This window comes from Xanthomonas hortorum pv. cynarae (assembly GCF_002939985.1).
GTDB lineage: Bacteria > Pseudomonadota > Gammaproteobacteria > Xanthomonadales > Xanthomonadaceae > Xanthomonas > Xanthomonas hortorum_D.
Map to the genome: position 1 here is coordinate 1 of NZ_MDFM01000009.1, position 169,870 is coordinate 169,870.

Here is a 169,870-nt window from a genome sequence, read left to right on the forward strand (position 1 = left end):
ACCGAACGTCAGTTGCATGGATCACTCCTCAACAATAGGCGGGTAGTGTCGCGTATCTGTGGTGCGTTGTTCAGAGGTTCCTTAGATATTGCGCCGCTCAGTGGGTCGCATCTGAGCGCAGGTTGATTAGGCGATACTGCCCGCGATCGCCATAGCGCGCTCCTTTCTTGTCGATCTCGGCGCATAGCCTGTCCTTGCCACAGGCAACGAGATTGGCACGAGCAACACGATCTAAAAAGGTGATTTCCGCCCTGAGTTGGGCGGCTTCAGCGACAGCCGCTTTTGTGCTGTAGAGCGCGTAGCCGGCGACGACCACGCTGATGACACCCGCCACCAGCAGGGCAATCGATGCGATCCACATGCGCCGCGTTGTCGTTGTTTCCAGGGTGTGCTGTGCGTGTGCATAGCGCTGGGTGGCCTGCTGAACCGCCTGCTCTGCATTTGCCATCTTCTTGTTGAATCGCTCGGCCGCCGGTTCCAGCGTCTGCGTCAGCGCCTGATTGCTCAATTGCGTCAGCCGGGGAAGTGCGTTTTCCACGACGCGATTGACGCGCTGATCGGCACTGTTGACGGCGCTCTGCAGAAGCTGCAGCTGCTCCCGGACCAGATCGTCCAATGCGTGCTCGCGGCGCTGCAGCGTCCCGATCATCGCCGCCAGGGCCTGGATCGATTCTTTTAGGGTGCGTTCCGACCCGTTGACATCGGGCAGCGCGGAGGTGTTCTGCATGTCCATAGTGTTCTCTCGATGATTCAACTTGCTACACGTGTTCCGGCTATCCACCACCGCCGCCGCCGCCGCCGCCATCACCGCCATCACCCTGCGGACCTTGCATCGCCGGTCCGTTGGCGAACTGCGGCAGTGTCATCACCATCACCGGGCCACGGCTGGTCTGCACCTCTGTCGAGACGTCCATGTTCAGTGCCTGGCGCGTACTCGCCTGCTCCTGGGCTTCCTGCATCGCCTGGGCATCCAAAAATTCAAGCCCTTGTTTGGCAAGTGCCTGGCTGTAGGGACTGTTGGCGACTCGTTTCAAGGCCTGTTCGATCGCCAGTTCGTTCTTGCAGTCGATGGCGTACAGCAACTCGTCCACATCCGGATCGCCAGTGATGTTCTTGCGCTGGGGCTGCGGCCGATCTTCCTGCTCGCCAGCGGCAAGAGACTGTGGCGCGGTGTCTGCCGGCGAGGCGCGTGGTGGTCTCAGTCCAGAGGGGCCATCCGGATCGTACCCATCACGCAATTCCAACTCGGTAAACGGCCGCTCACCACGGTCCACGCGCGCCTGCCGCGCTTCTGCGACGCGGTTTTCTGTTTCGAGATCCTGTTCGAGTTGGATGCGCAGCTCACGCATGGAGCGCTCTATTTCCTCCCAGGAGTTCGGATCGACGGGCACAGCAGCAGGACGGTCATGCTCATCTGCCAAGGACGCGGAAAGCGGCTCGCGCGCATCGGCCCCGCCCTCGGAGCCGCCAGCGGTCGGCATTTCCAGCGATGGCCCTGTCGCTTGCGCCAGGTGTGCGGACACTGGCAACGCTGCAGGGGGATCTGGTGCTTTCGGTGCTTGAGCCGTTGGAATGAGCGCCTGCTGATCGTCGCGGTGTTCTGCGGCGACCGGCGTGGCGAGCGATGGCGCGTAAGGCGGGGTCGCCGCCTGGGCCAGGCGCGCGTCCGCCGGTTGCTCGGGCTGCTGGGCAGGTGCATCTTGCTGCGCATCCGAGGCTTGCGCCGTCATCGGCTGTTGGCCGCTGTGCAGGTCCGCAACCTGCTGCTGATCTGCCGGCGCTGTCTGCGCGATCGCCGCGCTCTGCGCTGTCTCCTGCTGGACTTCCTGCGTGCGATCTTCTTGCGCTTGTTGGCTTTGCGTCCGCTGCTGCGCTACGTCGGATGCCTGTGCTTGCGCAGGCTCTGCCACCTGCTCCTGGGGCCGTTGGGCGACGTCATCTGGGGTAGACCGCTGCTCGGGCTGGTGCGGCGATGTGTCCTGCGCATGGAGCGGCGACGGCTCGCGCGAGACGGCCTCATTCTCCGGCTCCTGCTCGCGTTGTGCAGCCGCTTGGGCGTGCAGCGGCTGTTGCTCGGCATGTTGCACAGTCTGCGCCTGCATGCGTTCCTGCTGGCTCTGCTGGGCGTCCTGGGCCTGGCGTGTTTCCTGCTCGCGCTGCTGAGTCTCCTGGGCCTGCTGCTGCGCTTGTTCGCGCTGTTGGGTGTCGTGCGCCTGCCGCTGGACTTGTTCGCGTTGCTGGGCAGCCTGTGTCTGGCGTTCTTGCTGCTGCAGCTGTTGCGATTCTTGCCGGCGAAGTTCTTGCAATGCATGCGCCTGCAGCGCCTGAGCGTCCTGCGCTCGGTCTTCGTGCGAGGTTTGCTCCTGCAGCGTGTGCGCGCGTGCCTGCGCCAGCTGTTGGTCTTGCGCTTGCCGGTCCTCCTGCTGCCGTTGCTGACGCTCCTGCGCGGCGCTGGCCGCTTGGCCCCGCGCCTGCACGTCGAGCGCATGCTGGTTGGAGGGGGCAGAAGACGACGTGTCCGCATCTGCGGATCCGTCCGATGAGCGAGGCGCAGAGGCCAGCTGCTGTATCGGCAAGGCTGGGTTCTGCCGCGCCTGTACCTCCTGCAGTGCCTGGCGGATGTCCTCGGTGCTGGTGACTGCTGCAATACGCTCTACGCCATCGGGGCCGCGTTGCAGATGCGCAATCGGGCTATCGGCGCCGAAGCTTCCACCAGGGCCGCGCCGCAACTGCATCGCGCCATCGCCCGCAAGTCCCTCTGCCTCGCGGGTGCGCTGAGTCGCCAGTTCGATCGCTTCACGCCATTGCGGCTGCAACTCGGTGCCGACAATGCGATAGCGGTAGAGCGTCTGCTCGCCTTGTACGTCCTGCGGAGACTGCCGGATGGCGGCAATGGCCTGCGCCTGCTCGGCCAGTGCCGGTTGCAGCATCGCGCGCGTGGTCTCCAGTTCCAGCATGCGGTTGCCATCGGGTGGGGCGCCGTTGCTGGTCCACTGGCCTTCGATGTTGCGGTAGTAGCGCTGGCCGTTTGAGGCGGTCAACGCATCCGGGTCGGGCAGCGCCTGCCGCACCGCCGGCGACATCGGCAGGCCATCGGCCGCCCAGCCGCTGCGGTGGTGCGCCAGTTCGTAGCGCGCCGCGATCGCGCCGGGACTATTGGCGATGTTGCGGGCGATGGTGTCCTGCGCCTGCGCGTCCAGTTCGGCTTTGCGGTGCGGCAAGGCGGTTTCCTGCACGTAGCTGCCGCGATCATTGGCGCCAGAGATCTCGGCCTTGACCAGCCGATGCCACTGACCGTCCGCTGCATCGCGTCGCCAGTCGGCGCTGCTCAGGCTGGGGCGGTCAGTGGCATTGGCCGGCTGGCGATACGGATCCTGCGGAGCGGGCGCATCTTTGAGGGCGAGCGCTGCAGCGGCGTTGGTGGCCTGGTAATTGAGTTCGCGTGCCTTCTCGTAGCTGGCGACGATGGGAGTGGAGGTGGGGTTGTCTACCCCGTCGTTGGTGGTGTCGGCTTTGCCCTCACGCGCCCAGGCTGTGCCATTGAACGACCACTGGGTGCCCTCGCGATCGGTCTGGGTGTAGATGGCGCGGTTGTCGAGCAACGCGGCGGCCTTCTCGCCAGCGGTACTCAAGAAATACGCATCGGCTGCGATCAGCACCATCGGCCCGGCGCCCGAGCTACCCAGCGCGTAGGCAGCTGCGGTACCGCCGGCCCAGCCACCGACGTTGCGGCCGGCAAAGTGCGCAAGCTCCGATTGCGCTGCGAGCGGGTTGTCCTGGCCAAGAAGCTGGGTGGCGCGTTGGCCGGTCATCACCGTGTCGGCGGCGGTGGCGAGCAGGCCGGCGGTGCGCAGTGCCTGGCCTGCAGATAGATCGCCGGCCAGCAGCTCGGCGGTGGCGAAGCCGCGTTGCGAGACTGGTGTGTACGGCGCATGCGGTGTAGCGGCTGTGCCTTGGCGAATGCTGCGCGCAGCACCGCCGATGGTTGTCGGTGTGTCATCCAGGACCTGCTGGACCAAGGCCGCATTGGACTCGGATAGCCTTATTCGGCCGGTATCTTCGGCGTGCGCAATCGCCATGCGCAATTCTTCTCGGCCGGCGATCTCGCGGATAACGGCATCGCGTTCATCGGGGACAGCGACCAGATTCTGGCCCGTGCTGCGTGCGGCTTCGATCACCTTTGCGATTCGCTGCTCGGAGCGGGTGATCGCGGCCCATTCGGCTTCGACATTGCTCATGGCGCGCAGCGTTTTCAACTGATCGGCATGGGCGGTGCGGTATTGCTCGTATTCGGAAATAGTGCTGTGGTTTTGCGCGTTGGCCTCGGCCTTGGTCAAGCGATCCGGGGTGGTTGCGAACATATCGCCATTGATCAGGGCGACTTTGAGGGTGTCTTGCAGGTCGTGGACTTGGGCAGCGACGCGCTTCAATGCAGCAGCGTCGTTGGACATAGCGGCGTCGCCGTCTGGCGAGTTGAGGAGCTTGTCAAGATAATCCCCAGTTACATCCGTATAGGACCTTCGCGTGCGTCCTCGGTGGGGGGATGTTTCCAATTCATCTGCCAGCTTGCCATCTACCGGAAGATACAGGCGATTGGTCGATACATCCTTGTCGATCAAGCCATGATCGGCCAACTTTTTGAGCAAGTCATGCTTGCGAAAGATAGTGTTTTCAATGACGTGATGACTTTCAAGGATGACGTTACTGGCCGGCATCTTTCCTTACTCCAAAATCCCTGCAGAGAAATGTTTATCCGTAATTTGCTGCGTCGATTAGCCGAACGCCACGCTTCCTGGGTGATTTGCCGAATCCCTGGGAAATCAAGGTGTCGCGCAAGAAACGATCGCAAAAAGCATCTGCTGTATAAGGTGTTCTGAAGATATGCGCGGTCCCGATAACATCTTTGTTGAATGCAAATTCTGCGCCTCCCGTAATGTCGTAATATTTGCCGTTACGGTATCCGGTCAACACTTTTACAGTAGATGCCTCCTCGTCGATGGCTTCGATAATTCGCACCACCTCGCAAAGATAGTGCGGCGCTCCGGGCGTACCGTCTTCCAATCGGAAGTCGCATAGCGCGAAGGCAAAGCCTTCCGGGTCCGCAGCTTCAAGGATCAGTTTCAGCGGTTCGGAAACGAGCCAGTACCGCTTGAATCCACTATCAAGGTCATCGGGCATATCGCCGATGCGGCTGTCGTAGCGCAGGCGCGGGGTCTCCTTCAAAGCAGCTAGCCCCGCGTCCTCGCCTGGGCGGCTATAGGCAATGGGGAACGGCACTGCATCTTCGTTCTCGAATTCCACGCCATGCCCGCGACCGCCCCCCCCCATATCGGATCTGAGGATATAGAACGCACCTTTCTGAGGTGCGTTGTGGAGTGTTGCGCGGGCTTCTTTTGCTTCGTTCATAGGTGCTTTCTCTCAACAATCCAGCATGCGTCGAACAGGTGCTCACAAGTGAGTCGCTTCGCTGCCTCTCCATTAGATGCCCACCTCTTAGATGCCCACCTCTGCGCTTGACCGCCCGTGATGGAGGCGGGGCCGGCGGCGGATGTTGGGCATGTCGTAGCCCCTGTTGGAACCGGATGCAGCCTCCTATGTTGCCCGTCTTCAGCGACCGACGCAGTAGGAAAACCCCGACGCCTACAGAACAGCGCTGGCCCTGGCGCGCGCAATCGTCGCCCCGCCACGCCTGCGGCCTTCATGCACGGTTTTCGCTGCACTCCCGCAGGGTGGGCCTAGGCCTCGCTGCTGCTAGCGATCCTTGGGATTCACGGGGACGTCTCTTCCCTGCAGATCCCTGCGCGCCTGGGAGGCTCTGCGGGCAGGGCGCGGCCGCGTTCCGGGGTCAGGCCTTCGGTGCGTTTCGTCAAATGACCGTCGGAACCAGGTAATCGGTAATCCGCGAGCCGAAACAGGGTCTAAGGGATTGATGTCAATGGGAAATTCGGGATTACCTTTTGGGGTGATTTAAGGTAATCGGCACCCCATGGAAAAGTTATGTGATTGAAATTGAAGGATATTTTTTAGGAATGGGATTACCTCCCCAAAAGGTAATCCCATTACCCCTCAATTACCCTTTAATTACCTTTGATAATTTCTAATAAGTAATTGATAAATAAAGAAATATGTGCGTTTCTGGAAGCGGATTACCTAGATTACCTCTTTCACATGGTCATCTGAAAAATTGAGATTGGGGCGCGCTAGAGTGGGTTGCCACACCACTCGCTACGACCGGTTCCCCCGCAATGTCGCTGACCCACGATGCTCCGCAGGCAAACCTCGATCCCGTCGACGCGGCGGGCGGGAAGCGCTGGTGGGTGGTAGACCAGGCCATGGCCATGCTCGAGCGCGGAAGCCAGTTGGCCAACAAGCATGGTGGTCAGCAGCACACCTTATATATGCCGGTTACTGCTGTATGAGCGCGATCGATGCCGGCGATGAACCTGTGCTGCCGCCTGGCTTCCGCTGGGACAGGCCTTGGCAGAGCGCGATGGGGCCACCTACGGCGCTTTTCTTCGAGGGTGAAGAGGTGGCCAGGTTGGGGCAGAGACTCACAGGCGAGTGGTACGTGCTGTTGGAGCGCCAAAGGCCGGCGCCGCCTGGCAAACCCTTTGCGCCCTTTGTCCAGCGTGACTGCAATAGCTTCGACCAGGGGCGACGTGGCACCGTCATGTGGGCCGTGCGCCACGAGGCCAGGATCCGAGCTGAGGTGACCACTCGAAGGCTGCGTTCCTGAGCCATCTAGGGCGAGGTTGGTGACCGCAAGGATCGGGAAAATTGGCAGGACGCCTAAGCGCGCACTAGGTCTCCGGCGTTAGCCGCCGGGAAAAATAAGTGATGCAAGTTGCTGATACGTAAGCTCAGTAGCGCTAACTGTTAATCAGGGGGTCGTTGGTTCGAGTCCAACTTCGGGCGCCAAAAACTAAAAAAGACCTCTTCGGAGGTCTTTTTTTTTGCCTTGATTATTAGGGCAGAATCAAGGCATCCCAAGCAGGAAGAAGCCCTACCGCTTTACGTGGCACGATCAGACAAGTATTACGTGATGAAAGAAGCTCGGCACGCCTAACCGCCTCTGGAGATGCCGTACAACTCCCACCACTGGGTCATTACCAACACTGGCTTGCGCCAGCAGTCCCCGAAGCACCTCGCACACCGAGCTGATTGATCGTCAGCGTGCCGCACGCGGAGTCATTTTGCCGCGTCCCCGGCGCCGCGCGCAGCGTAAAACCTGTCGCTGTAGGTGTACCGGAAGAGAACGTATAGAAATTTGCGACGTCGGCACTACATGTGCCCATACTGGCTCCGACGTAAGTGGTGTTGATCGTGTAATAACGCTCCATTGTCTGGGCGCCCTCTTGCAGACAGGCAGCCGCTGCTGAACGGCGAGACCTAATGACGGACGATTGATAACTACTCATCGCTATTGCTGCAAGAATGCCGACAATTACCACAGCGATCATCAGCTCCATGAGACTGAAACCGGAACACCGCCGGCATTCGATTTTGTAGGACTTGCGATACATCGTATACATGCATTAATCCTTGATAATTTCGCGCCACGACACCCTACCCGTGTTGCGGCTGTCTGCAATATTAAGGCTGCCCAGCCCTCCGCCTGAGCCACCAACAACCACCTTGCCACGCAATACATTACCGAGCGTTGGGATTCCTACACCCAGGTTGACCGAGCCCACCGGCCCCCCGCCCACTGTTTCATCGCTGAAACTGCCGTCTCCGTCAAGATCAAAGAACGACTCGGTACCACTCGTACCGGTGAAAGCATCCAACGCGTTGATATAACCGGTGCCATCGGCCTGACACGCACTCGCCGTTGGAATGATGCTGCTCACCACCAACGTCCTGCTGAACAACTGCGCCTCGCTAACGATTCGCTCGCCTTCCAAGGTCCCCACACCGCCAACGTTTGCGGCAGGCTTCACCAAATCAATGTACCAACCTCTAGAGCCAGTAGGCAGGATCGAATTCGGCTCGAAGCCGCGCACTGGAAATCCATTTTGTGTCCCTGTCACCCTCACAGAGCGTGTCGTCAATGATGACCGCGCCAACGTAGCGGCGCTATTAGAGGTTGTCGCATCCACGATGCCGTAAAGCGACTGTCCACTCTTATCGGTCAGATCGCCAACAGTCATAAAACGGCCGGTTCCAAAGAACAGCCAAGTTTCATAGGTGCGCGGATTCAATGCCACGGTCATGTTGGCGGTAATTGGCTGCAACGTACTACCCGTACCCACAGGGTACGACGCAGTAAAGATTGGGCTACCCGAGTTTGCAACACCCCAGCTCGCCACGGCAGCTCCAGACAGGTCAAACTTCCAGACGTTACCACGCACGTCGCCCGCATAGACATAATCGACAGAGCCATTAGCATCGGCATCCCAACCTGTTGCCCCGGAAAGCCCATTAGGTGCACCGGATGAACCCACGGCAGTGGTAATTTGCCTGATAAGAGCCCCTGTTTCCAAGTTATAGACTAAAAGTACTGCTTGATCGTTCGTGCTGTTAATGCCATTGGCGACGACTAACGCGGTAGTCCCGTTATTAAGTCTTGCGATGAAGGGACGGGATTGGACCAACCCGATATTTGCCGCTTCGGCGTCACCTGACGCCCCGTAACGCTCCCACTTCACACTATTTGCTGAGAACCCGCTAGGCGTAGTCACATCCAAGGCGTAAAGGCCTTTCCCGCCTTTACCGAGACTTCCAACCAAGACCGTCCTATTCGGCGTCTGCACTCGCGTCGAAAGAATGACGGGTCCATCAACAAAATAGCGATGACTATAGGTGGGCGCGCTCAAGCTTCCCAGGTCGGGAAAGTTGATCGAGGACGGAACATACGCAAACTGCTCAACCCCAGTAGTTGAATTGAAGGCATGCAACATACCGTCATTCGCGCCGACATACACCGTCCCGGTTTCCGATGAATACGCTGGTGACGAATTAACAATGTCTCCCAAAAGGGAAGTTCGATTACGCAAATTTCCGCTATTGATCTGTTCCTTACTGCGATCACCAGCAATATAAGCAGCATTCTCTTCACCGGTTACAGCCGGCGCAGACGTCCGCGCCAGAGAGGCGATTTGCCCAGCTGTAGGAAAAGCAGTACCAGCCGCACCATTCCAGGTAAATATTTTACGGTTGACAGCAGGAATACCTTCCGACGCACTCCATGTAGAAACACGCGCCACTTGCCCGTCGACTACCGGGAAAGCGTTGAGCTCACCAGTCCATATTCCAGAAAGATAACTGGCACTAAAGACAAGTGTCTCCCCACTAAGACTAGTGGATGTCGCAGAGACATTCGAAAAAGAACCAACACGCTGGGTGATCGTCGACAACGCAGCAGTCAACCCAAGCTTAAATGCATTGGGATCGGCGGCAGAAAGAAATGTTCCACGCCCATTGACGGCAGCGTGCCAGAGATCATCGACCCGGGCCAAAATATCGTTGTTGCCCGTATAGGACGATTGGGGATCTGGCCACCCAATAGCCCCCGATACCAAGCGCGCCAAGTCGGTCGCCGGATTAAGCACGCCTCGCGCGCCGATGGCGATACCGAAGGTAACCATATGCTGCCAGAATGCGGGATCAGCATTACTCGTCGGAACGATATTATCAAGATCTGCACGAAGATCACCTTTCCAATATGACATAGCGACGTCCGCCAGAGTATTGGAATAATTATCCGAATACGGAGCACCCGCCGTGTATCCATAGGAAGCTGGTACACCGTTGGGCCCGGTGTAGGAAGTACCGTTTGTTCCGTCCTGGTTACCTGGATTGGCAGTAGTCGCGCCGTTCCAGTAGCCATCGGTTGTCATGATTGCAAAATTCTGTCTGCACGCATATTGATCTACACCGGCTTCGGGGCCATAGGGCCCAGACGCATCGGAACTCTGAAAATATTGACCAACTCCGTTCAAGGCATTCAGCAAGGGCGTGCCATTGTAGCCAGTCGCATTGTAAAGTCGGTCGTACCAATTGGTACGCGCATTGATTGCTGCACCGCCGCCAGTAGCAGCACGATCCATGAAAAGACCCTGATTCCCATCATTTACCGGAATATCCAGGTTATTTCTGGACCAGATAGTTCTGAACCCGACGCGGACGTTGGTACCAAGATCGCTAAAGGCCAGGCCGGCCCCTGCCTTGGCCGCCTTGATACGAGTGCGATGATAAGAAAACCAGGTTGCATAATTGGATGCCTCTGAAGACGCGCTTCTGCCTGTTGGAGTCACGGCAGTACAGTTGATCCAGTCGTTTTCGTCAGAAGATCCTGACGCGCATCGATTATCTCGATTAATATTTGCAGACAAAGAATAATTTGACGGTCCGCTACCTATTCCTCTAGACACGCGCACCTCATATATAGAGCTTGAAGCAGGAGTCACCGAACACGACTGAGATGAGTTAGCTGGCACGGTCGAATTGCAGACAACTAATAAAGGATTCGCCGCGCTTCTGACATTCAAAATTACGCTACGATTTGATGTCGCATTTACCGTAACAGTAAGAGTTCCATTAGCCGGCACCGTGATTCTATAAGCATCTGTCTCGTTTGTCGTCACCGAACCAGACACAGGGTATCCAGGCACCGCGCTAACAACACCAACACGCCCGTATTCACTTCGGGTCACAGTGTTAGCATCAGTAATCTGATACCTGTAATAATTATCAGCGCCAGATAAATAATTTATCGCTTTATTGCCGGTGTCTTTCGGCACGTAGAATGTTTGCACACCACCACACACTTGCACGTTGGCGCCTGTACCCCTATCGTTACCATTCTGATCGAATCTTCCGCAACTACTATTACTGGCTAAATCAATCGTTGTACCACTCGCCTTGTTGAAATCTCCATAGGCTGCTCCATAGGAAGTTCCCCCGGTCATCAGCGCGCCTGTAGCGTTGATCCACGGCTGGTAATTAATAGCAGGGTTATAGTAAATCGCATTTCCAACATAAGCGTTGTCGGTAATGTCGAAGACCACCTGTCGATTACTTACCTGGCAAGCTCCGCTTGATTCACGCCGGCAGATTTGAGTTACTTCAGGATTTGCCAAATCCCCGAATGCCATCGAACCCGAGTCATCAAGAATGAACATGATGTTGGGAGGCACGCGACTTGCCGTGGTCAACGGATCGGTGGGCAACGTGATTCCGGCATTAGCCGGCAAGGAAAGCAGGGTGGCAAGCATAGATAACGCGGCCACCCTGAGCCTCTGGTGCAATGAGTGCAGGCGCCGACGGAATGGATGTTTGAGATTATTCATGGCCAAGGCCCTACTGCTTAATGTAATTAGTCTGCAGAAGCACTTGGGCACGCCCGGCTCCCTCGCTGACAGCGGTAATGCGATACCTCGGCGCTAAGCACAAGGCTGGTATTGGCGAAATGCGGTCACAGGCAGGCCATGTGGGCGCATCGCCCATATACTCGATAATGTATAGCGGCGCGGCTGTCGAGTTTACCGTCAGTGTGGAAGTACGCCATCCGGCTCTATCCGCTAGAAGCCAACGATCAGCATCTGTAGCAACCGGCGTTGAACAAACCCCATCTGTGCAGCCACTACTCGGCACGCTCAGGGACGTTGCCAAGTTGATTCGTTCTTCAGCTTCGCGCACTGCGCCTTCCGCGGCCTGGAAACTCCGGCCACGATCGACCAAATTGGATGCCATCCGCTCCTCAAGAACTGTACTCCGCAACACCGCCAAACCCAACAATGTCATTACCAGCAGAAGCAATAAAACAACGATGAGCGAGACGCCGCGCTGACGTGTACCATCAATGGTCTTCATGCGTTGCGGTTCCGAAGTGCAATAACATGATTCAGTGTACGGCTGATAGTTTCGCCGCTAGCACCGACGCGAGTTGAATCCAGCATCTCCAAGCGAATGCTGATAGCAGTAACTGTCGACCAATCGCTGACGGCATTGGCATCTACATAAGACGTTTGGCCTTTGATTAAATACTGCAATTGCAGGTTATTGACTCCCTCCAGCACCTCATCGTTGCGTTGAGCTAGACCTCCACCAGAGTAAATCATTTGCGATTGGTATAAAGATCTTGTTCCACGTGCATTAGTGCCAATAAACCAACGCGCGGCATGTAGGTTCGCGACGACCGAGCCCGCAGCAACGAATGCAAACTGCGAGCCGGCGCAAACCGGCATGGCCAAGCCTGTAGAGCAATTACCTGGTGAAACACCGCTAACGGCGTGCATGACGTTTGAGCCAGCAACCGAACTGACCTGAAAAATCGCAGATTGCCGTGCATTACAAGCAACGACAATGTCGCCCACACTAATTCCAGCTGCAGTTGTAGTCGTATTAAGCGTCAACGTTGCAGCAGCAGTATTATCCGAGGCGACTGTCGCAACTTCATAACCTGCTCCGAGAATCTGCAGCGCATCGGTGCCAGCGACGCGCGAGCCAACAGATGTGCCGATACTTGGCGAACCAGAAGAAAAAGCGCCATCGACCCCGACCATTCCAGAGCTCCAATTATCTATGTTAGTGTACCAGTTCGAGGCCTTGTTATTCACTACATTTGCAATTGGTACATTATTTAGACATGGATTTCCGGACGCTTCCCGCACATCGCGCGCCATCAACTCAAATGCTGTCCGCACGTTTTCCTGAACACGCCCCAATCCCTCAGTCGCGCTATAGGTCCGTCGATTTGAAAGAAATATACCAATAGCTGCTCCTACAACGAGCAAACCCAATATCAATGCAATCATCAATTCGATCAATGTCACACCATGCATGCCTGAGCGCCTGGCGTTCATTTTTGCGTTTATTTTCATAGACGTGTCTTGATTGAAAACTGCTGAACAGCGCTACCATTTTTTGCCCTGCTGTCGTCCCATTTAACTACTGCTTCGCAGGTCGTGGCACTGCACGCTATGGTTCCACACGCAGTTGAGTTAATGGAGGTTTTTAACCCTTGCAGCCAGCCATTAATATCGTTGGAGACAAGGCTACCCCCACCGCCAGTTGGCGCCGTACAGGATGTCGTGTTGTAGCCCCCCGACGTGGCCACCTCCGAATTGGCGCGCATTGCATCGAAGATGGTATAAACCTGTATCACAGCCTGACTACGCTCTAGCGAACTCTGGCTATTGCGCAGAGCTGTTGCCTGCATCGCGGCAATGCCAAGCATGCCGACCCCTAAGACCAGGACTGAGATCAGGACCTCGATCAAGCTAATGCCTGCCATTGACTTACGTTTAATCGCCATATTTTTTCCCCCGCTTTACAGCGTCGTGGGCGCGTTGACCGGAGCTGCGCAAGTAGCATCGCCGGTACCGGTACGAACCGCAGCACGGCTTCCGCTGACGATCACAACTAATCTGACATTTTGTGGCGGATTGGTCGTGGCCAGACAGGAGCTGACAGCAGCAGCAAGCAAGGAACCTGTTGCGCTGCGTGCGAGGCCATCTGACCGAAACTCAATGGCGTTTCCATTGCTAACGATCGCTGGGCTGGCCTGCACAAGCATTGGCGCCCTTGCCGTCCCAACTCGCAGGACTTCGTTAGTTGCCTTGACCATAACGATCCACTGATTCCATGAACCGCTGCTGCAGCTGGACGCATCGCTGCTGGGACACATGAGCACTGTCTGATTGCGTCGCACAGCTTCGGATCTGGTCATTTGCAGCGATGCCAGCACCTCGTTGGCAGATGCGGTCAACCGATTGCTGTTAATCAAACCTGTAAAACTTGGAATCGCAATTGCAGCCACGATCGCGAGTACAGCAACGGTGACCATCAATTCGATCAGACTAAAACCATCATGCCGAGCACAGCGCAGCTCTTCCCCCAGGTTGCGTCGTGACGCCCGCATGGTTACTCCCCTCTCTATTCCCCAGCTCAACGCTAGTGGCCGTCATCGAGTTGCGCAACAGATGGCCGATGGACGGCGCAGATGGGGGAATGAAAGGATGGCACGCCACTGTTCATGCAACCGGTGCATCATGGCTGCACTCCGTAACATGAGTCTCCGAGCGAATGACCAATAAGCCTCCACACGTGCAGCCCCTCGATACCTTGTGGCAGGCATCGGTCATTGTCTGGACCTTGCTGGCTGGGGAGGGAGTGGCGACCGTGCTGGCTCTTGCACCCACGCTGGACGGCAATCGCTGGGTTTATTTTGGCCTTGCTTCATTGGCCGTGCAGTGGGTCGCCCTTTTGACGTTGACATGCCTTTACGGGTTGCGACGTCGCTTGACCAATCTCAAGCCGCTTCATGTCGCCACTCTATCGATGGGCCTCATGCTCGCATGCACCTGGGCGGTATGTGCCGCCTCTTGGGTGGCGTTGCACGAGGCCTGGGCCATGTCTTCGCGCGAGTGGATCCTGACTGTCCTACGCATTACAGGGATCGCCTTGACCGTGGGGACGTTGGGTCTATTGGCCTTTCACAACCACTGGAGAGCGCGCCAGTTGGCTGTGCAGGCAAAACAAGCGCAGCTGGATGCATTACGCGCACGCATCCGGCCACATTTTCTTTTTAATACTTTGAATACAGGAGCAGCTCTAGTCCACGGACACCCAGAGCAAGCAGAGCGCCTTCTACTGGATCTGGCGGACCTATTTCGCGCGGCATTGGGCAGCTCGGATTACATCAAGCTACATGAAGAGCTCGCACTGACACGGCGGTACCTTGAAATCGAGGAGATGCGTCTGGGACGCCGGTTGACAATTGACTGGCAGGTGCCTTCATCATTGCCGACAATCCAGCTTCCGACATTATCGATTCAGCCATTGGTAGAAAACGCGATTCGACATGGGATCGAGCCTAGGGTTGATGGTGGCCGCCTGTCCGTCAAAGTGGTTCTTGAAGAAAAATGGGTATCAGTAGAAATCGTCAACCCCCTGCCTCCGAGTCAAGAGAACGTTCATCGCGGTCATCACCTCGGCCTGCAAGCTGTACAGGCAAGACTTGAAACCCAGGACGCCGACCGCGGGCGTCTGACAACCCAACGTACCGATGAAACTTTCATCAGTACGTTGGAGCTGCCGATCATCGCTAGCCATTAAGCGGCTTGCAGTCAAGTCACCACCCGATAACAAGGCCTATAGTCCCCCGAGATCTTCATCCGGCGCTGCTCGACAAATCCGCGCAGGAGCTCATCCAGCGCCTGCATGATGTCCGGGTCGCCGTGGATCTCGAAGGGGCCGAACTCTTCGATACGGCGCATGCCGTCCTCCTTGACGTTGCCGGCGACGATGCCGGAGAAGGCGCGGCGCAAGTCGGCGGCCAGTGCGGGAGCCGGGCGACCGTGGTGCAGATCCAGTGCGGCCATGGCCTTGTGGCTGGGTTCGAACGGCTGCTGGTACTCGAGCGGGATGTGCACCGACCAGTTAAAGTAGTACGAGTCCTTCTGGTCCTTGCGGTGCGCGCGCACCTCATGGATGCCTTCGGCCATGCGACGCGCCACCGCGACCGGGTCGCCGACGATGATCTCATAGCGCGAAGCGACAGCTTCGCCCAGGGTGAGCCGGATGAAGCGGTCGATCTGCTCGAAGTACGGGGCGGTAATGGTCGGGCCGGTCAGGATCAGCGGGAACGGCAGCTCGGCGTTCTCTTCGCGCAACAGGATGCCGAGCAGGTAGAGGATTTCCTCCGCCGTGCCGACGCCACCGGGGAACACCAGGATGCCGTGGCCGATACGGACGAAAGCCTCGAGGCGTTTCTCGATGTCCGGCATGATCACCAGGTGGTTGACGATCGGATTCGGCGACTCGGCCGCGATGATGCCCGGCTCGGTGACGCCGATATAGCGAGTGTGGTGCTTGCGCTGTTTGGCGTGGGCGATGGTGGCGCCCTTCATCGGGCCCTTCATCGCGCCCGGGCCACAGCCGGTGCAGATGTCCAGCCCACGCAAGCCGAGCTCGTAGCCCACCTGCTTGGTATAGAGATATTCGTCGCGCGAGATGGAATGGCCACCCCAGCACACGACCAGATTGGGGTCGGACGGCTGCAGGATGCGTGCGTTGCGCAGCTGGCCAAACACTGCGTTGGTGATGCCCTCGCTGGTATCGAGATCGGCGCGCTGTGCTTCGAGCTCGATCGCCATGTAGGCCAGATCACGGACAACGGCGAACAGCAGCTCAGCCACACCTCGGATGATCTCGCCATCGACAAACGCCATCGCCGGCGCATTGCTCAGATCGATGCGGATGCCGCGATCCTGCTGATTCACCTGGATGTCGAAATCCGGATACAGGTCACGGGCGGCGCGCGGGTCGTCCGAAGCGCTACCGCTGGTGAGCACGGCCAGCGCGCAACGGCGCAACAGCTCGTGCATGCCGCCGCTGGAGGCATCGCGCAAGCGCGCCACTTCCGCCTTGGACAACACATCCAGACCGCCACGCGGATAGATCCGCGCATCCACCACCGGCAGCGCCCGTGCTGCCGTACTGCTGAGTTCCATAGCTTGCTCCTGTCGTATCTCAGAACTTTAGCGTACTCACCCGCACAAAAGAAAACGGCCGGGAAAACCCGGCCGTTTTTGCTGCTTACGTCACCAGCTGCATTAGAACTTGTACTTCAACGTCACCTGCATCGACCAACGCGAAACGCCGGTGTTGCCCTTGTCGTTGTTGTTCTCCTGCACCGTCGGCTCGTCGGTATCACCGGTGAAGTTGTAGATGTACTTGCCGGTTGCAGGATCGATACCGGCATAGCTCGCCACTCGTGCGGTGGAATTGAAGCCGTAGTCTTCGATGCGACCCCACTTTTTGTTAAGCAGGTTGCCTACGTTCATGATGTCCAGCGCCAACTCGGTTTTGTGCCCCTCGAACAGACCGGGCAGCTCCTGACTGACGTGCAGATCGAAGCTATTAACCCACTTGGTACGGAATTCGTTTGCGGGGGCAATTTGTCCCTTGTACGCAGCCAACTCGGGATTTTTTGCGAGCCAATCAAAGAATTGCTTTTCCATCTCAGCGCCTCGAGTCCATAAAACGTCGCCAGGCCCCTTTGGCACATAGAACAGGTCGTTAAAATAGCCGGCACCGGAAGTAGAAGCTGCGTCGCCATTCAAGTCATTGTAATAAATGTAGCTAAACGGACGACCCGAACGGCCCTCGTAGAACAGACCAACACTGGTGTTGTACTTGCCGAAGAACGCCTTCTTCCAGTTGATCGAGCCCGTGATGCGGTCCTTGATCGCGTAGCGCGAATCATAGGCCACGTTTTCATTGGCGGTACCGATCAGGGTGCTACCCCAATTCGACGTATTCTGCGAACTGGTCAGCGGGCTGACTTCTGTCGACTCAGTGTAGGTATAAGCCAGCGACCAGCCCCAGTTCTCGATCAACGGCTTATTCACGCCGACCGTGAACTGGCTACCGCTGCCCTTGTCGGTGTTGCGCATGAGCATGACATCACCCATATCGGTCGGACGGTTTGCCTTGCCACTGACGACTTGATTACCACCCAGGTTCTGGCCGTTCTGTACGGAGGTATTGGTACCAGTCGAAGGCCGGTAACCCGCCGCGTTCCAATACAGCTCACGACCATCCTGGCCGATGCGCGTCGCCGCGACATCACCATTCAGACCACGCAGGTCTAAGCGCTCGAAGTAGATTGCGTTGTTGACCTTGGTGTACAGGAACTCGGCCGAGGCGACGATGCCATACCACGGCAGTTCGTGATCGAAGGCGAGGTTGGTCTTCCACACCGACGGCAACTTCAGGTCGGGCGCGGCGATGTCAACATTCTGGCGAGCGCCGGCACCTGCGGTCGGGATGAACGGCGGATCGGTATTCGGCGTGAATATGCCGACCGGATTATTCACCGTGTACTCGGTGTAATTCAGACCGGTATTCTGATAGACACCAGCCAGCCACACATTGGGAGCAGCCCCTCCGAATAGACCCAGGCCACCGCGCAACTGGGTCGGACGATCGCTGTCGAATGTATAGTTAAAGCCGAAACGCGGCTGCACAAGCTTGTCGTCAGGCAGCTGGGTGTTGTCGTAGCCGTACAGCGACATGATGCGCGGGTTGTACAAACGCTGATCGCTAAAATCAGGCATGTCGATGCGCACACCGCCCTGCACGGTCAAGTTATTGTTGATCGCCCAGCTGTCCTGTACAAACAAACCGGTGTTCTTCAGCGTGTACTCGGCCGGGATGTCGTCGTAGCTGCCGCCAGGACGCGGCGCACGCACGATGTACTGATTAACACGGCCGGCTGCGAAGTCACCAAGGTTATTGAACAAATACGCGCCATTGAGGTTGCGGCCGTAATAGTTCAGCAGGTCATTGTCCGAATAGTCGAAACCGAACTTGACGGTGTGGTCACCCACATACCAAGTCGCAGCACCGAAAGCACTCAACTCCTTGCTCTCAACCGCGTTTACGTGAGAATTCTGTTCGGTACCGAAATACAACGAATTGTTGGCAATCCCGCCGAAGCCACGGACCTGAATTTGCGGCAAAGTCGAGTTCGGCTCGCGGATCGCAGAGTATTCCTTGTGCGAAAGTTTGAATTCGGTGGAGAAGTTCTCGGACCAGTCACTGAACAGCTCGCCCATCCAGGATTCATAGGTCTTCGGCTGCTGATACCAGAAGGTACTCAACGAGACAGCGCTATTGGTGATCTGCGGGAAGCGGACAACGTTCTGCTCAAGCTTGTTGTAACGCACAGCGGCGCGATGATTGTCGCTGATGTTCCAGTCGATCTTCAGCGCATATTCTTCGACTTCAGTCTTATTGGCAGGCTGGCTCAGCGAACCCGCGTCGAAGCCATAGCCGGTTGCGATCTGCTGCGCACGAGCGATGTCGGCATCGGTGATGCTGCCTCTGCCATACGGAGAATCAGTCAAGCTGATACCCGGCGCCGAACGCTCCATCTTTTCGTAGTTGGCAAAGAAGAACAGCTTGTCCTTGACGATCGGCCCACCCAAGGTCATGCCATAGGTCTTTTCATCATCGAAGCCATTGAAGCGAACGCCTTCCAACTCCTTGCGGACCATATCCTTGTCGCGATACGCGTAATACACGGTGCCGCCAAAGTTATTGGTACCCGACTTGGTTACGGCGTTGATTACTGCGCCGGTACCGCCAGAAATGGTGGTGTCATAATTGGCGACATCGATATTGATTTCCTGGATGGCATCCATCGACACCGGCTGACGCTCGGTCGGCAGGTTATTGGACTCCAAACCAAACGGATCGCCTGCACCAATACCGTCAATACGAATAGCGTTGTAGCGCGTATTTTGACCGCCCACCGAAATTGCGCCGTCGGCTTTGCTGACTTGCGAAATACGCGGATCGAGACGGATGTAATCTTGGATATTGCGATTGACCGACGGAAGCGATTCGATGGTCTCGCGAGACACGTTCGTGCCGGTACCCATCTTATAAGCGCTAAACAGCTCCGAGCCACCCGCGACAGCCATGACCTGCACGGCTTCGAGATTGGTGGCGGCGATGTCGCCTGCCAAATCCGCATTGACCGTGTTGACCTGATTGAGGTTCAGGTACACGCCCTCTTCCGTCTTCGTGCCTTCACCCGATTTGGTGATGGTGATCGTATACGGCCCGCCCACACGCAGGCCGCGCGCGTTGTAGCGTCCGCTGGCATCGGTGGTGGCGCGGCTGACGGTGCCCGATTCGACATGGGTGATCGTCACTTCGGCATTCGGCACCGGCTGACCGCCGCTGCTGGTGACCAGGCCAGCGACGCCGGCAGAGGTGCTCTGGGCAAATACGGGAGCAGCGGCAAGTGCGGCAACAAGGCCAAGCGTCAGCTTGGACATGCGAAGACAACGGGGGTGGGTCATTTCGGTAGCCTCGATACAGGTTGGGCAGTGACAAAAAGGCGCAGTCAGCCCAACCGTTCCCGGGGATGGGCTGCCGATGATCTGGGGTCCCTCGCCGCGCGGCTGGTTGCTGCCGCAACGGTTAACAACAGATTAACACGCTAAGGCCTGATTGTGACGGCGGCGTGACAAACTTCGCGCAGTGCAACATGAACTTCGCATGTGAAGCCGCAAACGCCATGTTGTGCAAAGTCGCAGAGGGAGCGAGACGTGGGTCTCGAATGAAGCGCACACGTGATTCGATGCGTGCGATGTCGGATGAGCGCCGCTTGACGCATCGGATGCGATGTGAAGCCGTCTACCAGGTTGATGCGGAGTCATGCCATGGCGCAGACCGCTCATCGCTAAGCCTGCAGCCGAGCCGGGCCGAATGAGCAACATCCCAGATCAAGCTGCACGCAACTCGCGGAGTGGGAGACAGCTAGTACACCGGATCAATCTTGCGCTTGGGCTCCAGTCAACCGCCGGCCGCACCAACTTCATCCACGCACGCCGAGTGCCCTGCCCCAGCTCGCCCTAAATTGACACCGGCAACTTGAAGTAAGTGCCCAAGCCATCTAGAAACATTTGCACCGAAATGGCCACCAGCAGCATGCCCATCAGTCGCTCGATCGCGGTCAGTGCACGGTGGCCGAGCAGCTTGTACAGCAGCGGGGCCGAGGCCAGGATCGTGGATGCACCAATCCAGGCAATCATCAGCGCCAGGCTCCAGTCCCACAGTCGAGTCGGTTCGTTGCTACCCATCAGCATCACCGCAGCCATGCCCGACGGGCCGGCCACCAGCGGGATGGCCAGCGGCACGATGAAGGGTTCGCCATCGGGGATCTCGCCCATCAGGCCTTCCGGGCGCGGGAAGATCATGCGGATGCCGATCAGGAACAATACAATGCCGCCGGCGATGGCCACCGACTCCTGGCGCAAGTGCATCAGTTCCAGCGCGTACTTGCCGCCCCACAGGAACGCCATCAGCACGAACAAGGCGATCAACAATTCGCGCGCGAGCACGAAGCGCTGGCGCTTCGGCGGCAGCGGCTTGAGTACGCTGAGAAACACCGGGATGTTGCCCAGCGGGTCGAGAATCAGGAATAGCAGCAAGGCTGCCGACAGGATGGTCATACGGAAGGACTCCAGATCGCACCACGGTGCGCAGCGCCCGCCATGGACAGCAAAGTGACGCAGGCGGACGCATAGCGCACGGGGTCGACCGCTTCGCTGTCTTCCTGATGGGTGAAAGCACGTGCGCGCAAGGCAGTGCGCATCGGCCCGGGCTGCAGTCCGCTAATGCGGACCGGGCCAGCGGCGGTTTCGTGATGCAGGCTGGCGAGCAGGCCACGCTGTGCATGCTGGGCAGCGCCATAAGCGCCCCAATACGCCTGGCCAACGCGTGCAGGGTCATCGACGACGAAGACCACCGCCGCATCGCCTTGCTGCCGCAACAGCGGCAGGCAGGCCTGGGTCAACCAGGCGCGCGCAGTGAGGTTGATATGCAGGTTGCGTGCGAAGTCCGCAGGCGCCGCGAGCTCGGCTGGCGTCAAGCCTGCGAAGTCGGCAGCGCAATGCAGCAGGCCGTGCAGCCCGCCCAGCTCGGACTGCAGCCGTTGCGCAAGTGCGATGTAATCGTCTGGCGTAGCGCCGGCCAGATCCAGCGGATACAGCAACGGCTCCGGACCCAGCCTGGCGACCGCATCGTAGACCCGCTCGAGCGGGCGCAACTTGCGACCGAGCAGCACCACCGTAGCACCGGAAGATGCGCAGGCCTGTGCAGCGGCAGCGCCCAGGCCGCCGGCGGCACCGGTAATCAGCACCACGCGCTCAGCCAGCGCAGCCGCCTCGGGCTGGCCCTGCAACGCACTCACGGCTGATAGGCCTCACTGACGATGCGCTTGAGCTCGCCGGCTTCGAACAGTTCCAGCGTGATGTCGCAGCCACCGATCAGCTCGCCATGAATGAATAACTGTGGAAAAGTCGGCCAGTTGGAGTAGCGCGGCAGATTTGCGCGCACTTCGGGTTCTTCCAGCACGTTGACCGTGCGCAGCTGGTCGGCGCCGGCAGCAACCAATGCCTGCACTGCGCGACTGGAAAACCCGCACATCGGGAACTGCGGGGTGCCTTTCATGAACAACACGATCGGGTGTTGTTCGACTTCGGCCTGGATCCGTTCCATCACCGGCATTGGACTCTCCTGACTGGGAGCGGCAGGCCCGACCGCCGGGTCGGATAGACTTCCGCAAAGGCGCGCATTGTAAGCCTTCAGCGCGACCTGTCGCCGCACTCCCTTCGCTGCCCTTGCCATCATGCCGATCGAACACGCTGCACTGCCCTACTCCCGCGCCGCTCTGGAGCCGCATCTCTCATCCGCAACATTGGAGGCGCACCACGGCGTCTGTCATCGCAGCGAGGTCGAACGGCTCAATGCGCGCATCGAAGGCAGCGAGTTCGCCGAGCTGACGCTGGAAGAGATCATCGCGCAGGCGCAAGGCACGCTGTTTCATCTGGCCGCGCAAGTGTGGAACCACAATTTCTACTGGCAATGCCTGCGCCCACGCGGAGGCGGCGAACCACTCGGCCGGCTGGCCGACAGCATCGCTACATCGTTCGGCGACTTTGCGCACTTCAGGCAGGAATTCAACCGTGTTGCGCTGGGTACGTTCGGCTCGGGCTGGGTGTGGCTGGTGCAGCGCCCGGACGGCGCCTTGGCGGTCGTTGCCACGCCGAATGCGTCCACGCCGCTGACCGGGCCAGACACGCCGCTGCTCGTCTGCGACCTGTGGGAACACGCGTACTACCTGGATTATCAGCAGGGTCGCGCGCACTACCTGGACGCGTTCTGGAAGCTGATCAACTGGGAGTTTGTGGCTAGCCGGTTGGGCTAGCCATGCAGTTGGGCTCAGCGGTGAGTAGTTGTGATCGCGGTGAATAGATCGATCGACTGCTGCAGCGCCGCGCGTGGCGGCTATCGAGCTGCGCGACAAGGCTTAAGTACGAGTCACGCGTTTTGACTCTACATGACTGCGTCACCGCTCATACGCCTTGAAGATCACGCTTCGCTCAAGCGTGCAACCACCGGCCCAACCTGCGTCTCACGCTGCAAGGCACTGCCCGCATCCACCAGTGCGCGCGCAAGCAGCGGCGGCGTATCGGCGCGTAGCGTTGCATGGCCGACTTTGCGGCCTGCACGCGATTGCTTGCCGTAGTCGTGCCAGTGCCCACCGGGCACTGCTAGAAACGCAGCAGCGTCCGGCATCTCACCCAGCCAGTTGAGCATGCAGGCGTGCCCGCGCATCGCGGTGCTGCCGAGCGGCAAACCAAGCACCGCACGCACATGGTTTTCGAATTGCGAGGTCTCTGCGCCTTCAATGGTCCAATGGCCGGAGTTGTGCACGCGCGGCGCCATCTCGTTGGCGAGCAGCTCGCCATCGCGCACAAACAGTTCCAGCGCAAACACACCCACATAGTCCAGCCGCTCGGCGATCGCGCGCGCATGCGCCTCGGCTGCCGCCTGCAACTCGGCACCCACAGTTGCAGGCGCAAGACTGGCCGACAGCACGCCGTCCACATGCCAGTTTTCGGTCAGCGGCCAGGCGCGGAACTCGCCATCGCGTCCGCGCACAGCCACCACGCTGACTTCGCGCTGAAACGGCACGAAGGCTTCCACGATCAACCCGACGTTCGCTGCCTGCGCGCCAAGCGCGTCCCATGCGGCATCGGCATCGGCCAGCGTCCTGATGCGGAACTGCCCCTTGCCGTCGTAGCCGAAGCGGCGCGTCTTGAGCACACAGGGCGTACCGATGCGCACCAATGCGGCATCAAGTCCCGCACGGTCGTCGATCGCGGCGAACTCGGGCACCGGAATTCCAATCTCGCGAAACAAGGTTTTTTCGCTGAGCCGGTCCTGCGCCACCGCCAATGCGGCAGCACTGGGAAACACCGGCACCTGCGCGGCCAACTGCTGCGCGCTGGCGGCCGGTACGTTTTCGAAATCGAAGGTGATCACATCCACTTGCGCTGCGAATGCAGCAAGCGCAGCGGTCTGGTCGAATGCGCCGACCTGCAGCGGTGCCACCTGCCCTGCGCAGGCATCTAATGCCGGGTCGAACACTGCAAAGCGCAGCCCCAACGGCGCGCCGGCCAACACCAACATGCGTGCCAGTTGGCCGCCACCTAGAATGCCAACCGTGGTCATTGGCGCGGGTCGTCGCTGGCCATCACATCGTCGGTCTGCTTGGCACGAAACTGCGCCAATGCCAGTCCGATCTGCGCCTGCTCGGGTGCCAGCATCGCCGCGGCGAACAACGCCGCATTGGCGGCACCGGCATTGCCGATGGCAAACGTGGCAACCGGAATCCCGGCCGGCATCTGCACGATGGACAACAATGAATCCATGCCGTTGAGCGCTTTGGACTGCACCGGCACACCCAGCACCGGCACCGCCGTCTTGGCCGCCAACATGCCCGGCAAGTGCGCCGCGCCGCCAGCGCCAGCGATGATCGCACGCAGGCCGCGTTCGCCCGCCTGCTCGGCATAGGTGAATAACACATCGGGGGTGCGATGCGCCGAGACCACCTTGACTTCGTAAGGCACGCCCAACGCATCGAGCTTTTGAGCTGCGTGTTGCATGGTTTCCCAATCCGAACGGGAGCCCATCACGATGCCGACCAGCGGCGCGGAGTGGTTGGAGGTCATGGCCCTGCCCTGCGGTAAAGACGTATTCTAGCCAATCTCCACGCAAGACAAGACTTCGATGGATCGCAAACTGCTCGACCTGCTGTGCTCGCCCGACACCCGCCAACCGCTCTCGCTGCTCGACGGCAAGGGCCTGGAGGCACTCAACACCGCCATCGCCGGCGGAAACCTGCAGCGTGCCGACGGCACCGTGCAGGCGCAGCCGCTGCGCGAGGCGCTGATCACCCGCGACCGCAAGCAGATCTTCCGCGTCGACGACGGCATTCCGGTGCTGCTGGCTGAGGAAGCCATCGGCACTACGCAGATCGCCGACTTCCCCGAAAAGTGAGTTCTTCCGCGCGCACGTCCGTGCCGGAGGCGCCACCCGCCGCGCTGGTGGATGCCGATGTGGCACGCGCGCTGGCCGAGGACATCGGCACTGGCGATGTCACCGCCGCGCTGTTGCCCGATCAGGCCGACAGCGCGTATCTGCTGTGCAAGCAGGATGCGGTGATCGCCGGCCGCCCCTGGTTCGACGCCACGCATCGTGCGCTCGACCCGCAGGTGCGCATCGACTGGCAGGTGCACGAAGGCCAGCACGTGCGTGCCGGCACCGTGCTGGCCCTCCTGCATGGCCGCAGCCGCAGCCTGGTCAGCGCTGAGCGCACCTCGCTCAATTTCATGCAGACGCTCTCGGCCACCGCGACCACTACCGCTGCGTACGTCGCTGCGGTGGCCGGCACCGGCACGCGCATCCTGGATACCCGCAAAACGCTACCGGGCCTGCGCGCCGCGCAGAAATACGCGGTGCGCTGCGGCGGTGGCGACAATCACCGCATCGGCTTGTTCGATACGGTGATGCTCAAGGAAAACCATATCCGCGCCGCCGGCTCGTTGAGCGCCGCCGTGCATGCCGCACGTGCGCAGCAACCGCAGTTGCCGTTGGTGGTCGAAGTGGAAACGCTGGAGCAACTACGCGAAGCATTGCAGGTGGGCTGCACGCGCATCCTGATCGACGACTTCGACCCGGCAATGCGCCGCGAAGCGGTACGTATCGTTGCCGCCCTGCCACTGGGACAACGCATTCCGCTCGAAGTGTCAGGCAGCGTGGATCTGGCCGGTATTGCCGCCATTGCCAACGATGGCGTGGACTGTATTTCCATCGGCGGCCTCACCAAGCACGTGCAGGCGGTGGATCTGTCGCTCAAACTCGGCCCGCCGCCACACTAGATTTCACGTGTGCCCGCAGGCAGCTCTGTCAGCCTGCTGCGATTGTTCAGTACTGGATCTGCGATGACTGTAAAACCTTGGCCGTGGATCTGCGTGTTGCTGGCAGGATGGGGCGGCAGCGCGGCTGCTGCGGAAGTGTGCGACATGCCGCCGCGGTTCGGCACCAGCCCCGCCGCAATCGCCATCGTGCGCAGCGCCTGCAACGAACACCGCTTGTGGCAACACCCCTTCATCGATACCAAAGGTCGCCTAGCCAGTCTTGGCGTGACCGAAGCCGAATCGGGCTATCTCGCCGACCATGGCGTGGTGGCATGGCAACGCGTCGCAGGCTACTGGCGCGACAGCGGCACACTGGCATCGATGGGCGGTCGCCCCGGCGCATCCAATTGCGCAGCGCTGGATGGCACGCGCTATACCGCCAGCGAGTGCCGCGCGTTTGTGGTCGACAATCCCTGGTCGGCGGCTTTCATCTCATGGGTGATGACGCAAGCCGGCCTGAGCGGCTTCCATCGCTCCGCGCGCCATCTGGATTACATCCGCAGCGCCTACAACGACGGAGCCAGCGGGCCGTACCAGTTCACCGATCCTGCGGTGGAAAAACCCGCCCCTGGCGATATGCTCTGCCTGCTGCGTGGACGCAATGTGTCGCTCGGCTATGCCGGCCTCAAGGCCGCGCTTGGCGGTAGCGCGCCGATGCCGTGGCAATCGCATTGCGATGTGGTGATAGCTGCCAACGTCGGTGGCGACCGCACGCTGTATCTGATCGGCGGCAATGTGTTCAACACGGTGATGATGCGCAAGATGCCGCTGGATCGCGCCGGCCGCGTGGTGTTGCCGACGCCGCAGTCCGACACAGCTCAGGACCAGAACGAAGACAGCCTGGGCATCGCCAGCGAATGCACGCCAGCGCATGAAGAACTGTGCGATTTCAATCGACGCGACTGGGCTGCCTTGTTGAAGCTGCGTCCTGATGCGGTAATGACCGCGCCACCACCGAGTGAGCCGTTGCCGGCGCCTTCCGTTGTGCCCGCAGATCAAACGATGCCGCCGGGTTTTCCGCGCGTCGTACCGCCGCGTCCGGAAACACAGCCTGCGCCGACGCAGCAGCCTCAGTAAAAAGGATTAGAGCCCCTCTCCCGCCGGGGCGACAAGGCACCGCTTGCGCGCCACTGGCGCGCGTGGCTTGGAGCGCCCGCGCAGCAAGCGCGGGCCGGGGCGCGGAGCGGGGGTTGGGGTGAGGGTACGGGGCGAAGCCCTTGTCGTCTCAACTGCACGAGGCTTCGCTCGTACCCTCATCCGGCGCTGCGCGCCACCTTCTCCCGGAGGGAGAAGGAACGTGTTGCTATCGCAGACAACAAAAAAGCGGGCCGAAGCCCGCTTTTTCGTCATGCATCACCCAAGTGATGCATTAGCCCGCAGCGATTACTCGGCCGAAGCCGGCACGCCCTCGCCTTCTTCCACTGCCTTGATCGACAGACGGATGCGGCCCTGCTTGTCCACTTCCAGCACCTTGACGCGGACCAGATCGCCTTCCTTCAGCTTGTCGCCGACCTTCTCCACGCGCTCGCTGGAAATCTGCGAGACGTGCACCAGGCCGTCCTTGCCCGGCAGGATGGTGACGAACGCACCGAAGTCCATGATCTTGGCGACCTTGCCTTCATAGATGCGGCCCGGCTCCACGTCCGAGGTGATCTGCTCGATGCGCGACTTCGCAGCTTGCGCGGCAATCGCATTCACCGAGGCGATGATGATCGTGCCATCGTCCTGGATGTCGATCTGGGTACCGGTTTCCTTGGTGATCGCCTGGATGGTCGAGCCACCCTTGCCGATCACTTCGCGGATCTTGTCCGGGTGGATCTTGATGGTCAGCAGACGCGGCGCGTAGTCGCTCAGCTCCAGACGCGGGGTGGTCAGCGCCTTGGACATCTCGCCCAGGATGTACAGACGACCAGCCTTGGCCTGCTGCAATGCCTGCTTCATGATCTCTTCGGTGATGCCTTCGATCTTGATGTCCATCTGCAGCGCGGACACGCCTTCGGCAGTACCGGCCACCTTGAAATCCATGTCGCCCAGGTGATCTTCGTCACCCAGGATGTCGGACAGCACCACGAAGCGGTCGTCTTCCTTCACCAGGCCCATGGCGATACCCGCCACCGGTGCCTTGACCGGCACGCCGGCATCCATCAGCGCCAGCGAGCTGCCGCACACCGAAGCCATCGACGAAGAACCGTTGGACTCGGTGATTTCCGAGACAACGCGGATGGTGTACGGGAATTCTTCCAGGCTCGGCATAACCGCGAGCACGCCGCGCTTGGCCAGACGGCCGTGACCGATTTCGCGACGCTTGGGCGCACCGAAACGACCACACTCGCCCACCGAGTACGGAGGGAAGTTGTAATGGAACAGGAAGTTTTCCTTGTACTCGCCGCTGACCGCGTCGATCACCTGACCATCGCGGGCGGTGCCCAGCGTGGTGACCACGATCGCCTGCGTCTCGCCGCGGGTGAACAGCGCCGAGCCGTGGGTACGCGGCAGGATGCCGGCCTGCACCGAAATCGGACGCACGGTATCCAGTGCACGGCCGTCGATACGCACCTTGGTCTCCAGGACCGAGTCGCGCATGGTGTGGTATTCCAGCTCGCCGAATTCCTTCGACAGCTCAGCACTGCTCCAACCTTCCGAAGCAACCCGGCCGGCCAGCGACTCGAGCACGTCCTTCTTGATCGCGGAGATCGCGTCGCGACGCTGCAGCTTGTCGCGCACCTGGAAGGCGCCGGACAGCTGCGCGCCGACTGCTTCCTTCAGTGCATTGATCAGCGCGGTGTTCTTGGCAGGCGCAACCCAGGTGCTGGGCTTGGTGCCGGCTTCGACGGTCAGCTCGTTGATGACGTTGATGACCTTCTGCAGCTCGCGATGGCCGAAGGTGACCGCGCCCAGCATCACTTCTTCGGACAGCAGCGCCGCTTCCGACTCCACCATCAGCACCGCATTGGCGGTACCGGCAACCACCAGTTCCAGCTGCGAATCCTTCAGCTCGGAGATGGTCGGGTTGAGAATGTACTCACCGTTCTTGTAGCCCACCTTGGCGGCGCCGATCGGGCCGTTGAAGGGGGTACCGGCCAGCGACAGTGCGGCCGATGCGCCGATCAGCGCGGCGATATCGCCGTCGATGTCCGGGTTCATCGACATCACCGTGGCGATGATCTGTACTTCGTTCTTGTAGTCCTCCGGGAACAGCGGACGGATCGGACGGTCGATCAGGCGCGAGATCAGCGTTTCCTTCTCGGTCGCACGTCCTTCGCGCTTGAAGAAGCCGCCCGGGATGCGGCCGCCGGCATAGAACTTCTCCTGATAATCAACCGTCAGGGGGAAGAAGTCCTGCCCTTCGCGCGCACTCTTCGCGGCGACGGCGGTGACCAGCAGTACGGTGTCGTCGAACTTGACGATGACGGCGCCGCCTGCCTGGCGAGCGATTTCGCCCGTCTCCAGGGTGACGGTGTGCTTGCCGTACTGGAAGGTTTTGGTGATTTTTGCCACGGAGGTTTTTTCCTTAGGTGTTGCTGTCTTCGTTGGACCGTCGTCGACCCATGCCGAGAACGGGCGGCCGGGAGGCTCCGGCCCATGAATTACTTGGTGCAAATAACGGTATGCGAACGACCAAAACAAAACCGCGGCGCATCGCTGCACCGCGGTGGTAGGACTCGATTAGCGGCGCAGGCCGAGCTTTTCGATCAGCGACTTGTAACGCTCGCTGTCCTTCTTCTTCAGGTAGTCGAGCAGGCTGCGGCGACGGTTGACCATCTGCAGCAGACCACGACGGCTGTGGTGATCTTTCTTGTGGGTCTTGAAGTGACCGCTCAGCAGCTCGATGCGGGCGGTCAGCAGAGCGACCTGCACTTCCGGGGAGCCGGTGTCCTGGGCGCTGCGCTTGTTGTCTTCAATGACTTTCTGGGTGTCGACGGACATGTGTTTTCTCGATAGATGCGTGGTCGACAGGAACGTGCAGGACGCACCGCCGGACTCGCCGTTTGCTTGGGATGAGCGCGCTTGGCGCTGGAGGTGCCCCGAACGGGGCCGCGAAATTGTAACGTCGTGCGAGCCCGGGGACAAGTTGACTAAAACTTAACAAGCCTGGGCTTCGTTCAGTCCATTGAACAAGCGCTGGGGCGACAACCGCCCTTCCATGTCCACCAGGCCTAGGCCTAGGGGGATTCCGTCCGGTCCGAACACGGCCACCTGGCCATCCGGAAATGCGGCATCGCGCAAGCGCTGACCCATGCGGAAACGGGCCGTGTGTGCCTGGTCCAGGGTGATCCGCGCAAAATCGGCCAATCCGGCCCGGATCGGCAGCAACAATTCCTGCGCATCGGTACCGGCGTCCAGCGCCGCAGACAGCGCTTCCAGCGTGATCATCTGCGGGCTGCGGAACGGCTCGACCCAGAGCCGTCGCAACGAGGCGATATGCGCGCCGCAGCCAAGCACCTCGCCCAGATCGCGCGCCAGGCTGCGGATATACGTGCCCGAACCGCAGGTCACACGCAGTTGCAGGCGTGGCGCGGCATATCCGATCAATTCGATCGCATGCACATCGACTTCGCGCACCGGCGCCTCGATGATCTCGCCGCGGCGTGCCTTGGCATACAGCGGCTCGCCGCCCTGCTTGAGTGCCGAGTAGATTGGTGCCTGTTGGGCGATACGGCCGATAAATGGCGCCAGCGCCGCACGCAGGGCGTCTTCGCTCAACTCGGGCACCGCACGCTCACGCAGCGGTTCGCCATCGGCATCGTCGGTATCGGTAGTGACGCCCAGCACGACCTCGGCGTCGTAGGCCTTGGCCGAACCAAGCAACACGCCGGCGATCTTGGTGGCCTCGCCCAGACACAACGGCAACAAGCCGGTGGCCAGCGGATCCAGGCTGCCGGTGTGGCCGCCCTTTTCGGCGCGCAGCAAACGGCGTGCGGACTGCAATGCGGTGTTGGAGCTGACTCCAGCCGGCTTGTCGAGCAACAGGATGCCGTGCAACGGGCGATAGACGATGCGGGGTTTCAAAAGATCAGTGCTCGAATCGGGCGCCATGCGCGCCCGTTGAAATCAGGGCCGCGTAGAAAGAGGCGGCCGGCCCAGACAGCGCTCAGCGCTGCTCGGCGTCTTCGTCGCTGGAGGCGGCCTCGGGGCCGATGTCGTCCAGGTCACGCAGCAGGTTGTCGATGCGTTCGCCGCGATCGACCGAATCGTCGTAATGAAAGTGCAGCTCGGGCACGTGGCGCAGTTTCATCGCGCGCGCCAACTGCGTGCGCAGCTGACCGGCGATTTCCTTGAGCCCCTTGACCGCTTCGACCGAACGCTCCTGCTGCAGCGCGGTGACGAACACCTTGGCATGCGCAAGATCGCGGGTGACTTCGACATCTGACACGCTGACCGACGGCAGGCCGTGATCGCGCACGGCCGCGTGCACGATCGTGCCGAGGTCGCGACGCACCTGCGCCGAGACGCGGTCGGTGCGATGGAATGATTTGGTTGGCATGGTCGTGGACCTGGTTGATTCGGAGGGCCAGATGGCACCGAAGCCAAAAACGAACGTGGGCGGCCATGCCGCCCTCGCCTTGCAAAACGTGCTGTCCAAAAATCGGGCGTTACCGACTCCAGCTTGCCGACTCCGGAGCCCGCAGGCCCCGGTCGCCATGACAGCCGCAGCCGTTACAGCGTACGCGCGACTTCGATACGCTCGAAGCACTCGATCTGATCGCCGGCCTTGACGTCGTTGTAGGCCTTCACGCCAATACCGCACTCGGTACCGTTGCGCACTTCCTCGACGTTTTCCTTGAAGCGACGCAGCGATTCCAGCTCGCCTTCGAACACCACGACGCTGTCGCGGAGCACGCGGATCGGCTTGCTGCGCTTCACAATGCCTTCGATGATCATGCAGCCTGCAACCGCGCCGAACTTGGAGCTGCGGAACACGTCGCGGACCTGCGCGATACCGATGATCTCTTCGCGGATTTCCACGCCGAGCAGACCGGAGGCGACCTGCTTCACCTGATCGATCACGTCATAGATGATCGAGAAGTAACGCAGATCCACACCATTGGATTCGACGATCTTGCGTGCCGATGCATCCGCACGCACGTTGAAGCCGATCATCGTCGCCTTGGAAGCGGCGGCCGAATTCGCATCGGACTCGGTGATGCCGCCGACGCCGGAGTGGATCACGTTGATGCGGATGTCGTCGTTGGACAACGCCACCAGCGACTGCTTGAGCGCTTCCACAGAACCCTGCACGTCGGCCTTGATCACCAGGTTCAACACCTGCTGACCTTCGCCCTTGCCCATCTGCGCCAGGATGTCTTCCATGCGGTTGGTTGCCGAAGCCACCAGACGCGACTCGCGACGCTTGGTTTCGCGCTGCTGCGCCACGTCCTTGGCCAGACGCTCGTCGTCGACGACCACGAAGTCGTCGCCGGCTTCCGGCACGCCGGACAAGCCGAGCACCTGCACCGGGATCGACGGGCCCGCCGAGGTCGGCTGATGCCCGGTCTCGTCGAACAACGCGCGCACACGGCCGTACTGGATGCCGCAGACCAGGTAATCGCCCTTCTTCAACGCGCCCTGCTGCACCAGCACCGTGGCGACCGGGCCGCGACCCTTGTCCAGCGACGACTCGATGACGGTACCGCTGGCGCGGCCTTCCGACAGCGCCTTCAGCTCCAGCACTTCGGCCTGCAGCGAGATCGCATCCAGCAGCGTGTCTACGCCGGTACCGAGCTTGGCCGACACTTCGATGAACTGGGTGTCGCCGCCGAAGTCTTCGGCCACCACGTTTTCGGCCAGCAATTCGTTCTTGACCCGCAGCGGATCCGCGCCGGCCTTGTCGATCTTGTTCACTGCCACGATCAACGGAACGCCCGCCGCCCTGGCGTGCGCCACCGCTTCCTTGGTCTGCGGCATCACGCCGTCATCGGCAGCGACGACCAGCACCACGATATCGGTGATCTTGGCGCCACGTGCACGCATCGAGGTAAACGCGGCATGGCCGGGCGTATCCAGGAAGCTGATGACGCCACGACCGGTTTCGACGTGATACGCACCGATGTGCTGGGTGATGCCACCGGCTTCGCCCGAGGCGATCTTGGTGCGACGGATGTAATCCAGCAGCGAGGTCTTGCCGTGATCGACGTGACCCATGATGGTCACCACCGGCGGACGCTGCACGGCATCGCCTTCGGCACCTTCGGCATGCGCCAGCAGCGCATCCTCGAAGTCGGCATTGTCGGCGCGCGTGGCCTTGTGGCCGAGTTCTTCGGTCACCAGCGAGGCGGTATCGTGGTCGATGCTCTGGGTGATGGTCGCCATTACGCCCATCTTGAACAGCGCCTTGACCACATCGCCGCCCTTGAGCGCGAGCTTCTGCGCCAGATCGGCCACAGTGATCGTTTCGCCGATCGCCACTTCACGCACCACCGGTGCGGTCGGACGCTCGAACCCGTGCGGGCCGCTGTTGCCCTGGTTGCCGCCCCGCCCGCTGTCGTTGCCACGGCGCGAAGAAGACGAACCCGGACGACCGGTCGGCTTGCTACGCACATTGGAACGACGCGCGCGATCGGCAGCGGACAGATGCAACTGCCCGGCAAAGCGCTTGGTCGCATCGTCGTCTTCGACGCCGGCCACCATGACGTGCGAACCGCGCGTCTTGTGCTTGGCCGCATTATTGCGATCGTCCGGACGTGCCGGCGTGGCCGGACGCGAGGCGGGCGATGCGCCAGCCGGACGGGCCGGACGCGGTGCAGAAGACGGCGACGACGGCGCACGTGCTGCAGGAGCGGAAGACGGCGTAGGCGCGGCAGCAACCGGCGCCGGCGCACTGGCAGCCGCAGCGGCTTCCTCGGCAGCCTTGCGCTCGGCTTCGATACGGTCCTTCGCGGCCTGCTCTTCATCGCGCTTGCGCTGAATCGCTTCGTCGCGCACACGGTCGCTTTCGGCCAGCGCCTGCTGCTCGTCGAGATTGCGCTGACGCGATGCGGCGAGCTTGGCCAGGATGTCAGCGCGCTCTTCGTCCGGCGTCATCGGCGCGGCACGGCCGCTGCCTTCATTTTCGGACTTCACGTAGGTGCGCTTCTGCCGCACTTCCACGTTGACCGTGGTCTTGGTGCGGCCGGCGCTGACCGTGACTTCCTGCAGCTTGCGCCGATTGAGCGTGATCTTCTTGGCTGCTTCGGTTGCCGCTTCGGCAGGCGTCTCGGCCTTGCCATGCGTGCGACGCAGGAAGCCAAGCAGTTTCATCTTCTCGGTGCTGGTCACGACCTGGTCGGGACCGCTGAACTTCATTCCGGCCTCGGCCAGTTGAACCAGCAGTTTATCGACCGGCGTATTGACCAGTTCGGCAAGCTTGCGGATGGTGGTTTGCTGCGACATTCGGATCCTATGATCTGGTTGGCGCCCCCTCGCCCAGAGCAAGGGAAGCGCTGATTCTAAGCCCTGATGGGGTCAGGGCGCGGTTCATTGCCGGCTCATTCGCCGCGCTCCAAACGGGCGATCTCCTCGGCGCGGGCCGCCAGGATCAGCGCCGCGGCGCGCTCCTGGGTCAAGCCCTCGATGCCGAAGTCGACGATCTCGTCCGCTGCCAGGTCGGACAAGTCCTCGCTGGTGCGCACGCCGTGCTCGGCCAGAGCAAAGGCCGTTTCCTCGTCCATCCCCTCCAGCGCCAGCAGGTCCTCGGTGGGCTGAGTTCCTTCCAGGCCTTCTTCCTCGGCCAGCGCGGCGTTGAGCAGCGCATCGCGGGCACGGGCACGCAACTCTTCGACGATGTCTTCGTCGAAGCCTTCCACCGCCAGCAACTCGCCGACCGGCACGTAGGCGATTTCTTCGACCGTATTGAAACCTTCGGTCACCAGAATCGCTGCAATTTCTTCGTCCACTTCCAGGCGATCCATGAACAACTGGCGCGCGGAGGTCTGTTCGGCTTCGGACTTGGCGGCCACCTGGTCGGCGGTCATCACGTTGAGCTGCCAACCGGTCAGGCGGCTGGCCAGACGTACATTCTGGCCGCCCTTGCCGATCGCCTGGGCCAGGCGATCTTCTGCCACAGCCAGGTCCATCGAATGCTTGTCTTCATCGACGATGATCGACTGCACTTCGGCCGGCGCCATCGCATTGATGACGAAGTTGGCCGGGTTCTCGTTCCACAACACGATGTCCACGCGCTCGCCATTGAGCTCGTTGGACACCGCCTGCACGCGCGAACCACGCATACCGATGCACGCGCCGATCGGGTCGGTGCGGGTATCGTGCGCAATCACGGCGATCTTGGCGCGATCGCCCGGGTCGCGGGCGCAGGCCTTGATCTCGACCAGGCCCTGGCCCACTTCAGGCACTTCGAGCTTGAACAGCTCGATCATGAATTCCGGCGCGGCGCGGCTGATGAACAGCTGCGGGCCACGTGGTTCGGAGCGCACTTCGGCCAGATAACCGCGCACGCGGTCGCCCGGACGCAGCACATCGCGCGGAATGCCCTTGTCCTTCGGAATGAAGGCTTCGGCATTGCCGCCCAGATCGACAAAGATATTGCCGCGCTCGGCACGCTTGACCACACCGGTGATCAACTCGCCGACGCGATCCTTCCATGCGTCCACAACCTGCTGACGCTCGGCTTCGCGCACACGCTGCACGATCACCTGCTTGGCAGCCTGCGCGGCGATACGGCCGAAATCCGGGTTTTCGATCTGTTCTTCGATGTAGTCGCCCACATCCACGCCGTCGGCTTCGTCGATGGCGTCCATCAGACGCACCTGGCGATCCGGCGACTCCATCACCACATCGTCGGCAACCACTTCCCAACGACGGTAGGTTTCGTAGTTACCGTCCTTGTGATCGATGGTCACGCGCGCCAGCACGTCCTGGTCGGGATAGCGCTTCTTCGCTGCGGAAGCCAACGCGGCCTCGATCGCATCGAAGATCACTTCGCGCGGCACGCCCTTTTCGTTGGCCACCGCATCCACTACCAGCAAAAGTTCCTTGCTCATTTAGTCACTCCGCGCGCGGCTTGCCAGCCGCCGACTCGTTGGATGGTTTCTTCTTCTCGTGCCCGGGTTTTTTCGGGCCGGGCTTATTCGGTTTTTGCGGCGCCAGGCCCAAAGCGACCCAATCCGGCAGGATGCGCGCCTTGTCGATGTTGTCGAAGCCGATCTGCACGTCCTTGCCGTCGATGGCAAACACCACGGCGTCGGCCTCCGCCTCGATCCGCAGGATCTTGCCCTGAAAGCGGCGCCGACCATCCTGCGCCAGCTTCAGCACGATCTTTGCGGACTCGCCGACATGACGTGCGAACTGCTCAAGCGTAAACAAGGGGCGGTCCACACCCGGCGAAGACACTTCAAGCGTGTAGTTGCCGGTGATGGGATCTTCGACGTCGAGCTGGGCGGAGACTTCGCGGCTCACGCGCTCGCAGTCATCGACGTTGATCACACGCTCGGGCTGTTCGGCCAGCGGTACATCGATATACAGACGCAACGTGGCGCCACCTGGAGCGGGAAGATATTCCACACCCAGTAGTTCCAAGCCCAAGGACTCAACCGTTGGACTCAGCAGATTCGCGATTTCGGTCGCTTTTTCGCTCACAGACTGCCCTGATCAAATGATTGCCAGTAGAACCCCGGCAACCGGCAGCAAACTTTCCGGTTCCGGAAAAAACAAGGGGCCCGATGGGCCCCTTGCGTGAAAAAAGCCCGACCTCTCAGGGTCGGCGCAAAGACGGGAACATGCGTCTTTGCGATCCAAGAACATGAACTGCTGCCCTAAGGCAAACTGCATTAAAGCAGCAATTCAAACTTGGTAGCGGGGGCAGGATTTGAACCTGCGACCTTCGGGTTATGAGCCCGACGAGCTGCCAGACTGCTCCACCCCGCAGCAGAAGCGGAATTATGAAGAACTTGAGCGGCAATTGCAAGCCCTAGTTTTTCATCGATTGAAAACCTTGGAGGTCTTCAACGTCGCGGCAAATGATAACCGCATTGCAACAAAAACGAAACAGCAATCACGACTTTATTTCAGTAACGCGTCAAAGGCGCGCCTGACGCACACGCCCACAACGGTATGCAGGCACGTAAGTCTTACGCAAGCCCCGCAAATGCGCGCTGGCACCACACCATGATCGGGCTCCAGGCCAGACCGAGTGCCAGCAGTGCGAGTGCGTTGACGCCGAGGACGGTACCAAGCACACGGTCGTTGTTGGCCGGCAACGGCTCACCGACCGGCTCATCGAAGTACATGACCTTGATGACGCGCAGATAGTAGTACGCACCGATCACCGCGCAGAGCACGCCGACCAACGCCAACCACAACATATCGCCCTTCACCGCGGCGCCCAACACGGCCAGCTTGGTCCAGAAGCCGAGGAACGGCGGGATACCTGCAAGCGAAGCCATGATGCACAGCACCAGGCCGGCCATCCATGGATTGCGTGCGTTGAGCCCCTTGAAGTCGTCGATGTTCTCGGCTTCAAACCCATTACGCGACAAGGCGATGATGGCGCCGAACGCAGCGGTCGACATGATGGTGTAGCTCACTGCGTAGAACATCGCGGCGGCATAGCCTTCTTCGCCGCCACCGGCCACGCCCATCAGCAGGAAGCCGATATGCGAGACGGTCGAATACGCGAGCATGCGCTTGAGATTGGTCTGCGCAATCGCCATCAGGTTGCCGATCACCAGCGACAGTGCCGACAGGCCGCCGATCAACAGATGCCACTGCGGCGACAACGGACCCATGCCGACTTCGAGCAGGCGATAGGCCATACCAAAGGCAGCCAACTTGGGCGCGGAACTGATGAACAACGCGATCGGTGCGGGCGCACCCTGATAGACGTCGGGCAGCCACATGTGGAACGGCGCCGCACCCAGCTTGAAGGCCACGCCGGCGATCATGAAGATAGTGCCGGTCAGCAGCAGCGTGCGCTCGTTGGAGCCTTCGATGGCGTCATGGATACCCGCCAGGCTCAACGTGCCGGTAGCGCCGTAGACCAGCGACATGCCGTACAGCAACAGACCCGACGCCAGCGAACCAAGCACGAAATACTTCATCGCCGCTTCGGTGGCCAGGCCGTTATCGCGATTGGACGCGACCAGGGCGTACGAGCACAGAGCCAGCAGTTCCAGACCCAGATACACCATCAGCAGGCTGCCTGCCGAGGCCAGCAGCATCATGCCGGCGGTGGCGAACAGCACCAGCACCGGGATCTCGCCCTGATAGAGATTGCGCTCGCGCAGGTACGTCCAGCCATAAACCAGGCTCAGGCCGCTGACCAGCACGATCACCGTCTTCATGACGTCGGCTGCGGTGTCGCGGACGAACATGCCGTGGAAGGCTTCGCCCTGCCCGCCCGTTCCGGTCGCCAGCAACGCGAACACCACGGCCAACACGGCCACGGAGAACAGGTGGGTCCAGACCTTGTGCCGCTGGCTCATAAACAGATCGAGCATCAACAGAGCAAAGGCGCCGCCGATCAGCACCAGCTCCGGTGCGAGCGGAGCCAGGTCAGCGGTGGTCAACGGCGCGAGCGTTGGCGTGGTCATCATCAAATCCTGAAAATCGGTACGTACGGCAAGCAGTTACAGCTTGGTCGCGGCAATCTGGGTAGCCAGCTTGGCGATCGATGGTTCCATCAGATCGGTCAGCGGCTTCGGATACAGGCCCAGGGCCAGCACGCCAGCGGCGAACACCCCCAGCACGAATGCCTCACGGCCATTGATGTCCTTCAACTCGGCCACGTGTGCGTTGGCCACTTCACCGAAGAACACGCGCTTGTAGAGCCACAAGGTGTAAGCCGCAGTGATCACCAAGGTGGTGGCAGCGCCGAAGGCGATCAACGGGTGCTTCTGAAAGCTGGCCAGGATCACCATGAACTCGCCGACGAAACCGCTGGTACCCGGCAGGCCGGCATTGGCCATGAAGAACAGCATGGCGAAGGTGGCAAACCACGGCATCACGTTGACCACGCCGCCGTAATCGGCAATGCGGCGGGTATGCATGCGGTCGTACAGCACGCCGATGCAGGAGAACATCGCACCGGACACGAAACCATGCGAAATCATCTGCACCATTGCGCCCTGCAGGCCCAGGCGTGCGGCGTCGGTGCTGCCGTAGTCGCGCACCAGGGTGAAGGCGATAAAGGTGCCGAGAGTGACGAAGCCCATGTGCGCGATGGACGAATACGCCACCAACTTCTTCATGTCGTCCTGCACCAACGCCACCAGGCCGACGTAGATCACCGCGATCAGCGACAGCGTGATCACCAACCAGGCGAACTCATGGCTGGCGTCCGGCACGATCGGCAGGTTGAAGCGAAGGAAGCCGTAGCCACCGATCTTCAGCGCGATCGCGGCCAGGATCACCGAACCGGCGGTCGGTGCCTCAACGTGCGCGTCGGGCAACCAGGTATGCACCGGGAACATCGGCACCTTGACCGCGAAGGCGATCAGGAACGCGAAGAAGATCCAGGTCTGCTCCTTGGCGGTCAGCTGCAGCGCGTACAGGTCGGCAAGCTGGAAGCTGCCGCCCTTCAGATACAGGTAGACCAGGCCCACCAGCATCAGCACCGAGCCGAGGAAGGTGTACAGGAAGAACTTCATCGCCGCATAGATACGCCGCGGGCCGCCCCAGACACCGATGATCAGGAACATCGGAATCAGCATGGCTTCGAAGAAGACGTAGAACAGCATCGCGTCGGTGGCAGCGAAGATGCCCAGCGTGACGCCTTCCAGGATCAGGAACGCCGCAACGTACTGATTGACGCGCTTGTCGATCGAGCGCCAGGCGCCGATCAGGGCCAGCACCGTCACCAGTGTGGTCAGCACGATCAACGCGACCGCGATGCCGTCCACGCCCAGGTTGTAGCCGATGTTGTAGGCCGGGATCCAGGCATGCAGTTCGACGAATTGCAGGGCGTCATTGGCAGTGTCGTAGCCCAGCAGCGGCAGACTCAGCACAAAGGTCGCCACCGCCACCGCTAGCGATGCCCAGCGGGCAGTCTCGGCGTTGCGCAACGCAAGGATCAGGGCGCCACCGATAATCGGCAGCCAGATCAAGATAGACAGTAAAGGCCAGTTCGACACGTTTTCTTATTCCGTACAGGTCAACGCCAGAAATGCATCAGTACCGCCAACAAGGCGATCAAACCGATGATCATTGCGAAGGCGTAGTGATAGAGGAAACCGGATTGCGTGCGACGCAGCAGATTTGCAGCCAGGTCGATCAGTCGGGCAGAACCATTGACGACGACACCGTCGACCACATGGGTATCGATGGCACGTGACGCCTTGCCAAGGACCACGCCGCCACCGGCGAAGCCATTGATCCAGAGCTTGTCGAAACCGTACTTGTTTTCCAGCAGCCACACGACCGGCGCGAACGCCTTGCGCGACTTGGTGGCCAGCTCCGGCTTCCAGAGATAGAACAGCGCGGCCAGCAACAGACCGGCAACGGTCAGGAAGAACGGCGCAGCCATCATGCCGTGCAGCGCGAAGGCCACCGGACCATGGAACTCTTCGGCCAGTGCACCGACGGTGTCGCGTGCCGGATCGTAGAAATCGACGATGCCGGTGAAGAACGAGACCGCCTGCCCCTTGATGGCATGCGCCGCGTGGTGACCTTGCCAATCGGTGCCGAACAACATGGGGCCGATGGTGTAGAAGCCGATCGCCACCGAAGGGATCGCCAGCAGGATCAGCGGTAGCGTCACCACCCACTTGGATTCGTGCGGCTCATGGGCACCGTGATGGCCATGACCGTGGTCATCGTGGCTATGCGTATCGTGTGCATGGGCGTCGTGCGCATGACTATCGTGCGCGTGGACCTGCGCCTCGGCATCGGTGTGTGCGCTGTCGTGGTGTGCATGGGCATCATGCGCATGCGCGTCGCGGAAGCGCTCCTTGCCGTGGAAGGTCAGGAACAGCAGGCGGAAGCTGTAGAAGCTGGTCACCAGCACGCCGCCGAGCACCGCCCAGTAGCCATAGGTCGCGATCCAGCTATGCGACTCGTGGGCATGATGCGCAGCTGCCTCGATGATGGTGTCCTTCGAGTAAAAGCCGGAGAAGAACGGCGTACCGACCAGTGCCAGCGTACCGATCACGCTGGTCCAGTAGGTCACCTTCATGTACTTGCGCAGGCCGCCCATCTTGCGCATGTCCTGCTCGTGGTGCATGCCGATGATGACCGAGCCGGCTGCCAGGAACAGCAGCGCCTTGAAGAAGGCATGCGTCATCAGATGGAACACGGCCGCCGAGTAGGCAGACACGCCCAGCGCCACGGTCATGTAGCCGAGCTGGGACAGCGTGGAATACGCAACCACGCGCTTGATGTCGTTCTGCACGATGCCGATCAGGCCGGTGAAGAAGGCCGTGGTCGCACCGATGAACAGGATGAAGTTCAGCGCGGTTTCCGACAGCTCGAACAGCGGCGACATGCGCGCGACCATGAAGATGCCGGCGGTCACCATCGTCGCGGCGTGGATCAGTGCCGAAATCGGCGTCGGTCCTTCCATCGAGTCCGGCAGCCACACGTGCAGCGGCACCTGCGCCGACTTGCCCATCGCACCGATGAACAGGCAGATGCAGATCAGCGTCATCACGCTCCACTCGTGGCCCGCGAACAGCTGCACCTTGGCACCGGCCATGGTGGTCGCGTTGGCAAACACGGTGGAGTAGTCCAGCGAACCGAACCACAGCAGCACGCCGGCAATGCCGAGAATGAAACCGAAGTCGCCGACGCGATTGACCAGGAACGCCTTCATGTTGGCAAACACCGCAGTCGGGCGCTTGAACCAGAAACCGATCAGCAGATACGACACCAGGCCCACCGCTTCCCAGCCGAAGAACAGCTGCAGGAAGTTGTTGCTCATCACCAGCGTCAGCATGGAGAAGGTGAACAACGAGATGTAGCTGAAGAAGCGCTGGTAACCCGGGTCTTCTTCCATGTAGCCGATGGTGTAGATGTGCACCAGCAGCGAAACGAAGGTCACCACCACCATCATCATCGCGGTCAGGCGATCGACCATGAAGCCGACATGCGCCGAGTAGTTACCGACGTCGAAGAAGGTGTACAGGTTCTGGTTGAACGGGCTGGCGCCCTGCTCCACCAGTTGATACAGCGTCAGGCACGACAGCACGCAGCTGACCGCCACGCCCAGGATGGTGACGTATTGCGCGCCCTTGCGCCCTACCTGGCGACCGAACAGGCCGGCGATGATGCTGCCGACCAGCGGTGCAAGCACCACTGCGATCAACAGACTCTTGGAGAGAGTGATTTCCATCTACAGGTCAGCCCTTCAACGTATCGACTTCGGCCACATTGATCGTGCGGCGCGTGCGGAACAGAGTCACCAGAATCGCAAGGCCGATCGCAGCCTCCGCGGCGGCAACGGTCAGGATGAAGAACACGAACAACTGGCCTGCGGGATCGCCGAGCTCGCGCGAGAACGCAATGAAGTTGACGTTGACCGACAACAGCATCAACTCGATCGACATCAGCAACACGATGACGTTCTTGCGATTGAGGAAGATGCCGGCCAGCGAGATGCAGAACAGCACCGCGCCCAGTCCAAGCAGGTGGCCCAAGGTAATCAAGACTTCGCCTCCTGTCCGTCGGCCGCATCGAGCTTCGGCGCGACCTGTACCGGCTTTTCAACCGCCATTTTGACCATGCGCAGGCGATCACCCGCCTTCACCCGCGATTGATCACCCGCGTTCTGCAGCTTGATGCCGGTGCGCTTGCGCAAGGTCAGCATCACGGCGGCCACCACCGCCACGGTCAGGATCACCGCGGCAAATTCGAACGGCAGCAGGAACTCGGTGTACAGGCTCCTGGCCAACCAGGTCAGGTTCGACACGTCGGCCGCCTGCGCGGCAGCGTTGTCTGCCGGGAACGGCGTGGCGCTACGTGCCTTGACGCCGATCAGGGTGACCATCTGCGCAAACATGGCGACCGCCACGATGACGCCGACCGGCATGTACTTGACCCAACCCTCGCGCAGGCGGCTGGTGTCGATGTCCAGCATCATCACCACGAACAGGAACAGCACCATCACCGCGCCGACGTAGACCAGCACCAGCGTCACGCCAAGGAACTCGGCGCCGACCAGCAACCAGATGCACGCCATCGAGAAGAAGGTGAGGATCAGGCACAACACGGCGTACACCGGATTGCGCACGCTGATCACCGCACCCGCAGAGACGACCGCGACGGCGGAGAACGCGTAGAAAGCAATTTTGACCCAGTCCATCATGACCTCAACGGAAGGCGGCATCGGCAGCGCGACGCTCGGCGATCTCGGTTTCGAACCGGTCTCCGATCGCCAGCAGCTGCGGCTTGTTAAGAATATTTTCGCCGCGCTTCTCGAAGTGATACTCGAGGAGGTGCGTCTCGACGATCGAATCCACCGGGCAGCTTTCTTCGCAGAAGCCGCAGAAGATGCACTTGAACAGATCGATGTCGTAGCGGGTAGTACGACGCGAACCGTCCTCGCGCTTGGCCGAGTCGATGGTGATCGCCAGCGCCGGGCACACCGCTTCGCACAGCTTGCAGGCGATGCAACGCTCTTCGCCGTTGGGATAACGGCGTAGCGCATGCACGCCACGGAAGCGCGGCGACTGCGGGAACTTCTCCATCGGATACAGCACGGTGTACTTAGGCTTGAACGTGTATTTCAACGTCAGCCACAAGCCTCCGAGCAGTTCGAGCAGCAGCAAGCTTTTGAAGTAATGGGTGATCTTGTTCATCAATTACACGCCCTTCTGGATCACGCCGTAAAACACCATCAACGCCGTTACTGCGATCCACACGATCGTCAGCGGAATGAACACCTTCCAGCCAAGACGCATGATCTGGTCATAGCGGTAGCGCGGGAAGCTGGCACGGAACCAGATGTAGGCGCTGGCGAAGAAGAACACCTTCATCAACAGCCACGGCCAACCGCCCTTCCACAGCCAATCGATCCACGGCGAGATATCCGGATTGCCCCAAGCCTGCGGCCATGGGCTCAACCAACCGCCAAGGAAGAAGATCGAGATCAGGAAGCTGACCAGGATCATGTTGGCGTATTCGGCCAGGAAGAACAGCGCGAACGCACCGCCCGAGTACTCCACCATGTGGCCGGCAACGATTTCCGATTCGCCTTCCACCACGTCGAACGGCGCGCGATTGGTTTCGGCGACGCCGGACACCCAGTACACGATGAACAACGGAAACAGCGGGATCAGGAACCAATCGCCTAAGCCCGAGCTACCGCCCTGCGCAAACACGATCTGACTCAGGTTGACGCTGCCCGACGCGATCATCACGCCGACCAGCGCAAAGCCCATCGCGATTTCGTAGCTGACTACCTGCGCGGCCGAGCGCATCGCACCCAGAAACGCATATTTGGAGTTGGAGGCCCAACCGGCCAGGATGATGCCGTACACGCCCAGCGAGGTCATCGCCAGCAGATAGAGCAAGCCGACGTTGGCGTTGGACAGCACCAGTTGCGCATCGAACGGCACCACCGACCAGGCCGCGAAGGCCGGCGCCAGCGTCAGTAGCGGCGCGATGATGAACATCGCCTTGTGCGCGCTGCTCGGCTGCACGATCTCCTTGAACAGGAGTTTGAACACGTCGGCGAAGGCCTGAAAGATGCCCATGCCCACGTACATCGGCCCGTGGCGTACGTGCATCCAACCAATCAGCTTGCGCTCCCAGACCACAAAGAACGCCACCGCCACGATTACCGGCACCGCGATCAGCAGGATCTTCAGCACGGTCCACAACACCACGCCGCCATCGCCCAGGCCGACGAACCACTGGTGCAAAGGATTGACCAGATTCAACAGCAATTCGTTCATGCAGCCACCACCGTTACCCGACCGGCACCAAGCGGCGCAGTTGCGCCATGGCCGGATTCGATCCACACCGTCCCCGATGCGACGCGCTTGTCCAGTACCACCGGCAGCGTAGCCTTACCGGCATCGGTGCCAACCTTGACCATCTGACCTGCGCCAATCTGCAACTGCGCTGCCTGCTCTGGATGCATCACTACACACGGCGCGATGTTGAGCGGATGCGACTGCAGTGCAGCGGCACGGCGTACCACTGCGTCGGTGCGATAGATCGCAGCGGTCGCGGCCACTTCCAGCCCCTCGCTCGCAGCCACTGGCTGTGCGGAGGTTGCAGGCGTCACGCTACGGTTCTGCATGCCGGCACGCAGGCCGACCAGATCGATGAATTCGAAACCGGCCAGACCCAGCTCGCCACCAAGTGCGCGCAATACGCGCCAACCTTCGCGCGCTTCCACCGGCAAGCGGCCGGCGGCACGTGCAGTCTGCACGCGACCATCGAGATTGGTCAGCGAGGCATCGATTTCCGGCAAGGCGCCGATCGGCAGAATCACATCGGCCACATCGCGCGTGGAAGCGCAGGCGAACTGGCTGAAGGCGACCACTTTGGCACCGGCCAGCGCGCTGCGGGCAGCGGCGGCATCGGCAAAATCCAGACCCGGCTCGATGCCATACAACACATACGCCTGACGCGGCTGCGCCAGCATGCCGGCAACATCGCGTGCGCTCGGCAATACACCTTGCGAGACCAAACCGACAGCATTGGCGCCCTGCGGAATACGGCACAGCGAAGCGCCAGTTGCAGTAGCGAAGTCACGTGCGGCAGCACGCAATGCGGCAGCCTGCGGATGATTTTCGGCCAATGCGCCGACCACGATCACGGCGCGTGTGGCGCCCTTGACCGCATCGCGCAATGCCGCATCGTCCAGCGCACCAGCCAGCTGCGACGGCGCAACGACCGTACGGCTTGCCTGGGTAAAGGCAAAATCGAAATCGACCGGGTTGACCGAATGGATCTTGGTCCCGTTCTGGATGTTGGCCTTGCGCAGACGCGCATGCAGCAGCGGCAGTTCGTGACGCACGTTGGTGCCGAACAGCACCACCACATCGGCCTGCTCGATCTCGGCCAACGGCGTGGCAAACGCTTCGGCAACCGCAGCATCGGAGAAATCGCGATTGAGCAAACGGTGATCCAGATTGCCGCTGCCCAGGCCTTCGGCCAGACGGGCCAGCAGCGCGCCTTCCTCGTTGGAGGTGGACGGATGCACCAGCACGCCGAGCTGATCTCCAGCGTTGTCACGCAGGATTTGCGTGGCGGCAGCCAGCCCTTCGGCCCAGCTCACCTCGGTCCACTCACCGTTGACCTTCTTCAGCGGCTTGACCGCACGGTCTTCCGAGTACAGGCCCTGATGCGAATAACGATCGCGATCGGACAGCCAGCACTCGTTGACCGCCTCGTTCTCGCGCGGCACGGTACGCAGCACTTCGCCGCGACGCACGTGCAGGAACAGGTTCGAGCCCATCGCATCGTGATAGCCGAGCGATTCGCGCGCCATCAGCTCCCACGGGCGGGCACGGAACTGGAACACCTTGTTGGTCAGCGCGCCGACCGGGCACACGTCGATGACATTGCCGGAAATTTCGGTGGTCAGCGGCTTGCCGTCGTAGGTGCCGATCTGCAGGTTTTCACCGCGATACATGCCACCCAACTCGTAGGTGCCGGCGATGTCTGCGGTGAAGCGCACGCAACGGGTGCACTGGATGCAGCGGGTCATCTCGGTGGCGACCAGCGGACCGATGTCCTCGTCGGGCACCACGCGCTTGCGCTCGTTGAAGCGGCTGACCGAACGGCCATAACCGAGCGAAACGTCCTGCAACTCGCACTCGCCGCCCTGATCGCAGATCGGACAGTCCAGCGGGTGATTGATCAGCAAGAATTCCATCACGCTGCGCTGGTACTTCAGCGCCTTTTCGCTACGCGTGGTGACCTTCATGCCGTCCATCACCGGCGTGGCGCAGGCAGGCGACGGCTTCGGGGATTTTTCGACGTCCACCAGGCACATGCGGCAGTTGGCCGCGATCGGCAGCTTCTCGTGGTAGCAGAAGCGCGGGATCGGGATGCCGGCCTTGTCGGCCGCCTGGATGATCATCGAACCCTTCGGCACCACCAGACTCTGCCCGTCGATTTCGACGGTGACATGGTCCGGTGGCACGTTCGGGTTCACTGGTTGGGCGCTCATGCGGCCACTCCGACGTGCGTGTCGACGATCGAACGACCGTTGACGATGTAGTACTCGAACTCGTCCCAGAACTGGCGCAGGAAGCCTTGAATCGGCCACGCCGCGGCTTCGCCGAACGCACAGATGGTGTGCCCTTCGATCTGGCCGGCAACGGTGCGCAACTGGTGCAGGTCTTCCATCGTGGCCTTGCCGGCGACGATGCGCTCGAGCACGCGGTGCATCCAGCCGGTTCCTTCACGGCACGGGGTGCACTGACCGCAGGATTCCTTGTGGAAGAACTGCGAGATGCGGCAGGCAAAACGCACGCAGCAGACACTGTCGTCCAACACCACGATCGCGCCCGAACCCAACCCGGTACCCAATGCACGCAAGGTGTCGTAATCCATCTGCAGACCAGCGACCTGGTCGGCCTTCAGCACCGGCATCGACACGCCGCCGGGAACAACACCCTTGAGGGTGCGACCCGGACGCAGGCCACCGGCCATTTCCAGCAGTTCGTCGAAGGTGGTGCCGAGCGGCACTTCGAAATTGCCGCCCTTTTGCACGCAGCCGGACACCGAGAAGATCTTCGGGCCGCCGTTCTTGGTCTTGCTCAACCCCAGAAACCATTCCGGGCCGTTGCGAATGATCGCCGGCACCGACGCATAGGTCTCGGTGTTGTTGATGGTGGTCGGCTTGCCGTACAGGCCGAAGTTCGCCGGGAACGGCGGCTTGTAGCGCGGCTGGCCCTTCTTGCCTTCCAGCGATTCCATCAGCGCGGTTTCTTCGCCGCAGATGTAGGCGCCGGCACCCAGCGCACCGTAGATGTCGATATCCACGCCGCTGCCGAGAATGTTCTTGCCCAGCCAGCCGTTGGCATAGGCATCGGCCAGCGCCAGCTCGAAGTTTTCGAACGGCTCGTGGTGGAACTCGCCACGCAGGTAGTTGTAGCCCACGGTCGAACCGGTGGCGTAGCAGGCGATCGCCATGCCCTCCACCACCGAATGCGGGTTGTAACGCAGGATGTCGCGGTCCTTGCAGGTGCCCGGCTCGGATTCGTCCGAGTTGCACAGGATGTACTTCTGCATCGTGCCCTTGGGCATGAACGACCACTTCAAACCAGTCGGAAAGCCCGCGCCACCGCGACCGCGCAGGTTGGACGCCTTGACCATCTCGATGACATCGGCCGGCGCGATCTTCTCTTCGAGGATCTTGCGCAGCGCGGCGTAGCCACCGGTTTTCAGATAGCTTTCGTACGACCACGGGGTGTCGTAGTGCAGCGTCGTATAGACGACCTGATGCGGCAACGGCGCCGGACCGACCGGGCCTGAGGGTGCGTGATGATGTGCCATGTCTTACTCCAGCCCGTCCAGCAGCGCGTCGACCTTCTCTTTCGTCAGGTGCTCGTGGTAATGGCCATTGATGACCATCATCGGCGCTGCAGAGCAGGCCGCCAGGCACTCTTCTTCGCGCTTGAGGTAGACCCGGCCATCGGCCGTCGACTGCCCCAGCTTGCAACCCAGTTTCTTCTCGGCGTGCGCCAGCAGATCCTCGGCGCCGTTGAGCCAGCAGCTGATGTTGGTGCAGAACGCCACGTTGTGGCGGCCGACCTTTTCAGTCTCGAACATCGAGTAGAAGCTGGCGACCTCGTAGGCCCACACCGGCGGCAGTTCCAGATACTTGGCCACGCCGACGATCAACTCATCGGTGAGCCAGCCCTGGTTCTGCTCTTGCGCAGCATGCAGGCCCTGCAGCACCGCCGAACGCTTACGGTCGGGCGGAAACTTGCTCAACCAATGATCGATGTGCGCGCGCGTTTTCTCGCTCAGCACTACCTGCGGATCGACGTCGCGCGCCGCTTCGAAATTACCCGTCGCCTTCATCGGTCAACCTCACCGAAAACCAAATCGTAAGTGCCGATCATCGCCACGACGTCGGCCAGCAAATAGCCACGCACCACCGCGTCCATCGAGGACAGATGCGCAAAGCCCGGCGCGCGCAGATGCAGGCGGAACGGCTTGTTGGCGCCATCGGACATCAGGTAGCAGCCGAACTCGCCCTTGGGTGCTTCGACGGCGCAATACGTCTCGCCGGCCGGCACGCAATAGCCTTCACTGAACAGCTTGAAGTGATGGATCAGCGCTTCCATGTCGTCCTTCATGCCTTCGCGGCTTGGCGGAGCGACCTTGAAATTGGTGACCATGACCGGGCCTGGATTGGCCTTCAGCCAGGTCACGCACTGCTTGATGATGCGGTTGGATTCGCGCATCTCGGCAACACGGACCAGATAGCGGTCGTAGCAGTCGCCGTTGGTGCCGACCGGGATATCGAAATCCACCGCGTCGTACTTGGCATACGGCTGCTTCTTGCGCAGATCCCACTCGATACCGGAGCCACGCAGCATCGGGCCGGTCATGCCCCAGGCACGGGCCAACTCCGGGCTGATGATGCCGACATCGACGGTGCGCTGCTTCCAGATACGGTTATCGGTCAGCAGCGTTTCGTACTCGTCCACGCGCGACGGGAAGGTATTGGTGAAGTCCTCGAGGAAATCCAGCATCGAGCCTTCGCGCGCGGCATTGAGCTTCTTCAGCGCCCCGCCCTTGTGCCAACGCGATTCCTTGTACTTGGGCATGCGATCGGGCAGATCGCGATACACGCCACCGGGGCGATAGTAGGCAGCGTGCATGCGCGCGCCACTGACCGCCTCGTAAACGTCCATCAACTCTTCGCGCTCGCGGAACGCATACAGCATCACCGCCATCGCACCCAGGTCGAGGGCGTTGGAGCCGAGCCACATCAGGTGGTTCTTGATGCGGGTGATTTCATCGAACATTGTGCGGATGTACTGCGCACGTTCGGGCGCTTCGATTCCCATCAAGGACTCGATCGCGCGCACGTAGGCATGCTCGTTGCACATCATCGACACGTAATCCAGACGATCCATGTACGGAACCGACTGGTTGAACGGTTTGGACTCGGCCAGCTTCTCGGTGCCACGGTGCAGCAGGCCGATATGCGGATCGGCACGCACCACGGTTTCGCCGTCCATTTCCAGGATCAAGCGCAACACGCCGTGCGCCGCAGGATGCTGCGGGCCGAAGTTCATCGTGTAATTGCGGATTTCCTGCTTGCTTTCGACAGGATTGCTAGCGAAGGCGGCAGTCGCCTGGTGGAACTCACTCACTTGGCAGTCTCCGACTTGCCCACTTCACCGGCGGCAGTCTCATAACGGGCATCGTCGCGAATCACGCGCGGCACGCCGACACGTGGCTCGACCGAGGTCACCGGCTCGTACACCACGCGCTTTTTCTCTTCGTCGTAACGCACTTCGACGTTGCCGATCAGCGGGAAATCCTTGCGGAACGGATGGCCGACGAATCCGTAGTCGGTCAGGATGCGACGCAGATCCGGGTGACCGTCGAACACGATGCCGAACAGGTCGAAGGCTTCGCGCTCGAACCAGTTCACGCCCGGCCAGATATCGGTCAACGAGGCCACCACCGGCACCTGCTCGTCCGGGGCGTAGCAACGCACGCGCAGACGCTGGTTGTGTTGGTAGGAAATCAGCTGGGCGACGACCGCAAAACGCTGCTTGGGCATGTGCTGCGGGTGGGCGCCATCGGAGCTTTCCTGGCTGGGAAATTCACCCCAGGCGAAACGACCAACCGCCTTGCCTTCGACACCACGACTGAAACCCTGCGACGACACGTCCGCAGTATCCCACTCGTCGCTGCCATAGCCCAGGTGATCGACGCCGCACAGGTCGCTCAACTGCTCGAAACCGAGCTCGTCGCGCAAGACCAGACAGGTAGCGTGCCAATCGGCCGCAGCGACTTCCAGCGTCACTTCGCCGCGCGGCAAGGCGACGGCAATCTGCGCACCGGCGAAACGTGCCGCAAGTCGGTCAGTGAAGGAGGATGCTTGCTCTGCCATGGGGGCTTGGCTGCTCTCGGTAGAAGAAGACGGGTATCAGCGCGCGATCGTCTGGGTACGCCAGATCTTCTTCTGCAGCTGCAAGATGCCGTAGACCAGCGCCTCGGCGGTCGGCGGGCAGCCCGGGACATAGATGTCCACCGGCACGATGCGATCGCAACCGCGCACCACCGAATACGAATAGTGATAGTAGCCGCCGCCGTTGGCGCAGCTGCCCATCGAGATGACCCACTTTGGATCCGGCATCTGGTCGTAGACCTTGCGCAGCGCCGGGGCCATCTTGTTGACCAGCGTGCCGGCCACGATCATTACGTCGGACTGGCGCGGCGACGGGCGAAACACCACGCCGTAACGGTCCAGGTCAAGGCGCGCCGCACCGGCATGCATCATCTCGACTGCGCAGCAGGCCAGACCAAAGGTCATCGGCCACATCGAACCGGTACGCGCCCAATTCAACAGCGCATCGACGCTGGTGGTCACGTAGCCCTTTTCGAGCAACGGGTTCTCGCCTTCCGGGCGCAGGATGTCGTCCAACCGACCTTCCGGCATCGGATTGGTCATCAGACGATCGAGGGTCTGAATCACTCCCATTCCAACGCTCCCTTCTTCCAGACGTAGATAAAACCGAGGAACAACATGCCGACGAACAGCCCCATGGTGACCAACGAACGTGCGCCGATCTCCATGAACACCTGCGTCCACGGCACGATGAAGATGATTTCCAGATCGAACACGATGAACTGGATCGCGATCAGGTAGTAGCGCACGTCGAACTTCATGCGCGCGTCCTCGAATGCCTCGAAGCCACACTCGTACGGCGAGAGCTTGCGTGCATCGGGGCTACGCGGACCGAGGAACCGGCCGATCAACATCAATGTGATGCCGATACCGGTGGCGACGATCAGAAACAGCAGACTCGGCAAATATTCGGCCAGCACAGCGATTCTCTCTTGCCTTTGCCCGCACGCGCCGCGTGCCGGCATGGGGTATAAGCAGGACCCGCGCGTGGTATCGCCACGATGCGTAGGAACTGCAGCCAAACAATGGTGCCCAAGAGGGGACTCGAACCCCTACGACCTAAATCGCTACCACCTCAAGGTAGTGCGTCTACCAATTCCGCCACCTGGGCATACGTTGCGCCGCTGGGCATCCCAGTGCGCAGCGTATTGTAACCGGCTTCAGCGTTTTTGTGCTGGTTCTGAAACGTTTTCTTCGCGTGCCGCAGGCGCTTGTCGCGCCGGTGCGGACTGCGCTGGCGCTGCGGCCGGAACAGCGGCAGGCGACGGCTGCGACGGAGCGGTCGGCACCGCGCCCGCGGCTGGTGCCTGCGGCAACGGCTGAGTCAGCTCGCCGGCGGCGGCCGGTGCCGGGGTGGCCGACTGCGACATCACGCCAAGATTCTGATCGGTGGGACGCGCGCCATGGGTGGCATACCACGCCATGAACAGGCTGATGCTGAAAAACACCACCGCCAGCCATTTGGTCGACTTGGACAGGAAGTTCGACGCACCCTGCGAACCAAACACGGTGCCCGAGGCACCAGCACCGAAACCGGAGCCCGCTGCCGCACCCGCGCCACGCTGCATCAGGATCAGCGCAATCATCGCCAGCGCGACCAGCACGTAGACCACATTGAGGATCAACATCAGCATTTCGAAATCCGTCCCCGGACAAAACTTAATGGGTTAACAAGCGGCCGCCGCGCGTGCGATGGCCAGGAAATCTTCGGCGACCAGTGATGCGCCTCCGACCAGCCCGCCGTCGACATCGGGCTGTGCGAACAGCTCGTTGGCGTTGTCGGGCTTGACACTGCCCCCGTACACGATGGGCAGCGAATCGGCAATTCTAGCATCCGCCTTTGCGACTTCGCCACGCAGGAAGGCATGCACAGCCTGGGCCTGCTCCGGGCTGGCAGTGCGGCCGGTACCAATGGCCCAGATCGGTTCATACGCAAGCACGGCACGCGCAAAGCCTTCGCTGCCGACCAGGGCCAGCACCGGCTCGAGCTGAGCGCGCAGCACTGCCTCGGTCTGGCCCGCTTCGCGCTGCTCCAACGATTCGCCGACGCACAGCACAGGGATCAACCCGGCATGCATGGCGGCCGCGAATTTACGCGCCACCAGCTCACTGCTTTCCTGATGGTACTGGCGACGTTCGGAGTGGCCGACCAGCCCGTACTCGGCGCCGACATCGACCAGCATCGTGGCCGAGACCTCGCCGGTGTAGGCGCCCTTCTCGTTACTGCTGACGTCCTGCGCACCGAAGCACAGGTGATGCTCCTCGAAATCCTCGATCAGATCGCCGAGGTAAGGCAGTGGCGGCAGGATGACGACATCGACACCCTCCAGGGGCATGTGCGCGGCAATCTGGGCCACCAGTTCGGTGGCGAAGGCGCGGCTGCCATGCAGCTTCCAATTTCCGGCAACGAGTTTTCGACGCATCAGGCGCAGGTTCCTGAGTGGAAGACAGGCGACAGAATAGCCCATGCCCTGTCGGCAGCCGGCACACTTCTGTCCATTGCCTGTCCCATCCCCTCTTCAGCAGGAACCTGCCATGTCCGTTTCGCCTGTCTTCGCGCTGGTCACCGGCGCCTCCAGCGGCATCGGCCGCGAGATTGCGCGCGCTTACGCCAGGCGTGGCGTGCCGTTGATCCTGACCGCGCGCCGGGTGGACAGGCTGGAGACACTGGCCGCCGAGTTGAGCGCGTTGGTACAGGTCCACGTGTTGCCGGCCGATCTGGCCGACTCCGCAGCGGTAGAGGCGCTGGTTGTGCAGATCCAGCGTAATGGCTGGACCGTAGGCACCCTGGTCAACAATGCCGGCTACGGTGTGCCGGGCCGCTATCTGCACAACGACTGGGCCACGCATGCGCGTTTTCTGCAGGTGATGGTGGGTGCGGTGTGCGAGCTGACCTGGCGGCTGTTGCCGATGATCCGCGCCAGCGGCCAGGGCCGCATTCTCAACGTGGCCTCGTTTGCCGCGCTGACGCCCAGCGCAGACGGGCAAACGCTGTATGCGGCTAGCAAGAGCTTCCTGCTGCGCTTCAGCGAATCGCTGGCGCTGGAGAACGCCGATTGTGCAGTGAGGGTCTGCGCGCTGTGCCCGGGCTTTGCGTGGTCGGAATTTCACGACATCACTGGCACACGCGAGCAGATGTCCACCCTGCCCCGCTGGGCGTGGCTGCAGGCCGATGCCGTGGCCGAATACGGCATCGAAGCGCTGGAGCGTGGCCAGGTGCTGGCAGTGCCGGGCTGGCGCTATCGCCTGGTCAATGCCGGGTTACGATTACTGCCGCATGCGCTTGCGTTGCGCCTGATGGCGCGAGGATCGCACCGGGTGCGCCCGCTGGATTGAACGTAGCAGATGCGGATGCAGGACGCTTGCCGGACAAATTGCCAGTCACCACGCACAAGATAAAGAACAGGTAGAACGATCGATGCACATCCCGAGAGCGATGAGATTCATTGCAACAAGGCAAGGACAGGCTACCTACCACGACTCGAAGTCACTCTCGCTTCTCGCCGCCGCCTTCATTTTTTTTGCATCACAGCTGATAACCAATGCGACAATATTCCAAGGCGATGCAGGGGCTTACTGGGCGATCAGCTCGGCCATCGTTGATGGCAACTTTCCGCAAACGATCCGAGGCTACTTTTACCCACTTCTCCTGACGCCTTTCAGATTCATCTTCAATCACTCAGAGTCGCTTGGATTATTATCGCTAAAAATCGGGCAAGCGATTGGATACGGCTACCTACTCTCGATTCTATTGCCCGATTTTTACCAGGCGATCCTTGGCGCAAGAACTTCGACATTCAGAAGAATCGTACCATCACTTCTGGTCGCACTGATATTTCCAGGCCTGATTGCGTACCCGCTCAGCGACGCCCCATCATTTGGATTGATGGCTACAGCATTGCACCTTTCGCTAAAAGCAATCAGATCACACTCATTGATTCTGCTACTGGCTGCAGGACTGTTGGCGTACTTTGCGTACAACACCAGAACAATTTACATGTTCTCCTTCATTGCCTTGATATCGATTGTCTTCATTTTTTCTGCAAAGAACATCTCCCACAAGGCAATCGCCGTAGCATGCTTTCTTTTGGGCTCGGCCGTTGGCGCAATCCCTCAAATGGCAATCAACCATCACTACCATGGCACGGCCTCGCCACTGGTCGTCACGGACAAGGACGGAAAATCGCTTTTTGTCAGACAATTGACATGGGGCATGGTCGTGGACAAATACGAGACCTACATTGATCCGGGCACGCATCAGGCGACACCGGTGTTCTATGCAAATGATGAGGGAGCTTCGATCCTGCAGAACGAAGGAGGATTTACCGAGAACCAGTCATTCCCTCGGATATTCAAGATGATGTCCGAGCATCCTATTGCCTTCGTAAAGATCTACATCCGCCATGTCGCACTGGCGCTGGATGCCAGAGATGGCGACGTCTACACAAATCTCCCCTCTTCTGAAAAAAGCACCCACTCACTCTTCTTCCTGATCATCGCCTGCCTTGGACTGACACGTCTGGCTGCATCACTCCTGGCTCAGGACAAAAATCGCAAAACCGCAGAGAATCTTCTCTACCTTTCGGTGCTTGCCTTACCCTGCATAGCAGTCATCCCCGGCGCTATAGAAACGCGATTCTTTTTGCCAATCTATTGCATTTCCTACTGCGCACTCGCATTTGAGAGCATTAAACATAAAAAAGTCGTCGGCCAGCTCATCTGCGCAGCAATTCTTGTAACGTGCATCTTCTGCTTTGCAGAAACTTCGATGCAGTCCCCAAACTACACCAGGCCCGAATCTTATCTGGCCAGTCCGTCGAAACCAACATGACCTGAATCATCTTGAGATCAATCTGACGCATGCGCGAAAGATCAGATTGCGAGCTCGCAAAATCATTGACATACGGACATACCACTGCTTTGTCCGGCACTTCTGCTTTAAGCTCAGGAGGAGACTTCACTATCAATTAGACGCCGCACGCTCCAGCCCCTTTGATTGCATAGGCAGAGCGTGCTCAGTGATTAACGATGTCGCCGTGCATTGCCGCCAGTCGTGCGAGCAAGCGATTCTGCGTGCGGCGCGGAATCTTGCGCTGATCCATCGCCCAGTTCAGATCCTCGACCAAGGCATTGAAGTCGCCTTCACGAATGGCCAGATGCGCATGCGCCTGTTTCATCGACTTGGCGGTATCCGGGCATGGCCCATCGCTGACGTGGCAGAACTTCTGCACCAGACGCTCGTTGAGCATGACGATGTTGACGCGCGCGAATTGATCGACGATGCGTTGATCGTCGGCAATGCGCGAGAGCATGGTTTCCACCAGCGCTTCGATCCCGGCTTGCCCGCCGAGTTCGTCGTAGAGCGTCTGGCGCGGTTGCGTGGTGGCGCAGGCGCTCACCAGGCCCAGCACGCAAAGCAGGCAGCAGCGCAGCCATCGGTTCATCAGAACGCCACCTGCAAGGAAAGATAGGGACCACGCTGATCGGTAAGCGTGGCGATGTCGCCAAGGTCTGCCCAGGCCGCGGTGAACGACACATGCTTGCTGGGAAACCAGGCGACGAATGCGTCTGCCCAGGCCTTTTCGTGCGCGAAGCCCAGGTTATCGGGTTTGTCTCGGTATTCCACGCCCACTGCCAGGGAGGGCGACAGCATCACCGCAGCGCTGGCCTCACCTACCAGCCGGTAGCTGTTGCGACGATCGCCGCCGAAGCCGAGCAAGCCGGTCTGATTGGCGCGGGTGGCGCGCAGGGTACCGTTGAGCAACAGCTGATAACCGCCAACGCCTTGCAGAAACAGCCGGCTGGCGCTGACGTACACATCGGTGCCGTGGTCGTCGCGCGCACCGATCGCCAGGGGCAGCGTGCCGTTGCGCAAACGCTTGTATTGCACGCCCAGACTGACTTGCGGCGCGCTCCCGTACACGAGGTCGCCATGCAGGCGCAGCTTGGCGCCGAACACATCCTGACCCAGTGCATTCCACGGCAAGCCCAATCGGTCCTGCAATGTGCCCAGATCCAGGCGTTGCCGTGCGAGCGAGAGTTCCAGCCGATTGCCGACGGTGAGCGCGGCGCCCTGCACATCCAATCGGTAATCGCCGCTGTCCACGTGGGTGGCGAACACGACGGTGGCAAGTTCATCGCGCGTGCCGTAGCCCGACAGCGTGGCCCACGGCACGATGCCGCCGCCGCTGCTGCCTTCGATCATCGACACGCCGCCGGTGGCAAGCAGACGCCCTTCTCCAGCAATCGCCAGTGGCGGCGTGAGCGCCAAACAACCCAACACTGCAGCAGACCGCGCGGCACCCACCCACTTGCTCATCGTTGCGCTCCTGCTTGCGCGGCCGGCACCAGATCGAGTTGACCCAGATCGAGTTGACGCATGCACCAGGCCACAAACGGCACTTCTTCCAGCGGCGGCGCGTACAGATAGCCCTGCACCATGTCGCAGCCATAACTGCGCAGCAACCCGAGCGCCGTGGCGTTTTCCACGCCTTCGGCGATCACGCTCAATCCAAGGTTATGCCCCAGATCGATCGTGCTGCGCACGATGAATGCATCGTCGGTGCCTTCGGCCAATTGCATGACGAAACTCTTGTCGATCTTCAATTCGTTGACCGGCATGCGCTTGAGCTGCGCCAGCGAGGAATAGCCGGTGCCGAAGTCGTCGATGGACAGGCGCACGCCGACGCTGCGCAGCTGATGCAGCATGTGCAGCGCGAATTCGACATCGCGCATCAAGGCGCTTTCGGTCAATTCCAGCGTGACCCGCTCGGCCGCCACCGCGTGATGCTCCAGACGACCGCGCACATAATCCGGCAGGCCGGGGTCGGATAGATCGAGCGCAGAGAGATTGATCGCCATGCCCAGCTCCAGGCCCTGGCTGCGCCATTGCGCCTGACACCGCAGCGCCTCGTCCAGCACATAGCGGGTCAGCGGATGGATCACCCCGGAGTGCTCGGCGAGCGGAATGAACTCGTCCGGGCCGATCGGTCCCAGCACCGGGTGATGCCAGCGCACCAGTACCTCGACCTGTTCGACGCGATCGCTGCGCAAACAGATCTTGGGTTGGAAGCGCAAGGTCAGTTCGTTGCTGGCAATCGCCTGGCGCAGATCGCCAGTGAGCCTTAGACGACGCAGATGCTGCTCGTCCTGGCCCAGGCGATACACGCTGCTGGCACCGATGGTGATGACATTGCCGCCCTGGCGACGCGCGATATCGGCGCGCCGCAGCAAGGTATCCGGATCGGCGCCGTGTTCGGGGATCAAGGCGATGCCGATGCTGGCTTCCAGCTGGATGCGCGCCTGCGGCAACGCCAGTGGGCGACGCAGCTGCAGCAGCAATCGCTGCGCATCCTGCTGCACGCTGGTCATATCGGCCTGCGCCACCACCACCATGAATTCGTCGCTGCCCAACCGCCCGACCACATTGGGCTCCTGCACGACCTCGGCAAGGCGGCGCCCTGCTTCGACCAGCACCTGATCGGCGAAGTCGTGCCCCAGGCTGTCGTTGAGTTCCTTGAAGTGCTCAAGATCCAGGATCAGCACGGCGGCCGTAACACCCGAGGCCACGGTCTGCTCGACCACCTGTTGCAGCCGTTCCAGCAGCCAGATGCGATTGGGCAGGCCGGTCAAGGCATCGTGGCGCGCCTGATGCAGGATGTGCTGCTCGCGGCTGGCGATCTGCTGCTGCATGCGCCCGAAGCTGTCGGCCAGCTCGGCCAGTTCGCGTCCGGGCGGTACCTGCACCGCGGTGTGGTAATCGCCGCGCTGGATGCGTCGTGCTGCCTGCACCAACTGCGCAACCGGCTTGCTGACGCTGCGCGCGAGAAAAATCGCCACACCGATTGCGGCGGCCGTGGCCAGACCGGCCAACAACAGAATGCGCAGCTTGAGGATGCGATACGGTGCGACCGCACGATCCAGCGAGGCCTGCAAGGCGACCCGCACATGACTGTCGCCCTGGATCGATTGCAGTTTGACCAGGTAACGTGCGTCGGCCAGCGTCAGCGGGATCGCTTCACCCTGCCCCGCTTCGGCGGCGGGCAGCTGCTGCGGGAACTCGGAGCGCGCAGCCGGCTCCAACGTGGAGGCCAGTACGCGCACCGGCGGGCCATCGGTGAAAAAGGTCGCATCCAGCCCGGTGGTGGTACGAAAGTCCTGCGCCAGCCCATCGCCGGACTCGTTGCCGATCGCGATCCAGCCCACCCGGTTCGGCGCCAGTACCTGCACCACTGCCAGCCGCACGATGCGTTGATCCAGTGCCACCACCCCGACCGCGTGCCCGTCGCGCTGGGCCTGTTGCAGCAGTGCCTGCACGGCGCGCAATTGCTCGGCTTGCGGCAGATCCGCCAGCCCGGTCAGGAATTCGCCATCCGGCGACAACAGCACTGCGGTCTGCGCCGACATGCGCGCGGCATGGTTACGCAATGCCGACTGCATGGTCGGCACATCGCCACTGGCCACTGCCGCACGGAAACCGAAATCGTCGGCCAGCACCGAGGCCGACTGCAGCAACTGCTCGTCGCGGCGCACGTTGATGCGTTGCCAGACGCGTTCGCCGATCTGCAGTTCTTCGCCCAGTTGCGCCTTGACGCTACGCTCGGTGGCGACCTGCACTGCGATGAAGGTCAGCACTTGCGTGGCGAGCACGACCAGGACCACCAAGGCCGCAATGCGGGTATGCAGACGCATCGCCTTCATGGATGCGGCTTCTTCGGGTCGGCACGACGGAATTTGTCCTGCAGCGCGCGCACGCGCTCATCCGGTGGTGCCGCCATCGGCGCGGCGCCGGTGGTCTGCAGGGTCACGCGACGCTGCACTGCATCGCGCGCAAGCAGCAACGGCTCGGTGACCACGGCACCCTTGATGCGCGGATGCCAGACCCGCAGCGTATAGGCGCCTGCCGGTGCATCCAGTTGCACGCGGCCGTCGCTGCCGGTCTTGCCGAAATACGGCGTCTCCAGCACCACGATATAGCCAAGCATCCAGTCGTGGATATTGCAGCCAATCGTCACCAGGCCCGCCTGATCGAAACGGATCGGCGTGGCCTTGGTGCCCTGAAACAGCGGCAATTCGAAACGCTTGGCAGGCGAAAAAGAATAGACCTGGTGGCGGATCTGATCGTTGTTCGGAAAGCGCACCAAGGTGCCGGTGCGCACCGCCAGGACGGCGGGCACGAACTGCGAATTGACCTGATCCATTTCCATGGTCTTTGCTGCACTGGGTGGCGCCGGACGCGCCGGCTCCAGACTGACCACCGCATCGACCAACATGCCGTTGGCATCGGCCACGGTCACGCTGACCGGCGTTGCCACCACAGCGCTTGCGGCGCAGTACGCCAGCAACACCGAACCCACACCTATCCGTTTGAACCACTGCGTCCGCATGCTCCCCCCAACCTAGTGCAATCGGCAACGGGCGCCAGGCGAATCCGACGTCGCGCTAGCGATCAGACTGAGTTATCGGCTGAGGTGAACGCAAGCTTTAACCAGACGCGAGCGGAATGTTTTGAACAGAACTGTGGTGTCGGTCATTACCCGTGTTGCGAGCGCGGCTATTCGCTGCGCGCGCTGATAGGGACCGCGTGCTGGATTACTTCAGCTTGATCTCGCGCAGACGCTCTTCCAGGAAGCCGTGTGCGGTGATCGGCTGGGGATAGCGGCTCGGGTTTTCGGCAGTGATGCACGAAGGCAGCACGTCGATCAGAAAGTCCGGATTCGGGTGCAGGAAGAACGGCACCGAATAACGCGGCTCGCGCGCTGCTTCGCCCGGCGGATTGACCACGCGATGGATGGTGGACGGGTACACATGGTTGGTCAGGCGTTGCAGCATGTCGCCGATATTGACCACGATGGTGTCGGCATCCGCTGTGAATGGCACCCACTCGCCATCGTTGGAACGCACTTCCAGACCGGCCGCGCTGGCACCGACCAGCAAGGTGATGAAGTTGATGTCGCCATGCGCACCGGCACGCACGTTGGGAATATCGTCGCTGGTGATCGGCGGGTAGTGGATCGGCCGCAGGATCGAATTGCCGTTGTTGGTCTTGTCGACGAAATAGTCCTGCGGCAGGCCGATATGCAGCGCCAGCGCCGACAGCACGCGCGAACCCAGGTGATCGAGCTGCTGGTACAGGCGGTAACCGCGTTCGCGGAAACCGGGCACCTCTTCGGGCCACAGGTTCGGCGTCATCACCTCGCGATACGGCGAATCGTCCGGAATCTCGCGGCCGATATGCCAGAACTCCTTCAGATCGAAATGCTTGGAATCCTTGGCCGTTTCCACACCGAACGCGGTGTAGCCGCGCGCGCCACCACTGCCTTTGACGTGGTAGCGCTGCTTGACATCTTCCGGCAGCGCGAAGAACGCCTTGAACACCTCGTAGGCGCCATCGATATCGGCCTGCGCAATGCCGTGATTGCGGATGCCGGCAAAGCCCCACTGCCGATAGGCCGCGCCGAGCTCGGCGACGAAGGCGTCGCGGTCGCTGTCGAAACGGGTGATGTCCAGGGTCGGGATGCGGGCGCTCATACGGGTATCTGCAGTCGAAGTCGAGGAGTCAAAAGGAAGGCCTGCTGTTCAAGACAGCAGGCGATACAACAGGTAGAACGTCGCGGCCTTGGCAAAGACCACGCACACGCCAATGATCAGCGACTCACGCCGCGTCACGCACGGCACCCGAGAGTCTGTCCAGCGTGTCCTGCATCAGGCCAGCGTCGTCGGCTTCCACCGTCACGCGCACCACCGGCTCGGTGCCGGAAGGACGCAGAAACGCGCGGCCACGCCCCTGCACGGCGGCTTGCGCCTGCTGCAACGCCTGCTGCACGCCAGCGGCTTCCACAATCGCCTTGGCAGCGCCGCCATCCAGACGCACGTTGATTGTCTTCTGCGGCACCTTGCTCAGGCTGCTCAAGGCCTGGCGCAGGCTCTGTCCATCGCGCCCCAGGGCCTCGAGGACCTGCAGCGCGCTGACGATGCCATCGCCGGTGGTGGCGCGATCCAGGCACAGCAGATGGCCGGAGGTTTCGCCACCCAGGGTGCCGCCACCTTCCACCAACGCCTGGTGCACGTAACGGTCACCGACCTTGGCGCGCTGGAACGGGATGTGCAATCCAGCCAGCGCCTGTTCCAGGCCGTAGTTGGTCATCAGCGTGCCGACCACGGTACCGGTGAGCCGGCCGCTGGCCTGCCAGGAGCGCGCCAGGATATAGAGCAGATCGTCGCCATCGACCGGGTTGCCCTGGTCGTCGGCCATCAGCACGCGATCACCATCGCCATCGAAGGCGATGCCCAACTGCGCACCGCTCTCGCGCACCTTGGCAGCGAGATTGTCGATATGCGTGGAGCCGACGCCGTCATTGATATTGAGCCCGTCCGGTGCGGCACCGATGACCACCACGTCCGCACCCAGCTCGCGGAACAGCATCGGCGCGATGTGATAAGTCGCCCCGTGCGCGCAGTCCAGCACCATCTTCAGGCCATGCAGGGTGAAACCGCGCGCCACGCTGGCCTTGCAGAATTCGATGTAACGGCCGATCGCATCGCGCGTGCGGATCGCCTTGCCCAGACGCTCCGACTCCACGGTGTGGAACGGCTCGTCGAGCGCGGCTTCGATCGCCGCTTCGGTAGCGTCGTCGAGCTTTTCGCCTTCGGCGGAAAAGAACTTGATGCCGTTGTCGTAATGCGGATTGTGCGAGGCGCTGATCACCACACCGGCATCGGCGCGCAGCGTGTTGGTCAGGAACGCGATGGCCGGGGTCGGCATCGGGCCGATCAACTGTACGTCGGCACCCGCAGCGACCAGGCCGGCTTCCAAGGCGGCTTCGAACATATAGCCGGAAATGCGGGTGTCCTTGCCGATCAGCACCAGCGGGCGCTTACTGCGCCCGGCGGTGAGCACGCGGCCGAGCGCATTGCCCAGCCGCAGCACGAAATCGGCGGAGATCACGCCCTGCCCGACCCGACCGCGGATGCCGTCGGTTCCGAAATACTTGCGGGCGCTCATGGAGCCGTGACCGAAAGCGTCGGGACCTGCGGCCAGGGAGCAGGGGCCTGGAAGGAGCAGCCATCGACGGAAGTCCACAGGTCGCAGACCACGTTTTTCCCGGGAACCGCCAGCACGAACACCAACCTCACGCCACCGCCTCTTGCGGATGCGGCTGACGCATCATCATCGCGGTCAGATCGGCGAGGCGGTCGCGCATGTCGCGGCGGTCGCAGATCTGATCGATGGCGCCATGGTCGAGCAGGAACTCCGAGCGCTGGAAGCCTTCCGGCAAGGTTTCGCGCACGGTCTGTTCGATCACGCGCGGGCCGGCGAAGCCGATCAATGCATGCGGCTCGGCGATATTGATGTCGCCCAGCATCGCGAACGAGGCCGACACGCCACCGGTGGTGGGATGGGTCAGCACCGAGATGTACGGCAGGCCGGCTTCGCGCAGGCGGCCGAGTGCCGCGGAGGTCTTGGCCATCTGCATCAGCGAGAACAGGCCTTCCTGCATGCGTGCGCCGCCGCTGGCGGAGAAGCACACGAACGGGCAGCCGACTTCCAGCGCCACTTCGGCGGCACGCGCGAAGCGCTCGCCGACCACCGAGCCCATCGAGCCACCCATGAAGGCGAAATCGAATGCGGCGGCGACCAGCGGGTTGCCCTTGAGCGTGCCGCGCATGGCGATCAATGCGTCGTACTCGCCGCTAGCCTTCTGGCTGGCCTTGATACGCTCGCCGTAGCGCTTCTGGTCCTTGAACTTGAGTACGTCGACCGGGCCCAGCTGGGCGGCGATTTCGGTGGTCGGGGCATCCACATCGAACAACGCGGCCAAGCGCGCGCGGGCGCGGATTGCCATGTGGTGGTCGCATTTCGGACACACCTCCAGGTTCTCCTCGAGCTCGGGGCCGTACAGCGCGCTGCCGCAATTGCTGCACTTTTCCCACAGGCCCTCGGGGACGCTGCGCTTCTTGGCCGGGGTGTTCTCGGTGCGGATGCCGGAGGGCATCAATTTGCTGAGCCAGCTCATGCGTGTATGACAATCCATGCAGGGCGGCCTTACGGGCCGCAGAGGGGCGTAAGTCTAACGCGCTGGGGGAAAAGCGAGGTAGCGCGGGGGATGAATGTGGGACTTGGTGGCAGTTCGGAGGGCTAGCTGCGAGCTTGGTTCTAGGTGGTTGCGCAGGTGTTTGGAGTGAAGGTCGGTTTGTTGTGCTGCGCCTTACTCTGGTTGGCGTGCACCTATGGTTGGGATGCACCTGACTTCGTCCGTACCCTCATCCGCCCCTGCGGGGCACCTTCTCCCGACGGGAGAAGGATCAAAGCCCCTCTCCTGCGGGGCGAGAAGGCACGGCTTGCGCGCCACTGGCGCGCGTGCCTTGGAGCGCCCGCGCCGCAAGCGCGGGCCGGGGCGCGAAGCGGGGGTTGGGGTGAGGATACGGGCGAAGCCACGTGCACGGACGCGAGAGGGGCTTTGGCCTGGTTTCAGGGATGATCCAGTGCCTGGCGGAGCGGGGTCAGGAACGCTTCGGCGTATTCGCGGGCAGTGCGAACGTCCGGGGCTTCGGCCAGGGCGGCGACCAGGGCGCTGCCGACGACTACGCCGTCGGCATCTACGGCCATCGCAGCGGCGCTGGCCGCATCCTTGATGCCAAAACCGGCCACCACCGGGGCGCCGGCACGCAGGCGCAGCTGGCGCAGGCGATCGCCCGCCGCGGTGGTGTCAAGCAGATTCGAAGCGCCGGTGACGCCGGCGAAGCTGACGTAATACAGATACCCCTGGGCGCTGCTGCACAGCATGTCCAGGCGCTGCTCGCTGGTGGTCGGCGAGGCAAGCGCGATCAGGGCCAGGCCCACCTCGGTGAAGATGGCGCGGGTCTCGGCGGCCTCTTCGGGTGGCAGATCCACCAAGAGCAAGCCATCCACGCCGGCGGCGACGGCGGCTTCGGCAAAGCGCCGGGTGCCGTGGATCTCGATCGGGTTGAGGTAGCCCATCAGCACCACCGGGGTGGTGGGGTCTTCGCGGCGGAATTCGTGCACCGCTTCCAGTACATAGGCCAGGCCGGCGCCACGACCAAGCGCGCGTTCTGAGCTGCGTTGGATGGTGGGGCCGTCGGCCATCGGGTCGGAAAACGGCACGCCGAGTTCGATAACGTCGGCGCCGGCGCGCACCAGCGCGTGCATCACCGGAACGGTGGCTTCCAGCGAGGGATCGCCGGCAGTGATGAAGGGAATGAGCGCCTTGCGGCCATCGGCACGCAAACGTTGGAAGGTTTCGTCGATACGACGCATTGAAAGACCTTGAAGAAGTTAGCTGCGGTACGACCGCATCAATGGATGTCCTGGTACATGGCTGCGGGCAGTTCGGTCAACGCTTGCGCGTCCACCTCGACGTCGAAACTGTCCAGACAGCAGCCGCAGCCGGTATTTTCCGAACACGTGCGGATCTGCGGCGCCCAGCGGTCGAGCCAGGCGAACAGCAGGTCCTGTTCGCCTGGCTGGTCGGCTAGCGCGGTCACGGTGACGCGCCGCAGCGGCATCAGACTTGCACGCCTTCGCGTGCGGCGATGGTGTGCACGTCCTTGTCGCCACGGCCGGACAGGTTGCACAGGATCAATGCGTCCTTGGGCATCTCGCGGGCGAGCTTGATCGATTGCGCCACCGCATGGCTGGACTCGAGCGCGGCCAGAATGCCTTCGGTATGCGCCAGCAGATGGAACGCGGCCATCGCCTCGTCGTCGGTGATGCCCTGGTAGACCGCGCGACCGCTGTCGGAGAGGAACGAATGCTCCGGACCGACGCCCGGGTAATCCAGGCCGGCAGAGATCGAATGGGTTTCGGTGATCTGGCCGTCGTCGTCGCAGATCACATAGGTGCGGTTGCCGTGTAGCACGCCGGGGCGACCGGCCGCGATCGAGGCGGCATGGCGACCGGTGGCGATGCCGTCGCCGGCCGCTTCGGCGCCATAGATCTTGACGCCCGGGTCGTTGAGGAAGGCATGGAACAAGCCGATCGCATTGCTGCCGCCGCCCACGCAGGCGCTGAGCGCATCCGGCAGACGGCCGTAGTCTTCCAGCATCTGTGCGCGCGCTTCGCGGCCGACAATCGCGTTGAAGTCGCGCACCATGCGCGGATACGGATCCGGGCCGGCGACGGTGCCGATGATGTAGAAGGTGTCCTGCACATTGGTGACCCAGTCGCGCATCGCTTCGTTGAGCGCGTCCTTGAGCGTGGCCGAGCCGGAGGTCACCGGGATCACCGTGGCACCGAGCAGCTTCATGCGGTAGACGTTGATCTTCTGCCGCTCGATATCGGTGGCGCCCATGTAGACCACGCACTCCAGGCCCAGCCGCGCGGCGACCGTGGCGCTGGCCACGCCATGCTGGCCGGCGCCGGTCTCGGCGATGATGCGGGTCTTGCCCATGCGGCTGGCCAGCAGGGCCTGGCCGATGGTGTTGTTGATCTTGTGCGCGCCGGTGTGGTTGAGGTCTTCGCGCTTGAGCAGGATCTGCGCCCCGCCCACTTCGCGGCTCAGGCGCTCGGCGTGATAGATCGGGCTGGGCCGGCCGACATAATGCTTGAGATCCTTGTCGTACTCGGCGATGAAGGCCGGATCCTGGCGCGCCTGGTCGTAGGCCGCAGACAGTTCCTGCAATGGGCCGATCAAGGTCTCGGCGACGAACCGGCCGCCGAATTTGCCGAAGTGGCCGGCAGCGTCCGGATAGGCGTAAAAGTCACTGATGGGCTGGGCCGACATGGGAATCCTCTGCAGCAATGCGGTCATACGAGAAGCACGCACTTTAGCGCAGCCAGCCGGTGCGATAAATCGATAAGATTGCCGCAACCTGTGATCTGGACTCACACAATGAGTTACCCGCTTCCGCCGCTGGCGGCCTTGCGCGCCTTCGAATCTGCCGCGCGCCTGCAAAGCGTCAGCCGGGCTGCGCAGGAACTGCACGTCACCCATGGCGCCATCAGCCGGCATGTGCGCACCCTGGAGCAGTCACTCGAAACCGCCCTGTTTTCCCGCCAGGGCCGCGGCCTGGTATTGACGGCAGCGGGCACGCGCTTGCGCGATGCGACCGGGGAAGGCTTCGCCTTGATCGGCGAGACCTGGGCTGGGCTGTTAAGGCGCCCTGGCAGCGAGACGCCGCTGGTGCTGGGCTGTTCGGGCAGTCTGCTGGCGCGCTGGGTCATTCCGCACCTGAGCCGGCTGCAGCAGGACCTGCCGGATGTGCGGCTGCATCTGTCGGCCAGCGAACAAGCGCCAGGCCCGGAGCTGGATGGCCTGGATGCGGCGCTGCTGCTGGACACCCCGCCGTGGCCCGGCGAGTGGCAAGTGCACGAGCTGGGCGTGGAATGGATCGGCCCGGTGCTGAGCCCGCAGCTTGCATCCACGACGCAGCTCGACGGAAACGACCCTGCCGCCCTGCTCGATCACGCCTTGCTGCACACGCGCTCGCGCCCGCAGGCGTGGCCGGAGTGGGCGCAAACACATGGTGTGGCGCCCGAGGCGCTGCGCTTCGGGACCGAATTCGAACACCTGGTCTATTTACTGGAAGCCGCTGCCGCCGGCCTGGGGGTCGCGATCGCACCGCAACCCTTGGTTGCAGCGGATCTGGCGGCCGGGCGCCTGCTGGCGCCCTGGGGATTCACGCCGACGCGCGGGCGCTGGGTGCTGTGCGCTGCAAAGCGCAATCCGGATCCGCGGATCGAGCGGCTCGCTGGTTGGCTACGCGGTGCATTGACTGAAGATCAGGTGCAGACACCTGCAATAGATATCGCGCACGGCTAAGTGCAGCCATCAAGCAACCGCGTCGTTCAAGAAGCAAGCGGCTGCGCGATGGTTAGCCGGAAAGCCGAGCGACCAAGAGCAATGTGTAGCGGCGACAAGCGCTCCAAAACAGCGGCACAAGCCCGAGCTCCGCTTGCCTAATCCCTAATCTCAATTCCCCAATCCCAAAACTCACGCCATCTCGTGGCAATCGGCCCGGCGCACTTCTTCGACGAACTTGCGCATCATGTGGCCGTCCTTGATGCCGGGGGCCAGCTCCACGCCGCTGGACACGTCCACGCCCCATGGCAGCGTCGCCACGATCGCGTCGAACACGTTGTCGGCGTTGATACCGCCGGCCAGCAGGAACGGGCGATGCAGGCCGGTCGGCAACCGCGACCAGTCGAAGGTCTTGCCGGTGCCGCCGCCTGCGCCGGGCGCATGGCTGTCGAACAGGAAACCGGCTGTATTGGGATAGGCCAGCTGCAAGGTGCGCGCGTTGGCGTCCTCGCCATTGACGCCGGTGCTGCCCATCGGCACGGCCTTGAGATAGGGCAGATTGAAACTGCGGCAGAACGCGTCGTCTTCTTCACCATGGAACTGCAGCAGCGTCGGACGCACCGTGCGCACGACCTCGCGCACTTCTTCCTTGGAATTGTTGCGGAACAGCGCCACCACATCGACCATCGGCGCGGTGGCCTGACGCATCGCGCGCGCCTCGGCCGGTGCCACGCGGCGCGGGCTGCCGTGCGCAAAAATGAAACCTACCGCGTCCACACCCAGCTCGCCTGCCAGTCGAATATCACCGGCGCGGGTCATGCCACAGAACTTGATACGGGTGCGGTACAGCGATCGATTCATTGGGTGACCTCGGCGGGCAGATGCCACTCTGCGGGATACAACGGCCCGATGAACACCAGGCCTTGTGGCGGCGCCGTCGGCCCGGCCACAGAGCGGTCGCGTCCGGCCAGCAACGTCGCGATCCAGTCGACCGGTTGTTCTCCGGTTCCGACCAGGATCAGCGAGCCAACAATATTCCGCACCATGTGATGAAGGAATGCATTGGCCTGGACCTGCATCTCCACCACTTCGCCAATCCGCTGCACGCTGATGGCCTGCAGGTTGCGGCGTGCATGCGGCGCCTGGCATTGCACGCTGCGAAATGCGTTGAAGTCGTTCTCACCCAACAAGGCCTGCGCCGCTGTGTGCATGGCATCTGCATCCAGCGAGCGCCGCTCCCAGCTCAAGGTCTGCCGATACAGCGCGGGGCGTATCTGACGATTGAGCAGGCGATAACGATAACGGCGGGCACGTGCGGAAAACCGCGCATGGAAGTCGGCCGCCGCCGGCACGCACCAGCGCACCGCGATCGAGGGCGGCAGCCGCGCGGTGGTGCCCAACATCCAGCTGCGCGGGTCGCGGCGCGCATCGCTGTCGAAATGCACCACCTGGCATTCGCCGTGGACGCCGGCATCGGTACGACCTGCACAGACCACCTGCACCGGGGCATCGGCGACCGACGACAAGGCCGCCTGCAGCCTGGCCTGCACCGTTGGCCCGCCGTGTTCGCCCAATTGCTGCCAGCCTTGAAACTCGCTGCCGTCGTACTCCACGCCCAGCGCGTAACGCATCGGAACCTGCCTGTTGTTGAATCGATTGAGTATGCGGACCAAGCGCGGCCGGCAAAGCGTCGCGAGCGATCGTCAGTGAGGCGCAAACCGCGCGCAAGCACCGCAGTGTGACGAGCAACGATGCCGCACCGAGCACCGACTGCGCGCGCCTGACGCCGAGCGCAGTCGTTTGTCAGTCGCCCTGCGCGGCGGCGCGCTCGGACCACACCGCCAGCGTCGTGCCACCGGGCTCGCGGAAATGAAATCGGCTGCCGCCTGGGAAGCCGAACACCGGCTTGACGATCTCGCCACCGGCAGCACGGACACGTTCAAGCACTGGTGCCAGGTCGTCGGCATACAGCACTACCAGCGGACCCGCTTCAGCCGGTGCCGACGCAGTGGCACGGTAGAAACCACCGTCCAGGCGCCCGTCGTTGAAGGCCAGGTAATCCGGGCCATAGGCCTGAAATTGCCAGCCGAAGACCTGTTCGAAAAACGCGCGGCTGGCGTCCGGATCGATCGAGGCGAACTCCACGTAATCGATGCGACGCTCGCGTGCGGCACGCTTGTCTGCGGCAAGGCTGTCCATGGCCGGGCTCATGTCAGCTGCTCCAGCAATTCAGCCGCTTCGGCACGCGTGGCCTCATCGCCGGTGGCGGCGACTTCCAGCAACAGGCCGCGTGCGGTGTCCTTGTCGCCCAGATCCATATAGGCCACTGCCAGCTCCAGCCGATCGCGGCCTGCGGACGTGAATTCCCTGTACGTCTCTACGCCAGGCGCGGCGACGGGAGCGATGGGAGCCACCGGAGATTGCGCGAAATCCAGGCTGTCCTGGGTAGCAACCGCTGCAGGCGGTGCGACTGGCGGAAGATCGCTGATTGCGTGCTCCGGCTCCAGATCCAGTTCCGGCGCAGGCGCTGGCGCTGGCTCAGGCTCGACGTACTCCGGCACAGCCACCGGGGCCGGAGCCGGCGGCGTTGCACGCAACGACCGCCAATCCTCGCTGGTGACCACGACCGGCGCAGGCGCTGGCTCAGACAGCAGCGGCTCGCGGCGCAACACCTCCGATAGCGGCTGCTGCGCATCGTAAGCGCGCTCGTCCTCGCGCAGATTGGCCTGCTCGAATTCGGTCTCATGCACCACGTCGTACTCGCTGGGCTGCGTGGCGAGCTCGGCATCCTGCGACTCTTCCGTCTCGGCTGCGGCACCCACAGGCACGAAGTCGAACTGACGACGCGGCAACGGTGGCAACGGCGAGGGTTTGCGGCGACGCGCGGCCAACCATGCGACCACGGCCGCAACGATCAACACCAGCCCGCCGATCAACCACAACGGCAAGCCGCCGCCCTGCTCCGCCGCAGCCGGCGTCTCCGACAGGCGCTTCTGCGCGGCGGCCAGATCGGTGTTCTTCATTGCGATCAAGGCTTGCTGTTGCTGCTTGAGTTTTTCCAGATCGGCCACGCGCGTGCGCAGATCCTGCAATTCCGCATCGCGGGTGGCGATGTCTTCCTTGGCCTGTTGCAACTGTTGGTTGGCCGCCATCTCGCCCTCGCCTTCGGCACTGGTGCCGGACGTAGCGCCGGCGGTGTTGGTCTGAATCGCCACTGCCGGGGCGATCTCGAGCCGCGCGCCGGCCCCCGCAGTGGTGGGCGCAGCAGGTGCTGCGGATGTAGGCGGTGCCGCGGCAGTCGCGCCGGCTTCGGCCGGCTGCGGAATCGCCGAGCGCGCCTGCCGCCACTGGGCAGCCTGCTCGCGCACCATCACCGCCGCTTCGGCCGCACCGACCTGTGCCAGCGCCTCTTCCTGCGGCGTCCGCAGCACCGCGCCCTGCTTCAAGCGATTGATATTGCCGCCGATGAAGGCGTCGGGGTTGGTCCGCAACAACGCCAGCATGGTCTGATCCAGCGAATGCCCGCTGGAGCGCGCCACGGCGGCGATTTCCGACAAGGTCTGGCCGGAGCGCACCGCCGGCAACGCATCGCCGGCCTGCGCGGCAGCGGCGGTGCTTGCACTGCGGCGTGCAGTTGGAGTGGTAGCGGCAGTGTTTTGATCGGTGCCGGCGTCAGCCGGGGCCGACACCGGGGACTTACGGGGGATCGTATTGTTGGTCCCGGCGCGCGGCGCTTCGATGGCCGGCCCTGCGATCGCAGCCGCGGTGTTGGGCGCATCGACCAGCGCGGAATACTCGCGCACCAGACGCCCCTGGCCCCACTCCACTTCGATCAGGAAGTTGATCGCCGGTTGATCGACCACCTGGCTGCTGGTCACGCGGATCACCGCACGCCCGCGCGCGTCCTGCGCGAACTGGAACTGCAGGCTGCTGACCAATCCCTGCGGGCGCTCCAGGCCAACCCGCGCGAAGGTGGTCGCCGATGCCAGCGCCACACGGGCGTTGTCGAGTTCGCCCGGTTCGTTGGAGATGACCGGAATCTCGGCCACCAGCGGTTGCCCAGGCTTGGACAGCACCCGGATATCGCCCAACCCCAACGCCATGGCGGTGCCACTGCAGACCATCAGCAGCAACGCACCTATCGCTTGTATCGGACGCATCGCGCCCCCGCCCCTATGTTTCATGGGCATCAATATAGCCGCTGAATGAGCGAAAAAGTCGGCCAGCTCGCGCGGAGTGCACAGGCCGTCGCGATGCGGCATCCATGCAGCAGGCCATCGGCAGCGTATGGGTAGGAGCGCACTGGTGCGCGATGAGGCTTCACTGGGAGAGCTTCATCGCGCGCCAGCGCGCTCCTACCGAACGACCGTGCTTTAGCCTTCCTGTGCGACCAGCTCGGCCAGCTGCACGGCGTTGAGCGCGGCGCCCTTGCGGATGTTGTCCGAGACGATCCACAGATTCAGACCGCGCGGATGCGACAGGTCCTCACGGATACGTCCGACGAATACCGCGTCCTTGCCGGAGGCGTGCGTGACCGGGGTCGGGTAGCCACCGGGCTTGTGCTCGTCCACCACTTCGATGCCGGGCGATGCTTCCAGCAGCGCGCGCGCTTGCTCGGCAGTAATCTTGTCGCGGGTTTCGATCGCCACCGCTTCGGAGTGACCGTAGAACACCGGCACACGCACTGCGGTGGGATTCACCATGATCGTCTCGTCGCCCAGGATCTTGCGGGTCTCCCAGACCAGCTTCATCTCTTCCTTGGTGTAGCCGTTGTCCTGGAAGTCGTCGATGTGCGGGATCAGATTGAAGGCGATCTGCACCGGGAAACGCTGCGGTTCGATCTGCTGGAAGCCCAGCAGTTCGCTGGTCTGCTTGCCCAGCTCTTCCATCGCCGAGCGACCGCCACCGGAGACCGACTGGTAGGTCGCCACGTTGATGCGCTCGATGCCGTACTTGCGGTGGATTGGGCCGAGCGCGACCAGCATCTGCATGGTCGAGCAATTGGGGTTGGCGATGATGCCGCGCGGACGCTGCTTGAGCGCTTCCGGATTCACTTCCGACACCACCAGCGGCACATCGTCGTCGTAACGGAACGCGGAAGAATTATCGATCACCACTGCACCGGCAGCAGCGAACTTGGGGCCGTATTCCTTGGAGACGCTGCCGCCTGCGGAGAACAGCGCGATGTCCACGCCGGTGGGATCGAAGTCGGCCAGATCCAGCACATCGACCTTGCCACCATTGAACTCCACCTGCCCGCCGGCCGAACGCGACGACGCCAGCGCGTACAGGGTGGCGACCGGAAAATTGCGCTCGGCCAGGATGCTCAGCATGGTCTCGCCGACAGCGCCGGTGGCGCCCACGACCGCGACGTTGAAACGACGGTTTTCGTTGCTCATGAGATTGTCTTTATCGAAAGAGGAAAGAGGAGAACGCGCTTGCGCAGTGGGTTCGGGGAACCTCCAAAGCTGGCCGCGGAGGTTCCCTATCGTTTGGTCGTGGTGGTTTTGATCGCGCCGGCTTTGATCGCTTCGCCATCGCTCGCGCCCACGCGCGCGCCGCCCTGTTTGGCAGCGGCCACCGCATCGGCATTGAGTGCGCTTGGCGGATGGCCGGCATGCGGACCGTGGCCCAGCGCGGCAATCAGGTTGTCCACCGCCAGCTGCACCATGGCGCGGCGCGTGGCCAGGCTGGCACTGCCGATATGCGGGGTGAGCACCACGTTGCGCAAGGCCAGCAACTCGGGGCGTACTGCAGGTTCGCCTTCGTAGACATCCAGGCCGGCACCGGCCAGCCGCCCATTGGCGAGCGCATCGGCCAACGCGATTTCATCGACCAGGCCACCGCGCGCGATGTTCACCAGCGTGGCGGTGGCGCGCATCTTGCCCAGCGCTGCGGCATCGATGATGTGGTGCGAGGCCTTGGTGTACGGCAGCACCAGGACCAGGTGATCGGACTGCGCCAGCAACGTATCGAAATCCACATACTGCGCGCCAAGCGTTTGTTCGGTCTCGGCCGGCAACTGGCTGCGGTTGTGATACAGCACGCGCATGCCGAAGCCGTGCACGCCGCGGCGGGCGATGCCCTGCCCGATCCGGCCCATGCCCAGAACACCAAGCGTGCTGCCGTGGATATCGGCGCCGAGCATGGTCTTGAACGACCACTGCCCCCACTGCCCATCGCGCAACCAGCGCTCGGATTCGGTGATGCGACGCGCGGTGGCCATCAGCAATGCAAAGCCGAGATCGGCAGTGGTTTCGGTCAGCACGTCCGGCGTATTGCTGGCCAGGATGCCGGCCGCACTCAACGCATCGAGATCCAGATTGTTGTAGCCCACACCGACATTGGCGATGGCGCGCAGCTGCGGTGCGGACGCGATTTCTGCCGCACCGATACGCTCGTTGAGAGTAATCAACGCACCATCCAGCGATGCCAGCTGCGCAGCCAGATCGGCCGGCGAATAGGCAGTGACGCGCGCGGTGGTGATCAGCTCGAAATGCTCGCCCAACTGCGCGACGACGTCGTCGAACAGGGGCTGGCTGACCCACACCTTGGCGCGCCGCGACTCAGACATCGAGTTGACCGGGAATACGCGGCGACACCTCGCCGACATCGCCGCATTGGGCGCGATGACGCAAGGCCTGATCCATCAACACCAAGGCCATCATCGCCTCGGCGATCGGGGTGGCGCGAATGCCTACACAGGGGTCATGGCGACCGGCGGTGATCACATCCACCACGGCGCCCTCGGCATCCACCGTCGCGCCGGGCAGGCGCAGACTTGAGGTCGGCTTGAGCACCATCGAGGCGGTGATCGCCTGGCCGGTGGAAATGCCGCCCAGGATGCCGCCGGCATGGTTGCTGAGAAAGCCTTCCGGGGTGATCAGGTCGCGGTGTTCGGTGCCCTTTTGCGCGGCGCTGGCAAAGCCATCGCCGATCTCCACACCCTTGACCGCGTTGATGCTCATCAGCGCGGCAGCCAGTTCGGCATCGAGCTTGCCGTAGATCGGCTCGCCCCAGCCCGGCGGCACGCCGACGGCCACTACGTCCACACGCGCGCCGACCGAATCGCCAGATTTGCGCAGCGCATCCATATAGGTTTCCAACTCCGGCACCTGCTCGGCATGCGGCCAGAAGAACGGATTGTCTTCGACCGCATTCCAGTCGAAACCGGTCGGGCGGATCTCGCCCAGCTGCGATAAAAATCCGCGCACCAGCACGCCGTAGCGCTGCTTGAGCCACTTCTTGGCAATGACGCCGGCAGCCACGCGCATGGTGGTCTCGCGCGCGGACGAGCGCCCGCCGCCACGCGGATCACGGATGCCGTACTTCTGCCAATAGGTGTAGTCCGCATGCCCGGGGCGGAACTGCTGGGCGATGTTGCTGTAGTCCTTGCTGCGCTGATCAGTGTTGCGGATCAGCAAGCCGATCGGCGTGCCGGTGGTGCGGCCCTCGTAGACGCCGGACAGGATCTCGATCTCGTCGGCCTCGCGGCGGGCCGAGGTGTGCCGGCTCTTGCCGCTGGCACGCCGCTGCAGATCGTGGGTGAACTCTTCCGGCGCGATCTCCAGGCCCGGAGGGCAGCCGTCGATGACGCAGCCGATCGCCGGCCCATGCGATTCGCCGAAGGTACTGACCGTCAACAAGCGACCAAAACTGTTACTGCCCATGACGGCATCCTCTCAACAATGCAGCAGGTGGCATGGCGCGCAAGATGCGCGGCAGATGACGTGCCGCCACCAGCATCGGCGCCCCTGCCAACAAGCCGCTGAACACCAGCACAAACACATCCAGCTCGTCACGCCCGCTAAGCAGCCAATCGGCAAGCAGGTACAGCGCAACGCCGATTCCGACCAGCAGGCCGAGTGCCACGATCAGCGTGCGGCGCCGATGCGCGCGCAAGGCCGCATCCGAACTGACCACCACGATCCATGCCGACACCAGGCCAAAAAACGCCATCAGGCCAAAACCAATTTCCGCCGCAGCGCTCAACCAGCGCTGTGGCGAGGGGCTGCCGTACATCGGGTCGAACAAGCGATACACCACGTCGAGCAAGCCCAGCGGAATGCCCACACCGAAGATCGACACCGGCACCAGCAACAGGAGATCGCTCAGCTGCGGCCGCGGTGTGGACGACTCAGCGTGCACTGGCCAACTCGGTGATGCGCGCAGCATGCGCGATCAATTCGCGGCATTCCACCGCAAAGATGCCCATCTGCCCGACCTTGAATTCGACCCAGGCAAAATCCACTTCCGGCAGCAGCTTGATCAGATGCTGCTCTGATTCGCCCACTTCGCAGATCAGCAAGCCGTCTTCGCTCAGGTGCTGCGGCGCATCGCGCAGGATCTTCAGCACCAGGTCCAGTCCATCGTCGCCCGCGCGCAGGCCCAGCTCAGGCTCGTAGGAATACTCCTGCGGCAACGCGTCGGTTTCGTCGTTGGTGACATACGGCGGATTGGTCACGATCAGGTCGTACTGGCGACCGCCCAGCCCGGTAAACAGGTCCGACTTGAGCAGGGTGACGTTGTCGGCATGCAGGCGTGCCTTGTTTTCGGCGGCCAGCGCCAGCGCGTCGTCGCTGATGTCCACGCCGTCCACGTCCCACTGCGGGTTGTAGTGGCCCATGGCGATCGCGATACAGCCCGAACCGGTGCACAGGTCCAGTGCGCGGGTGACTTCGCGGCCGCCCAGCCAGGGCTCGAAGCCGGCTTCGATCAGCTCGGCGATCGGCGAACGCGGCACCAATGCGCGCGCATCGCTCTTGAAACTCAGGCCGGCAAACCAGGCCTCGCCGGTCAGATACGCCGCCGGCACGCGCTCGCTGATGCGGCGTTCGAACAAGCCCAGTACCTGCTCTTTTTCCGAGCGCAGCAGACGCGCCTGGCCGTAGGCCGGGCCGAGATCGTGCGGCAGATGCAGGCTGTGCAGCACCAGCTGGGTGGCCTCGTCCAGCGCATTGTCGTAGCTGTGGCCGAAGGTCAGACCGGCTGCATTGAAACGGCTGGTGCCGTAGCGGATCAGGTCGATGATGGTGTGCAGTTCGTCGGCCGCGGCGGCAGTCATGGCAACAACTAAAGAGGAATCGGCCCACGATTATAGAGGTCGGATCGGTATCATGAGCGTCCGTTGCAGTGGAAACCGCCATGTTCAATCGCAATACCGGCATCGTGCTGCTGGTGGCGCTGGCCGCCGGCCTGGGGCTGTTGCTGGGCCAGAAGTTCCTCGGCGCCGCGCCCAGCTCGCCGTGGCCGCCCACCAAGACCATCACCTTCTATCCGCAGCCGCGCACCCTGCCGCAGTTCAGCCTGCGCCAGTCCGATGGTACCCAGCTGGTGCCCGGTGAGCTGAAAGGGCATTGGACGCTGGTGTTTCTGGGCTTCACGTTCTGCCCGGATGTGTGCCCGACCACCTTGACCGATCTGGCGGTGGCACAGCAGCAGTGGGCAAGCATTCCGGATGGGCTGCGCCCACGCGTGCTGTTCGTCTCGGTAGACCCGCAGCGCGACCCGCCTGCGCGCCTTGGCGAATACGCGCATGCCTTCCACAAGGACACCCTGGCCGCCACCGCCGACGTACCGGCGCTGGAGCGCTTCGCCACCGCGCTGGGCTTCGTGTTCCAGAAGGTGCCGGGCAAAGGCTTTGCGCAGAATCCCAACGACTACAGCATGGATCACTCGGCCGGCATCGCCGTGCTCGACCCGCAAGGCCGCCTGGCCGGCTTGATCCGTCCCCCGCTCGACCCGAAGGCGATCGCCGCCGACCTCCAACAGCTGACCAAGGTAACCGCTCCGTGAGTCTCGTCACTTCCCTGACCTACGTGCTGCCGCATCGGTTGCTGTCCTCGATGGCACGCGCGCTGGCTTATTCGGATACGCCGTCCACCAAGCAATGGTTGATCGACACGGTGACGCGCAAGTTCGGCGTGGACCTGAGCGAGGCATTGGAGCCGGATCCGCGCGCGTACCCCACCTTCAATGCGTTCTTCACCCGTGCCTTGAAGCCGGGCGCACGCGTGCCCGACGCCGACCCCGCAGCCGTGCTGATGCCGGCCGATGGCCGTATCAGCCAGCTCGGTCCGATCGAGAACGGCCGTATCTTCCAGGCCAAGGGGCAGTCGTTTACCGCTGCCGAACTGCTCGGCGATGCCGAAGCCGCGCAGCCGTTCAACGATGGGTTGTTCGCCACGGTCTATCTCTCGCCCAAGGACTACCACCGGGTGCATATGCCCTGGACCGGCACCTTGCGCGAGACCGTGCATGTGCCCGGCCGCTTGTTCAGCGTGGGCCCGGATGCAGTACGTAACGTGCCGCGCCTGTTCGCCCGCAACGAGCGCCTGGTGTGCCACTTCGATACCGACTTCGGCCCGATGGCCTCGGTGATGGTGGGCGCGCTATTGGTGTCCGGCGTGGAGACGGTGTGGAGCGGCGTGGAGATCCCGCGCTATGGCGATCGCATCACGCGTAAGGATTATCGCGGCAAGGGAATCGTATTGGAGCGATTTGCGGAGATGGCGAGGTTCAATTACGGCTCGACCGTCATTGTGTTGCTGCCGCCAGGCGTTGCAAAACTCGATGGCGCACTTGCTGCAGAGACATCGGTGCGGCTAGGCCAGGCACTCGCACGTCGCCAGGTGAGCTGATCACAGCGGCGCGCCGACGATCCCCCGCTCCGGCACGCAAATCACGACAGCGCCTTTGTGTAGTAGTGGCGGGTCGTCCCATGACTGGACCTTCTCGATAACGCCTCGCGCACAACCTCGCTTTACACCCAATGCAGCAATCGGCGAATGCAGCGACGCCTTTGTAGGAGCGGGCCTGGCCGCGATGAGGCCTTCTCGATGACGTTCGGGCGCAGGCGCGTTTCGCGCTCCAAGCCTCCAATTTAGAGCGCGCCCGCCCACCCTAGAGCTACCGGGACGGCTTCATCGCGGCCAGGTCCGCTCCTACAGGAGCTTGATCCAGCCCGCAGCTCGCCGACCCGGCACCGCTTCCGCAAGTCAGCGATCGCAGCCCGCCAGCTTGATGCTCTGCCCCGGCTTGAGCGCGTACGACGGCGCCTTCAGCCCATTGGCCTTGGCAAGCGTCTTGATCTCGCACTGGTACTTGTTCGCCACGCGGCCGAGCGTGTCGCCCTTGGCGACGGTGTAGCTGCGCGCCTGCTTGGCCTTGGGCTTGGCGACGACCGGCTGGCCGGTGGCCACGGTGGTCGGCACGCCGGCCATCGGGCTGACATCGCCCACGGCCACGCTGGGCACGTACTCGGGGGCGCTGCTGCTGCGCACGATCGCGCTGTTGAGGTCGGCGGTGATCAAGGTGCGCGCCAGATCCGCACGCGGGCCGTTGACGCAGTAGCGCGTGTACAGGCTGGCGATGCGGTTGGTGGCATTGATGACCGTGCCGGCCGGAATCCAGCCATCGGATTCGTAGCGCGGATTGAGGTTGCGCAACGCGCGCATATAGCCGTCGCGCGTGCCCATGCTGCCCAGGCAGATGGTGAGCTCGTAGATGGTCGTCGACTTGGCGAGCTTGAGCGTGGCCGGCTGCGCATCGAGCTTGGCGAAGTCAACGCCGTACTGGCGCGGGTGCAGGAAGATCCAGGCCGCGGCGATCACCATCGGCACGTAGTCCTTGGTTTCGGCCGGGAACTGGTTGTACACGTCCTGCTCCCAGAACCCGCGCCCGCCGCTCTGCGAGAACACGCGCGCCGCACGGCCTTCGCCACCGTTGTAGGCGGCCAGCGCCAGCTCGATGTTGCGGTTGAGCCCGGCCATGCGCTCGTTGAGATACGCGGCGCTGGCTTCGGCGGCGCTGCGTGCATCGAAGCGCGTATCGAACCCGGTGCCGTCCGGGCCCAGCCCGAAACGACGCCCGGTGGCCGGCATGAACTGCATCAAGCCGGCAGCGCCGGCACGCGAACTGGCGTGCACCTTGCCATTGGATTCCTTGGCCATGATGCCGAACAGCAGCGCTTCGGGCAGGCCGCGCTTCTGCCATTCCGGCCACATCACCCCGCGCAGGTTGCTGTAGTTCTCGTAGCTGGTCAGCAGCGCAGGGCGCATGTCGGTCAGCCAGCGGCGGATACCGGCCTGCACCGCCGGGTTGTACTGCACCATCTTGTCAAAATCGTGGCGCTGGTCGTTCAGCAGCGTGGCCGCACGTGCGGCTTCGGGCACGCCGTTCGCCGCCGGGCCCAGGTGGTCCGGGTCGGCCTGCAACAGGGTGTCGTCGTCTTCCGGATCTTCAGCGGCAGGTGCTTCGGCGTCTGCGCGCGCCTTCAGCAGGCGCTTGTAGGTGGCCAGCTGATTGGCGACCAGGCAGCCGCGCTGCTTGATGCAGGCGTCGATGACGTCTTCCATGTCCTCCAACGCGGCATCGCCTTCGGCAGTGCCCTTGGGGTCGGAGTTGTTCACCAGCACCAGCGCGTCGCGGTAGCGCTTTTCGGCGGCGGCCATGCGGGTATCGAGCACGGCGGCTTTCTCCGTGTCGCGTTTGGAGATGGCATGGGCAGCGGGGACGACAGACATCAGCGCCACCAGTGCCAGAACCGGCCATGGGCGCAAAGCAAAATGAGCGAGCGGCATCGTAGGCAGTACAGCGGAAAGGCAGGCAGGGTAGCCGCCGGGGCGACACCGGAGCAAGGCGGCACCGCCGGCAGGGTCAGTGGGCCGTTAGATTGATCGATGGATTAGGTGGTTGGAATGGCTGCTGGCTGGTTCCCGTGATTCGCGCCTGTTGCTCATGCGAGTTGCCCGGCGGCATGGCTCTTTGACGTCTCGCGCCGGCATGCGGACTCGCTGTGCCACCACGATGCCCCACCGGGCTTGCCGGCGAGCATTGCCAGATAGAATCGCGTTTTCCCCACCGGATCTGCGCAATGGCCTCGTTCCTGCTTGGCAAAGGCGTCACCGACGACATCGCGGTGATGCTGGAAGGACGCTTCGGCAACCGCCATGGTTTGGTCGCCGGCGCCACCGGTACCGGCAAGACCGTCACCTTGATGACCCTGGCCGAAGGCTTCTCGCGGCTGGGCGTGCCGGTGTTCCTGGCCGACGTGAAGGGCGACGTGGCCGGTCTGGCGGTTGCCGGCGACGGCGCAGCCGGCGTGTTGCAGCGCGCCACGGAAGTGGGCATCACCGATTACGCGCCGGCCGCCAACCCGGTGGTGTTCTGGGATCTGTACGGCAAGCTCGGCCACCCGGTGCGCACCACCGTCAGCGAGATGGGCCCCACCCTGCTCGCGCGCATTCTGGAACTCAACGACACCCAGTCCGGTGTGCTGGACATCGTGTTCAAGCTGGCCGACGACCGTGGACTGCTGTTGCTGGATCTGGACGACCTACGCGCGCTGCTGGCGTTGGTGGTGGAAGAACGCAAGGAGCTGTCCACCAGTTACGGGCTGGTCTCCAGCCAATCGGTGGCCGCGATCCAGCGTTCCTTGCTGCGTCTGGCGCAGGACGGCGGCGAGCAGTTCTTTGGCGAACCCGCACTTGAGCTGGCCGAACTGATGCGCGTGGCGCCGGACGGCCGCGGCGTGATCGGCATCCTGGCGGCCAACCAATTGGTGCTCAAGCCGAAGCTGTATTCCACCTTCCTGCTGTGGCTGTTGTCGGAACTGTTCGAGCGTTTGCCCGAGGTGGGCGACCTGGAACAGCCAAAGCTGGTGTTCGTGTTCGACGAAGCGCATCTGCTGTTCGACGACGCGCCCGCCGCGCTGGTGCAGCGTATCGAACAGGTGGTGCGGCTGATCCGTTCCAAGGGCGTGGGCGTGTACTTCTGCTCGCAGTTTCCCGACGATATTCCGGACAACATCCTTGGCCAGCTCGGCAATCGCGTGCAGCACGCGCTGCGTGCCTACACCCCGCGCGATCAGAAAGCGGTCAAGACCGCGGCGCAGACCTTCGTCGCCAATCCCAAGCTCGACGTGGCGACCGCGATCTCCAGCCTGGGCACCGGCGAGGCGCTGGTGTCACCGCTGCAAGGCAAGGGCGTGCCCGCGCCGGTACAGCAGACCCTGATCGCCCCGCCGCGCTGCCGCATGGGCGCCATCAGCGAGACCGAACGCGCGCAGGTGCGTGCCGCCAGCCCGGTGGGCACCCGCTACGACACCGCCATCAACCGCGAATCGGCCGCCGAACTGTTGGCACGTCGCGTCGAACAGGTCGCCGAGCAGACCGCCGCCCCGCCCGCGCGCACCCGCGAGGATGACGACGCGCAAGACAGCGGCTTCGGCAAGGCGGTCAAGGACGCCGTCTTCGGCACCAGCCGCCGCCAGGGCATGCTCGAAGCGATGGCCAAACAGACCTCACGCACGGTGGGCAACAAGATCGGCCAGCAGATCGTGCGCGGTATTTTCGGCAGTATTTTTGGTGGGAAGCGCTGAGTAAAACGAATAACCACAGGGACGAACGCTATGCGCAAGACATGGATACAGCTTGGTGGGCTCGCACTGCTTGTTGTAGCTGCAGCTTGCGGAGCACAGGAAAAAGCACGTAACCCCAACTATGATTACCACGATCCTGGCTATGGCCCGATCAAGTGGCCATTACGCAGCCAGCATCTTCTTGCAGGCCATTACTCAGGCCTCTTACAGATAGAGGTCGAACGCACCGAGTGCGCAAGCGCACGCGCTGAATTATGGCTGGAAGCCGCCGTCGGGGATCAGAAAAGTCATCGCTACACGTTGAAGTACACCTGTCTGTCGGTACAAGACCCTAAACATCACAGGGAAACAGTCACATTGCGTAGTACGTGGTGGGTGGATGAGATCGCGGGCAGCTGCTTGATCTTGGAAGCAGAGCCCGACCCACGCTTTTCCTATCCCTCTCCGCTCTACGGCTTCCGGATTGATGAAACCGATAATCCCAAACTCGGTGTTGCTCGACTCCTATCCCAGGATGGCGCTAACTGTCAGAGCGGTGGAGGACCCGAATACCATGACAAGATCCTCAAGCACGTGCATTGAGTTGCAGGCAACCTAGATCTTTGGCATCCGAATCTGAGCCACTACCGCCATATCGCAACGTGCTGATCCACCCCAGCACACCATGCAACTTTGCGTACTGCAGCAACATGATGGTCTTGGCATCGGCGATGTCGCCTGAGCCGATCATCGCCAGCGCTGTATCGAGCGGCAGTTCCAGCACCTCGATCTCTTCGCCGTCTTCTTCGACACCGCCACCGTCACTGACCTTGTCGCCATCGAAGTATTCGCCGACGAAAAAGTACAGGCGCTCAGTGACTGAGCCAGGGCTCATGAACGCCTCGAACACCTTGCGCACGTTGTCGATGCGATATCCGGTCTCTTCTTCGGTTTCCTTGCGGATGCAGGTCAGCGCATCGTCCTGGTCAAGCAAGCCGGCGCAAGCTTCGATCAGCATGCCGTCCGCATTGCCGTTGAGTAGCGTCGGCAGGCGGAACTGGCGGGTCAGCATCACCGTCTGCTTGGCGCGACTGTAGAGCAGGATCGTGGCGCCATTGCCGCGGTCGTAGGCCTCGCGCGACAGGGTCTGCCAGCGGCCGTCCTTGCGCTGAAAATCGAACGTGACCTTGCGCAGCACATACCAATTGTCCGACAGCACATCAATGCTGCGAATGCGAACCTGCGGGTTGCCGGTGGCGGATGGATTCAAGCGACACTCCTTGTGATGCGAGCGAAGGTAGTGCCACGAACGTGGCGCGTCTGGTCGCTCGAAAGATCCGCAATGACTGCGGCGGGTCGACAGTCTACCGATGACCAAGATCCGGAGCATTACGTCATCTACTGAAGCACTGCACGTGTCGCATATCGAAGTGTAAAGGCCTGCATTGCGATCAGTACATACTAGGCCAATGACTCCACGCTGCCGGTCATTCAGACCGCGACGCTGCACGGTCGACTGAAGCACGGAAGTGCGTACGTCACCAGGATAACGAACCGCACAACCGCGACGTCGGCATTACTCGCGTGACCGGCAGTTTGTCGCGATCACACCTCCATACTCAACGCCGGCATCGCTTTGCAAACCTTCTAATTGCCATCACGTGCTCCTCGAGCCAGACGCTTTCTTCGATAGCGCAAGGCCCACTGAACCGTCGATACCGACGCCCGATCTTGCGCAGTTCGTGTCTTTCCACATGCGGCTACGCGCCAAGCCCCCACCCGCTGCCGTGCATCACCGGGCTCAACAGGCGGGCACCGTTAGATCCCAATTGCACGGCGACGCGCACCACCGCACAATCCCTTCACATCACACGCTTGGGGAGCGTCATGGAAGACCGTTTTCGCGCACGCAAGGTTGCGGCGCAGGCCGCGCCGGCACCGTTCTGGACCCGCATTCCCGCCATCGCCACCTACCCGCTGCGCGGCTCGGCGCTGTACGCGCTGATTGCGCTGACCCTGTGCAGCGCGCTGCTGGTGTTGCCAGGCATCCTGAAACTGCTGATCGCCGGCGTGCTGGGCATGGCGACCTACACCTATGCCTTCGACATCCTGCGCCACAGCGCAGATGGGCAAGCCGACGCACCGCGACTCGGCTACAACACGTTCGATAGCGCCGTATTAAGGCTGATTCTGCTGGCGCTTGCGCTGGGCATCGTCATTGGTGCGGCCGGCGTGCTGGCCGGCAAGCCCGGCTTGACCATCGCGTATCTGGTGGTGCAGCTATTGCTGCCCGGCATGATGATTGCGCTGGCCATCGACGGCAGCCTGCGCCGCGCACTCAACCCGGCAGTGTCGATCGACATGGCGCTGCGCATCGGCTGGCCGTACCTGGCCGCCTACGGCCTGCTGTATGTGATCCAGGGCAGCGGCACGGCAGCGGTGTTCATTGCGGTGAAATATCTGCCGCCGGTCGTGCGCGAAGCGACCGTTGTGATTGCCTCCATCTGGAGCCTGTTCGCCAGCTTCCATCTGATGGGCTATCTGGTGTACCAGTACCATGAAGAACTCGGCTATCTGCCCAGCAGTGGCGCGGGAGTCGAGCGCGAAGACCCGGATCAACGCCTGCTAGACGAAGCAGAGCAGTACCTGCGCGACGGACATGCCGACGAAGCCTTTCAAGCGTTGCGCGGCGCGGTGCGATCACGCGCAGTGAGCCTTGCCGTGCATGAGCTGTATCAGCGTCTGCTACGGCAACATCATCGCAACGACGAACTGCACGACCATACCCGCCACTACATCAATCGCTTGCTGCAGGAAAAACAGGAGCGCCGCGCACTCGCCTTGCAGCGCGAAGCACTGGACAGCAATCCCGCATTTACACCGCTGACGCCTGAGCAAGCCACGCTGCTGGCCGAGCGCGCCAAGATGGCCGGGCAATTCCAGCTGGCGACCGACGGCCTGCTAGCTGCCATCGACGCATGGCCGCGCGACGTGATGCTACCAACGTGGTCGCTCGACGCAGGGTTGCTACTGGCCGAACGTTTCGGCCGCGATGACCAGGCGCGTGCAGTGCTGCAGATCGCGCTGAGTCAGTGCGACAACGAGGCACTACGCGCGAAGCTGCAAGCGGCGCTGAAAGCGGTGGCGATTCAACCGGCTTGAGTGACTAACAAAACCTTTTGAATGCACTCTCGATGGCGGCAATTGCAGGTCGCAAACAGATACCGTCACGGTGTAGAAGCACCTCAAAGGTCGAGGGTGCGGTGCGCTCACCGCTCGCGGGACGCTGTGAATCCATCCCTGGGGGCTCGGTAGCGGTATCCATGCCGCCACACGGCCCCGCAATCGGTGAGGACACCGCACCAGACAGGTTGCTGTGTACTTTATTGAAAAACAGGCACACCGATAAAGCCCGTCGCTAGCCATGGTGTCCTTCGATCAAAATGCTTGGGAGAGCCATTTGGTAAAAACTGCGAGCTCTTCATTTCCGCGATGCTGCGTTATCGAAACCGTTGCCACCTAACAGACGCCCCTCCTCGATCGGAATGCGGCTGCGATTCTGATTTCATTGAAATCCCGACCCTCGCTAGCCCTTGCGCCATCGGCACTACCAGGTGGTACGAGGCTTCACGCTGTCTTTGGACGACGCCGAGTAATAACCTGCACGGGAGCGGCGTCGAACTCCACTTAGTCAAAGCAATGCAGCTGTTCAGGCAAAAGACAGAAATGTGAAAAGTGGTTAGCGGTTCACTAGTAAGGAGCCGTCTGAAATCGGAACGCCTGTCGAATCCGCCTTTCTTCCCTACGCTTTCTGGTTAATCGCACTCCCTGGTGACCGCCTGCGTTCGATCTGACCACTCCTCTATTCTGTCGCGAATGGGCAGAGTGTTAAGCAAAATAATTTGACTTATGTGCAATTGCACATATGATGTTTGTTATGAACTCAATTACAGGCCCAGATCTTTGCCATTGCCTGGCCGCAAGGCGCAATGCGAGATACCTCACCCGCCTTTACGACCGTCATCTGACTTCGGCGAACCTATCCGCTTCGCAATTCTCTCTCCTCGCGATGCTAGCCGAATACCCAGGCATTTCCATATCGGATCTGGCCGAGGCCATGGTCATGGAGCGAACAACCTTGATACGGGCTCTCAAGCCTCTGCAGTCAGAAGGCTTCATCGGTCGCCATACCGAAGGTCCTCGATCAGCATTACGATTTTTTTTGAGCCCTGCAGGGGAAGCGAAATTAAATGAAGCGGAGCCATATTGGCAAAAGGCTCAGCAAGAATTTGAAACGCGAATGGGGCAGGAGCAGGCGGCGGTCATCCGGGCATCGTTGTTGAGCGGTCGCCTCTAGAGCCCAATTTTTACGTCCAAACATGTGTAATTACACATGGATAATTTTTACCGCAGGAGAACGATGATGAAAGCATTTCCAAAAGTAGGGACAGGTGCGGGCGTTGATCCCGCAGATCGCATCAGTGCCATTGATTTCGTAAACAGAGTCAATTGGTGGTTCGAGACTTGGGATGTTGAATCCATTATGGATGCGTTTCTGCCTGATGCTGTGACCTACCACTTCCATGGCACACACAGTGGGATCGAACAAAGGGAGCACTTCCTTGCCCATGACTATCCCTACCTTATCCCTGGTGTTAGCCGTCACGCGACTAACCACATCGTAGATCAGGACGAAGATGGTGTCGTAGTGCGCTACCACAACCTGTTGGTGCGTTATGCCTCTCCTGAAGCCGCCGCCGCATTACGGGCGGGACAGGTCATGGACAGCCCCGACGACTTGCCGGCCATCTGGGTTTATGCACCCATGATGGATCGACTGCGGCGCACCGAAGACGGTTGGAAGATCATGGAGCGCTACCTCGGTGGTTCTACGACCAACAGTCGTCTCGATCCGTCTACCAAATCGGCTAGTGAAATTGCTCCGTACCTCCCAAAGGTTGAAGCGAATTAACTCATTTGCGCAGGGCAACTGTTCGGTTGCCCTGTCCTTTTTGACTATGAAGAGTGCGTGGAGATATGCCAGGATCCGACATACTTGCTTCCGGCAACAGCGCAACTGCAATAAAAAATGGCAGTTATGTGACGCCATCTCCCCGCGCAATGCAGTAGGTCTGTGCTTCGGTAATCGGATAGCTAGCGAGCTGGGGAAGGTCTGAAAAATGAGGCCTGAGAGTGCGGATAGCAGGCAGTCACTGCTTTCGCTTCATCCACAGATTGGAGAGCATAAACAAGGTCAGCACGTGTGCAGTGTTCTTGGCCAGGCCGCGATAGCGGACCTTCGTGCAACCGGATTAGCGCTTGATCACCCGGAATGGATGCTCCACCTTCGCGCGCACGCTGGCCTTGAAGTGTTCCCAACGCTGCCCCCGAGCACGCTCGCGTTTGTTGCCGATGGCTTGCAGCGTCGAACGCTTGGCGGCAATGAAGAATGCAGCCTTGCAGGTCTGCAGTTCTTCGCGTTTGTCCGCGCCGGTGTAGCCGCTGTCGCCGAACGCTGTCTTCTTTGCCATGCAGCAACGTGTGCGTCACCGTGACGTCGGCGACATTGGCGGCTGTGCAATGGACATGGTGCACCAGCCCGGAAAACTCATCCACGCCGATGTGCGCCTTCATCCCGAAATACCACTGATTGCCCTTCTTGGGACCCGGCAGGAAAATAAGCATCCCAGTTCTTGGTCAAGTGAGGACAACTACGCCGGGTGATGGATCTTCCCGCCCTAGACGACGCCTTGCTCAGAACTTCCACTACTGCGCTGTGTATGAGCAAACGATCTTTCATTGATTTCCCGGCGAGGAGGCTTCGCCTAGCGCAATAGGTGATCCGACGTTCGCGTTACGTGCGTATTTGAGAGCAGCTTTTCATCATGTCAATACCCTCAAAAACGTATCTTTCAAGAAAAATTTTAGGAGCTCCATCTTGGACAACTCACGTCGCAGCGATGCGCCTAAAGCCACAAACATCGCTAGCAGTTCCCGTAAGGACCATCCTAGATCGGCCTCCACGGAGGCGCCGCAATTTCCTTGGTCTGACGCAAGCCTACCGCCAGAGACGCGTGCATCTCTGGTGGTTCAGGCGATGACCGAGGATGAGAAATTTGCATGGTTGTCCGGGCCAATGGCAATTCCGATTGCGGGCAGTGACAAGCCAGAAGGTGCGCTCGGATCAGCGGCCTACTACCCAGCAGTGTCGCGTCTAGGCATTCCTGCGCAACAGCAAACCGATGCAAGTCTAGGTGTGGGAAATTTGGCGAATGTGCGTCCTGGCGATAACGCCACAGCGCTGCCGTCGTCGTTGTTGCTGGGGGCCACCTTTAATCCAGCCATGGCGCGCGAAACGGGAGCGATGGTTGGGCAGGAAGCCAGGGCCAAGGGTTTCAATGTGCAGTTAGCAGGCGGGGCGAACTTGGTGCGTGAGCCTCGTGGTGGTCGCAACTTCGAGTATGTCTCCGAAGACCCGCTGCTCACCGGTGTGATTGCTGGCAACTCCGTTGCTGGCATTCAGTCGCAAGGCGTGGTGTCGACCGTCAAACATTTTGCGGTCAACCCACAAGAAACAGGGCGCGTGGTGGTGAGTTCGGACATCGCTGATCAGGCGCTCCATGAGTCGGACCTGCTCGCTTTCAAAATTGCGATAGAGATTGGTGAGCCGGGCGCAGTGATGCCAGGCTACAACCTGGTCAACGGAGAGTGGGCTAGCGAAAATGCCTACCTCATCAACACCGTGTTGAAAGGTGAATGGAGCTATCCGGGTTGGGTGATGTCTGACTGGGGGGCGACCCACTCGGTCGAGAAGGCCGCACTGGCCGGACTGGACGTTCAATCCGGAGCGAACTTGGACCCTGAGCCCTATTTCGCCGATCCGCTGCGGACGGCTGTCAGCAAGGGCGTGGTTCCCCAATCGCGTATCGACGACATGGTGCATCGTCAGCTGCGAAGCCTCTTTGCTGTCGGCGTCATCGATAATCCGCCCCAGCCTGGCGCGGCGATCGATTATTCCGCGCATCGGCTATTGGCGCAGCGGTCTGCCGAGCAAGGCATCGTGTTGCTCAAGAACGAGGCAGGTGTCCTGCCGCTTGCGAGAGGAGCTAGCCGTATCGTCGTTATTGGCACGCAGGCGGACATCGGTATCGTGGCTGGAGGCGGCTCGTCTGCGGTAACGCCAATCGGCAGCGTGACCAAGCCGGGCTTCGAGTTCATGGGAGCGGTGATGGAGAAGGTTTACCACCCCAGTTCGGTATTGAACGCGATCAAGGCCGAAGCTTGTGCGGCGCGGGTCGATTACGTGAGCGCGAACGACCTCGCTGCCGCCGTTAAAGCGGCGCATGGTGCTGACGCGGTCATTGTCGTTGCTGAAGAATGGCGCTCGGAAGGTCAAGATGCCCAGGGTCTCTCGTTGCCTGATGGGCAGGATGCGCTGATCAGTTCTGTGGCCAACGCCAATGCAAACACAGTGGTGGTGCTCGTATCCGGCGGCCCGGTCACGATGCCTTGGCTGGACGACGTCGTTGCCGTGGTCGCGGCGTTCTACCCTGGTCTGGGCGGTGGAGAAGCCATCGCCGGGATCCTGTTTGGCCGCGTCAATCCTTCAGGGCGCCTCCCCATCACGTTCCCACAGAGCGTCGGACAGTTGCCGCATCCTGAGCAGCGAGATCCGGCGACCACAACATCAAATCCAGGGGAGCCGATCAAGGGCGACATCTTCCACGTGGATTACAACGTCGAGGCCGCTGACGTAGGGTATCGCTGGTTTGATTCTCGCGCGCTAACACCTCTATTCCCGTTTGGATACGGGTTGTCGTATACACGTTTTAAAACCCAGGACCTGCAGGTAAGTGATGAAGGCGGCAGGGTCGTGGCGCGGTTTGTTGTGAGCAATGTCGGCGGCCTTGCCGGTGCGTATGTGGCGCAGGTGTATGTGACAGGCGAGGGCGCGATTAAATTTACGAAGCGGCTTGGCGCCTTCGAGCGCGTCGAACTTGAGCCGGGCGAGAGTCGGGAGTTGGAACTCGAAATCGATCCCAGGTTTTTCGCCAGGTTCGATACAACATCGCGGCGGTGGGTGATTGCGGAGGGCACCTATCACGTTCGCGCAGCGGACAACGCAGCCGACCCAGGGCAGTCTGTTTCGTTGAACTTGGGAGCGCGCAACTTCAAGCCTGGGCGTTAGGGAAGGTCTGAACAACGAGGCCTGAGAGTGCGGGATGTCGCGTCGGTCCGGAGAATCGCGTTTGAATCTTCGGATCTTCCGCCATTTCTGGCACTTTCCTTGGGAATTCCCCGGGTTACAGGCGCACGCTCCCCATGGCAGGCAGTCACTGCTTTCGCTTCATCCACAGATTGGAGAGCGCAAACAAGGTCACCACGTGTGCGGTGTTCTTGGCCAGGCCGCGATAGCGGACCTTGGTGTAACCGAATTGGCACTTGATCACCCGGAACGGATGCTCCACCTTCGCGCGCACGCTGGCCTTGAAGTGTTCCCAACGCTGTTCCCGAGCACGCTCGCGTTTGTTGCCGATGGCTTGCAGCGTCGAGGGCCTGGCGGCGATGAAAAATGCAGCCTTGCAGGTCTGCAGTTCTTCGCGTTTGTCCGCGCCTGTGTAGCCGCTGTCGCCGAACACGCTGTCTTCTTTGCCATGCAGCAACTTGTGCGTCACCGTGACGTCGGCGACATTGGCGGCTGTGCAATGGACATGGTGCACCAGCCCGGAAAACTCATCCACGCCGATGTGCGCCTTCATCCCGAAATACCACTGATTGCCCTTCCTGGTCTGATGCATTTCAGGGTCGCGCGCGTGATCGGCGTTCTTGGTCAAACTGGGTGCCGCGATCAGCGTCGCATCGACGATTGTGCCCGACCGCAGGCTCTGACCCTTGCGCCCCAGATGCGCGTTGACCGCGTCCAGCATCCGCGCGGCAAGGCCATGGGTCTCCAGCAGGCGGCGAACGTTGAGAATCGTGGTCTCTTCCGAAACGTTGTCCAAGCCACCGAGCTCGGCAAACCGTCGCAAGATCGGAATCTCGTGCAACGCTTCTTCCATCGCCGGATCGCTCAACGCATACCACTGCTGCAGCAAATGAATCCGCAACATCGTCGCCAGTGCGTACGGCTGCCGACCTGGCCGCCCCCGACACCGGATAGTGCGGCGCGATCAGCCCGAGCAAGTGCTGCCACGGAACCACCTGCTCAATCTCGGCAAGAAAGATCTCCCGGCGAGTCTGCTTGCGCTTGCCAAGGCCCTCAGCGTCACCGAACGTCAGTTGCATGGATCACTCCTCAACATGAGGCGGGTAGTGTCGTGTATCTATGGTGCGTTGTTCAGAGGTTCCCTATGTGAACGTGACAGGTAATAATTAATTTACTCGGGGGCTCATAGGGTGCGGATCACCGGAGGATAAGGATACCTACATACCCAGACATCTTGCTGTAATTTGAGATGTTAATTAAATGAGATTCCTGGCGCAGGATAGCGCGGGCATCGGGATGCGGCATGAATGCCGCGAAAGAACTTACACGGCCGTACTTGCAGCGTGTCCCGTGAGGGTGGGCGGGCAAGGGCCCTGCAACCAAGCCGCAGATCAGCCGCTATGCAAATGATCTATCCGTACTATCCAACTGCTCCAAGACAACAAAAATCTCGAGTCGTAGCATCATTTAGATGCAGTCGAAAACTCAGTTAGTCGTGGGTGCGGCGAGAACACCGCACCAGAAAGTCTGATGATTTTTTTGTTGAAAAACATGCGCACCAACCATCCCGACTGGCCATTGCCCCGCCCACCGTCGCGGGACCTTACGCGGCATGGATGCCGCGTAAGAGCCTACATGGGACGTACTTGCGGCGTGTCCCGCGACGGTGGGCGGGCAAGGGCCCTGCAGCCAAACCGCAGAGCACCTGCTCTGCAATCGATAGGCGCTAATGGTCGGCTTGTCGCAGCAAGCCAGCAAGCCGAACCGGCTCACCCATTGTCGAGCAGAAAGCGCGCCTTGTTGGCTTGGCCTTGCTCCGGAAACTGCTCCAGCACAAGCTGCAACAAGCGCGTACGTTGCGCGCCATCCTGCAGCTCGCCGTGGCGCAAGGCCAGTACGAACCAGTGCTGCGCCAACTCCGCGCGCGACGCACTGAGTTCGCATTCTTTCAACAGCCGCTCGGCGTCGGCCAGCAACCCATTGCGCATGCACGCACCGATCAAGGCCAGCAGTGCCGGCAGTGCGCAATCAATCTTGGCCTTGCTCAACTCGGCAGCGACCGCCAGCTGGATGCGCGTCTGTTCGGCGTGATGCGTCTGTAGCCGCAACAGCGTCTGCGCATGCCGCAAGCTGTCCTGGCGATGGCCCGCGTTGCGTGCGGTTCGATAACGCGCCAGTGCCACCTCCAGATTGTGCGGCTGCTCGCCGGCCAACTCGGCTAATAGGCGCTCAGCCTCCACATTTTCCATGCGTCCCAGATGCCGCTGCGCACGCTCCCAGCGATCGTTCACCAACACGGCATCGCCCTCTTCCATGAAGGCCGGGCGAGTGCGCCGCAACAGCACCAGCAAGGCACCGAGTAGCGCGCCACTGACCAACCCGCCGGCATGCGCCTCGAAGGCGACCGCAGCATTGTCGCTCGACAACAGGCTGTACAGCTCCCAGCCCAACCATAGCGGCAACAGCAGAATCGCCGGGCCGCGCACATAGTTGAACACCACGAAAAACCAGTAGAAAAACCGCACTTTGCGCCGCCCCCAGACCACGCAGAACGCGCCCATCAATGCAGCGATCGCACCGGATGCGCCCAACCCGCCGCCCGGCTCGCCCCAGCGCCACCACAGACTGGCCGCGCTGGCCCCAAACCCGCCGAGCAGATACAGCAGCAGAAACCAGCCACTGCCGATCGCCCCTTCCAGCAAGGTGCCCAGCGCCAGCAGAAACAGCATGTTGCCCAGCAAATGATCGAAGCTGCCATGCAGAAATGTCGCCGTCAGCATCCGTGCTGGCGACCACTCCGAACTGCGCTGCAGATGGCGCAGCGTAAATACCTTGGACAGGCGCGCGTCGTAGGGCGCACGCAATGCGCGCCATTCGCGTAAACCTTTTTCGTCCTTGAACAGCGCGCCGCTGCGCAATGCCTGCGCGAATGCCACATCGTTTATCGTCAGATGCGCCAGATACGCAATGCGTTGGCGTGTGGGCACGCTGTCCAATTTGGCTTTGCGCGCGGCGCGGAGCTTGGCGTCGCCGGTTTGCTCCAGATAGCGCACATGGGCTTGCGCCTCCAACGCACCCAGCCCCGAGTCGACGTAATAGCGCACCGCATTTTCGACCAAAGCGTCGTCCTTGCGCTGATAGCCCAGGTAGACCGCCGCATTGATCAGCACCAGCAGCAGTGTCACCCAGGGAATGTTCTGGCGCGACCAGGGTTTGTGCAGCGGCATCAGCAACATGACAACGTCCGTGTCCGAGAACGCAAAGCTTCGCTGTGCGGCGGCAGATGCACAAGCAGGTCATGCGCGCTAGCATCGCCTCCCCGCCGACCGACACACCGCCCATGAGCCGCTGGCGCCCGCCTGCCGAAAAAAGCACTGCGCTGATCACGCCCGATGGCCATGCCCGGCTCAAGGCCGAGCTGGAAGATCTGTGGCGCGTGCGTCGGCCAGAGGTGGTGCGCGCGCTGGCTGCAGCCGCCGCAGAAGGCGACCGCTCGGAGAATGCCGAATACACCTATCGCAAGAAGCAGCTCGGCGAGATCGACCGCCGTGTACGTTATCTGAGCAAACGGCTGGAAGCCCTGCGCGTGGTGGATACCGCGCCGACCGACCCGCGCGCGGTGTTCTTCGGCGCCCAGGTCGAGCTGGAAGACGCCGACAGTGGCGACCTGCTGCATTACCGCGTCGTCGGCCCGGACGAAACCGACGCCGGACGCGGCTGGATCAGCATCGACTCGCCGCTGGCGCGCGCATTGCTGAAAAAACGCGTGGACGATGAGTTCGAAGCGCAGCTACCGTCGGGCAAGTACACCTTCGTGGTGGTGTCGGTGGATTACGCCAGCCAGTAGCCACGTAATCGCCATCCGCTGACGTGTAGGAGCGCACTTGTGCGCGACAGGGCGTTATCGATAACGCCTCTTCGCGCACAAGTGCGCTCCTACGGACCGCGGTGTCCCGACACGTGGCCGGTTACACCATCTGCAAATTCAACGACCGTCCTTGCTGAATCGGGGCATTGGCCGGCAACGCATCGCCGAACAAATCGTGCTCATCGCTGTCGGTGATCTCCACATCGACCAGATCGCCGATCTTCAATCCAAGCTCGCCGCCATTCTGGATATGCACCAGCCCATCGATTTCCGGTGCGTCCGCGCGCGAACGGGCCACCGCGATATCGTCTTCGATCACATCGACCAGGCATTGCTGCACGCTGCCGATATTGGCTTCCAGCCGCGCCGCCGAAATCTCTGCCTGCTTTGCCATGAAGCGCGCCAGCCGCTCCTGCTTGAGTTCTTCCGGCACCGGATCCGGCAACGCGTTGGCGCTGGCGCCTTGCACTGGCGAATACGCGAACGCACCGACGCGATCGAGCTGCGCCTGGTCCAGGAAATCGAGCAAGGATTCGAACTCGGCATCGGTCTCGCCGGGGAAGCCGACGATGAAAGTGGAGCGCACCGTGATCTCCGGGCACATCGCCTTCCAGCGCTGCACGCGCTCCAGCGTCTTCTCCACCGCGCCCGGCCGCTTCATCAGCTTGAGGATGCGCGGGCTGGCGTGCTGGAACGGGATGTCCAGGTACGGCAGCAGCTTGCCTTCGGCCATCAGCGGAATCACATCGTCCACGTGCGGGTACGGATACACGTAATGCAGGCGCGTCCACACGCCCAGCTCCGACAAACCTTCGCATAGCGCCTTCATGCGGGTCTGGTACATGCGGTCGCGCCACGGCCGCTCGGCGTATTTCAGATCCACGCCGTAGGCCGAGGTGTCCTGCGAGACCACCAGCAATTCCTTGACCCCGCCGCGCACCAAGCGCTCTGCTTCGCGCAGTACCTCATCGACCGGGCGCGAGGCCAGATCGCCGCGCATCGAGGGGATGATGCAGAAGCTGCAACGGTGATTGCAGCCTTCGGAAATCTTCAAGTACGCATAATGGCGCGGGGTCAGTTTGATGCCGTAGTCCGGCACCAGATCCACGAACGGGTCGTGGCGCGGCGGCAACGCGGCGTGCACCGCCTCCATCACGCTCTGGTAATCCTGCGGGCCGGACACCGCCAGCACCTGCGGATAGGCCTCGCGGATCTGCTCCGGGCGCTTGCCCAGGCAGCCGGTGACGATCACCTTGCCGTTGGCGTTCATCGCCTCGCCGATCGCATCCAGCGACTCGGTCACCGCCGAATCGATGAAGCCGCAGGTATTGACCACCACCACGTCGGCAGCGTCGTAACTGGGCACGATGTCGTAGCCCTCCACGCGCAGCTGGGTGAGGATGCGTTCGGAATCGACGAGCGCCTTCGGGCAGCCAAGGCTGACGAAGCCGACTTTGGGGTTCAGCTGGGACATGGAAGCAGGAGCCTGGGGAACGGAGCGGCCTGGGGCCTGAGTGCGGCAATTATAGCGGCGTGCGGGGCAACGCTCTGAACCGCCGGGCCTCGCCAGCCCGGCCGGCTTTGCGAAACCCTCACTTTTCACGATGCCGGTCCGGTCGATAATGCGCGCCTCCCTCGCTGCACATCAGGAATTCTCATGGGTCACTGGACCACGCTCGACACCCCCGACGGCCAGGTCGCCGCCTGGCACGCCACTCCGACCACCAGCCCGCGCGGCGGCCTGGTGGTGATCCAGGAGATCTTCGGCGTCAACGAACATATCCGCGCGGTGGCCGATGATTACGCCGCACGCGGCTACGAAGTGCTGGCACCGGCCTTCTTCGATCTGGAAGAAAAAGACGTGCAGCTGCCCTACGACCAGGAAAGCCTGCAACGCGGCCTGGCGCTGGCCAATGCGGTCGGCCTGGAGCGCGCGGTGGAGGTGGTCAAATCCGCCGCCACCCTGCTCAGCCGCGCCGGCAAGGTCGGCACCGTGGGCTATTGCTGGGGCGGCTCGGTGGCGCTGCTGTCGGCAATCCGCCTGGGCCTGCCGTCGGTGAGCTACTACGGCGGCCGCAACACCCAGCTGCTGGACGAAACCCCCAAGGCGCCGGTGATGTTCCACTTCGGCGAGCGCGATACCAGCATTCCGCCCGAGGCGATCCAGGCCCACCGCGAGAAGCTGCCGCAGATGGAAACCTTCGTGTATCCGACCGGCCACGCCTTCAACCGCAGCATCGATCCCACCCACTACGACGCCGACAGCGCCGAGCGCGCGTTGGAGCGCACCCTGGGCTTCTTCGAAGCGCATCTGGGATGAGCGGGACCGCAGCAAGCGAATCTGCCCCAAGCAGCTCCGGAGCGAACGGCTTCCAGCTCGATGCGCGGCTTGCGGCCGACAGCGTATTAGTCGCCGACGGACCGCTGTCGCAGGTGCGGCTGATGGACGACAGCCGCTTCCCGTGGATCGTGCTGGTGCCGCGGGTGGCCGATGTCAGCGAATGGATCGATCTGGAGGGTGGTCAGCAACGCCTGTTGCTGGCCGAGATCAATCAGCTCTCGCAGTTGCTGCGCGTCGAGCCCGAGGTGACCAAGCTCAATATCGGCGCGCTGGGCAACATCGTACGGCAGCTGCACGTGCATCTGGTCGGCCGGCATCAGGGCGATGCGGCCTGGCCTGGCCCGGTGTGGGGCAGCGGCAGCGCGCAGCGCTTCGCGCCCGATGCGTTGCAACACCGTGTCGCTGCGTGGGCGCAACGGCTACGATAGGCGCCCGTCTTTCAACCACCCTTCCGCATGAAATCCAATGTCGTCGCCGCGCTGATCCTGATCCTCGTCGGCCTGCTGTTTCTGGCCAATAACCTGGGCTGGACCAATGTCAGCCTTGGCCGGCTGATCGCCACGTGGTGGCCGGCGGCATTGGTCGCTTGCGGCGTTGGCATGCTGTTTGGGCGAGGCAAGTAGCCGGGAATTGGGAATGGGGTGAGCAGTCGATCAGCCCCGCGCGTCATCAGAGCGCCGAAATCCCTTCTCCCATCGGGAGAAGGTGCCCCGAAGGGGCGGATGAGGGTACGCGCGAAGCCTCATGCGCTTTTCGACTGCACCCGTAGAAAACCAGGGGTTCCGCACCCCTGAAGACGTCGACAACCTGATGGCTAGCGATCAACCGCAGGCGACATGGCCACAGCAGCCAGTCAGCGAGCCTTGCGGCCCTGCCAACATGACCTTTGTCATCCGCAATTGTTGACTTCCGGCACCTGATCGGCGCGCGCATCGCGCGCAGCATGGCTCACACCTACCGAGGACATCGCCATGCGCTACCGCCTGATTCCTGCACTGTTTCTGATCACGTTGGGCAGCTTATTCCTGCTGGACAACCTAGGGCTGGCCCGTTTCGATCTTGGCAACCTGGTTTCAACCTGGTGGCCGGCGTTACTGATCGCCGCTGGCGTGCGCCAACTGCTGCGCTACTGGGAGCGCACGACCGCGACCGCGACCTGCTGACGCAAGGTCACGGCCGCACCAGCCATCAGGTGCGCGGCAGGGTCACGCCGGTCTGGCCCTGATACTTGCCGCCGCGGTCCTTGTACGAGGTCTCGCAGACTTCGTCGGACTGGAAGAACAGCATCTGCGCCACGCCTTCGTTGGCGTAGATGCGCGCCGGCAGCGGCGTGGTGTTGCTGAATTCCAGGGTCACGTGGCCTTCCCACTCCGGCTCCAGCGGGGTCACGTTGACGATGATGCCGCAGCGCGCGTAGGTGCTTTTGCCCAGGCACACCACCAGGGTGTCGCGCGGGATGCGGAAGTATTCCACCGTGCGGGCCAGCGCGAAGCTGTTCGGGGGGATGATGCAGACATCGGATTCGATATCGACAAAGCTGCCCGGATCGAAGTGCTTCGGGTCGACGATCGTCGAGTTGATGTTGGTGAAGATCTTGAACTCGCGCGAGCAGCGCACGTCGTAGCCGTAGCTGGAGGTGCCGAAGCTGACGATGCGCTGGCCGGCAGCGTCGTGCTTGATCTGGCCGGGTTCGAACGGCTCGATCATCGCCTGCTGCTCGGCCATGCGCCTGATCCAGCGGTCGCTCTTGATGCTCATGTGATGTTCCTTGAAGACGGAAGGCGACGGGCCCAGCGGCCCGCGCGAAGACGGCGAATTCTAACAAGCGGCCGGCACTGCTGGCCGACCCGCGCGCTACAGCAACGAGGCCGAAATCGGAATGCTGGCGCGCGGGCGCTTGCCCAACTCCTCGGTCAGGCGCGCAGCGGCGGCCAGATAGGCCTTGGCTGCTGCCGACTCGGGCGCGGCAACGACAATCGGCTGGCCAGCATCGCCCTGCTCGCGGATCGCGATCTCCAACGGCAACGACCCCAGCAAGGGCACGCCGTACTGCGCCGCCATGCGCTCGCCGCCGCCTTCGCCGAACAGATGCTCACGGTGGCCGCAACTGGAACAGGTGTGCACTGCCATGTTCTCCACGATGCCAAGTACCGGCACCTCCACCTTTTCGAACATCTTCAAGGCCTTGCGCGCATCCAGCGTGGCGATGTCCTGCGGCGTGGTGACGATCACCGCGCCGGCCACCGGAATCTTCTGCGACAGCGTCAGCTGGATGTCGCCGGTGCCTGGCGGCAGGTCGATCAGCAGATAGTCCAGGTCATCCCACAGCGTGTCGTTGAACAGCTGGGTCAACGCCGAGGTCGCCATCGGCCCGCGCCAGATCATCGGCGTGTCCTGGTCGACCAGCAAGCCGATCGACATCGCCTCGATCCCGAATGCGCGCAGCGGCTCGATCGACTTGTTGTCCGGGCTGTCCGGCCGCCCGCTCAGGCCCAGCATCGCCGGCACACTCGGCCCGTAGATGTCGGCGTCCAGCACGCCGACGCGCGCACCCTGCTGACGCAAGGCCAGCGCCAGATTCACCGCCGTGGTGGACTTGCCCACACCACCCTTGCCGGAGCCGACCGCGATCACATTGCGGATCCGCGGATGCGGCACCAGCGCGCCCTGCACCGCATGCGCTGCGATCCTGCGCGCGCCACTCATGCGCGGCACACCTGCGCGGGGGCGATGGTCACGCTCACAACACTTTCAAACATCGTTGTCATTGCCTACCTGAATTCGTCGTGGGCGCAGCGGCAGCGACGAAAAACGCCGCCGGGTACTGCGCCATGGAGGTGGTCAGTGTACCGGCTCGTCCAGACACATCCGCCCTGGCGACTTCGCTGAAGAAATTCACAAGCAGACACGAATGTGTCAAACGAAGACATATTTCACAAACATGGACACATTCTTAAGGAATTGTTACGTTCGAGATCAAGTTCAGCCAGCGCTCAGCGAGCACAGCTGTTTCGCCAAATCCCAGCAAGGAATCTGCAAGGTCATGTCGAGTCGTCTTCCGCAACACGCACACCGTCATCGTTTGAGCACCGCATTATTCGCCGTGCTGGCCGCTTCTGCCGGACAAGCTGCGGCGCAATCAGAAAACGGTGTCGCGCCCGGCACCACCGATCTGGACAAGGTCACCGTCACCGGCTCGCGCATCGCGCGTACTGGCTTTGTGACGCCCTCGCCGGTCACCGCGATCAGCGCCGAAGAAATCCGCGCCACCGGCGCGACCACCATCAGCGACCTGATGGCACGCATGCCGGCGCTGGCGCCGAGCTACACGCTGGGCAATTCCACCCGCTTCATCGGGACCGCCGGCCTGGGCCTGCTCGACCTGCGCGGCATGGGCGTGGATCGCACCCTGGTGCTGGTCAACGGGCGTCGCCACGTGGGTTCCAGCCCGGGCTCGACCGCCGTGGACGTCAACACGATCCCGGTGGAATGGGTCGAACGCGTCGAAGTCATCACCGGTGGCGCCTCGGCCGTGTACGGCGCCGACGCAGTGGCCGGCGTGGTCAACTTCATCCTCAAGAAGAACTTCACCGGCTTCGAGACGCGCGCGCAGACCGGCCTGGCCAATGAGGGCAACTACAACCGCTCCTTTGCCAGCTTCTCGGCAGGCACCGACTTTGCGGAGGGCCGCGGCAACATCGCGGTGTCCGGCGAATACAGCAAGCAGGACCGCTTGGGTCGCGGCAACCGCGCCATCGGTCGCGAGTACCTGGTGTCGGTGCAGAACCCCAATTTCGATCCCACCCGCCCTCCGAGCGAGAGCAATCCGCAGAACGTACTCAGCGGCCCGGGCGGCAATCATTCCACGTCCTACGGTGGCACCTTCAACCTGGGCACGTTCGATTTCCGCAACCCGGCCAGCTACGGCAACCGCTACCTGTTCAACGACGACGGCAGCTTCCGCCGCAATCGCTACAACGGCACGGTAGTGAGCAACACCTCGTGTGTGGACTGCGATTTCGCCGATCTGAACGCGGTGGCCGACCTGCAGCCCGGCTTCGATCGCAAGAGCGTCAACACCATGATCAACTTCGAGATCAGCGAGAACCATCGCCTGTTCTTCGAAGGCAAGTACAGCGAGACCGATTCGGAATTCTTCGGCCAGCCTGCGTTCGACAGTTCGCTGCGCGTGCGTCGCCAGAATCCGTATGTCAGTCCCGAACTCGGTGCGCTGATGGATTCGCGCGGTGCCACGCAGATCCTGATGAACCGCTTCAACGTCGATGCCGGTCGTCGCGGCGAGAACATCGAGCGCAAGACCTATCGCGCCGTGCTCGGTGCCGAAGGCAACTTCACCGACAACTGGACCTACGACGTGTCTGCCAACTACGGCAAGACCACCGTCGACCGCCTCAACCTCAACAACCGCATCAACGAGCGTTGGCAGGCCGGTATCGATGCTGCGCGCGACGCCAGCGGCAACATCGTCTGCCGCACCACGCTCGACCCGACTGCGATCAACCCCAACACCAACCGCGTGTATTCGGCGCTGGCACGCGAAGGCTGCGTGCCCTTCAGCGTGTTCGGCAATGGCGCGGTCACGCCGGAAGCCGCCGCATGGTTCAACACCACCGCGCGCGCGCAGGCCAAGATCCAGCAAACCGTGTTCAGCGCATCGGTAGCCAACAGCAACCTATTGTCGCTGCCGGCCGGCGACATCGGTTTTGCCGGTGGCGTGGAATACCGCAAGGAGCAGAGCGAGGAAATCACCGATCCGTTGGCAGCCTCGGGCGTGACCTTCCTCAACGCCATCCCCAACAACGGCGGCGAGTACACCGTCAAGGAAATCTTCGTCGAAAGCACCATTCCGTTGCTGGCCGGCCTGCCGGGCGTGGATCGGTTGGCGCTGGATGTGGCAGGACGCTATTCGGACTACGACAGCATCGGCTCGACCAAGACCTGGAACGTGGGCCTGGACTGGACCATCATCCCGTCGCTGCGTCTGCGCGGCACCGTGGCGCAGGCAGTGCGTGCACCCAGCATCGGCGAGTTGTACGACTCGCAGAGCGAGAACTTCGCGACCATCAACGATCCTTGCAACTACCTGCCGACCAATTCCAATCGTCCTGGTACCGCCGGCGACGTGGCATTGCGCCAGGCCAACTGCAGCGCGCTGGGCGTGCCGGTCGGTTGGATCGACACCTTTACATCGACCCGTCCCGGCGTGAGCGGGGGCAATCCGGAGTTGAAGCCGGAACGTGCGCGCAGTCTGTCGTATGGTCTGGTCTGGCAACCGGAGTTCTTCGAAGGCTTCGGCATGTCGATCGACTACTGGCGCATCGATCTGCAAGACGCGATCGGCACGGTGACTGCAGAGACCAACGCAACGCGCTGCGTGGACAATCCGGGCGGCATCGACAACAGCTTCTGCAGCTTCGTGCAGCGCGCCCCGCTGGGTGGATTCACCGACCCGCAGGGCCGCATCTATCCCGAGCACAGCATCATCGGCTGGCAGGCGCTCAACGAAAACCTGTCGCGCTCGCGGCGTGTGGGCGTGGATCTGGAAATGGACTACCGCTTCCAGATTGGCCAAGGCAATACGGTGCTGCGCTTCGTCGGCACGCGCCTGATCCAGTCGCGCGAATGGGTGTTCCAGGACTTCCCGGCCGAGTACGACGAGTACGTCACCTACGTCACCGACCCGCGCTGGCGCGCGCAGTTCCAGACCAAGTACAACTGGAACGAATGGCGCGCCTCGTGGGACATGAACTACGTGGACGGCAACCTGCGCGTGACCCCGGAGAGCTACAACAGCAACCCGGGCTCGGCCAGCCCGATCAAGAACGGCTCGTACACGTACCACAACTTCCAGTTCGGCTATCAGTTCCCCGGCTCGAAGATCGACGTCTACCTGGGCATCGACAACGCCTTCGACAAGGACCCGCCGCGCAACTACTTCGGCTCGGATTTCAATTCTGCGCTGTATGACAACGTCGGGCGGTTCTTTTACCTGGGCACGACAGTCCGGTTCTGAGGCCTGTTGGCGATGCATCGAAAAGACCCTGTTTGACGGGGTCTTTTTTGACTTCATGTTTCAGATGAAACCAGCCAGCCAGACGCGACAATCCGTTACTGATATGGCGGCAAGGTAGCGTTCGGTTGAGCCGCTCGATGTCACGACGCATCGCGCACTGACAAAAATGAATACTTGTGTGGCCCAAACCGGGCGCTACTCGCATGCCTGGCAATTTGTGCGCAGATCCGCATATTCGATGCGGATCTCGCCCTTTTCATTAACGAATCATTCAAAAGGCTTGCGACTCAGCCCACAGATTCATTACGTTCGGGTTAAGGCCATCTGACTCTTCGATGACCGCCACTTCTCCCGATACCCAGTTGAAAGGTTAGGAATGAGCAATCAAATTCGTCGCCACGCCCTCAAGCGCACCGCTCTGGCTGTCGTGCTGGGCGCGTGTCTCGCCAACGGTGCGGTCTACGCACAAAGCACGACCGGCAGCATCTACGGTAGCGCTCCCTCGGAAGCGGGCAGCACCATCGTCGTGCAAAGCGACACTGGCCTCAGCCGCACGATCACCATCGACGCCAACGGCCGTTACAACCTCGGCTCGTTGCCGGTAGGCGCCTATACCGTCACCCTCAAGCGCGGCGATCAGGTCGTCGATACCCGCAAGAACGTGCAGTTGCGCGTAGGGTCCGGCACAGAGGTGTCGTTTGCTGGCGCCACTGCCAGCGGCAGCACCGACGCAACAACGCTCGGCGCAATCACTGTGACGGCCGCCAATGCGCCGAAGATCGATGTCAGCTCCACCAGCTCGCGCTCGGTGATCACCTCAGAGCAGTTGGCAACCCTGCCGCTGGGACGCAGCGCCGAAGCGATTGCGTTGCTTGCACCAGGTGCGATTTCCGGAAGTGGCGCCTTCAACAATGGCTCGCGGTCCACCATCTCGTTCGGCGGCGCTGGTGTGACGGAGAATGCCTATTACATCAACGGCGTTAATGTCACTAATCCGTTCAACAACCTCGGCGGGCTCAGCCTCCCCTACGGCGCAATCGACCAACAGGAAACATACACGGGCGGCTACAGCGCGAAGTACGGCCGCTCGACCGGCGGCGTCATCAGCCAAGTGGGTAAGCGCGGCACCAACGAGTGGCATTTTGGTGCGCAAGCGGTATGGGAACCGAAATCGCTGGCGAGCTCACGCGGCGATGCTTGGTATCCGAATAGCGAACTTCCGGAGAATTATGGTTATGAAGATGATGACCTGCCTGGGACGATCTATCGACGCGGGAAGGGCGACGTGCAGAACAGGACCGTTTACAGCGCGTACGCGGGTGGCCCGCTGATTGAGGATCGCCTATTCCTGTTCGTGGCCGGCGAAACGGACAAGGTCGACGGAGCAACCACCAATATTGCGACGGCCGCCAGCGACCAGGGGCGCAGCCATTATGAGAACAGTTCGCCGAAGTTCTATGGAAAACTGGACTGGAATATTAATGACAGCAATATTTTAGAATATACGCGCATCGAAAATAACGACCGACGTTCTGGCGTATACAACAACTACGACTATGCAACACTTACGGATCAGGGCCCTTCTGGCTTGTTCACGGATACGTACAAGCTCAAAGACAGTGTCGATATCGTCAAGTTCACCAGTTACATCACAGACGACCTGACCCTCAATGCAACGTGGGGACGCGATACTCAGCACAACCAACAGTTCAACCCCGGTGCTTCGGCATTGCCCAATATCGCCAGTTCGACTCTACAGGACCCTGCCATCACCGGCGGTCGGCGCATCACCAACGGGCAGGCCACTACGACTGTCAAGGCAGCAGACCCGATCAATAAGAGCCGCAATCTGCGCCTGGAACTGAACTATCGTCTGGGCGATCATGATTTGACCGCCGGCGTGGATAATATGTACTTCAATGCTTACGACGAAGGCGTCTTTACCAGTGGTCCAGGGTATCGCTGGATCTACGGCAGACAGGACGATCCCAGCGAACCCATCAATGGTGCTCTGGGTGTCGGCGCCTCCGGAGGTAATGGCTACTTCGTGAACCGCCGTATCTTCACCACAGTTACCAGCATGGCCGTCGAGCAGAAGGCCTACTACTTGGAAGATCGGTGGCAGGTCAACGATAACTGGCTCCTCACGCTGGGTATCCGCAACGACAAGTTCACTAACTACAACAGCGATCATGTGGCTTACGTGGACAGTGGTGACCAGTGGGCTCCGCGCGTCGGGGTGAGCTGGGATGTCTTTGGCGACTCTTCCTTCAAGGTTTTCGCCAATGTCGGTCGCTACTATCTAGCCTTACCCAATCAGGTTGCGATCCGAGGAGCATCCGCCTCGACGTTCACCAATGAGTATTTCACGTATTCAGGGATCGACGCCAACGGCGAGCCGACCGGTCTGACTGCACTGGGTCCCGGCCCGGTTTCCTCTAATGGTGAATATGGTCAAGCCCCGGATCCGAACTCGTTCGCACCAAGCGATCTGAAGTCGCAGTATCAAGACGAGTTCCTGATCGGCTTCGAAAAGACGATTGGCGAGAAGTGGAATTCAGGCGCCAAAGTCACCTACCGTAAATTGCAGACCGCGATCGATGATGTCTGTGATCCCGGTCGTATGTCCGATGCGCTCGAAGCAGCAGGCGGCGATGCCAGCAGCGTGAGCATTCCTGGTTGCGTGATGTTCAACCCTGGCGAGACCAATACCTACAACCTTGCCAACACCGATGGCTCCGGCTACACCCAGCTGCGCATGTCGCAGTCCGATTGGGGCTTTACGGACAAGGCCAAGCGCAACTACGTGGCGGTGGACCTGTTTATCGAGCATCCTTTTGATGAAAAGTGGTATGGCCGCGTCGATTACACATGGTCGCATCTCTACGGAAACACCGAAGGACAGGTGAAGTCAGACCTCGGGCAAGCCGATATTTCCAAAACCCAGGATTGGGACGCAGCCCAGCTAATGTCCTACGCCGGTGGCAATCTGGCCAACGATCGTCGCCATCAGTTGAAGGCGTTCGGCGCCTACCAATTCACTCCAGAATGGCTGGCATCTGCCACGGTCAGGGTGATGTCGGGCACACCGAAGTCGTGCCTGGGTTATTACGCCGGCCCTGACGCTGCAGCGGTGAATTACGATCCGGTGGGTTATGGTTCGTCGTATCACTACTGCTATGGTCAACCTGTATCTGCGGGCGGCGCTGGCGAGACTCCATGGATCAAAAATCTGGATCTGGGCGTCACGTATCGTCCAGGCTTCGCCGATCACAAATTGGCGTTTTCGCTCAATGTGTTCAATGTGCTGAATGACCGTTCGGTCAATCGCGTCTCCAGCACCAACGAAGTCACTCGCCGGACTGTGTCCAATACATATGGACTTGGCACCGAGGCGTGGAGCTACAACCAGCCGCGCTATATGCGTCTGACCGCCTCATACGATTTCTGATCGTTTGATTGCAAGCGAAGGCGAGGTGTATTCACTCGCCTTCGCCCTGCAGGCGTCCTGTCTCCGGCCCCGGTCTTTCCGGGGCTTTTTTTTGGCTGCCAACGCGGCTGCGTCAGCTGTCCAAAATCACCCGCGCCGCATTATGTCCAGGCGCGCCGGTCACGCCGCCGCCGGGGTGCGTCCCTGACCCGCAGAGATACAGCCCTGGCACCGCGCCACGATAGGCGCCCTGCCCCAGCATGGGGCGTGCGCTGAAAAGCTGATTGAGGCTGAGGGCGCCGTGGAAGATGTCGCCGCCGATCAAGCCGAAGATGCGCTCCAGATCGAGGGGGCTGAGGATCTGCCGGCCTAGCACCGATGCGGCGAATCCTGGTGCGTAGCGCTCCACGGTGGCGATCATCAGATCGGCGACTTCTTCGCGATGATCGTCCCAGTGCCGGCCATCGGGAAGTTGCGGTGCCACGTGCTGGCAAAACAGGCTGGCCACGTGCTGCCCAGGCGGTGCCAGGCTGTTGTCCAAGGTGCTGGGAATCAGCAGTTCGACCACCGGCTCGCGCGACCATCCGAATGCGCGCGCGTCCTGCCAGGCACGGTCCATGTAATCCAGACTCGGCGCGAGAATGATGCCGGCGGTGAGATGGTCGCCCGCACCCGGCAATGCGGTAAATTCCGGCAGGCGAGAGAGCGCCACGTTCATGCGGAACGTGCCTGATCCACAGCGGTAATGCGCCATGCGTTCGTGTGTGGCTACAGGGACATCTTCTGGACGCATCAGGCGTTGATAGAGCAGTTTCGGATTGACGTTGGCAACCACTGCACGCGCTCGAATCGTCTCTCCGTGAGCGGTGAGGACACCGACCGCACGCCCCTGCTCCACCAGCACGCGATCCACCGCACAGCCGGTACGCATCTGCGTACCGTATTCGCGCGCACTGGCGGCCATTGCCTGCGTAATGGCCCCCATGCCACCGATGGCATGGCCCCACGCGCCCTTGACGCCGTTGCTTTGCCCGAACACGTGATGCAACAACACATACGCCGTGCCCGGCGCGTACGGGCTGGCGTAATTGCCGACGATGCCGTCGAAGCCGAATAGCGCCTTGATTGGTGCGCTTTCGAACCAGCGATCCAGATACTCGGCTGCGGAAATCGTGAATAAATCGAGCAGATCCTGACGCAACGTAAGCGACAAGCCCTGCAGCTGCAGCCCCACCTTTCCCGCTCGCCACAACTGCGGCAACGCGCGTAGCCAGCCGCCCTCAGTGACATCGGGCGGCGGCTGTAATGCCAGCGCACGCAAGACATCGGCCAGTTGCTCCAGGCGCGCTTCATAGGCAGGCAATGCAGCGGCATCGCGCGCGGAGAATTTGGCGACTTCCGCAGCAGTGCGCCCAGCACCGGCCAGAAGATACTCACCGTTTGGCAGCGGTAAAAAGTTATTGATGCGGCGCGCAACCACGCGCAGACCATGCCGCTCCAGCTCAAGGTCTGCGATGACTTTGGGCTGCAGCAACGACACCGTATACGCCGCCACTGAATTGCGAAATCCGGGGTGAAATTCTTCGGTGACTGCTGCGCCGCCGACCACATCGCGTGCTTCCAGTACCAGCACGCGCTTGCCTGCCTTGGCCAGATACGCAGCGCACACCAGGCCATTGTGGCCGGCGCCAATGATCAGTGCGTCCAACGGTTCGGAGGCGGTGGGCATGCGCTCGTGTATAGCATCGCTTGCCCGAGTCGGCCATTCGCACAGTCTCGACCATCGCTACCGATGTGCGCTCACCATCACCGACATGGTCCATGTCTGCCGAGAACATGAACCAAACACCCGCGCGACGCAGGATGAGAAGGCCGCAGGCTCCCTACCTAGCGCGTCACGGCACGTTGCCAGCCAGCAGCCGCATGCCAAATAGCCGTCAGCCCAGCGCATCTACACACGCCGCACCCATGATCTTCGACACCATGCCATCCGGCTGGCGAGGCGTAGAGTGCCGGCCACGGCCCTGGCGACGGGGCTTCCCAATCCGCTGCTTCTGGAGCCCTTTGTGATTCGAACACCTCATTTATTGACGTTGACCCTGGCCGTGGCCACCGCGCTGAGCGCTTGCAAGAAGTCTGAAGACGCCGCGCCTGCCGCCCCCGCGGCCGACACAGCGGCAACCACGCCCGCTGCACCCAAGACGCTGACCCTGGACCAGAGCAAGCTGCCGGCGGTGAACCAGTTCACTGCGGCCGATCTGGATGCCAACGGCAACGCCTGTACCGACCTCAACGCCTACGCCAACGCCAAGTTCCTGGCCGCCAACCCGGTGCCGAGCGATCGCACCAGCTGGGGCGCGTTCGAGATGCTCGACGAGCGCTCCAATGCGATCCAGCAGCAGCTGGTCGAACAGGCTGCGGCCGATACCAGCGCCAGCGGCGTGGAAAAGATTGTCGGCGACCTGTGGTCCACCGGCATGGACGAAGCCAAGATCAACGCCCAGGGTATCGAGCCGCTGAAGCCCGAACTGGCCGCCATCGACGCCATCAGCGACCAGGCCAAGCTGGTCGACTATCTGCGCAGCAGCGCGGCCAAGGGCAACAACGAACTCTTCAGCTTCGGCGCCGAGGCGGACTTCAAGAAGTCCAGCCAGAACATCGCTTACGCCATGCAGGGCGGCCTGGGTTTGCCGGATCCGGAGTACTAAACCAGCGCTACCAACAAGGCCAAGCTGGAGGCCTACCAGGCGCACGTGGCCAAGGTGCTGGAGCTGTCCGGCGTGGCTGCGGCCGATGCCGCCGCGCAGGCCAAGCAGGTGGTCGCGTTCGAAAGCCGTCTGGCCAAGGTCTCCAAGACCAGCACCCAGATGTCGCGCGATGCCTCGCTGGCCTACAACCCGATCTCGCCGGCCGAGGCCGACAAGCTGACTCCCAATTGGTCGTGGACCGAGTTCTTCAAGTCGCAGGGCGTGACCACGCCGGAAATGTTCTCGCTGGCGATCCCGGCCTTCCATCAGGAAGTGAGCAAGATGATCGCCGACACCGACCCGGCGATCTGGCGCGCCTACCTGCGCTTCCACACCGTCGATGGCGCCTCGCCGTTCCTGAGCCAGCCGTTCGTCGATGAGAACTTCGCGTTCTACAACAAGACCCTGCGCGGCCAGAAGGAAATCAAGCCGCGTTGGAAGCGCGTGCTGGCGACCATCAACGGCCAGACCGGCGAAGCGCTGGGCCAGATGTACGTCAAGGTTGCCTTCCCGGCCGATTCCAAGGCCAAGATGGAAACGCTGGTGACCAATCTGCGCACCGCGCTGAAAGCCCGCATCGAAAAGCTCGACTGGATGAGCCCGGAGACCAAGACCAAGGCGATCGCCAAGTGGGAAAGCTTCACGCCCAAGATCGGCTACCCGGAAAAATGGCGTGAGTGGAACGGTTTGAACACCAGCCGTGACAGCTACCTGGGCAACGTAATGGCCGCGTCCGAATACAACTACAAGTGGAACCTGTCCAAGATCGGCAAGCCGGTGGACAAGACCGAATGGGGCATGAGCCCGCAGACGGTCAATGCGTACTACAACCCGCTGCAGAACGAGATCGTGTTCCCGGCGGCGATCCTGCAGCCGCCGTTCTTCGACCCGAATGCGCCAGAGGAAATGAACTACGGCGGCATCGGCGCGGTGATCGGCCATGAGATGACGCATGGTTACGACGACCAGGGCAGCCGCTTTGGTGCCGATGGCAACTTCATCGCCGATCCGGGTTGGTGGACGCAGAAGGATCTGGACGCGTTCAAGGCGCGCACCGGCAAGCTGGTCGCGCAGTTCGACGGCTATCGCACCCCGGCTGGCGACAAGGTCAAGGGCGACCTGACCCTGGGCGAAAACATCGCCGACCTGGGCGGCCTCAACACCGCCTACGACGCGATGAAGACCGCCACCGCCGGCAAAGACGATCCCAAGAGCGACGGCATCACCCGCGATCAGCGCTTCTTCCTCAACTGGGCCACGGTGTGGCGCCGCAACTTCACCCCGGAAGAACTGGTGGTGCGCCTGAAGACCGACCCGCACGCGCCGGCCAACTTCCGCGCCATCGGTGCGCCGTCGAACATGCCGGCCTTCGCCGCCGCGTTCTCGTGCAAGGCCGGCGATGCGATGGTGCGTCAGGGCGATAAGCAGGTCGTGATCTGGTAATCGTGATCGCAAGAAAGCGGTAACCAACGCGGGCGGCGATCGGTTGATCGTCGCCCGTTTTTTTTGGGCATTTCCGAAACGCACGTTCGCGACGCGAGCGGACTGCGCGAGATTGTTTCCGCAACCCAGGCAGCAGGCACTCGCATGCAGCAGCCACTTCGTTTTCGATGGGATTTTTGCGCACACACAAACGCATCGCCTGCGCATCTATCCATGCTTGAAGCGTGAGTTCGTCACTCAGCCATCGAGAGCATAAACACCAAGCCTCAACAAAGCTCAACGCGTGCTCTCGCAAAGACGCACGCGCTTATGCTCGGTGTCCTTTCATGCGACTGGGCTTCCATGTCACCGATCAAGACCTCTACGCTCGCTCTGGCACTGGTTGTAGCCCTGGCGAGCTGCAAGCGCGAAGCCGACGACAGCAGCACGCCCGCGCAAACGGCTGCGCCGACGCGCGCATCGGCAACCGCCGCCACCGCCACAACCAAATCCTCGTTCGACATCAACGAGCTGGACACGGCAACAAGCGCTTGCCAGAACCTGGATACGTTCGTCAACGCCAAATGGGCCAAAGCCAATCCGATTCCGGCCGACCGCACCAGCTGGGGCGTGTTCGACGAACTGACGGAAAAGAGCCTGGTCACGCAGCGAGAGATTGTTGAAAGCGCCGCCAAGCAGGCAGACAAGCAAGCCGACCCGCTTGCACGCAAACTTGGTCTGCTTTATGCCTCGGGGATGGACGAAGCCGCCATCGAGGCGGCGGGAGACCAGCCGATCCGCTCGCAGCTGGAGGCCATTGGCGCGCTGAAATCCGCCAAGGATGTCGCCGCGTACATCACCAGCCGCTATGCGGAGGGCGATGGCAAGGTGTTCGAGTTCGGCGCAAGCGAAGACTTCCACAAGGCATACCGGCAAATCGCCTTTGCCAACGAAGGCGGCCTGGGCCTGCCGACCAAGGATTACTACACCGCTGCCGAATACGCCCCCATCCGTGAGGCCTATCTGGCCTATATCGCCAAGTCGTTCGAGCTCACCGGCAGCGATGCCGACGCGGCCAAGGCGCAGGCGAAGGACGTGATGGCACTTGAATCGCAACTGGCTGCCGCGTCGCTGGCGCCAACCGATGCACGCCAACCCAAGAACCAATATCACTTCGTCAGCGTTGCCGAGTCAGACAAGCTCACCCCGCACTTTTCATGGAAAGACTTCTTCGCCGCGCAAGGCGTGGATGTCGGTGCGGGCTTCTCGTTGTCGCAACCGCGTTTCTTCGCAGCGTTCGACCATCAGTTGGCCAGTGCACCAATTGCACAGTGGCAGGCCTACCTGCGCTTCCATACCATCGACGAGGCATCCAAACAGCTCAGCAAGGCATTCGTCGACAACAACTTCGCCTTCTATAGCAAGGCCCTGTCCGGACAACCGGAGCAACGCCCACGTTGGAAACGCGTCCTGCGCGCGGTCGACGAAGCCATGGGCGAAGGCCTTGGCCAGCTCTACGTCGCCAAGGTCTTCACGCCCGAAGCTAAGCAACGCGCTGCCGAATTGGTCGACAACGTCCGCGCAGCGCTCAAGACGCGCATCGAAAACGTCGATTGGATGAGCAACGAAACCAAAACAAAGGCGCTTGCAAAGTGGGAGGCCTTCCTGCCTAAGATCGGCTATCCAGACACCTGGCGTGACTGGTCGGGGCTGGAGATCGTTCCCGGGGCCTACTACCGCAATCTGCAGGCGGCGGCCAAGTTCAATTATCACTACGACATCGCCCAGATCGGCAAACCCACCGATCGCAAGCGGTGGTCAATGCCTCCGCAGACGGTCAACGCGTACTACAGCCCGAGTACCAACACCATCAATTTCCCGGCCGGCATCCTGCAACCGCCGTTCTTCGACGCCAACGCCGACGATGCCCTGAACTACGGCGCCATCGGCGCGATCATCGGGCACGAAGCCACGCATGGCTTCGACGATCAAGGCAGCCAGTTCGATGGCGCGGGCAACAACGTCAATTGGTGGACTGCGCAGGATCGCAAGGCATTCGAGCAGCGTGCCGACGGCTTGGTGAAGCAGTTCGATGCGTATGTTCCCTTGCCGAGTCACCCCACAATGCATGTCAACGGCAGACTCACTCTGGGCGAAAACATCGCCGACCTGGGCGGTATCAACATTGCCTACGACGCGCTGCAGACCGCACTGCGTCAGCACCCTGAGCGCGTTGCGAATATTGACGGGTACACCCCCGAGCAGCGGTTTTTCCTGGGCTTTGCGCGTAACTGGCGTGGACTCACACGTGAGCAGCAACAGCTGGTCTACCTCGCGAGCGACCCCCACTCACCGGACAATCTGCGCGCCATCGCCGCACCCTCCAACATGCCGCAATTTGCCACCGCGTTTGCGTGCAAGCCCGGCGACGCGATGGTGCGGCCTGAGAAAGACCGCGTGGTGATCTGGTAGGGCGCTGCGCTAGTCACTGCCTGCAAGCGCTTTCAACACGACAGCAACACGCACAGGCCCGCACCCGCGGTCCTGTCGCGTTCATGCAAGCGGCCGGCACCGAGGACAAACGGCAGCTCGCGCCCGCCTGCACGAGGCGCAGCCTTGCTAAACTCCGCCGACTTCAATCTGGCCACCCTTCTTCTCGATGCCCACCATTCGTCCGCTTGCCCTCGCTCTTGGCTTCAGCCTGATCACGCTGCTGTCCGCCCCCGACGCCGACGCCGCGCGCAAGAAGAAGGCCGCTCCCAAGGCCCCGGCCGTCTCGGCGGCGTGTACCGATTTCTACGATTACGCCAATGCCGGCTGGCTCAAGGCCAATCCGTTGCCGCAGACCGGCGCCGTCACCGCACTGGGCCAGTTGTCCGAGCGCGCCCTGCAGCAGCAGCGCGAATTGCTGGACGCCTCGATGAAGACCCCGCAGGGCAACGTGCAGAAGTTGCTCGGCGACTTCTGGGCCAGCGGCCTGGACGAAGCCTCGGTCGAAAAGGACGGCTCCAACCCCATCGCCCCCTTGCTGGCGCGCATCGACGCGATCAAGAAGGCCAAGGATGTGCCCGCTTCCATCGCCGCGCTGCATCAGGTCGGTATCCCGGTCGGCTTCAACTTCGGTCCGGACGTGGATCTGAGGGCCCTGGATCGCCACATCGGTTACTTCATGCAAGGCGGCATGGGCCTGCCTGATCCGGCGTTCTACACCCGCACCGATGCCGACACCCAGGCGCTGATGGGCCGCTACCGCAGCTACGTCAAGCAGATGCTGGCGCTGACCGGCACCCCGGCCGACCGCCTCGAAGCCGATGCGGCGTCGGTACTGCAGATCGAAACCGCGCTGGCACGCAGTGCGCAGTCGGTGCCGGGCATCAACAACCCGTTCAACAACTACGCCCCGATCGCCACCAAGGAACTGACCAAGCAGTACAAGAACCTGCGCCTGGCCGACTTTCTGGAAGCGCAGGGCGTCAAGGACGATCTGGTGTCGATGGCCGACCCGGCCATGTTCAAGCAGCTCGACAGCATGATCGTCAGCATCAAGCCGGACCAGTGGAAGGCCTATCTGCGCTGGCGCGTGGGCGATGCGATGGCGCCGTATCTGTCCAAGAGCTTCCACGATGCCGAATACCAGTTCCGCGGCCGTCTGCTGCGTGGCGATGCATTGCCGCCGCAGCGCTGGCAGCAGGTGCTGGACGCGATCAATATCGCCGCCGGCCCGATGCTCGGTCGCGAATACGTGGCGCGTTACCTGAGCAGCGACACCCGCCGTCAGGCCGAAGCCATTGCCGACCAAGTGCGCGATGCACAGCTGGCCGCGCTGGAGCGCACCGGCTGGGGCAACGGCGAGGTGATCGCCGAAGCCAAGGCCAAACTGTCGGCGATGAAGATCGAGGTCGGCGCACCGCGTCGTGACCTGGACTACACCGTGCAGCCGATGGGCCGCGGCAGCTTCGGCGGCAACATGCTGATCGCCTCGACCTGGCGTCACCGCGAAGAAATGAAGCGCATCGGCAAGGGCAACGCCGACCGTCGTTGGGACGTACTGCCGCAGCAGCCGGCAGTGGCCTACGACATCGCGCAGAACCGTCTGATCATCACCGCCGCCGTATTGCAGGCACCGGTGCTGACCGCCGGCAGCACCCCGGCCGCGCAGTACGGCGCCTACGGCGCGCTGGTGGCACACGAAATCACCCGTGCCATCGACGCCAAGGGCTCGCTGGTGGATGCCAAGGGCGAGTTGCGCAGCTGGTGGACGCCGGCCGAGAAGACCAGCTGGACGTTGCTGACTGGCAAGGTGGCCAATCAGTTCGCCGCTTATCCGTACCCGGGCGTGCCCAACGTCAAGGTCAACGGCGCGCAGACCGCCGAAGAAAACCTGGCCGACCTGGCCGGCATCGAACTGGCCTGGCAGGCCTTCAGCAAGGCCCAGCCGGCCGCCACCGAGGCCGACAAGCAGGCGTTCTTCACTGCCTGGGCCGGCCTGTGGGCACAGCAGCTGTCGCCGAACGAAGCGGTGCAGCGTGCAAGCGCAGATATCCGTGCGCCGGGCCAGTGGCGTACCAACGGCCCGCTGTCCAACTTGCCCGAGTTCGGTGCAGCGTTCACCTGCAAGCCGGGCCAGCCGATGCAGCGTGTGGATACCGAGCAGTTGAAGATCTGGCGCTGATTTCAGCGCCAGACACAGTCACTGGAAATAAACACCCAGTCACTGGAAATAAAAAAGAGCGCGGATTCCGCGCTCTTTTTTTGTCTGTCTCGTTTTGTCTGTCTCGCACGTTCTTCCATCCCGAAGAACCACGCCCTGCTCTTCGTAGGAGCGGCCCTGGCCGCGATGAGGCGTTACCGATAACGCCCCATCGCGGCCAAGGCCGCTCCTACCGCTCAGCGCCTATCTGATCCGCCGCCACTCTCTCAACGCACCACGCGCAACGGCGGCTTGCGACCACCTTTCCCACCCTTGCCGCCGCTGCCGCCGAACGGCGATTGGCCACGCCAGTAACGAATCATCAGCCAACCGAACAGCATGCCGCCCAGATGCGCGAAATGCGCCACGCCCGGCTGCCAGCCGGTTGCACCCAGAAACAGTTCGATCGCACCGAACACAATCACGAAGGTGCGCGCCTTCATCGGGATCGGCGGAAACAGCAGCATCACCCGCTGGTTGGGAAACAACATGCCGTAGGCCAGCAACAGGCCAAACACCCCGCCCGAGGCACCCACCACCGGTGCGCCACTCTGGGTGAACCAGGCCATCAGCAGCTGGCACACGCCAGCGCCGGCCACACACACCAGGTAATAGGTCAGAAAGCGTTTCTGCCCCCAGGTTTGCTCCAGCGCCGCGCCGAACATGAAAAGCGCCAGCATGTTGAAGAACAGATGGTTGAAGCCACCGTGCAAAAACGCATAGGTCAGCAACTGCCACGGCATGAAGCTGGCGCCGGGCGAGAACGCATCGAAACCGTTGGAAATCGGCCACAACATCAGCGACGACAACGCCGCATCGGAGGGCAGCACACCGGCGCCCAGGTCGCCCAATGCCCACTGCAACAGGAACAAGCCGATATTGGCGATCAATAACGCTTTGGTGACGGGCGGCAGTTGTGGCATGGCGGCATCCTTCGGAATGCCAACCATCATAACGGCAGGCTTATGAAGGCCCCCACACAGCCGCATCCAGGGTTTGCGCGGCACTGGCACGCCGCACCCGCCCCTGCTCCACCGCAACGCCCTCGGCACGCAGGCGCCGACATTGCTCGCGGTAGCCAGACGAGCCTTCCGGCAACGCGATCCGGCCATCGCTGCGCAGCACACGATGCCAGGGCAGCTGCGGATCGTCGTTGCCGCTGAGTACGCGCGCCACCAGCCGCGCCCGACCGGGAAGGCCGGCACGCAGCGCGACTTCGCCGTAACCGGCAATCTGGCCGGAAGGAATCGCACGGATCACTTCAAAGATGCGCAGTCGTGCCTGCTCGCTGGAGAGCGCCGCACCATTGGACGCGGAACGCGCAGCTGGCTTGGCACACGGACGAGGACTGGCTTGGCGAGGCTTGGACATCACGCAAGAATGCCACTTAAGGATAGAAGCCCCTCTCCCGCCGGGAGAGGGGTTGGGGTGAGGGTACGGGCGCAGCCACGCACGGCTGAACAAGCAAGGCAGTCAAACGCTACGCAACGCCGAATGAGGTACCGCCGACATTGAACACCGGCTCCAGGTTGATCGATGCATCGCTTGTACCGACCCTCACCCCACCCCCTCTCCCGGGGGAGAGGGGCTTTGAGCTGCTGCTCTCGTCCGCGCAGCTACAACCGCCACAGCTGCCGCAACCACCACCTCAATGCATCAACACAATCTCTTCGGACGAAGTGGGATGAATCGCCACGGTCTCGTCGAAGTCGCGCTTGGTCGCGCCCATCTTCACTGCCACCGCAAACCCCTGCAGCATTTCGTCCGCACTCTCGCCCAGCAGGTGCACACCGACCACGCGCTCCTCCTCGCCCACGCACACCAGTTTGAACAGGCTGCGCTGGGGTGAATCGGCCAGTGCATGCAGCATCGGGCGGAAGTTGCTGCGGTAGACGCGCACTGCACCGTGGTAACGCTCGCGCGCCTGCTCTTCGGTCAGTCCAACATGCCCGAGCGGCGGATGCGAGAACACCACGCTCGGCACGCCTTCGTAGTCCATGCGCGCATCCGGCTGATTGCCGAACAGGCGATCCATCAGCTTGCGACCGGCCGTGATCGCCACCGGCGTCAGCCCGACCTTGCCGCCGACATCGCCGATCGCATGAATATTCGGCACGCTGGTGGTCTGACCCTCGTCCACCACGATTTCGCCTTTTTCGCCCAGCGCGATACCAACCGCCTCCAGACCCAGCCCAGCGGTATTGGCGCGTCGACCCGCGGCAAAAAACACCTTGTCGAAGACATCATTGCCCTGCTCGCTCGTATGCGCCGGGTGCCCATGCACATGCAGCCCACCGTCGGCATCGCGCTCCAGGCCGGTGGTACAAAATCCGAAATGCAGGCGCACGCCGAGATGGCGCAGGTTGTCGGCCAGCTGCAGGGTCAGTTCGGCATCGAAACGCTCCAGCAGCCGCTCGCCCTGCACGAACAGATGCACGCGGCTACCCAGCGCCTGCAGCAAGCCGGCGATTTCAACCGCGATATAGCCGCCACCGACAATCGCCACCTGTGCGGGCGCATGGCAGAGATTGAAGAAATCGTCGGACACTTCGCCGTGCTCGGCACCGTCCACGTCCGGGCGCAGTGGATGCGCACCGGTGGCGATCACGATGTGCTCGGCGGTCACCGGCACGCCGTCGCTGCCCATGAGGGTGTGCCGGTCCTGCAACACGCCGCGTTGCGGAATCATCACCACGCCATCCTCATCGAGCCGGCGCCGATAACTGGCATGGATGTTGGCGATGTAGCCCTGCCGATGCGTGACCAGTTCCTGCCACGCCAATGTCGGCCGCGGCACATCGAAACCGAGCGCGCTGGCCAGTGCGATTTTTCCGGCCAGATCGGCTGCCAACCACATCGCCTTCTTCGGTACGCAGCCCAGATTGACGCAGGTGCCACCCAACTCGTTCGGCTCCATGATCGCCACGCGGGCGCCGTGTTTTGCCGCGCGAAATGCCGCCGCCAATCCACCGGAACCGCCGCCCAGGATCACCACGTCGTAGTCGTAACGGGCGCTCATGCGAATCGCTCCGCGCGGTAAACAGGCGGGTCCAGCGCAGGTGCGCGGCCCGTGATCAGATCGGCCATCAGTTGTTCGCTTGCAGTGCTCATGCTGATGGCGAGCATGCCATGCCCTGCCGCGAGCCAGACGTGAGGACGGACGGCAGGTCGCGCATGGTTTGTCTATCGGCTGCAATCGGGCGCAATCAACCTGTCACCGGCGATCCAGTCGTCATGGCAGCGACGAGCAATACGTCATGATCCTGCCCACCACTGCGTGCTGGGCCTGCAGACCTGGCCTGGGAACTGCGCACAGTGCAATGCCGCGCAACCCGCAGCAATACGCGTGCTACGACACGTGTCACTCCAGGCACGCGCTGCCATGTCGCATCGGCGGCACGCGCAGATAGGTCACGCTACGCCACAGCCACTCCATCGGCCCGAAGCGGAACCAGCGCAGCCACAGCCGACTCAGCACCACCTGCAGCGCGAACAACCCCAGCGCAAACGGCAGCTGCCATGCGCGCGGCAACTGCTCGAAATAACCAAGCCCGTAACCGTAGAACACCCACGTACATAACAACGACTGCAGCAGATAGTTGGTCAACGCCATGCGCCCGGCCGGTACGAGCCACGCCAGGCGCGGTGCAAGCCGCACCACCCATGCGGCATAACCCAGGCTCATCAGCGGCCCGGCGATCAACGACAAGGCGAAGGCGCCCGACACACGCAAGTCCAGACGCGCCGGATCCATCCACGGCTCCAACGCATAACTCACCAGCATCACGCCCAGCCCGAGCGGCAACACGCCATAACGCAACGTGCGAAACAGACGCGGAAAGCGCTCGGGTGCGGCAATCGCGCCGCTGCGCACAAACCAGCTGCCCAACAGAAACATGCCAAGCATCGCCGGGCCATTGATGCTCAGCCCGGTCATCGCTTCCTGCAGGTCATGCCAGCGCTGCAGCGTCGCTTGCAGGTACGTGCCGCTGCCGTACGCGGCGCGCTGCGCCTGTACGTTCGCGACCGCCTGCTGCGCCGCATCGGCCATCGCCGCCTTCCACTCCATCGCAGCTGCCGGATCGGCCTGCGTCAACGTCCCTGCCGCGCCGTACAGCAGCATCAAGCCAGGCGCGCAGCAGTACACCAGCGCCGCAACCCACGGCAGCGCCACCGTTGGCACCGAGCGGGTGGCCAGCAACAGCAACGCCAGCAAGGCGTAGGTCACCAGAATATCGCCGGACCACAGCAGCAATGCATGGGCCAGCCCGATCGCCAGCAATCCAAGGGTCCGCCGCAGATACGTGCCGAAAAACGCGCGCCCGGCCTGCTCGGCGCGCTGCGCCATCACCGCAAAGCCCATGCCGAACAACAACGCGAACAAGGTGTAGAACTTGCCCTGCACGAAGAAGTAGACCAGCGCATCGGCAACACGATCGATGCCATGCCAGTGCGGATCCACGCCGGTGAGCGCCAGATCGAGCGGGCCGACGAAGGCTTCGATATTCATCAGCAGGATGCCCAGCAGCGCAAAGCCGCGCAGCACATCCAGCACGACGATGCGCTCGGTTGCGGCAATGGGCTGCAGAAAATCGCGTGGTGTCATCAAGGCTCGGAGCGTGGTGTGCACGACAAAATGCAAACAGCCCGCCAAGGTGGCGGGCCGTTCAACATACAGAGGTCATCCAGCCTGGCTGGCAAAACGCCGCAATCGCTCGTCAGCTGAAAGCGGAAGGCGTCCGGAAATCGGCGTGTACGCGTAACACATGCCGATTTGGAGCGCCGACCACGCCCGCCTGACGGCTGCGCACGCGTTTCAATCACCACGCTCAGTGGTGATGGCCGCCTTCGCCATGCACATGTCCGTGGTCGCGCTCTTCCTGGGTGGCTTCACGCACGTCGATGATTTCCACATCGAAGTGCAGATCCTTGCCGGCCATCGGGTGGTTGAGATCCACATCGACCACGCTCATGCCGACCTTCTGCACCGTCACTGCGCGCGGGCCGAAGTTGGTCTGCAGCATCACCTGGGTACCCGGTGCCAGCTTGGTGGCGCCGAAGTGCTTCTTCGGCACGCGCTGGCTCAGGCCCTCGCGGTATTCGCCGTAGGCCTCGGTGGCCTTGACGTCCACGCCGAAGCTCTCGCCGGCCTCTTTGTCCATCATGGCCGCTTCCAGGCCCGGAATGATGTTGCCGTGGCCGATCATGATCGCCAACGGGTCACGTTCCTTGGAGCTCTCGATCGGCTCCTGGCCGATCTCCGAAACGGTGTAGTGGAAGCGGACGACGCTGTCTTTTTCGATCTTCATGCCTGGCTCTGAATGGGCTGCCCGGTGGCAGACAGTGGAGGACGGCTTGTCGGCCGCCGGGTGCGCCGCCATCATGGCGACCTCTACGAACAGACCATTATCCCGGCTCCATGCCTATCACGCCAGTTTTCGCCGCTCACACCCGTCGTGTTGCGGCCAGTGCATTGCTGGGCCTGCTCGTGCTGTTGGGCGGTTGCGCACAGACCCTGGTGCGTCGCCAGGCTGCCGCCCCACCGCCGACTGCGCGCGTATGGCCGCAGGTACCGCCTGCAGACCCGGCCGCAGCCAACAACATCCTGATGCGCGCCTTGGGCCTGGTCGGCACGCCCTACCTGTTTGGCGGCAACACGCCGGAAACCGGTTTCGACTGCAGCGGCCTGGTCGCCTATGTTTACAAGGATGTATTGGCGTTGGCGCTGCCACGTACCTCGCGTGAGCTGGCCGCCATCCAGGGACCCAGAATTTCGCCCGAAAAGCTGGCGACCGGCGATCTGGTGTTTTTCGGCTCCAGCGGCAACGTCACCCATGTCGGCATTTATGTCGGTGAAGGCCGCTTTGTGCATGCCCCCAGCACCGGCGGTACAGTCCGCTTGGATTTCCTGGACGGAGCCTACTGGCGTGACCATTATTCAGGTTCAAAGCGTGTTTTACATTGAAACGTGACGTTCATCACAAGTCACAGAACGGAAATTTAACCTTTTTTGAACGTAACGATTCTTTCACCAAGGCATCATCGCGCATCGACAGCAGAAATGTGATTCCCGCGTGACGAACGACGAACAGATCAATCCTGGCGCCGCACCGCTTCCGCCCCGGAAACCGCTCCGCCTGCTGTGCGCCACCGCTCTTTGGCTCGCAGCCCTTCCCGCTCTGGCACAGACCGCCAACGCTCCCTCATCCGTTCCGCAGACGACCACGCCAGACAGCGCCGTCGCCGCCGAGAAAGCCGCAACCCGCAGCCGCGCCGACGCCGCTGCCACCGCAACCCTGGCCGCCCTGCTTCCGCATCTGGCCGCCAATGACGCCATTCCGCTGATGGACCGTTCGGCGATGTTCGCCGGCGACCTCAGCCGCCTGCTGGCCAACTATGACGTTTCGCAGAGCGCGGCCAACGCCGCCCAGAACGCCGTGGCCGACAGCCGTGTCCAAGTGATCCTGCAACGCGCCATGGCCCTGCTCGGCACCCCGTACGTCTGGGGCGGCGAGTCCACCGAAGGCTTCGACTGCAGCGGCCTGGTCGGCTATGTGTTCAAGACCGCCCTGGGCATCGACCTGCCGCGCGTCTCGCGTGATATCGCCCGCGACGAATCGGCCGAACTGATCAAGGACCCCTCCGCGCTCAAGGCGGGCGATCTGGTGTTCTTCGGCCGGCGTGGTCGCATCGACCATGTCGGCCTGGTGGTCGGCGACGGCAAGTTCCTGCATGCGCCCAGCCGCGGCAAGGACGTGCGCGTGGATTCGCTGGCCAGCGGTTACTGGAGCGAGAAGTTCATCCAGGCGCGTCGGGTGCTGTGATTCCCGGCGCCTGATCCACTGCATGACAGACGAAGGCCGCGGCGATCCCGCGGCCTTTTTCGTGGCAGTGGTTTTTTAGGTTTGTGCTTCAACCGCAGTGAACCAATCGACCGCAACACCGCGCAAACACGTGGATCCCACACGGGTCACCCGGTGCGCAGCCACTCGGTCAGTGCGCAGCATCCGCCTTGTAATGCGACATGGTGTCCTCGATGCCCTTGCTCAGTTCCATCACCTTGAGCGCGTACTCGGCCAGGCGCTGATCCTCAGGCGTGTCCGGCTGCCATGAGGGCACTGCCACCGGTGTGATCCCGTCTGGATCCATCGCCACGAACACGATGATGCAATGCGTGCAAAGCCGCGAGTCGCCGCCCATGGGGCTGCGCGCCCGCACATCGATGGCGAAATGCATGCTGGTGCGCCCGGTGTAGACCAGCTTGGCCGACACCGCGACCAGATCCCCGATCCGTACCGGCGCCACAAAGCGAATGCCACCCACCGCCACAGTGACGCAGTAATGCCCGCTCCAGCCACTGGCCGCGGCAAAGCCCACCTGGTCGATCCACTTCATCACCACGCCGCCGTGCACCTTGCCGCCGAAGTTGACGTCGCTGGGCTCGGCCAGAAAACGGAATGTCAGATCACGCTGCTCGCCAATCACCGCCCGCCCTCGTCAATGGATGAGCTGGCAGTGTGCCATGCAGGTGCGACAGAAGCGCGCAGGGACATTCGACGTTCCGGGTGTATTCGATCAACCGCGTATCGCTTCAATGTTGTCCTGCTTGCGCAAACACAACCAAGGGAAATGCAGCTGTTTCAACTTGAACATCCGCCGCAGGCGCGCACTCGGCCGTCGCGGGTCGAATAGCCATTGCACTGCAAACCGATCAAACGTGGCGTAAGTGTGTTGATGGTAGTGCGCGGCCAGTGCGGGCACACCCAGCTCGGTGAAGTAGTGCAGGCTGCGCGCGGCGCTTTCGCTGGCGCGTTGCGGGTCTGCGTACAGCGGGCTGTCGAGGATGTGCAGTTCGCCGCCGTCGCGCAGTTGGGCGAGCAAGCGGATGACCAGCGCGGCGGGGTCGGCGAAATACTGGATGCAGGCCGGCAGCACGATGACGTCGAAAAGATCACGTGGCAGTGCCAGGGTCTGGATGTCGGCGGCGATGAAACTCAGGCGCTGGTCGTGGCCGAATACGCGTGCGGCCTGGGTCAGTTCGGTGCGATTGACGTCGATACCGCAGACGTCGCGTTGCAGCGATTGCGCCAGCAACTGCGACAGCCAGCCGTTGCCGCAACCCAGTTCGAGAATGGCGCCCTCGCCTGCACGCGCCTGTAGATGCTGCACCAACAACGCGCTGGACAGCGCGCGCACCCGCCATTCCAGCGTCATGCCGAGCTTGCCGCTAGGCCTTGGCAGGCTGCGCACCTGCGCATCGGTGTAGAGCCGGCCTTCCTTGCGCCGAATCTCCAGATACTGCTGCTCGAACGGATCATCGGCCAACGAGCGCTGCACGAATACGCCGTCAATGCTCTCCAGCTCGGACAACTGCTGCAGCCGATCGCGCAGCGCGGGAAATCCAACACTCATCGGTCGGTCGCGGTCAGCGCTGCGAGCTGGCGCGATCGGTCAGCGGATCTTCCAGCCCCACATTGGTCGATGCCGACTCGTAGACCGCCTTGTCCAACAAACCGGTTTCCTTGGCCACCAGCACCGGTACCAGCATCTGCCCGGTCACGTTGGTCATGGTGCGCATCATGTCGAGGATGCGGTCGATCGCATACAGATAGCCGATGACTTCCAGCGGCAGGTTGGCCGCACTGAGCACCACGGTGGCCATGATCACCGCAGTGCCCGGTACGCCGGCCGTGCCGAAGCTGCCGAGTACAGAAGCGATCAACACCACGAAATACTGATTGGCAGTCAGTGGCACGCCGGTGTATTGCGCAATGAACACCGCGCACAAGGCGGGGAAGATCGCGCCGCAGCCATCCATCTTGATGCTGGCACCCAGCGGCACCGCGAACGCGGCGTAATCCTTGCTGACGCCCAGGTTATGCGTGATCGAGCGCATCGCCACCGGCATCGCGGCAAAGCTGGACGAACTGACGAATGCCACCTGCATGCCCGGCGCCGCACCACGGAAGAACTTCCACGGATTCAATCCATGCAACAACAACAAGCTGCTGTAGACCACCACGATGTGGATCGCGCAGGCCACATACAGCGCCAGTACGAAATTGCCGAACGGCAACAGCTTCGCAAAGCCGTAGCTGCCCACCAGACCGGCGATCAGGCCGAAGGTGCCGAGCGGGGTCATCTCCAGCACGAAGCGGGTGACCTGGATCATGATGTCGCTCAGTTGCGCGGTGAGCTTGCGCGCCTCGGCCACGCGCTCGCCGAGCTTGACCATCGCAAAGCCCAGCAGCGCGGCGAAGAAGATCACCGGCAGGATAGAACCGCGCCCGGCCGCCAGGACCGTCTCGCCGGCCGCATTGGTCTTGGTGCCGATGCCGGTCAGTGCGTAGAACGGGTTGGAGGGCACCACATCCAGAAGCACCTTGATCGGGCTGGGCACATCGCGCGGTTTCCAGGCCGAATCCACGCTCAGGCTGAAATGGCCGGCGCCGGGCTGCATGAGCGTGCCCACTGCCAGACCCACGCCCACCGCCAGCGCGGCGGTGATGACAAACCACAGAAAGGTACGCCCGCCGAGCGCGGCGACGGATTTTTGCCCGTGCAGCGAGGAGATCGCATTGATCACCGCGAAGAACACCAGCGGGATCGCGATCATCTTGATCAGGGTGACGTACAGATCGCCGAGTGGGCCGAACCACACATCGGCTGCAGGGCCCATGGCCGCTCCGGCGATCGCACCCAGCACGAAGCCGGCCACCACGCGTTGCCAGAACGGAATGCGCAACCAGGCCGAGACCAATGTCATGCGTCGAATCATCCGGGGGGAGAGTGCATGCACGATAGCTCAGGCCCGCGCTGGCCGCGAGACCACGACTGGAACAGCGGTGTGTCATCTGTGTGACACCAGGCATCCCGGCATAATGCGTGCTGATTCAGTCACGAGTTCGATACCGATGCGTTACCGCCTGCCTGCCCTCGCCGCCCTGACCACCTTGTGTGTCGCCGCCTGCGCTTCCACCACCGGCACCAGTGCGTCCGCGCCTGCCGCCGTGCACGTGGAGGTGCCGCAGGTGACGCATCCCGCCGGCGAGACGCCGCAATGGTGGTACCGCTCGGGCGCCGCGCGCGCAGCCGGCAACGGCGCGATGGCCGGGCGGGCACGCAATGTGATCCTGTTCCTGGGCGACGGCATGAGCCTGACCACGGTGGCCGCCGCGCGCATTCTGGATGGCCAGCGCAAGGGCGGGCCGGGCGAAGAGAACCTGCTGTCGTGGGAGCAGTTCCCGGCCACCGCCTTCAGCAAGACCTACAACACCGATTCGCAGACGCCCGATTCGTCCGGCACCATGACCGCGATCACCACCGGGGTGAAAACGCATATGGGCGCGATCGGCGTCAGCAGCGGCAACCGCAGCGACTGCGCCGACAGCCTGGGCAAGGGGCTGCTGAGCTGGCTGCAACTGGCCGACAGCGCCGGCATGGCGACCGGCATCGTCACCACAACCCGCCTCACCCACGCCACCCCGGCGGCCACCTACGCGCATTCGCCGGACCGCAACTGGGAGAACGACACCGACCTGCCCGAGTCCGCACGCACTGCCGGCTGCCAGGACATCGCTCAGCAACTACTGTCCACCGCGCGCTTCGGACGCGGCCCGCAGGTGGTGCTGGGCGGCGGGCGCAGCCAGTTCCAGACCGTGCAAGAGCGCGACCCCGAGTACGACGACAAGGTCGGCCTGCGCCTGGATGGCCGCGATCTGGTCGCCGAATGGAAGCAGGCGCACCCGCAGGGCGCCTATGTCTGGAACGAACAGCAATTAAAAGCAGCCGCCGGCGCACCCGCGCTGCTGGGCCTGTTCGAACCGGATCACATGCAGTTCGACCACGACCGCAATCGCACCCCGCAAGGCGAGCCCAGCCTGACCGAGATGACCCGCACCGCGATCCAGTCGCTGTCGCGCGACCCGAACGGCTTTGTGCTGATGATCGAAGGCGGCCGCATCGATCATGCCAACCATGCCGGCAATGCCTACCGCGCGCTCGACGAGACCGTGTCGCTGTCCGATGCAGTGCGCACCGCCGTGCAGACTGCACCGCCGGACACGCTGATCATCGTCACCGCCGACCACTCGCATACGCTCAACTTCGTCGGCTACCCGGTGCGCGGCAATCCGATCCTGGGCAAGGTGCGCGGCACCGGCGGCGAAGAAGGCGACCGCACCCAGCTGGCTACCGACCTGGCCGGCCAGCCCTACACCACGCTGAGCTACGCCAACGGACCCGGCCACACCGGCGCCAGCAACGCGCAACCGGCCGGACCGAAGAAGTATCCGCACGAACCCAGCACCAGCGAGCCTGCTTCCGGACGCCCGGATCTGACCCACGTCGACACCGAAGCGCCCAGCTACATGCAGGAATCGCTGGTGCCGACCAAATCCGAAAGCCATGGCGGCGAAGACGTCGGCATCTGGGCCACCGGCCCGGGCAGCGCGGCCTTCCGCGGCACGCTGGAAGAGAACGTGATCTACCACGTCATCGTGCAGGCCACCCCGCGCCTGCGCGAGCGCCTGTGCAAGGCCGGCACCTGCGACAGCGCCGGCGTGCCGGTGGAGTTGCCGGCATCGGCGGCGTTCGAGACTGCGACCAAGCGTTGATGTGCAGTGTTGCGCCGTTGCGATTGGCAGGCGGTGGCAATCCGCTACCGGTCGCACCTTGCCGCAGCGCTGTCTTGATCGGCATGCACAGATGACTGCCCTGGCGCTCCCTGCGATGCCGCCGGGCCCGATCCTTGTCGCCTACAGCGGCGGCATGGATTCGGGCGTGTTGCTGCAGCTGCTGGCAGCCGCGCCTCGCTATCGCAACATCGGCTTGCGCGCGGTGCACGTGCATCACGGCTTGCACGCCGACGCCGATGCATGGGCTGCGCATTGCCAGCGCCAATGCGATGCATTGCAGATTCCCTTGCAGATCGCGCGCGTGAAGGTCGCGCGCGACAGCGGCCTGGGTCTGGAAGCGGCCGCACGCCATGCGCGCCACGCCGCGTTTGCCGAAACACTCACGCCCGGCGAATGGCTAACGCTGGCGCACCATCGCGACGACCAGGCCGAAACCTTCCTGCTGCGTGCCCTGCGCGCTTCCGGCCCGGACGGCTTGGCTGCCATGCGCGCGCAGCGTCCATTCGCAGGCGGCATGCTGTGGCGTCCACTGCTGCACCATGCACGCACCGACTTGCTGGCCTATGCGCAGGCACATGGGCTGGAATGGATCGAAGACCCCAGCAATGCCGACATACGGTACGACCGCAACTTCCTGCGCACCCAGCTCATGCCTCTGCTGCAGCAACGCTGGCCACAGGCCGCCGAGGCGTTGGCGCGCAGTGCGCACCTGAGTGCCGATGCCAGCGCGTTGCTGCTGCAAGAGGACACCGCGCTGCTGCCCACGATGCTGACCGCAACCGGCGCGCTGGATCTGCAGCGGTTGCGTGCGCAGCCGGCGACACGTCGGCCGCGCCTGCTACGCGCCTGGGTGAGTGCGGCACACGCCCCGCCGCTGCCCGCACATGGCATCACCGCGCTGGAGCAGGAAATCGACAACCACGCACCGGACCGGCAAGCGCGCTTTGCCTGGCAACAGGTCGAAGTGCGTCGCTGGCGCCAGTGTCTGTATTTACTTCGCCCACACGCAGAATGGCCGCCGCAGTGGCAGACGCACTGGGATGGCCAGGCGGCGCTGCAGCTGCCCGATGGCGCGCAGTTGCAGTTACACGGCGCCCCCGGCCTGCGCTTCGCGCAACCCCTGCTGGTGTGCGCACGCCATAGTGGCGAGCGCATCGTGTTGCCGCAACGTGCGCACTCGCATCGCCTCAAGCACCTGCTGCAGGAACTGGATCTACCACCCTGGGAACGCGAACGCCTGCCGATCCTGTGGGACGGCGACCAGGTACTCGCCGCCGGCGATCGCATCATCTCGGCCGCATTGAACAACTGGCTGCAGGCCAATAACGCAGCGTTGCGATGGCACAGCAACACAGCTGCGAATTGACCCGCCTGCGCGCGCGCCGCACACTTTACCGATGGCCAAGAAGTCCTTGAACGAAACATCCCCGGTTGCCCGCTTCGAACAGTCGCTGGAAGAACTCGAGCAACTGGTGCAGAAGATGGAAGTCGGCGACCAGAGCCTGGAGCAATCGCTCATGGCCTATGAGCGCGGCATCGGCTTGTACCGCGATTGCCAGCAGGCACTGGAACACGCCGAACTGCGCGTCCGCATGCTGACCGACCCCGCCCGCCCCGATCTGGCAGAAGCCTTCGAACCGCCGTCGCCGGACGGCAGCTGAGGTGAGTTCGGCGTTGTTCGATCACTGGATCGCCCGTACCGAACGCAGCCTGGAGGCATGCCTGCCAAGCACAGCGCTTGCCCCGCAACGCCTGCACGCCGCCATGCGGCATGCGGTACTGGGCGGCGGCAAGCGCATGCGTCCGTTGCTGGTGTATGCGACCGGCGCGCTGTTCGACGCCGACGAAGACAGCCTGGACACCCCTGCCGTGGCGGTGGAGCTGATCCACGCCTATTCGCTGGTGCACGACGATCTGCCGGCGATGGACGACGACGCGCTGCGCCGCGGCCAGCCCACCGTACATATCGCCTTCGATGAAGCCACGGCGATTCTGGCCGGCGATGCGCTGCAGACGCGCGCGTTCGAACTATTGGCTGCGGCATCGGTGAGTGCCGACCTGCGGGTCGGCTGGCTGCAAAGCCTGGCCAGCGCTGCAGGCGCTGCCGGCATGTGCGGTGGCCAGGCACTGGATATCGATGCCACCGGCCAGCTGCAATCGCTGAGCGACCTGGAACGCATGCATGCACTCAAGACCGGCGCGCTGATCCGCGCGGCGGTGCGCATGGGCGCGTTGACCGGTGGCGCCGCGCATGCCGACCAGCAGCGCCTGGACGCCTTTGCCGATGCGCTGGGCCTGGCGTTCCAGGTGCGCGACGACATCCTGGATGTGGAATCGAGCTCGGCGCAGTTGGGCAAGACCGCCGGCAAGGACGCTGCGCAATCCAAATCCACCTATCCCGCCCTGCTCGGGATGGAGGGCGCCAAGGCCAAGCTGGCAGAGCTGGCCACGCGCATGCACGACGTCCTGCAGCCCTACGGCCAGCCCGGCGAAACGCTGGCGACGCTGGGCCGGTTTGCGGTGGACCGCGCACACTAGCGCGACGCTCAAAACGACCACGCACCCATACAAACGGCCCACGCGATCAAACCCGGACGTCGCTGCGTGGTCGCTCCCCAACGGCAGCGATGCATGCATCGATCCTGCGATCGCGCCGACATCTGCGCACACCGTGCGCCAGCGCACGGTGGAGGCGTCGAGCGTCCTCGAATAACCGGGGTTCTGCGTTACAAAACGTAAATTCTCTCTCCATAAATTTTCACAAGGGAATTTATGCAGCGTGCGTTAAAAATGTGGATGGACGCACACCTTGGAGCCAAATTGTCGCCATTTCTGTCCATATTTGCCATTCCAGCGCCATCAGCAGGACAAAAACAGCACTAATCGATTGTCTTGTCGTGCCCGCTCGCTCTGCCTAGGTTGGTCTGCCCGCGTTCAGCGGACATCCCCCGATCACATGGAGAGTTGCTGGTGAAGAATGTTTTTCTCGCATCGTTTGCAGCAGGTACGTTGGCCGTTGTTGGCGTGCTCGGATCGGCGCAGGCGCAATCCGTGCGCGGCCCGGTTCCGTTGACCATCGAACTGGCGCCGGTCGCCGATCAGGCTGGGCGGCACCAAGGCAAGATCGCCGTCACCGTTACCAACAACGGCAGCCAGATCGCCCGCGTCCCGACCTACCAACTGCCGCTGAAGTCACTGGATAACGGCATTCTGGACGTCAGCCGCGATGGTACGCCGGTGAACTACACCGGGCGCCTGGTCAAGCGCGGCCTGCCCAAGGCGGCCGACTTCACCATCCTCAAGCCCGGCCAGAGTGTGCAGGGCGAGGTCGATCTGGCGGGTGCCTACGATCTGTCCACCAGCGGCAACTACACCATCCAGGTCCGTTCGTCGCTGCAATACGCCTCACTGTCCGATGGCAGCCTGATGAAGGCGGCCAACGGCGAGCCGGCCGTGGCCACCAGCACCCCGCTCACCGTCTGGCTGGACGGTGCGCGGCGCGGCGCGCAGCGCCAGCTCGCAGTCGGCCCGACCGCCGTGGTCAACGGCATCAACTATCTCAACTGCAGCACCACCCGCACCAGCCAGGCCGGCAGCGCGGTCACGGCGGCCCGCGCCTACTCGCAGAACGCGCGCAATTACCTCAATGCGGGCAGCACCGGCGCGCGCTACACCACCTGGTTCGGCGCCTACAACGCCTCGCGCTACAGCCGCGTCAGCCAGAACTTCGTGGCCATCGACAACGCGCTGGACCAGAACAACGGCCAGATCACCATCAACTGCAATTGCACCGACAGCGCCTACGCGTACGTCTATGCAAACGCGCCTTACGAGATCTACGTCTGCAACGCGTTCTGGAGCGCGCCGACCCAGGGCACCGACTCCAAGGCCGGCACGCTGGTGCACGAGATGAGCCACTTCACCGCAGTGGCCGGCACCCAGGACCGCGTGTATGGCCAGTCCGGCGCGCGCAGCCTGGCGATCAGCAACCCGGCCCAGGCGATCACCAATGCCGACAGCCACGAGTACTTCGCCGAGAACACCCCGGCGCAGAACTGATCCAGCAGTCCGTCTGAAACGCCAAAGGCCCGGCATCGCTGCCGGGCCTTTGTCATTTGCACCGCGCCGGATTACTTGATCAGGCGCAGCGTGAACGGATAACGGTAATGCTCGCCGTTGTTGGCCTTGACTGCGGCCAGGATGCAAAGCACCAGGTTGGCGATCCACACCAGCGTCGGCACAAAGAACAGAATGCCGAACGACACGATGGTCAGGATCACCGCAGCCACATAGGCGATGATCACGGTGATCTGGAAATTCAACGCTTCCTTGGCCTGGTCGGTGGCGAACGGCTTGGACGGGCTGGCGTCCTTGCTGATCAGCCAGATCACCAATGCGCCGATGAAGGACGTGAGGATGCCGAGCAGATGCGCGGCCAGCGCCAGGGTGCGCTCCTCCGACGGCGAGCTGGTGCCGATCGGCGGTGGCGGCGGTGCAGCGTGTGACTCGAAGTCGCTCATCTATGTCTCCCCATGCATGGTTGTGGTGCGGCGGACTATAGCAACCCTTCAGCCAGCCACCAGTGCGGGAAGACATGGTCTCGCTTGCGATGCTCCACGGCAGTCGTCGGGAGCTGTGAGTGCAGCCGTTTCGATCGGCGCGCTCAGCTGTCGCCCGCCACCGTCATGCGGTTGAGCAGCACCGCACCGATCTTGACGTGCGAACGCGGATCCACATCGTTGCCTACCGCCTCGATGCCGGCGAACATCTCGCGCAGGTTGCCGGCGATGGTCAGGCCGTCGACCGGATAGGCGATCACGCCGTTCTCGATCCAGAAACCACCGGCGCCGCGCGAGTAATCGCCGGTCACTGGATTGACGCCGTTGCCCATCAGTTCGGTGACCAGCAGACCGCGCGACATGCCGGACATCATCGAGGCCAGATCGCCCGCATTCGCAGTGACCTGCAGGTTGTGCACGCCGCCGGCATTGGCGGTGGTCTGCAAGCCAAGTTTGCGCGCCGAATAGCTGCCCAGGACATAGCGCTGCAGCACACCATCGGTAATCAGTGCCGAACGTCGCGTCGCCACGCCTTCACCGTCGAAGGCGGCCGAGCGCAGACCGCGGCGCAGGTGCGGCAGTTCTTCGATGTTGAACCAGTCCGGGAACAGCTTGGTACCGACACTGTCGAGCAGGAAGCTGGCACGCCGATACAGCGCGCCACCGGAGACCGCGCCAAGCAGATGGCCGACCAGCGAGCGCGCCACTTCCGGCGCAAACAACACCGGCAGCTGGCCGGTGGGGAGCGAACGCGGTTGCAGCCGCGCCAGGGTGCGCTCGGCAGCGTGGCGGCCGATCGCCTCGGGCGCTTCCAGGTCTTCGCGCGCCAGCGCGCTGCTGTACCAGCCATCGCGCTGCATACCGTCGCCCTGCCCGGCGATCAGCGCGCAGCTGATCGAATGATGGGTGCCGCGCTCGCGGCCGATGAAGCCATGCGAGTTGGCATACACCGACAGGCTGAGCCCGGTGCTGGCCGAGGCGCCATCGGAATTGCTGATCCGCGTATCGGCATCGCGCCCGGCGGTTTCGCAGGCCAGCGCCAGGTCCACCGCGGTGTCGGCGTCAAGCGCCCACGGGTGCCAGCTGTCCAGTTCGGGGAACTCGCGCGCCATCAGTTCCGGATCGGCCAGGCCGGCGGCCACGTCGTCTTCGGTATAGCGGGCGATCGCACAGGCCTGGGCGACGGTGGATTCCAGGCTGGAATCCTGCAGATCTGCGGTGCTGGCGCTGCCCTTGCGCTTGCCGAAGTAGACGGTGACCGCGATGCCGCGGTCGCGGGTGGATTCCACCGTTTCCACATCGCCCAGCCGCACGTTGACGTCCAGGCCGCGCTCTTCGCTGCAGCTCACTTCGGCCTGGGTGGCGCCGGCCGCACGCGCGCGCTCGAGCAGGCGCTGCGCGATGTCGGTGAGCGCGTCCAGGCGCTGCAGGCTGTCGTCGTGGACACGTGTTTCGGAGGAGAGTGCGTTCAATGCTTTATCCTTAGGAACGCGGATCCTTCCGCAAAAGCTCGGCCATCGTTGGCCGGAGTGTCTGAATTCAGTGCGGAGTGTTCCGCCGGCGCCCGGCCGTTCAAGGCCGGAGTTTTTATCAACCAAGTTTCGGGATGTAGTGGCAATGCGCGGACGCGACGAAGATACCGGTGAATTTCGCGGCGCCAGCCGCAGCCAGCAACGGCGCGAGGCGCTGGAAATTTTCGACCTGGGCGAAAAGCTGGTGGCGCTGACCCCGGCGCAGCTGGCCAAGTTGCCGGTGCCCGAATCGCTGATCCCGCATATCGAAGAGAGCAAGCGCATCACCTCGCATATCGCGCACAAGCGGCAGCTGGCGTTTCTGGCCAAGCACATGCGCCGCGAGGACGACGCCACGCTGAACGCGCTGCGCGACGCGCTGGATGCCAATAGCGACACCGCGCGCCGCGAAGTGGCTGCGATTCACCGCGTCGAGCGTTGGCGCGAGCGGCTGCTGGCCGAGAGCGACGTGGCGCTGGCCGAACTGCTGGAGGCGTACCCGGCCGCCGACCGCCAACAACTGCGTCAGCTGGTGCGCAACGCCATCGGCGAGCGGGCCAAGAACAAGCCGCCGCGCGCTTACCGCGAGCTGTTCCAGGTGCTGCGCGAGCTGTCTCAAGAGCCGGGATTGGAGATTGGGGATTCGGGATTGGAAGACGACGAATCGGCATCGGAAGGCGACGAATAGGGATCCGCCCGATTCATCCAGCCCCGCAACAGCCATCCCGGCCATCCCTGCCGTTGCGAATCCCGGATCCCGAATCCCGAATCCCCGCATCTCAGGCCTGCGTTCCGCCAACGGTGATGCCGTCGATCAGCAGCGAGGGCTGGCCGACGCCGACCGGCACGCTCTGCCCGTCCTTGCCGCACACGCCCACGCCTTCGTCCAGCGCCAGGTCATTGCCGATCATGCGCACCTTCTGCATGGTCTCCGGGCCGTTGCCGATCAGCGTGGCGCCCTTCACCGGCGCGGTGACCTTGCCGTCTTCGATCAGGTATGCCTCGGTGGCCGAGAACACGTACTTGCCGCTGGTGATGTCGACCTGGCCGCCGCCGAAGTTGACCGCGTAGATGCCCTTCTTGACCGAGCGGATCATTTCCTGCGGGTCGTGCTGCCCGGCGCGCATGTAGGTGTTGGTCATGCGCGGCATGGTCAGGTGCGCAAACGACTCACGGCGGCCGTTGCCGGTCGGCGCCACGCCCATCAGGCGCGCGTTGTGGGTGTCCTGCATGTAGCCGACCAGCACGCCGTCTTCGATCAGCGTGGTGCACTGGGTGGGCGTGCCTTCGTCGTCGATATTGAGCGAGCCGCGACGGCCGTCCAGGGTGCCGTCATCGACGATGGTCACGCCCGGTGAGGCCACGCGCTCGCCGATGCGGCCGGCGTAGACGCTGGTGCCCTTGCGGTTGAAATCGCCTTCCAGGCCATGCCCGACCGCCTCGTGCAGCAGCACGCCGGGCCAGCCGGGACCGAGCACCACCTGCATCACGCCGGCCGGTGCGGGAATCGCATCCAGATTGACCAGGGCCTGGCGCAGCGCTTCGCGGGCGAAGCCTTCCGGGCGGCCGTCGGCGAACAGCTCGGCATAGCCGTAACGGCCGCCGCCACCGGAATAGCCGGATTCGCGGCGCCCGCCGTGTTCGACGATCACTTGCACGTTCATGCGCACCAGCGGGCGTACATCGGCGGCCAGCACGCCGTCGCTGCGGGCGATCAGTACCGTGTCCACGCCACCGGACAGGCTCACCATCACCTGTTTGACGCGCGGGTCGGCCGCGCGCACGTACTGGTCGATCCGGCGCAGCAACTCGACCTTGGTCGCGCTGTCCATGTCGTCGATCGGGTCGGTGGCCGGGTACAGCGCACGGCCACTGCCGCGCACCAGCGTGCGGGTGGATTGCGCACCGCCGTCGCGCGAGATCGCGCGCGCGGACTGCGCCGCTTCCAGCAAGGCCTCGCGCTGGATATCGTCGGAATAGGCGAAGCCGGTCTTCTCGCCGGCAATCGCCCGCACGCCGACGCCTTGTTCGATGGAATGCGCACCGTCCTTGACGATGCCGTCTTCCACGCTCCAGCTCTCGCGTCGCGAATGCTGGAAATACAGGTCGCCGAAGTCGATGCCCGGGCCCAACAGGGCGCCGAAGGTGCGGTCGAGATGGCCGGTGTCCAGGCCGGAAGGAAGCAGCAGCCGGGTTTCGGCCAGAGTGAGAGCGTTATCGGTCATGCGATCAGGATGGGGCCCGCACGCCGGGGAGACAAGTCGTTCGGCTGAACGTGCGGCGCGGATATCATCGCAGGCCCGCCGCCCTGCCGACGCCCGCGCATGAAGCTCACTGCCCACGTCCTGGATGGCCACACGCTGGACATCCGCCCCGCCCCGCACGAGCGCGACTGGATGGACGCCACCGACCAGCGCTATGCCTACCGCTGCCTGCCGCTGGCGGTCGCCAATGCGCATGGCTGGGAGCTGCTGTGCCAGGCCGGGTTCGAGGCCAGCTGGGACGGCCGCGATGGCCTGGACGCGATCCGGATCAGTGCCGATGCAGGCACTACGGCACCGGCGATCAGCCACTTCGGCTATGGCGTGCTGACCTTTCACGTGCCCTGCCTGTTCCGCACCGAAGAAGGCATCGATCTGTTCGTCACCGGGCCATTGAACCGGCCCAAGGACGGCATCGGCGCCTTGAGCGGCATGATCGAAACCGACTGGAGCCCGTACACCTTCACCATGAACTGGCGATTCACCCGGCCCGGGCGGGTGCGCTTCGACGCCGGCGAGCCGTTCTGCCATCTGTTTCCGCTGCCACGCCGTCTGATCGAGCAAGTGCAACCGCAGTGGCAGCCGCTATCCGAGGCGCCGGAACTGGCGCGGCAGCATGCCGACTGGACCCACAGCCGCACGCGGTTTCTAAATGAATTGCCGGATGCGCAATCGGCCGCCGCACGCGAGAAATGGCAGCGCGGCTATTTCCTCGGTGTGGCTGGCGCGGATCGAGCGCCAGCGCCGGGCCACCGTTCGCGTCTGCGCCTGCCGATGTTCGCGCGTACTGCCAGCGAAGACGAGGCGGATAACGGGATGCCAGCAGACTGAGCACGTCAGCGTATGGGCGCGGCTCGCCACGTGCAGAGCTGACTGGAAGGCGCTAGGTGTATTCGATTTGCCCGGCGGGCGCTTCAACGCCTCAACGCCTCAGCACGACGGTGTGCGGACTGAATGGAAGCATTGCGCTCGGCGGGCTAGGCGCATTCGACTAACCCGCTGGGCACCGCATACTTACGCGCCTCAGCGCGGCGCTGCACCAGGCTTGCTGGAACTGCTAGCTGGCGCACTTGAAGAACTCGGCTTGCTTGGCGCACGCTCGCGCGCTTCGCGTTCCACCACGTCCACCTGCGGCTCCTTCCACGGGCCGGTGACGTGATAGGTCTTGGCACCGATCGCGCCCAGCGGCTTGCTCAACACCGCATTGGCGGCCGCGCCCACCGCCGCGCCGACCGGGCCACCGGCCACGGCGCCGACCACGGCCAGCAGATTGCCGGCCTTGGGATTCACGTCCACGGTCTGGTCGAAGGTCTGCGCACGCAGGTCGGTCAGCCCGCGGATGGCGATGTCGGCGGCCGGGCCTTCGATGCGGATGGCGTCGGTGCGTGCGAAACCATCGCCAAAGCGCACCTCGCCGGCCAGCTTGTTGAACGCCAGCCCCTTGGAGAAGAAGTCGCGGAAGTCGAACATCAGCCGGCGCGGCAACTGCGCCACGCTGAGCAGGCCGAGCACGCGGCCGGCACCGGGATCCACTTCCAGCAATTGGCCGTTGCGTACGTCGATCTTGAGGTCGCCATCCAGCGAACCGAGCGCAAAGCCGGTCGGCGAGCCCTGCCAGCCGGCGTTGAGCTCCAGCTGGCCTTCGCCACCGCGCAGCTGACCGCCCAGGGTGAGGTTTTGCAGCAGATTGCCGAGATTTCGGCTGTCCACGCGTGCCGATAGCCGGGTGCTGGCGGATTCGCCCTTGCCGCGCCAGGCGCCGGTCAGGCCGATGCTCTGGTCGTTGGAGCGCAGCTGCAGCTGATCCACCTGCATGCCGTCGCTGAGCCGGCTGCTGCGCAAAATGGCGGCGCCCAGGGTCATCTTGCCGACCTGCAGATCGTCGATATCCAGCGACAACGGCGGAATCGACACCGGGTCGAACTCGGCCACCGCGCGCCGCGCCGGCTCGGGCAGGGCGCCGGCCAGCGGGTCGCCCGGCTCGGGTGCGGCCGGTTCGGCAGGCGCCGCGACCGGCTGCCAATGCACGGTGCGCAGCTTGCCCTGCACGGCGGCACCGTCGGCATTGGGCACCGTGAGCTGGCCGGCCAGGGACGGCCCGTCCAGTGTCACCGCCACCGCGTCGCGGGTCGGGCGCAGCCGCAGCCGGGTCTGCGGGAACACGCCGCCGATCATCAGCAGTCTGTCCGCCTGCACGTCCACCTGCTGCAGTGGCACGGTGCTCTGTTTGGTCTCCGGCTGGCCCGGCAGCGGCGGCATCTCCGGCTCGCTGCTGCCGCGGGCCAGGCTGATCCAGTCGATCGCATCCAGCGAGGCGGTGCGGCCGGTGACGATCAAACCGTTGGCCGGTGGGCGCTCGCTGACCGTGTCGGTGCCCATCACCACGCGCACGCCAGTCTGGTTGCCCTGGCTGCTGGCCTTGAGCGCCACCAGCTTGCCGAACGCCACATCGATATCGCCATCGCCGACCGGCAAGGCCACCTTGACCTGGGTGTCCAACGGCTGGGTGGCCGCCTTGTCCAGCGGCGCGGGCAGATCCAGGGTGGTGCCGACCAGGTCCGAGCGCAGGCTCAACATCGCCTTCGCATCGGTCTGGCCCGGCGGCGGCAATGGCACATCCACGCCCACCTGCCAGGGCGCGCTGCCGTGCACGTACGGGCGCAGCCATTCCATCTGCGGCGCGCGGTCGAACAATTCCTTGGCATCCAGGGTGGCGGCAAAGCGCGCTTCGAACGCCTGCTTCGGGTCCTGCACAAAGCCGCCGGCACGCAAGGACAACTCGCCGCTGCGGCCCTGGTGCTGCACGCTCAACTGCTCGGCGGCAAAGCCGGTGTCGCGGTAGTCGGCCTGGCCGCTGACCTGGTCGAAGGCCAGATTCCAGCGCGCGTCGGCCAGCTTGGCACCCTGCAGCGCGACCGTGCCCTGCAGATGCCCGCCCACACCCTTGCTGCGTAACGGGCGCAGCAGATCGAAGCTCACCGTTGCCGGGCCGGACACCGTGAGGTTGCGCAAGGTGTCGCCGTAGCGACGCTCCAACGGACTTTTGCGCAGCATGCTCAGCAGCTGCGTGGCGTCGGCCTGGGTGGAGGCGCGCACGTAGAGTTCGGAGGTGGCGAAATTGGGAATGCCGGCCTCAAGCCGGGTGATTGGCGCGCCAGCCAGCTCGCCACTTCCCTGCAGGGAGAAGCCGTTGCCGAGGAAGCTCAGATCGGCCTGCACCTGCTCCATCGCCGGCCACTCGGGATTGAAGGGGATCACGCCGTCGCGAATATGGCCGAACGCTTCGAAGCGCCCGTCGTTGCCTTCGAACGGCCAGTCGTCCAGATCGCCACTGACCAGACCGGTGCCGCCGGTGATCACGCCGCCGGCTACCGCCTTGTCCAGCCAGTCGATGGCGGGCTTGCTCATCTTCGAGCGGATCCAGAATTTACGCGCCACCGGCAAGGCGACATCGTCCAGTTGCGTGGCCAGCTGGATGCGCGGGCGGCTGCCATCGTTCTGGAACCACAGCCCGCCGCGCACATTGGCGCCGTAGTCCTTGGCCTGCACCCGCAAGGCCGGCGTGGCGACCTGCCAGCCGGCGCCGTCGCGCCAGCCGACGAGCTTGCCGGCCAGCTGGATCTCGTGCGCCACCCCGAAGCCGGTCGGCCAGTCGAAACGCACCGTGGCATCGGGCGCGGTATCCAGCTCGACCGCCTGCGCATCGCCATCGATCTGCCCGCGCAAACCGCTGATGCCTGGCGCGTTGCCCACCGGTAGGAACGCCAATTCGTCGATCCGGCCCTGCGCGCGCAGGGCACCGCCCTGCTCGCCTGCGACCTGCAGGTCGGTCACGCGCAGCTGCGGTCTGGACAAACTCAACCAGCGCCGCAAGGTGGGCGACAGGTGGTCGCTCAATGCCGCCGCTGCGATCAGACCGGAGACATCCACATGTTTGCCGACCACCGCGTAACGGCGCCCGCCGGCGATGCTCAACCCATCCAACTGCTGCAATTTGGCCGCCTGGCCCAGCCGCAGCAGCGGCGCATCCACCCGCCAGCCGCCTTCGATGGTCTGCCAGCGCGCGCGCGCGCGCAGCCGCTCCCACACCAGCGTGCGGCGTGCGGTTTCATCCGGCAACGCGGCACCGGACAAGCGCACCTGTTGAAGATATGCATCCACGGTGACACCGGTGATGCGGCGCGCACGCAGTTGTGCCCACGCCTGCAGCCGTCCGCTGCCGCCATCCACGCGCATGCCGCCGACGTGCAGCAACGAGGCCCACGCGGCCAGATCTGCGGGGTCGGCCTGCGCATAGGCGCTGCCGTCGCCGCTGTTGCGATCGAACTCCAGCACGGTGGTCAACGGTGCGCGCTGCACATCGATCCAGGCATGGCTGCCGACTTTCACTGTCGAACCGCTGACACGCAGACGCAGGTCGATGCGCGGCAACGTGGTGTCCAGGCCGATCGAGGGCGCGGTCACATGCAAACGCGCCTCGGCCACCTGGATTTCACCAAGGCGACGCAACGCTTCCAAGGGGTCGGCACGCCGCGCGGCCGGCAAGCCCTGCACCGACCACACGCCGTCATCGCTACGCTGCAGCGTCAGTGCCAGACCACGCAGGCGGACTTCGGTCAGCGAATGGCCGGGCAACAGGCCGGCGTACATCGCCAGCAGGATTTCGGCCTGGCCCACGCGCACTTCGCCATGCGGACCGATCCGCAACCCATCCAGCCGCAACAGCGGACCGCGTCGGGTCCACTCGGTCTGCAGGCGATCGAAGGCAATGGGCTGGCCGGCGCGCTGACTCAACCACGCGGCGATCTGCTGCGGCCGCTGCTCGGCAAGCGGCAACGCCTGGCTGGCCGCACCCACCAGCAATGCGATCGCCACCAGCACGAGTGCGGTGGCGGTGATCGCGTAGCGGCGAAACAGACGCAGACGGCGGCGCAGCGGGGTGGGCATTAACGGCGGGGAATGGTGAATAGGGAATAGGGAATCGCAGGAGCACAAACCGCGCCGCGCACACGATCATCCATCCGCGTGCGCCGCCATTCTAAAGATGTCACTGGCACCCCGCAGAGCGCCTTTCGCTCCACCCCCATTCCCGATTCCCGGCTCTCCATTCCCGAACTCACAGCAACACCACATCGAACTGCTCCTGCAGATACTGGTCGTCGGACTGGAAGCGGATGCTCTTGCCCAGAAACTCCTCCAGCTCGGCCACGGCCGCCGATTCTTCGTCGGTGATCCGCGCCACCACTTTGGATGAGGCGATCACCAGCAGCCGCGCCGCGTCGAACTGGCGCACCGCACGGGTGATCTCGCGAAAGATCTCGTAGGTCACCGTCTCGGCGGTCTTGATGGTGCCGCGCCCGCTGCACTGGCCGCAGGTTTCCGACAGCTGCCGCTCCAGGCTTTCGACGGTGCGCTTGCGGGTCATTTCGACCAACCCCAGCGGCGAGAATTCGTACACCGTGGTCTTGGCGTGATCGCGTGCCAGCGCCTTTTCCAGCGTGCGCAGCACCTGGCGGCGATGCTCGGCATCGTCCATGTCGATGAAGTCGATGATGATGATCCCGCCCAGGTTGCGCAGCCGTAGCTGCCGCGCCACCGCTTGCGCGGCCTCCAGGTTGGTGCGGAACACGGTTTCTTCGAGATTGCGCTGGCCGACGAACGAACCGGTGTTGACGTCGATGGTGGTCATCGCCTCGGTCTGGTCGATCACCAGATAGCCACCGGACTTGAGCGGCACCTGCTTGTTCAGCGCGCGCCCGATCTCGTCCTCGACCCCGTAGAGGTCGAAGATCGGCCGGTCGCCGGTGTACAGCTCCAGCCGCTCGGCCAGCACCGGCATGTACTTGGCCACGAACGCCTGCAGCTGCACGAAGGTTTCGTTGGAATCGACCTTGACCTTTTCCACGTCGCGGCGGATCAGGTCGCGCACCGCACGCAGCGGCAGGCTCAGGTCTTCGTAGATGATGCTGCACGGCGGCGCTTCCCGGCCGCGCCGCTCCACCACGTTCCAGACCCGCGACAGATAGGCGATGTCCTCGGCCAGCGCCTCGGCCGGCTGGCCTTCGGCATTGGTGCGGATGATGTAGCCGAAGCCGCCGTGCTGGGCCGAGACCTCGCTGACGATGGTCTTCAGGCGCAGCCGCTCGGCCTCGTCTTCGATCCGCGCCGACACCCCGACGATCTTGGACTGCGGCAGCAGCACCAGATAGCGCGAGGGAATGCTGATCTGGGTGGTCAACCGCGCGCCCTTGGTGCCGATCGGGTCCTTGACCACCTGCACCACGATGTCCTGGCCGTCGCGCAGCAGCTCCACGATCGGCACCGAGGCCGCCGGCGGCGGCGGGATCGGGGTCTCTTCGGTATCGACCACGCTGGCCGGCGCGGGCGCCGGGCGGATCACGTCGTTGGCGTGCAGGAACGCGGCGCGCTCCAGACCCAGTTCGACGAACGCCGCCTGCATGCCGGGCATCACCCGCTGCACCTTGCCCTTGTAGATATTGCCGACCACGCCACGGCGCCAACCGCGCTCGATATGCAGTTCCTGCAGCATGCCGTTCTCGATCACCGCCACGCGGGTCTCGCGCGGGGTGACGTTGACCAAAATCTCTTCCGACATCAATGCGCTCCGAAGGCTGTGAGCAACTGCGAGGTGTGAAATAAGGGCAATCCCATCACGCCCGAATAGCTACCGGACAGATGGCTGATAAAACGTTCGGCGCGTCCCTGGATCGCGTACGCACCGGCCTTACCCATCGGCTCGCCGCAGGCCGCATAGGCAGCGATCTGCGCAGCATCGAGCGTGTCGAACGTGACCTCCGATACCACCAACGCCTGCGCCGGGGCGCGTTGTGCGCAGACTAGAACCACCGCCGTGAGCACCTGGTGGGTGCGCCCTGACAGCAAGCTCAACATCGCGATCGCATCGGCCACATCGACCGGCTTGCCGAACACCCGCTCGCCCAACACCACCTCGGTATCGGAGCCCAGCACGATCGCATCGGGGTCGCTGGCCTGCACCTGCGCCAGCCCGGCGCGCGCCTTGTCCAGCGCAACGCGTTGCACGTAGTGCGCGGGCGATTCGTCGGGCGCGCGCAGCTCGGGCACGTCCAGTTGTAAGGTCTGGAACGGTACATCCAGGCGTTGCAGGAGTTCTTGTCGGCGCGGCGACCGGGAGGCGAGATAAAGCATCCTTCCAGCATACCTGTTGCCCATGCTCGCCCGCTTGCTTGCATGGGACACAGTGGTCGCGTTCGACTCACAACATGTTCATCGAACTCACAACACGCTCTGCAGACACACAAGGAGATCTCATGCGTACCACCTTCAAGCCGTTGTTGCTGGCCCTCTCGATTGCTGCCGGAACCGCCATGACCGCCCATGCTCAACCTGCGTCGAGTTACACCATTCCCAACGACGGCACCTTGCTCAATGTGTCGGCCGAAGCGGAAGCCAAGCGCGTGCCGGACATCGCCACGCTGTCTGCCGGCGTGGTCACCCAGGCTGCCGACGGCAACGCCGCCATGCGCCAGAACGCCGAGCAGATGAACAAAGTGCTGGCCGCCGTCAAGGCCGCCGGCATCGCCGACAAGGATGTGCAGACCAGCGGCATCAACCTCAGCCCGCAGTACACCTACAAAGAAAACGAAGCGCCCAAGATCAACGGCTACCAGGCCAGCAACACGGTCAACCTCAAGGTCCGCGACATCACCCGCCTGGGCAAGGTGCTCGACGCCCTGGTCGCCCAGGGCGCCAACGACATCAACGGACCCAGCTTCTCGATCGACCAGCCCGAGCCGGTCTACGACGAAGCACGCGTGGCTGCACTGAAAAAGGCCCAGGCCCGCGCAGACACCTACGCCAAGTCGCTCGGCCTGAAGGTGCGCCGCATCGTCAGCATCTCCGAAGGCCGCAGCGGTGGCGGCGTGCGCCCGATGATGATGGCCGCCTCGATGCGCTCGGCCAAGGTCGAGATGGACACCCCGGTCGCACCGGGCGAGAGCACGCTATCGATCAACCTGGATGTGACGTTCGAATTGGGGCGTTGACCGGATCGAAACCGAGCGTGAACTGATTTTTCTGACTGCCCTCTCCTGAGGGCAGTTTTTTTTTGGGAAAACCGAAAATTCTGCTGCCTCTTCTTGGCGTGTCATATGCGACCACCTCTAGTCGTACGCGCGGTCGTACGCGAGTCTGCCGCACTAGCCAAGCTGCCCGAATCGATACGCCCGGAGTCAATCGGCGAGCCATCGCCGACGCTGCGAAATCACTTGTGTCCACACAAAGGTCGCGGTAAACCTACGTCACCGGATGGTGGTGTGCGTCCGGGTCGCGCTGGTCCGTTCCGCAGTTCCGTTGAGGAGGTGGATGATGGTTCTCACGCAATCGCAGGTTTCTTCCCGATCCACAGGCATCGACACCTCGCGCGTTCTGGCGATGAGTACGGCCGTGGCGTTGCATTTGCTGGCCGGCGGGCTGTTGCTGATTCCGCTCTCGTACCGGGCGATTCCGCAGCAGCCCACGCCCAAAGAACGTTGGGTCATGCCGATGACGATCCCAACGCCACCCGTCCCGCCAGCGGTGTTCCCGATCGAAGTGAAGTTCAAGCCACAGGCGACGCAGACACCGCCGACCGCCGTGCCGGTGCAGGTACAGGTGCAAACACCAGTGGTGAATCAGGCACCGTTGGTGGACAGCGCAGCGCTTGCCTTGCCCGCTGTCTCCGACGCGATAGCTGACAGCGCTCCGGCCATTGCCGCACCCAGCGGCCCGGTCGAGGCAGGCCAACTGCAGTATCTGAGTTCACCGGCGCCGGGTTACCCGGTGGCCGCATTGCGTGCCGGGCAGCAAGGCACGGTGCTGCTACGCGTGTTGGTCGGTACCGATGGGCGCCCGACCGAAGTGAGCGTGCAGACCAGCAGCGGTCATCGCGCACTCGATCTGGCGGCGCGTAGCCAGGTGCTGCGCAGCTGGCGTTTCCAGCCGGCGATGCAGAACGGTCAAGCCGTGCAGGCGTATGGCCTGGTACCGGTGAGTTTTTCGTTGAATTGAGTGAGTCTGGAATGCGGCGGCTCGGCCTTCGAGTCGCCGCATACACGCAGTGCGCCACATCAGACCGGCATAGAAGCGCTCCGAGAGCAGGTGTTCGTGCAATGGATTTCCAATTGCCGGGCACAGCCTCCTGACAAGTGCTCGCGATGCAATGTCAGCAGCACACACGATCCAATGCAGCGGTGACCGGCTGGTCACCACGACAGGCAACAGCAGCGGCTATTGGCACACCGCAAAACCTTGGTCACCACTCACGCGCGGTGATACGGATGATTGGCCAGCATCGCCGCAGCGCGATACAGCTGCTCGGCGACGATCAGGCGCACCAGCATGTGCGGCAGGGTCAACGGGCCGATCGACCAGCTCTCGCTGGCGGTTTTCAGCACATCGGCGGCGTGACCTTCCGGGCCGCCGATCAGAAACGCCAGATCGCGGCCCTGCCCGCGCCAGTGCTCCATGCGTTGGGCGAGCTGTTCCGAACTGAGCGGGCGACCCGGGATATCGAGCGCCACCACGTAGGCGTTCTTGGGCAGCGCGGCGAGCACGCGGCGGCCTTCGTCGTCGGTGGCGCGTTGCGCGTCGCGGCCCTTGCCGCGCAGGCCGGGTTCGATCTCGACCAGCTCCAATGGCATCCAGTGCGAAAGACGTTTCTGATATTCGGCAAAGCCCTGCGCCACCCAGGCCGGTGCGCGCTCGCCGGTAGCGATGAGTCGGCATTTCATCGCGACATGATATCCGCGTCACAGCCCGGGCATCGGAACCATGTCGATCACAGCGGTGTCATGGTGCGGTTACAGCGGGCATCTAGCGTCGGCGGACTACCCAGCCAGCAGGAGTCGTTCGATGCCGATTTTCGATCCCGCCCGCCGCCAGGTGCTCAAGGGCAGCGCCGCCGTGATGGCCGCCGGTGCGCTTGGCAGCTTGAGCGCGCTGCAATCGCGCCAGGCCCAGGCCGCCACCAGCACTTCCCCGCCGCTGCAGCTGGCACCCGTACCCAGCCGCTATGGCCCGCTCGCCCCGGTCGCCGACCAGAGCACCGGGCTGCCGCTGCTGCAGCTGCCGCGTGGTTTCAGCTACCGCTCGTTCGGCTGGAGCGGCGATCGCATGGACGATGGCCAGCCCTGCCCCGACCGCCATGACGGCATGGCCGTGGTCGGCCTGCGTCGGCCCGACTGGCGCCCCGGCAGCGACCCGCTGCGCGGCCTGGAATATGTGCTGATCCGCAACCACGAGCGCGGCGCGACCACCCCGTTCCGCGCACCAGCGATGTACGACACCGGCATCGTCAGCGGCACCCAACTGGCCGGTGGCGGCACCACCACCTTGAGCTACGGTCGCCGCGGTTGGGGCAGCCTGGAGCCGAGCCTGGGCGGCACGCTGGTCAACTGCGCCGGTGGCCCCACCCCGTGGGGCACCTGGCTGAGCTGCGAAGAGATCAAGACCAATGCGGTGTCCAGCACCGGCCGCAAGCACGGCTACGTGTTCGAAGTGGACCCGGACAGCCAGCGCACCACCGGCCGGCCGCTGGTCGGGCTGGGCCGCTTCAGCCATGAAGCGGTGGCGATCGATCCGCGCACCGGCATCGTCTATCTCACCGAAGACGATCGCAACAAGGCCGGCCTGTATCGCTTCATCCCCAACGACCGTCGCGGCCGCAATGGCTCACTGGAAAATGGCGGCCGGCTGCAGGCAGCACGCGTGCGTGGGCGGCGCAATGCCGACCTCACCGTCGCCAGCATCGGCCAGCAGTTCCAGCTGGAATGGGTGGATATTTCCGAGCCCGATCTGGATGGCATCGCCGCACCGGCCGGCTTCCCCGACATCGGCGCCAACGACACATTGAGCGGGCCGTTTGCGCAGGCCTGGGCCGACGGCGCGCTACGCATGAGCCGTGGCGAAGGCATCTGGTACAGCTACGGCAAACTGTTCATCGTCGACACCAGCACCGGCGTGGATGCGCAGGGCCGCCGCGGTTACGGCAACGGCGCGGTATGGGTGCTGGATCTGTTTACGCAGCGCTTGAGCGCACTGTTCGTCAGCGGCAACCAGCTGGCCGCGCACAACCCGGACAACGTCACCGTCAGCGCGCGCGGTGGCGTGGTGCTGTGCGAAGACGGCGGGGAGAGTCCGGACGAATATGGTCCCGGCGCGCGCCTGCTCGGGCTCACCCGTGGCGGCGAATCGTTCTATCTGGCCAAGAACAACGTGCAGCTGACGTCGCAGCAGATCGCAGATGCCGGCAAGACCATTGCCGAAGGCGATTACCGCGACACCGAGTTCTGCGGCGCCTGCTGGGACCCGCTGGCGCGCACCTTGTTCGTCAACATCCAGACACCGGGCATCACGCTGGCGATCACCGGGCCGTGGGAACGCGGGCCGTTGTGAACGAGCCGTTGTGAGCATGCTGTCGTGGGCCTGCAATCGGGAGCCTGCCTGTTGTAGGCCGGTTTTTATAAGCCGGCCTATATAAGAAATTAGCCCAGGCCACCGCAGCCGAACGGACAAGCGTCCGTTCGGCAGTGGCATCGACCCAGCAGCTGACACAGTGCCGTGCATGCACTCGTCTCATCTGCACAACGGGCAGCGTCTGCGACGGAGACTGCGCACAGCACGCGCGCTCACCAGCAGTGGCCTGCGTGCAACCTGAAAACCACGCTCAGTCCCGTGATCAGAACCAGGGCGCGTCTTGCGCGCTCGACATGACACGCTGCAGTTTCAGCCAGCGCTTGAGCGATTGCGGGTCGGCCAGTTCGCGCAGGCCCTGGCGCGCTTCCATCAGATCGTCTTCGACGTCGCGCTTGAGTTGGGCCATCAATTTACCCAGTCGCTCGGGCTTGAGCCGCGGCGGCAGGTCCAGACCATATTCTGCGCAAAAGTTCTCCGACTGCTCCTGCACCTGCTGTTGCAATTCCTTGCACTGCCTGTCCAGTTCGCGGTTGTAATCCTGCAGCCGCGCCGCGCTCATCGCATCCACACCTTGCGCGTCCAGCAGGCCGATCTCGGCCTGCAGTTCGAGCAGGCCGAGCAGATCGCCGGCCTTGTAAGCCGCATTGAGCCGTTGCATCAGGATGGTGCGCGAGGCGTGGTCGTCGGGGTCCTTGGCGCGGTCCGGATGCAGATTGCCGGCCAGTTTGCGATACAACTCGCGCAACGGTGGCGGCTCGGCATTCCCGGCAACCGCTTTCTTCTCGGCACGCTTGCGGCGCTGCGCGTTGTGCTGCTGTTGTTGCGCGTGTTCCTGCTCGAGACGCTCGCTGACGCGTTCGAAGAGTTCTTCGGGCGAGTCGATGCCGTCCAGTTCGTCGGCATCCAGTCCATAGGCCTGGCCGAGAATCTGCTTCATCAGCGCATCGGATTCGGACACTTCCTGGTCGTAGCCCATGACACTGTGGCGATCGTAGATCGGCCGCAGCGCTTCATGTCCCGCTTCGATCAGCGGGCCGGCGATATCGCACAGCAGCTCCGACAGAAACGCACGGTCGGCCTTGCTCAGCTTGACCGTGGCATGCGCGCGATCGAGTTCTTCGACCAGCGCCACATCGGCCGCGCGCCGATGATCGAGCAAGGGCTGCAGCTCGGTGTGATAGCGCTCGCGCCAACGCGTGAGCGCCGTTTGCCAGGCCTGCAGTTCGTTGCGATGACGCTCCAGATCGCGCAGCAAGCGGTCGAAGCGTTTGCGCGCCGGCGACAACGGCTGTGCGGCGGCCTGCGCCGGCTGGCTGCGCAGTTGCTGCAGCGCCGGCGAGGCAGGTGTCTCTGTCTGGGCTTGGGATTTTCTGGCCATACCGTGGGTCAGTTACTCCTCAGGGTCGGCATCCACATCGTCCGGACGCTGATCGCCCACTGTCCACAGGCGCTCCAGCGCGTAGAACTCGCGCACGCGCGGCAGCATCACGTGGACCACCACATCGCCCAGGTCGACCAGCACCCATTCGGCTTCGCGCTCGCCTTCCACGCCCAGCGGCATCACATCCAGACGCTTGGCGAACTTGACCACTTCTTCGGCGATCGACTTGACGTGGCGAGTCGAGGTGCCCGAGGCGACCACCATGTAATCGCAGACGCTGGACTTGCCACGCACATCGATTTCGACCACGTCCTTGGCTTTCAGCTCCTCCACGGCCTCGCGCACGGTGGCCAACAGGGCCGGCACGGACGGCGGCGGGTTCGGAATGGAGGTCTTGATGACTTGGGCTTGGGTGGTCAAAGCGGGCAACTCGATGGAATTAGTGTGAATTATAGGCCGGTCCGGCCGGATGCGTGTTCAGCTGGACGGCTGCGCGCTGCCGTAAAGGCATTCGCGCGCGATAAACGCTGCCACCGACGGCGGCACCAGCGCCTGCCAGTCGCCGCCGGTGGCGATGCGCGAACGCACCGCGCTGGCCGATTCGCCGCGCAACGGTTGATGCAACCGCCACAGGCGGCCGGCCGGGGTGGTGCCCAGCTCGCCGGCGCTGGCAGCCCATCTGCCCTGCACTGCCTGGGCAAGCTGCGGCGCCTCGGCCAGATCCAGCGGGACGCCTGGACGCTCGGCGACGACGAAATGCGCCAACTCGAACAGCGCCTCCCACCGATGCCAGCTGCTCAGGCCAACAAAGGCATCGGCGCCCAGCAACCAGGCGATCGGTGTCGCAGGGCCGAGTTGGGCACGCAGTTCGCGCAAGGTATCGACGGTATAGGACGGTGCACCGCCGTGGCTGGCGCGGCGTAGCTCGCGGGTGTCCAGCACCAGCCCGGGCGTGTCGGCGAGCGCCAGTTCCAGCATGCGTGCGCGCTGCACGGCGGTGGCGCCGGGTGCGGGGCGATGCGGCGGGTCGGCGGCTGGCACCAGATGCACAAGCGCGCCCAGTTCGTCGCGCGCGGCGCAGGCGATGGCCAGATGGCCCAGGTGGATCGGGTCGAAGGTGCCGCCGTAGTACAGGTGGAGCCGGGATTGGGGATTGGGGATTGGGGATTCGGGGTGGAGCTGGGATTCGGGAATCGGGATTGGGGAATCGTAAGAGCGAGGAGCCGGGGACCGGGGACCGGGCACAACGGGAAGAGCGCCAGCGGGACTGACTGGCATCGCAATCGCCGCTGGAAGTTGACCCTGACTTACGCTTCTCCGAGCCCGTTCCCTGTTCCCGGCCCCGGCATCTCCATTCCCGGAAGCGCCCACTTTCAAGCCAGCAATCTCACCGCACGCGCTTCGGCCACGGCCACCAGCAGGCGTTCCAGGCCGACCCAGGCGTCGCCGTCGGCGCGGCCTTTGGCCATGCGATCGACCAGCCCGGCTTCGGCGACGAAGCGTTCCCAGCGGCGCGGTTCGGGATGCCGTTGCAGCGCGCGCTTGAACGGGGCCTGGCGCGATTCCCACAGCCCTTGCGCCTTCATTTCGGCGGCGAGGTTGCCGCCATTTGCCTGCACTTTCGCCAGCGATGCGGTACGCAGCAGCTCCTTGATCAGGATCGGCATCAGTGCGGCCACCGCCTCGCCTTCGGCACGCAGGCCGGCGAGCATGCGTATCACCGCCGCCGGCTGCCCGGAGAAGGTGGTTTCGGCCAGCCGGAACACGTCGTAGCGGGCGGCATCGGCAACCAGCGACTCCATCGCCTCCAGGTCCAGCACCTTGCCGTCGGCCAGCAGTACCAGCTTGTCGATTTCCTGCGCGGCGGCGAGCAGATTGCCCTCCACCCGCTCGCTCAGGCGCTGCACTGCGGCAGCGTCCGCACGCAGGCCGTGGCTGCGCAGGCGGCGCTCGATCCAGTCGGACAATTCGTGCGGCTTGATCGCCCAGGCCACCGAAATGGTACCGATGCGGCCGACCGCATCGGCCCACTTGCCCTGGTGCGCCTTGCTCCAGTCGTTGGCGGTGATCAGCAGCACCACGTCCGGCGGCGGATTGGCGCAGAAACGGGTGATGACATCGGCGCCGTCCTTGCCCGGCTTGCCGCTGGGCAGGCGTATTTCCACCAGCCGGCGCGGACTGAACAGACTGGGCGCGTTGAAGGTCGCATCCAGCTGGTTCCAGTCGAACTCGCGGCCATCGGCGTCGAAGACTTCGCGTTCGCCAATGCCTTCGGCGCGCGCTCGGGCGCGCACCGCATCGGCCGCCTCCAGCACGCGCAGCGTCTCGGGGCCGGCGATCAGATAGACCGGCTGCAACGGCTGGTTGGACTGGCCGGCAAGCTGCTCGGGGCGGAGTTCCATGACTGCGAGCGCGCGCGACGCTTAGTTGTTCGACGCAGGCGGCAACGCCGCCGGTACGCTCGACTCAGGCGTGGTCGGCTGCACTGGCGGCGTGGGAGCCTGCGGCAGCGGCGCGGTCGGCGTGCTTTCCAGCGTCTCGCCACGCTGCACGCGTGCGCGCACCACGCTGTCGATACGACGCAGGATCGAGGCCGACATGTCCTTGCGCAATTCGTCGGCAAGGATCTCGCGCTCGGTCGCGGTGCCGGTGGCATCCACCGGCGGCGACACGTAGTCGCGCGAGAGCTCGATCACCTGCTGCGGCACCAGCACCGCGCCATTGGCGGTGGTGACGGTGAAGATGGCGGCGTAGCGCAGGCTGTATTCCTGCGCACGGCCCTGGCTGTCGATGGCGATCGGCAGATCGCCCCAGCGCTCGGACAACACCTGCACCTGCGCAAAGCCGGTCTTGGCGTCTTCGTCGGCCAGGGTGGCGCCGGCAGCCTTGAGGCCACGCCGCAGCAACTTGGCCAGTTCGCTGTACTGCACTGCAGACTGCACCTTGACCGCTGGCGTGTCCGGCGGCAACGCCAGCGAATTGCGCAGATGGAAGCCGCAGGCGGTGAGGCTCGAGACGAGCACGAGGGACGCAGCGAAGGCAGTAGGAAATCGAATCATGGGCACAGTCTGGATGAGCGCCCCGGCGGCGGCAACAGGCGGCTAGCCTGACCGACACCGCGTGAATGGGGCTTGAGAGCGCCGCAGTAAACCTGCGGCGGCCGGTAATGACAAACGCGTCGCCACGCGCCAGTGAAATGAATCGGCAAGAACGACCGCAGCCCCCTTAGCCTGCGCCAGTGCAGGAATTACCTGAAACCGCCGCATCAACCTAACCTGCGCGCCGCCACGCCGATCCGGCGAACTACCCGGAACGGCGCCTGCGACCCGACCAATCAGAACCCATCACCCCGCCACGATGTTAACGATCTTGCCGGGCACGATGATGATCTTGCGCACGCTCATCCCATCCAGGAACTTGGCCGCGTTCGGCTCGGCCTGCGCCAGCGCTTCGAGTTGCTCGCGCCCGGCATCGGCAGCCACCTCGATGGTGCCGCGCAGCTTGCCGTTGATCTGCACCGCCAGGGTCAGCGCATCGCGCACCAGCGCGGCGGCATCGACCTGCGGAAACGCCACATCTTCCAGCAACGTTTCGCCACGGCCCAGCACCTGCCACAAGGCATGACTGGCGTGCGGGGTGATCGGATTGAGCAGCAGCACCATCGCTTCCAGCGCTTCCTGCCGCACCGCCCTGCCCTGGTCACTGGCGTCGTCGAACTTGGCCAGCGCGTTGGACAGCTCCATCACCGCGGCAATGGCGGTATTGAAGCTGTGGCGGCGGCCGTAGTCGTCGCTGACCTTGCCGATGGTTTCGTGGGTCTTGCGGCGGATCGCCTTCTGCTCGGCACTCAACGCGGCGACGTCCAACGCGGCTGCAGCGCCCTCGCCTACATGCTTGTGCACCTGCACCCACAGCCGGCGCATGAAGCGCGCCATGCCGTCGACGCCGGCCTCGTTCCATTCCAGCGATTGCTCCGGCGGTGCGGCGAACATCGAGAACAGCCGCACCGTGTCGGCGCCGTACTTGGCCACCATCGACTGCGGGTCCACGCCGTTGTTCTTGGACTTGGACATCTTCTCGGTGCCGCCGATGTGCACCGGCTGGCCATCGGCGACCAGCACCGCGCCGGTGACGCGGCCGCGCTCGTCGCGCTGGATTTCCACGTCGGCCGGGTTGATCCAATCCTTGCCGCCGTTGTCGGCATCGCGATAGAACGTGTCGGCGATGACCATGCCCTGGGTGAGCAGGTTGGTCACCGGCTCGTCGCTGTCCACCAGCCGCGCGTCGCGCATGAGCTTGTGATAGAAGCGGAAATACATCAGGTGCAGGATCGCGTGCTCGATGCCGCCCACGTACAGGTCGGCCGGCATCCAGTAGTTGGCGCGGCGGTCGACCATGTCGCGTGCGTTGGGGCTGGTGTAACGCGCCACGTACCAGCTCGACTCCATGAAGGTGTCGAAGGTGTCGGTCTCGCGCTCGGCCGGGCCGCCGCACTCCGGGCAGGTGGTCTGGCGCCAGGTGGGGTCGGTCTTGATCGGCGAACCGGTACCGGCAAATTCCACGTTCTCCGGCAGCACCACCGGCAGCTGGTCTTCCGGCACCGGCACTGCGCCGCACTTGGCGCAATAGATCACCGGAATCGGGCAGCCCCAGTAACGCTGGCGGCTCACGCCCCAGTCGCGCAGGCGGTAATTGACCCGGCGCTGGCCCTGGCCCTTGCGCTCGAAGCGCTCGGCCAAGGCTTCGAAGGCGCCGCCGAAATCCAGCCCATCGAACTCGGCCGAATTGATCAGCTCCAGTTCGCGGCTCTTGTCGGTGTACCAGTCGCGCCACTGGGTAGCGTCCCAGGTCTGCTCGTCTTCATTGCGCGGCTCGCGCAGCTTGACCACCTGCACGATCGGCAAGGCGTACTTGTTGGCGAATTCGAAATCGCGCTGGTCATGACCCGGCACCGCCATCACCGCGCCGGTGCCGTAGCCCATCAGCACGAAGTTGGCCACCCACACTGGCACCTGCTCGCCGCTGATCGGATGCACGGCGGTCAGGCCGGTGGCCATGCCGCGTTTTTCCTGGGTTTCCAGCTCGGCTTCGGAGACGCCGCCGTGCTTGAGCGTTTCCAGCAGCGCGGCCAGTTCCGGGTTGGATTTGGCCGCATGCAGCGCCAGCGGGTGCTCGGCGGCGATCGACACGAAGGTCACGCCCATCAGCGTGTCCGGGCGGGTGGTGAACACGCGCAGCGGATCCAGCGCAGCGCCATTGGTGTCGCGCACGTCGAACTGGATCTCCAGCCCTTCAGAGCGGCCGATCCAATTGCGCTGCATGGTCTTGACCGAATCCGGCCAGCCGTCCAGTTGGTCCAGGCCGTCGAGCAGTTCCTGCGCGTAATCGGTGATGCGCAGGAACCACTGCGGAATCTCGCGTTTTTCCACCAATGCACCGGAGCGCCAGCCGCGGCCGTCGATCACCTGCTCGTTGGCCAGCACGGTCTGATCGATCGGGTCCCAGTTCACCACCGCATTGCGACGGTAGGCCAGGCCCTTGCGCATCAGCCGGGTGAACATGCGCTGCTCGTGCACGTAATAGTCCGGCGAGCAGGTGGCGAACTCGCGCGACCAGTCGATCGCGTAGCCCAGCGACTTGAGCTGCCCGCGCATGTGCTCGATGTTGGCGTAGGTCCACTTGGCCGGCGCGGTCTTGTTCTTGATCGCGGCGTTTTCCGCCGGCAACCCGAACGCATCCCAGCCCATCGGCTGCATCACGTTGTGGCCGGTCATGCGCTTGTAGCGGCTGACCACATCGGAAATGGTGTAGTTGCGCACATGGCCCATGTGCAGCGCACCGGACGGGTACGGCAGCATCGACAGGCAATAGAACTTCGGTTTGTCCGAGTTCTCATCGACCTGAAAGGCGCGGGTGGCATCCCAGAACTGCTGGGCGGAGGTTTCGACCTGCTGCGGGTCGTAGACGTTCGGTTCGACGGTGGACATTGGGAGCGGATGCTCGGGCGGTGCAAAGCGGCACAGGGTACCGCAGTGCAGCAGGCGCTCCAAACCCGCGCGTCAGAAGGCGGGTTTGGCCGGCCAGCTCCAGCCGGCAACCGCCAGCCAGCCTACCCAGGCCAGAAACGCCACACGCTGGGCGATTGCCTGGCGCAGCAACCCCGGCGGCCCGAATGCCAGCACCGCCACCAGCAGCCCGGCGCCCAGACTCAGCAACGCCAGCGCACGGGTATCGGACTGGTTGAGTAGCGCGGCGGCGATCAGCAGCATGGCCGGCACGAATGCCACCGCCCATAGCAGCCAGGCGGTGGCATGGGCCTGGCTGGCGCGGCCATCCAGGTCGGTAGGATCCAGCGGCAGCAGACCCATGCCCAGGAACGCCAAACCTGCCAGCACGATCAACTGCCCGCCCACGCGCAGGCTCCAGCCGGACTTGGCCGGCATGCGCGCCATCAGACTGATGCCGGTGGCCATGCCCAACCCACCCACCAGTGCGAACGCCAGCAGATTGAAGCCCAGCGCGTGCGGAACGCCGTCTGCGCCCAATAACGCCACCGGGTGGCTGGCCTGCAGATAGCCTGGCAATGCCAGCCCGAAGCCGGCCACCGCCAGCACGAACACGGTTGCCGCGATCAGGCCCAGGTAGCGCTGCGTGCCATCGATGCTCGCCATTGTCTTGCTCCAACGTGGGGCGCAGGTTGCGCCGCCATGACGCGGCATTGTGGTGCCGGGGGCGCGTGGCGTGAACCCCTTGTCTGATCCCGGCTGGCGTGATTACTGGCGGTCTGGTCGTCGCCGGCCTCGGCCGGCCTTGTCATGACCGGCCTGGCGATAACCGCCGGTTGGCCCGATCCCGGCCAGCCTTGTGTCGGCCGGGTTTGCCACCATTACGTGCCACTGTTGCCGTCATCTTTTCAGGAAGCCCATGTCCGACAAGCCGCACGTATTCGATGCCACCACCGACACCTTCGAGACCGAGGTCCTGCAGAAATCGTTGACGACACCGGTACTGGTGGATTTCTGGGCCACCTGGTGCGGCCCGTGCAAGTCGCTGACGCCGATCCTGGAAAAGCTCGCCGCCGACTACGACGGTGCGTTCGAGCTGGCCAAGGTCGATGTGGACAAGGAACAGCAGATCGCCGCCGCGTTCCAGATCCGCTCGGTGCCGACGGTCTTCCTGGTCAAGGGCGGCGAACTGGTGGATGGCTTCCCCGGCGCGATGCCGGAAGGCCAGATCCGCGAATTCCTGACCCAGCATGGTGTGCTGCCGGCCGAGGCGCAGGTGGTGGAAGAACTCCCGCCGGCGCCGCTCGACCCGCAGGACCAGGCCGCCGCGCTGCGCGAGGCGATCGCCGCCGAGCCGGACAAGGACGAACTGAAGCTTGACCTGGCGCTGGCACTGCTCAAGACCGGCGACACCGCCGAGGCCGAGCAGCTGATCGACGCCCTGCCCGCCAACCTGGCCACCGACGACCGCGCGGTGCGTGCCAAGGCGCGGCTGAGCTTTGCCAACGTCCTGAAAGACGCGCCGGATGCGGACGCGCTGCAGGCCGCCGTGGCCGCCAACGGCGCCGACCTGCGTGCGCGCCATCTGCTAGGCGTACGCCATCTGCTCGACGGCAATGACGAAACCGCGCTGGAGCAGTTTCTGGAAATGCTGCGGCAGGACCGCGCCTTCGACGACAACCTGCCGCGCCGCAGCCTGATCGATGCGTTCCGGGTGATCGAAGACGAGGATCTGGTCGGCCGCTATCGCCGCAAGATGTCGTCGTTGGTGTTCTGACAGCCGATGGCGCTGCGGCGTCACATGGACACGTAGGAGCGGACCCGGCCGCGACGAGGCGTTACCCGCCAGTCGCAGATAAGGTGTTCCCGGGTAGCGCGCCGTCGCGGCCAGGTCCGCTCCTACGAAGGCTGCCCCGTCACGGCGGGCCCCTGCCCGGGTGTGCACCAAGCGGCGAGGCACAGCGCGCGACTGCGCGACAGGCGACGACGGCGCCGTCTGGACCGGCTCGCAGCACGAACACGACCGCTTCAATGTCGACCTGCGGCATCCCTCCATACGCATGCGAATGTTATACTACGTACCTGCCCTCGCCCTGGAACCAGGTCCGCATGCGCGCCACACTGTTCAAGCTCGGCATCAACCTGTGGCCGCCGTATCTGTTCGCCGGCATCCACGTCACCGTGCTGTCGGCCGATTACCGCTATGCACGCGTGGAGCTGCGCCAGCGCCCGTGGAATCGCAACTACGTCGGCACCCATTTCGGCGGCAGCCTGTTCGCAATGACCGACCCGTTCTGGATGCTGCTGACCATGCAGAACCTGGGGCGCGACTACTACGTCTGGGACAAGGCCGGCAGCATCGAGTTCGTCAAACCCGGGCGCGGCACGGTTACTGCGGATTTCGTCATCGACGACAGCATGCTTGCCGAACTGCGCCAGGCCACGGCCAGCGGCGAAAAACATCTGCGCTGGTTCGAAAACGATGTGCACAACCGTGCGGGCGAGGTGGTCGCGCGGGTGCGCAAGCAGTTGTACGTCAAGCGCAAACCGGCACGCTGAAGCGCGCATCCGCCGCATCACTGGCTGGCGCAAACACACGTACCCGTTCGAAGCGCGTCCGCGCGATGTGATCGTGGCGTGCGCAACACTGTCATCCCCGCGCGCACGCTCACGAACTGTTGCGCACTGCCTGCAGATTCTGAGGGCTCTCAACCCACATGGACTGCCTGCATGAAAGCGATCAACGTCATCACCCTGGTGCTTCTTATCGTCGGCGGCATCAACTGGGGCCTGGTCGGCCTGTTCCAGTTCGATCTGGTCGCCACGCTGTTCGGTGGCCAGGATGCCCTGCTGTCGCGTGTGGTCTACACGCTGGTCGGCATCTCTGCGTTGTGGCAGCTGGTCCCGCTGTTCCGCAACGACCATGGCGCCAACGTTCACCACACCAGCCCGCACGTGCGCAACAACCCGTAAGCGCACAGCTGCGGCAGGCACGCGCGTGACAGCAGGACGCCGGCGCATTCCGCCGGCGTCCTGCTATGCGTACATGCACTTTGCGTCCAGGCGCTTTGCGTCCGGGCGCGTGGTCGGCAAGAATCGGGCATCCCTCCCGCTGGCTGCCTTCATGCTTCTGCGCACTGTTGCTTCCGCCTGCCTGCTTGCCCTGGTATTACCCGCTGCCGCCAATGCGGCCTATCGCAGCCCGCAACAGATTCTGGACAGCTCGCCGGCCAGCGCATGGCGTGTGCTCGATCCGGATCGCACGCTGTACATGGAACTGGACGGAGGCCGGGTGATCATCGAACTGGCGCCGCAATTTGCGCCCGCGCATGTGAGCAACATCCACACCCTGGCGCACGAGCGCTTCTGGGACGGGCTGACCATCTATCGCTCGCAGGACAACTTCGTGGTGCAGTTCGGCGACCCGGATGGCGAAACCCCGGCCAAGGCCAAATCGCTGGGCTCGGCGAAGACGCATCTGCCGGCCGAATTCGAACGCGCATCGCAGGGCCTGGATTTCCAGCGCCTGCCCGACAGCGATGGCTGGGCGCCGCAGGTGGGCTTTGTCGATGGCTTTCCGGTCGGACGTGACAGCGCCAGTGGCAAGACCTGGCTGGCGCATTGCTACGGCACGCTGGGCGCCGGCCGCAACAACGACGAAGACAGCAGCATCGGCGCCGAGTTGTACGTGGTCACCGGGCAATCGCCGCGCCAGCTGGACCGCAACATCACCGTGGTCGGCCGCGTGGTCAAAGGCATGGAATTATTGAGCGTGACACCGCGCGGCCCGGACCCGATGGGTTTTTACGAAGACCCCGCGCAACGCGCACCGATCCGCGCCATTCGCCTGGCCAGCGAAGTGCCGCTGCCCGAGCGCACGCCATTGCAGTTATTGCGCACCGACAGCCAGACCTTCCGCGACGTGGCCGAAGCGCGCCGCAATCGCAAGGACGATTTCTACAAACGCCCTGCCGGGCATATCGATCTGTGCAATGTGCCGTTGCCGGTGCGCGCGCCGCCAGCGGCCGGCTGATTCGGGATTCGGGATTCGGGATTCGGGATTCGGGATTCGGGAAAGCATAGCCAGGCTCAGATATTTTCAGACCTGCGCGCATGCTTAGCGTGCTCGCTCAGCGGGCGCGCTGACTGAAGGCCACGCTGCCCAGGATCAGCGCCGCGGCCACCAGCATGGTCCAGGTCAACGGCTCGCCCAGCAGCGACCACGCCAGTAATGCACCGAACACCGGCACCAGATAGGTCACCGTGGAGGCGCGCGCGGGGCCGATGCGCTGGATCAAACGGTAATACATCAAAAACGCCAACCCGGTGCACACCACACCGAGTGCGGTGGCGCAGGCCCAGGCCACCGCCGGCACCGGCGTGGTCGGCCACTGCCACCACGCCAGCGGTGCCAGCAGCAAGGCGCTGCAGCCCAGCGTGGATGCCGCCGATGCGGCCGGTGGCAGATTGCCCATATGGCGCTTCACCAGGTTGTAGCCGATGCCGTACAGCAGCGACGCGGTGGCGCCAGCCAGTGCTGCAGGCCCAACGCTCAATCCGGCCGACTTGCCGGTGGCCAACACCAGCACGCCGATGAAACCGATCAGCAACGCCAGCGCGCGACGCGTGCCGATCTTCTCGCCGAAAAACAGAAACGCGATCAATGCGGTGAACAACACCGTCATCGCATTGCAGATCGCACCGACTGCGGCCGGCGCGTGCTGCGCGCCCCAGGCGAACAACAAAAACGGCAATGCCGAGTTGAGCACGCCGATCGCCGCCAGCATCGGCCAGCGCTGCAAGGGGAAGCGCTCGCGCGCCAGCCACAGAAACGGCAACAACACCAACGCACCCAGCGCCAGGCGAATTTCCACCAGCACCACGGTGCCGAACTTCGGCGCGGCTACGCGCATGAACAGGAACGAGCAGCCCCAGACGATGCCGAGGAAACCCAGTTCCAGCGGAGTGCGCCATTCGCGCATTGCCACCCCCGGCTGTGTCGACGGTTGCGCACTCATGAACGTGCCTCCGGACGCTGCTCTGGTGTGCTGAAACCGCAGGAAACAACACCAGGCAGGCAAACGGACATGGCACGATCATCGCTAAGGGGTAATGCAGCATCGGTTGCAACCGCAGGCACGACAAGCGCGTAATATCGAGGCGAGCCACAAATCTCACTCATGCCTCGATGAATCTGCGTCCGACCCTGTTACCTGCGCTGGGCGTGTTTGTCGCCGCTGCGCGCCACCAGAACTTCGCGCATGCCGCCGAAGAACTGCACCTCACTGCCAGTGCGGTCAGCCACCACGTACGCAAGCTCGAAGCACTGCTGGGCGCAACCTTGTTCCAGCGGCTGCCGCGCGGGGTCAAGCTCACCGCCGAGGGGCGTCAACTGGCCGATGCCGCCAGTGCCGCGCTTGCAGAAATCGCTGCAGTCGCCGGCAACCTGCATCCACGCGAAGACGCCATCCCGCTGCGCGTGACCACACTGCGTTCGCTGTCGTATTGCTGGCTGTTGCCGCGGCTGCCGCGCTTCTGTCGCGCACACCCGCATATCCGCATGGACCTGCAATCGGACGCGGCATTTTCGCGCTTCGAAGAAGGCGGCCCGGACCTGGGCATTCGCTATGGCCAGGGCGCGTGGCCCGGATTGACCTCGCATCATCTGATGGACGACGAGCTGTTTCCGGTTGCGTCGCCGTCCTTGCCGGAGGTCGCCGCACTGCGTACGCCGGCGCAGATCGCGCAATTGCCGCTGCTGAGCGACATGTCGCCGCAAGGCTGGCGCGACTGGTTCCGCGCCGCGCAGGTGCGCGGCACCACGCTGCCGCCGATGCACACCTTCAACGACAGCACCGACGCGATGCGCGCCGCGGTCTATGGCCTGGGTGCAGTGCTGGCGCGCAAGCACATCGCGCAACCGTATCTGCAGCGCTACGAACTGGTGCGCCTGCCCGGCCCCACCCTCAAGGCCCGCTACGCCTACTACATCGTGCACCCCAGCCATCGCGTTCCCAGTCCTGCAGCGACGGCCTTTATCGACTGGCTCAAACGCGAAGCACTGGACGAACGCACGCCGATGCCGGCGCTGCCGGCCGAGTTGGTGACGTTGCCGGAAAGCGAGACCTTGAGTAAGGCGCGTGTAAGTCGGCGGCCGCGCAAGGCGTCGGCGTCTGAATGAGGTGGCGCAGGAATCGTCTTTGCATACAACACGGCGCGATCATTCCTTCTGCCGCCGGGACATTGCCTCCTTCATGGGAGAAGGTGCCCGAAGCAGCAGCAGCGAAGTCTGGATCGGCTGTCCCTTCTCCCTCCGGGAGAAGGTGCCCCGAAGGGGCGGATGAGGGTACGAGCGAAGCCTGGCAGAGTTTGAGTGCAAGTGTGGCTTCGCCCCGTACCCTCACCCCAACCCCTCTCCCGACGGGAGAGGGGCTTCATGTCGAGCGGGGAAAGCGCTCGTTGGGCTACACAGTCGATGGAGCATCTAACGCGCACCATCACCTCGTTTTTTCCTGTCGATGCCTAGGCTTTAGCTCCCCAACCCCTAGGACATTCCCATGCCAACTCTTCGCATGCGTATCACCGGCACCGACGACGACGCGCGTGCCATTGCCAATCTGCTGCAAAGCATCGAAGGCATCGAGCACGTGGAAGAAGTGGACGATCTGATGCCGCATCTGGACGACGACGATTCCAGCTCGGCCGGTCTGTCCGACGACGAAGGTCCGGGCAGCCACGAGTTCGAAGTGGAAGCCGGCAACGAAGCCACCGCGCAGAAGGTACGCGACGCCGTGCAGGAACTGGCGCTGCAACTGGACGTGTTTGTCGAATACGAAGTCGACGAAGGCTGAGCGCGCCGCAGCGACGACTGCGCGGCCATGGCGCACGCGCGGTCCTCGCTCAGCGGTGTTGCATCACAGCGTTCGCTGCAATGCCGCCTGCGTCAGGCAGGCGGCGCGCGCACGCACTCTCGCTTTCTAAATAAAGCCGAACACGTGCAAGCTGGTGCAGCATCGCCGACCAGCTTGACCACCAGACCGAAAATGCTGCGCTGAGCCCGGCAGCTTCTCGACGTCACCGCGCAATGCGGCGCCGCCGCGCATGCCAGCGCCAGGCCTGCAGCAGCAACCAGCCGGCAATCACCGTAACCACCACGACCGGCAGCAATGCCGCAACCGCGCGAATCACGAACGCCACGCTGGACGCGAACACCTGGCCGAACTCGGCGCCCGCTTCGGCAATCTCGCCCCTGCCCTGCTCGCCGCCGGTGCTGCGGAAGTTGAGCGTGAGCAGTTGCGTGCGCACACGGCGTTGTTGCTGCGCCGCTTCTTGCTGAGTCTGTTGCGCTTCGGCTTCGATTTCGGCCAGGCGCTTGGACAATGCCAGCAGATCGGTCACCGCCAGATCACGGCGTTGCTGCAATTCCAGCAAGCGTGCGTGTTCTTTCTGCAAACGCGCCTGCGCCAGGCCGGTGTCGGCGATCTGCTGCGCCAGGTCCTCGGCGCGCGTGCTGCGCGCAGCGACATCGCCGTGCTGGCCGGCCAGTTGCACCATCGGCTCGATGCCATCTGGCGCCAGCCGCACGCTGACGCTGCCACTGGGGTCGCGACCACCCGTTTGTTCGACTGCCAGCAACGCGCAGTCGCCGAACTGCGCCGCTTGGCAGGCATTGCGTACCGCCACGATGCGTTGGCCGATCTGGTCGGCGGGCAGCTCGATGCGCACATCGTGCTCATACGCCAATGCGTTGCCCTGCGCGGCGGGCGGCGCCGGCGCTGGAGCGCCACCGTCTGCGGCCATCTCCGCCGAGTGTCGCGCACATCCACTCAGTGCCCAGCCCAGCAGCAAGCCAACCGCGTAACGCTGCACGCCGCGCCTCATCGGCTGGCTCCATCGACCGCATGTACCTGCAACGCGGTCAGATCCAGAGCGGGAAGGCAGCGCACATTGACCGCCACACTGGCCTCGCCTGTTCGGGGATTCATGCCCTCGCTGAACGGGGCAATGCCGCAGTGCGGGCAATGATGATGGTCGAGATGATGTTGATTGAAGCGGTAGGTTCCCAGCGCCTCCGACTCACTCTGCAGACGCAGTTGCGTGCGCGTCCCGAACCACAGCAGGCCGCCGCGGCGACGGCACAGCGAACAATTGCAGTCGTACGCCTCGGTGATCGGCGCATCGGTCTGAAGATCGAACGCGATGCGTCCGCAATGACAGCTACCGGCGTAGTGCATGGTGATCCTCCTTGGAATCAGGCCACTCTAAACCAATGGCGGATGCGGACAAGCGCGCACATGCCTATGCTGGCGGATTGCTTCGATCGGAATCCACCATGCGTCAACGCCTGCTCGTCCTCGCCCTGCTCGCCGGCCTCAGCGCCTGCCAGCAGCAGCCCGAATCACCGCGCGCCGGCACCAGTGATGCCAGCACCCGGGACGCACAGACGCCGGACGCGCGCTTTGCCGCGCTGTCCAAGCGTGCGCTCGACACCTGGATGCAGCTGTCGCCGATCACTGCCACCCAGACCGGCGATCACCGCTTCGACACGCAGATCGACGACCTGAGCACCGCCGGCCGTCAGCGCAGCCTGGATGCGGGCAAACAACTGTTGACCGAACTGGATGCCATCGAGGTGGCCAAGCTGTCGCGCGAGAACCAGGTCGATGCCGCGATCCTACGCAACCAGCTGCAATCGGAAATCTGGAACACCGAGGTGCTGCAGAGCTGGGCCTGGGACCCGCAGGTCTACAACGGCCTGGCCGGCAGTGCGCTTTACGGCCTGATGGCGCGCGAGTTCGCACCGCTGCCCGAGCGGCTGACCTCCGCCACCCAGCGCATGGAGAAGATTCCCGGCATCTTTGCACAGGCGCGCGAGAACCTGGACCCGGCCCGCGTGCCGAAGATCCACGCCGAGACGGTGGCCAAGCAGAACAAGGGCATCCTCAGCATCGTCGATACCTTCATCGCGCCCAATATCGGCCAGCTCGGCCCGATCGAAGCCGCGCGCGCGCAGGCGGCCATCGACAAGCTGCGCAAGGCCGTTGCCGAGCAGCAGACCTGGCTGGACACCGTGCTGGTGCCCAATGCCAAGGGCGATTTCCGCGTCGGTGCGCAGATTTACGATCAAAAGCTGAAATTCGCGCTGCTGTCGTCGCTGTCGCGTGCCGACATCAAGCAGCGTGCCGAGTCCGAACTCAAGCGTGTGCGCAGCGAGATGTACGGCATCGCCCGCACGGTGCTCAAGGACAAGCCCGGCGCACCGAAACTGCCCGCTGCCCCCAGCGACGATCAGCAGCAGGCCGCGATCGAAGCAGCGCTGGAACTCGCCTATGCCGACAAGCCGGCACGCGACAAGGTGGTGGACGATGCCAAGGCCGCACTGGCGCAGTCCACCGAGTTCGTGCGCCAGAAGGATCTGATGACGCTGCCCGATTCGCCGGTGGACATCATCCTGATGCCGGAATTTCAGCGCGGCGTGGCAGTGGCGTACTGCGATTCGCCCGGCCCGCTCGACAAGCATCTCAAGACCTTCTATGCGGTCTCGCCGATTCCCGACGACTGGAACGACCAGCAGGTCGATTCCTTCCTGCGCGAATACAACAGCCGCATGATCCACCTGCTCAGCATCCACGAAGGCACCCCTGGCCATTACCTGGAAGGCTGGCATTCGGGCAAATTCCCCTCCACGCTACGCGCAGTACTGCGCTCGGGCATGTTCGCCGAAGGTTGGGCGGTGTACACCGAGCGCATGATGCAGGAACAGGGGTATCTGGATAACGACCCGTTATTCCATTTGGTGCAGCTCAAGTTCTACCTGCGCACCATTGCCAACGCCATCCTCGACCAGGGCGTGCATGTGGACGGCTGGGAGCGCGACAAGGCGATGCACCTGATGACCCACGACACCTTCCAGCAAGAGAGCGAAGCCTCAGGCAAGTGGGTGCGTGCGCAACTGTCGTCCGCACAATTGCCGACCTATTTCGTCGGCGTGCAGGAACATCTGGATACGCGCAAGGCGGTGCAGGCCAAGCTGGGCGACAGCTTCAATCTGAAGGCCTACCACGACCAGATGCTGTCGTACGGCGCACCACCGGTACGCTTTGCGCGCGAGTTGATGCTGGATCAGCCGATCGAGTGACCGCATCCTTCTCCCGTCGGGAGAAGGTGCCCCGCAGGGGCGGATGAGGGTGCGGGCGAAGCCTGGTGTGGCCCAACTGGCGAGTGGCTACGCCCCGTACCCTCACCCCAGCCCCTCTCCCGACGGGAGAGGGGCTTAATGAAGAGCTGCCTGCATCCCTTCTCCCCTCGGGAGAAGGTGCCCCGCAGGGGCGGATGAGGGTGCGGGCGAAGCTTCGTGTGGTCCAACTAGCGAGTGGCTTCGCTCCGTACCCTCACCCCAACCCCTCTCCCGTAGGAGAGAGGCTTGCTGCGGTGATTGCTGCGATTCTCCGGGCAGGCATCAAACCCGCATCATCCAGGTAGCACCACACTCATATGCAACGCGGGCATCTGTGCGAGCGCATATTTCTCATCACCCATCCGCCGCAACAAACCCTCCCGTCTGCCGCGCCCACAGCCGCGCATACAGCCCGCCCTGCGCGATCAATTCCGCATGCGTGCCGGTTTCGACGATGCGTCCCGCATCCATCACCACCAGCCGGTCCATGCGCGCGATGGTCGAAAGCCGGTGCGCAATTGCGATGACGGTCTTGTCGCCCATCAACGCGTCCAGACTGTCCTGGATCGCCGCTTCCACTTCCGAATCCAGTGCCGAGGTGGCTTCGTCCAGAATCAGGATCGGCGCGTCCTTCAGCAGCACGCGCGCAATCGCGATGCGCTGCCGTTGACCGCCCGACAGCTTGACCCCGCGCTCTCCCACATAGGCATCGAAGCCGCGCCGGCCCTCGCCATCCACCAGCGTGTCGATGAAGCTCTCGGCGCGCGCCTTGCGCACAGCCTCCAGCATCTGCGCTTCGGTGGCCTGCGGCCGGCCGTACAGCAGGTTGTCGCGGATCGAACGATGCAACAACGAGGTGTCCTGCGTGACCAGGCCGATCTGCCCGCGCAGGCTTTCCTGCGTGACCTGCGCGATGTCCTGCCCGTCGATGAGGATGCGCCCCTGCTCCAGGTCGTACAGCCGCAGCAACACATTGACCAGCGTCGATTTGCCCGCACCCGAAGGCCCGACCAGGCCGATCTTCTCGCCCGCGCGCACCTGCAGATCCAGCCCGGCAATCACCCCACCGCGTTTGCCGTAATGAAAATGGATGTGCTCGAACTGCACCTGCCCCTGCGTCACCTGCAGCGGCACTGCATCCGGCGCGTCCTGCACCAGCACCGGCTGCGAAATGGTCTGCATGCCGTCCTGCACGCTGCCGATATCTTCGAAGATGCCGTTGACCGTCCACATGATCCAGCCGGACATGTTGTGGATGCGGATCACCAGGCCGGTCGCCAGCGTGATCGCGCCCACGCTGATCTGGCCGCGGCTCCACAGCCACAACGCCAGCCCGCAGGTGCCCACGATCAGGAAGCCATTGGCCACCGCAATTGCGGTATCCATCGCGGTCGTTACGCGCGTCTGCCTGCGATGTTTCACCGCCAGTTCGTCGATCGCATCGCGCACATACGCCTGTTCGCGGCCGGCATGTGCAAACAACTTGAGCGTGGAGATATTGGTGTAGCCATCGACAATGCGCCCGGTCGCCTTGGAGCGCGCATCCGAGGCGATCCACGCGCGCGCCTTCATGCGCGGCACGAAGAACGCCATCAGCGCCACATACACCACCAGCCACATCAGCAGCGGCAGCATCAGCAACGGGTCGGCTTGCGCAAACAGCCACAGCGCGCTGCCGGTATAGACCACGATGTACCAGAGCGCATCGACCATCTGCACCGCCGATTCGCGCAGCGACGTGCCGGTCTGCATCACGCGATTGGCAATGCGGCCGGCAAAATCGTTGTGGAAAAAGCCCAGGCTTTGCCGCACCACGTAGTTGTGCATCAACCAGCGCGAGCGGTTGCTCAAGCCTGGCACGATAGCCTGATTGACCAGCAGGTTATGCAGGCCGGTGAACAACGGCCGCGCCACCAGCGTGATCAGCGCCATCCACACCAGTTCGCTGGCATGGCGACGGAAGAACTCCGGTCCCGGTCGCTCGGCCAGCATGTCGACGATGCGGCCAAGGAAGTCGAACATCGCCACTTCCACCAGCGCCAGCAGCAACCCGGCGATCAGCGTGGCCAGCAGAATCGGCCACAACGGCCGCAGATAATGCAGATAGAACCGCCATACGCTACGTGGCGGCATTTCCCGCTCGATCGGCGGGAAGACATCGATCAGGGATTCGAACCAGCGGAACATTGCAACCACGTCACTGACACCGGGACGTCAGGCTAGCCGATCGCGCGTCAAGCCGCAGTGGCGTCGGCGCTGGCTTGCAGTGTCATCAAGGATGACTGTTCGCGACGTGGCGTCAGCCACAGTCAGTCGCGCACACGCGCAAGCAACCGGTTGACCTCGTCCAGATCGAAATGCGCCGGATCGAAACGTCCACCCAGCGTCGCCAGCACTTGCACGTGTTGCGCATGGCCTGGGTCGGCGATGATCTGCAGAAACTCCAGGTAGTGCTCGATGCCTTCGCTGTTTTCCGGCGGGCAGGCATTGGCGCCGTCCACGCAACGGGCGCCACGCAGGCCTGCATCCGGCGGCAGGATCGCCTCCACCTGCAGGCGGTGCTGCCAGCCCGCGCCGCTGCCGTAGAAATAGTCGAACCACTCCAGCTCGCCTACCGCACTTTCCAGCGTGACGCGTGCCGCATGCTTGAGCCGTGGGCGGTCGGGAACATCCAGCCCGGACTCGCCGTAGCGGCCGCCACCCAGGTCGAACTCGTACGGATGCGCGTTATTCCAGCCCATCGCCGGCTGCAGCACGCGATGCAGCGTTGCCAGGCGCAGCGACCCGGCCACCAGCAATCGGCGCCACACCAGCGGCGTGCTGCCCACCAGCGCGAGATGCAACTGATAGATCGGTACAGGCGTTTGCACCACCTCCTGTGCGGCTTTCTTTTTTTTGGCCTTGCTCATCGTGTCTTGGCTACCTGTTTACGGTGCAAGTATGCAGCGACCTGCATCTGCAGGATCCGCGAAGCAACCTCAGCGCTGCAGACTCGGCACCGCGTCGGTCACGTGCGCATGGCGGCGCATGATCCAGTTGAACAGCGGCGTGGCCATCAGCGTGGACAGGATCGCCATCAGCACCAGCACCGAGAACAGGCCTTGTTCGATCACGCCGGCCTGCAAGCCGATATTGATGATGATCAGCTCCATCAAACCGCGTGCATTCATCAGCGACCCGATCGCCATCGCATCGCGGTTGTTCTCGCCGGTGATCCGCGCAGCGGCCCAGCAGGCCAATCCCTTGCCAATGAACGATGCCGCCAGAATCGCCACGCCGGCAAGCATGATCTGCGGCTGCAGCAGCACGCTGAGCTGGGTCTTGAGACCGGAATAGGTGAAGAACATCGGCAGCAGAAAGACCACCACGAACGGCTGCATCATCTCGCGCAATTTTTCGGTCAACGCGCCCCTGGGCAGGCAAACGCCGAGCAGGAAGCCGCCGAACACTGCATGGATGCCGATCGCATCCATCGCCCAGGCGCTGAGGCAGAACAGCATCAGGATCACCGCCAACACGCCATTGCTCAGCGGCTGGTCCGCCACCACGTAATTCTCGAGCCGCCGCAGCAGATGGCGGCCGACAAAGATCATGAACAACGCGTAGGCCACGCCACCGCCGATGGCCAGATACGCGCCCCCCCAACTGCCGCCGAAACTGGCCAGCACGATCGCCAGAATGCACCACGCCGCCGCATCGTCGAAGGCGCCGGCCGTCAACGCCAGCGTGCCCAACGGGCTATTGGTCAGACCGCGCTCGTGAATGATGCGCGCCAGCATCGGGAAGGCGGTAATGGCAATCGCCGCGCCCAGAAACAGCGAAGCTTCCGTCAACTTGGCTTTTTCCGAAAACAAGCCATCCACGTTGATCAGCCACGGACACATCGCAAAGGCCAGCGCGAACGGCACCGCAATTCCGGCTAACGACACACTCATCGCGCTGCGATAGCGCGCGCGGAAATGATCGCTGCGGAAGTCGGTACCGACCAGGAACATGTACAGCCCCACGCCGAACTGGGCCAGTACGTACAGCACGTCCAGCGTCTGCTTGGGAAACAGCGCCGCCTGCACATCCGGCAGCAACATGCCGAACAACGAAGGGCCCAACGCCACGCCGGCAATCATCTCGCCCACCACTTGCGGCTGCCCCACCCGCTTGGCCAACAAACCCACCAGACGGCAGATCAGCAGGATCACTGCAGCCTGTAAGAAGAAATACACCGACATCTGCGGAGTGGTCATGCGCAAGGCAACATCGTTGAGGGTGCGCGGATCATATCGAGCCGCGCCAGCGGGCGATAGCCATCGTGCAGCTGTCACGCAGGCATCGCCCGGGGTCGGCAGGGCTGTGCTGCACCGGCAAGCCAAGCGACGTGGTGTATGCGCGCCGAGCTCGGTTGCCCGCACGCGCCGTGATCAATGCCTTGCTGACGCCCGTGCTGCAGAGCAGATGGCGATCCCACTGCCATGCAGTCGGTTGGGGGTAGCACTGGACGATGCGCCCAGGCTGCCGTGGCCGCCAGCCACTACACGCTCCGTGCAGTGACTGTGCCCGCCTTCGCAACCAACGGCGCATCACTTCTACGTCGGCTGCCCTTCTGCAACCGGCGTCAACACCAGATCCTGGAAATCGAAGCTGAAATCGGTCAACGGCGAGATCGCCTCCATGCGCATTTCGCGTACCGCGCCATCCGGAGTCAATGCGAAATTGACGAAGGCATCGGCATTCAAGCTGCGGTCGTCCCAGCGCACGATGAAGCTATCGTGCTGCCAGTGCTCCAGCGTGCCGACCAACTGCGCGGTCTTGGCAAACTGCAGACGCAAGCGCTTGCCGTCCTGGCGAATCACCACATCGCCGTACCACGGGTCGCGATAGGTCGCCGCATAACTGCGCAGCGGCAACGACGGCGTGGAGCGTGCCGCGCGTGCATCCAGATGCTTCTTCCAGCTGGCGTCGGCATCGCTGTCGGCCTTGGCCACCGCCTTGGCATAGGCGGCGGTCCAATCGGTTACCGGCACCTGCAGGAACGCATCCAGCACCTGCAAGGTCACCGCATTGAACGCGGCACCGACTTCCTGATTGGTCAGCACCACCACGCCCAGGTGTTGATCGGGCACCAGGGTCAGCCGCGACACCATGCCCGGCCAGCCGCCGGTGTGCCACACCAGCCGATGGCCGCGATAATCGCTCAAGCTCCAGCCTTCGCCGTAGCCGGCAAAATTGGGGCGCGCCGCGGTCAGCTCCGGTACCGCCGGCTCGGCGATCGCAATCGGCGTGATCATCGACCACATGTCCTGCTGCCGCTTGGCACTGAACAACGCGGTGCCGTCCGGCAACGCGCCACCGGCCAGTTGCAGCTTCATCCACAGCGCCATGTCGTGCGCGCTGGAATAGACGCCGCCGGCACCGGAGTTATTGGACCAGGTCAACGGCGCAACCGTGCGCAGCTCGGTGAAGTCGTACTTGGCATGACCCACCGCCGCGTTGTCGCCGGGCTGCAGATGGGCGGCATTGAAGCGCGTCCCACGCATGCCGACCGGCGCGAAGATGCGTTGCTGCAGAAACGCCGCATAGCTCTGCCCGGAGACCTGCTCGATCACCTTCTGCGCAACGGCGTAAAGAATGTTGTCGTAGGCGTAGCGATCGCGAAAACCGCCTTTCAACGGCACCTTGGCCAGGCGCTGCACGACTTCTTCGGTGCTGTAGCTGGTGGTCGGCCAGAACAGCAAATCGCCCGCACCCAGACTCAACCCACTGCGATGCGCAAGCAGATCGCGCACGCGCATCTCGCCGCTGACATACGGGTCGGACATGCGAAACCACGGCAAATGCTCGATGACCTTGTCGTCGAGCGACAGCTTGCCCTCGTCGGCCAGCATCGACAGCGAGGCCGCAGTGAACGCCTTGGTGTTGGATGCGATGGCGAACAAGGTATCGGCCTGCACCGGCGCGGGCTTGCCGATCTCGCGCACGCCGTAGCCGCGCTCCAGTACCACCTGTCCATCCTTGACGATGGCCACCGCAATCCCGGGCACATCGAACTGTTTGCGCACGCGCTCCATCTGCGCATCGAACTGCTGCATGCCGGCGGGAAGCTCGGCTGCCTGCGTTGTCGTCATCACGCCTGCCAGCATCAGCACGCCTCCACTCAGCCATCGGTTCAAGGTCACTAGGGCCTGTTAACACATCCGAAGCCCATCAACGACTAGGACGAAGCTGAGGAATCCAAGGAACATGACATCTAGCTTCTCGAA

139 protein-coding genes, 2 tRNA genes, 1 other RNA gene and 4 pseudogenes are annotated in these 169,870 nt (G+C 63.1%); 46 read left to right on the forward strand and 100 right to left on the reverse strand.

All coding sequences use genetic code 11. The features are described 5' to 3' along the window. Nucleotides 1–97: 97 nt before the first annotated feature. From XcyCFBP4188_RS07975 to XcyCFBP4188_RS07985, 3 genes are all read right to left on the reverse strand, one after another. Entirely contained in the window at nt 98–814 is a 717-nt protein-coding gene (locus XcyCFBP4188_RS07975) for a hypothetical protein (protein WP_104591901.1), read from the reverse strand. Beyond that, nucleotides 774–4,430 carry a hypothetical protein gene (locus tag XcyCFBP4188_RS07980; protein ID WP_104591902.1) on the reverse strand — a complete coding sequence of 1,219 codons (3,657 nt, stop codon included), beginning with the start codon at nt 4,428–4,430 and terminating at the stop codon, nt 774–776. The genes XcyCFBP4188_RS07975 and XcyCFBP4188_RS07980 overlap by 41 nt, the downstream gene beginning before the upstream one ends. Before the next feature lie 319 nt (nt 4,431–4,749). Continuing rightward, nucleotides 4,750–5,406: an imm11 family protein gene (locus XcyCFBP4188_RS07985; RefSeq protein WP_006450528.1), complete on the reverse strand. Its 657-nt coding sequence runs from the start codon at nt 5,404–5,406 to the stop codon at nt 4,750–4,752. Between the two features lie 839 nt (nt 5,407–6,245). On the opposite strand from XcyCFBP4188_RS07985, the gene XcyCFBP4188_RS23030 reads away from it, so the two are divergent. Further along, a complete protein-coding gene (locus tag XcyCFBP4188_RS23030; protein ID WP_006450529.1) occupies nt 6,246–6,419 on the forward strand; it encodes a hypothetical protein in 174 nt (57 codons plus the stop codon). A gap of 687 nt (nt 6,420–7,106) precedes the next feature. Here the strand turns inward: XcyCFBP4188_RS23030 and XcyCFBP4188_RS07995 are convergent. Genes XcyCFBP4188_RS07995 through XcyCFBP4188_RS08020 form a run of 6 tightly spaced genes read right to left on the reverse strand, consistent with a single transcriptional unit; the run spans nt 7,107 to nt 13,864 of the window. After that, complete coding sequence (locus XcyCFBP4188_RS07995; RefSeq protein WP_104591928.1) at nt 7,107–7,523, reverse strand: type IV pilin protein; 417 nt, start codon at nt 7,521–7,523, stop codon at nt 7,107–7,109. 12 nt (nt 7,524–7,535) lie between these two features. After that, nucleotides 7,536–11,291 (reverse strand): pilus assembly protein, encoded by a 3,756-nt coding sequence (locus XcyCFBP4188_RS23350; RefSeq protein ID WP_233397280.1) that lies wholly within the window; start codon nt 11,289–11,291, stop codon nt 7,536–7,538. Between the two features lie 10 nt (nt 11,292–11,301). Further along, on the reverse strand, nt 11,302–11,814 hold the full coding sequence (locus XcyCFBP4188_RS08005) for a pilus assembly PilX family protein (protein WP_046932583.1): 513 nt from the start codon (nt 11,812–11,814) through the stop codon (nt 11,302–11,304). Next, nucleotides 11,811–12,824: a PilW family protein gene (locus XcyCFBP4188_RS08010; protein ID WP_228996170.1), complete on the reverse strand. Its 1,014-nt coding sequence runs from the start codon at nt 12,822–12,824 to the stop codon at nt 11,811–11,813. The genes XcyCFBP4188_RS08005 and XcyCFBP4188_RS08010 overlap by 4 nt, the downstream gene beginning before the upstream one ends. After that, nucleotides 12,821–13,258, reverse strand: coding sequence for a type IV pilus modification protein PilV (gene pilV, locus XcyCFBP4188_RS08015; protein ID WP_006450533.1), 438 nt, complete (start codon nt 13,256–13,258; stop codon nt 12,821–12,823). The genes XcyCFBP4188_RS08010 and pilV overlap by 4 nt, the downstream gene beginning before the upstream one ends. Before the next feature lie 15 nt (nt 13,259–13,273). Beyond that, nucleotides 13,274–13,864, reverse strand: a complete 591-nt coding sequence (locus tag XcyCFBP4188_RS08020) for a GspH/FimT family pseudopilin (protein WP_043908806.1) — start codon at nt 13,862–13,864, stop codon at nt 13,274–13,276. 164 nt (nt 13,865–14,028) lie between these two features. Between XcyCFBP4188_RS08020 and XcyCFBP4188_RS08025 the strand changes: the two genes are divergently transcribed. Then, entirely contained in the window at nt 14,029–15,060 is a 1,032-nt protein-coding gene (locus XcyCFBP4188_RS08025) for a sensor histidine kinase (RefSeq protein WP_006450534.1), read from the forward strand. Nucleotides 15,061–15,071: 11 nt separating this feature from the next. Here XcyCFBP4188_RS08025 and ppnN read toward each other — a convergent pair whose 3' ends face one another. The 5 genes from ppnN to grxD all read right to left on the reverse strand — a co-directional run bounded on the left by ppnN (nt 15,072) and on the right by grxD (nt 22,032). Continuing rightward, nucleotides 15,072–16,457, reverse strand: coding sequence for a nucleotide 5'-monophosphate nucleosidase PpnN (gene ppnN, locus XcyCFBP4188_RS08030; RefSeq protein WP_006450535.1), 1,386 nt, complete (start codon nt 16,455–16,457; stop codon nt 15,072–15,074). Between the two features lie 102 nt (nt 16,458–16,559). After that, nucleotides 16,560–19,820 (reverse strand): TonB-dependent receptor, encoded by a 3,261-nt coding sequence (locus XcyCFBP4188_RS08035; protein WP_104591904.1) that lies wholly within the window; start codon nt 19,818–19,820, stop codon nt 16,560–16,562. Between the two features lie 555 nt (nt 19,821–20,375). Next, nucleotides 20,376–20,975 carry a YhgN family NAAT transporter gene (locus XcyCFBP4188_RS08040; protein WP_006450537.1) on the reverse strand — a complete coding sequence of 200 codons (600 nt, stop codon included), beginning with the start codon at nt 20,973–20,975 and terminating at the stop codon, nt 20,376–20,378. Then, nucleotides 20,972–21,715 (reverse strand): SDR family NAD(P)-dependent oxidoreductase, encoded by a 744-nt coding sequence (locus tag XcyCFBP4188_RS08045; RefSeq protein ID WP_104591905.1) that lies wholly within the window; start codon nt 21,713–21,715, stop codon nt 20,972–20,974. Before XcyCFBP4188_RS08045 ends, XcyCFBP4188_RS08040 begins: the two co-directional genes overlap by 4 nt. Continuing rightward, nucleotides 21,712–22,032 (reverse strand): Grx4 family monothiol glutaredoxin, encoded by a 321-nt coding sequence (gene grxD / locus XcyCFBP4188_RS08050; protein ID WP_006450539.1) that lies wholly within the window; start codon nt 22,030–22,032, stop codon nt 21,712–21,714. Before grxD ends, XcyCFBP4188_RS08045 begins: the two co-directional genes overlap by 4 nt. Before the next feature lie 121 nt (nt 22,033–22,153). Between grxD and XcyCFBP4188_RS08055 the strand changes: the two genes are divergently transcribed. Further along, a complete protein-coding gene (locus XcyCFBP4188_RS08055; protein WP_006450540.1) occupies nt 22,154–22,732 on the forward strand; it encodes a superoxide dismutase in 579 nt (192 codons plus the stop codon). A gap of 164 nt (nt 22,733–22,896) precedes the next feature. Here XcyCFBP4188_RS08055 and XcyCFBP4188_RS08060 read toward each other — a convergent pair whose 3' ends face one another. Both XcyCFBP4188_RS08060 and purE read right to left on the reverse strand, forming a co-directional pair. Then, entirely contained in the window at nt 22,897–24,042 is a 1,146-nt protein-coding gene (locus tag XcyCFBP4188_RS08060; RefSeq protein ID WP_006450541.1) for a 5-(carboxyamino)imidazole ribonucleotide synthase, read from the reverse strand. Then, entirely contained in the window at nt 24,039–24,542 is a 504-nt protein-coding gene (purE, locus tag XcyCFBP4188_RS08065; RefSeq protein WP_006450542.1) for a 5-(carboxyamino)imidazole ribonucleotide mutase, read from the reverse strand. The genes XcyCFBP4188_RS08060 and purE overlap by 4 nt, the downstream gene beginning before the upstream one ends. Nucleotides 24,543–24,600: 58 nt before the next feature. Between purE and XcyCFBP4188_RS08070 the strand changes: the two genes are divergently transcribed. From XcyCFBP4188_RS08070 to XcyCFBP4188_RS08080, 3 genes are all read left to right on the forward strand, one after another. Continuing rightward, nucleotides 24,601–24,870: a Trm112 family protein gene (locus XcyCFBP4188_RS08070; protein WP_006450543.1), complete on the forward strand. Its 270-nt coding sequence runs from the start codon at nt 24,601–24,603 to the stop codon at nt 24,868–24,870. Next, nucleotides 24,867–25,751 carry a carboxylating nicotinate-nucleotide diphosphorylase gene (nadC, locus tag XcyCFBP4188_RS08075; RefSeq protein WP_104591906.1) on the forward strand — a complete coding sequence of 295 codons (885 nt, stop codon included), beginning with the start codon at nt 24,867–24,869 and terminating at the stop codon, nt 25,749–25,751. The genes XcyCFBP4188_RS08070 and nadC overlap by 4 nt, the downstream gene beginning before the upstream one ends. A gap of 63 nt (nt 25,752–25,814) precedes the next feature. After that, complete coding sequence (locus XcyCFBP4188_RS08080) at nt 25,815–26,867, forward strand: DUF2272 domain-containing protein (protein ID WP_043908811.1); 1,053 nt, start codon at nt 25,815–25,817, stop codon at nt 26,865–26,867. A gap of 306 nt (nt 26,868–27,173) precedes the next feature. Here XcyCFBP4188_RS08080 and pnp read toward each other — a convergent pair whose 3' ends face one another. From pnp to tpiA, 25 genes are all read right to left on the reverse strand, one after another. Beyond that, on the reverse strand, nt 27,174–29,288 hold the full coding sequence (pnp, locus tag XcyCFBP4188_RS08085) for a polyribonucleotide nucleotidyltransferase (RefSeq protein ID WP_006450547.1): 2,115 nt from the start codon (nt 29,286–29,288) through the stop codon (nt 27,174–27,176). 168 nt (nt 29,289–29,456) lie between these two features. Then, entirely contained in the window at nt 29,457–29,717 is a 261-nt protein-coding gene (gene rpsO, locus XcyCFBP4188_RS08090) for a 30S ribosomal protein S15 (protein ID WP_006450548.1), read from the reverse strand. Between the two features lie 156 nt (nt 29,718–29,873). Beyond that, on the reverse strand, nt 29,874–30,800 hold the full coding sequence (gene truB / locus XcyCFBP4188_RS08095) for a tRNA pseudouridine(55) synthase TruB (RefSeq protein WP_043908829.1): 927 nt from the start codon (nt 30,798–30,800) through the stop codon (nt 29,874–29,876). A gap of 82 nt (nt 30,801–30,882) precedes the next feature. Then, entirely contained in the window at nt 30,883–31,275 is a 393-nt protein-coding gene (gene rbfA, locus XcyCFBP4188_RS08100; protein WP_006450550.1) for a 30S ribosome-binding factor RbfA, read from the reverse strand. Nucleotides 31,276–31,448: 173 nt separating this feature from the next. Continuing rightward, nucleotides 31,449–34,160: a translation initiation factor IF-2 gene (gene infB, locus XcyCFBP4188_RS08105; protein WP_167393516.1), complete on the reverse strand. Its 2,712-nt coding sequence runs from the start codon at nt 34,158–34,160 to the stop codon at nt 31,449–31,451. A 95-nt stretch (nt 34,161–34,255) separates the two neighbouring features. After that, nucleotides 34,256–35,767 (reverse strand): transcription termination factor NusA, encoded by a 1,512-nt coding sequence (gene nusA, locus XcyCFBP4188_RS08110; RefSeq protein ID WP_006450552.1) that lies wholly within the window; start codon nt 35,765–35,767, stop codon nt 34,256–34,258. A 4-nt stretch (nt 35,768–35,771) separates the two neighbouring features. Continuing rightward, the gene (rimP, locus tag XcyCFBP4188_RS08115) at nt 35,772–36,362 is read right to left on the reverse strand and encodes a ribosome maturation factor RimP (RefSeq protein ID WP_006450553.1); all 591 of its coding nucleotides are present in this window, start codon (nt 36,360–36,362) and stop codon (nt 35,772–35,774) included. 211 nt (nt 36,363–36,573) lie between these two features. After that, a tRNA-Met gene (locus XcyCFBP4188_RS08120) sits at nt 36,574–36,650 on the reverse strand. Nucleotides 36,651–36,853: 203 nt separating this feature from the next. After that, nucleotides 36,854–38,314, reverse strand: a complete 1,461-nt coding sequence (gene nuoN, locus XcyCFBP4188_RS08125) for an NADH-quinone oxidoreductase subunit NuoN (RefSeq protein WP_043908815.1) — start codon at nt 38,312–38,314, stop codon at nt 36,854–36,856. 36 nt (nt 38,315–38,350) lie between these two features. After that, nucleotides 38,351–39,853, reverse strand: coding sequence for an NADH-quinone oxidoreductase subunit M (locus XcyCFBP4188_RS08130; protein ID WP_023904453.1), 1,503 nt, complete (start codon nt 39,851–39,853; stop codon nt 38,351–38,353). 20 nt (nt 39,854–39,873) lie between these two features. Continuing rightward, nucleotides 39,874–42,048 (reverse strand): NADH-quinone oxidoreductase subunit L, encoded by a 2,175-nt coding sequence (nuoL, locus tag XcyCFBP4188_RS08135; RefSeq protein WP_104591908.1) that lies wholly within the window; start codon nt 42,046–42,048, stop codon nt 39,874–39,876. Between the two features lie 7 nt (nt 42,049–42,055). Next, the gene (gene nuoK / locus XcyCFBP4188_RS08140) at nt 42,056–42,361 is read right to left on the reverse strand and encodes an NADH-quinone oxidoreductase subunit NuoK (RefSeq protein WP_006450557.1); all 306 of its coding nucleotides are present in this window, start codon (nt 42,359–42,361) and stop codon (nt 42,056–42,058) included. Next, a complete protein-coding gene (locus tag XcyCFBP4188_RS08145) occupies nt 42,358–43,020 on the reverse strand; it encodes an NADH-quinone oxidoreductase subunit J (protein WP_174705836.1) in 663 nt (220 codons plus the stop codon). Before XcyCFBP4188_RS08145 ends, nuoK begins: the two co-directional genes overlap by 4 nt. A gap of 4 nt (nt 43,021–43,024) precedes the next feature. Then, nucleotides 43,025–43,513, reverse strand: coding sequence for an NADH-quinone oxidoreductase subunit NuoI (gene nuoI / locus XcyCFBP4188_RS08150; protein ID WP_006450559.1), 489 nt, complete (start codon nt 43,511–43,513; stop codon nt 43,025–43,027). A 3-nt stretch (nt 43,514–43,516) separates the two neighbouring features. Next, nucleotides 43,517–44,611 carry an NADH-quinone oxidoreductase subunit NuoH gene (gene nuoH / locus XcyCFBP4188_RS08155; RefSeq protein ID WP_074057135.1) on the reverse strand — a complete coding sequence of 365 codons (1,095 nt, stop codon included), beginning with the start codon at nt 44,609–44,611 and terminating at the stop codon, nt 43,517–43,519. After that, the gene (gene nuoG, locus XcyCFBP4188_RS08160) at nt 44,608–46,842 is read right to left on the reverse strand and encodes an NADH-quinone oxidoreductase subunit NuoG (protein ID WP_104591909.1); all 2,235 of its coding nucleotides are present in this window, start codon (nt 46,840–46,842) and stop codon (nt 44,608–44,610) included. The genes nuoH and nuoG overlap by 4 nt, the downstream gene beginning before the upstream one ends. Then, complete coding sequence (gene nuoF / locus XcyCFBP4188_RS08165; protein ID WP_023904457.1) at nt 46,839–48,173, reverse strand: NADH-quinone oxidoreductase subunit NuoF; 1,335 nt, start codon at nt 48,171–48,173, stop codon at nt 46,839–46,841. Before nuoF ends, nuoG begins: the two co-directional genes overlap by 4 nt. A gap of 3 nt (nt 48,174–48,176) precedes the next feature. Then, nucleotides 48,177–48,704: an NADH-quinone oxidoreductase subunit NuoE gene (gene nuoE / locus XcyCFBP4188_RS08170; protein WP_006450563.1), complete on the reverse strand. Its 528-nt coding sequence runs from the start codon at nt 48,702–48,704 to the stop codon at nt 48,177–48,179. Further along, a complete protein-coding gene (locus XcyCFBP4188_RS08175) occupies nt 48,701–50,008 on the reverse strand; it encodes an NADH-quinone oxidoreductase subunit D (RefSeq protein ID WP_006450564.1) in 1,308 nt (435 codons plus the stop codon). The genes nuoE and XcyCFBP4188_RS08175 overlap by 4 nt, the downstream gene beginning before the upstream one ends. Then, nucleotides 50,005–50,757, reverse strand: coding sequence for an NADH-quinone oxidoreductase subunit C (locus XcyCFBP4188_RS08180; RefSeq protein ID WP_006450565.1), 753 nt, complete (start codon nt 50,755–50,757; stop codon nt 50,005–50,007). Before XcyCFBP4188_RS08180 ends, XcyCFBP4188_RS08175 begins: the two co-directional genes overlap by 4 nt. Nucleotides 50,758–50,793: 36 nt before the next feature. After that, nucleotides 50,794–51,348: a NuoB/complex I 20 kDa subunit family protein gene (locus XcyCFBP4188_RS08185; protein WP_006450566.1), complete on the reverse strand. Its 555-nt coding sequence runs from the start codon at nt 51,346–51,348 to the stop codon at nt 50,794–50,796. Beyond that, nucleotides 51,339–51,695 (reverse strand): NADH-quinone oxidoreductase subunit A, encoded by a 357-nt coding sequence (locus XcyCFBP4188_RS08190; RefSeq protein ID WP_006450567.1) that lies wholly within the window; start codon nt 51,693–51,695, stop codon nt 51,339–51,341. Before XcyCFBP4188_RS08190 ends, XcyCFBP4188_RS08185 begins: the two co-directional genes overlap by 10 nt. A gap of 106 nt (nt 51,696–51,801) precedes the next feature. Beyond that, nucleotides 51,802–51,886 (reverse strand) — tRNA-Leu (locus tag XcyCFBP4188_RS08195). Nucleotides 51,887–51,935: 49 nt separating this feature from the next. Continuing rightward, entirely contained in the window at nt 51,936–52,409 is a 474-nt protein-coding gene (secG, locus tag XcyCFBP4188_RS08200) for a preprotein translocase subunit SecG (protein ID WP_006450568.1), read from the reverse strand. A gap of 33 nt (nt 52,410–52,442) precedes the next feature. Beyond that, the gene (tpiA, locus tag XcyCFBP4188_RS08205; RefSeq protein WP_006450569.1) at nt 52,443–53,198 is read right to left on the reverse strand and encodes a triose-phosphate isomerase; all 756 of its coding nucleotides are present in this window, start codon (nt 53,196–53,198) and stop codon (nt 52,443–52,445) included. A 112-nt stretch (nt 53,199–53,310) separates the two neighbouring features. On the opposite strand from tpiA, the gene XcyCFBP4188_RS08210 reads away from it, so the two are divergent. Beyond that, a complete protein-coding gene (locus tag XcyCFBP4188_RS08210; RefSeq protein ID WP_006450570.1) occupies nt 53,311–54,111 on the forward strand; it encodes an SDR family NAD(P)-dependent oxidoreductase in 801 nt (266 codons plus the stop codon). A gap of 82 nt (nt 54,112–54,193) precedes the next feature. After that, nucleotides 54,194–55,606, forward strand: a complete 1,413-nt coding sequence (locus tag XcyCFBP4188_RS08215; protein ID WP_006450571.1) for a hypothetical protein — start codon at nt 54,194–54,196, stop codon at nt 55,604–55,606. A 184-nt stretch (nt 55,607–55,790) separates the two neighbouring features. On the opposite strand, the gene XcyCFBP4188_RS08220 is transcribed toward XcyCFBP4188_RS08215, so the two are convergent. From XcyCFBP4188_RS08220 to trpB, 10 genes are all read right to left on the reverse strand, one after another. Next, nucleotides 55,791–56,219, reverse strand: a complete 429-nt coding sequence (locus XcyCFBP4188_RS08220; RefSeq protein ID WP_006450572.1) for a group I truncated hemoglobin — start codon at nt 56,217–56,219, stop codon at nt 55,791–55,793. Beyond that, complete coding sequence (locus tag XcyCFBP4188_RS08225; protein ID WP_104591910.1) at nt 56,219–57,094, reverse strand: DUF3034 family protein; 876 nt, start codon at nt 57,092–57,094, stop codon at nt 56,219–56,221. The genes XcyCFBP4188_RS08220 and XcyCFBP4188_RS08225 overlap by 1 nt, the downstream gene beginning before the upstream one ends. Continuing rightward, nucleotides 57,091–59,475: a putative bifunctional diguanylate cyclase/phosphodiesterase gene (locus XcyCFBP4188_RS08230; protein WP_104591911.1), complete on the reverse strand. Its 2,385-nt coding sequence runs from the start codon at nt 59,473–59,475 to the stop codon at nt 57,091–57,093. Before XcyCFBP4188_RS08230 ends, XcyCFBP4188_RS08225 begins: the two co-directional genes overlap by 4 nt. Then, nucleotides 59,472–60,161, reverse strand: coding sequence for a methylamine utilization protein (locus XcyCFBP4188_RS08235; RefSeq protein WP_043908821.1), 690 nt, complete (start codon nt 60,159–60,161; stop codon nt 59,472–59,474). Before XcyCFBP4188_RS08235 ends, XcyCFBP4188_RS08230 begins: the two co-directional genes overlap by 4 nt. Before the next feature lie 205 nt (nt 60,162–60,366). After that, a complete protein-coding gene (locus tag XcyCFBP4188_RS08240) occupies nt 60,367–61,305 on the reverse strand; it encodes an isopenicillin N synthase family dioxygenase (RefSeq protein WP_006450576.1) in 939 nt (312 codons plus the stop codon). A gap of 124 nt (nt 61,306–61,429) precedes the next feature. Beyond that, nucleotides 61,430–62,779, reverse strand: coding sequence for a phosphoglucosamine mutase (glmM, locus tag XcyCFBP4188_RS08245; RefSeq protein ID WP_006450577.1), 1,350 nt, complete (start codon nt 62,777–62,779; stop codon nt 61,430–61,432). A 127-nt stretch (nt 62,780–62,906) separates the two neighbouring features. Beyond that, entirely contained in the window at nt 62,907–63,791 is an 885-nt protein-coding gene (gene accD, locus XcyCFBP4188_RS08250; protein ID WP_006450578.1) for an acetyl-CoA carboxylase, carboxyltransferase subunit beta, read from the reverse strand. 455 nt (nt 63,792–64,246) lie between these two features. Next, a complete protein-coding gene (trpA, locus tag XcyCFBP4188_RS08255; RefSeq protein ID WP_046933005.1) occupies nt 64,247–65,053 on the reverse strand; it encodes a tryptophan synthase subunit alpha in 807 nt (268 codons plus the stop codon). A gap of 38 nt (nt 65,054–65,091) precedes the next feature. Continuing rightward, nucleotides 65,092–65,301, reverse strand: coding sequence for a hypothetical protein (locus XcyCFBP4188_RS08260; protein ID WP_023904473.1), 210 nt, complete (start codon nt 65,299–65,301; stop codon nt 65,092–65,094). Next, entirely contained in the window at nt 65,301–66,518 is a 1,218-nt protein-coding gene (gene trpB, locus XcyCFBP4188_RS08265; RefSeq protein ID WP_043889309.1) for a tryptophan synthase subunit beta, read from the reverse strand. The genes XcyCFBP4188_RS08260 and trpB overlap by 1 nt, the downstream gene beginning before the upstream one ends. Nucleotides 66,519–66,626: 108 nt before the next feature. On the opposite strand from trpB, the gene XcyCFBP4188_RS08270 reads away from it, so the two are divergent. Continuing rightward, nucleotides 66,627–67,556, forward strand: a complete 930-nt coding sequence (locus XcyCFBP4188_RS08270) for a LysR family transcriptional regulator (protein WP_046933008.1) — start codon at nt 66,627–66,629, stop codon at nt 67,554–67,556. Nucleotides 67,557–67,727: 171 nt separating this feature from the next. On the opposite strand, the gene XcyCFBP4188_RS08275 is transcribed toward XcyCFBP4188_RS08270, so the two are convergent. From XcyCFBP4188_RS08275 to prmB, 9 genes are all read right to left on the reverse strand, one after another. Further along, on the reverse strand, nt 67,728–68,396 hold the full coding sequence (locus XcyCFBP4188_RS08275; RefSeq protein ID WP_104591912.1) for a phosphoribosylanthranilate isomerase: 669 nt from the start codon (nt 68,394–68,396) through the stop codon (nt 67,728–67,730). After that, the gene (gene truA, locus XcyCFBP4188_RS08280) at nt 68,393–69,166 is read right to left on the reverse strand and encodes a tRNA pseudouridine(38-40) synthase TruA (protein WP_006449443.1); all 774 of its coding nucleotides are present in this window, start codon (nt 69,164–69,166) and stop codon (nt 68,393–68,395) included. Before truA ends, XcyCFBP4188_RS08275 begins: the two co-directional genes overlap by 4 nt. A 172-nt stretch (nt 69,167–69,338) precedes the next feature. Next, nucleotides 69,339–69,746 carry a VOC family protein gene (locus XcyCFBP4188_RS08285; RefSeq protein WP_046933010.1) on the reverse strand — a complete coding sequence of 136 codons (408 nt, stop codon included), beginning with the start codon at nt 69,744–69,746 and terminating at the stop codon, nt 69,339–69,341. After that, complete coding sequence (locus tag XcyCFBP4188_RS08290; protein ID WP_233397279.1) at nt 69,743–71,695, reverse strand: motility hub landmark protein FimV; 1,953 nt, start codon at nt 71,693–71,695, stop codon at nt 69,743–69,745. The genes XcyCFBP4188_RS08285 and XcyCFBP4188_RS08290 overlap by 4 nt, the downstream gene beginning before the upstream one ends. Before the next feature lie 213 nt (nt 71,696–71,908). Beyond that, the gene (locus XcyCFBP4188_RS08295; RefSeq protein ID WP_006450471.1) at nt 71,909–72,934 is read right to left on the reverse strand and encodes an aspartate-semialdehyde dehydrogenase; all 1,026 of its coding nucleotides are present in this window, start codon (nt 72,932–72,934) and stop codon (nt 71,909–71,911) included. Between the two features lie 86 nt (nt 72,935–73,020). Continuing rightward, entirely contained in the window at nt 73,021–74,109 is a 1,089-nt protein-coding gene (locus XcyCFBP4188_RS08300; protein ID WP_104591914.1) for a 2-hydroxyacid dehydrogenase, read from the reverse strand. Next, nucleotides 74,102–75,205 (reverse strand): chorismate synthase, encoded by a 1,104-nt coding sequence (gene aroC / locus XcyCFBP4188_RS08305; protein WP_104591915.1) that lies wholly within the window; start codon nt 75,203–75,205, stop codon nt 74,102–74,104. Before aroC ends, XcyCFBP4188_RS08300 begins: the two co-directional genes overlap by 8 nt. Beyond that, nucleotides 75,195–75,683 carry a hypothetical protein gene (locus XcyCFBP4188_RS08310; RefSeq protein WP_006450474.1) on the reverse strand — a complete coding sequence of 163 codons (489 nt, stop codon included), beginning with the start codon at nt 75,681–75,683 and terminating at the stop codon, nt 75,195–75,197. Before XcyCFBP4188_RS08310 ends, aroC begins: the two co-directional genes overlap by 11 nt. Next, the gene (gene prmB, locus XcyCFBP4188_RS08315) at nt 75,673–76,599 is read right to left on the reverse strand and encodes a 50S ribosomal protein L3 N(5)-glutamine methyltransferase (protein ID WP_006450475.1); all 927 of its coding nucleotides are present in this window, start codon (nt 76,597–76,599) and stop codon (nt 75,673–75,675) included. The genes XcyCFBP4188_RS08310 and prmB overlap by 11 nt, the downstream gene beginning before the upstream one ends. A gap of 80 nt (nt 76,600–76,679) precedes the next feature. Here prmB and XcyCFBP4188_RS08320 point away from each other — a divergent pair, with 80 nt between their 5' ends. Further along, on the forward strand, nt 76,680–77,330 hold the full coding sequence (locus tag XcyCFBP4188_RS08320; protein WP_006450476.1) for an SCO family protein: 651 nt from the start codon (nt 76,680–76,682) through the stop codon (nt 77,328–77,330). Beyond that, nucleotides 77,327–78,175 (forward strand): archaetidylserine decarboxylase, encoded by an 849-nt coding sequence (asd, locus tag XcyCFBP4188_RS08325; RefSeq protein WP_006450477.1) that lies wholly within the window; start codon nt 77,327–77,329, stop codon nt 78,173–78,175. Before XcyCFBP4188_RS08320 ends, asd begins: the two co-directional genes overlap by 4 nt. A gap of 357 nt (nt 78,176–78,532) precedes the next feature. On the opposite strand, the gene XcyCFBP4188_RS08330 is transcribed toward asd, so the two are convergent. Further along, on the reverse strand, nt 78,533–80,116 hold the full coding sequence (locus XcyCFBP4188_RS08330) for a transglycosylase SLT domain-containing protein (protein ID WP_006450478.1): 1,584 nt from the start codon (nt 80,114–80,116) through the stop codon (nt 78,533–78,535). Nucleotides 80,117–80,409: 293 nt separating this feature from the next. Between XcyCFBP4188_RS08330 and XcyCFBP4188_RS08335 the strand changes: the two genes are divergently transcribed. Both XcyCFBP4188_RS08335 and XcyCFBP4188_RS08340 read left to right on the forward strand, forming a co-directional pair. Further along, nucleotides 80,410–81,915: a helicase HerA-like domain-containing protein gene (locus tag XcyCFBP4188_RS08335; protein ID WP_104591916.1), complete on the forward strand. Its 1,506-nt coding sequence runs from the start codon at nt 80,410–80,412 to the stop codon at nt 81,913–81,915. A gap of 30 nt (nt 81,916–81,945) precedes the next feature. Continuing rightward, complete coding sequence (locus XcyCFBP4188_RS08340) at nt 81,946–82,497, forward strand: hypothetical protein (RefSeq protein WP_074057112.1); 552 nt, start codon at nt 81,946–81,948, stop codon at nt 82,495–82,497. Here the strand turns inward: XcyCFBP4188_RS08340 and nudK are convergent. After that, nucleotides 82,481–83,164: a GDP-mannose pyrophosphatase NudK gene (gene nudK, locus XcyCFBP4188_RS08345; RefSeq protein ID WP_233397278.1), complete on the reverse strand. Its 684-nt coding sequence runs from the start codon at nt 83,162–83,164 to the stop codon at nt 82,481–82,483. The two genes, XcyCFBP4188_RS08340 and nudK, sit on opposite strands and share 17 nt — an antisense overlap. Before the next feature lie 617 nt (nt 83,165–83,781). Between nudK and XcyCFBP4188_RS08350 the strand changes: the two genes are divergently transcribed. The 3 genes from XcyCFBP4188_RS08350 to XcyCFBP4188_RS08360 all read left to right on the forward strand — a co-directional run bounded on the left by XcyCFBP4188_RS08350 (nt 83,782) and on the right by XcyCFBP4188_RS08360 (nt 86,866). Beyond that, nucleotides 83,782–85,056 carry a hypothetical protein gene (locus tag XcyCFBP4188_RS08350; RefSeq protein ID WP_006450033.1) on the forward strand — a complete coding sequence of 425 codons (1,275 nt, stop codon included), beginning with the start codon at nt 83,782–83,784 and terminating at the stop codon, nt 85,054–85,056. A 775-nt stretch (nt 85,057–85,831) separates the two neighbouring features. Continuing rightward, the gene (locus XcyCFBP4188_RS08355; protein ID WP_043908269.1) at nt 85,832–86,251 is read left to right on the forward strand and encodes a MarR family winged helix-turn-helix transcriptional regulator; all 420 of its coding nucleotides are present in this window, start codon (nt 85,832–85,834) and stop codon (nt 86,249–86,251) included. 66 nt (nt 86,252–86,317) lie between these two features. Further along, on the forward strand, nt 86,318–86,866 hold the full coding sequence (locus XcyCFBP4188_RS08360) for a nuclear transport factor 2 family protein (protein ID WP_043908272.1): 549 nt from the start codon (nt 86,318–86,320) through the stop codon (nt 86,864–86,866). A 238-nt stretch (nt 86,867–87,104) separates the two neighbouring features. On the opposite strand, the pseudogene XcyCFBP4188_RS08365 reads toward XcyCFBP4188_RS08360, so the two are convergent. Next, a pseudogene (locus XcyCFBP4188_RS08365) lies at nt 87,105–87,555 on the reverse strand (IS5 family transposase); the annotation flags it as partial. 436 nt (nt 87,556–87,991) lie between these two features. On the opposite strand from XcyCFBP4188_RS08365, the gene XcyCFBP4188_RS08370 reads away from it, so the two are divergent. Beyond that, nucleotides 87,992–90,082, forward strand: a complete 2,091-nt coding sequence (locus XcyCFBP4188_RS08370) for a beta-glucosidase (protein WP_006448852.1) — start codon at nt 87,992–87,994, stop codon at nt 90,080–90,082. A 145-nt stretch (nt 90,083–90,227) separates the two neighbouring features. Here the strand turns inward: XcyCFBP4188_RS08370 and XcyCFBP4188_RS08375 are convergent. After that, nucleotides 90,228–91,179, reverse strand: a protein-coding gene (locus tag XcyCFBP4188_RS08375) for an IS5 family transposase (protein WP_104591917.1) whose coding sequence is annotated in 2 segments (ribosomal slippage) — nt 90,228–91,040 and nt 91,042–91,179 — 951 coding nt in all. Because the reading frame shifts where the segments join, the coding sequence is not laid out codon by codon here. Nucleotides 91,180–91,869: 690 nt separating this feature from the next. Then, nucleotides 91,870–93,336: a rhomboid family intramembrane serine protease gene (locus XcyCFBP4188_RS08385; protein WP_167393517.1), complete on the reverse strand. Its 1,467-nt coding sequence runs from the start codon at nt 93,334–93,336 to the stop codon at nt 91,870–91,872. A gap of 104 nt (nt 93,337–93,440) precedes the next feature. On the opposite strand from XcyCFBP4188_RS08385, the gene greB reads away from it, so the two are divergent. Continuing rightward, nucleotides 93,441–93,947, forward strand: coding sequence for a transcription elongation factor GreB (gene greB / locus XcyCFBP4188_RS08390; RefSeq protein WP_043910469.1), 507 nt, complete (start codon nt 93,441–93,443; stop codon nt 93,945–93,947). A 121-nt stretch (nt 93,948–94,068) separates the two neighbouring features. Here greB and rimO read toward each other — a convergent pair whose 3' ends face one another. Next, complete coding sequence (rimO, locus tag XcyCFBP4188_RS08395; RefSeq protein WP_104591918.1) at nt 94,069–95,442, reverse strand: 30S ribosomal protein S12 methylthiotransferase RimO; 1,374 nt, start codon at nt 95,440–95,442, stop codon at nt 94,069–94,071. Nucleotides 95,443–95,625: 183 nt separating this feature from the next. On the opposite strand from rimO, the gene XcyCFBP4188_RS08400 reads away from it, so the two are divergent. From XcyCFBP4188_RS08400 to XcyCFBP4188_RS08415, 4 genes are all read left to right on the forward strand, one after another. Continuing rightward, complete coding sequence (locus XcyCFBP4188_RS08400) at nt 95,626–96,288, forward strand: dienelactone hydrolase family protein (RefSeq protein WP_006452350.1); 663 nt, start codon at nt 95,626–95,628, stop codon at nt 96,286–96,288. After that, the gene (locus tag XcyCFBP4188_RS08405; protein WP_104591919.1) at nt 96,285–96,737 is read left to right on the forward strand and encodes an HIT domain-containing protein; all 453 of its coding nucleotides are present in this window, start codon (nt 96,285–96,287) and stop codon (nt 96,735–96,737) included. Before XcyCFBP4188_RS08400 ends, XcyCFBP4188_RS08405 begins: the two co-directional genes overlap by 4 nt. 27 nt (nt 96,738–96,764) lie before the next feature. Then, on the forward strand, nt 96,765–96,932 hold the full coding sequence (locus XcyCFBP4188_RS08410; RefSeq protein WP_006452352.1) for a LiaI-LiaF-like domain-containing protein: 168 nt from the start codon (nt 96,765–96,767) through the stop codon (nt 96,930–96,932). Nucleotides 96,933–97,280: 348 nt separating this feature from the next. Beyond that, nucleotides 97,281–97,472 (forward strand): LiaI-LiaF-like domain-containing protein, encoded by a 192-nt coding sequence (locus tag XcyCFBP4188_RS08415; RefSeq protein ID WP_006452353.1) that lies wholly within the window; start codon nt 97,281–97,283, stop codon nt 97,470–97,472. Between the two features lie 25 nt (nt 97,473–97,497). Here the strand turns inward: XcyCFBP4188_RS08415 and dcd are convergent, their stop codons facing one another. Both dcd and apbC read right to left on the reverse strand, forming a co-directional pair. Continuing rightward, a complete protein-coding gene (dcd, locus tag XcyCFBP4188_RS08420) occupies nt 97,498–98,067 on the reverse strand; it encodes a dCTP deaminase (protein ID WP_006452354.1) in 570 nt (189 codons plus the stop codon). Nucleotides 98,068–98,163: 96 nt separating this feature from the next. Beyond that, a complete protein-coding gene (gene apbC / locus XcyCFBP4188_RS08430; protein ID WP_006452355.1) occupies nt 98,164–99,015 on the reverse strand; it encodes an iron-sulfur cluster carrier protein ApbC in 852 nt (283 codons plus the stop codon). A 337-nt stretch (nt 99,016–99,352) separates the two neighbouring features. On the opposite strand from apbC, the gene XcyCFBP4188_RS08435 reads away from it, so the two are divergent. Together XcyCFBP4188_RS08435 and XcyCFBP4188_RS08440 are read left to right on the forward strand one after the other, a co-directional pair. Next, nucleotides 99,353–102,343, forward strand: coding sequence for a TonB-dependent receptor plug domain-containing protein (locus tag XcyCFBP4188_RS08435; RefSeq protein WP_104591920.1), 2,991 nt, complete (start codon nt 99,353–99,355; stop codon nt 102,341–102,343). A 376-nt stretch (nt 102,344–102,719) separates the two neighbouring features. Next, nucleotides 102,720–105,794, forward strand: coding sequence for a TonB-dependent receptor (locus tag XcyCFBP4188_RS08440; protein ID WP_046932629.1), 3,075 nt, complete (start codon nt 102,720–102,722; stop codon nt 105,792–105,794). A gap of 112 nt (nt 105,795–105,906) precedes the next feature. Here XcyCFBP4188_RS08440 and XcyCFBP4188_RS08445 read toward each other — a convergent pair whose 3' ends face one another. Further along, complete coding sequence (locus XcyCFBP4188_RS08445) at nt 105,907–107,502, reverse strand: phytoene desaturase family protein (RefSeq protein WP_006452358.1); 1,596 nt, start codon at nt 107,500–107,502, stop codon at nt 105,907–105,909. 358 nt (nt 107,503–107,860) lie between these two features. On the opposite strand from XcyCFBP4188_RS08445, the pseudogene XcyCFBP4188_RS08450 reads away from it, so the two are divergent. The 3 genes and pseudogenes from XcyCFBP4188_RS08450 (at nt 107,861) to XcyCFBP4188_RS08460 (ending at nt 114,614) form a co-directional block, all read left to right on the forward strand. Beyond that, a pseudogene (locus tag XcyCFBP4188_RS08450) lies at nt 107,861–109,963 on the forward strand (M13 family metallopeptidase). 342 nt (nt 109,964–110,305) lie between these two features. Further along, a complete protein-coding gene (locus tag XcyCFBP4188_RS08455) occupies nt 110,306–112,414 on the forward strand; it encodes a M13 family metallopeptidase (protein WP_104591921.1) in 2,109 nt (702 codons plus the stop codon). 187 nt (nt 112,415–112,601) lie between these two features. After that, the gene (locus tag XcyCFBP4188_RS08460) at nt 112,602–114,614 is read left to right on the forward strand and encodes a M13 family metallopeptidase (protein ID WP_006452362.1); all 2,013 of its coding nucleotides are present in this window, start codon (nt 112,602–112,604) and stop codon (nt 114,612–114,614) included. A 245-nt stretch (nt 114,615–114,859) separates the two neighbouring features. Here XcyCFBP4188_RS08460 and XcyCFBP4188_RS08465 read toward each other — a convergent pair whose 3' ends face one another. The 7 genes and pseudogenes from XcyCFBP4188_RS08465 to XcyCFBP4188_RS08490 form a co-directional block, all read right to left on the reverse strand. Then, nucleotides 114,860–115,555: a rhomboid family intramembrane serine protease gene (locus XcyCFBP4188_RS08465; protein ID WP_043889734.1), complete on the reverse strand. Its 696-nt coding sequence runs from the start codon at nt 115,553–115,555 to the stop codon at nt 114,860–114,862. Nucleotides 115,556–115,595: 40 nt separating this feature from the next. Next, entirely contained in the window at nt 115,596–116,003 is a 408-nt protein-coding gene (locus XcyCFBP4188_RS08470) for an MGMT family protein (protein WP_043910468.1), read from the reverse strand. 277 nt (nt 116,004–116,280) lie between these two features. Beyond that, nucleotides 116,281–117,651 (reverse strand): glutathione-disulfide reductase, encoded by a 1,371-nt coding sequence (gorA, locus tag XcyCFBP4188_RS08475; protein ID WP_006449971.1) that lies wholly within the window; start codon nt 117,649–117,651, stop codon nt 116,281–116,283. Beyond that, nucleotides 117,648–117,788: pseudogene (locus XcyCFBP4188_RS23355) on the reverse strand (amino acid dehydrogenase); the annotation flags it as partial. The pseudogene XcyCFBP4188_RS23355 and the gene gorA, both read right to left, overlap by 4 nt. 205 nt (nt 117,789–117,993) lie before the next feature. Then, complete coding sequence (locus XcyCFBP4188_RS08480; RefSeq protein WP_104591922.1) at nt 117,994–119,238, reverse strand: DUF418 domain-containing protein; 1,245 nt, start codon at nt 119,236–119,238, stop codon at nt 117,994–117,996. An 86-nt stretch (nt 119,239–119,324) separates the two neighbouring features. Further along, nucleotides 119,325–119,400, reverse strand: a non-coding RNA gene (locus XcyCFBP4188_RS08485) — sX9 sRNA. 61 nt (nt 119,401–119,461) lie between these two features. Continuing rightward, nucleotides 119,462–119,941: an FKBP-type peptidyl-prolyl cis-trans isomerase gene (locus XcyCFBP4188_RS08490; protein ID WP_006449968.1), complete on the reverse strand. Its 480-nt coding sequence runs from the start codon at nt 119,939–119,941 to the stop codon at nt 119,462–119,464. Here XcyCFBP4188_RS08490 and XcyCFBP4188_RS08495 point away from each other — a divergent pair. Then, nucleotides 119,940–120,597 (forward strand): annotated as a pseudogene (locus tag XcyCFBP4188_RS08495) (C40 family peptidase). The gene XcyCFBP4188_RS08490 and the pseudogene XcyCFBP4188_RS08495 sit on opposite strands and share 2 nt — an antisense overlap. Nucleotides 120,598–120,706: 109 nt before the next feature. Beyond that, nucleotides 120,707–121,456 (forward strand): C40 family peptidase, encoded by a 750-nt coding sequence (locus XcyCFBP4188_RS08500; RefSeq protein ID WP_006449966.1) that lies wholly within the window; start codon nt 120,707–120,709, stop codon nt 121,454–121,456. A gap of 169 nt (nt 121,457–121,625) precedes the next feature. Here XcyCFBP4188_RS08500 and XcyCFBP4188_RS08505 read toward each other — a convergent pair whose 3' ends face one another. The 3 genes from XcyCFBP4188_RS08505 to XcyCFBP4188_RS08515 form a co-directional block, all read right to left on the reverse strand. After that, nucleotides 121,626–122,117, reverse strand: coding sequence for an acyl-CoA thioesterase (locus XcyCFBP4188_RS08505; protein WP_006449965.1), 492 nt, complete (start codon nt 122,115–122,117; stop codon nt 121,626–121,628). Between the two features lie 90 nt (nt 122,118–122,207). Then, nucleotides 122,208–123,044: a class I SAM-dependent methyltransferase gene (locus XcyCFBP4188_RS08510; RefSeq protein ID WP_006449964.1), complete on the reverse strand. Its 837-nt coding sequence runs from the start codon at nt 123,042–123,044 to the stop codon at nt 122,208–122,210. A gap of 13 nt (nt 123,045–123,057) precedes the next feature. After that, nucleotides 123,058–124,398 (reverse strand): dicarboxylate/amino acid:cation symporter, encoded by a 1,341-nt coding sequence (locus XcyCFBP4188_RS08515; protein WP_006449963.1) that lies wholly within the window; start codon nt 124,396–124,398, stop codon nt 123,058–123,060. Nucleotides 124,399–124,540: 142 nt separating this feature from the next. On the opposite strand from XcyCFBP4188_RS08515, the gene XcyCFBP4188_RS08520 reads away from it, so the two are divergent. From XcyCFBP4188_RS08520 to XcyCFBP4188_RS08540, 5 genes are all read left to right on the forward strand, one after another. Beyond that, a complete protein-coding gene (locus XcyCFBP4188_RS08520) occupies nt 124,541–126,247 on the forward strand; it encodes an alkaline phosphatase (RefSeq protein WP_104591932.1) in 1,707 nt (568 codons plus the stop codon). Nucleotides 126,248–126,338: 91 nt separating this feature from the next. Further along, nucleotides 126,339–127,634, forward strand: a complete 1,296-nt coding sequence (gene tilS, locus XcyCFBP4188_RS08525) for a tRNA lysidine(34) synthetase TilS (RefSeq protein ID WP_006449961.1) — start codon at nt 126,339–126,341, stop codon at nt 127,632–127,634. Between the two features lie 31 nt (nt 127,635–127,665). Further along, on the forward strand, nt 127,666–127,929 hold the full coding sequence (locus XcyCFBP4188_RS08530) for an exodeoxyribonuclease VII small subunit (RefSeq protein WP_006449960.1): 264 nt from the start codon (nt 127,666–127,668) through the stop codon (nt 127,927–127,929). A gap of 1 nt (nt 127,930) precedes the next feature. After that, a complete protein-coding gene (locus XcyCFBP4188_RS08535) occupies nt 127,931–128,806 on the forward strand; it encodes a polyprenyl synthetase family protein (protein WP_006449959.1) in 876 nt (291 codons plus the stop codon). A gap of 432 nt (nt 128,807–129,238) precedes the next feature. Continuing rightward, on the forward strand, nt 129,239–130,327 hold the full coding sequence (locus tag XcyCFBP4188_RS08540) for a M35 family metalloendopeptidase (protein ID WP_104591933.1): 1,089 nt from the start codon (nt 129,239–129,241) through the stop codon (nt 130,325–130,327). Nucleotides 130,328–130,398: 71 nt separating this feature from the next. Here the strand turns inward: XcyCFBP4188_RS08540 and XcyCFBP4188_RS08545 are convergent, their stop codons facing one another. Together XcyCFBP4188_RS08545 and pmbA are read right to left on the reverse strand one after the other, a co-directional pair. After that, on the reverse strand, nt 130,399–130,788 hold the full coding sequence (locus tag XcyCFBP4188_RS08545; protein ID WP_006449957.1) for a DUF4870 domain-containing protein: 390 nt from the start codon (nt 130,786–130,788) through the stop codon (nt 130,399–130,401). A 143-nt stretch (nt 130,789–130,931) separates the two neighbouring features. Then, nucleotides 130,932–132,299, reverse strand: coding sequence for a metalloprotease PmbA (gene pmbA / locus XcyCFBP4188_RS08550; protein WP_006449956.1), 1,368 nt, complete (start codon nt 132,297–132,299; stop codon nt 130,932–130,934). Nucleotides 132,300–132,444: 145 nt separating this feature from the next. Between pmbA and yjgA the strand changes: the two genes are divergently transcribed. Beyond that, on the forward strand, nt 132,445–133,026 hold the full coding sequence (gene yjgA, locus XcyCFBP4188_RS08555; RefSeq protein ID WP_006449955.1) for a ribosome biogenesis factor YjgA: 582 nt from the start codon (nt 132,445–132,447) through the stop codon (nt 133,024–133,026). 91 nt (nt 133,027–133,117) lie between these two features. Here the strand turns inward: yjgA and tldD are convergent, their stop codons facing one another. Continuing rightward, on the reverse strand, nt 133,118–134,563 hold the full coding sequence (gene tldD, locus XcyCFBP4188_RS08560; RefSeq protein WP_006449954.1) for a metalloprotease TldD: 1,446 nt from the start codon (nt 134,561–134,563) through the stop codon (nt 133,118–133,120). Between the two features lie 99 nt (nt 134,564–134,662). Between tldD and XcyCFBP4188_RS08565 the strand changes: the two genes are divergently transcribed. Beyond that, nucleotides 134,663–135,430, forward strand: coding sequence for a DUF6065 family protein (locus XcyCFBP4188_RS08565; protein ID WP_006449953.1), 768 nt, complete (start codon nt 134,663–134,665; stop codon nt 135,428–135,430). Between the two features lie 192 nt (nt 135,431–135,622). On the opposite strand, the gene XcyCFBP4188_RS08570 is transcribed toward XcyCFBP4188_RS08565, so the two are convergent. From XcyCFBP4188_RS08570 to XcyCFBP4188_RS08580, 3 genes are all read right to left on the reverse strand, one after another. After that, on the reverse strand, nt 135,623–139,546 hold the full coding sequence (locus XcyCFBP4188_RS08570; protein ID WP_104591923.1) for a YhdP family protein: 3,924 nt from the start codon (nt 139,544–139,546) through the stop codon (nt 135,623–135,625). A 169-nt stretch (nt 139,547–139,715) separates the two neighbouring features. Further along, nucleotides 139,716–141,215: a ribonuclease G gene (gene rng / locus XcyCFBP4188_RS08575; RefSeq protein WP_006449951.1), complete on the reverse strand. Its 1,500-nt coding sequence runs from the start codon at nt 141,213–141,215 to the stop codon at nt 139,716–139,718. Beyond that, on the reverse strand, nt 141,215–141,787 hold the full coding sequence (locus XcyCFBP4188_RS08580) for a Maf-like protein (protein WP_006449950.1): 573 nt from the start codon (nt 141,785–141,787) through the stop codon (nt 141,215–141,217). The genes rng and XcyCFBP4188_RS08580 overlap by 1 nt, the downstream gene beginning before the upstream one ends. Before the next feature lie 122 nt (nt 141,788–141,909). Here XcyCFBP4188_RS08580 and XcyCFBP4188_RS08585 point away from each other — a divergent pair, with 122 nt between their 5' ends. Both XcyCFBP4188_RS08585 and XcyCFBP4188_RS08590 read left to right on the forward strand, forming a co-directional pair. Then, on the forward strand, nt 141,910–142,644 hold the full coding sequence (locus tag XcyCFBP4188_RS08585) for an SIMPL domain-containing protein (RefSeq protein ID WP_006449949.1): 735 nt from the start codon (nt 141,910–141,912) through the stop codon (nt 142,642–142,644). Nucleotides 142,645–142,963: 319 nt separating this feature from the next. Then, the gene (locus tag XcyCFBP4188_RS08590) at nt 142,964–143,647 is read left to right on the forward strand and encodes an energy transducer TonB (RefSeq protein ID WP_104591924.1); all 684 of its coding nucleotides are present in this window, start codon (nt 142,964–142,966) and stop codon (nt 143,645–143,647) included. 251 nt (nt 143,648–143,898) lie between these two features. Here XcyCFBP4188_RS08590 and rlmH read toward each other — a convergent pair whose 3' ends face one another. Next, nucleotides 143,899–144,369 (reverse strand): 23S rRNA (pseudouridine(1915)-N(3))-methyltransferase RlmH, encoded by a 471-nt coding sequence (rlmH, locus tag XcyCFBP4188_RS08595; protein WP_006449947.1) that lies wholly within the window; start codon nt 144,367–144,369, stop codon nt 143,899–143,901. Nucleotides 144,370–144,490: 121 nt separating this feature from the next. On the opposite strand from rlmH, the gene XcyCFBP4188_RS08600 reads away from it, so the two are divergent. Beyond that, complete coding sequence (locus tag XcyCFBP4188_RS08600; RefSeq protein WP_006449946.1) at nt 144,491–146,032, forward strand: alkaline phosphatase PhoX; 1,542 nt, start codon at nt 144,491–144,493, stop codon at nt 146,030–146,032. Between the two features lie 283 nt (nt 146,033–146,315). Here the strand turns inward: XcyCFBP4188_RS08600 and XcyCFBP4188_RS08605 are convergent, their stop codons facing one another. The 7 genes from XcyCFBP4188_RS08605 to XcyCFBP4188_RS08635 all read right to left on the reverse strand — a co-directional run bounded on the left by XcyCFBP4188_RS08605 (nt 146,316) and on the right by XcyCFBP4188_RS08635 (nt 154,105). Next, complete coding sequence (locus XcyCFBP4188_RS08605) at nt 146,316–147,431, reverse strand: J domain-containing protein (protein WP_006449945.1); 1,116 nt, start codon at nt 147,429–147,431, stop codon at nt 146,316–146,318. A gap of 12 nt (nt 147,432–147,443) precedes the next feature. Further along, nucleotides 147,444–147,854, reverse strand: a complete 411-nt coding sequence (rsfS, locus tag XcyCFBP4188_RS08610) for a ribosome silencing factor (RefSeq protein ID WP_006449944.1) — start codon at nt 147,852–147,854, stop codon at nt 147,444–147,446. Nucleotides 147,855–147,911: 57 nt separating this feature from the next. Further along, nucleotides 147,912–148,811 carry a nicotinate-nucleotide adenylyltransferase gene (nadD, locus tag XcyCFBP4188_RS08615; protein ID WP_043908159.1) on the reverse strand — a complete coding sequence of 300 codons (900 nt, stop codon included), beginning with the start codon at nt 148,809–148,811 and terminating at the stop codon, nt 147,912–147,914. After that, nucleotides 148,808–149,836: a DNA polymerase III subunit delta gene (holA, locus tag XcyCFBP4188_RS08620; protein ID WP_006449942.1), complete on the reverse strand. Its 1,029-nt coding sequence runs from the start codon at nt 149,834–149,836 to the stop codon at nt 148,808–148,810. Before holA ends, nadD begins: the two co-directional genes overlap by 4 nt. A 21-nt stretch (nt 149,837–149,857) precedes the next feature. Beyond that, on the reverse strand, nt 149,858–150,493 hold the full coding sequence (locus XcyCFBP4188_RS08625) for an LPS-assembly lipoprotein LptE (protein ID WP_023903361.1): 636 nt from the start codon (nt 150,491–150,493) through the stop codon (nt 149,858–149,860). A gap of 285 nt (nt 150,494–150,778) precedes the next feature. Next, nucleotides 150,779–153,421, reverse strand: coding sequence for a leucine--tRNA ligase (gene leuS, locus XcyCFBP4188_RS08630; RefSeq protein ID WP_006449940.1), 2,643 nt, complete (start codon nt 153,419–153,421; stop codon nt 150,779–150,781). A gap of 72 nt (nt 153,422–153,493) precedes the next feature. Beyond that, nucleotides 153,494–154,105, reverse strand: a complete 612-nt coding sequence (locus XcyCFBP4188_RS08635; RefSeq protein ID WP_006449939.1) for a DUF998 domain-containing protein — start codon at nt 154,103–154,105, stop codon at nt 153,494–153,496. 253 nt (nt 154,106–154,358) lie between these two features. Between XcyCFBP4188_RS08635 and trxA the strand changes: the two genes are divergently transcribed. The 4 genes from trxA to XcyCFBP4188_RS08655 all read left to right on the forward strand — a co-directional run bounded on the left by trxA (nt 154,359) and on the right by XcyCFBP4188_RS08655 (nt 157,472). Beyond that, nucleotides 154,359–155,216, forward strand: coding sequence for a thioredoxin (gene trxA / locus XcyCFBP4188_RS08640; protein ID WP_104591925.1), 858 nt, complete (start codon nt 154,359–154,361; stop codon nt 155,214–155,216). A gap of 332 nt (nt 155,217–155,548) precedes the next feature. Then, nucleotides 155,549–155,998: a DUF4442 domain-containing protein gene (locus tag XcyCFBP4188_RS08645; RefSeq protein ID WP_006449937.1), complete on the forward strand. Its 450-nt coding sequence runs from the start codon at nt 155,549–155,551 to the stop codon at nt 155,996–155,998. A 171-nt stretch (nt 155,999–156,169) separates the two neighbouring features. Continuing rightward, complete coding sequence (locus XcyCFBP4188_RS08650; protein ID WP_006449936.1) at nt 156,170–156,412, forward strand: DUF378 domain-containing protein; 243 nt, start codon at nt 156,170–156,172, stop codon at nt 156,410–156,412. 151 nt (nt 156,413–156,563) lie between these two features. Continuing rightward, nucleotides 156,564–157,472, forward strand: coding sequence for a peptidylprolyl isomerase (locus XcyCFBP4188_RS08655; RefSeq protein ID WP_043908177.1), 909 nt, complete (start codon nt 156,564–156,566; stop codon nt 157,470–157,472). A gap of 97 nt (nt 157,473–157,569) precedes the next feature. Here the strand turns inward: XcyCFBP4188_RS08655 and XcyCFBP4188_RS08660 are convergent, their stop codons facing one another. After that, on the reverse strand, nt 157,570–158,457 hold the full coding sequence (locus tag XcyCFBP4188_RS08660; protein WP_043908158.1) for a DMT family transporter: 888 nt from the start codon (nt 158,455–158,457) through the stop codon (nt 157,570–157,572). Nucleotides 158,458–158,627: 170 nt separating this feature from the next. On the opposite strand from XcyCFBP4188_RS08660, the gene XcyCFBP4188_RS08665 reads away from it, so the two are divergent. Further along, on the forward strand, nt 158,628–159,620 hold the full coding sequence (locus tag XcyCFBP4188_RS08665) for a LysR substrate-binding domain-containing protein (RefSeq protein WP_006449933.1): 993 nt from the start codon (nt 158,628–158,630) through the stop codon (nt 159,618–159,620). 376 nt (nt 159,621–159,996) lie between these two features. Next, the gene (locus tag XcyCFBP4188_RS08670; RefSeq protein ID WP_023903350.1) at nt 159,997–160,290 is read left to right on the forward strand and encodes a hypothetical protein; all 294 of its coding nucleotides are present in this window, start codon (nt 159,997–159,999) and stop codon (nt 160,288–160,290) included. Between the two features lie 223 nt (nt 160,291–160,513). Here XcyCFBP4188_RS08670 and XcyCFBP4188_RS08675 read toward each other — a convergent pair whose 3' ends face one another. Together XcyCFBP4188_RS08675 and XcyCFBP4188_RS08680 are read right to left on the reverse strand one after the other, a co-directional pair. Continuing rightward, the gene (locus tag XcyCFBP4188_RS08675) at nt 160,514–161,320 is read right to left on the reverse strand and encodes a DUF4349 domain-containing protein (RefSeq protein ID WP_074057854.1); all 807 of its coding nucleotides are present in this window, start codon (nt 161,318–161,320) and stop codon (nt 160,514–160,516) included. Continuing rightward, on the reverse strand, nt 161,317–161,673 hold the full coding sequence (locus XcyCFBP4188_RS08680; protein ID WP_006449930.1) for a GFA family protein: 357 nt from the start codon (nt 161,671–161,673) through the stop codon (nt 161,317–161,319). Before XcyCFBP4188_RS08680 ends, XcyCFBP4188_RS08675 begins: the two co-directional genes overlap by 4 nt. A 98-nt stretch (nt 161,674–161,771) precedes the next feature. Between XcyCFBP4188_RS08680 and XcyCFBP4188_RS08685 the strand changes: the two genes are divergently transcribed. After that, nucleotides 161,772–163,577: a DUF885 domain-containing protein gene (locus XcyCFBP4188_RS08685; protein WP_043908176.1), complete on the forward strand. Its 1,806-nt coding sequence runs from the start codon at nt 161,772–161,774 to the stop codon at nt 163,575–163,577. Between the two features lie 393 nt (nt 163,578–163,970). Here XcyCFBP4188_RS08685 and XcyCFBP4188_RS08690 read toward each other — a convergent pair whose 3' ends face one another. From XcyCFBP4188_RS08690 to XcyCFBP4188_RS08705, 4 genes are all read right to left on the reverse strand, one after another. Next, nucleotides 163,971–165,803, reverse strand: coding sequence for an ABC transporter ATP-binding protein (locus tag XcyCFBP4188_RS08690; protein ID WP_104591926.1), 1,833 nt, complete (start codon nt 165,801–165,803; stop codon nt 163,971–163,973). Between the two features lie 122 nt (nt 165,804–165,925). After that, on the reverse strand, nt 165,926–166,525 hold the full coding sequence (locus XcyCFBP4188_RS08695; RefSeq protein WP_104591927.1) for a plasmid pRiA4b ORF-3 family protein: 600 nt from the start codon (nt 166,523–166,525) through the stop codon (nt 165,926–165,928). 69 nt (nt 166,526–166,594) lie between these two features. Further along, entirely contained in the window at nt 166,595–167,857 is a 1,263-nt protein-coding gene (locus XcyCFBP4188_RS08700; protein WP_006449926.1) for a cation:proton antiporter, read from the reverse strand. A gap of 339 nt (nt 167,858–168,196) precedes the next feature. Next, complete coding sequence (locus XcyCFBP4188_RS08705; RefSeq protein ID WP_074057857.1) at nt 168,197–169,786, reverse strand: serine hydrolase; 1,590 nt, start codon at nt 169,784–169,786, stop codon at nt 168,197–168,199. Between the last annotated feature and the right edge of the window lie 84 nt (nt 169,787–169,870).

What these genes read in the sequence shown, in the direction of transcription:
- XcyCFBP4188_RS07975 (WP_104591901.1), bottom strand. Translation starts at nt 814, where the DNA reads ATGGCGGTGATGGCGGCGGCGGCGGCGGCGGTGGTGGATAGCCGGAAC.
- XcyCFBP4188_RS07985 (WP_006450528.1), bottom strand. Translation starts at nt 5,406, where the DNA reads ATGAACGAAGCAAAAGAAGCCCGCGCAACACTCCACAACGCACCTCAG.
- XcyCFBP4188_RS23030 (WP_006450529.1), top strand. Translation starts at nt 6,246, where the DNA reads ATGTCGCTGACCCACGATGCTCCGCAGGCAAACCTCGATCCCGTCGAC.
- XcyCFBP4188_RS07995 (WP_104591928.1), bottom strand. Translation starts at nt 7,523, where the DNA reads ATGTATCGCAAGTCCTACAAAATCGAATGCCGGCGGTGTTCCGGTTTC.
- XcyCFBP4188_RS23350 (WP_233397280.1), bottom strand. Translation starts at nt 11,291, where the DNA reads ATGAATAATCTCAAACATCCATTCCGTCGGCGCCTGCACTCATTGCAC.
- XcyCFBP4188_RS08005 (WP_046932583.1), bottom strand. Translation starts at nt 11,814, where the DNA reads ATGAAGACCATTGATGGTACACGTCAGCGCGGCGTCTCGCTCATCGTT.
- XcyCFBP4188_RS08010 (WP_228996170.1), bottom strand. Translation starts at nt 12,824, where the DNA reads ATGAAAATAAACGCAAAAATGAACGCCAGGCGCTCAGGCATGCATGGT.
- pilV (WP_006450533.1), bottom strand. Translation starts at nt 13,258, where the DNA reads ATGGCGATTAAACGTAAGTCAATGGCAGGCATTAGCTTGATCGAGGTC.
- XcyCFBP4188_RS08020 (WP_043908806.1), bottom strand. Translation starts at nt 13,864, where the DNA reads ATGCGGGCGTCACGACGCAACCTGGGGGAAGAGCTGCGCTGTGCTCGG.
- XcyCFBP4188_RS08025 (WP_006450534.1), top strand. Translation starts at nt 14,029, where the DNA reads ATGACCAATAAGCCTCCACACGTGCAGCCCCTCGATACCTTGTGGCAG.
- ppnN (WP_006450535.1), bottom strand. Translation starts at nt 16,457, where the DNA reads ATGGAACTCAGCAGTACGGCAGCACGGGCGCTGCCGGTGGTGGATGCG.
- XcyCFBP4188_RS08035 (WP_104591904.1), bottom strand. Translation starts at nt 19,820, where the DNA reads ATGACCCACCCCCGTTGTCTTCGCATGTCCAAGCTGACGCTTGGCCTT.
- XcyCFBP4188_RS08040 (WP_006450537.1), bottom strand. Translation starts at nt 20,975, where the DNA reads ATGACCATCCTGTCGGCAGCCTTGCTGCTATTCCTGATTCTCGACCCG.
- grxD (WP_006450539.1), bottom strand. Translation starts at nt 22,032, where the DNA reads ATGCCGGTGATGGAACGGATCCAGGCCGAAGTCGAACAACACCCGATC.
- XcyCFBP4188_RS08055 (WP_006450540.1), top strand. Translation starts at nt 22,154, where the DNA reads ATGCCGATCGAACACGCTGCACTGCCCTACTCCCGCGCCGCTCTGGAG.
- XcyCFBP4188_RS08060 (WP_006450541.1), bottom strand. Translation starts at nt 24,042, where the DNA reads ATGACCACGGTTGGCATTCTAGGTGGCGGCCAACTGGCACGCATGTTG.
- purE (WP_006450542.1), bottom strand. Translation starts at nt 24,542, where the DNA reads ATGACCTCCAACCACTCCGCGCCGCTGGTCGGCATCGTGATGGGCTCC.
- XcyCFBP4188_RS08070 (WP_006450543.1), top strand. Translation starts at nt 24,601, where the DNA reads ATGGATCGCAAACTGCTCGACCTGCTGTGCTCGCCCGACACCCGCCAA.
- XcyCFBP4188_RS08080 (WP_043908811.1), top strand. Translation starts at nt 25,815, where the DNA reads ATGACTGTAAAACCTTGGCCGTGGATCTGCGTGTTGCTGGCAGGATGG.
- rpsO (WP_006450548.1), bottom strand. Translation starts at nt 29,717, where the DNA reads ATGTCCGTCGACACCCAGAAAGTCATTGAAGACAACAAGCGCAGCGCC.
- rbfA (WP_006450550.1), bottom strand. Translation starts at nt 31,275, where the DNA reads ATGCCAACCAAATCATTCCATCGCACCGACCGCGTCTCGGCGCAGGTG.
- infB (WP_167393516.1), bottom strand. Translation starts at nt 34,160, where the DNA reads ATGTCGCAGCAAACCACCATCCGCAAGCTTGCCGAACTGGTCAATACG.
- nusA (WP_006450552.1), bottom strand. Translation starts at nt 35,767, where the DNA reads ATGAGCAAGGAACTTTTGCTGGTAGTGGATGCGGTGGCCAACGAAAAG.
- nuoN (WP_043908815.1), bottom strand. Translation starts at nt 38,314, where the DNA reads ATGACCACGCCAACGCTCGCGCCGTTGACCACCGCTGACCTGGCTCCG.
- nuoL (WP_104591908.1), bottom strand. Translation starts at nt 42,048, where the DNA reads ATGGAAATCACTCTCTCCAAGAGTCTGTTGATCGCAGTGGTGCTTGCA.
- XcyCFBP4188_RS08145 (WP_174705836.1), bottom strand. Translation starts at nt 43,020, where the DNA reads ATGATGGACTGGGTCAAAATTGCTTTCTACGCGTTCTCCGCCGTCGCG.
- nuoI (WP_006450559.1), bottom strand. Translation starts at nt 43,513, where the DNA reads ATGAACAAGATCACCCATTACTTCAAAAGCTTGCTGCTGCTCGAACTG.
- nuoH (WP_074057135.1), bottom strand. Translation starts at nt 44,611, where the DNA reads ATGAACGAATTGCTGTTGAATCTGGTCAATCCTTTGCACCAGTGGTTC.
- nuoG (WP_104591909.1), bottom strand. Translation starts at nt 46,842, where the DNA reads ATGAGCGCCCAACCAGTGAACCCGAACGTGCCACCGGACCATGTCACC.
- nuoF (WP_023904457.1), bottom strand. Translation starts at nt 48,173, where the DNA reads ATGGCACATCATCACGCACCCTCAGGCCCGGTCGGTCCGGCGCCGTTG.
- nuoE (WP_006450563.1), bottom strand. Translation starts at nt 48,704, where the DNA reads ATGAAGGCGACGGGTAATTTCGAAGCGGCGCGCGACGTCGATCCGCAG.
- XcyCFBP4188_RS08180 (WP_006450565.1), bottom strand. Translation starts at nt 50,757, where the DNA reads ATGGCAGAGCAAGCATCCTCCTTCACTGACCGACTTGCGGCACGTTTC.
- XcyCFBP4188_RS08185 (WP_006450566.1), bottom strand. Translation starts at nt 51,348, where the DNA reads ATGGGAGTGATTCAGACCCTCGATCGTCTGATGACCAATCCGATGCCG.
- secG (WP_006450568.1), bottom strand. Translation starts at nt 52,409, where the DNA reads ATGCTGATGTTGATCCTCAATGTGGTCTACGTGCTGGTCGCGCTGGCG.
- tpiA (WP_006450569.1), bottom strand. Translation starts at nt 53,198, where the DNA reads ATGCGTCGAAAACTCGTTGCCGGAAATTGGAAGCTGCATGGCAGCCGC.
- XcyCFBP4188_RS08210 (WP_006450570.1), top strand. Translation starts at nt 53,311, where the DNA reads ATGTCCGTTTCGCCTGTCTTCGCGCTGGTCACCGGCGCCTCCAGCGGC.
- XcyCFBP4188_RS08215 (WP_006450571.1), top strand. Translation starts at nt 54,194, where the DNA reads ATGCACATCCCGAGAGCGATGAGATTCATTGCAACAAGGCAAGGACAG.
- XcyCFBP4188_RS08220 (WP_006450572.1), bottom strand. Translation starts at nt 56,219, where the DNA reads ATGAACCGATGGCTGCGCTGCTGCCTGCTTTGCGTGCTGGGCCTGGTG.
- XcyCFBP4188_RS08225 (WP_104591910.1), bottom strand. Translation starts at nt 57,094, where the DNA reads ATGAGCAAGTGGGTGGGTGCCGCGCGGTCTGCTGCAGTGTTGGGTTGT.
- XcyCFBP4188_RS08230 (WP_104591911.1), bottom strand. Translation starts at nt 59,475, where the DNA reads ATGAAGGCGATGCGTCTGCATACCCGCATTGCGGCCTTGGTGGTCCTG.
- XcyCFBP4188_RS08235 (WP_043908821.1), bottom strand. Translation starts at nt 60,161, where the DNA reads ATGCGGACGCAGTGGTTCAAACGGATAGGTGTGGGTTCGGTGTTGCTG.
- XcyCFBP4188_RS08240 (WP_006450576.1), bottom strand. Translation starts at nt 61,305, where the DNA reads ATGAGCGCCCGCATCCCGACCCTGGACATCACCCGTTTCGACAGCGAC.
- glmM (WP_006450577.1), bottom strand. Translation starts at nt 62,779, where the DNA reads ATGAGCGCCCGCAAGTATTTCGGAACCGACGGCATCCGCGGTCGGGTC.
- accD (WP_006450578.1), bottom strand. Translation starts at nt 63,791, where the DNA reads ATGAGCTGGCTCAGCAAATTGATGCCCTCCGGCATCCGCACCGAGAAC.
- trpA (WP_046933005.1), bottom strand. Translation starts at nt 65,053, where the DNA reads ATGCGTCGTATCGACGAAACCTTCCAACGTTTGCGTGCCGATGGCCGC.
- XcyCFBP4188_RS08260 (WP_023904473.1), bottom strand. Translation starts at nt 65,301, where the DNA reads ATGCCGCTGCGGCGCGTCACCGTGACCGCGCTAGCCGACCAGCCAGGC.
- trpB (WP_043889309.1), bottom strand. Translation starts at nt 66,518, where the DNA reads ATGTCGGCCCAGCCCATCAGTGACTTTTACGCCTATCCGGACGCTGCC.
- XcyCFBP4188_RS08270 (WP_046933008.1), top strand. Translation starts at nt 66,627, where the DNA reads ATGAGTTACCCGCTTCCGCCGCTGGCGGCCTTGCGCGCCTTCGAATCT.
- XcyCFBP4188_RS08275 (WP_104591912.1), bottom strand. Translation starts at nt 68,396, where the DNA reads ATGAATCGATCGCTGTACCGCACCCGTATCAAGTTCTGTGGCATGACC.
- truA (WP_006449443.1), bottom strand. Translation starts at nt 69,166, where the DNA reads ATGCGTTACGCGCTGGGCGTGGAGTACGACGGCAGCGAGTTTCAAGGC.
- XcyCFBP4188_RS08285 (WP_046933010.1), bottom strand. Translation starts at nt 69,746, where the DNA reads ATGAGCCCGGCCATGGACAGCCTTGCCGCAGACAAGCGTGCCGCACGC.
- XcyCFBP4188_RS08290 (WP_233397279.1), bottom strand. Translation starts at nt 71,695, where the DNA reads ATGCGTCCGATACAAGCGATAGGTGCGTTGCTGCTGATGGTCTGCAGT.
- XcyCFBP4188_RS08295 (WP_006450471.1), bottom strand. Translation starts at nt 72,934, where the DNA reads ATGAGCAACGAAAACCGTCGTTTCAACGTCGCGGTCGTGGGCGCCACC.
- XcyCFBP4188_RS08300 (WP_104591914.1), bottom strand. Translation starts at nt 74,109, where the DNA reads ATGTCTGAGTCGCGGCGCGCCAAGGTGTGGGTCAGCCAGCCCCTGTTC.
- aroC (WP_104591915.1), bottom strand. Translation starts at nt 75,205, where the DNA reads ATGGGCAGTAACAGTTTTGGTCGCTTGTTGACGGTCAGTACCTTCGGC.
- prmB (WP_006450475.1), bottom strand. Translation starts at nt 76,599, where the DNA reads ATGACTGCCGCCGCGGCCGACGAACTGCACACCATCATCGACCTGATC.
- XcyCFBP4188_RS08320 (WP_006450476.1), top strand. Translation starts at nt 76,680, where the DNA reads ATGTTCAATCGCAATACCGGCATCGTGCTGCTGGTGGCGCTGGCCGCC.
- XcyCFBP4188_RS08330 (WP_006450478.1), bottom strand. Translation starts at nt 80,116, where the DNA reads ATGCCGCTCGCTCATTTTGCTTTGCGCCCATGGCCGGTTCTGGCACTG.
- XcyCFBP4188_RS08335 (WP_104591916.1), top strand. Translation starts at nt 80,410, where the DNA reads ATGGCCTCGTTCCTGCTTGGCAAAGGCGTCACCGACGACATCGCGGTG.
- XcyCFBP4188_RS08340 (WP_074057112.1), top strand. Translation starts at nt 81,946, where the DNA reads ATGCGCAAGACATGGATACAGCTTGGTGGGCTCGCACTGCTTGTTGTA.
- XcyCFBP4188_RS08350 (WP_006450033.1), top strand. Translation starts at nt 83,782, where the DNA reads ATGGAAGACCGTTTTCGCGCACGCAAGGTTGCGGCGCAGGCCGCGCCG.
- XcyCFBP4188_RS08355 (WP_043908269.1), top strand. Translation starts at nt 85,832, where the DNA reads ATGAACTCAATTACAGGCCCAGATCTTTGCCATTGCCTGGCCGCAAGG.
- XcyCFBP4188_RS08360 (WP_043908272.1), top strand. Translation starts at nt 86,318, where the DNA reads ATGAAAGCATTTCCAAAAGTAGGGACAGGTGCGGGCGTTGATCCCGCA.
- XcyCFBP4188_RS08370 (WP_006448852.1), top strand. Translation starts at nt 87,992, where the DNA reads ATGACCGAGGATGAGAAATTTGCATGGTTGTCCGGGCCAATGGCAATT.
- XcyCFBP4188_RS08385 (WP_167393517.1), bottom strand. Translation starts at nt 93,336, where the DNA reads ATGTTGCTGATGCCGCTGCACAAACCCTGGTCGCGCCAGAACATTCCC.
- greB (WP_043910469.1), top strand. Translation starts at nt 93,441, where the DNA reads ATGAGCCGCTGGCGCCCGCCTGCCGAAAAAAGCACTGCGCTGATCACG.
- rimO (WP_104591918.1), bottom strand. Translation starts at nt 95,442, where the DNA reads ATGTCCCAGCTGAACCCCAAAGTCGGCTTCGTCAGCCTTGGCTGCCCG.
- XcyCFBP4188_RS08400 (WP_006452350.1), top strand. Translation starts at nt 95,626, where the DNA reads ATGGGTCACTGGACCACGCTCGACACCCCCGACGGCCAGGTCGCCGCC.
- XcyCFBP4188_RS08405 (WP_104591919.1), top strand. Translation starts at nt 96,285, where the DNA reads ATGAGCGGGACCGCAGCAAGCGAATCTGCCCCAAGCAGCTCCGGAGCG.
- XcyCFBP4188_RS08410 (WP_006452352.1), top strand. Translation starts at nt 96,765, where the DNA reads ATGAAATCCAATGTCGTCGCCGCGCTGATCCTGATCCTCGTCGGCCTG.
- XcyCFBP4188_RS08415 (WP_006452353.1), top strand. Translation starts at nt 97,281, where the DNA reads ATGCGCTACCGCCTGATTCCTGCACTGTTTCTGATCACGTTGGGCAGC.
- dcd (WP_006452354.1), bottom strand. Translation starts at nt 98,067, where the DNA reads ATGAGCATCAAGAGCGACCGCTGGATCAGGCGCATGGCCGAGCAGCAG.
- apbC (WP_006452355.1), bottom strand. Translation starts at nt 99,015, where the DNA reads ATGAGTGGCGCGCGCAGGATCGCAGCGCATGCGGTGCAGGGCGCGCTG.
- XcyCFBP4188_RS08435 (WP_104591920.1), top strand. Translation starts at nt 99,353, where the DNA reads ATGTCGAGTCGTCTTCCGCAACACGCACACCGTCATCGTTTGAGCACC.
- XcyCFBP4188_RS08440 (WP_046932629.1), top strand. Translation starts at nt 102,720, where the DNA reads ATGAGCAATCAAATTCGTCGCCACGCCCTCAAGCGCACCGCTCTGGCT.
- XcyCFBP4188_RS08445 (WP_006452358.1), bottom strand. Translation starts at nt 107,502, where the DNA reads ATGCCCACCGCCTCCGAACCGTTGGACGCACTGATCATTGGCGCCGGC.
- XcyCFBP4188_RS08455 (WP_104591921.1), top strand. Translation starts at nt 110,306, where the DNA reads ATGTCACCGATCAAGACCTCTACGCTCGCTCTGGCACTGGTTGTAGCC.
- XcyCFBP4188_RS08460 (WP_006452362.1), top strand. Translation starts at nt 112,602, where the DNA reads ATGCCCACCATTCGTCCGCTTGCCCTCGCTCTTGGCTTCAGCCTGATC.
- XcyCFBP4188_RS08465 (WP_043889734.1), bottom strand. Translation starts at nt 115,555, where the DNA reads ATGCCACAACTGCCGCCCGTCACCAAAGCGTTATTGATCGCCAATATC.
- XcyCFBP4188_RS08470 (WP_043910468.1), bottom strand. Translation starts at nt 116,003, where the DNA reads ATGTCCAAGCCTCGCCAAGCCAGTCCTCGTCCGTGTGCCAAGCCAGCT.
- gorA (WP_006449971.1), bottom strand. Translation starts at nt 117,651, where the DNA reads ATGAGCGCCCGTTACGACTACGACGTGGTGATCCTGGGCGGCGGTTCC.
- XcyCFBP4188_RS08480 (WP_104591922.1), bottom strand. Translation starts at nt 119,238, where the DNA reads ATGACACCACGCGATTTTCTGCAGCCCATTGCCGCAACCGAGCGCATC.
- XcyCFBP4188_RS08490 (WP_006449968.1), bottom strand. Translation starts at nt 119,941, where the DNA reads ATGAAGATCGAAAAAGACAGCGTCGTCCGCTTCCACTACACCGTTTCG.
- XcyCFBP4188_RS08510 (WP_006449964.1), bottom strand. Translation starts at nt 123,044, where the DNA reads ATGAGTGTTGGATTTCCCGCGCTGCGCGATCGGCTGCAGCAGTTGTCC.
- XcyCFBP4188_RS08515 (WP_006449963.1), bottom strand. Translation starts at nt 124,398, where the DNA reads ATGACATTGGTCTCGGCCTGGTTGCGCATTCCGTTCTGGCAACGCGTG.
- tilS (WP_006449961.1), top strand. Translation starts at nt 126,339, where the DNA reads ATGACTGCCCTGGCGCTCCCTGCGATGCCGCCGGGCCCGATCCTTGTC.
- XcyCFBP4188_RS08530 (WP_006449960.1), top strand. Translation starts at nt 127,666, where the DNA reads ATGGCCAAGAAGTCCTTGAACGAAACATCCCCGGTTGCCCGCTTCGAA.
- XcyCFBP4188_RS08545 (WP_006449957.1), bottom strand. Translation starts at nt 130,788, where the DNA reads ATGAGCGACTTCGAGTCACACGCTGCACCGCCGCCACCGCCGATCGGC.
- yjgA (WP_006449955.1), top strand. Translation starts at nt 132,445, where the DNA reads ATGCGCGGACGCGACGAAGATACCGGTGAATTTCGCGGCGCCAGCCGC.
- tldD (WP_006449954.1), bottom strand. Translation starts at nt 134,563, where the DNA reads ATGACCGATAACGCTCTCACTCTGGCCGAAACCCGGCTGCTGCTTCCT.
- XcyCFBP4188_RS08565 (WP_006449953.1), top strand. Translation starts at nt 134,663, where the DNA reads ATGAAGCTCACTGCCCACGTCCTGGATGGCCACACGCTGGACATCCGC.
- XcyCFBP4188_RS08570 (WP_104591923.1), bottom strand. Translation starts at nt 139,546, where the DNA reads ATGCCCACCCCGCTGCGCCGCCGTCTGCGTCTGTTTCGCCGCTACGCG.
- rng (WP_006449951.1), bottom strand. Translation starts at nt 141,215, where the DNA reads ATGTCGGAAGAGATTTTGGTCAACGTCACCCCGCGCGAGACCCGCGTG.
- XcyCFBP4188_RS08580 (WP_006449950.1), bottom strand. Translation starts at nt 141,787, where the DNA reads ATGCTTTATCTCGCCTCCCGGTCGCCGCGCCGACAAGAACTCCTGCAA.
- XcyCFBP4188_RS08585 (WP_006449949.1), top strand. Translation starts at nt 141,910, where the DNA reads ATGCGTACCACCTTCAAGCCGTTGTTGCTGGCCCTCTCGATTGCTGCC.
- XcyCFBP4188_RS08590 (WP_104591924.1), top strand. Translation starts at nt 142,964, where the DNA reads ATGATGGTTCTCACGCAATCGCAGGTTTCTTCCCGATCCACAGGCATC.
- rlmH (WP_006449947.1), bottom strand. Translation starts at nt 144,369, where the DNA reads ATGAAATGCCGACTCATCGCTACCGGCGAGCGCGCACCGGCCTGGGTG.
- XcyCFBP4188_RS08600 (WP_006449946.1), top strand. Translation starts at nt 144,491, where the DNA reads ATGCCGATTTTCGATCCCGCCCGCCGCCAGGTGCTCAAGGGCAGCGCC.
- XcyCFBP4188_RS08605 (WP_006449945.1), bottom strand. Translation starts at nt 147,431, where the DNA reads ATGGCCAGAAAATCCCAAGCCCAGACAGAGACACCTGCCTCGCCGGCG.
- holA (WP_006449942.1), bottom strand. Translation starts at nt 149,836, where the DNA reads ATGGAACTCCGCCCCGAGCAGCTTGCCGGCCAGTCCAACCAGCCGTTG.
- XcyCFBP4188_RS08625 (WP_023903361.1), bottom strand. Translation starts at nt 150,493, where the DNA reads ATGATTCGATTTCCTACTGCCTTCGCTGCGTCCCTCGTGCTCGTCTCG.
- leuS (WP_006449940.1), bottom strand. Translation starts at nt 153,421, where the DNA reads ATGTCCACCGTCGAACCGAACGTCTACGACCCGCAGCAGGTCGAAACC.
- XcyCFBP4188_RS08635 (WP_006449939.1), bottom strand. Translation starts at nt 154,105, where the DNA reads ATGGCGAGCATCGATGGCACGCAGCGCTACCTGGGCCTGATCGCGGCA.
- trxA (WP_104591925.1), top strand. Translation starts at nt 154,359, where the DNA reads ATGTCCGACAAGCCGCACGTATTCGATGCCACCACCGACACCTTCGAG.
- XcyCFBP4188_RS08645 (WP_006449937.1), top strand. Translation starts at nt 155,549, where the DNA reads ATGCGCGCCACACTGTTCAAGCTCGGCATCAACCTGTGGCCGCCGTAT.
- XcyCFBP4188_RS08650 (WP_006449936.1), top strand. Translation starts at nt 156,170, where the DNA reads ATGAAAGCGATCAACGTCATCACCCTGGTGCTTCTTATCGTCGGCGGC.
- XcyCFBP4188_RS08655 (WP_043908177.1), top strand. Translation starts at nt 156,564, where the DNA reads ATGCTTCTGCGCACTGTTGCTTCCGCCTGCCTGCTTGCCCTGGTATTA.
- XcyCFBP4188_RS08660 (WP_043908158.1), bottom strand. Translation starts at nt 158,457, where the DNA reads ATGAGTGCGCAACCGTCGACACAGCCGGGGGTGGCAATGCGCGAATGG.
- XcyCFBP4188_RS08665 (WP_006449933.1), top strand. Translation starts at nt 158,628, where the DNA reads ATGAATCTGCGTCCGACCCTGTTACCTGCGCTGGGCGTGTTTGTCGCC.
- XcyCFBP4188_RS08670 (WP_023903350.1), top strand. Translation starts at nt 159,997, where the DNA reads ATGCCAACTCTTCGCATGCGTATCACCGGCACCGACGACGACGCGCGT.
- XcyCFBP4188_RS08675 (WP_074057854.1), bottom strand. Translation starts at nt 161,320, where the DNA reads ATGAGGCGCGGCGTGCAGCGTTACGCGGTTGGCTTGCTGCTGGGCTGG.
- XcyCFBP4188_RS08680 (WP_006449930.1), bottom strand. Translation starts at nt 161,673, where the DNA reads ATGCACTACGCCGGTAGCTGTCATTGCGGACGCATCGCGTTCGATCTT.
- XcyCFBP4188_RS08685 (WP_043908176.1), top strand. Translation starts at nt 161,772, where the DNA reads ATGCGTCAACGCCTGCTCGTCCTCGCCCTGCTCGCCGGCCTCAGCGCC.
- XcyCFBP4188_RS08690 (WP_104591926.1), bottom strand. Translation starts at nt 165,803, where the DNA reads ATGTTCCGCTGGTTCGAATCCCTGATCGATGTCTTCCCGCCGATCGAG.
- XcyCFBP4188_RS08695 (WP_104591927.1), bottom strand. Translation starts at nt 166,525, where the DNA reads ATGAGCAAGGCCAAAAAAAAGAAAGCCGCACAGGAGGTGGTGCAAACG.
- XcyCFBP4188_RS08700 (WP_006449926.1), bottom strand. Translation starts at nt 167,857, where the DNA reads ATGACCACTCCGCAGATGTCGGTGTATTTCTTCTTACAGGCTGCAGTG.